The organism is Pseudotamlana agarivorans (assembly GCF_018860245.1).
GTDB lineage: Bacteria > Bacteroidota > Bacteroidia > Flavobacteriales > Flavobacteriaceae > Pseudotamlana > Pseudotamlana agarivorans_A.
Map to the genome: position 1 here is coordinate 1 of NZ_JAHKPD010000018.1, position 230,686 is coordinate 230,686.

A 230,686-nucleotide genomic window follows, 5' to 3' on the forward strand; every position below is an offset into this window, starting at 1 on the left:
TTTTTTTTGCAAAGATAAGATTCTCCCCAAGTTTTATGGTTGAGCCGTAATAACCTCCCTCCTCATTGGGAAATCTGTGTTAATCTGTGAAATCCGTGTCTTATAATTGGTTGTTGGTTGTTAGTTTTTTGTTGTTGGACTCTTACTCTTACGCATATTTTTTTCTCTGTGTATCTCTGCGAAATTCTCGGCGGAACTCTGTGTAATAACCTCCCTCCTCATTGGGAAATCTGTGTTAATCTGTGAAATCCGTGTCTTATAATTGGTTGTTGGTTGTTAGTTTTTTGTTGTTGGACTCTTACTCTTACGCATATTTTTTTCTCTGTGTATCTCTGCGAAATCCTCGGTGGTACTCTGTGTAATAACCTACTCATAGTGAAATCTGTGTTAATCTGTGAAATCTGTGTCTTATAATTGGTTGTTGGTTGTTAGTTTTTTGTTGTTGGACTCTTATGCATATTTTTTTCTCTGTGTATCTAAAACCCTTGGCGGAACTCTGTGTAATCAAGTTAGTGTAATAATCGGATATTGTATTTATTGATGTCTGGGTTACTAACTCTTACTCACCTCTAACTTCACGATGTATTTGTAAAAGTGAATTTATAGTGAATTACTTCAGAACAAAATGATATCTTTAATTTTAAAATCTTATTTTTTAATCATAATTAAATAATTATTCAAATCCATAATTAATGAAGCGTATTTTATTACTCTTAGTTGTTTTTGTAGTCTGTTTAAATACAGCTGCACAATCGTTAGATCTCAGTCAACCTTTATCTACAAACTCTAAAATAAAAAAAGGGGTATTGCCTAATGGTTTAACGTATTATATCTATAATACAGATGTTACCAAAAAGGCGGTTAGCTACTATATTATTCAAAATGTAGGTTCTGTTTTAGAGAATGACGACCAACAAGGGTTGGCACATTTTTTAGAACACATGGCGTTTAATGGTACCAAAAATTTTGAAGGCAAAGGCATTTTAAACACACTTCAAAAGCATGGTGCTGTATTTGGAAAGGATATTAACGCCTATACAAGTTTCGATGAAACGGTATATAATATGAATGATATTCCTGCTACCCAAGAATTAATTGATACCTGTCTGCTAGTTTTACACGATTGGTCGAATGATTTGTTATTAACAGATGAAGAGATTGACGCAGAACGTGGTGTTATAAAGGAAGAATGGCGAACAAGGCAGAGTGGTAGGATGCGTGTTTTGAAACAATCACTACCAACTATGTTTAATAATACGATCTATTCTAAACGTATGCCTATTGGTACCATGTCTGTTGTAGAAAATTTTGAATATAAAGCGCTTCGTGATTTTTATCACGATTGGTACAGATCCGATTTGCAAGCTATTGCCATTATTGGAGATGTCGATGTGAATACTGTAGAGAGTAAAATCATAAAGTTATTTACACCAATACCAGCAGTAGACAATCCTAAAGAACGATTTTTAGTAAATATTCCAGATAATAATCAGATGTTATATAGCCTAGCTATGGACGAGGAAGTAACAACATCTCAGATTAATTTTAGTATTCGTCATCAAAAAGCATTAACTAATGAAACTGTTGCAGATTTAAGACAATCATTAATTAATCGTATGATAATATCTATGCTGTCATCTAGAATTAGGGAAATTTCGAAGAAACCGGATGCACCTTTCTTAGGAGCTGGAATTAGCTATGGTAATTTTACCAGAACAACTAACAGTTTGAATTTAAATATTTACCCAAAACCAAATGAGCAACATAAAGCTTTTAAAGCCGGATTAGAGGAATTAAACAGAGCGGTTAAATTTGGTTTTACTGAAGGTGAAATTGAGCGTACAGAAATTAAAATTAAAAACTCGTATGAAACGCAAATAACTAAGGTAGATGATAAATCTCACAAAAGGATTGCTTCGGAAATTCAAAAGAATTATTTGGAGAATACAACACTTTCAGATGTTACTAAGAATTATGAATTAGTAAAAATTATTCTTGATAAATTGACCGCAGATGATATACATAATCGGTTAAAGGAGTTATACACTCAAAAGAATAGATCGCTCATTGTCACTGGTGTAAAAGGAAAAAATAATCTGACAGAATCTGAGGCACTCGATATTATCAGTACAGTTGAAAATGATGAGAGGTTATTGGCGTATTTTGATGATTTCGGTGGTAAAGCTTTGATGTCTGGTATCGAAATTATTCCTGGTGAGATTAGAACTGAAAGAGATAATGAAGCCATTGAAGCAACGACGTTTAGACTAACTAATGGCGTAACGGTGCATTATAAATATGCTAATAAAAATAAAAATGATGTGCAATTAAGAGCTATAAGTTATGGTGGGACATCTTTATTAAATAATGATGATTTACCTTCGGCAGACCTGTTAGGAAATTTCATCGCAAGTTCTGGTTTAGGTAATTATTCTGCAACCGATTTGGCAAAAGTTTTAGCTGGCAAAACAGCAAAAACCCATATAGAAGTCAACGGATTGACAGAGAGCATTACCGGATCGTCTGTTACAAAAGATGTTGAGACTTTATTACAAATGATTTATTTGCGTTTTGTTAAACCAAGGTTTGATGACGATGCCTATAAAGTGCTTATGGGTAAAATTGATAATTACATTATTAGAAGAAGTAATGATGTTAATCAAAAAATAAATGATAGTGTCACGATAGCTGTTTATGGCAAAAATAATCCTAAAAGGGCTTTGTTTACCAGAGAGTATGCAAATAAAATGACATTTGATAAAATGAAATCTATTTATTTAGATCGTTTTAAAAATGTTGCTGATTTTGAATTTTTCATTGTTGGAGATATCGATCAAAAAACCTTAAAACCCTTATTAGAGAAGTATATTGCTAGTATTCCTGCTACTAAGGAAAAGGAAACTTGGAAAGATAATTCTGTAAATTGGGTAAGCAATTCAATAGATAAGGATGTATTTATAAAAATGGAAGACCCCAAAAGTACTGTGCATATTGCATATAAAAACAATATGGATTATAGTTTAGAAAATGAAATAATAGCAAAAACTGTTGGTGATATTTTGCAATTAAGATTTACAGAAACTTTAAGAGAAGAAGAAGGAGGTACTTATGGCGCGAGCGCCTTAGCTAGCATCGTAAAACGACCTTTAGAGCAAGCATTTATTAGTGTTAATTTCGACTGTAATCCTGAAAAAGTTGAACAACTAATAAGTATTGTACATGCTGAATTAAAGAAAATAGCCAAAGGTGAAATTAATCAGGTAGATTTAGATAAAACAACTACGAATTACTTAAAGGAGCGCAAACAACAGCAAGATTATAACAGTTATGATATGACGCTGCTAACAAATTTTTATAGAGAAGGTTATAATATGAATAGTCCTGAAAACTTTGAGAAGATTATAAATGAAATTTCGGTTAAGGATATAAAATCATTTGTAAAACATGTGCTTAAAAAAGCGAAAACTTATGAAGTTGTCATTAAACCCAAAAACTAAATATGAATATGAAAAACCTTGTTTTTATCCTTACGGTAACCCTTAGTACAATAGTTTACTCTCAGATTCATGATCCTGTGAAATGGCAAACCAATGTAAATAAAATATCGGACACAGAAGCGGTATTAATTGCCACTGCAAAAATAGAAGCGGGCTGGCATTTATATTCGCAATCGGTTCCTGATAATGGTCCAATTCCTACTAGCTTTACTTTTGAAGGTAATTCATATTATTTAAAAAAAGGAAATACAAAAGAAGGTGCTGGACATACAGTAAATGATCCAGTTTTCGAAATGGTTATTAAGTTTTTTGATAAAGAGGCACAATTTAAACAACGTGTGAAGCTGAAAAACAACGAATCATTTGACATCAAAGCTGTTGTAGAATTCATGGTTTGTAACGACACACAGTGTTTAGCTCCAAAAGAAGTAGATCTTGTTTTTAAGATAAAATAAAACCATCAAAATAAAATTTATGTTATAAAATCTCAGGTTAGTAATTAATCTGGGATTTTTTTATTCAATAAGGTTGAAAATAGAATAACGCTGCCTTTTTAAAATACCTTCTACTTTATTAAAAATGTTTTTTTTCTTATATTGAGCAACGTTAATCTAAATCTGAAAAACCGTCTTATGTATTATGTGGAAGCGCTAAACATGGGATTTTAAACTGATCAAAATATGAGTAAACTTAATATTTATTTTGTGGCCCTAGGGCTCGCCTTGTTACTTCTGTTGGTTAGTTTAGGTTTTATTTTAACTGGAAATATTGCAGATTGCGGACCGTTATTGATTGCTTTTTTTTGTTTGCTAGCCTTTGGCTGTAAAGGGGTTGAATCTTTGAATGGTTTTGTTTTTACAGCAATTATTTTTGCAGGAGTAGTTTTAGCGCTTTATTATCCACAGTATTTTGTGAGTATGGGTGATGTTCAATTAACTATTCTTATTATTCCTTTAATCCAGATCATTATGTTTGGTATGGGAACTTCTATGAGTATCCAGGATTTTGGAGCAGTTATTAAATCACCAAAAGGGGTGTTTGTTGGTGTTTCAGCACAACTTGGAATCATGCCTATAATGGGTTTTGTTCTTGCTAAATTCAGTGGTTTTCCTCCTGAAATTGCGGCAGGAATTGTATTAGTAGGTTCTTCTCCTAGCGGCGTAGCATCTAACGTGATGGCTTATTTAGCCAAAGCTAATTTAGCACTATCGATTACGATTACTTCTATAGCGACTTTAATCGCACCTTTTGTAACGCCACTTTTAATGAAGGTTTTTGCTGGAGAATTTGTTGAAATAGATGTTTTTGCCATGATGTGGAGTATCGTTAAGATGATTATTTTACCAATAGGAGCCGGTCTCTTGGTTAATCAACTATTAAAGGAAAAAATGGATGGCTTTAGAAAAATATTACCCCTAATTTCTATGTTCGGAATTTGGGCAATTATTGTTGTAATTACCGCTGCAGGCCGTGATAATTTATTAGAAATAGGAGTATTATTAATGGTTCTAGTCTTAATTCATAATATTTTCGGTTATTTCTTAGGCTATTGGTATGCCAGGCTTTTGAAATTAAATAAACAAGATTCAAGAACTATAGCTTTAGAGGTTGGTATGCAAAATGGCGGTTTAGCTTCGGGAATAGCAAACTCCTTAGGGAAAATTGCAACCATGGGACTGGCGCCGGCGGTTTTCGGGCCGTTAATGAATATTTCGGGTTCTATTTTGGCCTCTTATTGGCACAAAAGACCTGTTGATATTGAAGAAAAATAGTAAATTAAAAATTATTAGCGAACCATTTCTGAATAAGGAATTAAGGTTTCAAATCCCTTAGATTTAAAATATTCAATTGGATTATTAGCTGAAGCCACCAAAACAAAATCGCCACCCCAAGCACCTAAACTTTTTACAGCACCTTGAAAATCTTTAAAGTATAAATCTTTTATGGTAGTTTGTTTAGTGATTTTTGAAATGTAATTTTCGTGTTCGGTAATTAAATTTTTAAATGCCTCCAAATGCATACAAGTCAGTAATTCTTTAGTGATCGTGTTAATCGCTTCTACCGAAAAGTTAGAGTCTCCCTTGGCTTCTTTATAATGTTTTATGCCTTCACGACTGTTTTGTTTTTTATTCAAATGAACAAAATATAAGTTGTCTTTAAAAGATGGATTAAATGTGCAGGGAAGCACGATAGGATTTCCGTTTTGTAACTGGTAGGTTATGGGGGTGTTATTTTCCGCGCAAGCGATATCATAACCACTGCCGCCAAATGTTTTGTTTAAAAGTTGATAGGCATCAACATTGGCCCAATTTGCAATATTGTTAATGAGCGTGGAAGATGTTCCAAGTCCCCAGTTTCTTGGAAAATCTAATTTTGTTGTCACCTTATAGCCTTTTGTTGAATTTAAAAACTGAGGGTTTAATGTTTTTGCTGCTTTTAGAATTTGAATAATTCGTTTAGAGATATCGCCTTGTTCTTCCGTTGAAAAATTATCTAAATTGAAACAACCTTCAAACCAAATCCGGTCTTCATGATCAAAACTTACCCAATAGATTTTAGATTCAGAAATTGGACTTATGGTTAATGATTGTCCGTATTTAGTTGGAACGGCAAGTGATAAGGCGCCATCGAGGACGACATATTCTGCAGTTAAAAGTAGTTTTCCGTTGCTATAAAAGGTTTTACTTTTCACGATTTAATCTCTTAATGCTTTTAAGGCTTCAATGACGGCATTATGGGTAACGGCATTGGTTTCAAAGTGTTTTGTTAGTGCAGTTTTTTCTATGTCGTTCGCTTCAAACTGATTTAAAATATTCATCAAATGCATTTTCATATGACCTTGTTGAATACCTGTAGTTGTTAATGAACGTAAAGCAGCAAAGTTTTGGGCTAATCCTGCTACGGCAACAATTTGCATCAATTCTTTCGCTGATGGTTTATGCAGCATTTCTAAAGATAGTTTCACCAAAGGGTGCAAACCTGTTAATCCACCAACTGTTCCTAAAGCCAACGGGATTTCCATCCAAAATTTAAAAATTCCGTTTTCAATTTTAGCGTGAGATAAACTGCTATAACGTCCGTTTCTAGATGCATAGGCGTGTACACCAGCTTCAACAGCTCTAAAATCGTTTCCTGTTGCTAAAACAACGGCATCGATACCATTCATAACACCTTTGTTGTGGGTTACGGCTCGGAAGGGTTCAATTTCAGCAATGTTAACAGCTTGGATAAATTTACGAGCAAAAGCTTCACCGGTAATGTTTGAATCTTCACTTAATTTTTCAACAGGGCAATTCACCTCTGCACGTACTAAACAATCTGGTACATAATTAGATAAAATGCTCATAACGATTTCAATTTGCTTCTCTTCTTCAGAAAATAAATCAAAATTTAAAGCTTTGTTTTTTAAAGTTTTTGCAAATTGTTCTAAACATGAATTTATAAAATTGGCACCCATGGCGTCTAGGGTCTCAAAAGAGACGTGGAGCTGATAATAGTTTGCGATTTCAGTTGTTTTATCGCGCAATTCTATGTCTAAAATACCACCACCGCGCTTGGTCATGTTTTTCGTTATAGCTTCCGATTCCTGAATTAGTATGGGCTTCACATAATTAAAAAATGATTCTAACTTTTTAAAGTCACCTTTGTACATAAAATGTACTTGACCAATTTTTGTTGTAGAAATTACAGTGGTTTTAAATCCACCTCTCGCTAGCCAAAACTTAGCAGCCTTACTGGCTGCTGCGACCACCGAGCTTTCTTCAATGGCCATAGGTATCGTGTATAACTTATCGTTTATTAAGAAATTTGGCGCGACACCAAGTGGTAAATAGTAATTGGTTATGGTGTTTTCTATAAACTCATCATGAAGCTGCTGTAGTTTATCATTGGTATTCCAATATTGCTTTATTTTGGTTTTGGCATCTTCTGCATTTGAAAAATACGTGTCAACAATCCAATCTATCTTTTTAGATTTAGAAAGTTTAGAAAAGCCAGAAATCGTTTTACTCATAACCTTGTAATTTGCTGTGCAAAGATAGTATTCTTGATAAGATTACGCGTAAATGACTTTTGATTATAACGAGCACTGACAACAAAGAAAGGGCTTTTAACAAGATCGAGTAGTGGTGGGATGTAATAAATTATAACCAAAAAAGCCTAATCATGTTTCAATCGTGTTATTTATGTGTTAATAATGATTGTTTTTTGCGTTATTTTTAGTAATCTTGAGTTCATTTTGAAAAAAAAATAGTTTTATTGAAACGTTAATAACCGACTCATTTTTGCCTTACAAATTATGACTTTTTCGACGTTTCATGTACTTCTTAAAACCAATTGAAAATATTACATGAATTATCTTAAATTATCGCTTTGTGTTTGTTTATTTATTACTTCTTTCCTATCAGCACAAAACAAAGACATTACCCTTGAAGACATTTGGAAAAATGGCAGTTTTAGAACAGAATACATGGATGTTTTGCATTCCATGTCAAACGGACAGCAATATTCGGTATTAAATTTCGATCGTGCTACTCGAAGCACCTCTGTGGATATTTACGATTATAAAACTTTGGAAAAGGTAAAGACGCTAGTAAGTTCTTCAGATTTATCTGCCCTACGTTATTTTTCAGACTATACCTTTAGTTCAAACGAGCAGAAAGTATTGTTGGCAACTAATGAAACATCTATTTATCGACATTCTTCCTTAGGGAATTATTATGTGTATGATGTGGCAAATGGGGAATTAAATTTGATTACTGAAGATGCTATTCAAGAACCAACCTTTTCTCCAGATGGTACTAAGGTAGCTTTTGCTAAAAATAATAATTTGTTTGTAAAGGATTTGCAGTCTAATGAAATAAAGCAAATTACTTTTGATGGCGAAAAAAACAAAATTATAAACGGTATTACCGATTGGGTTTATGAAGAAGAGTTTGCGTTTGTTAGAGCATTTGTATGGAATACAGCTAGTACTAAAATCGCTTTTATAAAATTTGATGAATCTGAAGTGCCTGAATTTTCAATGGACGTATATGGAACCGCGCTATATCCAACTCAGCAGGTTTTCAAGTATCCAAAAGCAGGAGAAGCAAATTCGAAAGTATCACTTCAATTATATGATTTGGTAACAGGAAAACTTTCAGGTTTACCGGTATCTAAAAATTATGAAGATTTTTATATTCCAAGAATTAAATGGACAAATAATGCAGATATATTAAGTGCTCAGTTCTTAAATAGACATCAAAATGAGTTGGATTTATGGTCTATTGACACGAAAAATAATTCAGCAGATTTAATTTTAGAAGAAAAAGACAAAGCCTACGTAGATGTTACCGATAATTTAACCTTTTTAGAAGACAATAGTTTTATTTGGACCAGTGAAAAGGACGGTTTCAACCACATATATCATTACGATAGAAACGGAAAACTTATTAATCAAGTGACTAAAGGTAATTGGGAAGTGACCGATTACTATGGTTATAATGAAGACAAAGATATAATCTATTATCAATCTGTTGAAAATGGTTCGGTTAATCGTGATGTATACGCGGTTAAACTTAACGGACGAAGTAAAAAGCGTTTATCTTCAAAAGAAGGTACTAATGAAGCCGCTTTTAGTGCGGATTTTTCGTATTTCATTAATACGTTTTCAAACGCTTCAACGCCACCAGAATTTACATTAAACAATTCAAAATCAGGAGCGGTTATTAAAAACATAAAGGATAACGCTGCTGTATCTCAAAACCTTACAGCTTATAACCTTTCAGAAAAAGAATTTAGTACGCTTTCTGTTCATGGTAACGACTTGAACATGTGGATGATCAAACCTGCAGATTTCGATAAAAACAAGAAATACCCATTATTTATGACACAATATTCGGGTCCAGGGTCTCAGCAAGTAGCAAATCATTGGAATTCGGCCAACGATTATTGGTATCAATTGTTGGCGCAAAAAGGGATTGTTGTTGTGTGTATTGATGCTCGTGGAACAGGTTTTAAAGGTGCCGAATTTAAGAAAGTTACTCAAAAAGAATTAGGTAAATACGAAGTAGAGGATCAAATACAAGCTGCTAAAACTTTAGGTGAATTGTCGTATATTGATGACACCAGAATCGGTATTTGGGGTTGGAGTTATGGTGGTTTTATGAGTAGTAATTGTTTGTTTAAAGGAAATGACGTTTTTAAGATGGCCATTGCTGTGGCTCCAGTAACGAGCTGGCGTTTTTATGATTCCATTTATACCGAGCGCTATATGACAACACCACAAGAAAATGCTAGTGGTTACGATGAGAATTCTCCAATCAATCATGTTGATAAATTAAAAGGTGATTTTCTATTAATTCATGGTTCGGCCGATGATAATGTTCATGTTCAAAATACGATGCGCCTGGCTGAAGCATTAACTCAGGCAGATAAGCAATTCGATATGGCTATTTATCCAGATAAAAATCATGGGATTTATGGCGGAAATACAAGGTTGCACTTATTTAAAAAAATGACAGACTTTGTAATTGAAAAATTAATAGACTAACTTTTAAATATAACCGCAAAAATAATAACCAACTCAAAAATCATTATGGCAGATACGGTATTAAAACCACATCAAAAAGAATTGTTTGGCCAACCTATTGGCTTGTATATTTTATTTTTAACCGAAATGTGGGAGCGTTTTTCGTACTACGGCATGCGCGCCATTTTAGTTTTATACATGACAGCATCTACTTTAGGAGATGATGTTAGAGGAGTGGGTTTAGGTTGGACTAGTAAAGAAGCTCTTGCTTTATATGGTTGGTACACGATGTTGGTGTATATAATTGCTATACCAGGAGGCATGATTGCCGATAAGTTAATCGGACAAAAAAAAGCGGTTCTTTACGGTGCTATTATCCTCTGTTTAGGGCACGGTGTTTTAGTTCTTACCGATATTTGGGCTTTTTATACGGGTTTAGGACTAGTCATTATTGGGGTTGGGTTATTAAAACCTAATATTTCTACCATGGTTGGTGGTTTATACCAACAAGGAGATATTCGTCGTGATAAAGGTTTTAGTATTTTCTATATTGGTATAAACTTAGGGTCACTTTTAGCTACTGTTATTGTTGGTTTCGTAGTGGCTAATTATGGCTGGCACGCCGGATTTGGATTAGCAGGAGTTGTTATGGTTTTAGGACTTATTAATTATATTGGTGGTCAAAAATATTTAGCACAAGTTGGTAATCATGTTGAAGTGACTAACGCTGAAGATGAAGTGTCTTACGGCAAGTTATATGGCAAATTGCTAAATTCACCAAAACAACTTTTTATAACCGTAATTTTGGTTGTCGCTTCAATTATTGGATGGTACTTTATGGATTGGGGATATGGCTTATTATTCCTGTTTTTAGCGGCAATAGCTGCGCTTTTAATGATGATTTTCAGAGAACTAGAATCACAAGTTTTTAAAGATCGTTTTATTGTTTTACTACTGTCGTTCATCATGGTTATAATTTTTTGGGGTGCTTTTGAGCAGGCTGGAGGGTTAATGAATATCTATACCGATACCAAAACAGACCGCATGTTATTAGGGTGGCAAGTGCCAACTATAATGTTTCAAAGTTTAAATGCAGGTTTCATCATTATATTCGCAACTATAATAGCAGGTCTTTGGGCAAAACGAAAGCTAAAAGACAAAGAAGCATCCTCATTATTTAAAATGGCAACAGGTATTATAATCATGGGTTTTGGATTCCTATTTATGGTATTCGCTGTTATGGAATTTGAAAAATCTGGTTCTTCTAGTATGCTATGGTTAGTCCTTGCCTATCTTTTTCACACCATTGGTGAATTATGTTTGTCGCCAGTAGCCTTATCTTTTATTACAAAATTAGCACCAGCAAAATATGCATCCTTAATGATGGGAGTTTATTTTGCATCTTCTGGTTTAGGAAATAAAGTAGCAGGGATTCTTGGGGAATCGGCATCAGATTTTGGTGAATATGCCATATTTTCGGGTATATTTAGTTTTACAGTTATTATTGGTGGTTTGTTTATTTTAATATTAAAACCATTAAAGAGATTAACACATGGGGCTGAAGATAATGAACATGTTATTGAAGCAAAAGAAATCGAAATCGCAGAAAACTAAAATACATATTTAATGGAAATGACTAAAGTAATATTTGAAGGTTCCGACATGAACCGTAAACTTTTAATGGGGCACCCATCTGGTTTATTTGTTTTATTTTTTACCGAAATGTGGGAGCGTTTTTCCTATTATGGTATGCGTGCTATTTTAGTACTATTTTTAACATCATCTATAATTGATGGTGGTTGGGCATGGTCTAGAGAGGAAGCTCTAGGGCTCTATGGAACCTATACTATGTTAGTGTATTTCTCTCCAATTTTAGGTGGCTTACTTGCCGATAAATTTCTCGGTTATAGGAAAGCTGTTGCAATTGGTGCTTTAATAATGACTTCAGGTCATGCGGCCATGGCCTTTGATACACCATGGAGTTTGTATTTAGGTATAGGATTATTAGTGGCAGGTAACGGTTTGTTTAAACCGAATATTACCTCTATTATTAATGGGGTTTATAAAAATGCACAGGATAAAAAAGATGGTGCTTTTACCATTTTTTACATGGGTGTAAATGCTGGTGCCTTTTTAGGAATTTTGCTATGTGGATACATTGGTGAAATGGTGGGATGGCATTTTGGATTTGGTTTAGCAGGAATTTTTATGTTTTTTGGTATGCTACAATTCTGGTTTTCTCAAAAAATATTTGGCCGAATAGGATTGTCTCCATCGGATTCATTAGAATATGATGAAGCTATAGAAACTATAGGTAAAGATCCTGTTGTTGAGGAAGAAAAAGTTCCTGCAAATGTACAACGTGATCGTTATATTGTAGTTGGTATTTTGGCCTTTTTTACGATTTTCTTTTGGGCAGCCTTTGAGCAGGCAGGTGGTTCTATGACTATCTTTGCGGCAGATTATACAGATCGTGTTTTGGAAGGTAATGCAGCCAATGTTTTTAGAGTAGCAAATACATTACTTACGGTTGTTCCTCTATTAATAATCACCTATGTATTATGGCAGTTATTTAGAATTACTTTCAGCAAATATGCCTTATCAAATATTTTCTTAGGAACGAGTTTCGTAATTATTTGGGGAATTGTAATTTGGATGTTAAAAAACCAATTTTCAGAAGTTGAAACCGAAGTGCCAGCATCTTGGTTCTCTATTTTGAATTCCTTTTATATTATCGCTTTTGCTCCATTAATATCAAAAATTTGGGAAAGTAAATACAATCCACCGGCAACAGTTAAATTTGGTATTGGTTTAGTTTTACTCGGATTAGGTTTCGGCGTTTTGGCTTATGGTTCTTCCGGGATTCCGCAAGGCGCACAAACAGCTTCCGTGAGTATAATGTGGTTAATTTTAGCTTATTTATTACATACTTTAGGTGAGCTTTCACTATCTCCAGTTGGTCTGTCTTATGTTAGTAAACTGGTGCCAGCTGCAAAAATTGGTGTCATGTTTGGGCTTTGGTATATCGCTGTGGGGCTTGGGAATAAAGCCGCTGGAACTATGGGAGGTATGATTGATAAAATTACGGCTCAATACGATTTAACAACGTTTTTCTTGATTTTTACTATTGTTCCGGTTATAGCAGGATTTATTGTAATGGGGTTAACACCAGTCATGAAAAAATTAATGCACGGTGTAAAATAAGTCGTTTAAATTATAAATTTTATTAAGAATGCTCCATAATAGGAGCATTTTTTGTAAGTTGGGAGCTCGTTTTACAACAAATAAGATTATGAAAAGGATTGCATTATTTGCTTTAGTTTTAAGTTTAGTTAGTTTTAAAGCTGTTGCTCAAAAAGTCAATTGGATAAGTTTGAGTGAAGCACTAGAGCTTCAGAAAAAGACACCTAAAAAAATTATGATGGATGTCTATACCAGTTGGTGTGGACCATGTAAAATGTTGGATAAAAACACATTTCAAAATAATGATGTTGCAGCCTATGTTAATGAAAATTATTATGCCGTTAAGTTTAATGCGGAAGGGAATTCTAAAGTGGACTATAACGGGAAGACCTTTTCTAATCCAAGGTATGATCCCAAATTAGCAAGTAGGAGAAATTCAGCTCATGAATTAACAAGATATTTACAAGTTAGTGCATATCCAACAGTCGTGTTTTTTGATGAAAAATCCGATGTTATTGCGCCAATACGAGGTTATCAAACACCAGAACAATTGGAGTTGTATTTAAAAATGTTTTACAAAGACGATCATAAAAACATTACCACGCAAGAGCAGTTTACCGAGTACTATAAAACCTTTAAGTCAGAATTTAAAAGTTAATTAATCACAATTAATATTTAATTATAAAAGCGCCCTGTTTGCCAGTTTGGTGAAAAGGGAGGTTTCTTTTTTTACAAATGCGTTCCCAGCGATTAACATAAGTTTTGTAGTTGCTGCCATCGGCAATAATGTATTTAGGTTGTAGGGAATCAATTACCCTGTTTAAATTAATTTGTGGCGACTGCCTAAGTAAAATATAATCTGGATGTATCGTTTTCGCATTGTATAAGGCTAAACTATCAATGATAAAGAGCGTTTTGTTTTCGAGTTGATAAGCATTGCGAACGCTGCCTTTTTCAATTCTGTTTATATGATTACCTATCACATAATTACTAATAATCTTATCCTTTAATGTTGTCATACTATCATAATCATTAGCGATGAACATGTTATTGTTTAATGACATACCGATTAAGCTTTGCCTACTTTTATGAAAGATGATAAATTCATTTGACGGAAGCTGTAGTTTGTTATAAATCCATGAAGATTGAAGGAGTAATACCGAAATAAGTAGGAGTCCAAAAGATTGGCTGTTTCTTTTAAGAGAAAACATAAAGCATGCTATGAGCATCAAATACGTAAGGGAAACATGGAATAAGTTAAATGAGATTTCTTTAAAAATGAAAGTTTCCTGATTCGAAATCCAATGCATTAAAGTATTCATTAAGCTGATTATGTTTCCGAATGTATCGGCTATAAAAATTGGGAGTAGATTAAAGGAGGCTAAAAGAATGACTATAATTCCGAAGGCTAAAATAACGCCTAGAAATGGAATGATTACCAAGTTTGAAATAAAGAACAATCCCGGGAATTGATGAAAATAATATAGACTTAAAGGAATTACTCCTATTTGAGCGGCTACTGTTACGGTAAAAGTGTGCCAATAAAGATTTAGAATTTTATTTTTAGGTTGCCATATTTTATATAAATGAGGATCGATGGTTACAATGGAAAAAACGGCGAGATAACTAAGCTGAAAACCAACATCGAATATAAATAGCGGTTTAAAAAGTAATATTACAAACATACTTATTGCTAAAGTGTTGTATATGTTTGTTGGACGTTTTATGTTTAAAGCGACAGTTAAAATGCTAAACATGGTTACAGCTCGAGTTACTGAAGCCGATAATCCTGCAACCACAGCAAAACTCCACAAAAGACAAATTAATAATATGGTTTTTATTTGTTTACCATGTTTAAAAAATTCTAGCGGCTTAAGAACGAAACTTAAAATTATTAAAATTATCCCTACGTGTAAACCTGAAACAGCTAAAATATGAATCGCTCCTGCATTAGCATAATCACTATAAATATGCTTACTAATCTCTTGACGCTGACCCAATAAAAGTGCATTAATAATAGCACGTTGATTATCATCAAAGTGATAAGCTTTAAGTCGGTTGTTGATATGCCTCCTTATTTTATGAGCAAGGCCAAAAACAGTGTGGTTTTTATAATTAGCTTTTAAAAGTGTTCTAGAATTGAGTTGTAGTTGATTATAAATGTATTGCTTTTCTAAATAATTTTTATAATCAAATTGATGCGGGTTTAGTGATTTATTTAAATCCATAAACCTCGTTTTCGCTACAAATATGTCATCTACAAGAAGCGTGGTGGTTAAACTGTCTTTTTCTATATTTAGTAACGATTTGCCACAAACCTTAATATTGTCGATAGAAAGGACATCAATCACATATTTATCATGGTAAGCACCTGGTTTTAGTACTTCTTTTATTCTAAAAGTCGTGGTTTTTAAAGTTGCGTTGTTTTTTAGAACTTGATGAGTAAAATGATTTTGAAAATTTTTCTGATTATGAAATTGTACAACTAATGCACCAATGCTAATCATCGAAAGAAAGGCTGCAAGACCAAACCATACCGTTTTTTGAAATTGATGTCTCGCCATGAGATAAGACATGAAAACCAGAAGGAGTGAAACTAGCGTAAAACCTAATACAATTAAATAAGGTGTTTGGAAATAGTAACCAATGAGGATGCCTATAACTAGGCAAATGGTTAATTTAATAATCGTAAAATTAAGTAGCTTCATGGCTACGAAATATACAAAATATCCTACAAAATACGTCTAGCCTCTTCGAAAGCGTTTAGCCAGTATTTTTCGTTTAAATGAGAAACAATAACGCCTCTACTACTAGTGGCGTGTATAAACTCAATATCGTTGTTCTTTACAGCTGTAATAAGACCTACATGGTTTATTGAGTTTCTTCGTCCTCCGGTTTTAAAGAATAACAAGTCACCCGTGTTTACCTTTTTTAATGAAATTTTCGATCCTTTTTTTGCCATGTCTCTGGATATTCTTGGCAATAAAATATCATAACTTCTAAAAGATTCAAAAACGAGTCCAGAGCAATCCATTCCAGACTTTGTTGTTCCTCCCCATTTATATCGCGTCCCTTTAAACTGTAAAGCATAATCAATAATATAGTCTGCTTGTGATTTGGAAGATTTTTTTGCGCTTGAAGATTTCTCTTTGTTTGGTATAATTTCGTAATCCACAGGTATATCGGGAGCACTTTTTATGTTGACATGTCGTGTTTTAACGGTATTATTTTTTTTAGCTCGTTTGGAGGATTTACAATGGCTAAAGCAAATAAGACATAGAATAAGAATGAGGCTTTTTTTCATATATAAATTATGCTTTAACACTGTCATAAATTAATTGTGCTGTTTTTTTACTTGCTCCTTTTCCGCCCAAAGTCTGTTCCAATTCATAATAATCTAAAAATTGCTGCTCACGAAACTCTTCATCTAAAACCTTATCTAATTCTTCACTAAGCCTTTTTTTGTTAAAATCATTTTGAATCAACTCGGTAACTACCTCTCGATCCATAATGAGATTTACTAAAGAGATAAATTTTAATGTAATAATACGTTTAGCGATTTGGTAAGAAATATTGCTCGCTCTATAACATACTACTTGTGGGACTTTGAACAAGGCAGTTTCTAAAGTTGCTGTGCCCGAAGTAACCAGCGCAGCATAAGAAATACTTAATAATTCATAGGTTTTGTTCGCTATAAATTTAACGTTTTCCGACTTGATAAATGTTTTGTAAAAGTCATGTTCTTGACTAGGCGCACCGGCAATAACAAATTGGTAGTCTGAATATTTATCGACTTGGCTTAACATGACATCAAGCATTTTTGTGATTTCTTGTTTTCTACTTCCTGGTAATAGCGCGATAATAGGTTTATCACTAAGATGGTGCGCTTTTCTAAAATCAAACTCATTTATTTGATCTCTATTAGCAATGGCGTCTATAAGCGGATGTCCTACAAATTCTACCTCATAATTATAGGTCTTGTAAAAACTTTTCACAAAAGGTAGAATAACGAACATCTTATCAATGTCGCGCTTTATAGCCGTGACCCTACTGGCTCTACTGGCCCAAACTTGCGGTGAAATATAATAATTTGTTCTAAACCCTTTTTCTTTGGCCCACTTGGCTATGCGTAAATTAAATCCTGAATTATCAATAAAAACGATAACATCTGGTTTGAAAACTTCAATATCACTCTTACAAAAGGAGATTAGTTTGAAGATTTTATTCAGGTTCATGATAACCTCAGAAAAACCCATGAATGCGCGTTCCTTATAATGTTTTACTAAATCTCCGCCAGCTTCTTGCATAAGGTCGCCGCCCCAACATCTTATTTCGGCGTGTACATCAGTATTATGTAACGCCTTAATTAGGTTAGATCCGTGTAAGTCGCCCGATGCTTCTCCTGCTATGATATAATATTTCATAATATTAACATGGTTTTAGTCAAAAAACAGACCGAGATTTTTCGTTTAAAAAAGTTTAAAGATAAACGTAAAAACAGCAATAAAAACGGTTATTAATAAAACGCCTCGCGCTTTGTAATCTTCTCGTTTTCTTATAAAAACAAAAAAGGCTATAAGGTTTAAAATGGCTCCTAAACTTATCAGTTTTCCAAGAAAACCTTCATTAGCAGCTGCTTTAATTACGGTTGTAAAGTCATCACCTTGTCCTAATAATGTTGCTGTTAAAAATAATCCTATGCTATTAGCAATAAGGCCAATAAGCATTCCAATAAAAACATCCTTTTTAATCATTTAAATTCCATGTGTTTAAGTCTTTAATAAAATGATGAGCTGTTAAGTCAAATTGTGTAGGAACAATAGAAACATATCCGTTTTCAAGAGCCCATTCATCAGTGTCTTCTCCGCCATCTAAATTAACAAATTTACCGGTAAGCCAATAATAATCTTTGCCTTGAGGTGTTTGTCGCTTGTCAAATTTTTCCACCCAATTCGCTTTAGCCTGTCTGCATATTTTAATGCCTTTGATGTCCTTTTTAGGCATATTAGGTAGATTGACATTTAGCACAACGCCATTTGGTATTCCATTTTTTAAAACGTTTTCTGTAATGGTTTTGACGTAGGTTTCACAGGCCTCAAAATTAGCATTCCAGCCGTAATCTAGGAGTGAAAAACCTATTGCAGGAATGCCTTCAACTCCGGCTTCAATGGCTGCACTCATGGTACCTGAATAAATCACGTTAATTGAGGAGTTCGAACCGTGATTAATGCCTGAAACACAAAGGTCTGGTTTGCGGTCTAAGATTTCACGAATGGCGATCTTTACACAATCTGCCGGTGTACCTGAACAGCTATACTCTTTTTGCGGTCCGTCGTTGATAAATACTTCTTCCGCGTAAAGCGTTGAATTTAAGGTGATCGCATGCCCCATACCGCTTTGAGCACTGTCGGGGGCTACAACAACGACGTCGCCAATAGTATTCATTACAGAAACTAAAGTTCTAATTCCTGGTGCACTAATACCATCATCGTTAGTGATTAAAATAAGTGGCTTTTTTGTCATTTTTATCTTTTAAATAGCTGGGCTAAAATACGTAATTTCGACTGTTTACCCTTAATTTCTTTGGTTTAACAAAAAATTAGTTGCTTAGCATGGTTTTTTCTTTATTTTAGTCAAAAAATATGCTATTTCCCCTGTTGAACTAAATATATTAATGATGAAGAAAATTATGAAAAGGAATTATAAGGTGCTTTTGCTTCTGTTTTTGTTGGCATTTGCGTCTTGCAGTTTTACGACAAAAAAATTCAGTAACCCAGATAAGGATAAATTACTCATTCAAATTATCACATTTGTACTAGAACAGGGACATGTGGACCCTATTAATATAGATGATGAATTTTCAGAAAAATTATTTAACCACTACATTCAAGCGGTAGACCCTGTAAAACGTTATTTCTATGCCTCGGATATTGAATATTTTGAAAAGTATAAATTCTTGTTAGATGAGCAGATTAAAAATAAAGAAATTACATTTTTTGATGTCGTTCATGAACGTTTAATAGAACGTATTGCAGAAGGTGAAGCCATGTATAAAGATGTACTTTCAAAACCTTTTGATTATAGGGTAGATGAGAGCTACGAAACAGATTATGATAAAACGACATTTGTACGTTATAAAAAGCAAATGCGTGAACGTTGGAGACAGCTATTAAAATTTTCAACCATTTCTAATTATGACGATTTACTTAAACAAGAAGAATTAGCTAAAGAGAAAGACCCTTCTTATGTAATGAAATCAAAAGACGAAATAGAAAAGGAAGCACGTGAATCAACGTTGAAATCTATTGATATTCATTATCATGATAATATTGACGATTTAAAACGTGAAGATTATTTTGCTGTATACGTGAATTCAATTGTTGAAGAATATGATCCACATACTTACTATTTAGCTCCTAAGAATAAGGAGGATTTCGATCAGCGTATGTCAGGTAAACTTGAAGGAATTGGAGCAAGGTTACAAAAACGTATGGATTATATCAAAATTGTTGAGTTGATTTCGGGAGGTCCAGCCTGGAGAAGTAAAAAACTTGATGTTGAAGATATTATTTTGAAGGTGAAACAGGAATATGAAGACCATGCGATTAGTATTGTTGGTATGAGAATTGGTGATGCTATCAAGTATATCAAAGGTCCAAAAGGAACTAAAGTCACATTGACAATTAAGAAAGTAGATGGCACGATTAAGGATGTTGTTATTGTAAGAGATGTTGTCGAGTTGGTTGAAACCTATGCAAAATCATCCATTGTTGAAAAGGATGGTAAAAAGTTTGGTGTAATCAACTTGCCTGCCTTTTACGTAGATTTTAAAGATTATAAAAATGTAAATGCCTCAAAAGATGTTAAACAGGAATTAGAGCGTCTTAAAAAAGATGGTATGGAAGGTCTTGTTCTGGATTTGCGTAATAACGGGGGAGGGTCTTTACCAACTGTTGTAGAGATGGCAGGTTTGTTTATTAAAGACGGGCCAATAGTGCAGGTGCGATCTTCTGGTGAAACAAAGGAAATTTTAAAGGATAAAGATAAATCGATCACCTGGGATGGCCCAATGGTGATTTTGGTTAATGAAATTTCAGCTTCAGCTTCCGAAATTATGTCGGCAGCCATGCAAGATTATAAACGTGCCATTATTATTGGTGGTAAACAAACTTATGGAAAAGGTACCGTTCAAAATGTAATAAATTTGAACAACATGTTAAGGAATAATACAAGTGGAGATCTTGGTGCTCTAGCAGTGACAACTCAGAAATATTATAGAGTTACTGGTGGTTCTGTGCAATTAGAAGGCGTTAAAAGTGATGTTGAAGTGCCTGGTCGTTTCAGTTATATTGATGTAGGTGAAAAGGATAAAGAAAACCCATTACCTTGGGATGAAATTGATGCAGCACCTTTTACCCCTTGGAAAAGTTATTACGATTATGATGAAACCGTAAGGAGAAGTAAAGAGCGTATGGCCCGTAACGAACAATTAAGGTTAATTGGTGAAAATGCTAAATGGGTTAAAACTAAAATTGACGAGAGTGTTTATTCGTTGAATTATGAGGCTTATAATGCCGAGAATAAACGAAATGAAAGTGAAGCTGCTCGTTTTGATGCCATATCCGATTATCAGACAAATTTAAAATTTAGTTCAACATCTTATGAGAAATCGTTATTCACAAAAGATACGACCGATCTTAAAGAAAAGCGAGAACGCTGGCATGAAAATTTAAGTCAAGATGTTTATGTTGAAGAAGCTTTAAATGTATTAGAAGATTTACAATCAACCTATCCTCAAAAAAAAGTGGCTACAACAAATAGAGCATCAGAAAAAAAGTAGTTTTGTTTTATGAGTCATAAATCAAAATCACTAAAGCAATTAGCGCTCCAAAAGTTTAAAAAGGACTTTTGGGGCGTATTTAGTTTATACTTTATTGGTTTAGTAGGTTTGATTTCTGTGTTTGCGTATGTGGTTGCTCCAGATAATTCTCAGCACGCTAATCAAATGCATTTGGCAATACATTCTAAAAAGCCAGGCTTTGAAGTTACTATGCTTACTATACCTTCTCAAATTAAGGTCAAGCAAAATGTATTCGATAAAATATTCTTCGGAAAAAAAAACACGGATACTGAAATACCAATCTCAGGATTTGAAGTTGAAAACGATCATTTAGTATATAAAGAATATGCTTCGAATGGTATTGAAGGAGCCGAGAAATCAATAAAACTAAGTGCTTTTCCTAATGAGTCTCTGGGCGCATTTATTAAGGAAAGAACCTTTTTGTTTGGTACAGATAAGTACGGGCGAGATTTGTTAAGTAGGGTTCTGGTGGGGGCGCGCATATCTTTTTTTATTGGGTTTGTAGCGGTTTTTATTTCATTGGTCATAGGGATTCTTATGGGAAGTTTAGCTGGGTACTTTGGAGGTAAAGTGGATGCTATAATTATGTGGGTGATAAACGTAACATGGTCAATTCCAACATTATTATTGGTTATCGCGATAACGTTGGCCTTAGGGAAAGGTTTTTGGCAAGTTTTTATAGCTGTAGGACTAACCATGTGGGTAGAAGTGGCTAGAGTAGTGCGGGGCCAAATAATTAGTGTCAAGGAAATGCAATATGTTACAGCGGCTAGGGCCTTGGGTTATAATGATTTCAGGATTATTACAAAGCATATCTTGCCAAACATTATGGCGCCAGTTATCGTTATATCCGCAGCTAATTTTGCCGCGGCAATCTTAATAGAAAGTGGTTTAAGTTTTTTAGGTATTGGTGCGCAATCACCTATGGCAAGTTGGGGTGCAATGATCAAAGATCATTATAACTATATAATTTTAGGAAAACCTTATTTAGCTATTATTCCAGGACTGTGTATTATGAGTTTAGTTATGGCATTTATGCTTATTGGAAATGCTTTAAGAGATGCTCTTGATGTGAAAGGTTAGAATTTTCTTGCTATATCAATAATAGTCCTATCAACACTCCAGCAATTACAGAACCAATAAAAACTACTGTGTTGTTTTTCCGATCCTTTGATACGCGTTGCTTTACTTTTTCAGGTTGATATATTTTATCATTTGCTGAGCTTTCTCTTTTTATAGTGTCATTATATTTGTAAAAATCTGCTCGACATCTATAACAACTGCTCCATAAATCTGGTCTGTTTTCTTCTGTTATAATGATTAAATTGGCGCTGATAGCACAGGCTTCTTTTTTTAGAATTTTGATAGCATGTTCTTCACTGCATGCCGTTGAAAATCCGGATTCCCCAAGTTTTATCTCACCTATTTTTGTTATAAGTGTGTCTTTTATGTTAGTATTCCTTTTTATAATGACATCACAGTTTTTGTAATCGGATTTATTAACATTATAATCAGTTCTTACAATTCTATGGGAGCAGCTTGTAAAGAATATACCAATAAATATAAAGTAGGTTATTTGCTTCATTAATGAAGTTTTAGTGCGATTTCTATATTTCTTTAAGATCAATAATTATAGTATAGGGCAATTAGTCTTTTTTTAATTTTTTTCCAACAACCAACAACCAACAACAATCAACCATCAATCATATTCTCATTCAGGCCATCAATATATTCTAAAACGTCGTCTTTACCTGTTTCGTTGCTTGATGAGGTAATAAAATAGTTCGGCATGTCTTCCCACGTTTCTAAAACTATTTTTTTGTAATCTTCAACGTGGTTTTCAATCGCTTTTGGTTTTAGTTTATCCGCTTTTGTAAATATGATAGAAAAAGGAATACCGTTTTCGCCAAGCCACTGCATAAATTCTAAGTCGATGGGTTGAGGTGTGTGACGAATGTCTACTAGAACAAAGGCCGTAACGAGTTGTTCTCTTAATCCGAAATATTGCGTGATAAACTTTTGAAACACCTTTTTTGAACTCTTAGAAACACGTGCATAACCGTATCCAGGTAAATCGACAAGGTGCCAGTTTTTGTTAATTAAAAAATGGTTGATAAGCTGGGTTTTCCCTGGTCTTCCTGAAGTTTTAGCTAAACTCTTTCTGCTGGTAAGCATGTTAATAAGTGAAGACTTGCCTACATTACTTCGACCTATAAATGCATATTCTGGCAGTCTGGTTTTTGGGCATTTCTCGACATCAGAATTACTCATTACAAATTCGGCAGACTTAATTTTCAAAACGTGCTAATTTTAGATTTCCCTGTAAGGAACTTTATTAATATTTATAAGAGTAGTCGTGTTCTATGCTTAAAAACCTTTTTGCTCCAACCAGGTGCTCATTATTTGGTTAAATGTTTCTGGGTGCTCCATCATGGCAGCATGCCCACATTTGTCTATCCAAAATAACTCAGAGTTAGGTAAAAGTTCATTAAATTCTTCACCAACTTCTGGTGGAGTTACTTGGTCGTTTTTACCCCATATGATACAGGTAGGAGTTTGCATATTTGGCAGGTCTTTAGACATGTTATGTCTAATGGCGCTTTTAGCAATAGCCAAAGTTTTAATAAGCTTGTTTCTGTCGTTAACGGTTTCGAAGACTTCGTCAACAATTTCTTTAGTAGCGACTTCTGGATCGTAAAAAACGTCCTGAGCCTTCTTTTTTATTACTTCGTAATCACTACGTTTTGTGTATCCACTCCCCATGGCGCTTTCGTAAAGACCTGAGCTTCCTGTGATTATTAGTGCTTTAACTTTTTCTGGGTACATTTTTGTGTGGTATAAACCAATATGTCCGCCAAGTGAATTCCCTAATAGGATGACGTCATCGTAACCTTTAAAAACGATAAACTCATGCAGGTAATTTGCAAAGGTTTTTACGTTTGTTTTTAGTAAAGATAATGAGTATAGTGGAAGTTCTGGAATAAGAACTTTATAACCTTTATTACTAAAAAATTCAATCACAGCTTCAAAGTTACTTAAGCCACCCATTAATCCATGCAATAGAATAATCGGGGTGCCTTCTCCGGCTTCGATATAACTGAATTTTTCTTCTTTTTTTAAATGATGCGTCATTAATCTAGTAGTCTATCATTAAAAACAAATATAGGTATTTCATTGATATATCCACCAAAATAATTGATTTCAAGAAAATGATTTGCCTAAGAAATTGAATTAAAAAGGATTACAGTGAATTAAGATGTTAACAATAATGTGAAATAGAATATTTGAGCCTTAATAAGCTGAAATATAGTGGTTGTGGGTGTTTAATGCTCTTTATGGTGGTTTTTTTAGCAAGGTTAGTTTAGAATTTATTAACAATGTGGTATAATGTGGTAATTAGTGGTATATTTTTCAATATATTTGACTTTGAAACGTTTAGGATTTTAGAAAACTGCTTTGGACTTAATTACAGGGACATACGATTGTAAAGTTGATGCGAAAGGGCGATTAATGATGCCTGCTTCGATCAAAAAACAGCTTTCCAAAGTTTTAGAAGAAGGATTTGTATTACGTCGTTCTGTTTTTCAGCAATGTTTGGAGTTGTATCCAATGGCTGAATGGCAAGCTTTGATGCAAAAAATGAATAAGCTAAATAAGTTTAAAAAGAAGAATAACGATTTCATTAGAAGGTTTACAGCTGGGGCGAAAATGGTAGAGGTTGATGTGAACGGTCGTTTATTGATTCCAAAAGACCTTACTGTGTTTGCGAGTATTTCAAAAAATATTGTTGTAGCATCTGCAATCAATATTATTGAAATATGGGATAAAGATTTATATGAACAGGCTATTGATGATGCGGCAATTGATTTTGCAGATTTAGCCGAGGAAGTAATGGGACAAGACGATGAAGACTATGGAATATCATAATCCTGTATTATTAAAGGAGTCTGTTGATGGTTTAAATGTAAAGCCAGACGGTATCTATGTAGATGTCACCTTTGGAGGTGGTGGTCATAGTAAGGAGATTTTAAGTAGGCTGAACGAAAATGGGAAACTTTATGCTTTCGATCAAGATATTGATGCTTTAGGGAATGCACTTGATGATAGTCGTTTTACTCTAATTCATGAGAATTTTAGATTTATAAAGCGTTTTCTGAGGTTTCATGGTGTGAAAAAAGTGGATGGCATTTTAGCCGATTTTGGGGTGTCTTCGCATCAATTTGATGTGGCGGAACGCGGATTTTCAACACGCTTTGAAGCGGACTTGGATATGCGTATGAATCAAAATAATACGCTTTCTGCTTTTAATGTGATAAATGAGTATGAAGAAGAGCAGCTAAAAAATGTGCTTTTTCAGTATGGTGAGTTGCGTGCGGCTCCTGCAATGGCAAGGTTGGTGGTAGAATATCGCGAAAACGAAGAGCCAATTGTTACTAGTGACCAGTTAAAGAAAGTGCTTGGTAAGTTTTTGCCGCCACGTCATGCTAATAAAGTATTGGCGCAAATATATCAAGCGATTAGAATAGAGGTGAATCAAGAAATTGAGGTGCTTAAAGAGTTTTTACTGCAGACGCCGGAGTTGTTAAATGATAATGGAAGATTGAGTTTTATATCTTATCACTCGCTTGAAGATCGTTTGGTGAAGCGTTTTATTAGAAACGGGATGTTTGAAGGCGAACCAGAGCGTGATATGTTTGGTAATTTCGAAGTGCCACTAAAAAAAGTTAACGGATTAATTGTGCCTTCTAAGGAAGAGATTAAAGTGAATAATCGCGCAAGAAGTGCAAAGTTAAGATTGGCAGAGAAGAAGTAATGAAGAAAAGTATTTATAGCATATTGAGGGGGACTTTTCTAGTGAGTGATGATTCGTTTAAAAATTGGCGTATCATATTGTTTGTTTCTGGATTGGCTATTGTGATGATTGCAAGTTCGCATAATGCTGATAAAAAAGTATATGAAATTGCACGGTTAAAAAATGAAGTAAAAGAAATACGGTCGCAGTTTGTAGATGGTCGTTCTAGGTTAATGCGACTTAAAATGGAGTCTCATGTGGTTGGTGTAATGAATAAAAAAGGGTTGTGGTCTTCAGAGACGCCTCCGCAAAAAATAAAGGTATTAACAGAAGAAAAAGATTGATAAAAACAAAGTGGCAGTAAACGACAAAAACATATTAAACCGTTTATATTTTATAGCAGGATGTATGTTCATCTTCGCTGTGGCTGTTGTGTTTAAATTATTGACGATTCAGTTTGTACAAGGTGAAAAATATAAAGCCCTTGCTACAAAACGTGTTGTAAAAAATGTAGTTATTCCAGCCAATCGTGGTAATGTGTATTCGGTTAATGGTAATCTTCTGGCGACTTCAGTGCCTAAATACGATATTCGATTTGATGCCTTAACGCCTTCAACTAGGACTTTCGAAAAGAATATAAAGCCATTATGTGATTCCTTATCGAAATACAAAGGGAAAATCACTTCTGCACAATTAGAGAAAAAATTAAGAAGAGCTCGTGCAAATAAAAACAGGTATTACTTGTTGGCTAGAAATATAGGGTATTCAGAGTATGTGCGATTAAGAAAGTTTCCATTATTGGAATTTGGAGCATTTAGAGGTGGTTTGATTGTAGAGCAAACAACAAAGCGCGAACATCCAATGGGTGGTATTGCAGAGCGTACTATTGGGTACGAGCGCATCGATGATAAAGGGAATATCACACGCCCAGGTATCGATGGTGCGTTCGGTGTAAAATACCTAAGAGGTGTTGATGGTCAGCGTAAAAAGCAAAAAATAGGAAAAGGGCAATGGAAGCCATTAACAGATGCTAATGAAATAGAGCCTCAGGACGGGTATGATGTGTATACAACAATAGATGTGAATATTCAGGATATCGCACATCATGCGCTTTTGAAACAGCTTGAGTTGTATGAAGCAGAGCATGGTTGTGTCATTGTGATGGAGGTTAAGACTGGTGAGATTAGGGCAATTTCAAACTTAGGTAGAACCAGTAAAGGAAAATATTATGAAAAGCTGAATTATGCTGTTGGAGAAAGTCATGAGCCAGGGTCAACTTTTAAAGTAATGGCTTTAATGGCGGCTTTAGAAGATAAGGTTGTTGATACTTCTGCAATCGTTGATACTGAAAGAGGTAGGAAGCGGTTTTACGGGAGGTATGTGCATGATTCACATCGAGGGGGGTATGGTAAAATCTCTGTTGCTAAAGCGTTGGAGGTTTCTTCAAATATTGGATTCGCTACCATTATAGATGAGCACTATTCTCAAAAGCCTGAAAAATTTCTTGCAAGGCTTAAAGAGTGGAAGTTGAATAAGCCTTTAGGTATTTCAATTATCGGGGAAGGAAATCCAGACATCCCAGAGCCTGGAGATGTCAAATGGAGTAAAAACGCATTGCCTTCTATGGCTTATGGGTATAATTTAGCGTTAACGCCACTTCAAACCTTGGCTTTTTATAATGCTATAGCGAATAACGGAGAGCTGGTGAAGCCAAGATTTTTAAAAGCGATTAAAGAATTTGACAAAGAGATAGAAACATTTGAAAAGGAAGTTATTGTTGAGAAAATTTGTTCAGAAGAAACCTTAGGTAAAACACAAGAGATATTAAAGAATATTGTGGTTAGAGGTACTGGTAAGAAAATGTATTCTAAAACATTTTCTATGGCAGGTAAGACTGGGACTGCACGAACCGAATATTGGATGAAAGATTGGAAAGAGAATCCGAGGTATATATCATCGTTTTCTGGGTATTTTCCTGTTCAAAATCCTAAGTATTCATGTATTGTTGTTATTCATAAGCCAAGTACGAAAGTGGGGTATTATGGAGCCGATGTAACAGGTCCGGTATTTAAAAAAGTAGCGCAAAAAATATTTACAGGAACACCTATTACAGATGAAGTGGAATCTCTAAATGTGAAGGCTGTAGCTGTTGAAAAGGATTATGAAGGTTTTTATGAAACCGCTCAAACATATAAAACAATTATGCCGAATTTAGTTGGGATGCCAGTAATGGATGCTATTGTACTTCTGGAAAATATGCAGATAGATGTCCAAGTGCAGTTGGTTGGTAATGGTGTCGTTAATGGGCAATCAATATCTAAGAATACGAAGTTAAAGAATAATCAAACGGTAATTTTAAAAGCATCATGATTGCATTAAAAGACTTATTGTATAAGGTGACTATCAATGTGGTAGCTGGTGGGACGAACTTAAACGTAAACGCGGTTGCTTTTGACTCTCGTCAGGTAAAGACCAACGATTTATTTGTAGCAATAAATGGGCTGTTGGTTGATGGGCATAAATATATAGATGTAGCTATTGAAAATGGTGCAAATAGTATCGTGTGCGAAGTCTTGCCAGAAAAATTGATAGCGGGTGTTACTTATGTTGAGGTAGATAATACGCATAAAGCTTTAGCAGTAATTGCTTCTAATTTTTATAACAACCCATCAGAGAATTTAAGATTGGTTGGTGTTACTGGTACAAATGGAAAAACAACGACAGCAAGTTTGTTGTATCAGTTATTTAAAAATGCAGGTTATAAAGTAGGTTTGTTGTCTACCGTGAAAATTATGGTAGATAATACGGAATATAAAGCAACGCATACCACTCCAGATTCCCTAACTATTAATTCGTATTTAAAAATGATGAATGATGAAGGGGTTGAGTTTTGTTTCATGGAGGTGAGCTCTCATGGTATACATCAACACAGAACGGAAGGTTTGCATTTTGAAGGCGGAATATTTACCAATATAACACACGATCATTTAGATTATCATAAAACCTTTGCCGAATACAGAGATGTAAAAAAGAAGTTTTTCGACGGACTTTCAAAAGATGCTTTTGCTGTAGTGAATGTAGACGACAAGAATGGTTTGTTCATGCTTCAAAATACAAAAGCAAAAAAATATACCTACGCTTTAAAACAATACGCTGATTTTAAGTGTCAAATCTTGGAAAATCAATTTAGCGGCTTGTTGTTAAAGGTTAATGATAGTGAAATTTGGACGCGTCTTATTGGAGAATTTAATGCATACAATGTTTTGGCTATTTACGCTACTGCGGAATTGTTAGGACTAGAAAAAGTTGAGATTCTTAGATTGATAAGTGATTTGAAAAGTGTTAGTGGTCGTTTTCAGTATATCGTTTCAAATGAAAAAATTACGGCCATTGTAGACTATGCACATACTCCTGATGCCTTGAAGAATGTATTAGAAACTATAAATGGTATTCGTACTAAAAATGAAGCGCTGATTACGGTTGTTGGCTGTGGAGGTGATCGAGATCGAACAAAAAGACCTGAAATGGGGCAGATCGCGTCAGTTTTAAGTGATAAAGTCATTTTTACAAGTGATAATCCGAGAAGTGAAAAACCTGCAGATATCTTGACAGAAATAGAAGCAGGGGTTGCTCCTCAAAATTTCAAAAAAACGCTCACGATTGAAGATAGAAAACAGGCTATTAAAACAGCTTGTCAAATGGCAAAAGGAAATGATATTATTTTAATTGCCGGAAAAGGGCATGAAACATATCAAGAGGTAAACGGCGAGCGTTCGCATTTTGATGATTTAGAAACGGTAACCGATTTGTTGAAACAATTGGAGAAATAAAAACCTGTTACAGCAAAAAAATACTAACCACAATAAGTAATAAAGATGTTATACTATTTATTTGAATATTTAGAAAAACAGTTTCAGTTTCCTGGAGCCTCACTTTTTGGTTTTATAACCTTTAGGGCGGCTTTGGCTGTGATTTTGTCACTGTTAATTTCTACAATTTATGGTAAGCGCATCATTGGTTTGTTGTTAAAACAACAAGTTGGAGAAACTATTAGAGATTTAGGATTAGAGGGGCAGCAAGAAAAGGCGGGAACTCCAACAATGGGAGGGATTATCATCATTTTAGCGACATTAATTCCGGTGCTTCTACTGTGTAAATTAGGGAATATTTACATTATTCTTTTAATTGTTACCACGGTTTGGATGGGGGTAATTGGTTTTTTAGACGATTACAAAAAGAAGTTCAAAAACGATAAAGAAGGTTTAAAAGGAAAGTTTAAAGTTTTAGGGCAAGTTGGCTTAGGGATTATTGTTGGGGCAACCTTGTATTTTCATCAGGATGTAACAATGAAAGAGCAAATTCCTGCTGAAACGCGTCAGGAGCTTTTAACTGCTAACCCTAATATGGCCCCTTCAAAATTATTTCAAGAAGAAGAGCATGCGGCTAAGACCACTATTCCGTTTATGAAAAATAACGAGTTTGATTATGCCGATTTAATTACATGGATAGATCCATCGTTAGCCAAATATGCTTGGGTTGTTTTTATTTTAGTTGCCATTTTTATTATTACTGCGGTGTCTAACGGTGCGAATCTTACAGATGGTATCGATGGGTTGGCAGCGGGTACTTCGTCTATAATAGTGCTTACCCTAGGGATATTTGCATGGGTTTCAAGTAACATCGTATTTGCCGATCACTTAAATATTATGTACATCCCAAGGGTTGAAGAAATAACCATTTATATCGCTGCTTTTGTAGGTGCTTTAATTGGGTTTCTGTGGTATAATACCTATCCGGCCCAAGTTTTTATGGGAGATACCGGAAGTTTAACTATCGGTGGGATTATTGCTGTTATTGCTATAGCGGTTCGTAAAGAATGGTTAATTCCTGTGTTGTGTGGTGTGTTTTTAGCTGAAAATTTATCTGTAGTCATGCAAGTGGGGTGGTTTAAATACACGAAGAAGAAATATGGCGAAGGACGTCGTATTCTAAAAATGTCGCCGTTGCATCATCATTATCAAAAAAATGGCTATCACGAAAGTAAAATTGTCACACGTTTTTGGATCATTGGCATATTGCTGGCCATTGTTTCGATTGTAACCTTGAAAATTAGATAAACAATTTTTGTTTCCGCGAAAGCGTAATTCAAAAGGAATTAAAGTATCAAAAGAGTATCATGACAAAAAGTAGATTAGTCGTATTAGGAGGCGGAGAGAGCGGTGTTGGTACAGCGCTTTTAGGAAAGGCGAAAGGCTATGATGTTTTTGTTTCCGATAAGGGAAAAATAAAAGAAAAGTATAAAGCTGTTCTTGTAAATAATGAGATTGACTGGGAAGATGAAAATCATACAGTTTCTAAAATTCTGAATGCCAATATTGTGATGAAGAGCCCTGGTATTCCTGATAAAGTAGATTTGGTTAAACAAATTCGAAAGGCTGGAATTACAGTAGTTTCTGAAATTGAGTTTGCTTCAAAATATACCGACGCTACAATTGTTGGAATTACTGGGAGTAACGGTAAAACGACCACGGCAACGTTAACACATTATTTGTTGAAGGATGAATTGAATGTTGGGTTAGCTGGGAATATTGGTGACAGTTTTGCGAAACAGGTTTTGGAGGATGATTTTGAAAATTTTGTTTTAGAAATAAGTAGTTTTCAATTAGATGATATCATTGATTTTAAACCACATATTGCGGTATTAACGAATATTACACCAGATCATTTAGATCGCTATGATTACAAGTTTGAAAATTATATCGAATCTAAATTTAGAATAGCCATGAATCAAACAAAAGCCGATTATTTGATTTATGATGCTGATGATGAAGTGATTGTAAATCATCTGAAAAATAATCCAGTTCAATCGAATTTACTGCCGTTTTCATTAGAAAAAACCATTGAAAACGGTGCGTATTTAGACAAAGAAAATATTAAAATAACAATAAATAATAATCAGATAATTATGCCTACATCAAATCTTACATTAGAAGGGAAGCACAACGTTAAAAATGCTATGGCAGCTTCTACTGTGGCACATTTATTAAAGATAAGAAAACAAACAATTCGCGAGAGTTTAGAGAGCTTTCAAGGTGTTGAACATCGTTTGGAACAAGTTCTTAAAATAAATAAAGTACAATATATTAACGATTCAAAAGCAACAAATGTAAATGCTACTTACTATGCTTTAGAAAGTATGGGAGCACCCACGGTTTGGATTGTTGGAGGTGTGGACAAGGGAAATAATTACCAAGAGTTATTTTCATTCGTTAATGAAAAAGTAAAAGCCATTATTTGTTTAGGTGTCGATAATGAAAAGTTATTAAGCACTTTTGGAAATATGGTAGATGTTATTGTTGAAACTCAATTTATGAGTGAAGCAGTGAAAATCGCTTATAAATTGGCAGAAACGGGAGATAATGTTTTGTTATCGCCAGCTTGTGCAAGTTTTGATTTGTTTGAAAACTACGAAGATCGTGGTCGTCAATTTAAAGACGCAGTAAGAAACTTATAAAAACATAGAATTTGCAATCTGTATTTAATAACATAAAAGGAGACCGGTTAATTTGGGCTATTGTAGCGTTGCTTGCAATTGCGTCCTTCTTGCCTGTATATAGTGCTGCCAGTAATTTGGCTTATAAAGGTGCGGGAACCAATACGTTTTCTTTTTTTATTAAACATTTTGTGCATCTAGCCTTAGGTTTTGTGGTGATATATGTGATTCATAAAATCCCGTATAATTATTTTAAAAACTTATCGATGGTCATGATTCCAGTGGTTTTAGGGCTACTGTTGCTTACGATGTTGCAAGGAACAACCATTGATGGCGCTAATGCGAGTCGGTGGATTCAAATACCGTTTGTTGGGGTGTCTTTTCAAACGTCAACCTTGGCAGGTGTGGTTTTAATGACTTATGTAGCGCGCTATTTGTCTAAAATATACGGTAAGAAAATAACATTTAAAGAATCTATTTTGCCTTTGTGGGCTCCTGTGTTTTTGGTGCTGATTCTTATTTTACCAGCAAATTTTTCTACTACGGCTATTATGTTTGCCATGGTGGTTATGTTGGTGTTTTTAGGAGGGTACCCATTACGTTATCTGGTAGTTATTATAGGCTCGGGAGTATTGGCTTTAACGTTGTTTATTCTCGTAGCAAAAGCCTTTCCGGATGCTATGCCAAATAGAGTTGATACTTGGATGGGGCGTATTGAGAGTTTTTCAAACCCGGAAGATACAGAAGCAGATTATCAAATAGAAAAAGCAAAAATAGCGATTGCTTCAGGAGAAATTTGGGGTGTTGGCCCTGGGAAAAGTTCGCAAAAGAATTTTTTACCCCAGTCTTCGTCAGATTTTATATTCGCAATCATTATTGAGGAGTACGGTTTAATAGGTGGTTTTTTTGTTATGTTCTTGTATTTGTGGCTGTTGTTTAGAATTGTAATTGTAGCTCAAAAATCGGAATCTGTTTTCGGAAAATTAGTAGTTTTGGGTGTTGGATTGCCAATAGTTTTTCAAGCCATTATAAACATGGCGGTTGCAGTAGAGTTGTTTCCTGTAACGGGGCAAACACTCCCTTTGTTAAGTAGTGGAGGAACTTCCATTTGGATGACTTGTTTAGCTATAGGAATCATTTTAAGTGTAAGTGCAAAAAGAGAAGAAATAAAAGGAAAGGAAATTGATGAGGATAATCCTTTAGATATTCTATCAGAAGCAATATAGATGGGGAAGTATAAAGTAATATTATCAGGCGGAGGCACGGGAGGACATATATATCCTGCAATTGCAATTGCAAACGAAATAAAATCGAGATATCTTGATGCCGAATTTTTATTTGTTGGTGCTAAGGATAGAATGGAGATGGAGAAAGTTCCTCAGGCTGGCTATAATATAAAAGGATTATGGATAACAGGGCTTCAACGAAGTTTTACGCTTAAAAATTTAAGTTTTCCGTTTAAAGTAATTAGCAGTTTGTGGGGAGCGAGAAAAATAATTAAATCCTTTAAGCCAGATATAGTTATAGGTACTGGTGGTTTTGCTAGTGGACCTTTATTGAAAATGGCAGAAATGGCTAATATTCCCGTTTTAATTCAAGAGCAGAATTCATATCCAGGGATTACTAATAAATTGCTAGCTAAACAAGCTAACAAAATATGTGTGGCTTACGATGGTTTAGAACGTTTTTTTCCAAAAGAAAAAATTGTAAAAACAGGAAACCCAGTACGAAAAGGGTTGTTACATATTGGTGGCAAAGGCGATGAAGCTAAGAAGTTTTTCAATTTAAAAGAAGGGAAAACGACACTTTTAGTTATTGGAGGTAGTTTGGGCGCACGACGTGTAAATGAATTGATTGAAAAGGAACTCGATTTTTTCGATACACAAAATGTACAGGTTATTTGGCAATGTGGTAAACTTTATTATAATAAGTATAAGCTTTACGATAACACTAAAAATGTTCAAGTACATGAGTTTTTAAATAATATGGACTTTGCTTATGGTGCTGCCGATGTTGTGATTTCAAGAGCGGGTGCGGGATCGGTTTCAGAACTTTGTATTGTTGGTAAGCCTGTTATTTTTGTTCCGTCACCAAATGTTGCTGAAGATCATCAAACCAAAAACGCTATGGCTATAGTTGATCAAGATGCTGCTATGATTATTAAGGAGGAAGATTTAGATGCCGATTTTGAGAATAAATTTTCACAACTTGTTGCTTCATCGGAACGAAAGGATGAACTGGGAAGCAATATTAAAAAGCTTGCATTGGTTGATGCTACTAAAGAAATAGTTAATGAAGTAGAAAAGCTACTAAAAAAATAAATGAATTTAAACACCATACATAACGTATATTTTATAGGTATTGGCGGAATCGGAATGAGTGCTATCGCACGCTATTTCCATGCAAATAATAAACGAGTCGCTGGTTATGATAAAACCCAAACAGAGATTACTAAGGGTTTAGTCGAACTGGGAATTGCTATTCATTTTGATGATTCAATAGGTAGTATTAATGAGGTCTTTTTAAATGCTGAAAACACCTTAGTTGTTTATACGCCTGCGGTTCCTAAAGATCATTTGGAGTTAAACTACTTTAAAAATAACGGTTATAATGTTGTAAAAAGATCTCAAATTTTAGGATTAATAACCGAGCATACATTTTGTTTAGCTGTTGCTGGAACTCATGGTAAGACTACGACCACTAGTATTCTAGGGCATTTAATGAATGCATGTCATGTGCCTTTAACGGCCTTTTTGGGAGGGATTAGTGAAAATTATAATTCAAATTTAATTTTAAACGGCACGGAAGTTTCGGTAGTAGAAGCTGATGAATTTGATCGTTCATTTTTAACCTTGTCTCCAGATTTTGCTTGTATTACTTCAATGGATGCCGATCATTTGGATATTTATGGAGATGCTGAGGAATTGAAAAAATCATTCATTGCCTTTACAGAAAGATTAAAACCAAACGGAAAGCTTTTTGTTAAAAACGGATTGGGATTGGAAGGGATCACCTATGGTATTGAAGATGATTCAGATTATACCATTCAAAATATAAAAATAATAAACGGTGCTTATATTTTTGATGTCAAGACACCTAAGGATATTATTGAAAATTTAGAATTTAACCTACCTGGTAGACACAATTTGTCTAATGCCTTAATAGCCTTGGCGATGGCTGTGGAGTATGGTTGTTCATACCAGCAGCTCGCCGAAGGTTTAGCATCGTATAAAGGGGTTCAACGTAGGTTTACTTATCAAATTAAAACGAATGATTTCGTGTTTATTGATGATTATGCACACCACCCTCAAGAGATTTGTGCAGTGCATCAAGCGGTTAGGGAAATGTATCCAACTAAAAAAGTACTGGCCATATTTCAGCCGCATTTATTTAGCAGAACCCGTGATTTTATTGATGATTTTGCTGAAAGTTTATCGAAATTTGACGAATTATTATTGTTAGATATTTATCCAGCAAGAGAGTTGCCAATTGAAGGTGTAACATCTAGTTGGTTGTTGGGTAAAATTAATAATGAGAATAAGCAATTAGTAAGCAAAGAAAACTTGCTTAAAGCAATTCATGATAGTGATGCTCAGGTGGTTTTAACCATTGGAGCTGGTGATATTGGAGCAGAGGTAAAACGTATTAAAAAAGAATTTAGCATTGCGAATTAATTGGAATTACATAAAAATGATTGCTTTGTTTGGCTTGGTAATCTTTCTTTTTGCTTTTGCCTCTGGTAGAAATGAAGTAAGAACGATTTCTGAACCCAATGTTAAGTTTGTTGGTGAAAATAACCTTTTTATTACAAGCAAAGCTGTTAGTAAATTGTTAATACAAAATTATGGTGGTGTTAAAAATGTGGCGAAAGAAGCTTTAGCTTTGAATGATTTAGAGAATGCGCTAAAATCTAATCCCATGATAAAGACTGCAGAAGTGTATGTTTCTATAAATGGGATGCTTAACGCTGAGATAGAGCAAAAAACACCTATTGCAAGAGTGAGCACTAATGCGTCATATTATATCGATGCAGATGGTTTATTCATGCCTTTATCAGAAAATTATTCAGCAAGAGTGCCTTTAGTTACAGGGTATGTTGACAAAAATAATTTAAATAGCGTTTACCTAATAGCCCAAAAAATAGATCATGACGAATTTTTAAAAAAGCATGTTTTTGAAATTCATCAAGAAGAACAAAACCAACTTTTTTTAAAACTAAGAAAATGTGATTTTTTAGTGCAAGTCGGTGATGTAAGCGCATTGGATAAAAAAATAAATAACCTAAAGGCTTTTTATAAAAAAGCGCTTAAGGATAATACATTAAAAAACTATAGTAAAGTTAATTTACAGTTTGATAACCAAGTAATATGTACCAAAATTTAGACTATGGAGCATAATTTAGCAGTAGGATTAGACATAGGAACCACAAAAATTGTGGCCATGATAGGTCGTAAAAACGACTATGGAAAGTTAGAGATTTTGGGCATAGGTAAATCCAAAAGTTTAGGAGTTCATCGTGGAGTAGTTAATAATATTACACAAACCATTCAGTCCATTCAACAAGCCATTCAAGAAGCAGAAGCTGCTTCAGATTTTAAAATAGAAGATGTTACTGTAGGTATTGCAGGGCAGCACATTCGTAGCTTACAACATAGTGATTATATCACGAGAGCAAATTCGGAAACTGTTATTGATGATGAGGATATTGATTTACTCATCAATCAAGTGCATAAGTTAGTGATGCTTCCAGGAGAAGAAATTATTCACGTTTTACCTCAAGAATACAAAGTTGATGGGCAAGCGGAAATAAAAGAACCTATTGGTATGTATGGCGGACGTTTAGAAGCTAATTTTCATGTTGTTGTAGGTCAAGTATCGTCTATTAGAAATGTTGGACGTTGTATCAAAAGTGCCGGGTTAAACCTTGAAGGTATTACGTTAGAGCCTTTAGCTTCATCAAACGCTGTATTAAGTCAGGAAGAAAAGGAAGCAGGTGTAGCTCTAATAGATATAGGAGGTGGAACTACCGATTTAGCCATTTTTAGAGATGGAATTATTCGTCATACCGCAGTAATTCCTTTTGGAGGAAATGTGATTACCGAAGATATTAAAGAGGGGTGTTCTATTATCGAGAAGCAAGCCGAATTATTAAAAATTAAATTTGGTTCAGCTTGGCCCGGAGAAAATAAGGACAACGAAATTGTTTCAATCCCAGGTTTAAGAGGAAGAGAACCAAAAGAGATTACACTTAAAAACCTTTCCAAAATTATTCACGCACGTGTTGTAGAGATAATAGAACAGGTATATGCCGAAATTAAAAATTACGGTCACGAAGAACAAAAGAAAACCCTCATTGGTGGTATTGTTTTAACCGGTGGAGGAAGCCAGTTGAAACACTTAAAACAATTAGTAGAATATATAACAGGAATGGATACCAGAATAGGGTATCCAAACGAACATTTAGCTGGAGATAGTGATGAGGATATTACAAGTCCGCTATACGCGACAGCTGTTGGTTTAGTATTGGATGGTTTAAAACGCCAAGAAAGAAAAAAAATAGAGCAGCAGGAAGAAGAAATTGTTGTTGAAGAAAAGGTTATAGAAGAAATGCCTGAGGATGTTGAAGAGCCTGTAGTGCAAAAGCCGAAGGAACCACGTATTTCATTTCTTGATAAGTTAACCGATCGTCTTAAAAATTTTTTGGACGACGCCGAATAAATAAAGTGAAGAAGTAACAAAATTGTCTAGTCAGCAATTTTGATAATGTTGCCGCGAGGCGCATATTGATCCATAGAAAAAATATTAAGTACAAACCCTAGTAAAGCAGAATTTATGAGCAGCAATGAAAAATTCGAAACAAACATTTCATTTGATCTACCCAAAAACAGGTCGAATGTTATTAAAGTAATTGGCGTAGGAGGTGGCGGTAGTAATGCCATTAACCACATGTTCCAACAAGGTATTAAAGGCGTAGATTTTTACGTATGTAATACAGACTCTCAAGCCCTTGAAAATAGTGGAGTCCCAAACAAGATACAATTAGGTGTACATTTAACCGAAGGGTTAGGTGCGGGTGCTAATCCAGAAATCGGAGAGCAATCGGCGGTAGAAAGTGTAGAAGACATCTCTCAAATGTTAGATTCAAATACTAAAATGGTATTTATCACAGCTGGAATGGGAGGAGGTACCGGAACAGGTGCAGCTCCTATAATTGCTAAAATGGCAAAAGACAAAGACATTTTAACGGTTGGAATTGTAACGATGCCTTTTCAGTTTGAAGGTAAAATGCGTTTGGAACAATCTCAAAAAGGTATCGAAAATTTAAGAAATGTTGTCGATTCATTAATTGTGATAAACAATAATAAACTTCGTGAAGTTTATGGAAACTTAGGTTTTAAAGCTGGATTCTCTAAAGCAGATGAAGTTTTAGCTACCGCTGCTCGTGGTATAGCCGAAGTTATTACACACCACTATACACAAAACATCGATTTACGTGATGCAAAAACAGTATTAAGTAATAGCGGAACTGCTATTATGGGATCTGCTTTAGCATCTGGCCAAAATCGTGCTCAGGATGCTATTAGAAAAGCGCTTGATTCACCGTTATTAAATGATAATAAAATTACTGGAGCGAAAAAAGTATTGCTGCTAATCGTTTCTGGTGCACAAGAAATTACCATTGATGAAATAGGTGAAATTAATGACCATATCCAAAGTGAAGCAGGACATAGTGCCGAAATTATTATGGGTGTTGGTGAAGATGACGCTTTAGAAGAATCAATTGCTGTAACAATTATTGCTACGGGGTTTAATATTGAACAGCAAGATGAAATTTCTAATACTGAAACCAAAAAAGTGAAACATGTTCTTGGTGAAGATAAGGAAACAGAAACTCAAGAAAAAGAGCCTGTTGTTATCGCTCCAACTATAGAAATGCAAGCTAAAATAGAAACGCCTAAAGTGGTGCGTCATACATTAGATTTGGATGAAGAAACTCCAAAGCCCGTGCAGCAGACTCCTAAACCAGAAGCGTCAAAAAAAAATATTGATTTAATCCCTACTTCAGAGTTGCTAAGAAATATTGGAGTGACTTACGAAGAGGTAACGGATAAGGTTGATGATGTAGATGAAGATGATTTCATCATTAGTCCAGTGTCACGTTATACTCCTGAAGTTTCCGAGGAAAAGGAGATCGAGGTTGTTTCAGATTTTGTAGAAGATGAGAAGCAAATCACATTAACTTTCGATATGCCAATTTCACCGAAGCAAGAAGTTTCAGAGGTGGTAGAAGAAGAGGTTGAAGAAGTTATTTCTCATGATTTAATGAGTGATGATGTTAAGGATATTTCAGTGAATGATTATGTAGAAGTAATTTCGGTTACAGAAACTAATGAAGGAGGTGATATTCGTTATGCTTTAGATGATTATGATGACACCGAATCTTCAAAAACAAAAGCACAGCAAAAATCGAGTGAAGTTCTAGAACAAGAGGATGAAGATATCGTTTTTGAAAGAAAAGTAGTTGAGAAACCAGTTTCTCAAGAGGAGGAAGTAGATGAGGTGGACCCAATGAATACTCCAATTTCAGAACTTTTAAAGGATCGTGCGGAAGAGCGTAGACGTAAAATGAAAGACTTTAATTATAAGTTCAATAGTTCTAAAATAGACGATATCGAAAAAGTACCGGCATATAAGCGTCAAGGTGTGAATTTAAACGCAGCCAAGCATTCGTCTGAAACAGATAGATCAAGAACAAGTATTGGTTTTGATGATAATGATGATATTCAATTGAGAAGCAACAATTCTTTTTTACACGATAATGTAGATTAATATTAGTTGACTAACTGAGCGTGAAACCCGAAAGGTCTAAAATTTGCTTTTCGGGTTTTTTGTGGTATAAATTTACATTATGATAGATGTGAGAGCATGTTTTTTCTTAGTATATTCGCACACAAATAGGTTGAGAAAATGAGTTTACAAGCAGAAATAATGACGGCTTTGAAAGAAGCAATGAAATCAAAAAATCAAACAGCTCTAACAGCGTTACGTGCTGTGAAATCTGCGATTTTATTGGCGCAAACAGAAACCGGAGCCAAAGAAGAATTAACTGAAGAGCAAGAGTTAAAAATTCTTCAAAAGCAAGTGAAACAACGTCGTGATAGTGCAGCTATATATTTAGAGCAAGATCGTGAAGATTTGGCAGCTCCAGAATTAGCTGAAGCCGATGTGATAGCTCAATTTTTGCCAGAAGCACTATCTGAAGAAGAAATCACCAAAGTAGTTGATGAAACCATTTCTAAATTAGGTGCTGTGGGCATGAGAGATATGGGGAAAGTTATGGGTGTAGTGAATAAAGAATTGGCTGGAAGGGCTGATGGAAAAACGATTTCAAATGTAGTTAAGGCAAGACTGTCTTAAAGTTCTATAATCATTATAAAATAGATACCGTGTCAAGCGCGGTATTTTGGCTGCGTAGTTCAACTGGATAGAATATCAGATTTCGGCTCTGAGGGTTGGGGGTTCGAATCCCTTCGCGGTCACAAAACAAAACCTCAACTAATTGTATATGAATTAGTTGAGGTTTTTTGTTTTTAATACCTGTAATGGAGATTGCTAATTCGATTCTCAATAAGATGGGAGTGTAATGTTCTTATTCAAATTATTACCCCTTTTCTTCAATCTACTGAATTAATCCACAAGAAGTATTAGTACCTCTTTCGTGGTTTCATATGAATGATGAACAGCTTTAAAAGTTACTAAGTTTGTTTTGCATTAATAATTAACGAACAAATTCCCTCTATAATTTTGTAACTTTAACAGAAAACCATTGAGATGTGTTTTCAAACTGCACAAATCCAAAATACGCACCAATTAGAAAGAAGATATAGAAAAGAGTTGTCTGATAATTCTTTGCGTTCTTATTTTGATAAACCACAGTACCACTTAAACGGATTCACACATCCCAACATGTTAGTAATTCCGCAGCAAAAACCAAATGTTTTGGCACCCGGAGTTTGGGGAATTGTGCCAAAGCATAAATCTAAAGAGGAAATGACGCCTTACTTTAAGGAGTCTTTAAAATATGGAAGCGGATTGAATGCCCGTTCTGAAAAGGTTTTTACCCATTTTATTTATAAGGATGCCATAATGGAGAATCGTTGTATTATTCCAGTATCTGGCTTTTATGAGCCACATGATTATCATGGTAAAAAGTATCCTTATTATTTTAAACAAAAATCGAATAGCTCCTTGGCTTTAGCGGGCTTGTATACGGTTATAGGTAGTTACATTACTTTTGCAATTCTCACAAGGGCAGCCTCTCCTTTCTTCGCCAAAATCCATAATAAGAAAAAAAGGCAACCTTTAATACTAAATGAAGTGCATACCCAAGAATGGCTCAATAATAATTCGAGCGAAAAGGATATAAATGATATTTTAAATTACACTTTCCCTGAAAATCAATTAGAAACTTACCCAGTAAGCAAAAACCTTTATAACCCTAAAGTCGATAGTAATACTCCTGATATAATCAATAAAGTGTTTTATCCGGAGTTAGATGTTAAAAACAACACGAACCATTTATTATTTTAAGCTATGCCAACAATTTTAGACCAACCACCCTTAGAAGTGACCCGAAATGTGGAGCTTCTCAAATTAGATTTAAACAAAAAGTTGCCGTCTAAAAAGTTAGACGAAAATTTGCTTATTGCCAGTTGGAATATCAGAGCATTTGGCGATTTAACAAGAAAATGGGAGAGTGAATCTATCGATAGTCCGAAAAGGGATCTACACGCCGTTTTATGTATTTCCGAAATTATAAAACGGTTTGATGTTATTGCTATTCAAGAAGTAAAAGCCAATATTAGAGCTCTAAGAGATACTCTAAAAGTTTTGGGTTCTCACTGGTCACTTGTTTTAACTGATGTTAATAAAGGAGATGCTGGTAATGGCGAACGTATGGCTTATTTATTTGATACCCGCCGCGTGCAACTATCAGGGTTAGCGGGCGAGCTCGTGGTGCCTCAAGAATGGTTAAATACAGTGTCTCAAGACGCCTTAACCGAACAATTTGTACGGTCTCCTTATGCCGTAAGCTTTAAATCCAACCAACAAACTTTCATTCTGGTGACTTTACATATTTTGTACGGCAAAAAATCGAAGGATCGAATAAAAGAGCTGAAAGGTATTGCGAAATGGTTAAGTGATTGGTCAAAAGATATTAATGCCTACCATCAAAACATCATTGTGTTAGGGGATTTTAATATCGATAAGCGCGGTGATTTGTTAGATGAAACCTTTTTATCGGAGGGGTTATTTGTTCCGCCCCAACTTCAAAATAATAATGTGACTAGGTCTATTTTTAATAAAACTAAATATTACGATCAAATAGCCTGGTTTAATGGGAAGAATAATAAGCCGAGACTAACTATGGACTTTATAAATGGTGGGAATTTCGATTTTATTAAAACGGCCTTAGTGAATAGAGACTTATCTAAGCAAAGTTTATCTTTTTTTATTTCCGACCATTACCCTTTATGGGCCGAGTTTAAGCTTTAACCCTTATTAGTATTGAAAGATTTATTTAAATGTTTACTTGTTAATTATAGCAGAGCTTTATTCAAGAGCGTATTTTTAAATCCTGATTCTATATAGTTTTAACACAATTAAATTGATGTTAAACTTAAAGCGGGGGGGTATTTGGCTTTAGTAGCTAACCGAAGTCAGCCCAAAACTTTCGTTGTCTACATTTTAAGTGCTGCTGGGTCTTATATTATTAAAGTACCCTTAAATAGGTTTCTTAAGCGATGGATTAGACCATGAACTGCCATACTTCATTATTTTGGTTGAACTGTAGGTGTTAATTTTCCTAAAGTGAAGACGTGTTATATTATTTATTTCAAGGTGTTGATTTCGTTTTTATAAATGAGCCAATTAGTTCTTTTGTGAAAAATGCCTTATTATTGGTGTTTAGTAATTTATATGAATTTACCCATAATCATACAAGATGAAAACCTGACGGGCCAAATTATTTTGGGCGTATTATTTGCCATACTGTTTTACATGATATTACATTTTTTTGTTAAAACCTTAGAAATGGGGTACGTTTTACGTAACATGAAACCTTGGTACACGCACTTCTATCTGTTACGAAAAAATTTAAATAAAAATCAAAAGCAAGTTTTAAAAACCAGTTTCCCGTTTTATAATAAATTGGACAAAAAACGTCAAGGCTATTTTGAACATCGTGTAGCTTGTTTTATAGAAGATAAAAACTTCATTGGAAGAAATGGTTTCGTTATTACCGATCAAGTTGAGGTTTTAATTTCTGCAACAGCAATTATGTTAACATTTGGCTTTAGAGATTTCTATATTGGTATTATTTCAAAAATTATCGTTTATCCAGAGGCCTATTATTCAAATATCAATAAAGCCTTTCACAAAGGAGAGTTTAACCCAAGGTTGAATACGCTTGTTTTATGCTGGAAAGATTTTAAAAAAGGTATAGACATCGTTGATGACAATATAAATTTAGGCATTCATGAATTCGCACATGCTATACACATAAATAGTATTAAAGAACGAGATATAAGTTCGACTATCTTTAGCGATTCTTTCAAAGAACTTACAGAACTTCTTCAGGATCAACCAGATTTACGTACTAATCTTATCGAATCACATTATTTTAGGAAATACGCATTTACCAATCAATTTGAATTTTTGGCAGTAATAATGGAGACTTTCATAGAAACACCAGCAGAATTTAAATCGAAATTTCCAGAAGTTTACAGTAAAACCAAGCAAATGCTCAATTTTCACTTTACGGGATATTAAAATTGTTCGGCATGGAAAGTGAAAGTTATGATGTCGTGTTATCGAAGCATTACGCTAATCATCTCCAAAAACTAGAGCACGAAATTTCACAACGTCTTCAAGCTGAAAGCAATCTAAATTAATAGTTTTAGTCTGTGTTGTTTTCTTTCTCATTCATATGAATAATATGAGCTAAATTTTTTACTAATCTGTCATGTTTCTTAACAAAGGGGTTTGTTTCATCCCAAACGTAGCCTGCTAAAACAGCACAAATTTGTTTTTTTATTTCTGGGTTTTCAGGTCTGTGGAAAAATAAAGTTTGTAAGTTTCCAGTATACCATTCTTTTACATAGGTGGCAAAAACGTTAACCCCTTTCATGATATAATCGCTATATTCTACTTGCCAATCTACGCTTTGGTTATTCAGTGCTTTGTCTATTAGTTTGGCAGCTTTTAGAGCGGATTCTGTGGCAAAAGTTACTCCAGATGAAAAAACAGGATCTAGAAATTCGGCGCTATTTCCGGTTAATACATAACCTTTGCCGTATAATTGGGTTACAGATTTTGCATAGTTTTTAATGCTGATGGGGTTAAATTTGAAATCAACATTTTCAAAGCGTTTATGGTAATATTTGGAAAGTTTCAACATGTTTTCCATGTCGCCTTCATAAGATTCAATAAGCTCTGTTTTACCCACGAAACCAATGCTTGTATCGCCATTTGAAAATGGAATCACCCAAAACCATGTATCGCGATCAAGAACGTCAAAAGTAATTAATGTGCCTTCCTCGCCATCAGGTCTATTGATATCTTTAACGTGAGTGAACATAGAGGAGTGTTCAGGGATTGAAGAAGGCTTGTCTAACCCTAAAAGTCTAGGGAGTACTCGGCCATAACCACTAGAATCAATGATGAAATTTGCCTTTATGGTGTATTGTTGTCCGTTTTCATCTTTGATATTTGTAATCGATATGCCGTTGTTGTCTATTTGAGTATCCACAACTTCATGTTCAAAGCTAAGATCAACGCCTTGTTTTTTTATTTCAGTAGCTAATAAATCATCAAAATCGGCGCGTGGCACCTGCCAAGTCCAATCCCAACCTGCGGTGTGTTTTTTACTAAAATCGAAGTTACAAACAATGTCGTCTCTTAAAAATCGGGCGCCTCTTTTTATTTCAAAACCGTGATTTTCTAAAACATGTAATAGGCCTGCTTCTTCAAAGTGTTCCATGCATTTGGGTAGTAAACTTTCGCCAATTACAAATCGTGGAAATTTACTTTTTTCTACCACTTTAACTTTTACACCTTTTTTATTAAGATAGGCAGCTGCAACGCAGCCAGAAGGTCCCGCTCCAATAATTAAAACATCAACTTCTATTTGATTTGATTTCATATGAGACTAATTATATATATCAGTAGATTGCTAATTCAAAATTAAGGGAAATTTAGGAATACAAAGAGACGAAATACATATTATTAAAAATAAACCGTTCATTATTTATTATGGAATGTTCAACTAATTAAATTAAAAAATATAAGATATAGTTGCGGTTTGAATTTTTAAGCAGTAGGTCTACTTATTTTGATAAACTTCTTTTAGGTTTTAAGCTTACTGTGTTTATGTGTAATTGCTTGGTTGTAAGTGTTTTTAGGAGAATTAACGATGCGTTTTAAGAATTAGTTTTTATATTTACTGGTGTATTTTCTTTCTCCCTCAAAATTGATAGTGTTAAAATGATAAGATCAATAGAAAAAAATTAACGTTAAAATTATTTAATTATGAAATCAACAACACTTTTAGGCGTATTTCTATTATGCGCCTTTTTTAGTAATGCACAAGAATTAGCTTTAGCAAGTATAGATGATAAAGCTGGATATTTAAATAAAACTGGAGAATGGGCCATTGAAGCGAAGTTTAAATCGGCCAAAAGTTTTTCCGGTAACCTGGCCGAAGCTATGAGTGATGATAAAAAATGGGGATATATTAATCGAGCAGGTGAATGGGTTATTCAGCCTCAATTTGATAAAACCAAAGCTTTTAATTCGGGGTTTGCCATCGTTAATAAAGACAAGGCATGGTTTTATATTAATGAAAAGGGAGAGCAGGTTTTAACCAATGTTCAGACCGATAAATATTATGATTTTCGAGAAGGAATGGCTATTATAAGAAATGGTGATTTTGTTGGGTTTATAAATACAAATGGTGAAGTTGCTGTTACCCCAAAATTCAAAAAAGTGTTCGGTTTTGTAAATGGTTACGCTAAAGTTTTAGAAAATGATAAATGGGGTTTAATCGATAAAACAGGTGCCTATTTTGTTAAAACGGCGTATGACGGTGTTAGTAATTATTATCATGGTAATGTGGTGGCTCGAAAAGGCGATGTGCATGGTCTAATCATCAATGGTGTGTTTAAACCTGTTGAAGGTGCTGAAAAAATTTGGGATTTTTCGATTAACAAAAATATTGCTTATGCTAAAAAAGATGACAAAGTTGGTTTTATTAACGAAAAAGGAGCCTGGATAGTTAAACCAGAGTTTGATAAGGTAAGAGCTTTTGTAAATGGATTAGCGCCGGTTTATAAGAATAAAAAATGGGGTTGCATTAATACTTCAGGCGAGGTCGTTGTACCATTTGAATTTGATGACTTAGAGATTTTTAGTCCAGAGGGTTTGGCGCCGGCTAAGGTAAAAAAAGACTGGGGCTTTATTGATAAATCTGGGAAATTGGTAATTGAAAATAAATATGATATATCTTCTTTTGGTTTAAGCATGTTTGATAAAAATGCTGTAAAGGGTTTCGTAGACGGTTTGGCACGAGTGAAATTAAAAAAGAAATGGGCTTTTATTGATACTAAAGGCAAGGTGTTAAACGATACGTGGTATGAAAATTTAGAACTGTTTAAATAAAAGAAAAAAAGTGATTTGACGTTATTTTATATCGTCACATTATTTATTAATTAGCTGGTAATTAGAGGTGTGCGTTTTTTGGATTTGTTTGTGGTGTAATTAAATTTAGATACGAAAACTATAGGTGAAAAAAATGATGTATTTTTGACAATCTCATTAGGAATTATAGCCCCAAATTATTAAAAAGTAATACTTATTTGAAATGGATAAAGCGCTTATTGTTGAAAAAATAAACGACTTTCTTGTTGATGAGTTTGAAGTTGAAGCAAACGATATTACTCCTGAGGCTAACCTAAAAGAAACCTTAGATCTTGATAGTTTAGATTTTGTTGATCTTGTCGTGGCCATCGAATCTAATTTTGGTGTAAAAGTTAAAGGTGAAGACTTTATAAATGTTAACACGCTCGAAGATTTTTATAATCTAATTGATAATAAATTAAGTTAATAGGATCAATGTTAAAGGAGTGGCGAGGGAAGTCGAGGGGGACCGTATTTGGTTATAAAATTTTTGTTTTTTGTATTAAAAAGCTAGGATTAAGGTCGGCTTATTTTGTTTTATATTTTGTTTCCTCGTATTTTTTCTTTTTTGCTTGGGGAAATACCCGAGCGAATTTTGACTACTTCAAAAAGAGGCAGAAATTTTCCACTTTAAAAAGCATCCTTAGCATCTTTAAAAGTTATTATGTTTTCGGACAAACAATTATAGATAAGATTGCTATTTCATCTGGGTTAAGGGATAAATTTACATACCATTTCGATGGAGGAGAGCTCATCAATGAAACACTTAAAAATAAAAAAGGAGGTATTTTAATTAGTGCCCATGTTGGGAATTTTGAAATTGCAGAGCACTTTTTTGGTGAATTGGAAGAAAAAGCCGCTATTAATATTTTAACTACAGACGCCGAGCATTCCGATATAAAAATTTATCTAGAATCCGTAACTAGTAAACCCAACGTTAATCTGATTTTTATTCAAGAGGATCTTTCTCATATTTTTGAGATTAACGCCGCGCTAGCGAGAAACGAACTGGTTTGTATTACGGGCGATCGTTATGTGCCGGGTTCAAAATATTTGTCTGAATTATTTTTTAAAGAAGAAGCTGCATTTCCGGCAGGTCCTTTTTTAATATCTTCACGACTTCGTGTTCCTGTTTTATTTGTTTACGTTATGAAGGAAACACGAACTCATTATCATTTATATACAAGAAAGGCTGAATTTGAACAAAGGGATGCCAAGGCACTATTAAAGGAGTATACCGAAAGTTTAAGTTGGATATTGGGGAAATACCCTTTACAATGGTTTAACTATTTTCACTTTTGGAATACTCATAAAAAATAATTCTTTTGAAAAATATACTAGTCATTCATTATTCTCAGTCTGGGCAACTTACCGAAATTTTACAAAATATAGTTGCACCATTAAAAGAGGATTCCTCTATTCAAATAGACTTCCATAATATAAAAATGGTTGAAGATTTCCCTTTTCCTTGGACTAAAGAAAAGTTTATGGGTGTTTTTCCTGAATCATTTCTTCAAGAGCCAGCTAAGATACACCCTGTTTCTCACGAAATATTAGATAAAAATTACGATTTAATTATTCTGGGCTATCAGGTTTGGTATTTAACACCATCAATTCCAATAAATTCATTTTTAAAAAGTACCGATGCTAAAAAGTTATTAGCTAATACACCAGTGGTAACTATAAGTGGTAGCAGAAATATGTGGATTATGGCGCAAGAAAAAATGAAGCGTCAGTTAAAAACATTACAAGCTCATCTTGTCGGCAATATTGCTTTAGTTGATAGACATATTAACCATATTAGTGTAATCACTATCGTACAATGGATGATGTCTGGTAAAAAGGAAAAGTATTTAAAGGTTTTCCCTAAACCAGGGGTGTCACAAAAAGATATTGATGAGGCAACAAAATTTGGTAAGGTAATTTTAAATCATATATCATCTAATGATTATGGTGATTTACAAGAAAATTTGCTAAAAAAAGGTGCAGTAAAAATCAAGCCATTTTTAATTATAACCGATAAACGTGGTAATGCTATTTTTAGTAAATGGGCTAAGTTTTTAAAGTCTAAAGGGGAAATAAATGATGATAAACGTAAGTTTTGGGTCAAGTTTTTCACGAAATATTTGTTAATTGCCATTTGGGTCATTGCTCCTATTGTTTTTATCTTATTTTTGCTAACCTATTTACCTTTTTATGGGAAGATTAAGAGAGAGAAGATGTATTACGAATCGGTAGCATTAAAATAGAAGATTTTTAAAAGTATGAAAGACGTTTACATTACAAGAATATCCAAGTTTTTACCAAATAAACCTGTTAGTAATGAGGAGATGGAAGCTAAGCTAGGAATGCTTAATGGTAAAGCCTCAAAAGGGAGACGTATTGTTTTACGAAACAACAAAATTACTACAAGATATTATGCCATAGATGATCAAGGCAATATCACTCATAATAATGCAGAATTAACTAAAAACGCTGTCGAGAACCTTTGTGATGAAGATTTTAAATTACAAGATATCGAACTTTTATCTTGTGGCACTTCTAGTCCAGATCAAATATTACCTTCACATGCAGCCATGGTTCATGGTGCGTTGAAAAATGGAAATTTAGAGATAAATTCACCTTCAGGTGCTTGTTGCTCAGGGATGAATGCTTTAAAATATGGTTATTTATCAGTGAAGTCTGAACAGACTAAAAATGCTGTATGTACCGGTTCCGAAAGAGCCTCATCATGGTTAATGTCTCATACTTATGAGGAAGAAATAAAGCAATTACAAACTTTAGAAGAGAATCCTATTATCGCTTTTAATAAAGATTTTTTGCGCTGGATGCTTTCCGATGGCGCCGGTGCTTTTTTATTAGAAAGTGAACCAAAAGGCAAACTACCGTTAAAAATTGAATGGATGGAAGGCTACTCTTATGCCTACGAAGTCGAAGCTTGTATGTATTCCGGTGGCGATAAACAAGACGATGGTTCTTTAAAATCTTGGAGCGATTATCCTTCTGCCGAATGGAGTAGAAAATCACTGTTTGCGCTAAAGCAAGATGTTAAATTGTTAAGCGAGAATATTCTAGTTAAAGGTGTCGATAGTTTTAAAATTGCTGTGAAGAAGCATAACTTAAACCTAAGTGATGTTGATTTTTATTTGCCTCATATTTCTTCATATTATTTTAAAGAAAGCTTATACAAGGAAATGGTTGATAATGGTGTGGAGATTCCTTGGGATAAATGGTTTATGAATTTAAGTAACGTTGGAAACGTAGGCGCTGGATCTATTTATCTTATGTTAGAAGAACTGGTGGATTCTGGTAAGCTGAAAAAAGGAGATAAAATTTTATTATCTGTACCCGAAAGTTCTAGGTTTTCCTATGCTTACGCTTTGTTAACAGTTTGTTAGATTATGATGAAGCAACAGTTACCTCTTAATCAGATCGGGCATTTAATTCCGCAAAAAACACCATTTATTATGGTGGATACTTTATTAGAGTTTTCTGCTGAAAATGTGGTCTCAAGTTTTTTAATTTCAAAGGATAACTTATTTATAAGTAATAGTGAATTATTAGAGCCTGGATTAATTGAAAACATGGCGCAATCTGTGGCTTTGCATACAGGGTATGACTATTTTTTGAAAGGTGAGGCAGCACCTACGGGGTACATAGGTGCTATAAAAAAAGTGGAAGTGTTTGGGCTTCCAAAGTTAAATGATAGAATAACTACTCAGGTTAAAATTCTTCATGAGTTCATGGGGGTTACCATGGTAGAAGTCGCTGTTTTTAACGAAGAGAATGAGAGACTCGCACAAGCCGAAATGAAAACAGTAATTGCGACTGATGACTAACATTCAATCACTTGATATAAAAAAATTTTTACCTCATAGGGCACCATTTTTAATGGTTGATTCGGTGATTACCATTGATGATGAACATGTGGCGACTTCATTTAAAATTCGTGAAGATGATATTTTTGTAGTCGATGGTGTTTTTAGTGAAGTAGGACTTGTTGAAAATGCAGCGCAAACATGTTCTTCCATAGTAGGGAAAAGCTATTTTGCTGAAGATGATATTGAAGGTGAGAGTACCAAACTTATTGGGTTTATTAGTGCGATTAAAAGTGTCAAGGTAAGTGCATGTCCAATTGTTGGAGAAACCATCCGATCCGATGCCCATTTAGTGTCTCGATTTGATGCAGACGATTATAGTATTTGTACGCTATCGTGTAGGGTTTCTGTTGCAGATAAAGAATTGCTATCTTGTATTTTGAATTTATTTATTCAGAAAATCAATTAATATTTGGTTATGAAAAAACGCGATGTACCTCAGGATAAAAGTAATTTGGAGTCGACCAACTCTAAGGAGTTGTGTTATGCCGTTAATGACGATGGTGAATATACAACTGCTCACAGTTCGGGATGGGCACCAAAAACAATTGCCCTAGATAATGCTATTGCCGATATTAATGAGCGTATTGAGGACGCAAAACAAAAAGTGTTAAACCAGAAGTCTAGCCCATTAGAATATTACATGGAAGTTCATAAAATGGACATTGGGATTTTAGCGAGCTATGTAGGGTTATGGAAGTGGCGTGTAAAGCGTCATTTTAAACCTATGGTGTTTAATAAGTTATCAAATAAAATACTTCAAAAATATGCTGATGTTTTTGAAATTACTATAGAGGAATTAAAAAATATTAAGCATGGAAATTAACTTTACGCATCACCAATCTGCGCATTGCGAGAATGGTGTGGTATCTAATTTAATGAAGCATAATGGCTTTAATGTTAGTGAACCAATGGTTTTTGGTATCGGTTCTGGACTGCTATTTTGTTACATTCCTTTTTTAAAAGTTAATCATGCGCCAGCCATTACTTACAGGGCCATGCCAGGGGCTATTTTCAAGCGTTTTGCAAAACGTGTTGGGATAAAAATTGATCATGAAAAATTCAAAAGCCCCGAAAAAGCAAAGATAAGATTAGATGAAAATTTAAAAAATAATAATCCAGTAGGGTTGCAAGTAGGGGTATACAACCTTGAATATTTTCCTGACGAGTACCGTTTTCATTTCAATGCACATAACTTAGTTGTTTATGGCAAACATGAAGATAAATACTTGATTAGTGATCCAGTAATGGAATCGGTGACTACTTTAACCGATAAACAACTTGAGAAAGTAAGGTTTGCTAAAGGTGCTTTTGCTCCAAAGGGTCATATATATTACCCAACAGGATTCCCAGAAAAATTAGATTTAGAAGGTGCGATAGTAAAAGGCATCAAGCATACGTGCAACGACATGCTGGCTCCCATTCCTATTGTTGGTGTTAATGGTGTTAAAATGGTTGCTAAACTTATTCGTAAGTGGCCTAAAAAGAAAGGGGTGCGAAAAGCAAACCATTACCTAGGACAGATTGTTAGAATGCAAGAAGAAATAGGAACTGGTGGAGGTGGTTTTCGCTATATTTATGCCGCATTTTTACAAGAGTCAAGTAAGATTCTTAATAATGAGGCGTTAGGTGAACTTTCTAAAGAAATGACTGTCATTGGAGATTTATGGCGTGATTTTGCCCTTGATGCATCGCGTATTTACAGAAATAGAAAGGCTAAAATTGATGCTTATAACGATGTGGCAACACAGTTAGAGGTTATCGCAGAAAAGGAAAAGGTGTTTTTTAAAAAATTAAGAAAGGCCATATAATATATGATTAACATTGAACAAATTTCTAAAAAATATAAATCTGCTGAATCTTATTCGGTCAAGGATTTAGATTTGTTCATTGCTGAAAAGGAAATTTTCGGACTTCTAGGTCCGAATGGAGCAGGGAAAACCACCTTAATTTCCATGTTATGCTCACTTATAAAACCGACTTCTGGAGCCTTCACAATAAATGGCCTAAACTACAAAAACAATAAAAATCAATTAAAGCAACTTATAGGTATCGTGCCGCAAGAATACGCTTTGTACCCAACGCTCACCGCTTTTGAAAATTTAAAGTATTTTGGAAGCATGTATGGACTAAAAGGGAAAAGTCTTGATGATAAAATTAACGATAAACTAGATCAATTGGGTTTGTTGAAATTTGCTCATAAAAAAATAGAAACATTTTCAGGGGGAATGAAAAGGCGTATAAACTTAATTGCAAGTTTGCTACATAATCCTAATGTGTTGTTTTTAGACGAGCCTACTGTTGGGGTCGATGTACAATCGAAAAATGTGATTATTGATTTTCTTCAGAATTTAAACAAAGAAGGCGCAACGATAATCTATACATCACACCATTTAAATGAAGCGGAATCGTTTTGTACCCGGGTGGCCATCGTAGATCAAGGTCAACTTATTGCAAAAGGAAAACCTGCAGAGCTTATTAAGAGTCAGGAAGGAGCTCAAAACCTAGAAGATGTGTTTTTAGGGTTAACAGGTAAAGGTTTAAGAGATAGTGCATAAACTTTGGGCATCAACATATAAGGAGCTTTTGCTATTAAGTCGCGATATTGGTGGTGTGGCTATTTTGTTCGTGATGCCGTTGGTTTTAATCATAACCGTTACGCTTATTCAGGATAGTACTTTCAAAACGATTTCAGATACTAACATTCCTATATTATTAGTTAATAATGATCAAGGAGACGTTTCAGAAATTATTGAAAATGGACTTGAAACGTCAAATGCTTTTGAAATTATTTCTGATAAAACAGAAGCTGAAGCTAAAGATTTGGTTTATAAAGGCACCTATCAATTGGCAATTGTTATTCCTGAAAATTTATCTGTTGATTTAGAGCGTAAGGTTAATCAGAATGTAAACGCCATTATAGCAAAGTTCGGATTGGAAGACACCACGGAGGAGGCACCTGTAGAGATATCGAAAAAAGAAGTTCGACTTTACTTTGATCCTGCTACTCAAGAATCCTTTAAATCTTCAGTAAAAAACGGTATCGATAAAATGGTTTCTAAAATAGAAACGGAATCCATTTATAAAGCTTTTCAGGAGCAATTCACCGACGACCCTTCAGAAGTCATTTTTGATACTGAAAACTTCATTACTTTTAAAGAAGTAGTAGCCAAAAGTGGTGAGAAGGAACTATTACCAAATTCGGTGCAGCATAATGTGCCAGCTTGGACGTTATTTGCCATATTTTTCATTATTGTGCCACTTTCAATTAATATAGTAAAAGAAAAAAGCCAAGGTACATTTGTACGATTACGTACCAACCCTGTTTCCTATACCACCGTTTTGGCTGGTAAAACACTAGTATATTTAGCCGTTTGTATTATTCAATTTATTTTGATGCTTTTGGTAGGGATATTCGTTTTTCCTGAAATTGGTTTGCCTACATTGGATGTGTCAGGACGATTACCGTTACTCTTGTTAGTAACAATTTTTACAGGATTAGCAGCAATTGGTTTAGGGCTGCTTTTAGGAACTATCGCGACTACCCAAGAACAATCGGCACCTTTTGGAGCCACTTTAGTGGTTATCCTTGCGGCACTTGGCGGGGTTTGGGTTCCTGTTTTTATCATGCCCAAAATAATGCAAGTTTTATCGAATATTTCACCTATGAATTGGGGGTTAAATGCCTATCTTGACATCTTTTTAAGGCATACCGGAATCGTTGAAATTCTTCCTGAGTTAGGATTGTTATTCTTGTTTTTTATTGGAACGACATCAATTGCCATAATTTATAATGAAAAGAAAAATGCCGTCTAAGTATAAAAAAATAGAACATACAAGTCAGGTACGCGTTCGCTTTGTTGAAACAGATCCTTTAGGGATTGTTTGGCATGGTAACTATATTCAATATTTTGAAGATGGTAGAGAATCCTTCGGAAGGAAACATGGAATCTCCTATTTAAATCAGAAAGATCATGGTTTTGCGACACCTATTGTAAAATCCAGTACCGATCATAAAAGACCACTGCGTTATGGTGATGTAGCAACCATAAAAACGATCTATGTGGATAACCCTGCCGCAAAAATGATTTTTAGGTACGAAGTCTATAATCAAGATGAAGATTTGGTATGCACGGGAGAAACGGTTCAGGTCTTTGTTGATGATATTGGTAGAGGCGAATTATCACTAAATATTCCAGCGTTTTTTTTGGAGTGGAAAAAACAAGTTGGACTCATATAAATTGAAGATTCTATAAGCATTGAGTAAGGTTCACGTTTCATATAATAATATTGTATCTGCGCTTGGGTTTTCAACCGATGAGGTTGTTAAAAACATTGCAGCCGGTCAGTCGGGTTTAAAAGTTATTGACGATAAAAAGATATTCCAAGCCCCCTTTTGTGGTGCTTTAGTCGATACCGAAAAATTACAAATGGCTTTTGATGAGCTTTCACCTATATATCAATATACGCGTTTGGAACAAATGATGATCACTTCTTTGAGTGATGTTATAAAAGCTTCAGGGATTAAATTAAACGATCGTGTCGGACTTATAATTTCGAGTACGAAAGGAAATATTGATGTTTTTGAAAAAAACAATTATTTTGATAATCATCGTGCTTACCTCAGTAAATTAGGAAATCAAATAAACGCTTTTTTTAATTTCAAAAATGAAGCGATTGTCGTTTCTAATGCCTGTGTTTCTGGTATTTTGGCAGTTTCAATTGCGAAACGCTATATAGAACATGGTGTTTATGATCATGTATTTATTACTAGCGGCGATATAGTAAGCAAATTTACCTTGTCGGGATTTCATTCTTTTCAGGCGTTAAGTAAAGCGCCTTGTAAACCATATGACGCCAATAGAATAGGAATAAACATTGGGGAAGTTGCAGCTTCGGCATTAGTAACAAATAGTGAAGCACATCTTTCAGAAGATGCGGTTACCATTTTAGGTGATGGCTCCAGTAATGACGCCAACCATATTTCTGGTCCTTCCAGAACAGGGGAGGGGTTGTATCGAAGTATGAAATCCGCTTTTAAAGAAGCTGGAATATCATCCAGCGAAATCGATTATATTTCGGCACATGGTACTGCCACGCTATTTAACGACGAAATGGAAGCGATTGCTTTTAATCGTATGGGGTTAAGTACGGTTCCGCTTAATAGTTTAAAAGGTTATTTCGGACATACATTAGGGGCCTCGGGGCTTTTAGAAACTATTGTCGGGATGCAATCATTAAAAAATCAAACAGTATATAAATCGGCTGGTTTTGAAACTTTAGGGGTGACACAACCGCTAAATATTATTGAAAAAACAGAAGAAAAGCCGTTGCAAATATTTTTAAAAACAGCCTCAGGTTTTGGAGGTTGTAACACAGCAGTAATATTCAAAAAATCTAAATAAAACATGTCAAATCAAAGTATTAAGGCTATAGACGCTATTCAGGAAGCTCAAAAAATCGCTTTTGCACCATTTGTTTTTCAAGCTGTTGTAGCCTTGAGAAAACTAGGCGTATTTCAACTCATATTTGATCGTAGAAGAAAGGGAGGGATAACACTTGAAGCGCTTTCAAAAGAATTAGGCATTAGTGCGTATGGCATTGGTGTTTTATTAGAAATTTCAGAATCATCTCAAATCGTTAATCAGACTGAAACAGGTCATTTTGAATTAACTACAACAGGGTATTTTTTGGCTTTTAACGAAACCGTAAATGTGAATATTAATTTCACAAATGAGGTTTGTTACAAAGGACTTTTTCATTTAGATGAATCTATTAAAAGTGGAAAACCAGAAGGTTTGAATGAACTTGGAGAATGGAATACCATCTATGAAGGTTTATCACAATTAAATCCGTTACAACAGAAATCTTGGTTTGAATTCGATCACCATTATTCCGATGATATCTTTAGTGATGCGGTTAAATTTGTCTTTGAAAAAGAGAGAAAAAACATCTTCGATATTGGAGCAAACACAGGGAAATTCACCATTAAATGTTGCCAAAGCAATAATGATGTTCATATGACTATGATTGACCTGCCTGGGCAATTAAATAAGGCTTTAAAAAACGTGAAAGATGCTGGTTTTGAAAACCGCGTAACAGGCCATGAAATCGATTGGTTGTCTGAAAATCCACAAATTCCAACTGGTGCAGATACCATTTGGATGAGTCAATTTTTAGATTGTTTTTCAAAAGAAGAAATCTACAAAGTATTGAAAACATGTGTAGATGCTATGAATGATGATGCCGAATTAATTATTGTTGAAACTTTTACAGATAGACAGAAATTTGATAATGCTAAGTTTATTTTAGAAGCCACTTCCATATATTTTACGGTGTTAGCCAACGGGAATTCTAAAATGTACAAAGCGACAGAATTTATGGAAATCGCAGACCAAGCAGGTCTAGAGTTACAAGCAGATATTGCATTTGGTGAGTACCATACCATGTTTACATTCAATAAAAAGTAAGATGTCACAATCGTATAAAATAAAATCATTTTGTCATATTGAGGATAACAAATTATCTCTTAATGGACAGGTTTTATATGCGGATGGTTCAGATACATTTACTGAATTTATAAAAGCAGCCTATAAATCTGAAAACACAAAATATTCGAAGTTTTTTAAAATGGATAGTTTGAGTAAACTCGCGTTTTTGGCCGCCGATGTTTTATTAAAAAACGAAAATTATACAACAGACGAAGAACAAGATATTGCCATTGTTTTTTCTAATAAATCTTCCAGTCTAAATACCGATAAAAAACATCAAAGTACGATTGAAGATGAGTCAAATTATTTCCCCAGTCCAGCGGTATTTGTTTATACATTACCTAACATTTGTATCGGGGAGATTAGTATAAAATATAAATTGAATTCTGAAAATAGTTTCTTTATCTTTGACAGGTTTAATGCCCTTCATTTAAAGACTTATTCAGATATTTTACTATCGAAAAACAAGGCAAAAGAAGTGCTTTGTGGATGGGTAGATTTTGAAGATGAAAAAGATTATAAAGCTTTTTTATATTTGGTTTCTTCAGAAGGTGATATAGACAATAACGAACACAAAATTAACAAATTATACAATATTTAATATGGATGCTTTAAAGCAAGAATTAAAAGAATTTATCATAGAACAATTGAACTTAGAGGATGTAGAGGTTAACGACATTGCAAATGACGATGCGCTTTTTGGAGATGGCTTAGGTTTAGATTCTATAGATGCTCTGGAACTAATTGTGATGTTAGATAAAAACTATGGTATTAAGCTAACAGACCCAAAACAAGGCCGTGCTATTTTTGAATCTATAGACACTATGGCTGCTTATATTACAGCAAACAGAACAAACTAAGAACCTTTAAATTGTTCTAATTTTACAGCATTTTTTATGAGTAAAGGCGTTGCTATAACGGGAATGGGAATAATCTCTGCCATTGGAAACAATGTCGAGGAAAACTATCAGTCTTTAATTGAAAGCAGAAAGGGTATTTCTAGAATTTCTAAAATAAAAACCAATCATGTTAATGATATCATGGTTGGTGAAATTGCTTTTACAAATGAAGAAATTGCCGCCCAGTTAGGTTTAAAGCCAGATAATAGCTTTACAAGAACCGCATTATTAGGATGTTTAGCCGCTAAAGAAGCTATTAAAAATGCTTGTATTGATGATGTTGAAGCTTACAAAACAGGCTTAATTTCATCAACGAGTGTTGGTGGCATGGATATGACCGAACGGTACTACTATGAATCTTTTGAAAATAAAACTGTTCAGAAGTATATTGAAAGTCATCATGCGGGCGATTCTACACAGAAAATAGCTCATGAATTAGGTATCGATAAAAGCTTTGTAACTACTATTAGCACAGCCTGTTCATCGGCAGCTAATGCTATTATGCTTGGGGCTCGATTAATCAAGTCAGGAGAACTAGATCGTGTTATTGTTGGAGGAACCGATTGCTTGTCTAAATTTACAATCAATGGTTTTAAAACCCTTATGATTTTATCGGATACGTATAGCACACCTTTTGATGAAAATCGTAAAGGTCTTAACCTTGGTGAGGCTGCGGCTTATCTAGTTTTAGAATCTGATGCTGTTGTCCAGAAAGAAAGTAAAAAGGTGCTCGCTTACGTAAAAGGTTATGGTAATGCAAATGATGCTTATCATCAAACAGCATCATCAGAAAATGGTGATGGTGCAACTTTAGCGATGAAAAAAGCATTGAAAGTAGCTGGTTATAATGCTGAGAATATAGATTATATCAATGCGCATGGCACGGCGACAGGAAATAACGATTTATCTGAAGGGCGGGCTATAATACGTGTATTTGAAGATGCCATCCCAGATTTTAGTTCAACGAAGGCTTATACAGGACATACCTTAGCAGCAGCAGGAGCAATTGAAGCTGTCTATTCGGTTTTAGCATTACAGCATAATGTTATTTATCCTAATTTGAATTTTAAAACCCAAATGAAGGCGTTTGACATCACTCCAGAACTGGAATTAAAGCACAAACCCTTACAAGCAGTCATGTCAAATTCGTTTGGATTTGGAGGGAATTGTTCCACGGTTATTTTTTCAAAAGAACCCTAAATTTTAAATATTGAAAAAGGTTTACATAAATAGTACTGCTTCTATATCGGCTCAAAAAACATTTGATAACGCTGAGTTTTTAAGTGAATTTATTGATCACGAGGGTGTGGTAATACCTGTTGTTAACCCCAATTATAAAGATTTTATTCCGCCAGCGGCAGCAAGACGTATGGCAAAGGGAATAAAAATGAGTATTGTCGCTTCAAAAATAGCACTTCAGGAAGCAAAACTTGATGAGGTTGATGCGATTATTACGGGCACGGGTATGGGTTGTGTTCGCGATTCGGAGAAATTTTTGAGCGCGCTTATTGATAATGATGAGCAGTACTTAACGCCTACAGCTTTTATTCAATCAACTCATAATACTGTTGGAGGGCAAGTCGCACTAGAATTACAGTGTAAAGGTTACAATTTTACATATGTACATGGGAGTAATTCCTTTGAATCTACTTTAATCGATGCTAGATTACAGTTAGCTTTCAATGAAGAAAATAATATTCTTGTTGGAGGGGTTGATGAAATTGGAGCGCATTCCTTCAAGCTTCAAGAGTTAGTTGGCCATGTTAAAGAGGAATCAATTAAGGTTTCAGCATTATTAGACTCAAAAACTTCAGGGGCTGTTTATGGAGAAGGTGCTAACTTTTTTGTGCTTTCAAACGAAAAACAAGGAAGCTCTTATGCTGAATTAGTGGCTGTTAAAATGTACAATACACTTTCAAAAGAAACACTTCCCGAAACTATAAAAGCATTTTTAAGTGCTAATGAATTTCAGGTAGAAGACATAGATTTAGTTGTTTTAGGTTGTAATGGCGATATAGATTACGATGGTTTTTATGAGGTTTTAATTGAAGGCGTTTTTAATGAAACACAGCAAGCCTATTACAAACATATTTCTGGAGAATTTAATACCGCTTCATCATTTGGCTTTTGGTTGGCTTCAAAAGTTTTAAAGCTTCAAGAACTTCCAGATCTTGTTAAATTAAATGAAATCGAATCTTCTAATTATAAAACGGTTTTGCTATACAACCAATACCGTGGTGAAAATCACAGTTTCACCTTATTAAAGCAATGTTAAATTTTAAATCGGTCAATATAGTAGCAAGCTTGTTATGTATAGGCTTGTTAGTATTATGCCTTTTTTACGATATTCCCTTCATTTTCTTAGGTCTTGGTTTTCTTCTTTGGCTATTGCTTACCGCAGCTGGTTCTGCTTTTATTGGATGGAATTACCACTTTCAATCTTTAAATTCAAATTATAAAACAGAAAGAAATCATATTGCAATTACTTTTGATGATGGCCCGAACCCTGAATTTACACCTCAAGTTTTACAGCTTTTAAAAACATATAATGCTCAAGCAACTTTTTTCTGCATTGGTAACCAAATAGAAGGACATCCAGAACTGTTTAAGGAGATTCTTGATAATCTTCATGTAGTTGGGAATCATACGTATTCACATAGCAATTTTTTTGGGTTTTTTGGTACAAAAAAAGTGGTGCTAGAATTAGAACGTACTTCGGAAATAATTGAAAAGCTGTCTGGGTTAAAACCCCAGCTTTACCGGCCTGCCTTTGGTGTAACCAACCCAAATATAAACTGGGCGTTAAAACAAACAGGTTTGCAATCGATAGGTTGGAGTAAGCGTTCGTTAGACACCACTGGATTAGATGAAAGTGCTATTTTAAAAAGAATTACATCAAATTTAAAGGCAGGTGATGTTATTCTGTTACACGATAGCAGCCAAAAAACAATTGTAGTTTTGGAACAGTTATTGTTATTTTTACAGCGACAAAACCTAACCCCTGTAACTATTGACACCTTATTTGATATTAAAGCCTATGCGTAACCTTATATTTGTTTTGTTTTTTGTTTTTTTTTCTACACATGGTCAAACGAAAATGACTGTAGAAGAAGCTTCCAATTTAAAATTAAAAGTAAAGACTTTAGCTAATGACGTTCAAAGTATTTCTAGTGATTTTACGCAATATAAACATTTAGATTTCTTAGATAATGACATAAAATCTGCAGGTAAATTGGCTTTTAAAGCCCCAGATCTTGTGAAATGGGGGTATGAAACACCTTTCAAATATGCTATTATATTTAAAGAAAACAAGATTTATATTAATGATGAAGGCAATAAAAGTAATATAGATATTGGTCGTAGTAAATTATTTAAACAATTAAATAGTCTTATAATTAGTAGTGTGAAAGGCGATATGTTTGACGAAGAAAAATTCACGATTAACTATTACAAAATTGATAATACTAGCGTAGTACATTTTAGTCCGAAGGATGAAAAATTAGCTAAATTCATAAAAACCTTTCATATTAAATTTAATGAAGCTGCAGATGTAGTTGAGGTTAAAATGATTGAATCTTCAGAAGATTACACCAAAATAATTTTTACTAATAAAGTTTTAAACCAGCCCATAGATGAAGCGGTTTTTAATAATTAGTATCAGTTTTCTTTTTTTTACTTGTGCATCTTACCCAAAGAAGCATAATTTTGAAGAGATAGAAACTTCAAATACACTACTAAATCCTTATTTTTCAGATGCTAATAAAGACTATGTTTATAAGGCAACTATAACAATTTATGATAAGGTTTTTGGCGGAATATTTATCGTTAAAAAAATAGAATTAGATCATCATCGGGTTGTGTTTACTACCGAAATGGGAAATAAAATATTAGATTTTACCTTTAATAAAGGTGCATTTGAAGTCAATTTTATTTTAGAAGATCTCAATAGAAAGTTACTCGTTAAACTTCTTAAAAAAGACTTTAAGGTTTTAATATCAGAAAACTTAGTACCGCAGGCCACATATAAAAATAAAAAGGAGTTAGTAAGTCAAACATTCATAGATCATGACGCTTATTTTTATTTTGGAACGCCCATAATCCACAAAATAGTAAGAACAAATCGAGGAAAGGAGAAAGTCGTGTTTACATTTTCAGAAATTAGTGATAATATTGCACAACAAATTCAAATACAACACCTAAACATAAAGTTTAAAATGTTGCTCAAATCTATTAATTAAACCTGTTGAAACTATGAAAAAATGGTTGTTAACCATGCTTTGCTTTGGAATGATTACCTTGACGTATGCTCAAAGAAAAAGCACCTTCGGTCTTAGAACCGGAGTTAATTTATCGGAAGTTTCAAAAGCAGATTTAGAAACCAAAACAGGTTTTTACTTTAGTTTAATGGGGCATTTTAAATTTACCCAATTTTATGCATTACAGCCAGAGATTGGTTATTCACTTCAGGGAGGTCAGTCTGAATCAAATTCAGAGGCTAATCTTGATATTCATTATATAACCTTGTCTTTAGCTAATAAATTTTTTATTAAAGGATCCGGGTTTCATTTAGTTGTTGCTCCTGGTTTTGATTTTGATGCCGATGATACACTTATAGGTTTATATAATGACGTAGAAGGCAATAATGTTTCGTTTATAGACTTAAACATAGCCCTGGGAATTGGTTATGAATTTAAGAATGGGTTAGGTGTCGAGGCACGATATAAACAAGGTGCAATTGATGTTTTTTCAGGTACGTTTAATAGTTTTGAATCTGAGAAGTTAAGTGAAGAAACACAACTGAACTCTACTATTCAATTAGGGGTATTTTATAAATTCAACTACTAAATTTATGCAATTAAAAGATTTTTATTCCGTTAAGGATTTATTGGTAAATGGCACTGCAATAGTGGCTCAAATCACTTTAAATAAAGATCATGAGATTTTTAAAGGACATTTTCCAGGAAACCCGGTTACCCCTGGTGTTTGTATGATGCAAATAATTAAAGAGCTTACAGAAGAGGTGGTCGGGAAGCGTCTGTTTATGAATGCATCAAGTAATATAAAATTTATGGCCATTATTAATCCAGACAAAACGCCAGATCTAGAAATACAATTAAATTTAACTGAAACAGAAACAGGTTATAAGGTTAAAAATACCACACGTTTTGAGGATACTGTGGCTTTAAAATTGACCAGTAATTTTACAGTACAATAAAAAAGTATGAAGTATTTGTTCGCACTTATTGTTTTAGTTATTTCCCAATCTGTGAACTTGGAAACGACTAGAAATGCTTATAAGTATGCTGCTCAAGATACTAGTAAGGTTAAAGCATTTTTTAAGAATTTAGAACGTGTTACTAAATCTGATAAATTAGAATTGGTTGCTTATAAAGGCGCATCAATAGCGCTCATGGCCAAGGAAGCTAAAACTATTAAAGAAAAAAAAGAACGATTTGTCAAAGGCGTAAGTTTAGTTGAATATGCTATTGAAAAGGACTCGAACAATATTGAAGTACGCTTTGTAAGACTTAGTATTCAGCAGAACGTTCCTAAAATCTTGAAATATCATTCAGATATTAAAAGTGATAAAAAAATTATACTTGAAAATTATAGTAATATAAAAAACACGTCTTTAAAGCGTCATTTATCTGATTATATTTCACATTCAAAGGGGTTTACCGACGAAGAAAAGATCGGCCTTATGAGGAATTAAAGCGCGATTAATTTTAATTGTTTTATCTTACTGTAGAAAAGTGGAAATGGCTGTATTTACAGCTTCCGATTGATCGATACTTAGAAAATGTCCGGCATCTTTTATTATTGTAGTTTGACTTCTAAAGAGTAAATTTTGAGCCCTTTCAAGGCTCTTTTCTGAATTTATAACATCTTGATCGCCAATTAAGATAAGTACAGGCGTAGTAATGAATTTTAATTCTTCATCAGAGAATGGTGTCATCTGTAGCATACTAGTATTGGATTTCGCATACTTATTAGCGAGATAAAACTGTTTCTTATACTTTGAATTTATTTTATCTGGATGTGTTGAAAAAGTTTCTAGGGTTTTTTCAAATTTTTTCTGACTCGGAAATAGTTTTAATAGTAATGCATTTGACGTCTTTGCCAATTGATCTATATATTCGAACGTCTGCGCTGGACTCAATAAAACCATTTTATTTATAGAATTATCTTTTTGAGAGGCCAAAAGTGTGGCTATCCAACCACCACGTGAGGCCGCTACAAGATCAAAATCTTTTAATTTATAGTAATTAAATATACTGTTGTACCATAATACCAATTCTTTAGAAGATAAAGCATCTGATGTTAATGTTGATTTTCCGGGCTCCATTAAGAAGTCAATAGCATAAACCCGATGGTTTTTTGCTAATGTTTTTATGTTTGGATACCACATGGTAGAACTGGCATCCATACCGTGAAGTAAGACCATTTTTTTTCCATTTTTAGGTCCAGAAATAATAACATGGCCAGTTCCGAAATCTGTTTTTATATTTTCTTCAGAGTAAGGTATGCTCCATAACTTTAGAGCTCGATTATATGATTTTATATACGCTTTTTTTTCTTTTTTATTTTCAAATATATAATCGTTAAATTCAGCTTGTTTGGAAGAAACACAACCCACAATTAAAAATAAAACCATCAATTTCAGAATTAATTTTGATAACATGTTGTAAGGTTTTTATTTTTTATGGGTTAATTTGTAAGCTCCTAATATAACTAAAAAACCGAGCTGTTTTAATGAAGAGTTGAACGCTATTAGAACACTAAAAAAAGAAACCTCGCTAAAGTCTAATTAAGACTCTGTCGAGGTTTCGAATTTAATTTTAAAAAAAAGCCTGCTTAAGAGTTAGCTATAGCTTTTAAATCTTTAATGGTTTCAATTTGGGTACTACTTTTAAACACATAACTTCCAGCAACTAAAACATCGGCTCCGGCATCTGTTAACTGTTTTGCGTTTTTGTTTGTTACACCACCATCTATTTCAATAAGCGTACTAGCACCTTTAGTAACAATAAGTTCTTTAAGTTGTTGCACTTTTTTATAGGTATTCTCAATAAAACTTTGTCCGCCAAAACCAGGATTCACACTCATGATACAAACTAGGTCAATGTCGTTGATTACATCCTCTAATACATTGATGTTTGTATGTGGGTTTAGGGCAACTCCAGCTTTCATGCCTTCGGCTTTAATGGCTTGTAGTGTTCTATGTAAATGTGTGCAAGCTTCGTAATGTACTGTTAAAACATCACTTCCTAATTCGGCAAAAGTTTTAATATACCTATCGGGATCGACAATCATTAAATGCACATCGATTGTTTTTTTAGCATGCTTTGAAATGGCTTGTAAAACCGGCATTCCAAAAGAAATGTTTGGTACAAAAACACCATCCATAATATCAATATGAAACCAATCGGCTTCACTTTGATTAACCATTTCTATGTCACGTTGAAGGTTAGCGAAATCTGCGGCTAACACTGATGGAGCAATTAATTTAGAACTCATTGAGATTGTATATTATAATTTTTGCAAAAATAAAGGATTTGATTGAGGCGAGGGATTAGTTTTCAATAAAATTTTCTACCATACCAATTACTTCGTTGGCTAGTTTATTGTGTCCCATTTTTAACCATTCGAGGTATTCGTAAAGGTTGTTTAATTCTGTTTTTTCATCAATAACGGTGAAACCAAAATTGTAATCTTCAAAAATACGACCTTCGATTTTAGTGTTAATCACTTTAAATAAGTTTGTATGCCTAGGGTCTGTGCTTATTTTTTTATAAACCTTATCCACGATTTCATCTGGCCCTTCTAAAACTTGAAGAAAATTGAAATTCTTGTAAATAAGAACGCCAGTAATATTGTTTTTAATGTTATTGGCTTTCGCCTTTAAGTAGATTTCATCTTGAACGCTGAAGTCTAGATTTCTAGTGGCATCACTAATATAACAAATGGTTTTAAGCATGATTTATCATTGGGGGTGATCGTATTAAAATACGGTATAAAAGTATAGAAATAATCCAACCTAAAAAAGGAGACTTAAATAATAATTGGAATGGATAGGGTTAGAAAAATAAACCCTCGGTAATCAGCCGAGGGTTCTTTCATCAATCAAAAAACGAACAGTTATGAGTAACTGTTTGTTGTTGTAATTTAGTCGTAATTTAAATGAATTACTAACCTAAATAAGTCTTTAAAATTTTACTTCTAGAGGTATGTTTTAATCTTCTAATGGCTTTTTCCTTAATTTGTCTTACACGCTCGCGTGTTAAATCGAAAGTTTCACCAATTTCTTCCAAAGTCATTGGGTGTTGATTTCCTAAACCAAAGTATAAACGAATTACATCTGCTTCACGAGGTGTTAGTGTTTCTAAGGCACGCTCGATTTCAGTACGTAAAGATTCGTGTAATAATTCTTTATCTGGGTTTGGAGATTCACCACTGTTTAGTACATCGTATAAGTTTGAGTCTTCACCTTCAACTAGGGGCGCATCCATACTTACGTGACGACCAGAATTTTTCATAGACTCCTTAACATCGTTAATAGTCATGTCTAATTCTTTTGCAATTTCTTCAGCAGAAGGCGGACGTTCATGACTTTGCTCTAAAAAGGCAAAAGTCTTATTAATCTTATTAATCGATCCAATTTTATTTAAAGGTAAACGTACAATACGAGATTGTTCAGCTAAAGCTTGAAGAATCGATTGTCGAATCCACCATACCGCATAGGATATAAATTTAAAACCACGAGTTTCATCAAAACGTTGTGCAGCCTTAATTAAACCTAAATTCCCCTCATTAATTAAATCAGGTAATGTTAAACCTTGGTTTTGATATTGTTTTGCCACAGATACCACGAAACGTAAATTTGCTTTGGTTAACTTTTCTAAAGCAATTTGGTCGCCGGCTTTAATACGTTGTGCTAATTCTACTTCCTCATCGGCAGTAATTAAATCTACTTTACCAATTTCCTGTAAATATTTATCTAACGAAGCGGTTTCTCTATTGGTTACCTGCTTCGTAATTTTTAGCTGTCTCATTTAATGTTCTCCTGTAATTTAAATTGTGAATAATAGGGCATTCAATGGTTATACGTGTTTATAAAAGATAATGTTACAAAAAATGTAATCTTTTTTATAAAAATACAATTGAAAGCACAAATGTTTCAGTACTGCAAGAGGCCTTAAACTTATTTTTTCACGGTAAGTTCACGGGTTAACCAGCCACTTTTACTTGCTGTTGCAATGGCGTATGGCGTTATCCAAAATAAAGCAAACGTATATAATATACTATAGGTATATGCCCAGAATGATTCGGATACTTTATAACGATTGGCGTAAAACAACATGGAAAATGTTGAGAGTATTAATGTGGCGACTAAGGTTGAACTTATAAATAATAGGGGATGTGTGACTACGAAAAACATCATAAATATCAAGAACGGGTAAGTCATTATAATTTCTGAAGACTGACTTAAAAATAAAAGTCGTGTTCCTAGTTTTGATTCTTTTTTAAAGTTTGTGAATACATATTTAGACATTTCAATGTTTTCACGAACGTTACTACGTCCCCATCTTATAAACATTTTGTAAAGACCTTGGTATTTTTCAGGAACGTTTGTGTAGGCGTAGGCATTTCTTTGGAATAATACATGCTTACCTTGTTTTAAGATCATATTCGTTAGAGCACGATCTTCACCAATGTCTGATGGTTTACCCATAAAAGTTTGGTTAATCCATTCTGGAAGACAAGCAAAAACTTCTGATCGTCTATATGCAGCAAGCGCTCCTGGAGTACAAAGAACGGAGTTAAGCGTGCTTTCAGCAGATCTAACAAATTCAAAACTTAAAACGAAACTTACATCTAGCATTTTAGGCAGTAGCGCCTTCTTATTATTAAGTACTCGAATGTTTCCGGCTACAGCGCCACATTTTTCATTGTTTACAAAAGGGCTTACTAATAGTCTTACGGTATCTGGGTTAACTATAGAATCACTATCTACGGTAACAAAAATCTCTCCGGTGCCTTGATTAAAACCACGGTATAAAGCATGGCGCTTTCCTTTATTTTCAGATTGTTTGCATATTTCTAAACGGTTACCTAATTGCTCTTTCGCTTTAAGCATCCATTGCCATGTATCGTCTTTACTGCCATCATCAATGGCTAATAGCTGTAGTTTTTCTTCTGGAAAATCACTTTTAGCCAAGCTGATTAGTGTGTCCCAAACTTGTTTGCCTTCATTGTATGCTGGAACAATTATTGTTACAGTTGGTAATTCCTCATCTGAAACGGATTCAACGGGCTTATAGCAAAAATATTTATATAAAGTATATATGAAAAAACTAGCCTTGAAGACAAGTAAACCAGTGCAGAAGATAAGGAAGACTGAGCCAAATGTTGAACTTGATTGTGTTAAATTGAATTCGTAAAAATCATTTTGTAGTAAATAGAAAAGATATGCTGCATTTGCCATTAATAAAAAAGTACTCACTAATACAAGAAAACCCCAGGTTCGACCTGTTTTATTCGTTATGAGGTTTTTTATATTTGAAACCAACTCATTTAGAAGTGAAGACTGTTTAGAGTTAGCGGCTTCTGTTAGCTTGTAGTTTTGTGCGTTATTTAATTCCATAAATTTTTTTAAACTTGTATTTGTGGGTTATACGGCTACAGGGTTGTTTTTAGATTCTTTTCATAATTAATTTAACTTTATGCTAACGTTTAGGGTGGAATGTTTCAGTTTATAAATTGAATTTCTACCTTTGGAAAATAGCGGTATTAAGAACAAGAAATATTGAAACAAATAGATGAGTAAACAAAACCTTAAACAACCAGAATGGAAATACCATTTAAATACAGAATATATATATGTTGATTTTTCAGGGCTGGAAACCGAACGGCAAATTCTTGATCAAATAGAAACCGCGGTGGCCATGGGGCTCGAACGTCCGGATAAATCGGTGCGTGCTATGGTTAGTATTAAAGGGTTGAGAACGAGTCCTGGAACGACACGACAGATGGCTGTATTAGGTAAAAAAGTTCAATGCAAGATTAATAAATCGGTACTCGTTGGTTCTAGTGGATTTGTGGCTTTATTAGTGAAAATTTATACGTCACATACTGGAAGTAAAATTAAGTTTTTTACAGATACTAACGTCGCTCTAGAATACTTAACTAGCGACTAATATGGTGCGTTCTCATTCAAAAAATAATACTTTAAGTAAAGTGATACTCCTTTCTGATGGTAGCGATGATTTTTCTTCGTTGTATCTGAAACAGCATGGTTTTGAGTTGATTGTTACAGAAACCATTACTGAAGTTACCTTAAGAAATGTAGAGGTCGTGATCATTGATTATAATTTTATCAATGATATCGATAGTATTATGGATGAATTCCAAACTTACAGTGATGCTCATATTCCTGTTATACTTTTGACTAATGGCTCTGGTAATCCGGCTTTTAGTGCGGTATTAGAAAACAAGTTGTTTTGTTTTATTGATACATTAGCGAATCAACAGGCTGTGATGCTTTTGCGTACGGCTAAAAGGCAATTTGAAAGAGAGGTTGAAAATACTTTAAAGAACAACGAGCTCAATAGGTTGTTAAGTACCAATTATTTGGTTTTAGATACTAAAAATCAGTTTTTAGAGCAAACGGATACACGTTTACAAAAATTGATCGAAAATGATATGAAATTAACTTCAGGTGAACTACAAAAGTTAAGAGACTCTATAGCCAAGCACCTTAAAGATGAATATCAATATCAACTATTTAAAGTGCATTTTGAAGAAGTGCATCCTTTGTTCTATAAACGCCTATTAGATATAAATAATACGTTGACAGATAGCAATTTGAAGTTGGCTTCTTTCATAAAGATGGGGTTTAATAATTCTGAGATTGCCTTCTTCTTGAACATCTCACTTGCTGCCGTTAAAAAAGGGATTCAACGTATGAAGCATAAATTAAATTTATCCCCTAAAAATTCTTTAAGATTATTTCTGTTTAATATTTAGTGACTTCGGGATGTTATATAAATAGAATAACGAATTATAATGTATTTCACCATTTGAAACAACTATTTGGTAGAAATTATTATTGCTTGCTACATTTTTACACTTACTAAAACCTAAGTAATAAAGTCGTTTTCTTTGAAAATTATGGAATTATAACACAATACTAATGTTAAATAACATAATTAAATAGCAAAAATTAACGACGAAACAATAAATGTCTCCTATTTGTCTCCCTAGTGTTCATTCAAAAGTACAGAATATAAACCTTAATTTGTAACGATGAAATTAATAAAGGTTTAAGGAAATTACGATTCAAAATGACTTGAAATTCGTAATTCAGTGAAATTAAATTTATTAATTCTACTCTCAAACTATTTACATTATGAGCACAAAAGAAATTAAAGGAGTACTGAATAAATCGTTACCAATTTTAGTTATAGGTATAGTTGTCTTTATATACTTATTGTGGATATTATTATTAATATTTAGATACTGTTTTTAGATACTTTTCTTTGATTAAATCTATATAAAATAGTTTTTTCAACGAACCACTCTTAAGAAGAAAACCCCATAAAGTTTAAACTTTATGGGGTTTTATAATATTAGCAAAAGAATAAATTATTTATCCTCCCTAGGTTTTCTGTCATCACGACGGTTATCACGTCCGCGATTATCCCTACCTCTATTATCACGTCCACCAGAACGTTTATCATCTCTTGGTGGTCTGGCAACATAACCTTCTGGTTTTGGTAAGATAGCTTTACGAGATACTTTTTCTTTGCGTGTTCTTGGGTCAACTCCAAAGTACTTCACATCAAAAACGTCACCCATATTAACAACGTCACTTACGTTTTCAGTACGTTCCCATGCTAATTCACTTACGTGTAATAACACTTCGTTTCCAGGAGCATCAAGATATTCTACAACAGCACCAAAATCAAGCATTTTAATAACTTTTACTTCGTATACGCTACCTACTTCAGGTTTAAATAATAAAGAATCTATTTTAGCTTGAACAGCATCAATCCCTTCATTACCAACTCCTAAAATTTCAACAATACCTTCTTCGGTTACTGGATCTTCGTTAATAACGATAGTGGTTCCAGTTTCTTTTTGCATTTCTTGAATTACTTTTCCTCCAGGTCCAATTAATGCACCAATAAATTCGTTAGGAATTCTTCTAGTAATCATTTTTGGAGAATGCTCTTTTACATCAGCATTAGGAGTAGCAATTGTATCTGTGATTTTTTCTAAAATATGTAAACGACCGTCACGTGCTTGTTTTAAAGCGTTAACAAGAATTTCATAAGATAATCCTTTTACTTTAATATCCATTTGACAAGCTGTAATACCATCAGCCGTACCAGTTACTTTAAAGTCCATATCACCCAAGTGATCTTCATCTCCTAAAATATCAGATAATACTGCGTATTTTCCTGATTCAGCATCAGAAATTAATCCCATGGCGATACCAGAAACTGGTTTAATCATTTGAACACCAGCATCCATAAGGGCCATGGTGCCAGAACAAACTGTTGCCATTGAAGACGAACCGTTGCTTTCTAATACTTCAGATACCACACGAACCGTGTAAGGACAATCTGCTGGAATCATGCCTTTTAAAGCACGTTGTGCTAAGTTACCGTGTCCAACCTCTCTACGAGATGTTCCACGAATTGGTCTAGCTTCACCTGTACAAAAAGGAGGGAAGTTATAGTGTAAATAGAAACGTTCCTCACCTTCAAAAGATGGCATATCTATTTGCATAGCATCTCTAGAAGTTCCTAGAGTTACAGTGGCTAATGCTTGAGTTTCCCCACGAGTAAATATTGACGACCCGTGTGTAGATGGTAAATAATCAACTTCACACCAGATTGGTCTAATTTCATCGGTTTTTCTACCGTCTAAACGCAAGCCTTCATTTAATGTTAAATCTCTAACAGCTGCTTTTTCAGCTTTGCTGTAATATTTTGAAATTAATCCACCTAAATCGGCTAATTCTTCTTCAGAAAAAGTTGCTTTTATTTCTTCTTTAATTTCGGCGAAAGCAGCAGTTCTATCATGTTTTGCGGAAGCCGTTCTTGCTACAGCGTAAACTTTATCGTAAGCAAGCTCATGAATTTTTTGTGCTAGATCGGCATCTTCACGTTCTGGCTCATACTCACGAACTTCTTTTTTACCAAAAGCTTCAGCTAATTTAACTTGAGCAGCACATTGTACTTTAATGGCTTCGTGCGCAAATTTGATAGCCTCAGTCATTTCTTCTTCAGAAATCTCATCCATTTCACCTTCAACCATCATTACCGAATCAGCCGATGCTCCAATCATCATATCGATGTCAGATTCTTCTAATTGCGCTCTGGTTGGGTTGATGATAAATTCTCCATTTATACGACCAACTCTGGCTTCAGAGATAGCACATTCAAATGGAAAATCAGACAATTGAATAGCGGCAGAAGCAGCTAATCCAGCCATAGCATCAGGCATAACATCTTCATCGTGAGACATTAATTGGATCATTACCTGAGTTTCAGAATGGTAATCTTTTGGGAATAACGGACGTAAAACACGGTCTACTAAACGCATGGTTAATACTTCACCGTCACTAGGTCTAGCTTCTCTTTTGAAGAAACCACCTGGGTAACGTCCTGCAGCTGCAAATTTTTCGCGATAATCTACTGTTAAGGGTAAAAAATCAACATCAGCTTGCTTGTAATTGGAAACAACTGTACATAATAACATACATTTTCCTGATTGAACAACAACAGAGCCATGTGCCTGTTTTGCTAACTTTCCAGTTTCAATAGAAATTTCTCTACCGTCACCTAGGTCTATGACCTCTTTAAAAACTTGTGGAATCATAAATTTTGTAATACTAAATTAAACAATGGTCGTTGTGTTGTTGTGTGTAGTGTTGTGTATGACCAATGAAAAACTGTAATTAGCTTCTTCAATGCGTAGTTTAAACTCTGCGCTAGAGTTATTTATTTCTTGATTTTATCTGTAAAATTTGATAAAATCGATAAAGGCTAAGATAAAAAAAAGAGGCTAATTAAAGCCTCTTTTTTTCTTATTTTCTTAATCCTAATTCTTTCACTATGGCACGATATCTTAAGATATCTTTCTTAGTTAAGTAATCTAGTAAGCTTCTTCTTTTACCTACTAATTTCACTAATGAACGCTCAGTGTTAAAATCTTTACGATTCTTTTTTAAGTGCTCTGTTAAGTGATTAATTCTTTGTGTAAACAAAGCAATTTGTCCTTCTGCTGAACCAGTATCGTTTTTCCCGTTACCGTGTTTTGCAAACATCTCTTGCTTTTCTTCTTTTGATAAATACATGCTAATATTATTGTAAATGATTTTTATGTACACGAAAGGTTTTCTTTCGAGCGGCAAATATACTAACTTTTTTGTGTTTGAAAGTTTTTTTACGTAACTTTTACTAATTATTCCCTTGGATTATAGTAGATCGTATTATTTAATTGTTTTTAACTACAACCCCTTATAAATGAAGAAAGCACTATTCTCTCAAAGTAACTTTCCTGATACTTACGATTCTTTAGAAAGCATTTTTAACAATACCTATAATGGAATTGCCATATTAACTTTAGATGGTGACTGGATAAAGGTTAACGATAGTGTGTGTGAACTCTTTGGTTATACTAGGTTAGAGTTGTTCAATATGAACATTGAAAATATAATCTTTAGGGAAGACTTAGGTGTACACCAAATTAAATATGAGCGGTTACTTCAAGGTAAAGTTGATCGCTATCGTGTTAGGCAGCGTTATTTTCATAAAGACGGTTCTGTTATTTGGGTCTTAATCTCTGTGTCTCTAATTGCAAATGCCGATGGATCTCCTGGACAAATGATTTGGCAGTTTTCGGATATTACGAACCGTAAAAGAAATCAAGATAAGTTAAAGCTTATGTTAAGCGTTGTGAGAGAGCAAAACGAAAGGTTAACGGCTTTCGCCGACATTATAACACATAATTTGCGATCCCATTCAGGAAACTTATCTACAATTAAAGGTTTTATGGAGGAAGAGTTTTCTTGGCTCAAGGATAATGAAAACTTTGAGCTTCTATCTCACGCCATTGACAACCTTGAGGAAACGGTTTCACATTTAACCCAAGTAGCCAAAATAAAACAAGTAGATTCTAGTGAGGTGAAACATTTGAATTTGTACGACTATGTTGATAAAGCAATTTATACCGTAGCCGCTTTTGCAAAAAACACCGAAACGACCATTACAAATAAGGTAGATGAAGAAATATTTGTTAAAGGAATACCTGCTTATTTAGATAGTATTATTTTAAACTTTTTAACCAATGCGATAAAGTATCGTGACGACGAACGAACGGCTAAAGTTAAATTGGATGCTGTTAAAGAAAAAGGGTATGTTATTCTCAAAATCAGTGATAATGGCAAAGGCATTGATTTAGAAAAATATGGTAATAAACTTTTTCAAATGTATAAAACTTTTCACTCAAACAAAGACGCCATTGGTATTGGTTTGTTTATTACAAAAAACCATATTGAATCTTTAGGCGGTAAAGTAAAGGTGGCTAGCAAAGTAGGAGTAGGTAGTGAGTTTTCAATATATTTTAAAAGCGCATAAAAAAACCTGTTTTAAATCTAAAACAGGTCTTTTATTATGTGTTCTTCTAAGAGTTAAGCTCTTAAAGGTTGATTTAAAACTAAATCTAAGTATTGGTTTACCTTGTTTTTCAATTCTTTACGTTGCGTAATAAAATCTAAGAAACCGTGCTCCATTAAAAATTCTGAAGTTTGGAAACCTTCTGGTAAATCTTTACCAGTGGTGTCTTTTACAATTCTAGGTCCAGCAAAACCAATTAAAGCACCTGGTTCAGCAATGTTAATGTCTCCCAACATTGCAAAAGAAGCCGTAATACCTCCTGTGGTTGGATCTGTACATAATGAGATATAAGGAATCCCAGCATCTGCTAACTGTGCTAGTTTTACCGATGTTTTTGCTAATTGCATAAGGGATAACGCTGCCTCCATCATACGAGCTCCTCCTGATTTTGAAATAATCATTAAAGGTATATTGTTTTTAAGGGAATGATCTGCAGCACGCGCAATTTTTTCACCTACAACACTACCCATTGAACCTCCTATAAAGGCAAAATCCATACAGGCAACAACCAAGTCTTTACCTTTAGATTTTCCTACTGCAGTACGAACAGCATCCTTTAAGTTGGTTTTGGTTTGAGCCGTTTTTAAACGGTCTGGGTATTTTTTTGTATCCTCAAATTTTAAAGGGTCTTTAGATTCTAAGTTGATATCTAACTCTTTAAATGTATTATCGTCAAAAAGAATTTCAAAATATTCTTTACTGCCTATTCTTACGTGGTAGCCATCCTCCGGACTTACATAGAAGTTCTTTTCTAATTCTTCTGTGTCTACAATTTTACCAGTTGGAGATTTGTACCATAACCCTTTTGGGGTGTCTTTCTTCTCTTCGGTCTTTGTTGTAATACCTTTTGTTGTTCTTTTAAACCAAGTCATATTGATTAGTATATTTTAGTTTTTAGCTGAGCTAAAAAATGTGTGTTCAAAATAAAATGTTATCAAGGTACTTGATCTTAATTTTTAGCATCTATCAAAAATAAATTCAATACTAAAAAAACAAGAAAAAGCCTGACTACAAAATTAAGACTTTTTTTAAATTTCTAGTAATGACATTCAGGTTTTATTAGGAATGCATCTGTATTTCTCTGAAAAATAACATTTTAAGTAAAAAAGGTTCCGCAAGAAGCAGAACCTTTTTTATAACATTTGTAGTAAATGTATCTAAAACCTATAAAGTATTTACATTGTTAAGGTCTTCAAAAGCCTTTTTTAGTCGTTCCACGAATGTAGCTTCACCTTTACGCAGCCATACTCTAGGGTCATAATACTTTTTATTTGGTGAGTCAGCACCATCAGGGTTACCTATTTGGGCTTTTAAATATTCAGATTTTTCACCCATATAATCTCTGATACCAGTCATGAATGCATATTGTAAGTCGGTATCGATATTCATTTTGATGACACCGTAGCTAATTCCTTCACGAATTTCTTCAACTGTCGATCCAGATCCACCATGGAAAACAAAATCAATGTGGTTATGTTCAACATTATACTTTTTAGAAATATATTCTTGAGAATTTTTTAAGATTTTTGGAGTTAATTTTACATTCCCTGGTTTGTAAACACCGTGAACGTTACCAAAAGCGGCTGCAATGGTAAATTGAGAACTTACTTTACTTAATTCTTCGTAGGCGTAAGCGACTTCTTCTGGTTGCGTGTATAATTTAGAATCATCTACATCCGAATTGTCTACACCATCTTCTTCTCCTCCTGTAATACCAAGCTCGATTTCTAAGGTCATTCCCATTTTGCTCATACGCTCTAAATAGGTCTTACAAATAGCTATGTTCTCTTCGATAGGTTCTTCAGATAAATCAATCATGTGAGAACTGAATAAAGGTTTTCCTGTCTCAGCGAAATGTTTTTCACTAGCATCTAATAAACCATCAATCCAAGGCAATAATTTTTTAGCACAATGGTCTGTATGTAAAATCACGGGTACACCATAGGCTTCAGCTAAAGTATGAACATGCTTAGCACCAGCAATACCACCAGCGATAGCAGACTTCTGCCCATCATTACTAAGGCCTTTTCCTGCATTAAATTGTGCGCCACCATTTGAAAACTGAATGATTACTGGAGCATTTAAGTCTCTGGCAGTTTCTAAAACACCGTTTATAGTGTCAGATCCAATAACATTAACAGCTGGAAGAGCATAGTTATTATCTTTTGCATGTTTGAATATAGCTTGAACTTCTTGTCCTGTAGCTACACCTGGTTTTATGTTATGTCCCATAATAAATAATTGTTTTTTGTATGTTAGTTTGGTATAAAAGTAAACAAATTTGGACTAACTCTAGAGTGTTTTATACGGCTAAAACGTTAAAAGAATACTAAAACGTTGTAGTGAAAGGCCGCAAAAATTCAGGCTAAAAGGGGTAATTTATACCAATGTTATATACCGCATTGGAGAAATTGTAGTCTTGAAACCACCTGCTGCCTTTATTATAGGATGGGTCGTGGGTTTTAAATCCAACATCAAAACGAAAAACAAAAAAACTAAAGTCATATCTAAGTCCGACGCCAGATCCTACCGCCAAGTCTTTAAGCGATTTAAAGCCAGTAAAAGTAGCACCTTCGTCCGTCACGTTATCTAAAACATTATATATATTACCAACATCTACAAAAACGGCTCCGTAAAAATTATGGAAAATATTAAACCGTTGTTCGGCATTAAAAGCTAGTTTTAAATTAGCTTCATTAAATTCATCTGTTGTTTGCGAGCTTCCTGGACCCAAGCTATAGGCCGTCCATGCTCTATTGTCGTTAGGACCACCTGCGAAAAAACTTCGAGAAAAGGGTATGCTGTTTGAGTTTCCATAGGGTATAGCAATACCTAAAAAACTTCTAAAGGCTAGGATGTTTTTTTTGCCTAAATCCCAGTGTTTTATATATTCAATTTCTGTTTTTATAAATTGAGAATAGGCCACATCGAATAGTGTGTTTCGCCCCTCATCATCTTCTTTTAGTTTTAAAAGATTTGAACCTAATGAGAGTAAATTTCCTGCAGGCTCCAATTTAAAACGGAAAATAGAGTAATCTTCATCAAACAGATTCGCGCGTTCGTTTACTGTGACACTCCAACTAGCAGATAAAATAAGGTTGTTTTCTGTTAGTCGATTTTTACGTTCACTAATGCTATTTATAGTGTTATATTGATTGTCTGAAAATTCAGGAGGGGGAGGAACCGTAGTGGCATATTCAATAAAATCGTTTGCCTGATCAGGAATCTCTAAGGTTTCATCTGGGCCAATATAATTCACATCCTGCGCAATGTCATTTAAGGATTCAAATGAATTTTGATACACATTAAAATAGGCGTCAACATTTAAATTTTGCACGTATTGCACATTAAAAACTTCCAGTCTATTTGTAACAGTTTTGTTAGGGGACCAATTATAATTAAAACTACCTCCCAAAGTTTGTTTGTCTAGCCCAATATTAGTTTGACTGGTCATGGCCAAATTAATATTGGTGGTAGGAGACATGTATTTAGGAATTAAATGTTTTGTGTAAAATGGCGAGAAAAACCTTGGGATAGTTAATCTGAAATCGATTCCATATTCAATAATGTCGAAAAAAGCATTACTGGTGTTGTTTTTGTTATTGGCTTCTTTGGACGAGCCAATTGATCCCTTTCCTGCAATTTCTAAGGTTTCGGCACCTCTAAAAATATTACGCATTAACAAGCTTGGGTTTAATGAGAAACCTAATGTTTGAATATTACTAGTAGAAACATCGGTGCTAAATCCTAGGCTGAATTTTTTTAAGGGTGTTAATTTAATAGTATCGGTTATCGTATTGTCAAGGCGTTCGGTTACTTCGATGTTTGGATATCTAAATGTTCGCAATTCTTTTAAATGACGGTAGGTGTTAACCATGTCTTGGTCTCTAAAAACGTCTCCTGGTTTTATAAAAATAGCGTCTACAATAGCCTTGGGCTGATGCTTCATTTTACCATAACTGTAAAATTTATAACCGTTAAACGAAATAGAGTCTTGAAATGGTTTTCCGCGATTTTCAAAAGAGTAGTCTGTAACAACATTAACATCACTAATGGTATAAATCTCAAAAGGTTCTCTTCTTATGGAGTCATGGGTACGTATCGAGCGATTTTGAATAGTTAAGCCTACGTTTACCTTTTTATTGGTGCCAATGGTGTCAATTTCAAAAGTGATATAATCTTGGTTAAAATGATACACTCCAGAATTACGTAATCTCGTTGAAATTCTTTTACGCTCATCATCAAAATTAACTGTTTTATATTGAGCATTCGTTTTTATAAAAGATTCGGCTTTATAACGGTCATAAAGCGATTTAACCTTGGGAGATTTAATCTTTTCGGTAATCGAATCAATTAAAAAACCTGGACCTGTTTTTACATCATACTTTATAGTCGCTTTTTTATTGTCTTCCTCAATAATATCGTATTCAGCAGAAGCATTAAACCAGCCATTGTTAATATAGTAAGCTTCTAAACGATTAACCGATTTCTTAGCCTTGCTTTCATTAATAATAACAGGAGCTTCACCAGTTTCTTTGAGCCAATTATTAAAGCCGATGGCAGAACTTTTCAAATTATCAACCTGTTTTTGTGAATATCTTCTTTTTAGACGTTCTCTGCGCTTTGGGTTTTTATCAAGCCAAGCCTCAAAAATAGAGTCTCTATTTGGTCGTGCTGTATTATAGATGTTTAATCTTAAAGGAACACCAAATAAATTACTATTAGGATGTTGATAAAGTAGATTTTCAGTCTTTTCTGAATTGTCTTTTTTTTCATTTACAAACACTTCGTTTTCTAATAATAACAGTTCACTATCATTAACTCTTTTTACAGTATCACAGGAGTAAATATACCCTATGATGCATGCTAAAATGAATATTTTTAAGTGCTGTTTTTTCAAATGAAAAATAGTTAATTCAGGTTTAATAGCGTTTTTCTTAAATGAAGTATTCTAATAAGATTATTTAAGATTCAAAAATACAGTATTTAAGCTAAAAAATGTATTTTATTAAATCTAGTCTAGGTAAATCTTATAATTATTTTCTTTTCTTTATAAAAAATTTAAAAGTCCATGCTTTCTAAAAGTCAGATCAAGTTAATAACCAGTTTAAAGCAAAAGAAATACAGGCAACAGCATGGTTTTTTTGTTGTTGAAGGCATAAAAACAATTCGCGAACTTCTAAATTCTGATTTAGAGCTGCATCAATTGTATACTACAGAATCTTTTGGCGAACACTTGGAGCGTGAAGTTTTAGTTTCTCATGCAGATTTAAAAAAAATCAGCTATTTATCGACTCCAAATACAGCGATGGCGCTTTTTAAAATGCCTGAACCTAAACCTATTCAAGAAAACAAACTGATTGTTGCTCTAGATGATGTTAGAGACCCTGGGAATTTAGGAACTATAATTCGATTATGCGATTGGTTTGGTATTCAAGATTTAATATGTAGTAAGCAAACAGTAGATTGTTATAATCCGAAAGTTATTCAGGCTACTATGGGGTCTATAACCCGAGTAAACATTAATTATGTTGATTTGGAAACATTTATCAAGGAGCAAAAAAGTACTGTTTTCGGGGCTTTTATGGAAGGCGAAAATGTATATGCTAATAAACTCCCTCGTGAGGGTGTATTGGTTATGGGTAATGAAGCCAATGGGGTTTCTGAAGCTGTTGAAAAATTAATTACTGCTAAGATTTCGATCCCTAGGTTTGGCGATTTACAGGCCACAGAAAGTTTAAATGTTGCAACAGCTACAGCTATTTTACTCAGCGAATTTAAAAGGGTGGCATTCTAATCTATCTCACATTCAAAAATTTTTCAAAATTTGATGTTTTATTAATCAAGTTTTGAAATTATCAATAAGGGGTTATTGGAACGTAAAGTTTAAAAACACCCCTCTGGTTTTCATATTTGCAATATTACTAGTCCATGGGCTATTTGGATCTTCATCTCTAATTAATTCATCGGAAATAGCAAATACACCACGTACAGTAGGTGTGAATTTAAAGTTGTATAGATAGAAGTCTATTCCAAACCCTAGTTCGTAAAACAATGGCGTTGTTGCCGTTCTAAACTGTCCGCTAGAATTGTCTTCTGGGTTCGTTTCGTTACTAGATAAGTTTATGGCTGCTGAAAAACCTCCAACAACAAAAGGTTTAAAATTGTTGATGCGTTTGGTTGATACCTTTAATAATAACGGAACGTGTATGTAGGTTGATTTTATTTCCCTAACTAAATCTGCATCGGTATAACCTATACCATCAAAGTAGGTTTCGCTATACTTTAATTCTCTAGTGGTAATGTTTAACCCAGGCTCTAAACGTAAATCCATGTATTTGTTTAAGCGTAAGTTTCCAATTAAACCCACACTAAATCCTGGGCTACGTTTTACATAAATATCACGTAAGTCTTCGTTGTAATCGAAGTTGAAATCTAGGACGTTAACACCTAAATAGTACCCCCAACGCAGTAAATTGTAGTCTGTTGAGCCCCGTCCCTGATTAGCGTCGTAAACAACTTTTTCTTTGCTAAATAGTTGAGCGTTTGATGTTTGAAATATAAAAAGGAAAGCGGTTAATGCAAAAAAATGCTTCATATGGTTACTTAGATGATTTGTAAATAGTTGCCACACCCAAAGTTTGTGGAAAATCTTCAACATTAATAAACCCAATTTTTCGTAAAATATTGTTTAAAGCTTCACCATATGGAAATACTGAAGCTGATTCTGATAAATATTGATAAGCACTTCGGTCTTTAGAGAAAATCTTACCAATAAGGGGCATAATGTTTTTGGTATATAGATTATAACCTTGTTTGAATGGTGTTTTTGTAGGGATTGAAGTTTCTAAAATAACGAACGTGCCATTGGGTTTTAGAACACGATAAATTTCTTTTAAGCCGTTATCTAAATTTTCAAAATTCCGAACTCCAAACGCCACAGTTATGGCATCGAAAGTATCATTTTTAAAAGGTAGTTTTTCGCTATCCCCTAAAACCATTTCAATTTTAGAATCTAGACCTTTCTTTTTAACTTTTTCTTTGCCAATTTCAAGCATTCCGCTGCTAATATCCAGTCCAACAATTTTAGTTGCATGAGTTTCGGCAAGATTTATGGCTAAATCACCTGTTCCTGTTGCAATGTCTAAAATGCTTTCAGGATTGCTTTTGTTTATGATTTTAACAACGTTTTTACGCCATTTTATATCAATACCGAAGGATATTACGCGGTTTAAGCCATCATAGTCACCAGAAATATTGTCGAACATTTTGGTAACTTGTTCTTTTTTGCCTAATGCGCTGTTTTTGTATGGTTTTACTTTTGACAAGTTCGTAAATTTTTGACAAATATAAACTTTTAAAGAAGCTTTACATAATAGGGCTCTAAATAATTATATTGATTCAATTTTATTAAAGCCCCTTATAATTTATATTATATTTGTTCTACTTTTTATGACCATACGAAAATGAAAATAATAATTGCAGGAGCAGGTGAAGTAGGATTTCATTTGGCAAAATTATTGTCTTACGAATCTCAAGAAATAACTTTAATTGACCCCAATAAAAAAAGTTTAGCACACGCAGATAACCAATTGGATATTCGTGTTGTTAAAGGTGATGCAACTTCTATTGCAATTCTAAAAGAGGCGAGAATAGATTCATGCGATTTGTTTATTGCTGTGACTTCCAGTGAAACTACAAATATTACAATTTGCGTTTTAGCGAAACAATTAGGCGCTAAACGAACGATTGCTAGAATTTCTAATACAGAATTTATACGTTATAAGGATGAAGTGGGATTTACCAAATTTGGTATCGATGAGTTAATTTCTCCTGAGGCTTTGGCGGCTTCGGAAATTGAACTATCATTAAAACAATCTTCCTTCAACGAGACCTATGAGTTTGAGCAAGGGGCACTTTCTATGGCAGGTTTAACACTGTCAAGATCGGCTACTTTTGTGGGAAAAACAGTTAAGGAGGCTGCTGAAGTTTTTCCTGAAATTCATTTCGTACCTATCGCAATTCAACGTTTTGGAACACAGTATACAACCATTCCAAGAGGTGATACCGTTTTTAAACGAGGTGATAACGTTGTTTTTATTACTTCTGAAGGTGGTGCTGAAGAATTGTGTAAGCTATCTGGTAAAGTTAATCGAGAGATTAAGGATGTTATGATTTTAGGTGGTGGACAAATTGGTTTTAAAACCGCTCGTGATTTAAGTGCTAAAGGTTTTAATGTAAAACTACTAGAAGGCAATAGAGATCGCGCCTTTGATATTGCCGATGTGTTAACGAAAGTCCTTGTTATTAATAGTGACGGTAGAAATGCCGATCTGTTAGATGAGGAGAATATTGCCGATATGGATGCTTTTATTGCTGTGGGGCCAAATTCTGAAACCAATATTATGTCTTGTTTAGTCGCCAAATCTAAAGGGGTTAAAAAGACTATTGCGTTGGTTGAAAATATGGACTACTTTGATCTTTCACATTCTATTGGGATCGACACTTTAATCAATAAAAAGCTACTAGCAGCAAACAATATTTTTAGATATATACGTCGTGGAGAAGTCGTTGCCATGACCAAACTAAGTAACTTAAATGCCGAATTATTAGAGTTCGAAGTAAAGAGTTCGTCGGCTGTTTGTAATAAAGCCATTAAATCTATAGATTTTCCAAGAAGCGCAATTATTGGTGGGGTGGTAAGAAATGGAGTTGGTATGATCGCTTTAGGAAGCTTTAAAATTCAGGCAGGGGACCGTGTTGTGGTTTGTTGTTTATTAAAATCTATTAAGAGTGTTGAAAAACTATTTATATAATTAAAGAGTATCCATATTGAAACTTAATTTTAAAATCATTTTTCATTTTTTAGGATTGCTATTAGTGTTTAATGGTGGTTTTATGTTGCTGTCTGCATTAGTTAGTTTAATTTATCAAGACGGTGTAACATCCCAAATATCAATTGCAGGGGTATTAACGATGCTTGTAGGTGCTGTTGGAATGTTGTTTACTAGAACTCACGAGAAAGTGATGAACAAGCGTGAGGGGTATATTGTTGTAACTTTTGGCTGGATCTTTATGTCGCTTTCTGGAACCTTACCCTATGTAATTACTGAAAGTATCCCTAGTTTTACCGACGCTTTCTTTGAAACCATGTCTGGCTACACGACTACAGGAGCTTCCATTTTAAACGATATTGAAGCCATACCTAAGGGCGTGTTGTTTTGGCGTAGTTTAACCCATTGGATTGGGGGTATGGGAATTATCGTTCTCGCCATTGCTATTTTGCCACTTTTAGGAATTGGTGGTATGCAACTTTTTGCCGCCGAAGCGCCAGGGCCAAGTGGAGATAAATTACATCCGCGTATTACTGATACAGCGAAACGTTTATGGTTAATTTATTTTAGCTACACTGCCGCAGAAACGCTGCTTTTAAATCTCGCTGGGATGTCCTTTTTTGATGCGATTAATCATGCTATGTGTACGCTTTCTACTGGAGGATTTTCAACTAAAAATGCCAGTGTTGCCTATTGGAATCACCAACCGATAATACAATATATTATCTGTTTGTTTATGTTCTTAGCAGGCTCAAACTTTGTATTGAGTTACTTCGCCTTTAAAGGGAGATTTCAAAAAATATTACATGATGAAGAGTTTAGCTTGTATTTTAAATTTATAACCATATTTACTGCTATAGCGGGGCTAATTATTTATTTTCAAGCAGATTTAAGTGTGTCTTCAATTCATCATCCTATTGTTTGGGGAGAAGCGGAAAGTGCCTTTAGGCATGCGCTATTTCAAGTGCTATCTATAATTACTACGACTGGGTTTGTTTCGGCAGATTATACACTATGGACGCCATTTTTGGTTGTTTTCTTTTTCGGATTAATGTTCTTAGGGGGGTCTGCAGGAAGTACATCTGGTGGTGTAAAAGTAGTACGTCATTTAATATTAATAAAAAATGGATTTTTAGAATTTAAACGAACGCTACACCCTAATGCTATTGTGCCTGTACGCTATAATAAGAAGGCAATAAATAGATTTATCGTATTTAACGTGCTGGCCTTTTTTATTTTATACATGCTCTCTTTTATAATAGGCGCCTTAGTGTTTTCTATGTTCGGGTTAGAGTTTAAGTCGGCCATAGGTTTGGCGGCATCTACTTTAGGGAATGTTGGACCGGCCTTTGGTGATTTCGGACCCGTAAATAATTACGCATTGCTACCAGGGTTAGGGAAATGGTGGGCTTCTTTTTTAATGCTTATTGGGCGTCTTGAATTGTTTACGGTGCTTATTCTGTTTACACCGTTCTTTTGGCGAAACCGATAAGGCATTATATAAGTCCAAGATTTTTAGCTTCCTTAACTATATTGGAGGAGTTGTTGTTTTCGTTAATCAATAATTATTTTAATTTATTTTTCCTTACCTCAATGGCTCTATGGGATAATGCAATATACTTGCAAATATCCTTAGTCTTTTCTCCCATAGATAAATGATATAAAATCTGTCGGTCCAGATCATCTATGCTAATATTATTATATCTTGGTTTTATATATTCTTTTATTGTTTTACTGAAATAGTTTTTTCCTTGTAAAACTAATTCTATAGCATTTTTTAAATCCTTTGTCTCGATATCGGTTTTAATAATAAATCCTTCTGGATTTATATCCTTAATAATGTTGTTAATTCTTAAATAATTTGAAACATTGGTAAAATAATTATTTTGGAGTCCGGATGGACTTTTCTAATTAAACTACCTAAATCTTCTCCACATTTATATATATTGTTTTTTGAAACAGGTAGTTGTAAATCTAGCAATATTAAGTCATGCTTTTTGGTTTGTATGTGTTGATATGCCTCTTCGCAGTTTTGAGTAATAGAGGCTTTAAATTTGTAATTTATTATATTATCAATAATTACTTTGTAAGCATTTACTATAATTTGACAGTCTTCAATAATAAGTAGGTTAACTATTTTTTGGCGCATATTTAATTTAGCTTGGTTGTTGAATGTAAGATTTTTTCTAAAAAAAACAATATTTCTTACATTTTGTGGTAAACCCACAAAATATATATAAGAATAAGGTTTTAATTTGTTCCAAATAAGTAGTTAATCGAAAATCCTAGAAACAGAGTAGATGCTTAATTTAAATAATTTATTTTTATGAAAACATTAGAGTTGAATCAAATGGAGGCACTTCAGGGGGGCTGTCTTGGAGTTGTGTGGGCGGTGCTCTAGGATTAGTCGCGCTAGGAATAGGAATGTCAGTCTCTATGCCAGCTGTCGGTTCACTAGCCTGGGGGGCAATGATGATTAGTGCTTTTGGAGCTGGAGGCTCAGGTCATTGTGCTTATAACTGGGGATAATTCGTTCTATTATATAGCTGCGAAGGTTAATAAATTAAATATATTATCTATGGAAAATAAAAAGAATATTTTATTACAAATAATTGGTTTTTTGCTTTTAGGGTTGTTTGTCTCAAGGTTGTATTTTGAAAAAGATGTTACAGTTTTAAATTTTTATCTAAAATTTGATTTTTTAATGAATTTTTTAATAATAATAGGAGTCTTTCTTATGTCAATCAAATTGGGTAAAAAAGTACAAACAAAAGATAAATAAACTGTTTAGCTAATAGAGGGCAGTAAATCATAGATTTTTTTAAGAGATTCAGTTTTTCTTTTATCGAAGGTACTTCACTTATAGTTGGTGAAGCTTCAAGTAAAGTTTCTAATTCTTTGCTATATCTAATTTCTTGTTCCAAATCATTACTATCATTCTTCATAGGCATTTTACCTTTCCAATCTTCTTGATAAACATAAACCGCTTTTCGAAGTTGTTTTGAACGTTCTCTTAAAACATCAATAGCTGAAACGGGGTTAGATTTGGATAAGGTATGAGTAGCATCTACAATGATAGAGCTTGAACGCATAATCCCTTTTTCAACAGCAATAGCTACTGTTTTGTTTATTAATAAGTCTAGTAAGTTAGTGTCTTTAAGACGTTGTCTACGAAATTTGGTTAAGGTACTAGGATTGATTACAACTGCTTCAGGAAGTATTTCTAAAAAATACTTAAAAGACATATCATAACGTGAACGTTCCACTACATCAACATCTGAAACCGTATAAATCACTTTTAATAGTAGATACTTGAAAAGTTTTACTGGACATTCGGCGGTTCTACCTTGATTTAGGGAATACTTATCTAAAAGTTCTTCATAAACGAAATTGAAGTCTATCAAGTCATTGATTTTTCGCAATAAATTATCTTCTGGAACTATTAAATCATAAAGGGAACTATATTCACTTAGTTGTAAAGTCTGTTGTTGTGATAGCATCACTAAAAATATAAAAAGGGATAGAATTTTTAAAATTCTATCCCTTTTATTAATTATTTAGACTTTTTCAGTAGCCTCAATTCAATTAGCGGCTTTTTTATATGAAGTGTTACTGCAAGTGATTATTCCGTTACAGCAGCTTTAATTCTTTTAATCGCTTCAATAATTTGATCTTGAGACGCAGCATAAGAAATACGGATACAATCCGGGTTTCCAAAAGCTTCACCAGTAACTGTAGCAACTAGAGCTTCTTCTAATAAGTATAAAGAAAAGTCTGTGGCATTGTTAATCTTTTTGCCTCTAAGAGTTTTTCCGAAGTAATGTGTTACGTTAGGGAAAACATAAAAAGCACCTTCCGGCGTATTTGTTTTGAAACCTTCAACATCGTTTAGTAAATCTAAGATTAAATCACGACGTACTTTAAACTCATCAATCATGTATTGCACACGAGAAGGCGCCTCGTTTAAAGCAGTGATTACCGCACGTTGTGCGATACAGTTTGTCCCACTTGTTATTTGTCCTTGAAGTTTGTTACATGCACGAGCAATTTTTTCTGGAGCTCCAATGTAACCAACACGCCACCCTGTCATTGCGAAGGCTTTAGAAACCCCGTTTACAGTAATTGTGTTGTTAAACATATCTTCAAATTCAGCCATGCTTGTATGACCTTCACCATAATTAATGTGTTCGTAAATTTCATCTGAAACTACGTAGATATTTGGATGCTTTACTAAAACATCAGCTAAACCTCTTAATTCAGATTTGCTATAAACCGATCCACTAGGGTTACAAGGTGAACTAAACCAAATCATTTTCGTATTTGGTGTAATAGCTGCTTCAAGTTGCGCTGGAGTCATTTTAAAATCTGTATCGATAGATGTTTTAACTTCTACAGGTACACCGTCATTTAATTTAACAATATCAGAATAACTTACCCAGTAAGGACATGGTAAAATAACTTCATCACCAGCATTCAACATCACTCCAGCAATATTAGCTAAAGATTGTTTTGCTCCTGTAGAAACTACAATTTGAGCCGGCGTATAAGTTAAATTATTATCACGTTTAAATTTAGTAATAATAGCTTCTTTTAAATCAGCATAGCCATCAACTGGAGAATAAGAATTGTAATTTTCATTAACAGCTTGAATTGCTGCTTCTTTAATGAAATCTGGCGTGTTAAAGTCTGGTTCACCAAGACTTAGTCCAATAATATCTTTTCCTTCGCCTCTAAGTTCTCTTGCTTTTGCTGCCATTGCTAACGTTGCAGACGTAGCCATGTTTAAAATTCTATCAGATAGTAATTGCATGTAAATTTATTTGTTAATTGTAAATTTTAAAGGTTTATGCGTAGTTAGGTTTTTTTCCCAATACTTTTAATTGGTTATAATGTTCGGAAACGGCTTTCCAAAATGTAGAATATTCATTGTATGGTAAACTACATTCTTTAGCGGTTTCTTTAACGATTTTAGCTAATTTGCTGTAGTGTATGTGACTAATATGTGCAAATAAATGGTGTTCTACTTGTCTATTTAAACCTCCTGTGTAAAACTCTGCCAACCAGCTTTTAGGTGAAAAATTTGAAGTCGTATACAGTTGGTGAATAGCCCAAGTGTTTTTCATGTTTCCATTTTCATCTGGTTCAGGCATTTCAGTATTTGGCATAACATGCGCTAATTGAAAAACAACACTTAAAATAATTCCTGCGGTATAGTGCATCACAAAGAATCCAATTAAAACTTGCCACCAAGCAAAGCCTAATGATAGTGGTAACACAATCCAAATAAGGTAATAAATAATTTTACCAATAATTAACTTGGTCCACTGGGTAGCTGGGTGCGGCATTTTACCGTATGCCAATTTTCTTTTTAAATATTTATAACTTTGAATGAAATCTGTAGTAATTGCCCAGTTTGCAGTCAATAAACCATATAGGAAAAAGGCATAAAAACGTTGGTATTTGTGAATTCTTAACCATTTAGTATGTTTAGAAAAACGGATAATTCTACCTGCATCTATATCTTCATCGTGACCTTGAATGTTTGTATACGTGTGGTGCAATACATTGTGTTGCACTTTCCAGTTATAATCATTACCAGCTAAAACGTAAATGCTACTTCCCATGAGTTTGTTAACCCATTTTTTACTAGAAAATGATCCGTGGTTGGCATCATGCATCACATTCATACCAACACCAGCCATTCCAATTCCAGTAGTAATCATACATAAAATTTGAGCCCACCAAGGTAAATCAATTGCAAGTACAAGAGCAACAGGTACAATGAGTAATGCAAACATGATTACTGCTTTTAAATAGAGTTTCCAATTACCCGTACGTTTAAGATTATTTTCCTTAAAATAATCGTTAACACGCTTATTAAGTGTGCGGAAAAATTTTGCTGAATCTGTTCTAGAAAATGTTAATGCTTGTTTTGTCATGCTATAATCAATAATTAATATGGCGTTGAAATTTTCATTCTACCATATTCTGCGCAAAGATAGGAATAAACAAAGTTAAGTAATCCCAAATTTTTGTAAAAAAATGGGTTTAAAAAGTATATTTTTGTTGAAAATTTAACAATAATGGAACTCATCTTAAAGTATTTTCCTGAGCTTACCGAAGACCAGATAAACAAATTTACACAGTTAGAATCTCTTTATAAGGATTGGAATTTGAAAATTAATGTGGTGTCTAGAAAGGATATTGATGAATTATATTTACGTCATGTGCTTCACTCTTTGGGTATTGCTAAAGTGATTTCCTTTAAGGATGGTAGTAAAATTTTGGACGTTGGAACAGGTGGTGGGTTCCCCGGCATTCCTCTAGCTATCATGTTTCCAGAATGTTCTTTCCATCTCGTAGATAGTATTGGTAAGAAGCTTAAGGTGGTAAATGAGGTTGTTGAAGGTTTGGGTTTAACAAACGTGAAAACAACTCATAGTAGGGTTGAAGAAATTGATAACCATTTTGATTTTATCGTTAGTAGAGCTGTTGCTATTATGCCAACATTTGTACATTGGGTAAAAGGTAAAATAGCCAAAGATCAAATGCATGACATGAAAAACGGCATTCTGTATTTAAAAGGCGGTGATTTAACCGAAGAACTTCAAGATTATAGAACCACAACCATTTACAATTTAAGTGATTATTTTACTGAAGATTTTTACGAAACTAAAAAAGTCGTGCATTTACCTTTAAAGTATCGAGGTTAGGTATTACAACTTAACCAACTCATTGATACCTTTATTGAAAAAGAAATATTGATGTTGAAACCAATAAGTTTCACTGTATTGTTGAATGTTTGTTACGTTTGATCCCAGACCTATAATACGGTTGGCACGATCAAAATGTAGTTTAGCTTTAACAGTGTCGTTTAAATTAACATAGGCAATGGCTAAACCTAGTTCGGCATCAAAATCTTTTGAATCAAATTTCAAAACATTTTCAAAATCCGAAATAGCTACGGCATCTTCACCTAAAAATAAACTTGAAGCCCCTCTAAAGAAGTAAGCAAACGCATTAGTTTTGTCAAGAAATAGAGCTTTGTTAAAGTCGTTTTTTGCATCTTGATAACGCGTTATTTCCATAAAAAACACACCTCGGTTATAGTAGTTTTCAGAACTTTTTTCAATGAGTATAGCTGTTGAATAATCAGCATGTGCTTTTTGATAGTGCTCTAAAGCATTATGCGCCGAAGCTCTTAGTACGTAGGTTTTTGGTTGTCCTGGAGCTGCTTTTATAACTTTATCGAAGTCACTTATTGCTTTTTCATACTCGCCTAATTCTAAACGCACACAAGCTAAACTGTACAAGGCATCTATAAATTTATTATCTAAAATATAGGCTTTTGCATAATCTTCTTTTGCTTCGGCGTAATCTTGAACACTGTATCTGGAATTTCCTCGGTTATAGTAAGTGTCGGCGTCTGGATTTTCCACTATAATTTTAGAATAGTCTACAATAGCGCCATAAAAATCTTCTGAATTATTTTTTGCTAATCCGCGCTGAAAATAGGCGTCAAGATTCTTCGGTTCTAGATCAATAACCTCATCTAGCATTGAGATTCTTTCTTTTAAATCTGATGTTCTTAAAGCTTGCCTGTACAGTTTACTTGTTTGTCCAAAAGAAAATAAAGGCAAGGCAATACAAAGGGTAAATAGTAAATTTTTCATCGAGGTTTTCATTCGCAAATAACATGCCAGTTTGAGGAAATAAAGTTAATGAATAATTTTCGTAAGTTGCCATCTTGTTTTACAGACTAAGTTTATATGTGTACCGTAACCATTATACCAACAGGAAATCAAAATTTTGTTTTAACTTCTAATCGGGATGAGGCGCCAGAACGAGTGGCTATAACTCCGAATATTTATGATGTAAACGGCGTAAACCTGTTGTTTCCAAAAGATAAATTATCTGGAGGAACGTGGATTGGTGTTAGCGACAAGAAGCGATTAATTTGCGTGCTAAATGGTGGCTTCGGCATCCATAAACGAAAAGCCTCTTACAGAAAAAGTCGTGGTATTGTTGCTAAAGATTTGATGCTTGCTGATGCTATTTCTTCAGAAATTAAAAATTATGATTTTAGTGATATTGAACCTTTCACAATTATAATTGCCGATTGGAATTTTAGTTTAAAATTTTATGAATTGGTGTGGGATGGAGAACAATCGCATTTTTCAGAATTGCCTTTGGAACCAAAAATTTGGTCATCTTCAACCTTATATTCTGAAGCGATGAAAAATGAACGACAAGATTGGTTTAAAACATTTCAATCTGGCAATGAATTAAATTCTACCAATATGCTTAAATTTCATAAACATTCTCATAAAGAAAACAAAGATTATGGTTTAGTTATGGATCGTGGTTTTGTGAAAACTACCAGTATAACTCAGGTTGAAAAACTCGAAAATATGGTGAGCATGCGTTTTGAAAGTATGGGTAACCAACAGGTTTTTATTGAAAAACTAAATTTCAAAGAAACAATAGTGAATGGGTAGAAAGGGAATAATTTTAACGCTAGCTTATCCCGATACCATTGTTAGAGGGCCTAAAGAATGGTATGCGCCCTTTATGCGTTTCGTGGGTATGGGCACCAAAAACTACATACGTGCCGGTCATGCTGCTTTGGTTCTAATAGATGAAAACACAGGAGATTTGGCGTATTATGATTTCGGACGCTATATCGTGCCAGAGCCTTATGGACGCGTTCGATGTCGAGAAACTGACCCAGAATTAACCTTACCATTACAAGCTGAAGTTGTAGATGGTATGGTGAAAAATATGGATGACATTTTAGTGTATTTAGCCACGCATCCAAAAATAACGCATGGTGATGGAAAAATGTTAGCTTCGTTATGCTGTGCAATTGACTATGATAAAGCCAATACTTTTATTTCGGAATTACAAAGCCGAAAGGCTATTAGGTATGCTGCTTTTATAAAAAAAGCGTCAAACTGTGCGCGTTTTGTGACTGATGTGCTCATTGCTTCGGTAACAGATGAAGCCATTAGAAAAAATCTCGAAAAATCAAAAAGATTTACACCAAGTACGGTTGGAAATGTGTTATTAGGGAATACAGAAAAGTTGGTTTATGACGTTTCCGAGAAAGGGGTTGTTTCTGAATTTAAAGGGTCTCAAAAAAGTGAAAATTTACGATGTTTTTTAGATCGGTTGAAGGATCATAAACCTAATCTAGAAGGGAATTTGATTCCCAAAACTGTCGCTGGTTTATCCGAAGAAGCGCAATGGCTTTCAGGAATAGGCAGTGGTGCTTGGTATTTGTTAGATAAAACTGAGAGTGAATTAAACTTTAGGTTTAGACGTGTTTCACCCTACGGAACCATAGATTGTGATGCTGATTTTTCAGTGGATAATAATAATTTTTGTTTTGATTCCGAATTTAGGTTTTTACCTTTTTCTAATTGTAAAAGCTTTCAAATAGAACAAAATAGTACGGTTTTTAATTTTAATCGGGTTATTGCTCTTAAGGACAACAAAGTGCTACAAGTAAACGGAAACAGTTAGAAATACCATTGTTGTAATTATTAAAATAAGGAGTAGGGGTGTTACAAATTTTAGCCACTTGTCGAATCCGATTTTAACAATGGCTAAAGCTGCTAATATTAATCCGGTCGGACTTATTAAGTAAAGTAATCCCATGCCATATTGATAGGTGTTAACAATAACTTCACGTTCCAAGTTTACGGTATCTGCCAGAGGAGACATGATAGGCATGGTTAAAACGGCCATTCCTGAAGATGATGGCATAAAGAAGGATAGGCCTGCATAAATAAAAAGCATAAAATTAGTAAAAAGTCCTTTGGGCATACCTTCAGTGATATTACTGGCGTAATAGAGTAGAGTGTCGCTTATAAGTCCGTCTTCCATTAAGATGGTAACACCTCTAGCAATACCAACAATAAAGGCGACACTTAATAAGTCGCCAGCGCCTTTAGCAAAATTTTCGATAAAAACACCTTCATTTATTTTAGCAATAAACCCAATAATGATGGCGCCTATTAAAAACGTTGTGGTCATTTCTACAAACCACCACTCTAAAAATGAAACACCAATAATCATCACGATAAAACATAGTGTAAACACAAAAGTGATAAGTTTAAGCCTTGGTGTGAATTTTATATTTGGATTTGTATGTATCTTGAAAAGGGACTCAATGGCTTCCTTTTGATCATAAACTATAGATTTTGAAGGGTCGCTTTTAACACGTTTTGCATATCGCAGTATATATATTATGGTAATGGTTAAACAGAGCGTTAGCATGAAAATACGACTTTGTAAACCTGTGGTCCAACTTATTCCTGCAGCGTCTGAAGCGATAATGGTTGAAAACGGATTTATAGTTGAACACATAGTACCAATAGCAGAACCTAGAAAAATACAACTCACACCAACTATGGCATCGTATTTTGCGGCTAAAAACACTGGGATTAAAATCGGGTAAAAAGCCATAGTTTCTTCGGCGAGACCAAAGGTTGTGCCTCCTGCTGCTATAAGCGTAGTAACTACGATAATTAAAAGGTATTCTCTTCCTTTTAAAGCCTTAGCCATCCAAGCAATGCCAGCATCAAAAGCACCAGTGATATTCATAATGCCAATTAAACCGCCAATAATCAGAATAAGGAAAATAATATCTGAAGCTGCTATAATACCTTTTATGGGCGATTTGGCTAAGTCTCCAAAACCTTGGGAGTTTGGTTCGAGTTTCTTGTAGGAATTTGGTATGCCAATGGGTTTATAAATAGCGCCACTAGTAAATTTTTCCAAAGGAATTTTAATGTTGAGGTCGTTTAAGGTTTCTGATGTTGCCGGGAGTTCCTTGGTTTCCTTTAAGCTTGTTACGCTGAAAGTGTTACTTGATTTATTGTAAGAGAGGCTGTCATATTTTCCAGCCGGAATAATCCAAGTGAGCAATGCAACAAATCCTGCAATAATAATAAGTATGGTTTGTGCTGAAGGAAATTTTAGTTTTTTCATATCCAATATTAAAACCAAGAAATAACTAGTATTGCTGTAATTTAGTTAAAAATAATGAATTTTAAATTACAACACTGCATTGTAGACAAAAGGAGAAGTAGTAGTTTTCTAACAACTAACAACTAACAACTAACAACTAACAACTAACAACTAACAACTAACAACTAACAAAATAATTAGTTTATAGCAAATGGTGCGCTAAGTTTAAAATTAGGAATAGTAACTTGAAACTTTTTGGTTGTCGTGAAGTTTACCATGCTGTAATAGCCTTGCATGGCTCCAAATGGAGAGGTTAATAAACATCCAGAAGAGTAGGTGTGCGATTCACCTGGTTTAAGAACTGGTTTTTTTCCAACAACACCTTCTCCAGAAACGGTTTCAATATTATTTAATGCATCTAATATTTCCCAATGACGTGCAAAAAGTTGAACAGAATCTTTACTCTGGTTTTCAATAGTTATGGTATAGCCAAAGGCGTATTGTATTTTATAGTTTTTATAAAATGAGCCTTCGTAAGTGGTTTTTACGGAAATTTTTATGCCTTTTGTAACCTGTTGAACCATTGTAACTAATGATATACCATGTGTTTATAAGTGCTAATGTAACAAAATATTAATGTCTGTCACAAATTTTAACGTGATTGGTATAAAAATTAGGTAATTAGCAATTTTAGTTGCTGATATTTACGGAAGTCCCTTCGTTATAGCCTATAATTCTATCATATCTAGCGCCTAAATCTCTGTAGTAGATCAATACTTTGTAGCTGTTTTCGGTTTGCCAGAAATTACCACTAATTAAACCCTCGTCAATGTTTCCGAGAGAATCTACCGCAACATACTTGTAGTTGTAAAAACCTTGTTTTAACAAGATGTTTTTCGTGAAGGCATTTTTTGAGGCGTCGTAAGTAAGAAGTGTGCTATCGTCTATTGAGTAATTATTAAAACTACCATAAACATGGATGTTTTTATCCTTTAAAGAATTATCAGCTTTTAATGAAAAATGCATCCAAACGTAATCTGCCTCAATATCAGGATTTGTTGCATCTAAATTATTAATAACATAATTACCATTAATGTCTGGATTATAGGTGTAAGGTTGGTTCGCGCGACTCACATTTGTATACATATAATTATGATACAACTCTTTTAAGTCTATAAATTGAACGTTGTTGTTTGCGCCACGAACATCTTTGTTTTCAAAAAAGAAATATTCGTTTCCTCCCCAAAAACTAGTTTCCGAGTCATATTTATATACTAATTGGTTTCCTAAGGTGTATTGAGGCTTGATGTTGGTAATAGCTGTTTTAAGATTGTTGTTTTGAATAATCACTGCATTAACAGTTTGCAGCGGGTTGTTAAACTGAAGGCGGTTCGAGTCTACAATAAGTTCGACCCGTTGTTTCGTTTCTATGGTTTCCATATCTCTAGTGCGCTTTACAACAACACCAACATTTGCAAGGCTTTCATAAAGCATGAATTTTCGAGAAAAAACGAGTTCACTGTTATTGTCATAAATAAAAAGCATATAATTTCCAGAAACTTTTAAGCCTCTGGTTTGATTGTTCGGAATGGTAAGTTTGTAGTGGGAAAATATTTGATAGGTGTTAAAGGAATTCTCGTATTCCCTGATACGTTGGTTGTCGAAACCATTTAGGTATTCCGATTGTACTAGAACGGAAGATGTCCAGTCTCGGTTATAATATTTTATTTTGTAATAAAAATCATCTTCATTGCCATTTAAGGCATCAAATTCTAAAGTGATAGGATCACTAATATTTAAAATTGGTAACTGGTTTTCGTTGGTGTTACCTCTAAAATTGATAGTCTTTATGTAGTCGGGTGGATTGGTTTCTTCAACTTGTGCAAAAAGAAATAAAGGAAGTAGGAAAGCGATGATGTGTATTGTGAGTTTAAGTCTCATTTGGAGTCTGTTTTGTGTAAATATAGTTAAATTATACAGGTTTGCAATCCTGTTATTAAGAATCAGTATAAATAATATCAGAGATTCTTTTAGAGTGCGAATTTCATAATTTATACGTATTTTTGCTGCGATTTTTAGACAACTAATTTCAATAAATATAAATATGTCAAACGACATTCGTATTAAAAAAGGTCTGGACATTAAACTTAAGGGTGAGGCTGAGAAAACTGTTGAGCAAGCAGTGACCAGTAACTACTGCACCATAAGGCCAGAAGACTTCCACGGAATTATTCCAAAACTTATTGCAAAAGAGGGTGCTACAGTCCAAGCTGGAGATACTTTATTTTTCGATAAATCTAATGAAGCCGTAAAATTTGCTTCTCCTGTTTCAGGGAAAGTGATAGAGGTTGTTCGTGGACCAAAAAGGCGCATCGATGCCATTAAAATTGAAGCCGATAAAACACAATCTCACAAGGATTTTGGACAGGTTAATGTTGAAACTGCAAAACCAGAAGACCTAAAAGCGCATTTACTTGCTTCAGGGTGTTGGCCATTTGTAAAACAACGTCCGTACGATGTTGTAGCAAATCCAGATAAAGCGCCAAAAGCGATCTTTATTTCTGCATATGCCAGTGCACCATTAGCAGCCGATTTAGATTTTACCTTAAAAGGTAAAGAAGCTGAATTACAAGCGGCTATTACTGCTCTAGGGAGGCTAACTGAAGGTCAAGTGCATGTTTCAGTTGGGAAAAATGCAAGTTCTCCACTTTCAAGTTTAAACGGAATTACTTTGCATAAAGTTTCTGGACCACACCCATCAGGGAATGTTGGAACACAAATCAATAAAATCGACCCTGTTAATAAAGGGGAAGTGGTTTGGACAGTGAATCCTCAAGACTTGGTGATTATTGGTGAGTTGTTGTTAACTGGGAAGTTCAACGCAGAACGAATTGTTGCTTTAGTAGGTTCTTCAGTTCAAAAACCAAGATATTTTAAAACACTTGCAGGAAGCGAAGTGGCAACGATCATATTTGATAAAGGTATTGATAGATCTGGCCATGATCGTGTGATTTCTGGTAATGTTTTAACAGGAAAAGAAATTAAACCAGACGGAAGTTTAGGGTATTACGATAACGTGATTTCTGTGATTCCAGAAGGTGATGATTATGAGTTTTTCGGATGGACAAAACCTGTATTTAATAAAGTTTCTACTTCAAGAGCATTAACTTTCTCATGGTTAACACCTAACAAAGCTTACGATTTGAACACCAATACAAACGGTGAACACAGAGCTTTTGTAACCACAGGAACTTACGAAGAGGTCTTTCCTTTAGATATATTTCCATTACAAATCTTAAAAGCTTGTATGTATAAAGATTTAGATGAAATGGAAGCTTTAGGGATGTACGAAGTTGCCCCTGAAGATTTTGCTCTAACAGAATTTGTTTGTGTGTCTAAGCAACCACATCAAAAAATAATTAGAGAAGGTTTAGACTTAATGCTAAAAGAAATTGGATAATTATTCATTGAGAAACGAAATGAAAAATATTACAAGATGGGTTTAAAAGAGAATTTACATAATTTTAAAGTTAAAAATAAAGGGAAGAAGTGGTTACCAGCTTTTTCTGCCATTCATACCTTTTTATTTTTACCTAATGAGACCACACATAATGGGACTCATATAAAAGCAGCCGACGATTTAAAACGTACCATGAATACCGTAATTATGGCTATGGTACCATGTTTAATCTTTGGTATGTTTAACGCAGGATACCAACATCACCTAGCTTTTGATGGTATTCAAGCCGTATCAGGAGGGTTTTTTAGTCCAGAATTTTGGACTTTAGATAACTTCAATGTTGGTTTTTGGAAAATTATACCACTAGTACTCGTGTCTTACGGTGTTGGTTTAGGTATTGAGTTCATATTTGCAATCATTAAAGGTCATGAAGTTGAAGAAGGCTACTTGGTAACAGGTATGTTAGTGCCACTTATCGTGCCTATTGATATTCCATTATGGATGCTTGCTGTTGCCGTTATTTTTGGTGTAGTTATCGGAAAAGAAGTTTTTGGTGGAACAGGGATGAACATTCTTAATCCAGCATTAACTATTCGTGCATTTTTATTCTTCGCATATCCTACTTGGATGTCTGGTGATAAAGTATGGGTTGAAGGTGCTGTAGCAAGAGATCAAGCGATTGCCGCTGGTCAAAATTTAGATGCAGTTTCAGGTGAAACCGTTCTGGGTAGTTTAGCACAAGGAAAAGCCGTTGTTCACTCAGCTGCCGATATGTTCTTTGGATTTATACCAGGTTCTATTGGTGAAACATCAACACTTTTAATCATATTGGGTGGTTTATTCTTAATATTCTCTAAAATTGGAAGTTGGAGAATCATGTTGTCTTCAGCACTTGGAGCTATTGTTATGGGCTTAATTTTCAATCAAGTTGTTGATGCAGGAGTGATTACTGAAACAAGCAAGTTTTACGGCTTAATGAGTACACCATTTTGGCACCACTTACTTATTGGAGGTTTTGCTTTTGGTACCGTGTTTATGGCTACCGACCCTGTAACGGCGTCGCAAACAAATAAAGGAAAATGGTATTACGGTTTCTTAGTAGGATTTATTTCTATCTTAATCCGAGTATTCAATCCAGCTTACCCAGAAGGTGTGATGTTAGCTATTCTATTAATGAATGTTTTCGCACCAACAATTGATCATTATGTTGTTCAAGGTAATGTGAAGAAAAGAAAGAAACGTTTAAAAGTAAAAACGGCTTAACAATGGAAAACAAAACGGATAAAAATTCATATACTATAATATTTGCCATTGCCATGGTTGTCGTGGTTGGCGCGTTATTAGCATTTACGGCCTCTTCTTTAAGTCCGAAAATTTCTGAAAACCAACGTATAGAAAAGCAACAGAATATTCTATATGCTATGGGTGTTAATGATAACGATGAGTCTAGCGCAGTATTTGTTTCTACAAAGGATGCACCAGAATTATTTGACAAGTATATCTCGAAGCAGTTAGTGATAAAAAACGGAACTCCTGAAGAAGATGATAAAGCTTATTTAATAGACCTTAAAAAAGACAAGGCCGCTGCTGGAGGAGATCCTTCGAAACGTAACTTGCCTTTGTTTATTGGAGAAAAAGACGGTGTAACTCATTACATTATTCCTATCTACGGAAAAGGTTTATGGGATGCGATTTGGGCTTATGTTTCCTTAGATGAAAACATGGTCATTCAAGGGGCTTATTTTGATCACAAAGGAGAAACTCCTGGTTTAGGTGCAAATATTAAGCAACGTTACTTCATGGACGATTTTATTGGAGAGCATGTTTTAGATCAAAGCGGAAACTTTAAAGGGGTGACTGTTGCTAAAGGAAATGCAGATCCTACAAACGAAGATAAAACAGATAACGAGGTTGATGCTATTGCGGGAGCTACTATCACAGGTGATGGTGTTACAGCAATGATTAAGAGTGATTTAAAACTTTACAAGCCTTATTTCGATAATTTAAAAAATAATTAATTTATGGGACTTTTATCAAAAAAAGACACAAAGTTAATCACAGACCCATTAGCAGATAATAACCCAATTACCATTCAGGTATTAGGTATTTGTTCTGCATTAGCTATTACAGCCGAACTTAAAGCTTCTATTGTAATGTCTATTTCAGTATTATTCGTATTAGGATTTGGTAATGTTATCATTTCATTAATGCGTAACATTATACCTTCAAAAATTAGAATTATAGTACAGTTAACTGTGGTTGCTGCTTTAGTAATTATTGTAGATCAAGTTCTTAAAGCTTTTGCTTACGAGTTAAGTAAAACACTTTCAGTTTTTATTGGTTTAATTATTACAAACTGTATCATTATGGGGCGTTTTGAAGCTTTTGCTTTAGCAAACGGACCTTGGAAATCTTTCCTTGACGGTATTGGAAACTCTTTAGGATACGGTGTTATTCTTATTATAGTAGGTTTCTTTAGAGAATTATTAGGTTCTGGAACGCTATTAGGTTTCCCTGTATTAGGTGATCCTATTGCAAAAACAGGGTTATATTCTATTGGGTACGAAAATAACGGATTCATGTTATTATCGCCAATGGCATTAATCGTTGTGGGTATCATCATTTGGGTACAACGTTCAAGAAACAAAGCTTTAGTAGAAGATCATTAAAAATTAGTTTGTAGTTGATAGTTATTGGTTAATAGTCATTTACCAATAACTAAAAACCAAAAACTAAAAACTAAAAAAATATGGAACATTTAGAATTATTTTTAAAATCAATATTTATAGACAACATGGTATTTGCCACGTTCTTAGGGATGTGTTCTTACCTAGCTGTATCTAAAAAAGTGAGTACAGCTGTTGGTCTTGGTGCTGCAGTAATCTTTGTATTAGCCATAACAGTGCCTTTAAACTGGTTATTAGATCAGTATTTATTACAACCAGGTGCTTTAAAATGGTTAGGTGCTGAGTATGCCGATTACGATTTAAGCTTCTTATCTTTTATCATGTTTATTGCAACCATTGCAACCATGGTACAATTAGTTGAAATTGTGGTTGAAAAATTTTCACCATCATTATATAACTCACTTGGTATTTTCTTACCGTTAATTGCGGTAAACTGTGCCATTTTAGGAGGGTCTTTATTCATGCAATCTCGTGAAATTCCATCATTAGGATTAGCGACAACTTACGGTGTAGGTTCGGGAATTGGATGGTTTTTAGCAATTCTTGCTATTGCTGCCATTCGTGAGAAAATTAGATACTCTAATGTACCACCTGCCTTAAGAGGTCTAGGAATCACATTCATCATTACAGGATTAATGGCCATTGGTTTCATGAGTTTTGGAGGGATGTTAACAGGAGGTGATGATGAAGCGCCTAAAGAAACTGCAACTGCAAAAGTTGAAAGTTCTAAAGCAGAATCAGAAAATAATAAAGTGATCGCTAACAACATAAAAGTAACCGAGTAATATGATTTTAGCAGCAAGTACAACAGGAACTATTGTAGTAACCGTAATAGCGTTTTTAATTATTACACTTTCACTGGTTACTTTACTATTATTTGTAAAACAAAAATTATCACCATCAGGACCGGTAAAAATTACCATTAATGGTGAAAAGGAAATTGAGGTAGCTTCTGGAGGAAGTTTACTTTCAACTCTGGGTAACGCAAAAATATTTTTACCTTCTGCTTGTGGTGGAGGGGGAACTTGTATTCAATGTGAATGTCACGTATTAGAAGGTGGCGGAGAAGCCTTACCAACTGAGATTCCTCACTTTACTAGGAAAGAATTAGCTCATGGAGCGCGTTTGTCTTGTCAGGTAAAAGTGAAACAAGACATGAATATTACGATTCCAGAAGAAGTTTTCGGAATTAAAAAATGGGAAGCGACAGTAGTTCGTAATTATAACGTGGCCTCTTTCATTAAAGAGTTTGTGGTTGAAATCCCTGAGGATATGGGCTACAAAGCTGGTGGATATATTCAAATTGAAATTCCACCTTGTGAAGTTAAATATTCGGATATGGATATTACAGCACACCCTGAAGAGCATGAAACAGCAGATAAGTTTCAAGCAGAATGGGATAAATTCGGACTTTGGCCCTTAGTGATGAAAAACACAGAAACAGTAGAAAGAGCTTATTCTATGGCTTCTTACCCTGCTGAAGGACGTGAAATCATGTTAAACGTTCGTGTGGCTTGTCCGCCTTGGGATCGTGCTAAAAACGGTTGGATGGATGTAAATCCAGGTGTCGCGTCATCTTTTATTTTTAATCAAAAACCAGGAGATAAAGTAACGATTTCAGGACCTTATGGTGAATTCTTCATCAATGAGTCTGATAGTGAAATGCTTTACGTTGGTGGTGGAGCTGGTATGGCGCCAATGCGTTCGCACTTATACCACTTATTCAAAACCTTAAAAACAGGTAGAAAAGTAACATATTGGTACGGTGGACGTTCAAAACGTGAGTTATTCTATTTAGAGCACTTCCGTGAATTAGAAAGAGATTTCCCTAATTTTAAATTTTACTTAGCCCTATCTGAACCATTACCAGAAGATAACTGGCAAGTTAAAGCCGATATTGATGCCCCAGGAGATGGTTTTGTTGGATTTATTCACAATTGTGTAATAGATAATTATTTAAGCAAACACGATGCTCCAGAAGATATTGAATTGTATTTCTGTGGACCGCCATTAATGAACAATGCGGTTCAGAAAATGGGAGAAGATTTTGGTATCCCAGATGAGCATATTAGATTTGATGACTTCGGAGGATAAATTTCAGCGAAAGCAGAAATCTCAAGAAGATTATATTTAAAAAAAACACCGATACGGAAGTGTCGGTTTTTTTATGTGCTTATTTTAGAAGGTAAATTTTTGTTTTTTAGCATGAACTTCCAAAAGCCTAGTATAATCCATCACGTTAGGAATGTTGTCTAGTTTGCAAAGCAAGGTCACTACAGCATATAACCCTTGAAACAAAGTATCTTTATCAGCGGTATTGATAGGTTTTTGATTTGAATGGTGCAATGGCGTTTTAAATCCGCAAGCTTCCAAAAACTCATGTTCTATTTGTAATAATTCGATAGGCGTATAGCCATTAAATTTTCGTCCTAAGGATTGATGCACTTTCCCAACATAATTCAACTGAAGGCCTCCATGATCGTCTGAAAGGTATTGCCAACCATCCGTTTGGTCTAAAATATTTCCCACAGCACATTGCTTACAACATTCTGGGTTAAGCTTGTTATTATGAAATGCAGTATATAATTTGTTGATGGCTGTTTCAAACCGTAAGGTCGTTTTCATAATTTTTTTATTTCTAAGATAATAAAAAAAGATAAAACGCTTATATTTAGAGCTTAACAAGCTTGAGGTTTCTTCGGTTCTGTGTTTTTCAAATTAGAATTTAATTTGTGTTTCATAGACTAAACAAATTAAAAGGTTTACCTTCATATGAATCAAGACTATCTTAATTTTGGCGTTTCAAGTGGTGATTAAGGCATCGGGATATCCGTAGATATTTAAAATATTGTTAAGTTTGCTTAGTGAACTTAAATTTAGAGTATGAGTAAACCACTTACGGAACAAGAATTACATAATTTGGCCATGAATCATGTTGGAAAGGATTTGGAAGAACGTGGTTTTGAGTTTATTGCCATTAATAGTAAACTAAAAAAACATCCCCAATTTGTTTGCATCGATAAAAATAAGCAGTACTTTTTTGTAATTGTAAGGGCTGTAGTTCTGCCTGAAAATCCTAATAATTACGATGTGGTTTGGATGGAATCCTTTAAAAACCACGCTAGAGAACAAGATGCAAAAGTGCTTTATGCTGGTGTTGGGATTGGGAGTATTGAAGGTGAAAAAGAACCCATTTATTTAAACAAAGATTATTTATTGGAATATAACGGTATTCAGTTTTTGGAAACTAATTTAAATTAAACCCTCGTACTTATGAAGAACATCGCAGTAATTATCATACTTCTAGTAACTTTTTCTTGTAAAAAGGAAATAAAAAATACCAAGTTAGTTGGAGAGGTGTTCGGAACAACTTATGCGTTTACTTATAATTCTGAAGTTAATTATAAAACGCAATTTGACAGCTTATTTGCTGTGGTAAATAATTCGATGTCTACCTATCAAGATAATTCTATAATTTCTAAGTTAAATGATAATGAATTAGTTGAAATTGATGATCATTTTGCATATGTTTTTGAAGCTTCCAAAATCATTTATAAAGAAACTGATGGTGCTTTCGATCCCACAATTGGTGCGGTAGTAAACGCCTGGGATTTTGGACCAAAAGGCGAAATAGAGGAGTTGGATACGCTGTCTATTGATTGGTTGATGCGTTCTGTGGGTTTAAAGCAAGTGACACGAATTGACAATAAAATAATTAAACCTAAGGGTACTTTCTTAGATTTTAACGCTATTGCAAAAGGGTATGGCGTTGATATGATTGGTGAATATTTAGAATCGCAAAACGTTAATGATTATTTAGTTGAAATTGGTGGGGAAATTAGAACAAGAGGAGCAAATGTTGAAAAAAAACACCCTTGGAAAGTGGGTATAGAGCGTCCAAATTTTGAAGGCGAACACTCAATTTTGGATGTCGTAATTTTGAAAGATGATGCCATGGCCACATCAGGAACTTACCGAAAGTTTAAAATAGATAAAGAAGGCAAGCGTTATGCGCATATTATCGATCCTAAAACAGGGTTTCCTAGTAAAACTAATTTATTGAGTATTTCGGTAATTCATGAGAACTGTATGACTGCAGATGCTTATGCAACAGCGTTTAAGTCTATGGGCTTAGAAAAAGTTAAAGCTTTTGTTAAAGACCGCCCAGATCTTAAAGTGTACTTAATTTTTGAAAACGATAAACAAGAACTTGAAACTTTAGCTCTTAACGGTTTTCCTGAGAATTAAAGAAGACCTTTATGTTTTTACATGTTTTTTGATAAAAAAAAGCTGTCTAAATTTATTGAAATTAAACAGCCTTTTTTTTAAAACTTCCCGTTTATTCTATGTTATTGTTTCTTTTTATTTTTGCCTTTCTTCCAGTTTGTTTTTAATTCCTCTAAAGTAATTTCACCACTAGAGTCACTATCCAATTTAGCAAAATGCTTTTCTAGTTTTTCTGCAGGTACATCTTTTTTTCGTTTTGCAGATTTGAATTCTTCAAGAGAAATTGTTCCGTTTTTATCGGTATCAAAACGCTTAAGTATTTTCTCAAAGTCTGGTTGCTTTTTTTCTTGCGCTTGTGCTGTAAAAGAAAAAGTAAATAAAGCTAAAGCTGCAATTCCAAATTTTAAAGTTTTTAAAGTCATCTTATTATGTTTTAATTGTTTTTTAATTGGTACTGCGTTTTAGACTCAAAGATTTAAAGAAAGTTTAAAAACGAATTAAATATTTTTCAGACCTTCATAAATAACGATACTAACGGCGTTTGCTAAGTTTAAACTACGCACATGTTCACTATAAAGCGGGATTTTATAAAGTTTGTCTAAGTTTTGGTGAACTATTTCTGGCGATAAACCCACAGATTCCTTTCCGAAAATTAAAAATAGGTCATCCTCAAACGGTATGTCCCAATGATTTTTTTCGCCTTTACTAGACAGAAAAGCCATTTTTTTATTTTTGTTAATACTGAAGAATTCATCAACATTTTCATAGTAAGTTACCGAAAGGTGTTTCCAATAATCTAAACCAGCGCGCTTTAAACGGGTATCATCTATTTCAAAACCAAAAGGCTTCACTAAATGTAAATGGGAACCTGAGCCCAAAGCTAAGCGTCCTATATTTCCTGTGTTATTAGGTATTTCGGGTTCTATCAAAACAATGTTTAAAGGCATATTTAATTAATTAGGAGTTTGTGGTCGGCTACTTTTTCATGGTTTTTATAAAAGATAATGTAGTAAGCACCACTATTAAAAGTAGAAGTATCCAGTGTTTTTTGCCTAGATTTTAATACAACTTGCTTACCTAAACTATTGTAAACTGAAAAGGAGTCAAAACTGTTAGATAGTTCCTCTGTAAAAAACACGTTGCCTTGACTTGGGTTCGGGTGTACCTTTATTCTAGCGTTTTTTTTTTCAGATTTATCTGTAGAAAGTGATTGCAGTTCTTCGATACTAAAATATTCAAAAGATACAATTTCATCTTTGATATCTTGAGGTGCGTTTAAGCTTCTATAAATGCCCCATTTCGGTCTAACTATTGTTGCTCCAGGTCTCCAGTTGATCATATTATTGTTACTGTAGCTAAATAATTCGCTATTATCGCTTACTTTTTTAATCGTAATAGCATAAGTTCCTACTGTGCTATAAGTGATGGTTTCTGTAACTTCAACCCAAGTGCCTTTAAGAGGTGTTAGGTCTGTTTTTTTAAGGGTGGATTGACTATTGGTTTCCGCATAACGTAATTCAAGCTGGTCTGGAGCCCCTTTTCTTGTGGTTAGCGTATACATCGGCATACTTTCTAAAGCACCACCAACCGATTTAATTTGGTGAATATGTGTGAAACTCGAAGACGATTGAAAGTCAGCACTTATTTTAAAACGCCATTTATATTGCACAATCTCATTTTCTGTACCTACTAAATTATCAGGTGATTTATCGTAAGTTTTAATTTCATTTCTTTGGCGGTCAAAGTTTTTACAACGGTCATTGTCTTCAGCAACATGCAGATGAAACTGAAAAACATAAGCTTGTAATTCGGCATCAAATACTTCATCAATATGATCACCAAAAGCCGTGTGCGCGCAATCGGGTGTTTCAATAGGGCTGTAACCTGGAGCAAGCACATTTGTTATTAAATCATAGGTGTTGCCTTGTCCTTCCGCTTTAAGTACAACTTGTGCATGCGTAAAAGGAGTGACAAGAAATGATAGGAAAAGAAAAAGAGCCGTACGATTCATAGTTTTATTGGTATACTTAATCCATTTTTAAAATCAAATATAATACTAAAAAAAGAAGTGTCGACTCTTTAATATTTAGAAGTTCTAATGTGTTTTTTTAGTTTTCACACGATTTACAACAGGTTTCATAATAATTCTTAGGGTACTATCATTATTAAAGTAACTAATCATCCAATTCATAAAGATGAGTAGTTTGTTTTTTATACTTAATATGAGCATGAGATGAATAAACATCCAGGTAAACCAGGCCATTTTACCTTGGAAACTAAATTTTGGCAAATCGACAACGGCTTTACGTTTACCAATAGTAGCCATATTTCCTTTCTCTTTGTATTTAAAGCCTTTTAGTGGTTTGTTTTCTGTTTTTCTATTGAAGTTTTTAGCCAGAAGTGAGGCTTGTTGAAGTGCGACACTTGCTACTTGAGGATGTCCATTAGGGAAAGCTTGAGTTTCCATATAGGCAATATCTCCAAGAGCATAAACATTCTTAAAGTTTTTAACTTCATTAAATTCATTCACAATTAATCGGTTTCCCCGAGCTAAAGTGTCTTCTTTAAATCCATCAACCTTGTTTCCGATAACGCCAGCCGCCCAAATAACATTTTTTGAATGGATTTGTTCTCCTGAATTTAGGGTAACGATTTCACTATCATAATCTTTTACAAACGTGTTCGTTTTTACGATAACGCCGAGGTTTTCAAGATATTTTTGAGACATCTTTTGAGACCCTTCACTCATCGGGCTCAATGTGTTAGGGGACCCCTCTAGGAGGTAGATTTTCAATTTAGAAAAGTCTTTATCCGGGTAATCTTTAGGAAGAATATACTCCTTCATTTCAGCTAAAGCTCCAGCCAATTCTACACCTGTTGGTCCGCCACCAACAATTACAAAGTTTAATAAGGACTGAAGGTCATCTTGGTTTTTTGCAATTAAGGCATTTTCAAAGGTTTGTAAAATACGATTTCTAAGCTGAATGGCCTCTGGAATCGTCTTCATAGGATAGGCATAATCCTTTAAGTTCTGGTTGCCAAAATAATTTGTAGTACAACCAATAGACATGACAAGATGATCAAAATTAAAGTCACCTATCGTTGTGTTTATATTTTTTTTGTCGAAGTTAATTTTTGAAACTTCCGCAATGCGTATTCTAACATTTTTTGCCTTTTGGAATACTTTCCTTAGCGGAAATGAGATACTAGCAGGTTCCAGCCTTGCCGTGGCAACTTGATACATTAGCGGCTGGAATTGGTGATAGTTTTGTTTGTCTATTAAATAAATCTCGTAATTTGGATGGTTTATTAAGTCTTGAGCCAATCTTAAGCCTGCAAATCCTGCGCCTACTATAATAATTCTTTCCATGTTTGGTAGTTGTTTAGGTTTCTGTTTATAATGATGATATTATAATATGTGGTAGATATTATAATACGCCTAAATGTTGTTTTTAAGAATTTTAACTTTAGTTAAGAATGGATTCAGTAAAAGCTTCAATGGTTTTAACGCCATTATTTGTAACATGCTTAACAAAAGCACTCCCTATAATAGCCCCTTTAGCATATTGTGTGGCTTGCGTGAAGGTTTCATTATCACTAATGCCGAATCCAATAATTTGAGGGTTATTCAGTTTCATGTCTGCTATACGTTTGAAATATTTAGTTTGCTCATCGCCAAAACCAGATTGCGACCCTGTGGTACTCGCACTACTAACCATGTATATAAAACCGTTTGAAATAGAGTCGATATAACGAATACGTTCATTACTAGTTTGTGGTGTAATTAGGAAGACGTTTATTAGTCCGTATTGCTCAAAAATAGCTTGATATTGCTCATGATACACATCTACAGGTAAATCTGGAATGATTAAACCATCAATTCCAATTTCTTGACATTTTTTACAGAAGGCTTCCACACCATATTGAAACATGGGGTTAAAATAGCCCATGATGATAAGCGGAATGTTTACCGTTTTACGAATGTCTTTTAACTGGTCAAAAAGCACCTCGGTAGTCATGCCGTTTTTTAGAGCTTGAGTTGAGCTAGCCTGAATGGTTGGACCATCTGCTAATGGGTCGCTAAAAGGTAGCCCAATTTCAATCATGTCGACACCATTTTTTTCTAAATCTTGAATGATAGAAACCGTGTCGTTTATATTAGGGTAACCTGCTGTGAAGTATATAGACAGTAGCTTTTTGTCTTCTTGTAATTTTTTATTTATTCTGTTCATTGTAAATGAATAGTTTTTTCATTCCCTCGAAGGAGGGAATCTTTTAATAATTATTTTAAATATATTCTGAAAGATCTTTCCAATCAGGAATCAATCCATTAATTAAATTTATTTTCCATTCTCGGTTCCACTTTTTTAATTGGCGTTCTCTTTTTATGGCGTTATTTATATATTTCGTTGTTTCAAAGTAGACTAATTTGTGTACGTTATATTTCCCTGTAAACGTTTTAAACCGTTGTTTTTATGCTGATTTAATCTAGTTTTTAACTGCTTTGTCCTGCCGATATACAGAACAATGTGGTTTTTATTAGTTAAAATGTACACATAATAAACATCCATAAAAAATGGGTGAGATTTCCGCCTTCGCGGAAATTAGAAAATTTTAGATTTTGAAATACTCAATATAATTCTGTAAATCTTTATCACCACGACCAGATAAACTTACGACAACAACATCGTCTGGTTTAAAGGTTTTTTCTTCAAAAATAGCTAGGGCATGTGAGCTTTCTATCGCTGGAATGATGCCTTCTAATTTACATAAATCTAAACCAGCTTTCATAGCTTGGTCATCGGTCATGGCCATAAATTCGGCACGTCCTGTTTTACACAAATGCGCATGCATTGGGCCAACACCAGGGTAATCTAATCCCGCCGAAATAGAATACGGTTCGGTTATTTGTCCGTCGTTAGTTTGCATCAACAGGGTTTTACAACCGTGAATAATCCCTTCTTTTCCTAAAACTGAAGTTGCCGCACTTTCACCAGAATCGACACCGTGTCCAGCAGCTTCTACAGCGATTATTTTAACATCTTCTTCGTGTAAATAATGGTAGTAAGTTCCGGCAGCATTACTTCCGCCACCAATACAAGCCACGACATAATCTGGGTTTTCACGACCTTCTTGTTCTTTCAATTGCCATTTTATTTCTTCGGAAATCACGGCTTGAAAACGCGTAACCATATCAGGGTAGGGATGTGGGCCAATTGCCGATCCTATGATATAATGGGTGTTTACTGGATTGTTAATCCAATCACGAATGGCCTCGTTTGTTGCGTCTTTAAGTGTTCGGCTACCAGATTTTGCAGGTACTACACTAGCGCCTAACATTTTCATTCTTGCTACGTTAGGTGCTTGTCTAGCAATATCAATTTCGCCCATATATACAATACACTCTAGTCCCATAAGTGCACACACAGTTGCAGTAGCTACACCGTGTTGTCCAGCTCCTGTCTCGGCAATAATTCGAGTTTTACCTAAACGTTTGGCCATTAAAATCTGACCAATGGTATTGTTTATTTTGTGAGCACCAGTATGGTTAAGGTCTTCACGTTTTAAATATATTTTAGTGTTATATTTCTCAGAAAGACGTTTTGCATAATAAAGCGGAGAGGGGCGACCAACATAATCTTTTAAAAGCTTATCAAACTCTGCTTTAAAATCAGGTTCGGCCATAACTTTTAGGTAGTTTTGGCGTAATTCCTCTACGTTTGGATATAACATTTCTGGAATGTATGCACCACCAAATTCACCGTAGTATCCTTTGTCGTTTACGTTATAATTCATGAATTTTTATTTTCGTTGTTCGTAAAAACGAGTTGTTTAAATTCTTTTAGTAATTCTATATTTTTTAATCCGGGCTTCAACTCGAATTTACTATTTACATCTAGTGCATAGCAGTATTTTGAGGCGCTGCTATTCTGGAAATTTTTAATGTCTTCAGCTTGATCCACCCCAATACCGCCGCTTAAAAAGAAGGGTTTTTCGGAAGGGTAATCGTTTAAAACATTCCAGTCGAAGGTATAGCCGTTACCTCCAGGTAATTTCCCTTTGGTATCAAATAGGAAATAATCGCAAACAGCTTCATAAGGTTTTAAAACTTCAAAATTGAAGCTGTCTTTTATAGAAAACACTTTAATGATTTCGGCATTAAAAGGCTTGTCATTTTCTTTTGAAATGAATTGCGTGTGTATTAAAGCATCACAATATTCGGGAGATTCTATGCCGTGAAGTTGAACGGCTTGTAATTGTAAGCTGTTTACTTTTTCAATAACGAAATTGATATCGGCATCAACAAAAACACCAACTTTTTTTATTGATGACGGTAACTCCGGAATGCTCTGAGTTCCAAAATGGCGTTCGGAATCTTCAAAAAATATAAATCCGAGATAATCCGGTTGCAAACTTGCAACAGCCTCAATATTATCTTCAAATTTCATCCCACAAACCTTCAGGCGAAGCCCCTCCCTAGCCCTCCCAGAAGGGGAGGGAATAGATTGCGGATGGTTTTGTTTATCTGTTTTCATACATTTCTTTTTACAAGAGTAAGCGTCCTCCTCCTTCAGAGGAGTTAAAGGAGGCCTACAGGAGACTTCTACAGTAGCTCCTTAATAAATGTTGTGGCACTAGCTCCTGGGTTATCGGTTTTCATAAAGTTTTCACCAATTAAAAAACCTTGGTATCCGTAAGGTTGAAGCTCCTTGATGGCTTCAATATTACTGATGCCACTTTCTGAAACTTTTACAAAATCGTCTGGAATTAAAGTACTCAGGCTTTTACTGGTTTCTAAGCTAACATCAAATGTTTTTAAGTTTCTATTATTCACGCCTAGCATGTCTAAACTTGGCATAATGGATTTATGTAGTTCTTCTTCGTTATGAACTTCAAGGAGTACATCTAAATTTAAACTTTTAGCAAACTCCGAGTATTTTTTGATTTCATCACGGGTTAAAATCGCAGCAATTAAAAGTATAACATCGGCCCCGTATGCTTTTGCTTCTAGCAGTTGATATTCATCTATAATGAACTCTTTTCGTAATAAAGGTAAATTACAACTGGCTCTAGCGGTAAGTAAATCGTCTAAAGACCCACCAAAATATTTGCCATCGGTTAAAACAGACATGCCGCAAACACCTGCTTCTTCGTAGCCTTTAGCAACATCTTGAACATTTAAGGTGTTGTTTATTACAGATTTTGAAGGCGAACGACGTTTGTGTTCGGCAATGATTCCAGATTTACTGTTTCTTAGGTTTGATGCTAATGAAACTGTTGGTCTTTCAAATAAAACCGATTGTTCTAATTGTGATACAGGGATTAAACTTTTACGAAGTGTGACTTCGTTTCGTTTATCTAAGGTTATTTTATCTAGTATGTTCATTTTAATTCGTTTATAGTTTTTAGTTGTTGGTTTTTAGAGCGTAAACTTGCAAACTGAAAACTGAGACTGAAAACTTTTTACTTACTTAACGCAATCAACTTCTCCAAACTAGCTTTTGCTTTTCCTGAGAATAACGATTCTTTGGCCATTTCAAAACCTTCTTGATGCGAAATTTGATTGGTTGTCGCGATGGCTAAACCGGCATTGGCGCATACCACGTTATGTTGCGCTTCGGTACCTTCACCATTTATAACTTTCATAAATATTTTTGCAGATTCTTCTACTGTGCTACCTCCGAAAATAGCTTCTTGAGCTATGGTCGATAAACCTAAATGCTCTGGTGTAAACAAGGTTTCAGCATTATTTGAAATGATTTTTGCTTTACCTGTTAGTGATATTTCATCGTAACCATCTAAAGCATGAATAATACTGTAGTTTTTGTCGGTTTGTTGATATAAGTAACCGTATAAACGCTGCAATTCTAAATTAAATACACCAACCATTTGGTTTTTAGGAAAGGCTGGATTCACCATGGGGCCTAACATGTTAAAGAAAGTTTTGACACCTAACTCTTTACGAATAGGGCCAACTTCTTTCATGGCGGGGTGAAATAAAGGCGCATGTAAAACACAAATTCCTGTTTGGTCTATCGAGCGTTTTAAAAAATCAATATCGTTAGAGAATTTAATACCTAAATGTTCCATAACATTAGACGAACCACAAGAGGAGGATACGCCATAATTTCCATGTTTGGTAACATTTACACCCGCTCCCGCTGTAATGAACGAGGCTAGAGTAGAAATGTTAAACGTGTCTTTGCCATCACCCCCAGTTCCGCAGAGGTCGATGGGATTAAATTCGTTTAAATCTACGGCGACACATAGATCTAGAAGTGCATTTCTAAATCCGCTTAACTCCTCTAAAGTTATGCTGCGCATCATATAAACGGAAAGAAAACAAACAATCTGACTGTGGTTGTACATACCGTTTGATATGTTAACCAAAACGTGTTTCGCTTCTTCGCTAGAAAGTGTTTCGTGGTTTAATAATCTGTTTAAAATGTCTTTCATTACTTTTATTTTTATTCCCACTAAAGTGGAAATACTTTTTATTTATATCTGTTCATTTTGTATTCGTCCACTTTTATTGTCTTAAGTACTCATGATGTACTTCGTAGTTCTTGATACAAAACGAACCAAAAAATCAAATCAATCTGAGGAAATTCCTGCGGAACATTCACTCTCGGAATTTCGTGCTTGAAGCTTCGCTTCGCATCTTCATTCCTACGTTCATTATTTCTGCAGATTGATGTTTTCGTCTGCGCCGAAATAAAGGTTTTTAATTTTTGCTAAGTTTTAGTTTTTTATAATTGTAATTGTTTTTTTCCAACAACCAACAACCAACAACCAACAACCAACAACCAACAACCAACAATTAACTATTCACCCAATTCTTCAAAATTTGTTTTCCGTCAGGTGTTAAAACCGATTCGGGATGGTATTGTACACCTCTAACATCGTAAACTTTATGTCTCAACGACATTATTTGTCCGTTTGCATCATAAGATGTTGCTTCGAGGCAATCTGGTAAATTAGCGTTAACTACCCATGAATGGTAACGGCCAACATCAAAGTTTTTCTCTAAGCCCTTAAAAAGTACTTCGTCATCTACACAAGTTTCTACGGGAGTTGCAACCCCGTGATAAACCTCGTCTAAATTTTCTAAAGTCCCTCCAAAAACTTCACCTATTGCTTGCTGCCCTAAACACACGCCGAAAATACTTTTTGTTGGCGCATATTTTTCGATAATGGCTTTTAATAATCCTGCTTCATCTGGAATTCCAGGGCCCGGAGATAACACAATTTTATCGAATGGTTCAACATCTTCTAGGGTTAATTTATCGTTTCTTACTACGGTAACATCACAATCTAAATCTTCTAAATAATGAACGAGATTGTAAGTGAAACTGTCGTAATTATCTATAACTAATATTTTTTTCATCGCTTTATTCCTAAGTCCATAGGAATCTATTTTAAGTTATACTTTATCTCTTTTTTCAACTAACTAAATATCTTCGGCTAGAGTGATTGCTTTAGTTAATGCGCCCAGTTTATTAAAAACTTCCTGTAATTCACTTTCAGCATCCGATTTTGAAACCATTCCGGCGCCAGCTTGCCAATTTAATTTATAGTTCTTACTTAAAAAGGTGCGTATCATAATGGCGTGATTAAAATTGCCATCAAAATCCATAAAACCGATCGCGCCACCATAGTACCCACGACTTGTTTTTTCATATTTTTCTATAAGCTGCATCGCCATGTGTTTCGGTGCGCCACTTAATGTTCCCGCAGGGAATGTATCGGCAACAACCTGCATGGTTGAAGTAGTCTCATGTTTTTTACCTGTAACTTTACTAACTAAGTGAATCACGTGAGAAAAGAATTGAACCTCACGATAAGTAACCACTTTCACATCACTACCATGGCGGCTTAAATCATTTCGTGCTAAATCAACAAGCATCACGTGTTCTGCATTTTCTTTATCGTCTGCTTTTAAAGCTTCAGCGAGTTTTTCATCTTGTTCATCATTTCCGGTACGCTTAAAAGTTCCGGCGATTGGATGAATTTCAGCTAAACCATCATCCACAACAAGCTGGGCCTCTGGGGAACTACCAAAAATTCTAAAATCACCATAATCAAAATAAAATAAGTACGGTGACGGATTGATGCTTCGTAAAGCACGATACACATTAAAGTCATCACCCGTAAATTCTTGAGAAAATCGTCTTGATAAAACCAGTTGAAAGATGTCACCACGACCTGCGTGTTTTTTGGCAACGGCTACTTGTTCTCTAAATTCATCATCGGTTAAATTCGATTGAATGGGACCTTTAGAACTGAAATCGTATTCAGCAAAATTCTGAGTATTTATCAGTTTAGCAATGGCATCAATATTGTTTTCTTGATCTTCGTAACAATGTGCGAAAATATAAGCTTCATTTTTATAATGATTGATGGCAATAATGTTCTTGTAAACGGCATAATACATGTCTGGAACCGTAACAGAATCATCTTTTTTGCTTATTTGAATATCTTCAAAGTAACGTACAGCATCATAAGCCGTATAGCCGAAAATACCGTTGTTTATAAACTTGAAGTCTTCATCTGAATTCGTATCAAAACGCTTAGTGAATTTGTAAATTTCATCAACAACATTCACATCATCAGTAATGTCTATAGCAGTTGAACTTCCGTCAGGATAGGTTTCATAAATGACCTCGTTTTCAACTTTTATCGTCGCAATAGGGTTGAAACAGATATAAGAGAAGTTTTTATGACTTCTATGGTAGTCACCACTCTCTAATAGTATGCTATTTGGGTATTTATCGCGAATTTTATAGTAAACCGTAACCGGTGTTATGGTGTCGGTTAATATTCTTTTATGATGGGTGTATAGGCTAAATTTTTTCATATATAACATAAAAAAGGCTTGTCGTGAATGACAAGCCTTTTGATATTTTAATTTTTAAATATACTAGGATTTTACTTCACGAAGTTTAGTTTCGAAAGCACCACCACCAAGAATTATTTAAAAGAGTTTTCATTTTGAAATTTTTATCTGGCCAAATATAAAAATGATAAGCGATTGCGCAAAACTTTATATCACTTTTTTAATTAAAAGTTTGTTAAACTAAAAGATATTCAATGAAGTATTATTTAGTTTTATGCTTATGAAATTAAAAGTGTTATTTGTTGCTGTTTTGATAATGGCAAGTTGTGCTAAAAATAAAAAGCAGGAAAGCGTTGCAGAAACGGTAAAAGAAGTTGAAACGCCAATAGAAAAAGATACGCCACTCGAAGTTTATGATTTTGAAGGTTTTGAAAAATATTTAAATCAGAAGGATGATAAAATTTATGTTATTAACTTTTGGGCAACTTGGTGTGCACCATGTGTAAAAGAATTACCTTATTTTGAACAGTTGCATGCTAATTATAAAGATAAAAAAGTGGAAGTCCTTTTAGTGAGTTTAGATTTTCCGCATATGTACGATAGTAAATTGAAACCTTTTATCAAGGATAGAAAATTAATTTCGAAAGTGATTGCTTTGGATGATCCTGATATGAATACTTGGATTCCTAAAGTGTCTGAGACTTGGTCTGGAGCGCTTCCTGCAACCGTAATATATAATCAAGATAAAAGACTGTTTTTTGAACAATCCTTCACTTATAAAGAGCTAGAAAACGAGGTTAAAAATTTTTTAAACTAAAACTATTACATTATGAAAAAAGTAATTAAAGTAATATCAGGAGGCTTGTTGGTGCTTTTGATTAGTGCATTTACAGTAAACGCTACGAAAAGTAACGGCTATAAAATTGGTGATATTGCAGAGGATTTTTCCTTAAAAAATATTGATGGTAAAATGGTATCGATGGCCGATTATAATGATGCTAAGGGGTTTATTATAACTTTTACCTGTAACACCTGCCCTTACGCTGTCATGTATGAAGATAGAATTATAGAATTGAACAAGAAATATGCCCCTAAAGGTTACCCAGTTATCGCCATTATGCCTAATAATATTGATGTGAAACCTGGAGATGCTTTGCCGGAAATGAAAAAAAGGGCAGGCGAGAAAGGATTTAATTTTCCGTATTTAATTGATGAAAGTCAAGCTGTATATCCGAAATTTGGAGCGACAAAAACACCGCATATATTTGTTTTAGAGAAAACAAGTAAAGGTAATGTGGTTAAGTATATTGGAGCCATAGATGATAATTATAAAGATGCTTCTGCTGTGACTACGAAATATGTTGAAGCTGCTGTAGATGCTTTATTAAACGGGAAAGAAGTTCCTCAACCAGAAACTAAAGCGATTGGTTGCAGTATTAAAGTTTAAATTTATTGTTTGTTCTTATTGTGCCTTATTCTTTGATATGTTTATATCTAGAATAAGGCATTTTTATTTAGTACTTACCAAATAAGTAGTTCTTCCATTATAATTGGTGAAAAATTTCATTCGCAATCTTCAAATTGATGAAATTGTATACAGTTAACTTAAATTCATTTGTCTAATAAAACCATTTAGATGTAAACGTTATTCAGGAGTTTTTAAATGATTTTTATCAAATTATGATCTTAATCATCAGATAATAAGGGGTGTTGGTTGAAATGAGCAATATCTTGGGCGGTTCGAGTAACCTTAAAAGGGTGGTTGTGATTGTATCTTTATTGCTATTAATCTAAATTAAATTATTATGTTAAAAAAATTACTTTTTTCAATGGCTCTAGTTTTAGGGTTTACATCTGCAAACGCACAATTAGTAGACGATAATCTTTTTATTCAAGGGGGGATATTGTATAAAGTTGCAAATGGAGCAACAGAAGTGCATACCAACCAAGTCTCATCAGATGCTACACACGATGGTACTACTGGAGCGCCACTTGCTGTTCCTGTTACACATGCATACACTGATGCTGTAGTAACGATTCCTGATAATGTAACAGTAGGAGCGCAAACTTTTGCAGTTACACAAATTGGGGCATTTACATGGGATGGCAATATTACGTTAACATCATTAACCCTTGGTGCAAACATCACTACAATAGGAAACAGGTCAATAAGAGGTGCTGCGAATCTTGCAACTCTAGATTTGACACCAGCAACTGGTTTAACGACAGTTTTGGTAAGAGGGTTGCAGAGCTTAAATGGACTTACTAGTCCACTCGAGTTTCCAGCTAGTTTTACTACATTTGGGGCTCAAGTGTTTAACAGTTGTACAAACATTTCTTTACACTTTAATGGTCCTGTAACAGGGTTAACATTCCCTGGGAATATTTTAACAGGAATTGCATCGGGTAATGCTACATTAACAACGGCTAATCCTGCTGATTTGGCTGGGTATGGCGCAGTTGAGCCTTTTGCTACTTATTATTCTAACACGTTGTCTACATCTGATGTAAGATTAGAAGATACCGTTAAAATTTCAATTGCTAATAAAGGAGCTACTTTAAAAATTTCTGGTATTGAATACAACGCGCTTTCCATTTATAGTATTACGGGTAAAAAAGTAACTGTATCAACTGATATTTCGGCTTTGGCTCCTGGTTTATACATCGCGGTTATTTCTACTGATGGAGGTTCTGTTTCTAAAAAGTTTGTAAAGTAACTTATTTAAGATATAACAACATTAGCTATCATAATTGATGATAGCTGTTTAAGGCAGTAATTTTGATTACTGCCTTTGTTTTTTTGCCGAATTCAGCTGTTTTTGAGTTATGTTATAGTGAAATAATTTTGAAGGTGTAATTCTTCGGGTTTTTTTTCGTCTATACTATTAGAAATCTTAATTTTGTAAAACACACATAAAATCAAACATGGAAGATTTAACACAAGAAGAATGGGTAGAACAATTAGCGCAAGATAAAAACGCTGTTGTTTTAGATGTAAGAACCGATGCTGAAGTTGCTGAAGGGATTATCGAGAATGCAATTCATATAGATATTTACAAAGGACAAGAGTTTGTAAATGAAATTGAGGAATTAGATAAATCTAAAAACTATTATGTGTATTGTCGATCTGGAAACCGTTCAGGTAAAGCTTGTCAACTCATGGAACAGTTAGGTTTTGAAAATGCTTATAACCTTGAAGGAGGTATGTTAGAATGGACTGGTGATGTTGTTGAAAAGTAATTAGTAGTATGAAGTATTATATACATTGTCTATTATTCTTTATGTTTTTTGCTTTTGCGAGCTGTAATCAATCTGCATCTGATGATTATGTAGATATGAGCGTAAAACAATTTAAAACCGATGTAAGTCATGACTTTGTTCAGCTTGTAGATGTGCGAACACCCGAAGAATTTAAAGAAGGTCACTTGGAGAACGCTATTAACGTTGATTTCAAAGCTAATGATTTCAAGGATAATATTGAAAAATTAAATTCTGATAAAGCTGTATATATTTATTGTCGCTCAGGAAAACGCAGTAAAAAAAGTGTATCTTATTTCAAGAAAGTAGGTTTTACTACGATATATAATTTGAAAGGAGGCATCCTTGCTTGGAAGGCAAAAAGTCTTCCTGTAGTTAAATAAGTTTAGTATTTCGAAAAACCGTTTTTGGTTTCTTTTTTTCTGATTTACATTGCGTAATCGTTCATGTAAAACGAGTATTTAAACGTTTATCTAAAATTTAAGCCATTCATCTTTTTTATTTTAATATAAGGTGCTCTTTTTTATACCTTTAATATCAAGTTTGCTAAAATATTGATGATTCAATAATATTAAGGCAAAACATGAACATAATTAATAGCGTTTAAAATGGAATATGGTTTTGTAGTATTAGGAATTGTTGCTTTATTGTTTATTAGCATGTATGGATATTCATATATATCTGTTGCTCAAGAGAAAGCAAAGTTAACAAAAGAAAGACAATTACGTAAAGAGAAAGAGGAACATAGGCGTCAAAGTCGGCTTAGACATCAAGCAATCATAGACGAAAAAGTAAGTAAAGTTGCGGCAAGGAGAGAAGAAATTCAACGCGAGTTGCAATTGTTAAAAGATATGAAAACAGCGCAAAAAGTGAGTTAAACTGCTTTGTGTTTTAATATAAAAAAGCCCGTATAGCTAAGCTATTTGGGCTTTTTTAATTTAAGAGCTTGTTTTCTGTATTAATTCTTATACATTGTTCAGAACCAAGAAAGTATGGGTCTCCATATTCCTCAGACCAAAAGCCTTCTAAAATATTTGTAGAAAGACATTTATAAACAGCAACACCGTAAAATGTTTCGTTGTTTTCGCCTTGGTATTGAAAATTTATAACAAGAATATTGTCTTTAAAAAATCCATGACCTAACTGTGTTTGGGTTTCGTTAATACACCATTCTGCTTTAATTCTATTGAAATGGTCTAGATTTAATTTTAAGGTACCTCTATAAGTGTTTTTTTCACCATCTTGATTACTACCAACGATATTGTATTTGCCAACTAGCTCTTGAATTGTCATGTTTTGCGTTATGAATTTCGCCCTAAATAATGGCGTTTATCGTAATTATAAAGAATTTAATCCAATATATTTTCAAAAGCTTTTATAGAATTTAAAAAAAATTAATTTTGATCCTATTAGTTATTTTAAAAACCATAAATCAAAACCTTTTATCTGGGGTTTTTAGATAATTATCATAACTTTATATGCTTAGTATTTTGATTAGATATATTTACTTTTTTTTATTTTCTATAAGCCTGTTTTCACAGGAAGTTGAAATTTCTACACAGTTTTTTCAAGAGGGAACGCTTTATAAAGAATTAGATTCCAGTTTGAATAGATTAACCAGACCTATTGGTCAATTTTCTGAAAGTGAAACCTGTATGGTAGTCGATTTTTTAGGTCGGGATAACTATAAAGTCAAATATAAGGATCAAGTTGGTATTGTGAAGGTGGATGATTTAGAGGTGAATGAGGAAATGATGGACTTGTATTATGCACATCAAAATAAGGAGCGACTCAAGTTAATTCAGGCGGAGGATGCACGTAAAGAAAAAATTTATAAAACTGTAAATAAGGAAGCTTTAGAGAAGCAAAAACAAGATTCCCTTGCTAGAATAATTGCACATCAAAAAGAGTTAGCGGAAGCTTTGCGAATAAAAAAGGCTAATGAGGCCTATCAAGCGAAGCAAAAAGCTCTTGAAGGAAAAAGAATAAAAGATTCTGTTGATTTAAAAAGACTAAAGGACAAGGTTTTAGAAGAAAAGCGTAGCAATGATTCCATTTCTAAAAACGAGTTTAAGCAAAAGGAAATAGAAGCTAATAAAATTAATAAATTAACTGAAGCTGACTTTGATTTTCAAAAAGAACTTTATAAAAAACAAATTAAAGATTCAATTATCCGAAGTATGGCGATACAGAGGGCGTTATACAAAAAACGCATAAAAGACTCCATTTTAAAAAGTATAAATTCGTCTGATGATAAAATGAGTTCTCTTTCAGACCCTGTTGAAAATAGTGCGGTACTAAAGGAAAAAGAAAGGTTAAAATTAGAACGTATTAAGTATAAGGATTCATGTAGTTTTGTGATTAACGATTTTGACACATTTTATAATGTTCAAACAATACGGACAGAAGCTTACGTTCTAAGTGGTGATTTAACTGTGGAGTTATATCGTCAAGGTAGAAAAATTAATGTCTTTTTTAATTCAGATGAAGACTTGGGCTGTGTGAGTTACTTTTCTCATAATCGTTCTTCTGTAAAAGTAACTTTAGAGAGCGGAAGAAAAATTGCTTTTTATCATTCTTGGGATATGGAGTGTGGTCGTTTTTCTTTTAAAGGTAACTTGTCTAAATCTCAAATGTCTGCTTTAAAAGCATCTCCAGTTCAATCTATTACGTTAAAAGGTACTAAAGGGCGCTTCGAAATTACGAATGTTGATTATAATAACTTTTTTATGGATAAATTAAAGTGTATTGAGTAGCTTTTAAGCGCTTAAAAAGAAAAAAGCCTCAAGTCATAAGATGTCACGACTTGAGGCTTTTTTATTGGCTTTAATAAGACCGTTTTACTAAATTTACTTTTTTCCAGCACTTGTTAGTGCTTCCATCGTATCACCTAAATTAAAACTGGCTGCTTTCATTCGTGGCGGATATTCCTTAAAAGTAGCTATGAAATTTCCAACGTATTCAGATGCTGGTAATAATAAAAATACGTGATCTAAATACCAATCCCAGTAGGTGTTTGACGTTGTTGTTGCGAATTCGTAAGGGTCTCTTCTTAAATTGTAAATCCAAGGAATTCTTGTTGTTACCATAGGTTTAGACCAGGTATCTAGTGTGCCTTTAGATTCTTGAAGCATAAAAGTTACTTTCCAATCGTTATAACGTAAGGCCATTAATTCACCATCGTCAGAGAAATAAAATAACTCCTTACGTGGGCCCTTTTCTGTTTCTCCAGTTAAATATGGCAAGAAGTTGTATCCATCTAAATGGACTTTAAAAGACCTACCATTAGCAGAAAAACCTTTTAATAGTTTTTCTTTAACTTTAGGATCTCCTGCAGCAGCAACATAGGTTGGCATCCAGTCCAATCCAGACATGATTTCGTTGGAAACCGATCCAGCTTTAATTTTACCAGGCCAACGCACCATAGACGGTGTTCTCCAACCACCTTCCCAGTTGGTGTTTTTTTCACCTCTAAAAGGGTTTACTCCAGCATCTGGCCATGTGTTTTTATGTGGTCCATTATCTGTACCGTATTGTATAATCGTGTTATCAGCAATACCTAATTCGTCGATAACCTTTAAGAATTTACCAATATGCATATCATGTTCTACCATACCATCTCCATACTCATTTTGTCCAGAGATGCCACGGTGTTCATCTTTAACGTGTGTTCTAAAGTGCATACGTGTTCCATTCCACCATACAAAAAATGGCTTTCCGGAAGCGACAGATTTTTTAATAAAAGCAATAGCTGCATCAGACGATTCGTCGTCTATGGTTTCCATACGTTTCTTAGTTAAAGGGCCTGTATCTTCTACTTTTCCATCTGCAAAAGAGTGGATAACCCCTCTTGGACCATATTTTTTAGCAAAATTTGGGTATTGTTTTGGGTCAGGATAATCTTCTAATTCTGGCTCCTCTTCAGCGTTTAGGTGGTATAGGTTTCCGAAAAATTCATCAAAACCATGATTTGTTGGTAACATTTCGTCACGATCACCTAAGTGGTTTTTTCCAAACTGCCCAGTGGTATAGCCCATAGGTTTTAAGAGTTCGGCAATAGTTGGGTCTTTTTCAGAAATACCTTGTTCCGCGCCTGGCATACCTACTTTACTTAAGCCTGTACGTAAAACACTTTGTCCTAAAATAAAGGTTGAACGCCCCGCTGTACAACTTTGTTCGGAATAATAATCGGTAAAAATCATGCCTTCATTTGCTATACGATCGATGTTTGGTGTGCGGTAACCCACCAATCCCATGGTATAGGCACTAATGTTTGATTGTCCAATGTCATCACCCCAAAGTACTAAGATATTAGGTTTTTTCTGTGCAAATACGAGGGATGTCGCTATGCAAAAAAAGAATAGATTAAATAATTGATTTTTTTTCATATAAATTGATTTTTAATTAAGTACGTAAAGATACTGGGTTTTATTGAACTTTTAATAATTAATGTTTTACAATTGTTAGGCAAAAAAAAGACCACCCTTTCAGGTAATCTTTTTTATTTTACTCTTTTATTTCAGAAAAATTAATTTCTTGGAGGTGTTTGTAAACTCTGAATGACTTTGTCTACACTTAATGAACTTCCTTTTCTAGAAGGGAATTCTTTAAATGTTTTTAAAAAATTACCAACATAGTTTTGTGCAGGTACCATCATCCACATTTGATCCGCATAATTTCTAATATATAATGCGGCATCCATAGAAACTTCAAAAGGGTCATTTCTTAAGTTTAAGATTATTGGCCAAGATGGAGATTTTCTATACGCTTCATTAATAGATCCTTCCATAATAGAGAAGTGTAATTTCCAGTCTTGATATCTTAATGCATTTAAGTTTCCAGCGGCATCAAAATAGAAAATTTCTTTTCTTGCACCTTCGCCTTTTTTTGTTTTACCGGTTAATAAGTCTAATTGGTTATAACCATCTAAATGTGCTTTAAAAGTCTTTCCAGAGTAGCTTTTACCTTTTAGTAATTCCTCTTTTACGTTAGGGTTACCTGCGGCAGCTAAAAGCGTAGGCATCCAATCTTCGTGAGAGATGATATCATTAATAACAGTTCCTGGTTCAATATGACCTGGCCATCTTACCATGGCAGGTACTCTAAATCCACCTTCCCAAGTTGTTCCTTTTTCACCTCTAAATGGAATGGTTCCACCATCAGGGAAAGTAAATTTCTCAGCACCGTTATCTGTAGAAAAGATAATAATTGTGTTTTCTGTAATACCTAGTTCATCTAATTTATCTAATACACGACCTACACCATCATCTAATTCCATCATGGCATCAGCATATAAGCCATAACCAGATTTATGTAAATATTTATCAGATAAGTGTGTCCAAACATGAGTTCTTGTAGAGTTTATCCATGTAAAAAAAGGTTTGTCGTCTTTTGCATTTTTATCAATAAAACCTAATGCAGCATCAATAAATTCTGAATCTGCCGTTTCCATACGTTTCTTAGTTAATGGTCCTGTATCTTCCACTTTACCATCAGCTGTTGATTTCAATACACCTCTTGGTCCATATTTTTTGTGGAACTCAGGGTCTTTAGGGTAAAATTCAGTTTCAGGCTCTTCTTCAGCATTTAAGTGATAAAGGTTTCCGAAGAATTCATCAAAACCATGATTTGTTGGTAAATGCTCATCGCGATCACCTAAGTGGTTTTTACCAAATTGTCCACTAGTGTAACCTAATGGTTTTAATAATTCGGCTATAGTAGGATCGGCTGCATTAATACCATGCTCTGATCCAGGCATGCCAATAGTTAATAATCCTGTTCTAAACGGATGTTGACCTAAAATAAAAGACGCACGACCAGCAGTACAAGATTGTTGCGCGTAGTGATCGGTAAATATAGCCCCCTCTTTAGCGATTCGATCGATATTAGGTGTTGTTCCACCCATCATCCCATTGTGGTAGGCGCTAATGTTCCACATTCCAACATCGTCTCCCCAGAAGACTACAATGTTTGGTTTTTTCTGTGCAAATACGAGGGATGTCGCTATGCAAAAAAAGAATAGATTAAAAAAATGATTTCTTTTCATAAGGTTTGATTTTGTGATTAATTATATGTTTAAAGATAATTATAAATATACAACATTGTATAAGTAATTTAATGAGTGCTTGATGTTACATAATTGTTACCTAAACACTTTTTCCGTAAAGAATAAATATTTATTAATGTTTTAGTTTTTTGAAGTTTTTAATTTTTTTAACCGTTAATAACTCCTAATAATATCCTTTTTAAAAGCTATTATAAAGTTCTATTTTGCAAGCCTGTTTTAAATCGTTTAAATGAAAGTCTGTATAGCCGAAAAACCCAGTGTTGCCCGCGAGATTGCTTCTGTTTTAGGAGCTAATACACAGCGTGATGGCTATTATGAAGGTAACGGTTATGCGGTAACTTACACTTTTGGGCATTTGTGCACTTTAAAAGAACCTAACGATTATAAACCTTACTGGAAAAGTTGGGATCTCAATAACTTACCTATGCTTCCTGAAAAATTTGAAACCAAAGTGGTTTCAAATTCTGGAATTCAGAAGCAATTTAAAATTGTTAAAGGATTATTTGATAAGGCTGACCTGGTTATAAACTGTGGGGATGCCGGGCAAGAAGGAGAGCTTATTCAGCGTTGGGTGTTGAACGAGGCTAATTATAAAGGCGAAGTACAGCGTTTATGGATTTCGTCGTTAACAACAGAAGCAATAAAAGAAGGTTTTGAAAGTTTGAAACCTTCCGAAGATTATGACAATCTGTATTATGCAGGTTTTTCTAGAGCTATTGGCGATTGGTTGTTGGGTATGAACGCCACACGATTATACACCGTAAAGCATGGAGGTTATAAGCAAGTGCTTTCAGTAGGGCGCGTACAAACACCTACTTTAGCCATGGTGGTGAATCGTTTTAAGGAAATAGAAAATTTTAAGCCACAGCCTTACTGGGAGTTGCAAACCCAATATCGTGATACGCTTTTTAGTTATGAAGAGGGGCGCTTTTTAAAGAAAGCAGACGGTGAAGCTTTAGCGAATAAAGTCAAGGAAAGTGAATTCGAAATAGATTCTATTACCAAGAAAAAAGGTAAAGAATACGCCCCGAAATTATTCGATTTAACGGGTTTACAAGTGTACTGTAATACGAAGTTTGGCTTTTCGGCAGACGAAACGCTTAAAATAGTGCAGGCATTATACGAACGAAAAGTGGTGACTTACCCAAGAGTAGATACCACTTTTTTACCAAATGATATTTATCCTAAAGTTTCAGGTATTCTTCAAAAACTTACCAATTACGCTGCATTAACACAGCCGCTTTTAGGTAAGAAGATAAAAAAATCTACACGTGTTTTTAACGATAAAAAAGTAACCGATCACCATGCTATTATTCCAACGGGTATGCAAACGCATTTACAGGCTGCCCAGCAACAGGTTTACGATATTATTGTAAAGCGTTTTATAGCGGTGTTTTATGATGATTGTACCGTGTCGAATACCACAGTTTTAGGTAATGCTGCTAAAATTGTATTTAAAACAACAGGAAAGGAAATTTTAGAAAAAGGATGGCGTGTTGTTTTTGAAAATCCTAATGCAAAGGAAAAGGAATCTGGAATTTTACCAACTTTTGTTAAAGGTGAAAAGGGACCCCATGAACCATCGTTTTTAGAGAAGGAAACCAAACCGCCTAATCAATTTACGGAGGCCTCTTTACTGCGAGCCATGGAAACCGCAGGTAAGCAGGTTGATGATGAGGAGTTACGTGATTTAATGAAAGAAAACGGTATTGGACGACCATCGACACGAGCCAATATTATTGAAACGCTTTTTAGAAGAAAGTACATAAAACGAAATAAAAAACAGGTGTTACCTACAGTTACTGGTATTCAGTTGATTGATACGATTCAGAATGATTTGTTGAAATCGGCCGAGCTAACAGGGTCTTGGGAAAAGCAATTAAAGGATATTGAAAAAGGAGAATTTAGTGCTGCTGCGTTTATTAAAAACATGAAGCAAATGGTTGATGCCTTGGTTTATGAAGTACGCAGCGAAACCATACGCGCTAATATTTCCTATGAAACGGTGCAAAAACAGCGTGCGGCGAAGGCTGAGACTAAAAAGGTTGCAGGGATTTTAAATGAAAGCTGTCCGAAATGTAAAAAAGGCAAACTTTTAAAAGGAAAAACAGCCTATGGTTGCAGTGCTTATAAAGCGGGTTGCGATTTTGTGTTGCCCTTTAGTTTTGCTGATAAAAAAATATCTGAAAAGCAATTTATTCGTCTGCTTCAAAAGGGTTCTACCGTGAATTTAAAAGGTTTTAAAACGGAAGCAGGAACTGTTGAAGGCTTGTTACGTTTTGATGACAATTTTCAGTTAAAGTTAGAACCTAAAAAGACTTCCGCGAAAGCGATTGAAAAACCAACGACTGATGCATTGGTTTGTCCGAAATGCAAAAAAGGCACCGTGCTTAAAGGGAAAACAGCCTATGGATGTAGTGCGTACAAATCGGGTTGCGATTTTAAAATGACTTTCGATGCAGTGAGAACCGCTATGAACGGACAAAAACCTACCAAAGCATTGGTGCATTTAATATTGAATGGAAGCATCTAATTTGGCACATAGACACTTTATAATTTATAAACCATACGGTTTTTTGAGTCAGTTTAAAAGTCACGACTCCAAGCAGCAATCTAAAAATTTCTTGGGTGCGCTTCATGATTTTCCCGAAGGCATTATGGCTATTGGTCGCCTTGATGAAAAATCGGAGGGTTTATTGTTATTAACCACCGATGGTAAGATGAGCGATTATGTAAACAGCAGGAAGGTGGAGAAGGAGTACTATGCGCAAGTAGACGGACCAATTTCCGCGGAAGCGATAGAAAAGTTAAAAATAGGCGTTGAGATAGGTTTCAATGGTAAAAAGTACCAAACCAAACCTTGTAAAGCCTTTGCTTTAGAAGCGTTACCAAATTTGCCAACACGATCGAAAAAAATTAGAGATGAACGTCATGGTCCGGCACCATGGATTTCTGTGGTTTTAAAAGAAGGGAAATTTAGGCAAGTTCGAAAAATGACTTCAGCAGTGGGCTTTCCAACTTTGCGTTTGGTGCGCGTTCGTATAGGTGCAATAAAACTAAATAATATGCAACCTGGTGACGTCATCGAGGTTACCGATTTGAGTTCCCTCCTCGAGGAGGGCTAGGGAGGTGTAGGAGGGCCGGGGAGGTGTTTTATAACGCGAGGAAGGTTAGGGAGTTGTTTTATTCCTCTAATTTCTTAAGTTCCTTATAGTTTTTATTTAATCGTTTTAATAATAAACCGTATAAAAGTTTGTAAAACAGCCAAAAACAAAGTGTAAAAAAACCAACCAGCACAAAGCAAATGCCATAGAATAAGAACGTTTCTGATTGGCTAGCGTTTATGAGTTTGTCTGAAACTTCGGGTGATTGTTTAATGCCGAAATACAAGCCTGCAATTACCGATAGCGTAAGTACAATAAGGTTGTACAGAACATAGTACTTTATTATTTTTCTAGTTCTTAGAATGCTTTCCATCAGTTTTTTTGCATTATCGGTAACCGAAATGGCCTTGTGCGCTTTAAATAAAAGCCAAATAAAAAGTATAATGATGGCGTAGGTGAAAAAATTAATTAATGTTAATGCTATTTTATTGGTGAAAATAAGATCCAGTTGTTCGTTATATGATTTGGAAAAGAAGGTGGGTAACACATTAATGAGTATCCAAAAAACAAGTTCGGCAATGCTAATGTAAAATAAGGTCTTAACAATGGAAGACGATTTTATATGCAGCATAGCGTATATAGATTTCGCAGAAACCTTATGACTGTTGGAATTTTGGTTCCAATCCTTCTTTAATAAATCTAATTCATCCATAAGTTTACGAATTTAAAATGGTTTTAAGTTTCGTTTTAATTCTGTTCATCTTCACCCGGGCATTCACTTCACTAATTCCTAAAGTTTCACTTATTTCTCTATAATCTTTATCTTCTAGGTACAAAAAGACCAAAGCTTTTTCAATATCGTTTAATTTATGTATGGCCTTGTACAGGACTTTTAATTGCTGCTCTTCAGTGTCATCATAATCTTCAGCCTTTATTTTAAATGCGACACCTTCAAAGTCTTGTGTATTAATGGTGCGTTTCGATTTTCTATAAAGTGTAATCGCGGTATTTAAACCTACACGATACATCCAAGTACTAAACTTGGCCTCACCTCTAAATTTTGGGTAAGCACGCCAAAGTTGAATGGTAATTTCTTGAAACAAATCGTTATGCGCATCGTAATTATTGGTGTACAATCGGCATACTTTGTGCACTATATTTTGGTGCTTTTCAAGTAATTCAACAAAATTATGTTCTAACGCTTTATTCAAGGGATTGGATTAGTTGTTATGTAAGTGTTTGTAATTTATAAAATGTTACATTTTTTTCATGCTTTATTTTAAATTGAATACTTTGCCAAAAATTTAGGGGTAATAAATATAAAAAAAGATGGGTAGAATACACGTTTTCGAATTTGAAGACCAAAAATGGTTTCCAAACTTTTTAAGAAATTACGGAACAGACTTTTTACAATTTTTGTCAAATAAAGTAAAAATGTATCAGCCTGTGGTACCCATTATCGAAAAAGGATTACGACAGAGTAAAACCAATCGAATCATCGATTTGGGGTCTGGAGGGGGCGGCGGACTACTTTGGTTAAATACCGAGTTGAAAAAAAACAGTCCCGATTTAAAAATTGTATTAACAGATTTTTATCCCAATATTTCAGCCTTTACTTACACACAAAAGCAAGCAGATAATTTTCTTTTTGAAGAAAAACCTGTAGACGCCAGAAATGTACCAGTAAATTTAAAAGGACTAAGAACCCAGTTTTTATCTTTTCATCATTTTAAGCCAAAAGAAGCTAAGCAAATACTACAAAATGCAATAGATGCCGCTAGTGGAATTGCAATTTTTGAGGCCCAAGAACGAAGTATTCCAAGTATTTTGGCCATGATTTTTTCGCCTCTTACGGTGTTGTTTGTTACACCTTTTATTCGCCCGTTTAAATGGGGTAGAATTATTTTTACATATCTTATTCCAATTGTGCCACTTTTTGTTTTATGGGACGGCGTGGTTTCTTCTTTACGCACGTATTCTATAAAAGAAATGGAAGCCCTTGTTGCTAGTTTAAAAGGAACAGAAACTTACGATTGGGAAATTTCTAAAGTAAAATCTGGTCCAGGCGTTGTTTTGTATTTGTTGGGTACAAAAAAAGAGGGTAATTCTTAAAAGTGTTTTTTGTATAAACACTTGTTTTAGAAGTGTTTGTTGTGACAAATGTCATAGTTTTTTAGAGTTTGATTTCTTAGCTTTAGAATATTAATCAATTCTAAACTATAGCGTCATGAAAGCAAAGAAAAACCCCGTTGTAGACATTGGGAGAAATAGCAGTATATATTTTGCTATTGGATTAAATATCATGTTGTTTTTTACCTGGCAAGCTTTAGAAATTAAAACTTATGAAGTAGATCAAGATGTTGTCGAAATTTTAAACATGGAAAAACAATATGAAGAAGAGATTCCAATTGTGAATGTCAATGCACCACCTCCACCGCCACCTACTGCATCAGTTCAAGAGTCTATCAAGATTGTTGAAGATGTTGTTGAAATTGAAGAAACCATTATTGAGAGTTCCGAAATCGGATTAGAAGATGCCATTATAGCACCAATTCCCGTTGCTGTTGAAGCCGTCGAAGTTGAAGAAGTCGAAGAAGATGTTCAAGTACCTTTTGCGGTTATAGAGCATGTTCCTGTTTTTCCTGGTTGCGAAGGCAGAAACAATAAAGAGAAGATTGCCTGTTTTCAAGAAAAAATGAAGGCACATATTTTTAAGCATTTTAAATACCCGCAATCGGCTTTAGATTTAGGGACTCAAGGTCGTGTTTCTGTCATGTTTATAATTGATGCTACAGGAAAAATTTCATCAATTAAATCAAGAGGTCCAGACCATATTTTGGAAAAAGAAGCCGAACGCATTATACGTTTACTGCCCCATATGACGCCTGGAAAACAACGTGGGAAACCCGTTAAAGTTTCGTATGCTGTGCCTATATTTTTTAAGTTAGAAGCACGCTAAATAAATTATAGTCGCATTAAAAAATTAGAGGCGGTTTGAAGAGTTATAAAGCCTGTCATTTTGAATTTGTTTCAAAATCTCATCATATTGAGGACTAGGCGCAATGAGCGCCCGAAACAAGTTCAGCCTGACGAAGGACTTACTTTTCAAAACGTCTCCTTTGTGTTTATACCTGGTTTCTACATTTCATCACAAAGTTTCTACAATTCGGTATAACGCTTTTTCAAAAACAAGACTTCTGTTAGATATTTGCTTCATCATTAATCCTAAAACGTATCATTATGAAAAATCTAGACGATCACCTTAAACTTCATTCCCGTGAAAACGGGAATCTCATGAACAAATGCGATCTCCACCGAAAAACTTTTCACTAAATTTAACTTCTAACTTTCAAAAGCCTTATGTCAAAATCTGCTAAAAATAGCATCATATTATTTGTTGTAGCCTGTATTGCCTTTGTAATAGGGACTTTAATTAACGGTGGATTTGAAGCGAGTAATACAAACACACTCCTCTTAGATTTTGTGTTTTATCAATTATATGGTTTCGTGTTAGGGTATTCAAATATGTATTTCTTTAAGTATTTGAATGGTTTAAATTGGAATAAAAAGGCCTATGTCAAACGCATTATAATTGGTGTAGTAGGGTCATTAGTCATCACATTAGTAGGGTTGTTTGTCTTACGTTCAGCCTTGGCAATGGTTTATTATGACATGGACTTTAATACTTTCTTAAGTCGTGAGAAGATTGAATATTATCAATTCGGACTCTGGATTACGCTTACCATTGTAGCTATATTTCATGTTATTTATTACTACAATAGGTATCAGCAAAACAAGCTAAAAGAGCAAAAAGTTATTGCAGGGACCGCCAGTGCTAAGTTTGACGCTTTAAAAAATCAATTAGACCCGCATTTTTTATTTAACAGTTTAAATGTATTAACCAGTTTAATTGAAGAAAACCCTAAAAACGCACAAAAGTTTACAACAGGATTATCAAAAGTGTACCGCTATGTTTTAGAACAAAAAAGTAAAGAGTTAGTTACGGTAGATGAAGAATTAAAATTCGCAAACACCTACATGTCCTTACTTAAAATGCGTTTTGAAGACAGTATCGTTTTTACGATGCCAGAGCAAGCCTCTAACCCTGAAAGTAAAGTCGTGCCGCTATCTTTACAGCTTTTATTAGAAAATGCCGTAAAGCATAATATGGTAACTTCAAGTAAGCCATTGCACATCACCATATACGAAGATCAAAATAATTTAGTGGTTGAAAATAATTTTCAGCCCAAACAAATTGTAAAAAAGAGTAGTGGGGTTGGTTTAAATAATATTAATCAACGCTACAATTTACTCACCAATAGAAAAGTAAATATAATCAAAGAAGCAAAGCGTTTTGCCGTGGCAATACCTATGCTTACTAAAAAAATATCAGTAATGAGAACAACATCACATACACATTTAGACGATAGTTACGTACGCGCACGCAAGCACGTAGAAGAATTAAAGGGCTTTTATTACAGCCTAGCATCCTATTGCGTGGTCATTCCCTTTTTAATTTTTGTAAACTATAAAACCTTTTGGGGCTTCCAATGGTTTTGGTTTCCCATGTTTGGCTGGGGCTTAGGCCTCGTAATTCAAGCCTTCCGTGTTTTTGTAGACGACGGTGCCTTTGGCCGAAACTGGGAAAAACGCAAACTTGAACAATTTATGAAAGAAGAAAAAAGCAAATGGAACTAATACCATTTTAACCATTTATTGACGCATATAATTTGTTTCTTTTTCGCTCATATTTGAATATAAAATAAAACCGTAGCTCATGCTATGCTCGAATTTTCTATCTCATCTGAACAAAAAATAATTCAAATTAAAAACACGACAGTATACAGTTAAATTAAAATAAAATATAACATCATGGAATCAAATTATAATCACGAAAATTATCAAAAAGAAGAAGCGTATTTAAGAGCCGAAAAGCGCTTAAAAGAACTCAAAGGTTTCTATTGGCATGCCTTCTGGTATGTCGCCGTGAATGTGTTTATCGTAGGTATGATCGTTGCTAATGGTGGTCATTTCTGGAACTTTGGCACCTTTGCAACACCAGTTTTCTGGGGTATCGGTTTGGCATTTCATGCGTTGTGCGTATTTGTTAAAAATGTAACTTTTGGAAAAGCCTGGGAAGCGCGAAAAATAAAGGAGTTTATGGATAAGGAACAAGGAAAATATTAATGGCTATGGAATCAGAAAAAAATAAACAACAGCTTTTTATCGAAGCAAAGAAAAAAGTAAAAAATCTTAAGATATTCTACATTCATTTAGTAGGGTATTTTATTGTCGTGCTGTTACTGTGTTATAATTTATACATTATGGCAGGCCCATACAAGCCATTTTTTCAATGGTTTGATATTTGTATTTTAGTCGCTTGGACGGTATTCATCTCCTATCATGCTTGGAATGTGTTTAAAGGCCGATTATTTTTCAAGAAACACTGGGAAGACGAAAAACTGCGCAAATTTATGGATTCGGAAAATCAAACCTCACGTTGGGAATAAAACCACTAATATTTTGGGCGTTACCACAAGGGTCGGGCTTTCCGTTGCAATCTTTTTTTAGGTGAATTCAAGGTTTTTTTCGACTTTAAAAGGTTGTTGAAAGTCTCAAAATAAAAGCAAGTTCACAAATAAAAAAAGGATTTCCACTGCAATCCCTAACGCAAAGCCCGTTTCTAATTAAACTTATAGATTTAAAAAAATGAATGTCATAATTATAGAAGACGAAAAACCATCAGCAAGACGTTTACAACGGATGCTAACCACTTTAAACCTCGAAACCGAAGTTATGCTGCATTCGGTTGAAGAATCTATAAACTGGTTTAAAACCAACACCCATCCCGATTTAATATTTTTAGACATTCAACTTAGCGACGGACTCTCATTCGAGATTTTTGAAGCCATAGAAGTGAAGTCGGCCATCATTTTTACTACAGCTTACGATGAATATGCGCTTAAAGCCTTCAAATTAAACAGCATTGATTATTTGCTAAAACCCATAGACGAAGACGAGCTAGCTACAGCAGTTGAAAAATTCAAAGCACGTGCACCACAAACTCAAAGAGTGACTTTAGATTTTGAGGATATTAAAAAGCTATTGGTAAATCCTATAGATCGTGCATATAAAAAACGCTTTTCGGTAAAAGTTGGTCAGCATTTAAAACTCATTAATATTGAAGATATCGAATGTGTATACAGCGAAAATAAAGGGACCTACATTCATACTTCCGAAGGGCGAAACTATTTATTAGACGCCACTTTAGATTTCCTGGAAAATGAACTGGAACCCGAAACCTTCTTTCGAATAAATCGTAAATTCTATGTAAATATTAACGCGATAAAAGATATGGTAAGTTATACCAATTCCCGTTTGCAAATAAAATTAAACAGCTATACCGAACAAGACGTTATCGTTGCTCGCGAGCGTGTAAAAGATTTTAAAGCCTGGTTGGAGTAATTTTTATTTTCTAGTCAAGCGTTTTAAGGCAACCCACTGTTTTAGCATTTCTCTAGAATCTTGAGCAGGGTAACCCAATACGGTTTGTCCTGCTTTAATATCTCCAATAACTCCAGATCCTGCACCTACAGTAGCGCCAGATTCAATGGTGGTATGGTCTTTAATTGAAGCACTTCCGCCAATAATAACACCATCACCTAAAGTTACAGAGCCAGCTAATCCACTGTGTCCAGCCATAATACAAGAGCGTCCCATAACACTGTTGTGGGCAATTTGTACCAGGTTGTCAATTTTACAACCATCGCCAATAATGGTCGAACTAAATTTAGCTCGATCCACACAGGAGTTTGCACCAATTTCTACATAATGTCCAATAATTACGTTTCCTATTTGCGGGATTTTAACCAGTCCACGACCATCATCGCTTGGGCGGTAACCAAATCCGTCGGCACCAATACTCACATTGGTATGGAAAATACAATGGCTTCCAATAATACAACGCTCTCTAATAATGGTTCCAGACCAAACCGTGGTATGGTCTCCAATAATCGTTTCGTCATAAACACAAACGTTAGGGTATAAGGTTACACCATCGCCTAAAACCACATTCGGACCAATATAACAATTCGCACCAATTTTACAATCGGAACCAATTTTAACGGTTTCATGTATTACAGCAGTTGGGTGCATTTCAACTTCAAACTCTGGAGCTGGCGGACTAAACATTTCTAAAATGCTGGCCATGGCCAAATCGGCGTTAGGCACTTTAATTAAAGCTTTGTTTTCTCCTGGCTCAATGTGTAAGTTGTTGTTAATTAGCGCTGCACAGGCTTGAGTGGTTTCCCAAAGTTTGGTGTATTTAGCACTTCCAATAAAAGTAATATGATTGCTTTTCGCGTTTTTTAATTGTTCAGGACCCTCAATAAGTACATCGGTATCACCTATTAATTCACCTTTTAAAATAGCATTAATTTCTTGTATTGTATATGAAGCCATGGGGTGTTTAGTTTTAGTTGTGACGGTAAAGCTAATAGAAAAATAACAATAATCCTTTTATTTAGTCATCAATCCTATTTTCATCAAAAGCAGACGGTAACAAATTGGGGATAAATTTTATTACTAATGGTAGTAAAATGGCGCCTCCTGGTAGTAAAAATATAGCCAAACTGGGAATGGATTTAAAAATATCCAACAGCTGTTCTTGCACCTTCTTTTGCTCTGCTTTGGTTAATTCACGCTTTGTAGATTGTGATATTAGCACCATAAGTTCTTTACTTTCTTTTATCTCAGCGTACAAACGTTTACTGTTTCTTGTAATCAGTTTAAAAACCATTTTACTAGAATTGTTGTAAAAGGTTTTTACCATATTCGATGAACTTAAAAGCGCTATGTTTTTGGCGTTAACGGTATAAAAATAATTTACCGATTTTATAGATTGATGGATGGCTGAAAGACTTAAACCCATATCAAGTCCTAATTTTTCTAAAAACTGATGTTCATCGGCATCTATCATTTGGTCTCCCCAAGTCGCCATGCAAGCCAAGTCTAAAAGATATTGCTTTTCGAAAGGTTTTTTTAAGTGTGTTAAAGCCTTGTTATAGTCAATGTGGCTGTGATCATGATATCTTAAAGAGGATTCAAAAAGTTTGATTAAACTCACGTCATAATGGTTTTTTACTTCCTTCGAATTTAATACCCCTAAAGTAATCGAGACAATGGACGATTCAATGTTTTTTAAGTATGCAGAGGAGATGTTTTCTTCTCTTAAATATTCGGTATAGGCTAAAACATCAACATACAACAAAGCATTTATAATGAAATAACTGAAATTTTTGGTTAAAATATTATCATCGATGTGTATGCGCTTTTGTATAATTTTTTCAAGTTGTTCGCTAGACTTTTTTCCACCCAAAATATCCTGGAAAAGCGAGGTTTTAATTTCGTTTATGTTTGTATAAAAATTGATAACGCTTTCACTAAAAGGCACTTTGCTTTTTGAGTTCTCATGTGCATATAACAAGGCTAAAACCAGGTTGGTTTTGCATATTTCTTCTTCGGTAAGATCTCTTTTTGGTAGGCTCTGTGCAACAACATCTAGGTTGTTACCATATATAAATCCACATTGTCTTAGCGTAAAATAAAAATCTTCCTCACTGTATTTTAAAAAGAGGTTGAAGTTATAAAGTTCTTTAAGCAGCTTGTTTATCCAGCCTGCAGCCGATGGATTCATAAATATGGATTATGGTACAAAAGTAATGTTTTCAACTATGAAATTGCGAATAATTCCTTTAACAAAACTTTAACAAAACCGCTATTTTCTTTTTTCCGTAGGTATGGGTGAGAGTCAAAAAATAACTTAAAAAAAAATCTCAAACATTATGAAAAATTTTAAAGCAGTATTAGGAATTGGAGTGATCGCATTAGCGGCTTTCTTCATTGTTGCAGCCGATCACATCGACGCGCCTGCAGTACAAGGTGGTAATAGTGATATTACCGATTTTTATGCCTTTCAAGGCGAAAACACAGATCATTTAGTTTTTGTAGCGAACCTGCAAGGTTTATTAAGTCCGGAGGCTACAGGAGCAGCATTATTTGATGAAAATGTATTGGTGGAATTTAATATCGATACCGATCAAGACAACATGGAAGATTTAGTAATTCAGGCCATTCCTAGAGATGGTAAAATGTACTTCTTTGGGCCTGTAGTACCTTCTCAAACCGGTTTAGAAAGTACTATTCAATCTGATGCTATAGTAGGTGGGGTAGTAGATATTTCAACTTATGGCGATAGCCCGAAAATAGCATCTTACGGCGGTATGAAATTTTTTGCAGGGCCACGTGATGATCCGTTTTTTATGGATTTCGCTCAGTATTCAGAAATCATTGCTGGTAATGCCGGGAGTTTCAACATGCCTGGAGCAGATACTTTTAAAGGGACTAACGTGATGTCTGTTGTGGTAGAGGTCCCAAAATCTATGATTGGTACTTCAGGAACCATCAATACTTGGGTAGAATCTAAAAGTAAATAATAACAACAACTTAAAAATAGAATCAAATGAAAACTTTAAATAAAATATTAGTTATGCTAGCCGTTTCATTAGTAGCATTTAACTGTTCTAACGACGACGATAATCAAGTTATAATAACAAGTCCTGATTTTTCTGGAATTTACATGCAAGAAGATCAAATGGGGAGGCCAGCAGTAAACACGGTTTTTGTGGCTTCTGCCGATAAAGACGCCTTTAACGTTACGGTACCTTCAAATCAAGATGCGGCCTTTCAAAGTAAATTTCAAACCAATTTAATGGCTTTAAGTCCAGCATTTGCAAATGCAGGTGATATGAATGCTTTAGGGCAAGATGCTGCTGCATTTACAGGATTATTAGCTACCGATGTGCTAAATGTCTCCTTAGATGGTACCACAACTTTTTACGATGGTACTAACGTTTTAACAGGGCGTGCCTTAGCAGACGACGTGATTACGGTAGAATTATTACTGATTTTTGGTGGTGAAGATTTCACTGAAAACCCAGGCTTATCTAACGATAACGTTGATGCGAATGATAAAGCCTTTTTGACCTCATTTCCTTACTTAGCATCACCACATTAAGCGGTTCTCTCTCAACCTCTCTCTCCGGGGTTAAGGCACATGCCTTTCTCCTGGAGATTTTTAAACTCAAAAAAAACCTAAAAAAACTCAAACATTATGAAACCTTTTAAATATATAGCATTTGTTTGTTTATTGGTACTTCAAGTTAGTTGTACCAAAACATCAAAACAAATAACCAGTACGAAAGATTACAATGCTACTTTAGAAATTACCAAGAACGAAAAACTAGAATTAGCACTGGCCGATTTTAATTTTTGGAATGAAAAACTGCAAGAAACACCTAATCAGTTTCCTTATTTAGCCAAGGCAGCGGCTTCTCAAACGCAAATTTTTAATAGCACAGGCCGTATCGATGCTTTAATTGAAGCTGAAAACTATTTAATAGAAGTTAATAAATCAACAGACTACGAAATATCTGGATACTTAAAAGCGTTGGCCAGAAACTATATGTCTCAACATAAATTTAAAGCTGCATTAGATTTATTAAAAAAAGCAGAAGCCAATGGTGAAGGCTTGAAGGGTACAGAAAAAATGCTTTTCGATGTCTATTTAGAATTAGGGGATTACGATTCCGCGAAAGCGTATTTAGAAAAAATTAGAAAAGATGGAGATTTCGATTACCTCATACGCCTATCAAAATGGTCCGACCATAGAGGCGATTTAGATGCTGCTATAAAATACCTTGAAAAAGCTAAAGTGATTGCAGATTTATCAAACCTACCTAGTAAAAAGCAATGGGTTTACACCAATTTGGCCGATTATTATGGTCATGCAGGTGAAATAGAAACATCGTATAATTATTATTTAAAGGCCTTAGAAATAGACCCAAATGATGCTTATGCGAAAAAAGGTATTGCGTGGATTGTGTATGCTTATGAAAAAAATCCGAATGAAGCGCTTCGTATTTTAAATCATATTTCAGAAGGTTATAAGTCGCCAGATATTTACTTGTTGAAGTCTGAGATTGCCGAATTTCAAGGTGATTTGGAGGCTAAGATGAATAATCTCAATTTATATACTATGGCCATAGATAGCCCTAAATATGGTGCCATGTACAATAAATATAAGGCTTTAATATATGCTGAAAATGAAAAGAAAACGGCTAAGGCTTTAAAAATTTCTTTGGAAGAAGTTGAAAACCGACCTACGCCAGCATCTTACGATTTATTGGCCTGGACCTATTTTAAATCAGGGAACTACAAAAAAGCTCTAAAAATTGCAGAGAAACATGTCGTGGGTAAAACTTCAGAACCTGATGTTTTATTACATTTGTCGGCGATTTATAAGGCTAACGGAAAAGTTAAGGTTGCTCAAAAAATGAAAAAAAATTTACTTGAAAGCATCTTTGAACTAGGGCCATTAGCAGAGGCACAAATAAACTTAATTTAATGAGTAGGAATATGAATTACATCAGTCAGTTTTCTTTTTTAATCCTGTGTTTGATTGTAAATAATTTACATGCGCAAGATCTTAAAGGGGTTGTATTTAATCAGGCGAATCAACCTTTAGAAGCTGTTTATGTTTATAATTTAAACTCAAAGACACATGCCCATTCTTCAGAAAACGGTTTGTTTACATTAGAAAATAGTAAAGTTGGAGATTCTCTAAAATTAGGATTACTGGGCTACGAAAATCAATTTTTGGTTTTAGAAGACTCTAATTTTGAATCGAAGTTAGCTGTGGTTTTAAAGGAAAAGACCTTTCAACTGGAGGAATTGGTTATTCGTGAAACGTTAAATCCGTTACATACAATCGCGAGATTAGATTTAAGCACCACACCGGTAAATTCATCTCAAGAAATTTTAAGAAAAGTACCGGGGTTAATTATAGGACAACATGCCGGAGGCGGAAAAGCAGAGCAAATTTTTTTAAGAGGATTCGATATCGATCATGGTACCGATGTGGCCATTAATGTGGATGGTATGCCAGTGAATATGGTGTCTCATGCGCATGGTCAGGGATACAGTGATTTACATTTTATCATTCCAGAAACGGTAAACAATATCGATTTTGGCAAGGGCCCTTATTATGCCAATAAAGGCGATTTTGATACGGCGGGATATATCGATTTCTCAACTAAAGATTATTTAGGGGAGAGCACCGTAGCGCTATCGGTTGGTCAATTTAATACCTTGAGAACCTTAGGGCTTTTTGATTTGTTGGAAAACACGCCAAACCAAAACGCCTACGCAGCCGTAGAATATATTGCGACAGATGGTCCTTTTGAATCGCCTCAAAATTTTAACAGGTTGAATATGTTTGGTAAATACGTCATGTTTTCTCCTGAAAATGATAAATTATCTTTAACAGTTTCTCACTTTACAAGCCGTTGGGATGCTTCAGGACAAATTCCGCAACGTGAGGTAGATAATGGGAATATTACCCGTTTTGGCGCTATTGACGATACCGAAGGAGGGAACACCCAGCGTACTAATTTGAATGTGGAGTACACCAAGCAAGTTTCCGAGAAATCGTTATTAAAAACCAATGCTTTTTATGTGAAAAATCAATTTGAATTGTACTCAAACTTTACGTTTTTTCTTGAAGATCCAATTCATGGCGATCAAATTAAACAAAAAGAAAACCGTGATATTTTTGGTTTAAATAGTATGTTAACTCACGATATGAGCTTGGGCGATGCTGAAGTGAAATTAACATCTGGATTAGGTTTTAGACAGGATATCACCAACGATACCGAATTATCTAAAACGTTGAATAGAACAACAACTTTAGAATATGTACAACTAGGAGATATTAATCAAACTAATATTAATGGATTTGCTAATGCAGATTTTGAATTCGGGAAATTTACCGTTGCTCCGGGGTTGAGATTGGATTATTTTAAGTTCATGTATAATGATAAACTTCAAACCGCTTATGAAACGCTAGCACAAACAAAAACAATTGTGTCTCCAAAACTGAATTTTTTCTATGCTGCGAAAGATAATTTAGAACTGTACGTGAAGTCGGGGATAGGGTTTCACTCAAACGATGCCCGTGTGGTATTAGATAATCAAATTGATGATATTTTACCTCGTGCTTATGGTGTAGATGTTGGGAATATTTGGAAACCAACACCTCAATTAGTTCTTAACACGGCGCTATGGTATTTGTTTTTAGAACAAGAATTCGTTTACGTGGGGGATGCAGGAATTGTAGAGCCTAGTGGACAAACAGAGCGTTTCGGATTAGATTTAGGACTGCGTTATCAGCTAAATGATTGGTTGTTTTTTGATACCGATGCCACTTTAACAAAAGCAAGGCGTGTTGAAGCGCCTAAGGGTAATGATTATATTCCGTTAGCGCCAAGTTTTACCTCAACAGGAGGTTTAGCTCTTAATAATTGGAACGGTTTTTCAGGCGGATTGCGTTACCGTTTTATTGATGATAGGCCAGCGAATGAAGATAATAGTATTATTGCTGAAGGCTATTTTGTTGCAGATTTTAATTTGAATTACACTATAGGTCAAGTTACTCTAGGTGTTGCTATTGAGAACTTGTTTGATACCGAATGGAATGAAACTCAGTTTGCAACAGAATCTCGATTGCAAAACGAACCACAACCCGTGACTGAAATACATTTTACACCAGGTACTCCGTTTTTTGCTAAAGGAACAATTTCGTACCGATTTTAATGAATTCATCTTGACTTTTAGGTTTTACGTCAAGTTTATAGGCGTTCAGTTTTAATGCATTGGGCGCTTATTTTTTTAATGGTTATATAAATCTAACGCCAAGTTTAAAATGGTGTTAATGGTATCAATTGGTAAATCTTCATGAGGATTTATTCTGAAGATTTTCATTCGCGAACGATTTCCTGTTTCTAATTGTGGATGCTCAATACGATTGCCTTCAACAATTAAATAATAAGGTTCCAAAGTTTTTTTATCGGTCCAAATATAGCAGAACATTTTGCCCTTATAACAAAAACAAGGCATGCCGTATTTTGTGGTTTCGGTGATGCTTTCATCAAATTGAAGCAAAATATCGCGCATGGCCAGAACACAACTTTTAATAGGTTCTTCTTTTTTGAAATAGAATGTGTTGTTGTGCATGGTGGTTGATAGTTTTAGTATAGGGTAATGGTCTTGCTAAGGTACTAACTTAGCAAATGTGGTTTTAGTATTAATTATAGTTTATTGAAATCTTATTATTTGAGTTTTATATCGCTTTAATAAACGCGTACTCACTAAACTTCAAACTAATTTTATATGCAGTTTGAATTTGCTAAATTAGTAGCTGAATTAACAACAAAATCTTAAATGAACATGTTGCGTATCATTATCGGATTTCATAAAATACATTCATGACTAATAGAGAATTAATAGAAAAGTTTTACACTTCTTTTGCTGATGGAAACGCCAAGGGAATGGCATCATGTTATCATGATGATGTGATATTTCGAGATGAAGTTTTTGGAACATTACAAGGAAATCGTGCCTGTAAAATGTGGGAAATGTTACTTTCAGGAAAAGCTGAGCCTGCAAAAATTAGCTTCAATAACATTGAAGCGACTTTGGAAAATGGTAGTGCTAATTGGAAAGCTGAGTATTTTTATGGCGCTAAAAAGAGAAAAGTAATCAATAACATTAAAGTGAACTTCAAATTCAAAGAAGGTAAAATTATTGAACATATAGATTCTTTTAATCTATGGAAATGGACGCAACAAGCACTGGGGCCTGTTGGTTATCTTATGGGGTGGACACCTTTTATGAAAAATAAAATTCAGAAAACTACCAACCAAAAGTTAGACCATTTCATAGCTAAAAAATAACCACGCCAAGCATTTGGAGCGCATTACCTTTTTCGTTTATAATGATTCTGTGTAATTTGGTTCAAATATGTTTTTGCTCCAATAAGTTCAAATTTGATTTCATTTGGAAGTTCAGAAAACAAAGAGGAACCTCCACCCAATAAAATAGGGATTGTTGTTAGTACCATGTCGTCAATTAAATCCTCTTTTAGAAAATTTCTTATTGTAGTACCACCGTCAATATATAGCTTGTAAAAGCCCATTTCGTGAATTTGGTCCAAAATTTCGAACAAAGTGCCCTTGATTAAAAAGGCCTTTTCTTTATGACTTTTGGGTATTTCTTTTAATGTGTTACTCAAAACAAAGACTGGTTTGTTGTATGGCCAATCAACATCAAACCCGAGTACGGTTTCAAAAGTGGTTCTGCCCATAACAAGAGCATCAATTTTATTGCTGAATTCGACATATCCCATATCATCAAAATCTGGATTAGGTATAGCATGTAACCAATCAATTCCGCCGTTCTTGTCAGCGATATAACCATCTAAACTTGTCGCTATAAAGACGCTATTTCTTTTGTTCATTATTTTTTTTATGGGGGTGGATTCAAGGTGCTAGCGCAACAAATTTTAATATTTTGATTTAACTTCTCAGTTTAAAAGCCAAATTAAAAACTTGGCGATCTTAGCAAATAAAACACAAACTATTCGGTTTAATACTTAATTGGTTATGTTTTATAGGTAGTGTTGTAAACTGTTGTTATTCAAATTCTGATTCAATTTTATCAATAGAGGCAATATTTTTATTTAAGTACTTTATACTTATTTTAGGTGGGATTGAAATCTCAATACATGTTTCACTAAATATTAAATCCTCAGATGATAGTTTCGATTGAAATTCATTAGACATCAGCAATGCTTTTAAGATCATTTTAAACATTTTCTTATCAGAATACTCTTCAAGTAAATTATTTATATGACTTTCATCAAATTCATTTATTCTGCTAAAGTGTATTTCAACAGATGGTGGAATCGAAACCCCAACAATAAGTCTATTTGTTCTAAATCCTGCTTTTTCTATTAATGGTAATACGTCAAAAATATCTTTAACGTAATTAACAAATTTCCCCTTGGTATTAGTTCCTAGTTCCCCAATTTTAGATAAACCACTTTTCAACTGAGTGATTAAATTATCAGCTATTCCTGTAGGTTTTTCCGAGTTCTTTACTGTCGATTTTTCAGTCATTAATTTATAAATGTTATCTAATTTGTTTTTTCGACTTCAAGAACAATTTCACTTTCCTCAATACGAAATAAGATTTGGTTGTCATTTTTATTAGTAAAGATTCCCATTATAGTATATCCATCAGACTCATTACCAATATGAATAAGTTGTTTGTTGGATTCGAATTTCCATTTAGTATTTTTGGTTATACTAGTGAACATGGTGAATAATTCAGAATTAGTAGTTGTTGTAAGTTCAAAGTTTTTATCAGTATCAAAAATTAATGTGGCATTTTCAAATCCTTTTATTATTGGTTCCATATTAGGGTTTGAAGTTTTTTCCAATATTTTTAATACTTTCCATTTTCCAAAAAGTTCGTTTTCTTTCAAATCTTGCCCATAAGACAATAGACTATAAGATAATGTAAGTAGTAATATTATATATTTTTTCATCAGTTTTTTAAATAGTTTACAACTTATACATAGGTAACACCATTCATATTTGAACGAAAAGCTTTTCAAAAAACGAAAATAGTTAAATATTATGAGCCGTCTCTTAATTCTAGCTGTTTTGGACTTAGCTTTTTAAAACTTTTTTAACATATATTTGTAATTCACTTATGGAATTGCGCTCTGCCTTAAACCGTTCCAATGGGAGCCTTAAACATGTTCTGACAGGGTTAATTGCTAATTTAGAAGTGTTTATTTAGGCTATATGACTACATCTGAAATCAAGAAATTTTTATTATCAATAGAGCAAGTACCTTCACTAGTGTACCTTTTTAAATGGGTGTTAATTTGTTTGGTACTTGGTGTCATTGTAGGAGGTGTTTCGGCGATTTTCTTAATTAGTTTAGAGTGGGCAACAGATTATCGAGAGTCCAACCAGTGGATCATTTGGCTTCTACCAATTGGCGGCTTTATTATAGGTTTATCGTATCATTTATATGGGAATAGTGTTGTAAAAGGGAACAATCTGTTACTCGAAGAATTTCATTCTCCTAAAAAAATCATTCCGTTTAGAATGGCGCCACTGGTATTGTTTGGTACAGTGGTAACCCATTTATTTGGTGGGTCGGCAGGTCGAGAGGGGACCGCAGTACAAATTGGTGGAGCTATTGCCGATAGGTTTACCAAGATTTTAAAACTATCTAATCGCGACCGAAAAATTCTTTTAATTGCTGGAATAAGTGCCGGTTTTGCTTCCGTTTTTGGAACACCTTTAGCTGGAGGTATTTTCGCGTTGGAAGTCTTAATTTTAGGGCGATTACGTTTAGAAGCCATTATTCCTAGTTTTTTGGCAGCCGTTTTTGCAAATTATTTTTGTCATATTTGGAATGTGTCACACACACATTATACGATTACTACAGTTGCCGAAATGACACCAGTAAATGTGCTTTGGTGCTTATTGGCAGGGATTATTTTCGGACTCGTAGCCATGCTTTTTTCTAAATCCACACACTTTTGGGGATATCTTTTTGGTAAGTTTATTAAATACCCGCCATTACGTCCCGTTGTTGGAGGTGCCATATTAGCGGTAGTTATTTATTTTATGGGTACTACCAAATACATTGGTTTAGGTATACCAACGATTGTTGATGCTTTTCAGGTTGATCTGAATTCATACGACTTTATCTTAAAATTATTATTTACGTCCTTTACCCTTGGGGCCGGATTTAAAGGGGGAGAAGTCACCCCATTGTTTTTTATTGGCGCTGCCTTAGGTAATGTTTTAATTTGGTTTATACCTTTACCTATGGGCTTACTAGCAGGTATGGGATTTGTAGCCGTTTTTGCAGGAGCCACCAATACGCCAATCGCTTGTACAGTTATGGGTATTGAACTTTTTGGTATCGAATCGGGGGTTTTTATAGCCTTAGCCTGTTCTACGGCATATTTATTCTCAGGACATTCTGGGGTGTATTCATCTCAAATTATCGGGAGTCCGAAAAACAACTTTTTCATTCGAGAAAAGGGGCTTCATCTCTCCGAAATTAAAAATAAAAGGACAAAAAATGAAAGATCTGATAACGGTTAGAATTTATTTTGAATTCGGACAAAAAATTGAAAATAATTCTTTTTGGAAGAAATTATATGGTTCGGATTTTTCGGAAGTTTTGATGAAACGTGCCAAAGATTTTGGTTTGCACCAAGTGCTTCATCTTAATGTGAGTAAAGGGTATTTGAATGATCAAAGTGTAAATTGGGGCCAACATGAAATTCGAAACAGCAAACACCCACACCTTATTGAAATTCTAGATTCCGAAGAAAAAATTAATGCCTTTTTAGACGAAGAAAAAGTGCTGCTTCAAAACACCAAAATTTTGATGGTTAAGAATGAAGTTTTGTTGAGGTAGGGTTTGAGATATGTCTGATTAAGTATCTAGTAGAGCAAGTATAAGCCCAAATATACCTTTAAAGGTGTTAGTAAGTAGGCCAGAAGCTAGCAATAAATTATTATGGTGTTGGCAAATTATTTTTATTCCCATGTGACATTCAGCTTTTTCAATGCTGTTTTTAGTTCAGATAGTGACTTCTCATCTATTACGTTAATATTGATTTTCATTTATTGTAAATAATGTTTAAAATTATGTAGCCTGTATTCAGGACGGGTCAATATTGATGCCAATGGTCTAGTATAAGAATAGTTGCGGGTTTATGCAGACTAATTTTTCTTTTAAGCATTGACCATAATTATGTTTACTTACTTTGGTTTTAGGTCTTAAACCGCTTTGTTTTTATAGATTATTAAGGGATTTATTAACCTAATTTTAATTTATGTTTTTGTTACCTGTACACGGCAATCTTGAAGCGCAGCCCCTCCACCTATGTCTGTTAATCGGTCATCCGTTAGGTTGTTAGATACCTGGCCACCTTTGGTCAATGAAGGCCAAAAGCCATGTGGCATGCATATCACGCCTGGTCTGGTGCGCTTAGTTACTTTGGCTTTTAGTAGTACTTTGCCGCGTTGGTTGAATACCATCAATTCATCGCCATTTTGGATGTTACGTGCATTTGAATCTTCTGGATGTATGTCAAGTCTTAAACGGCCTTCTTTTTGCTGAAGATGCTTGATATTGGCATGCGAGGAGTTATGAAATCCTTTCGTATTCTTAATGGTCAAAAGTTGTAGAGGATATTTAGCTTTTTCCTCATTGGTATAACTCACCTCCTTGTATTTAGGAAGCCCTCTACTCGGGCTAATGAATTCACATTTGCCGCTGGCAGTTTCGAAGTTGCCATCAGCATGGGGCAAAAAAGGTTCGGGAATTTTATATCGCGCCCAGCCGTGTTTTTGCATGTAGTCAAAATCAATCCCTTCAAGGTATGGGTGATCAGAATCAAAAGCAGATTTTACAATATCCTTGTCAGATTCTTCGAAGCACTCTTCTGTATAGTTCATTTCCAGAGCCATGAGTCGGAAAAACTCGCTATTGGATTTGGCTTCTCCCAAAGGGGCAATTGCTGGTTGATTGATGTTTATATACACTTGTCCCCAGGAATCCCCAATATCCCAATGTTCTAGCTGTGTTGTAGCGGGGAATACATAGTCAGCATATTTTGCAGTCTCAGTCATGAAATGCTCTAGCACTACCGTTAGTAAATCTTCGCGCTCCAAACCTTTTTTGGTTAGGTTCGCATTGGGTGTCGTAACCATTGGGTTTGAGTTAAAAATAAAAATAGATTTGATAGCCGGGTTAAGGTCAGCATTATTGAGTATTTGTCCAATCTGTACCATATTGAGCTTTCGCTTTGGTTGTGTTGGCATTTGACGATGGTAGCTAAGCCTTTCCCAGTTGAGTGCACGTCCTCCCATCTCAAAAGTCAAATGCATCAGCCCACCACCCAGCTTGCGCCAAGCTCCAGTTAATGATGGTAGTATAGCTACCGCCCTTGTACCATCTCCACCATTATAATTGTGTTCGATTCCAACAAGAATGCGAATTAGTGATGGTTCACCGTTGGCATACTCCCGGGCAAGTTGAATAATGTCCTCTTCCTGCAATCCGCAGATATCCGAAACACTTTTGGGATCGTATGACTTGACATGCTCTTTTAAATCTTTATAGCCTAAGGTGTAATTGTCTATATAATCTTGATCGACCAAGCCTTCATCGATCATTATATTTATCATGCCCATAGCCAATGCCACATCGGTACCAGGCAGTGGTTGAATGTGCCAATCAGCTTCTTTTGCAGTTGCCGAAACAAAAGGATCTATAACGATGATTTTTGCACCAGATTTCCTTGCTTTTAAAACGTAAGGCCATTGGTGAATATTAGAGTTTTTAGTGTTGGTGCCCCAAAGGATAATGTAACGGCTGTGAACCATGTCTTCCGGCAATACCCCCATCACCGTACCATTCACTTGGAAGTTTGCAGGAATTACAGCTCCTCCACAAATCGTATGGGAAATAACCGAAGCCTCCATTCGGGCAAAAAAACGACTACTCATCACGGACTTCTGAACCAGGCTTTGGGTGCCCATGTACCCGTGAGACAAAATGGACTCACTACCATGCCGCTTAATCGTTTCCTTAAGTTGATTACCTATTTCTTGGATGGCCTTTTCCCAACTAATTGGCTCAAATTTTCCTTCACCTTTTTTGCCCACACGTTTCATTGGCGTGAGCAACCTATCGGAGTGATAGGTAATGTCCTGTGGAAAAGTATCCATCTTGCCACACAGTTTACCCGCAGTGAAAGGATTCGCTTTGTCTCCACCAAAAGAAATCACTTTACCTTTCTGCACTTTGACCACCCAGCTACAGGAATCGGGACAGTCGTGGTAACATACACCATGAAAAGAAGAAGCTTCTGCAGAAGTAAAACCAGAGGCAGCTAGTAAAGAAGCGGGTAAAATGGAAGCCATATGAACCCCGACAAAGCCTTTAGTTGTCTGTTTGACAAACTGACGCCGGTTAATCTTTTTTTCTTTCTTTTTCATGAGTGGAAGCTTTTTGTTATTTCACCTAACCTTTTTTGTTTTGATTCAGATTAATATGAGATTATTCTGCTGAAAATAAGATACTTAAATATATTTAAATTCCTAAATATTTTTTTAAATTTTAAAGCTCAATTTATTCAAATTTACATTACCCTACGTACTGAGGAATTTTTGGGTTTCTGTGAGGGATTGTTTACAGCTATATATCACACCTGCATTTTACCACCATACTCCACATGCTCCAAAATAATGGGAAGCAGTTTGATATCTGCAATATAAGGAACACCAAAATTTTGATGGATAAGGGTGAGGTTTTGTTGAGGTAGGGTTTTTTAAGCTAGAATGAAATTATGAAGTTTTAGGTTACTTGTTGGCTCATAGCCAATCCGTTTTTGAAACTTCATACCTTCTATCTGTGCAATTGTCAGAAGGGTTATAAAATTCCATTGTAACTCTCATAAATTTTTCCAAAATCTTCACAGAGTTAAGGTTTTTTATAGCGACATCGGCCGTTATTTTCTGCATGGCCATTTCTTCAAACCCGAAGGAGATTAATCCTTTTGTTAATTCGGTTCCGAAACCTTGATTCCAAAACTGTTCTCGAAAGCGATAACCAATTTCGTCTTCCTGAGCATCGTTTTTTAAAAAAGCGCAAATCCCAATAAACTCATCACTGCTTTTTAACGCAATACCCCAAACTTTGGTATCCGATGGTTCAGCATAGAGACTAATCATTTTTATTAAATGAGCGTCACTTTCTTGTCTAGACATAGTGGGTCTTGGTACTAAAGACATCACGTTAGTATTTTCCATCATATCAAAATAGACATCTGAAACTGATTGCTTTAATTGCTGAATGACTAGTCTCTCAGTTTCAAAAATGGTCATAATGCGTAACGGTATTTAATATTTCAGAATTATTATAGAAATTTATTATAAACGGGGAGGGTTTAAACGCTTATAGAAATCCTTAAAACTCGTAAAATTAATTATTTTGATAATTTTTTCAGCGCCTCAATAATATCATCTGGCTCCGAGCGTGTTCTGTAGTCTACATCTACATAGCGCCATACGACAATACCGTTAGTGTCTAATATAAAAGTAGCTGGAATGGGTAAAATACTGCCATCACCATTATTGATTTTGTCTAAATCCAAATTACGGTCTACACGCATGTGCTCGGCTAAAAATTCAGGAACTTTCCAAGCGACACCATATTGCGTGGCGACTTTGGCGTCTTGATCCGATAGTACTAAAAATTCCATGGCATTAATTTCTGACTTGGATAATGAGCCATCTGGTACCTGCGGACTTATTGCGACTAATGTTGCTCCTAGTTCATTAATTTCTGGTAATTTACTTTGTAGTGCTCTCAATTGTAGATTACAATACGGACACCAATCACCACGATAAAATGTGACAATTACTGGGCTTTTATCTAGTAAGTTCTCTAAGGCAATCGATACGCGGTTAGCATTAGGAAGCTCGAAATGAGGTGCTTTTTGTCCATTCTTTAGGGCTTTCTCACCTTGTTGAAGCGCTTTTGCTTCATTTATGATGTCATCAACACCTTGCATAAATTCTGGTTTGGCTAGACGGCCTGCAGCAATTTTAGCTTCTGTTTCTGCTTTTAAAGTTTTCATTTTTGTTTCTTTTGGACCTTTGTAATTAAGTGCTGTTTTATTAATCAAGGTTGTTAATTTCATGCTTTGTTAAGCCTTATTCCATAAGCCATTTAACCATACGTAACTTCATTTTGGTATATGGACTGTATTTTGTTTTGGGTTCCAGCCAAAAGCGTTTGTGTAAAATACTTTTTTGATGCGAAAAAGCATCAAAGCCTGTTTTTCCATGATATGCACCCATTCCGCTAAATCCAACGCCTCCAAAAGGAAGTTTGCTGTTTGTAAGCTGCATTAAACTATCATTAACAGCGCCACCACCAAATGAAACTTCTTTTAATATTTTTTTGATGCTGTTATTGCTTTTTGAGTAAATATAGCACGATAAGGGGCGCGGTTTGTTTTTTACCAGTTGTATAGCTTCGTCTAAATCATTAAATGAAATAACGGGTAGAATAGGACCGAATATTTCATCTTGCATCACCTCGTCCTCAAAAGATACGTTGTGCAAAACCGTCGGACTAATAAAGCGCTCTTCTTTATTACTGTATCCACCATAATAGAGTTTGTATTGATCGATAAGTTTCATTAAGCGTTCAAAATTTGAGGCGTTTATTATTTTTAAATAATTAGGAGTTTCAGAATGGCTTGCTTTATAATGTTTTTCAATTTCAACCTTTAGTGCTTCTAGAAAAGCAACTTCTATAGATTTGTCCACCAAAATATAATCGGGTGCAACACAGGTTTGACCAGCATTAAGAAATTTTGCCCAAACAATGCGTTTGGCGGTCATTTGAATGTTTGTGTCTTTAAGTACAAAAGTTGGACTTTTTCCACCCAATTCCAGTATTACCGGAGTTAAATGATTGGCAGCGGCTTGGTATATGATTCTACCAACCGTAGTACTGCCTGTAAAAAATATTTTATCAAAACGGTGTTTTAAAAGTTCTGTAGTTTCTTCAATCCCACCTTCGACAACGTAAAAATAATGACTGGGAAAATTGGAGTTGATAAGTTCTGCAAGGACTCTTGCCGTGTTTTTAGGAAGTTCACTGGGCTTAAGAATAACTGTATTTCCGGCAGCAAGAGCCGTTAGGGCTGGTAATAATGAAAGTTGATATGGGTAGTTCCAAGCGCCAATAACTAAAGTGGTGCCTAAAGGTTCGGGAAGGATGTAGCTTTTTGCTGGGAAATTTACAAGATTAGTAGCTACGTTTTTTCTTTTAGACCACTTTGGGGTGTTTTTTATATAGCTAGAGATTTCATGATAAATGATAGCCAGCTCAGTAGTATAAGTTTCAAATTCGGACTTACCAAAGTCCTCATAAATCGCCTGATATAAAAGATCCTCATTCGATTTTAGAACTCCTTTTAGTTTTTTTAATTGTTCAATTCTAAAAGCAACACTTTTAGTTGCATTGGAATCAAAAAAGTTTTGTTGTTGCTGTAACAAGTCCGTAATACCCATTTTTTAGAGATAATTTATTGAAAATTATGATTGCTTTTTTTTGCTCAAATTTCTGTCGTTATCATTTCTAAAAGCTTACCAGTTAGAATTAGCGCCACCGCCACCAAATCCGCCACCTCCAAAATAACTTTCAGTTTCAGTTGGCGTATTATGTCCACCTAAAGTTTGTGAAGCTATAAATGCGGTTAAGTCTTTAGAGTGTGATTGTTTTAATATAATGTTTTCCCTGGTAAAACCATAACGTGGGTTTTTCAAATAATTGAATAAGAGTAGTGCTGTAGTAATAAGCATGGCGCCTATTAATGTTATAGTCACTACCGGTGTCAAGGTGTTGAAATAATATAAAAGTGTGATAATACTTAGTGCTATGGTAATTAACCCAACACGTATAAGTAGGATCGTTTTCTTTTTAATGCCCCAATAGAGAAAACATAAAGGAATTAATATGGTGAAAGCATAAAATAAATAGGAGAAAGGAATGTCTTCAGCTTCAGTCAGTTCAACTCCCATAAGCTCAATGCTTAATTCACGAACTACAAAGTAGTTTCCAGCGATGTAAAAACAGGTTAGTGCTATAGATTTTAGAATAATGAAAAAATCTTCGAATATGATACTAACTAATTTCTTTTCAAATTTGATAGCACCTAGGTAGATTGTTCCAAAATATAACATAAAAGCACATGGAATGAGTGCCTTAGCATACCCACCAATATCTATTAGGATTTGAAAAATAATCCAGCCTAAAAAAGCTATGGCTAAAAGGAGTGTTACCCGGTTAAGATATCTTATTGAAGCTAGTGCAGAAAGGACAAACAGTACAATGGGGTAAACTAATATGTTTTCTGGCTCATTAAATAATAGGCCTAAAGCAATAAATGAAAACCCCGAAAATAGTCCTGCTTCAGTAATACCAGAAAGGTAATGGTGTTTGTCTTTTATCAAAATTTTTTCAGTAAGAAATAAGAGAAGCACACCAATGATTGTAAATAATATTTGAAATCCGAAGTTATCTAAATCCATAAAAATAAATCCAAATGGTACTGCGGCTGTTGAAAAACCTAAGTATGAAAGAATAAACAGTAATACCCTCATAAATACCGAAGGCGAATAAAGATTCGTGCTAAAAGCCTCACGAATGTCCTCCCATTGTTTTTCGCTTATTAATTTACTCTTGTAAAGGGATTGAGATTTAGAAAGGATTTTTTTATTTTCTAATGCCTTTATGTCGTAAGCGATATATGATTTATTCATGCGCAAAATGGGATTTTTTCTTAACTAAAAACACGATATATCCTATGCAGGTACAAGGGAAATAGTAGATTAGAAGGATATAACCATCACTTGTGTTAGAAATCAATTCGAAAAATAAATAACTAAAAGCGATATAAGCTGAAATATTTGAATATAAAAAGAAAAGAAATGCTTTTATTTTCCAAGTGTGAATCGACATTATTACACCAGATGTAAGGGCTAGTAAGGCGTATGTTTTATCTAAATCGGTATAGAATATTCCAGATAGGCACCCTAAATAAAAAGTGATCAATCCGAAATTTTGATAAGTGAATTTAAAATGAGGTTTGATGTTTTCCTTTTCGGAAAGATAACCAGAAACGAAAAGGGATACACCTAATAAGATGGCAATTAAATGGGTGTAATTTGTAGAGACCCACGTGTTGGCTTTCCAATCGATTGGTGAAATGGTAAAGCCTAAAGCTGCGGCTAGAGCAGTAATTCCCATAGCTAACAACGCCCTGTTGTCGTACCTGTAAGCCATAAAAAAGAAGAGTGAAGCACTAAGGTATGAGCTCCAACTGGCTAAAGCGGCGACGAGTTCAAAATAAACTTGAATGTAGGTAAATAAGCCTATGATTAAAAGGGAAACAAGAATTAAGAGGTAGTCAAAATACGCCAGTTTTACAGTCACCAAATTGTGAGCATATGGATTAGCGAATTTATTAATGTAGTAAAACCCAGTAAAAATGAGCCCGCTTAAAAGAAGCATCATCAATATGTGACCAAGCGATCCAATGTTTTCGTAAATTAAATAACTAACACCTCCTGTGAAAAGTAGAATCCCGATATAAAGCAAAATACGTAGCTCGTAATAAAGAGAAATTATTTCTTCTTTTCTAATGGATTCAAAAAAGGCAAACTGCTGTTTTGAAATGTGCTTTTGCTCGAATAGTGTTTTATTTATGTTGTCCATTTAAGAAGACTGGTTAGTTGTGAAGTGGTTCACTTCTGTTTTGTTGGAGTAAGTTTTGAAATTTTAATTATAATAATTTCTTCTACCATATAACTTGAAAAACTTAAAAGAATTAAGCAAAATAAAAAATAAAATTTCATCATTAGTTGGTCTTGTTAATTGATTATAGCGGGTTTGTGTATTACCCCGCACTAACTACGCCCAAAGTATAAAGCATTTCCATGGTTGGTGTTTCACTTCCTCCAGTTGGCTCTAAAGTGATACCAAAAGCTTCACTGGCATTAGCATTTTCGATTTCAAATATTTTATTGGTATCTGATGCAAAGTTGTCGATAATACCTAAACTTGTAGGTGTTAAAGGATTTAACGTTAACGACCACACTTGGTAAACTTTACCTTCAGGTGGTTCAGGTAAACCTTGAGCATCTAAAAATATACGGTTGGCGTTTTTATCCCAGTAAACCTTAGCAAAGGTGTTAGAGAAATTGCCTTGACCATTAAGCGGAATTCGGGTAATATTATCATCACGCATTACACTAATTAAGGTATGGGCTTCATCTAAACTGTTTTTAGAGTTTTCAATTTGAGTTTCTAATAAAGATTGCTGTGTTTCAGCGACTTGTATTTCGGTTTGTAGCTGCTTATTTTGGTTAAGCGTCCATAATAAGCCAGCGCCAATAATAATAGATGCTGCCCAACCCGTGTAGGTAATCCAGTTGTATTTAGGTTTTACGATTGAAATCACTTTGGAGTCTCCGCTATTAAAACCTAAACGTTGTTTTATGATGTTATAAATATGATTATTACTTCTTTGCGATGTGGAAGCTGTGAGTTTCATGATGGCAGCTTCAATTTCTAAAACCTCCTGAAGTAATTCCGGGTGTTTCTGTAAAAGCTTATGGATTTCCTCATTTTCTTGTTCGGAAAGTGCGCCAGCCACATAAAGTTCTAAAATTCCAGATGCTATGTAAGTGTTAATATCCATATTAATTTAAAACCATGCTTCTTAGTTCGTTAATACAATTTCTGTTTCTAGTTTTAATGGTGCCAATGGGCATGTCTAGAGTTTCAGAGGCTTCACTTTGTGTATACCCTTTAAAATAGAGCAGTTCAATAACTTCTATACACTTTTTAGCAAGCTTGCTAACATATTTTTTAATCCCAATCGCATCGGTTGATTTGTCTAGACTTTCACTGGTTTCAAGAATATCTACGAAAAAATTAGAGTTGAGGTTTTGTTTGGATTTTTTAAAACTTTTAGAACGCGTTTTGTCAATGGCTGCATTTCGAGATATGTTCAAAATCCATGTAAAAAAACGGCCTTTTTTGCTAGAATAAGTATCTGCCTTATGCCAAGCTTTTACGAATACATCTTGCATCACTTCCTCGGCGATATCATGATCTCTTACTATGTTGAAAATGACACCATGCATGCTGTCTTTGTACATGTGATATAAAGTTTCAAAAGCTTTTTCGTCTTTTCTCTTGAAATTTTCAACAAGAAGGTCTAAATCCATAAAATGGCTGTAGTTTGCATGGTTTGGTTGTGAAGCTGTTTATTCAATATGGTTTCATATAAAATTGTCAGGTTGGGTTTGTAGCAACTACTTTTTGTCTGTAGTTTAAAGTTATTAAACAAACGCAACCTGACAATAAAAATACTTTTTAAGATCCCTAATTTTAGGGTTTAAGCTTTAGTTTTCGCGTAAAAATGTGCTTACTTCAATAGCGACATCTTCCCAAGTTTTACTAACACCATCAGCTCCAGTATGTAAGGCTTCACATGCTTTGTTTAATGATGCTAAGGCGTCTAGGGCTTTCCATTCGGCTAAATTCATTGTGCCTGTTAAAGTTACACGTCTTTCATCAGTAATGGTAACGTTCATTGGTAAACTTTGTGTTTCACCATTCATAGTTACTTCAGCAACTACAGATCCATCCACGTATTTTATAGTTCCTGAGATTAAATCGGTATCTAACATGGCCCCAAAAAAAGAGGTTTTAATTTTAGCATCTCTTGTGTTTGTTGCGTCGTTCGTAAATAAACTACTCACAGGAATTGAAAAATCTAAATTGTTTAAGGCTTCTTCTGGTGTTGCTCCAGATTGTTCATCAAATTTAACGCTAGTAAATTCTCCGCCAACACCAACTTTATCGGTGGTTTTATAAGCTGTGAATTTTACAGAAGTCGCTTCAGGTTTTACAACAAAATTTGCTACTGTAGAAACCTCGGTAGTCTCCTCGGTTTTTGATTCTTTTTTTTCTTGTTTACATGAGGTTAGACCTAAGGTAATTGCGATAAATAATAAGCTTAAATTTTTCATTTTCATATTTAATATTTTAATGGTGATGACGAAAATAATAATGGATTATCCACTAAAATTGTAGTTTCTAACTCTCTGTTTTAGTTGAAGTGGAAAGTTAGTAAATAATAAAGGAAACACAAATAGCTATCATGACAAAAATCATGTTTTAAGGGCATGCTAAAACTTATATTTGTGTGTAGAGTATATAATTATGTTAAACGAGTTAGTAAATAAATATAATATACCAGGGCCAAGATACACCAGTTATCCTACGGTGCCGTATTGGGATAGCGCGACGTTTTCATTAGAAAAATGGAAATTGTCATTACAAAAATCTTTTTTAGAAAGTAACATCAAAGAAGGTGTTAGCCTTTATATTCACTTGCCGTTTTGCGAGAGCCTATGCACGTTTTGTGGTTGTAATAAACGTATTACCAAACAGCATAGCGTGGAATCGCCTTATATAAATGCGGTGTTAAAGGAATGGCAATTGTATTTGGATTTGTTTGACGAAAAGCCCATCATCAAGGAATTACATCTTGGCGGCGGAACCCCAACATTTTTTAGTCCGCAGCATTTAACCATGCTTATTAAAGGCCTTTTAAAAGATGCTGTTCGTGCCGAAAATTATGAGTTTAGTTTTGAGGGGCACCCCAATAATACGACCAAAGAACATTTACAAGCCTTGTACGATGTTGGATTTAGACGCGTAAGTTATGGCGTTCAAGATTATAACGAAACCGTGCAAAAGGCGATACATAGAATTCAGCCGTTCGAAAACGTAAAACAAGCGACCAATATGGCTAGAGCCATTGGATATACGTCGGTGGGGCATGATATTATTTTCGGATTGCCTTTTCAAACCTTAGAGCATGTTCAAGAAACCATTTTAAAAACGAAGGCTCTGCTTCCCGATCGATTGGCCTTTTATAGCTATGCGCATGTGCCTTGGATAAAAGGTAATGGGCAACGCGGATTTAAGGATTCCGATTTACCTTCCGGGGAATTAAAAAGAAAGCAGTACGAGTTAGGAAAACAATTGTTGGCAGAAGTCGGGTACGAAGAAATTGGTATGGATCATTTTGCTTTAAAAACCGATTCGCTATATAAATCTATGATTTCAGGCGATTTACATCGGAATTTCATGGGGTATACGGCTTCAAAAACACAAGCTATGATTGGGCTTGGGGTGTCGTCAATTAGTGATAGTTGGTATGGGTTTTCTCAGAATGTAAAGTCTATTGAAGATTATTATAAACTGCTGGAGGAAGATACAATTCCTGTGTATCGCGGACATATTTTAAACGAAGAAGACCTTATTATTCGTAAGCACATACTCAACTTAATGTGCCGCTTTAAAACATCGTGGACAGCAGATCAACGCTATTTTAAGGAATTGCCAGATGTACTGGTGAAATTGCAAGAAATGGAAAATGATGGTTTGCTAATTAGAACTAAAAATAGTGTTGAGGTGACTCAAAAAGGACAGCCTTTTGTACGTAATATTTGTATGGCATTCGATGTGCTTTTACAACGAAAACAGCCTAATACACAGTTGTTCTCCATGACGATATAGGGAAGGACGATTTGCATATTTGTAAATACTCATAATAGTACCTCGACTCTTTGAATTTATTTCAGGGTCTCATCATAAATTGTTGATTGCGTAGCCTTATGAGATACCGAATCAAGTTCGGCATGACGAAATCAAAGGGTTGTGATAAAAGTTAAAAAAAAGATGCCCGTTTTCACGGGAATTAAAAAGATATTAATTAAAGTACCATGGAAAAAATTATTGTTCCTGTAGATTTTTCTGAACATTCAGAGCATGCTTTACAAACGGCCGCAAAATTGGCTAAAAAGTATCAAGCAGAACTGTTAGTACTTCATATGTTGGAAATGCCCGAAATGGTATTAACATCAACAGGGAAAAAGCAAAATGAAAAAGCTGGTTTTTTATTGCGCCTAACTGAGCAAAAATTTGCAAAACTTCTTGATGTTGGTTTTTTAATAGGGCTGAAAGTAACCCCTATAATTAAGCATTTTAAGATGTTTAGTGAGGTTAATGACGTGGCTAAAGAAAATGGTGCCGATCTTATTGTTATGGGAACCCAAGGTGCTAGTGGTTTTAAGGAAATGTTTGTGGGTTCTAATACCGAACGGGTTATACGTTATGCAGAAATTCCTGTTTTAGCGGTGAAAAAGAAAGTCATGGATGTTAGTTTTGAGGTGGTCGCGTTTGCATGCGATTTCTCGGAAGCATGTATTCCTGCATATTTAAAGGCAGTCAAGTTGTTTGAAAAGATGAACTCGAAAATGTATTTGGTTTATGTGAATTTACCGAATGATAAATTTAAAAGTTCTGTAGAAATGGAAAAACAAGTCGCTGAGTTTCTTATGAAGGCCTGCGGAAATTTACAGCCTATGAAAAATGTTCATTATACCTCTGATTATAGCGTAGAAGCGGGTGTTTTAAGTTTTTCGAACAAAATAGGAGCCGATTTAATCGCATTACCAACACATGGCAAAAAGGGCTTGGCACATTTTTTTGAAGGTAGCGTTGGTGAAGATGTGGCCAATCATGCTACATTACCAGTTATGACATTTAAAATATAATAATACAAAAGAACAAGGGAGTGAGAGAGTGAAAGTTGCTGTAACTGTTAAGATGCAATTACTTGAAATGGGCAGCTAAATTATTAGCTGCTTTTTTGTTTATAAAATAGATGCGGCAATAATATTAAATAGGCTGGCCTTAGTTTTGAAAAAATCATTTTCCAAAGCGATGGCTTTCAGTTTGGCATCAATAAGTTTTGATTCTCTGGAGTTTACTAGAAAAAGTGAACTTTCACCCAGAAAGAACTTACGTTCTTCTGCATCAAGCATTTTGTTATAGTCGTTTACTATTTGGGCGGTGTATTTGTTTTGTAAGCTGAAGGACGTCAATTCTTGGTTAATAGCATTTACTTTATTCTTTAATGATACTTTCGTGGTTTGTATTTCAAATTGCGTATCCATTATTTTTAACTTGGCAAGCTTAAGGTCGGCGCGTTCTTTTCTTAAAAACAAGGGGAAACTTATGTTAACACCACTTTTATAGTCCGATGTGCTAAACGATCGTGCTACTTCTGGTGTTTGCGACAAGAAATTGTACTGTAAATCTATTTGAGGTAGTAAATTATTAGTTTTTAGTCGTTTTTCAACATTTAAACTTTGAAATTTATAGCCTAAAGATAGGAGTTTAGGATGTTCGTCAAAGTCAAAATTTTCAATATCTAATACCGAGGTGTTCAGGGTGTTGTCAATCGTGTTTAAAGTATTCGTATCTGGAATGATACCTTCTTTTATTTCTATAGGTGTGTTTTCATTAAGCCATAAATAATTTGAGAGCTCTAATGACGCTTTCATGTACTTAACCCGCGATTTTTCTAAGTTTAATTTTCTGTTGTTCAGTGCAATCCTAGCTTCTAAAGTGTCAATGGCAGGCACATCGCCTACTTCATAACTCTTTTTAACACCGTTAAATCGTATTCGAGCATTCTCAAGGAAGGCTTCGTAAACTTGTTTTTCATTAAAGGTTTTTAGCCAATTAAAATAACTTATAGTGGCTTGGTAAAGAATATTATTTATTAGCAATTGCCTATCGGCTTTGGCTTGATTTACAAATAACTTAGATTGTTTTAGCATGGCCATTCGTTCGTTGATAAGCAAGCCTTTTGCTACAGAAACGGATACGCCAACACTGTATAGTCCGTCGTCGGGTGTGTTGTTTTCCGGATTTAAATAATATCCAGTATTTTCTTCAAAATTACCCTTTAACTCAACACCATACCAAGTTGGTATTTTAAAAGCTGCATTTAGCTTATCATAGTATTCGGTGTCTTTAAATTTCTTTCTTCCGTAATCTACCTCCAGTTTAGGGTCGAAGGCACCTCTCGCTTTCATTAATTTCGCTTCACTTTCATTAATAACCAGATTGGCTTGTTTAACTACAGGGTGAAACGATTTTACGAAACCTAAATATTCAGGTAAACTAATCACTTTCGTGCTGTCTTGAGCATAGAGCAAAGTGCTCGTGAATAATATGATATGAAAAAATAATGTTTTCATTTTTATATTTTTTTAGAGGCGTCCTTTTGGTTTTTGTTCGGTTGGTAGTAGTTAGGCGGGAAACTATTAATTTGTCGCCACAATTCGAACCAAATAGGTACATCTTCAAGTAAAGCAATGGTTCGCGCGCCAGATCCAACTCTAATGGCTTCAGGCCATTTGTAATCTACTTCATCGGGAGCCAGTAACACACGGTATTTGCCGTTGGTGCTAATAAAATTTTCAATAGCAACAACTCTAGCGCCGTAGGTTCCGTAAGATGCGTTTGGCCATCCGCTAAAAACTATGGCTGGCCAACCATCAAATTGTACACGTACTTTTTCTCCAATATGAAGCAAAGGTAAATCGATTGGACTCGCATAGGTTTCAACAGCTAAATCATATTGGGCAGGCATAATACTTACCAATTCTTGACCTTCTTTAAAAGTAATCCCAATACCACCAGTATGTGCTCTATTTATATAACCAGCTTGTGGCGCGGTAACAAATAGCAAACTGTTACGAATTTTGTAGTTGGAATACGTGTTTTCGAGTTTGGTTACCTGTGCTTGGGCATCAAAACCACTAGATTGCGCCGTATACATATCACTTTGTGCTTTTGAAATTTTGTCGGCATAAGAAGCGCTAATTCTAGAAAGTTCCAGTTGTGCGTTTAAAACTTCGTTCTGGCTGGCGATATATTTGTTTTCTTGTGAAATTAATTTGGCTTGAGTTTCTTGTAGTTTCAGGCGCTTTTCTTCAACATCTTTCACAGCCTTTAAACCTTCTTCTTGAAGGGTTTCAATACGTTCAAATTGACGTTCGGCAATGTTTAAATTGGTTTTGGCAGCTTCTAAATCGATGCTGTCACTTTTCACCTTTAATTTCGACTGAATTAATTTGTTTTCGGTTTGTTTAAATTTTAATTTCTGCTCGTTAAGTATGGCGCTAATTTGTCGGTTTAAAGCATTTACTTTGCCTTCGTAAGCATTTACCGAAGACGCTTTTGCTTCTATCTGTTGGTTTGTTCTTTCAACCAATTTATCATCAAAATAGTCACTTTTTACTTCCGAAATTCGAAGTATCGTATCGCCTTTTTTTACATAATCACCCTCTTGAACAAACCATTCTTCAATGCGCCCAGGAATTTGCGACATGATGTGTTGCGGGCGCTGGTTTGGTTTTAAAGTGGTAACTGTTCCATTTCCCGTTATGTTTTGAGTCCACGGTAGGAAAAGAGTAATCACCATAATGATGGCAAGTGCAATTAAAAACTTGTTGAATTGCTTATAATAGTTTTTATTGAAAATGTCCTTGCTAGACTTAAAACGTGTTAAATCTATCTTTTTATTTAGTTGATTATTAGATATATTTAGCATGATTTATAGATTTTGAAGGGTTGCATGACCATTTTCTAAAGTCAATAATTCATTACAGTTTTCAGCCCAGTTTTTGTCATTACTTATCACGATTACCGACCATGGATTTTCCTTATTGGTCAGAAATTCTATGATTTCTAACGATTCTTCTTTAGAAGACTTATTTAAAGGTTTTTCAAGAATTAATATCTTAGGAGACTTTAAAACGGCGCGCGCTAAAATCATTTTCTTCGAAACAGTAAACGATAATTGATTGCCTTCAGCTTGAATGATGGTGTTAAGTCCCTTGGGTTGTTCTTTAATAAACGATCTTAATCCTACTTTGTCTATAATCTCAAATATTTTCTCGTCGGTTATTGTCGGGTTTCCAAAAGTTAAATTCTCTCTAATGCTGCCATCAAACGGTGTTTCTTCAGAAAAAGAAACGCCAACCTGAGAACGAAAATGGTTCAAATTCAAACTGCTTATCGACATATCGTTTACGTAAACTGCTCCCGATGTCGCTTCATTAACACCTGCGATAAGACGTAATAAAGTTGATTTTCCGCTACCGCTTTCGCCTGTTATGAGAATGCGGCTGTCTTTTTTTATTTTTAATGAAATGTTGTTTAATATAGGTTTGCTTTTATCGGAAACCGAATAAGAAACTTGGTCCAATTCAATGGTTAAGCCATTTTTAAATACAGGCCTATCGCCATCTTGACTTTCTAGCTCTTTATCAACGATTTGACCTATTTTTTCTATAGAAGTTAGGGCATCGTAAAAGGATTCCAAGCCAAGAATCAATTTTTCAACTGAGCCTATAATTAGTAAAATGATGATTTCTGCGGCTACAAACTGACCAATATTCATTTCCTGGTTTAAAACTAATGCCCCTCCAATAAGTAAAAGGCTGGCGGTAACAATGACTTTAAAACTTATCATTTGAATAAACTGCAACATAAGTATTTTAAAGTGGCTTTCTCTCGATTTTAAATATTCACTAACCAATTCATCATTTTTACTCAAGCCTAAATTGGTGCTTCCAGACAGTTTAAAACTGGTTACCGTTCTGGCTATTTCTTGAATCCAGTGCGCAACTTTATATTTATTTTTAGATTCTTTTAAACTGGTTTTGAGTCCTTTTTCTGCTGTGAATTTGAAAATAACAAAGATCAATATCAGTAATAAAACACCAAAAATGATAAAGAATGTGTGGTAAAAGGATAGTAGAATTAAAGCAAAAATCGTTTGTAAAACTGCCGAAGGCACATCAATTAGGATTTTCGATAAACTTTTTTGAAAGGTTAATGTATCAAAAAACCGATTTGCTAATTCCGGTGGGTGGTAATTACGAAGTTCAGCCATTTTTATTTTTGGAAAACGGTAGCTTAATTCGAAAGAGGATCTTAAAAACACACGCTGCTGTATGGTTTCCAAAATACGCAGTTGCATAATTTGTAAGCCGCCAGCAAAAGCCACACCTATGGTAACTAATACCACTAAAACAATCCATGAGGTGGATACTTGGGCACCCTGAATAAGGTTGATAATCGCCTGGATGCCTAGTGGGAGCGTTAAGGAAATAACACCTGAGAATATGGCGTAATAGAATATTTGTAAAATATCTCTTTTCTCAAGCTCTATTAATCCTAGAAAACGTTGCCATGGTGTCATTGTAGGTTCCGTCATTGTTATAGTTTTAAGGTGTTTATTGTTAGGTTAATAAAGAATGATGATGGTTGTGTGGTTTCATTACAATCGGTCATTTTTGGCAAATGATCTTTTAGAAAATGTTGATGTAAACTGCCTTCAATAATGGTGCTTGCTAACGAAGAAGCGAAAGTATAATTTGGAGCGGCTTCAGTAATCATGTCACTTAATCTTGCGATCAAACGTTTGTAAATTACAAAGTAACCAGCCTTGTTTTCTTGGTCAACTTCTTTGGTTAAAAAGGATTTTGAATTTTCGTTAATAATAATGTTGTTCAGTATAATTTCGTTGATATGCGAGAAATTTGAATCTTCTTTTGTAGTTCGACATAAAATATCAATGGCTTTTTCTAATTTCTCTTTTTTATCGTGAATACTATAGGTTTCAAAGACCATTTGATACTCTAACCAAGCCCAATACCAAGACGATAAGTACAATAATAGTTTATGCTTGTTTTCGAAATAACGATAAATAGAACTTTCATTAGAACCTATTTTAATACCTAGTTTTTTAAATGTAAAGGCCTCAAATCCAATGTTATCTATTAAAAGAATGCTGTTTTCAATAATGCGTTTGCCTAATGTTGAAGATTCAGGGTCTTTAACGTAAATGATGTCGGGCACTGAAATTTTAAGATTTGATAGTAAATTACGCATGTGTAATTATTTTAATTTCAAAAGTAATAGTAAAGCTATTAAAAAAGAAATTAAAGCTATTATTTATTTCTATGCGCAATCAATAAAATTTATGTGGATGAAATTTATAATAAGAAAATGTCTTAAAAAGAGGGTTTTAATGGCAATCAATTTCGGTTGAAATGGTATCGTAAACTGGAGCAGGAGAGAGGTATGGAATGCCTAATCCCAAACCGCGGACAATGAATAGTATACCAATGATAACTATAAAAACAGGAATTAAATTTTGAATGCGTTGCCTGGCTGCGCCTTTTAAAAACTGACTAAAATATATGGCTGTGGTCATTAAAGGGATGGTTCCTAAGCCAAAAACGGCCATATATAAGCTTCCTGAATACGTATTTCCACTACCTATGGCTGCAAAAACCGCCATGTAAACCAATCCGCAAGGTAAAAAACCATTTAAAAAACCGATGGTTAAAAAGGTGTCGAAGGTTTTCTTTTTTAAAGCTTTTCCTAAGGCCGATTTCACTTTAGAAATGACTTTGTAAATGGGCTTAGAAAAATTGTATTTATTAAAGGTTTTCTGCGGAATTAAAACCACAAGAATCATTAAAACCCCAATAATGATAGAGAGCTGCTGCTGAAAACCGAACAAGTATAATTGCTTCCCTATAAAGCCAAAAACTAAACCAATGATACTATAGGCGAGTAAGCGTCCTAAATGGTAAACAAATATTTGAGATACTTTTTTTACTTGATTCGATCGATCTACCGGAAGCATAAAGGCAATGGGACCGCACATACCTACACAATGAAAACTGCCTAATAAGCCTAATATGAATGCCGAAACAAGCATATTATAGGTGTATTTCTTCCTTAAATAAGTATGGTTTTCCTTGGTATTCCCATTCTATTCTAAGATTCCAACGGCCATCAAGTAGGCGTTTGTCCTTAACAAGTAAATGGGCATCACTAAGTGAAATAGGGGTTTCAAAATCTAATTGTTTACTTGATGGTCTGTATAAAATTATTTTGCCCTTAATGGTTTTGTAGTCGAGTCCCTTTGGAAAAGTAATAACTAGACCGTCTTTGGTTTTCTTATAGCTAACATTTTCTGAAAGTGTGTTGGCATTGTTTAGTCTGTCAATATCATTTTGATAGGCTAATTCAACACCATAATAATCTTCTGTTACCAACTCATGATCGTATGCTTTATCCACATTCATGGTGATAATAAAATACATGATGAAGGAAATGAATCCCACAAATGCTAATACTATGCTTGTTCCCCAGTTTATTTTCATCCCTATTTTTGTGTTTTTTTATTTCCCGTGAAAACGGGAATCTGTGTTTTATTTTTTTAATGCAATAATTTCCTTTTTTAAGTTGGGGAGTTCTTTAAAATGATTGTCCAAATTACCTCGTCTGAAATACTGTCATATTCATGAGCGATTCGGTTTCTAGTTCCAATTATTTTTTTTGCATTATTAATCGTGATATCTGAATATTTATATTGTAAAATTCTGTTAATAGCTTCTCCAATTATTTCAATATTTCGTTCATTTTCTTTTTAAATCTTTTTGGTAAACAGAAAAATCAAGATTATCAGGTAAGAAATCATAAATTTCATCAATTGACCTTTCAACATCCTCAAGCCATGAATTAATTCTATTGTCCATAAATCAGGATTTTTGTTTCATCAAGTTCCTTTTTGAAATATTTATTTTTTATGGCGCGGTGTTCTATGAGGTCAATCTGACGTTTTAATAATTTTTCCAGTTTGTCTTTCAGTTCAAAGTATAAATTAGTGTATTCAAAAGGGTCATTTTCATCAAAATCTACCACAAAATCATAGTCTGATTCATTGTTAAAATTATCTCTAGTTACAGATCCAAAAGCAGCGAAACTTCTAACCTTGTATTGTTTACAAAGTTTTTTAATCAGATTTATATTTTTGTCGTTTATTTTCATATTTCAAAAATAGTCAAATTTCTAGTGTGTTTGATTTTACGTGAATCTTGTTTTGATTCCATAATTTTTTTGCGTGATATAAAATCTAGTAGAAGAAGTTTCAATGAGTTTTTCCATATTGGAGTCGTTAGTTGCTGAAAACGTTTCCTTTTTAACTTTTAATTATTCATTAACTACTTATAACTCCGCGGCCCCAAAAAGTTAGCCGTTGTCGTTTCAATCAAATCATCACCTTCATAAACGCCAATTTCTATTTTATTTCGGTCACCTGATAATGCTGAATTATTTATTTCAACAAATAAAGTACCCTCTGCTAAGCCTTGACTAGGTACAAAGAGATTATCGTGGGTGGCTACAATCTTTAAAGTCCCCTTGTGAGACAATAGTTTTAAAGTCACATTTTCAAAATCACGAGATGTTTTATTAACTAGCTTATAGGTAAATACATTGCTAATAATATTATTGTCTTTGTGCTCGTAAAGCTGACCAGGAAGCCTTAATATATTGGCCTCAATATCGTTTCTTAAAAACAACATACCGGTTAATAACCCTGTGAGAATCACTAAAACAGCGATGTACCCTTTTAATCTAGGGGTGAGTTTAAATTTAGCTTTCTTTTCAATTTCTTCCTCACTGGCGTAGCGTATTAGACCTTTTGGTAAATCGATACTTTCCATAATATGGTCACATTCGTCAATACAAGCGGTACAGTTTACACATTCTAATTGTGTCCCGTTACGAATGTCTATTCCTGTAGGACAAACATTTACACATTGTTTACAATCGATACAATCGCCATGACCAAGCGCTTCGCGGTCTTCATTTTTCTTGAATTTTTTTCGTCCGTTTTCAGCTTCACCACGCTTATGGTCGTAAGCAACAACAATTGATTTTGTATCTAGGAGCACCCCTTGTAACCTTCCGTAAGGACAAGCGATAATACAAACCTGCTCTCTAAACCAAGCAAAAACAAAATAAAATACGGCAGTAAAAATAATGAGTGACACTAGCGTGCTAAAATGATTACTGGGGCCGTCCTTTATGTATTGAATAAGTTTATCGCTTCCTATTAAGTAGGCCAGAAAAACATTCGCTATTATAAAGGAGATGAGTAAAAATATGAAGAGTTTTAGTCCTTTTTTTCTTATTTTTTCGGCATTCCATGGTTGTTTTGCCAAACGCATTTGTTTCCCGCGATCGCCTTCAATCCAATACTCAATACGACGGAATACCATTTCCATGAAAATGGTTTGCGGACAAATCCAACCACAAAATATTCTACCAAAAGCAACAGTAAAAAGCGCAATAAAAATAACGCCAATAAGCATGGAAATGACAAATAAATAAAAATCTTGAGGCCAGAAAGGGAATCCGAATATATTAAAACGACGTTCTAATACATTGAACATTAAAAACTGATTACCGTTTACTTTTATAAAGGGCGCAGTGATTAAGAAGGTTAATAATAAGTAACTAACATATTTACGGTACTTGTATAATTTACCGTTTGGTTTTTTAGGAAATACCCAGGCGCGTTTCCCGTCTTTGGTAACCGTGCCAATAGAATCTCTAAATGTTTCGTTGTCCGGTGTTTCCAATGTTTTTTTGAATTAAGACCTCTTGAGCTGGTAACTCAAGAGGTCAATTTAGTTTAATGTGTAATAATCTAGTTTTATTCGTTTATAGCCTCAGCAGGTGTTTCCGCTTGTAATGTTGTGTCTATTTGAGTTTCTGTTGTTTCTTGTGTTTCCTCGGTAGTTGCTTCAGCTCCTTCAGTAGCTGCATTTGGATCTACGATAATATCACCTTCAGCAGCTTTAGGATTCGCAGGTGTTGTGCCTTGAAACGTCATAACGTAGCTGGCAACCTGTGCAATTTCTAAAGGTTTTAATTGTGCTTTCCAAGCAATCATCCCTTTTCCTGAACGACCACCTTCTGAAACGGTGTGGAAAATACTTTTGATATCACCACCTAAAATCCAGTGGTTATCGGTTAAATTCGGACCAATACCACCACCACCATCGGCCATATGGCAAGCCACACAGTTGGTGTTGAATATGTTCTTACCAGCAGCTAAATCGGCTGTTTCAGTTAACTGAGTTACCGTATTAACATCAACCAATCCTTTAGCGGTTTTCTTATAAGCTTCTATGGCTACTTGAGCTTCAGCAAGCTCGGTGTCAAATTCTTCTATTTGATTTTGACCACTAAAAACTTCAAATCTTAACAGGTAAACCACAGCGAATACAATCGAGATGTAAAACGCATATTTCCACCATGGCGGTAAATCGTTATCTAATTCTTTAATACCATCATAGTTATGGTCTAATATGATTTCAGCTTCTTGTTCTATTGGTTTCGATCCTAATAATTTAATGTAGGTTTTCTTTAACCAATCTAATTGTACTGATTTATTTCTGTCGGCAATAAATTTAGCTTTTGCTTCAGGGTCTAATTTCTGAAACATGACATTTTCTAGTGAACCCACAATACCTTCAATAGAAATTAAAATGAATAGCACTAACAATAAGAACAGCAGCACGGCTGGATATTTTACAAAAGCTGGTTGATTTCCAGAATCTACAAAAAATTCTACCGTTCCTAGAACTATAAAAAATAGGACCGGAACACGAATCCAAGATGGAATTAAGTTTCTCATAATATGTCGTCGTTTTGGTGGTTGTCTAATGGTATATTACTTACTCTATTGATGTAATCTTTTTTAGCGGTTACTACCCACCAAAATAAAGCTACAAAAAAGATGAAAAAGATTAATAAGGAGATGATCGGGTATATTTCTATACCGGCGATACTCTCCATGTGGTTTTTTATATATTTTAACATGCTTGCAGTTTTTTAGGTGGTTATTATTGTGCGGTTTCCACTTTAATATCTGTTCCTAAGCGCTGTAAATAGGCAATCATTGCAACAATTTCTCTGTCTTTCATTTCAATGAAATCCTCACCGTTTGCTGCAGCCGCTTTCTTATCAGATTCATAAGTAGCTACAAAATCAGGATCCGAATACAAATTCTTTTCTATTTGAGCGCCTTGTGCATCCATGCTTTGTTGCGCATTCGCAATTTCTGCTTCGGTATAAGGTACGCCTAAGCTTACCATAGCTTCCATTTTAGCTTCGGTCATCGATTTGTCTAATCGGCTACTTTCACCTGTAATTAACCAAGGGTAACGTGGCATGATTGAGCCCGATGAGGTACTTTGTGGATCATACATGTGGTTAAAGTGCCAGTTATCTGAGTATTTCTGACCAATACGGTGTAAATCTGGTCCAGTACGTTTACTTCCCCATAAAAATGGATGATCGTAAACATATTCGCCTGCTTTAGAGTATTCGCCGTAACGCTCAACTTCATGTCTAAAAGGTCTAATCATTTGGGAGTGGCACCCAACACAACCTTCTCTAATATAAATATCACGGCCTTCTAATTCTAAAGGTGTGTATGGTTTTACACTAGCGATAGTTGGAATATTCGATTTCACCATAATGGTAGGTACAATTTGAATCACACCACCAATTAAAATAGCTACAGTCGCTAAAATGGTTAACTGAATTGGTTTACGTTCTAACCAGGTGTGCCATCCTTCGGAAGCTGTACGTTTGCTTGATACTTTTTCTAAAGCAGCCGCTTCAGCCAATTCATCTTCAACAGGTGTTCCTTGTTTAACAGTGGCAATCACGTTATAAACTAATACGAACATCCCTATAATATATAAGGTCCCTCCAATAGCACGCATCCAGTACATTGGCATGATTTCGGTTACGGTTTCTAAAAAGTTTCCGTAAACTAAAGTACCGTCTGGATTAAATTGTTGCCACATGGAATATTGCGTAAATCCAGCAACATATAATGGTAAGGCGTACATGATAATCCCTAAAGTACCTAACCAAAAGTGTAAATTAGCTAAGGCTAAAGAGTATAATTTTGTTTTAAATAACCTCGGAATTAAATAGTAAATAATACCAAAAGCCATAAATCCGTTCCATGCTAAAGCACCAACGTGTACGTGAGCAATAATCCAATCGGTAAAGTGGGCAACGGCATTCACGTTTTTTAATGATAACATTGGACCTTCAAAAGTCGCCATACCATAACCCGTAATGGCCACAACCATAAACTTTAAAACAGGATCGGTACGTACTTTATCCCATGCACCACGCAGGGTTAGAAGACCGTTTATCATACCACCCCAAGATGGCATTAACAGCATAACAGAGAAGGCAACACCTAAGTTTTGTGCCCATTCTGGTAAAGCAGTATATAATAAGTGGTGCGGTCCAGCCCAGATATAAATAAAGATTAAAGACCAGAAGTGTACAATAGAAAGTCTATAGGAATAAACAGGTCTGTTTGCTGCTTTAGGAACGAAGTAATACATCAATCCTAAAAACGGAGTTGTTAAGAAGAAAGCAACGGCATTGTGTCCATACCACCATTGTACAAGGGCATCTTGAACACCAGCATATACCGAGTAACTTTTCATGGCAGACACAGGCAATTCAATATTATTAAAAATGTGAAGCACAGCAACAGTAACAAAAGTGGCAATGTAAAACCAGATGGCCACGTATAAATGGCGCTGTCTACGTTTTAAAATTGTCCAAATCATATTAATACCAAAAACCACCCAAATTACAGCGATGGCAATGTCAATAGGCCACTCTAATTCGGCATATTCTTTAGATGAGGTATAACCTAAAGGAAGTGAAATAGCGGCAGCAACAATAATAAGTTGCCAACCCCAGAAGTTAATATTACTTAGTAAATCACTGGCCATACGTGCTTTTAGTAAACGCTGTAGCGAATAATAAATACCCGCAAACATGGCATTACCTACAAAGGCAAAAATAACGGCATTGGTGTGTAATGGTCTTAATCGTCCGAAACTAAGCCATGAAATACCATCGGTTAGATTTGGGAATAAAAACAAAAAGGCAAGTAGTAAACCTACTGCCATGCCCACCACACCAAAAACTATTGTAGCGTAGATAAATTTGGTTACGATCTTATTGTCGTAATGAAACTGTTGCATTTCCATAGTTGAGAATTAGTCTTTTTTGGTTAGAATTGATTTTTTTGGTTTTTCTTTTATGAGTTCGTCTTCAAACAACATGCGAACAGAAGGGGTGTAGCTATCATCATACTGCCCGCTTTTTACCGCAACGATAAAGGCTATAAAAAAGCCAACGGCAACTATGATGCTGATTGCTAGTAAGATGTATATCACACTCATTTGGTAGTTCTGAATTGTTGTTTAGTGTTCAAATATATTTTGATACAGCATTCTAAAATATGACATTTATCATGTTTTTTCAACCTTATCGTGAATTTTTTTTCCTACGAAGTTAGTGCTAATTGTTGTAAATACAACAATGCTTATAGAACTTAATGGCATTAAAATAGCTGCAATAACTGGTGCTAATTGTCCTGTAATTGCAAAATAGAGACCGATGCAGTTATAAATTAATGATAAAGCAAAGCTCCATTTTATGATTTTAATTGCCGATTTTGAGGCTTTTATGAAGTTGTAAAGCTGATTAAAACTTGAAGCATCTAAAATAGCGTCGCAAGCTGGTGAAAAAACATTCACATTTTCTGAAATGGCAATACCTACATCGCTTTGCGCTAGAGCTCCGGCATCGTTTAATCCGTCGCCTATCATTAAAACTTTGGCGCCCGAATTTTGATGGTGCCTAATGTATTCCAGTTTATCTTCTGGTTTCTGATTAAAAAGCAATTTGGTTTTTACAGGGAGTAATTTGGTAAGGTTTTCTTGTTCCCCAGAATTGTCTCCTGAAAGAATAACCAAATCGTATTCTTTTTTTAACTGACTAAAAAGTTTAGAAAGGCCTTTGCGGTAACGGTTATAAAAAGTAAATCGGCCTTTATATTGATTGTTTGTACTTATGTGTACGGCGGTGTTTAAGGTTTCGGTTTCTGCAGTATAACCAACAAAAGCGCCAGAACCAATTTTTATCGAATCTTGATTAGATTGCGCTTCAATACCTTTACCAATATGTTCTTCATAGTTTTCGATTGTAACGATATCGTGTTTGCTTAAAACCTCGTACAGCGATCTACTTAGTGGGTGATTGGAATTTCGTAAGGTGCTTTTTAGAAAAGCCTCTTCATTGGTGGATAATTTTGAGCCTTCATAGGCGATAGTGGTTTCTTTATTGGCTGTAATCGTTCCTGTTTTGTCAAAAATAATGGTATTTATTTGTGATAATTGCTCAATCACAGAAGCGTTTTTAGCATAAAACTTCTGCTTGCCAAAAATACGAAGCATATTACCCAAGGTAAACGGAGCTGCAAGCGCAATAGCACAGGGGCAGGCAATGATAAGTACCGCCGTAAAAACATTTAAGGCTTTAGAGGAATCGTTTATTAGCCAATACGTTGTGGCCAAAAAGGCTATGCTTAAAATAGCAATGGTGAATCTTTTACTTATAGTGTTCGTTAAAGTGGTAAAAGCGTCTTCTTTATTTTTGTTGAACACATCGTTACTCCAAAGTTGGGTTAAATAGCTTTGTTCCACACTTTTTAAAACATCAACTTCAATACTGCCTTCAACTTGTTTGCCACCGGCGTATAATTTATCGCCTGATTGTTTTGAAACCGCTTCAGATTCACCTGTAACAAAACTATAATCAATGCGTGCCCTTCCGTTGATTAAAATACAATCAACTGGAATGAGTTCTTCGTTTCTAATAAGAAGTCGGTCACCTTTTTTAATGTCGTAAACTTGAATGGATTCTTCTTCGCCTTCAGAAGTTATTTTAGTGATTCCGATAGGGAAATAAGATTTATAGTCCCTTTCAAAGGATAAAAAACTATATGTTTTTTGCTGAAAAAACTTTCCGAGAAGGAGAAAAAATATTAACCCAGCGAGACTATCGAAAAAACCTGTACCAATATCTAAAATGATTTCAGAAGTACTTCTAATAAATAGTACAGCAGCGCCCAAGGCAATGGGGACATCAATATTTAAAATTCGTGATTTTAGGCCTTTATATGCTGAAATAAAATAGTCTTGAGCTGAATAAAACACCACTGGCAGTGAAAAGGTAAACATAAGCCACCTGAAAAGGGGTTTAAATTGTTCGAGCCAAAATTCGCCAACCTGAAAATATTCAGGAAAGGAAAGAAACATGATGTTTCCGAAGGCAAAACCAGCAACGCCTAATTTGTAAATAAGTGAGCGGTCCACGTTCTTTTTTCCAACCGAATAATCATCTAAGCTAATAAAGGGTTCGTAGCCAATGCTACTAAGTAATTTAACTAATGCTTTTATGGGTAACCCCTCAGAATTATAGGTAACGCGTACTGTTTTCTTTCCAAAATTAACAATTGAAGAGGTGATACTCGAATTCAATTTATTTAAATTTTCAAGAATCCAAATACAAGAACTGCAATGAATATGCGGAATATAAAGGGTTACAATTTGGGTGTTTTTATCATTAAACTCAAGCAGGGTTTCTACAATCTTGGCATTGTCTAAAAAATTGTATTTACCCTCAGTTTCTATAGGCGTGGCGCCTGGAGCTTGCTGTAAATCGTAATATGAAGTTAAATCGTTTGCCGAAAAGATCTCGTAAACCGTTTTGCAACCGTTACAACAAAAGGATTTTTCATCATAAATGATTTCAGAGGCTGCTGAATCGAGACCACAGTGGAAACATGTTTTATGTTCCATAAAAATTTTGCTTGTTTTTTTGTCAATTAACAAAAATGGAAAATCAACAAATCATTACACATGATAATTGTCATGATTTATTTATTTTTGCAAAATACAAAATATTAAGTATGAGCAAATGTGAACAATGCATAATTAAACAGTTTAACTCTTTAAAGGCTTTAACTAAAGATGAGTTGGTACGTATTTCTGGGTGCAAAACATCGCATACCATTAAAAAAGGAGAAGTTATTTTTGAAGAAGGAGACGTTTTAAACGGTGTTTACTGTATAAAAGAAGGCATTTGTAAATTGTCCAAACTTAGTGAAAACGGTAAAGATCAGATTGTAAAAATGGTTGTTAAAGGGCAACTTTTAGGTCAGCGTTCATTAATTAGTGAAGAAAGCTCAAATTTACAAGCTACAGCTTTAAATGATATGGAAGTTTGTTTTATTCCTAAGAGTGAAATTTTCGCCGATTTACAGAAAAACCCAAAATTTTCATTTGAAGTTTTAAAGGATATGGCTCATGATTTGAGGGATTCAGACGATATTATTGTAAACATGGCTCAAAAATCTGTACGTCAACGTTTGGCGGAAACCTTAATTTATATTCATGAAAACTTTGGAACCAATCCAGATGATACCTTAAGTGTACTTTTATCTCGTGAAGATTATGCTGGTATCGTAGGAACCGCAACCGAATCGGCTATTCGTGTGCTTTCTCAGTTTAAAAAGGAAGGGTTAATCGAGTCGGTTGGTAAATATATCAAAATTATTGATTTTGCTGGCTTAGAGCGTGTGGAGTAAATAGTAGATGGTTTTAGTCACAGTTACAGTTTTCAGCTTAACGATTAAACAAAGGACAATTAATAATTAATAAGGAATAATTAAAAATTGGCCAGTTGCCAAGAGTACTCTTTCTAACAACAATCTGTGTCTAGAATTTATGGTTGCTAGTTGTTGGTTATTAGTTGTTGGGCTTACTCTTACGCTAATTTTAACAAATAGTACAAGTCTCAATTTGTGTCTAGAAAAACTTTATGCCCCTCTGTGAAACCTCTGCGCACCTCCGTGTAATAATTTCTCGCATGAGTAAGCAACCAAAAACCAAAAACTAGCAACCAATAACCAAAAACTAATCATCCCTTTTTTCATATTTCTATAAAATTATAGTATTTTTATGGAGCTATGAATAATAAAAAGACACTACGGAAAGGCTTTGTTTTCAAAACTTTCGAAGCGCCTTATCAATCACCATTTGATAAACTTTTTGAGATTTTCAAAGAACTTATCACGCACACTTCTGGCGATTTTGATGAAGCCATAGATTGGTTGCGCGAATTGGATGTGGAATATAAATTAACCACGCCAGAATATACCATAGACGATTTTATTGAAGACCTTAAAAAGAAAGGTTATATACGCGTTGAAATTAAACCTGATGGGAAAGGAGGTACGGCTATCACGGCGAAAACCGAACGTGCCATTAGGCAGCAAGCACTAGATCGTATTTTTGGGAATATAAAGCGTAGCGGACAAGGAAACCATAAAAGTAAAACCCCAGGCGCGGGCGATGAGCATACCGGAGATTTCAGAAATTACCAGTTTGGTGATGCTCTGGATAAAGTTTCGATGACGGAAAGCTTAAAAAATGCGCAAATAAGTCATGGTATTGGTGATTTTACCCTTTCGGAAGACGATTTAGTGGTTGAAGAAACCTTGCACAAATCTCAAATGAGTACTGTGCTCATGATTGATATTAGCCACAGTATGATTTTATACGGCGAAGACCGCATCACGCCGGCCAAAAAAGTGGCTATGGCGCTTGCCGAATTAATCACCACGCGCTACCCAAAAGATACTTTAGATATTTTGGTTTTTGGAAACGATGCCTGGCAAATAGAAATCAAGGACTTACCTTATTTAAAAGTAGGCCCTTACCACACGAACACGGTGGCAGGCTTGCAATTAGCTATGGACTTGCTGCGTCGTAAACGAAATACCAACAAACAAATTTTTATGATAACCGATGGCAAACCTAGTTGCTTAAGACTGCCTGATGGAGAATATTATAAAAACAGCATGGGCTTAGATGCGCATATTGTCAATAAATGTTATGCCATGGCGCAGCAAGCCCGGCGTTTACATATTCCCATAACAACGTTTATGATTGCTCAAGATGCTTATTTACGACAGTTTGTTAGGGCGTTTACGCATGCCAATCAAGGCAAAGCGTTTTACACCGGCATTAAAGGTTTAGGTGAAATGATTTTTGAAGATTATGAAACGAATAGAAAGAAAAGGATACGGGGGTAGGTTAAAAATGAATAATTAAAAGTTAAAAATGAAAAATTCAAGTTTCAGGTTATCACTCTACTTAACTCCATAACTCCTTAACTACTGATTACTTAACTACTTAAAAGAAATCCCAACACATAAACAACAACATACAATGAACATAAAAACCCTAAGAGCACTCAAAGCATCAGGATATAAGAGTCAGTCGATAAAAGATGAATTACGACACAATCTTATTCAGAAAATAAAAAATAAAGAAACCACTTTTGAAGGGGTTCATGGTTATGAAAACACGGTGATTCCCGAATTGGAACGTGCTATTTTATCGCGGCATAATATTAATTTGTTAGGACTACGCGGACAAGCAAAAACGCGTTTAGCGCGTTTGATGCTAAATCTTTTAGATGAGTATATTCCCTATGTTGAAGGTTCAGAAATTAACGACGATCCTTTGCAACCTATTTCAAGATTTGCCATAGAACTGATAAAAGAAAAAGGCGACGATACGCCCATCGCTTGGTTACACCGAAGCGAACGCTTTGCCGAAAAACTAGCCACGCCCGATGTGACGGTAGCTGACCTTATCGGTGATGTAGATCCGATAAAGGCGGCCAATTTAAAATTAAGTTATGCCGATGATCGTGTGATTCACTATGGCATGATTCCTCGGGCAAACCGTTGCATCTTTGTTATTAATGAATTGCCAGATTTACAAGCCCGTATTCAAGTGGCGCTATTCAATATATTACAAGAAGGGGATATTCAAATTCGAGGCTTTAAACTGCGTTTGCCTTTAGATATTCAGTTTTTGTTTACGGCCAACCCTGAAGATTATACCAATAGAGGAAGTATCGTAACACCTTTAAAAGATAGAATTGGTTCGCAAATTTTAACGCATTACCCAATCAATATTGAAACAGCAAGACAAATTACTCAGCAAGAAGCAAAATTGGTAGAGGCACAAAAAGCTACTGTAGTCGTTCCAGATTTAGCGCGCGATTTGTTAGAGCAAATTGTTTTTGAAGCCCGTGAAAGTGAATATATTGATGCAAAAAGTGGTGTTAGTGCGCGTTTAAGTATTACGGCCTTAGAGAATTTATTAAGTACTGCAGAGCGTCGTGCTTTACTGGCAGGCGATGAACAAACAACGGTGCGTTTATCAGATTTTGTTGGAATCATTCCGTCTATAACAGGTAAGGTAGAATTGGTTTACGAAGGAGAGCAGGAAGGTGCAGCATTGGTAGCTTATAATTTAATAGGTGAGGCTGTAAAAACCTTGTTTGTTGAATATTTTCCGGAAATTGAAAAGCTTCAAAAGCAAGAAGACGACGGGGAATACGACGATATTATATCTTGGTTTTTTAATGAAAAGGAAGGTTTTGAGTTGTTAGACGATGCTAGAGATAAAGACTATAAAAGCTTGTTAAGCGCTATCACACCTTTGGATGATTTATTAGGGAAACATCAACCCAATCTTGCTTCTGAAGATCGTTATTTTGTGAAAGAATTTGTGCTTTGGGCGTTGGTTGAATTTAAACAACTTAGTAAGCACAGGTTTATAGAAGGGTTTCAGTTTAAAGATCCGTATGGAAGTTTTATAAGTGGTATTTAATCATTTTTAGTGGTCATTCTCATATTCATGGTATAAAGGGCTTATATTTTTAATTATATATTTTCAGCTATGTAATATTTTTATTTCAACAAAAATAAATTCAGTAGTTCACATCCTATTTGATAGAGGACGGTTTTGTGGCTTTTTTTGGTTAATTTAAGCCAATAAACATGTTTTTTCGGTTGTTTTTGAGTTAAAACAGTCGAAAATGCTTAAAAACGTCTTTTTTATATATGGATACAAACCCTGTTAATAAGAGCACCATTAAGCTCTTGTCTTTCGATATTGACAACACGTTAATAGATTTTCACACTTACAAAAGTAATTTTCGTAAAATTTGGAATCAATACAAATCATCAAGCGATGTTTTACTAACCTATAATACGGGGCGTCTCATAGATGATGTTTTAAACCTCATAAAAAACAAGGTTTTACCAGAACCAGATTATATTATTTCTGGCGTAGGAACGCACATTTATAATTTTAAAACCAAAAGCGTTGTTAAGGAGTTTAATGATGTTTTGGATGACGGCTGGAATTTAGAAGCTGTTGAAAAAGTTATAAAAGGCATCACACACCCCATAAGTGATCAGCCATCACGATTTCAGCATGCCTATAAAAGAAGCTACTTTTTTCATAATGCCACACCAGCCTTAATTGAAAGTATTGAGCAAGATTTTATTAATGCCAATATGGATATTAATGTGGTGTATTCTGGAGAACAGTATTTGGATGTCTTACCAAAATGGGCCAATAAAGGAAATGCACTACAATGGTTGCTACGAAATCTTGAAATAAAAACTTCTGAAATTATTGTGGCTGGCGATAGTGGAAACGATTCTGCCATGTTCGATTTAAAAGAAGTTAAAGGCATCGTGGTGGCCAACGCACATGAAGAACTTTATGTTTACACCAAGCACCGTCAGGTTTATCATTCTGAAAAAGAACAAGGCGATGGTGTTATTGAAGGTTTAGTATTTTATGGTGTGCTGCCCGAGGAAGCGAATACAGCTCCCAATATCGACCATACCGATGATTTTTTCATACAGCGTGAGTTAAATAATTTAGCTTCGGAAGATGAGGATGAAAAAATAGCTTTAATTAAGGAGGGTTATGAAAAAGCTGTTGAAGCTTTAAAGAAAAACATCACACCATTAGGTTTTTCAGCATGTTCTATTGAAGATAATGTGGCCCATGGTACCGATGAAAATTATTACAGTGTTTGGGCACGAGATGGTGCGATTACTGTAATTGGTTCATTACCGCTTATTCATGATGAAGAAATCCATAAATGCCAGCGTCAAACCCTTTTAACTTTATTAGAACACATTTCTAGAAATGGTCAAATCCCATCCAATGTACGTATTAAAGACAATGTACCTGACTACTCTGGTGTAGGAGGGATTTGCTCTATTGATAGTGGTATTTGGGTAATTATTGCCTTGTATGAATACGTAAATGTTACCAAAGACATTGAGTTTTTAAGAACCCATATTGAAGATATAAAGAAAACCATGAATTGGTTGGGCGCGCATGATAGTAATAACGATGCGCTTTTAGAAATTCCTGAAGCTGGCGATTGGACCGATTTATTCGGAAGAAGTTATAATATTCTTTACGATGAAATACTATGGTACCGCTCTAATGTGTGTTTCGGACGCATGTTGGAAATGCTTGGCGATTCCGAACAGGCCGGAGAATACATCAGATGGTCGCAGGTGATTAAAAAGGAAATTGTTCAGAATTTCTGGCCTTCCACAAAACAACAAATGTTCAATTCGGTGTCTTTTGCCGAAAAACAATTCACTCTAGGAGATACGTCATATTTAATTGCACAAACCACACCTTTCGATTTTAGCTGGCGCTGTGATACCCTAGGGAATATTCTAGCTTTCTTACATGGTACGGTAGATGCGGAAAAAGCACATCAAACCTTTCGTTTTATGTTAGGGGTTGGTGTTAACGATCCGTTTCCTGTCGCCAATGTGTATCCTGTAGTAATGCCTGGAGATCCCGATTGGCGTCCCTACTACACAGTAAATCTTTTAAACTTACCTAATCATTACCATAATGGTGGTATTTGGCCTTTTGTTGGCGGGTTTTGGGTGAAATTCGTTAATAAACTGGGTCAGCGTGAAGTGGCGATTTCAGAATTGTATAAACTCGCTTTAATCAATAAAGAAGGCATTAACGAAGCATGGGAGTTTACAGAATGGGCACACGGAACCACCGGAAAACCTATGGGGAAAGCCTATCAAGCTTGGTCTGCAGCACAGTACATATCAGCTTGTCACGATTTAAAAATAACTAAGTAATAACTAAAATATAGAATACATGAAGTCAATTTTAATGATCTCGTTGCACGGTTACGTTGCAGCACAACCAGAATTAGGAAAACCAGATACCGGCGGACAAGTAGTTTATGTTTTAGAACTCGCCGAGCGCTTTAGTCGTTTAGGACGTAATGTGGATTTAGTAACGCGTCAGTTTGAAGATCAGCCTGAATATGATGAGGTTAATGAAAATTATAATGTTTGGCGTATCCCTTTCGGTGGAAAAAAATTCATTCGAAAAGAAGATATGCACGATCATCTGAAAGCCTTTGTGACCAATACTTTAGCGGCGATTAAAAAAGAACGTAAAAAATACGATATCGTGTATTCTCATTATTGGGATGCTGGATGGGCCGGACAAAAAATTGCTGAAGAATTAGGGATTTCACACGTGCACACACCGCACTCCTTAGGGTGGTGGAAACAACACTCTATGGGGAGTGATATGGATGAAGATAAAATGGAGAAAACTTACCGTTTTAAAGAGCGTATTCGAAAAGAGTATTTCGTATATCAAATGTGTAATTACGTGATTGCAACGACCTTACCACAGGTAGATTTGTTAACTCAGCAATATGATGTTTTAGCTCGTAATTGTGGTATGATCCCTCCTGGTATTGATGAAAACCGCTTTTATCCAGTTCCAACCAAGGAGAATGATAAAATCCGACAAAAATACGATATCCACCCTACTGATATTTTGGCACTCGGCCGTATGGCGCATAACAAAGGTTACGATTTATTAATTAAAGCGCTACCAACTGTTTTTGAACTTTGTCCTGAAGCACGGTTAGTCGCTGCTATTGGCGGTGATTCTAAACAGGATCAACAAGGGGTTGAAAAACTACTTAAGTTAGCCACAGATTTGGGGGTTGCAGATAAAATTAAATGGAAAAATTATATTGCCGATGAAGATTTAGCAAACGTTTACCGTTCGGCAAACATATTTGCTATGCCTTCCAGGTATGAACCTTTCGGAATGGTAGCTATTGAAGCCATGGCCTGCGGAACACCAAGTGTGGTGACCGTTCATGGCGGACTTTATGATTTGATTGATTTTGGTAATCAAGCTTTGTTTGCCGATCCGCATCGTCCGGTTGAATTTGGAGCGATGATGTCAATGCCATTATTATATCCGAATTTAAGAAACGAACTGTCTGTGGAAGGCGCGCGTTTTGCACGACGTAATTTTGGATGGACCGGTATCGCGAAACGTATTTTAGAGATCTTTAAAAATTCTATTAATCAACAAACTATGGAATCGAATATTTATTAAAAAATAATAATTGAGCTTGTAAACCGCGAATAAATTTATAGTCACGGTGTTCGAGCGGAGTCGAGAACATTGAAGCTATAAAACTGAATTTAATATCGACTCTACTATCATTGAGTGATAAGACCCTTCAGGTTTTTGAAACCTTCAAGGTCTACAAGCCAAAAATTAAATCAAATCAATATCACCGTTTCACATAATTTTTGTAGTAGGTCTCGGTCTGATGCCTAACCTAATGCTTATTTTTATTGGCTTATAAATTCCTGATTTTAGAAAACAATTAAAGAAATAATAAAGATGACATGCTGAAGCAAATTCAGCATAACGAAAACTATTAAAAATTAAGACATGTCCAATATTGTTTGTTTTGGAGAAGTACTCTGGGATGTTTTTCCAGAGCATAAAAAAATAGGAGGCGCACCATTAAATGTAGCTTTAAGATTGGCGTCGTTTGAACATAACGTTTCGATGATTAGTGCTGTTGGTCATGATGAGCTTGGTACGACTTTGTTGAAATTTATTGAAGAAAATAATATAAATACAGTGCATGTTCAAAAGTTAGAAGACTTTAAAACTGGAGATGTTCAAGTGGTTTTAAGCGATAAAGGTTCGGCAAGTTACACCATTGAATATCCGCGGGCTTGGGATAAAATCACCGTGGAGGATGATGCCGTTTTAACCGTTAAAAATGCAGATGCTTTTGTTTTTGGTAGTTTAGCCACTCGTGATGCCGTGTCAAAACAAACACTTTATAATTTTATCGAATTGGCTTCATATAAAATTTTCGACCTTAATTTGCGTCCGCCATTTTATAACATCGATATTTTAGAGTATCTCATGAATAAAGCAGATTTTATTAAGTTTAACGACGATGAGCTTTTTGAAGTGAGCGCTTATCTAGGGTCTAAATTCAACGGGTTGGAACAAAATTTAATGTTTATTGCTGAAGAAACAAACACGAAGCATATTTGTGTCACCAAAGGTTCGCATGGTGCTGTTTTGTTATACGATAACCAATTGTATTACAATAGTGGCTACCAAATAGAAGTGAAAGATACGGTTGGTGCAGGCGATTCTTTTTTAGCATCGCTAGTGAGTCAGCTATTAAATAATGTAGAACCGCAAATGGCTATTAACTTTGCAAGTGCGGTTGGTGCGCTTGTCGCGGAAAGAGAGGGCGCCAACCCTAAGTTGTCTACTTTTGATATTGAGACGTTTATCAATCCGAAGTAGCTGCTTAGTTATAAGGCTGAGGTTACAACTAAAAAATATTATTACCCAGAGAATTACAGAGGATTTCACAGAGGCGCGCTAAGCTTTCTTTTTGACATGAATTTCACTAATGCTCACGAATTTTTACTTGCTACATCTTTGTGAATTAGCGTCTTCTCAAGAAATTATGTTAGTTTTTAGTTTTTGAAGCTTACTCTTGCGAGATTATAACACGGAGATGTACAGAGGATATTACAGCGACTCACTCAGATTTTTTTTAGACACAGATTTCACAGATTTCACAGATTTTCACAGATGAAATGAATTTGCAGACCCTTCAGGTTTTTAAAACCTGAAGGGTCTTTTATCACTAAAAAATATTTTAATCCAGATGAATTCAGAATAGCCTAAAATCTATTTATTTAAACCAAAAAAGTCTGAACCGAAGTTCAGACTTTTTATATTATTAACTTGTGAAGAGAAATTATTTGATCTCTACAAGCTCCAAATCGAATGTTAAATCTTGACCAGCTAAAGGGTGATTTGCATCAACGATGATGTATTCGTCATGTACTTCAGCAACTCTAAATTGAACTTCTCTACCATCTGGATCTTTAGACGCTAAGCCCATACCAACTTCAGGAGCCATATCTTGAGGTAATTGTTCTTTTTTTACTTCATATAATAATTCTTGACGTACATCTCCGTAAGCTTCAGCAACAGGAATGTTAACTGTCTTTTTCTCGTTTACTTTCATGTCAATAATACCTGCTTCAAAACCAGGGATAAGCATGCCTTGACCTAGAGTTACTTCTAAAGGTTCTCTTTCTAAAGAGCTGTCAAAAACTTGACCATTTCCTAATTTCCCTGTGTAATGAACCTTTACGGTATCATTTTCTTTTACTTGACTCATAAATAATTATGTTTACTGTTTTAATAAATCGAAGGGCAAAGCTACAATTTATCAATTGAACGTCACAGTTTTATACGTTAAATACTGTTAATTGTTGACTTTGTGGTGCTTAGCTTTCTGTGGAAGACATTCCTAAGACCTTGTAGTCAAATAAATGAAAGTTTTAAAGTTTTGGATGTCTTACGGGGAATTCAACCACTTCTAAATTATCAATTTTACGTCCGTCTATTGTAAAGCGCAGCATGGTTCTCACTTTGTGAAACCCGTGCTTTCCAACAGCTCCAGGGTTCATATGAATTAAGTTCAGCTTTTTGTCTGGCATCACCTTAAGAATATGGGAGTGCCCACAAATGAATAAACGAGGTGGGTTGACTTTAATTTCATCTATAACTCTCACATTATATTTAGGTGGGTAGCCACCAATGTGGGTGATCCAAACATCAACACCTTCGCATATAAAACGATTGTGTTCTGGGAATTCTCCTCGAATTTCAGCGTCATCAATATTGCCATAAACACCACGAAGCGGTTTCAACTTTTTAATGGCATCGGTGACTTCTAGATGACCTATATCACCAGCATGCCAAACTTCATCTGCTTGCTTTACATATTTTAAAATATCATCGTCAATATAGCTATGTGTATCGGAAAGCAATAGGATTTTTGTCATGAAAATCTTTTAATATAGAATTAAGATGCAGACTTCTTAAGAAGCATAAAACTGTCTATCTTTGTTATTGAACAAATGTATTAAAATTGAGATATTTTTTAGAACTTTCTTATAATGGAAAACCTTATCATGGTTGGCAAAATCAGCCCAATGCTATTTCAGTGCAAGAGGTTTTAGAAAAAGCTTTAACCACTATTTTAGGTGAAGACATTTCAATAATGGGTGCAGGAAGAACCGATGCAGGGGTGCATGCCTCACAAATGTTTGCACATTTTGATTCCGATCTTGTTTTTGAAAACAGTCATTTACTTTATAAGCTCAACTCATATTTGCCAATCGATATTGCTGTTCATGATATTTTTAAAGTGAACGCAGAAGCGCACACACGTTTTAATGCGCTTAGTAGACAGTATTTGTATCGTATTACGACCAAGAAAAATGTGTTTAATTATGAAAGCACCTATTTTGTAAAGAAGCCATTGGATATTGATAAAATGAATGCCGCTTGTGAAATTCTGTTTGATTACACAGATTTTCAATGTTTTTCAAAAAGTAATACCGATGTGAAAACTTATAATTGTGACATCATGAAAGCGGAATGGTTCTATAAAGAAGAGGAACTTCATTTTGTGATTAAAGCAGATCGTTTTTTACGAAACATGGTGCGAGCGATTGTTGGCACTATGATTAACATCGGGTTGGGAAAAATGGAAGTTGAAACCTTGCATGATATCATCCAATCTAAAAGTAGGTGTGAAGCCGGGTTTTCGGTACCCGCACATGGCTTGTATTTAACACATATTGAATACCCAGTAGATATAAAACTTTAAATGAGTAAACCAAAAGAAAAATTATTTGATTTTCAGCTGTTTAAGCGACTTTTTGATTATATAAAACCTTATAAAATGGTTTTTTATGGTCTTATTGTGTGTGTGATTTTATTGGCTGTTTTTAGCGCGGCCACTCCATACTTAACAAAATACGCCATTGATGAAAGTATTACCAACAAAGAAGCAAAAGACTTTTTGTTTTATGTGGTTATCATGTTAGCGGTACTTTTAATTTCAACGGTGCTTCAGTTGTTATTTATCTATTACGCCACTTGGTTAGGTCAGAATTTGGTGGTTGATGTCCGTATTAAATTATTCAACCATTTGCTGCGTTTTAAAATGAAGTATTATGATAATTCCTCGGTAGGAGTTTTAATCACCAGAGCGGTAACCGATATGGAACGTATTGCCGATATTTTTGGTCAGGGACTGTTTATGATTGTCCGTGATTTATTGACTATGGCTGTTGTTTTTGGGGTTATGGTATACATTAATTTTCAACTAAGCTTGATCGTTTTTGCCATGTTACCACTGTTGTTATACGCGACACGTGTTTTTCAGAAGTACATGAAAAAAGCTTTTGAAGAAGTAAGAAATGAGGTCTCAAATTTAAATTCTTTTGTACAGGAGCGTTTAACAGGAATGAAAATTTTGCAACTTTTTACGCGTGAAGATATAGAATATAAAAATTTCAAAGCCATTAACGAACGCCATAAAAAAGGCTGGTTGAAAACGGTTTGGTACAACTCCATTTTCTTTCCTTTGGCCGATTTATCAGCTTCAATAACTATTGGTTTAGTAGCTTGGTATGGCGGTTTAAACGTTGTTATGGAAGATAGCACTGTTTCTCAAGGTGATTTAGTAGCTTTTATTATGTTCATCCCAATGCTTTTTAGGCCTTTAAGACAGATTGCCGATAAGTTTAATACGCTTCAAATGGGTATGGTCGCTGCTAACAGGGTTTTTAAAGTGATTGATACCACTTCTCAAATTGATGACCATGGAACAGTTGTTGCCGATAATTTTAAAGGCGCTATTACTTTTGATAAAGTTTATTTTAGTTACGTGGAGGATGAAACCGTTTTGAAAGGCATTTCCTTTGATGTGAAAGCCGGTGAGACCATTGCCATTGTTGGAGCGACAGGAGCAGGGAAATCAACCATTATAAATTTACTGAACCGCTTTTATGAAATTAAATCGGGTGTTATTTCTATTGATGAAGTCGATATAAAACAAGTGACTTTAGCCTCATTAAGAACGCAAATAGCTGTGGTATTGCAAGATGTATTTTTGTTTGCCGATACCATTATGAATAACATAACCTTAAATCATCCGGGAATTACTGAAGAGCAAGTATTTCAGGCAGCCAAAGATATTGGAATTCACGATTTTATAATGACCCTTCCAAACGGTTATGATTATAACGTGAAAGAACGCGGTGTGATGTTGTCATCTGGGCAGCGTCAACTCATTTCTTTTTTACGTGCTTATGTGACCAACCCGAGTATTTTGGTATTGGATGAAGCGACTTCTTCGGTAGACTCCTATTCAGAACAACTCATTCAAACAGCAACCGATAAAATCACTAACGGCAGAACTTCAATCGTAATTGCTCACCGCTTAGCAACCATTCAAAAAGCAGATAAAATTCTTGTTATGGATGCTGGTGAAATTGTAGAGCAAGGTACACACGAGCAATTGCTACAGAAGGAAAACGGTTATTACAAAAACTTGTATGAAGTACAGTTTTTGAAGGAACATGTGGCTTAGGGTGTGTTATGTATTGTTGTTGTGTTTCCTACTGAAAAAAAATTCGTCTTCGAAAAAAACATAATTCTGGAACAATTATTGTAACTTATTCGTTACATTTGTAATATGAGAGAAATCGATATTACAGAAGAGTGTTTAGAATTTATCGACAACCAAAACGAAAGAGTTGGACTAAAATTCTTCCAACTAATTGAAGTTATTGGAGAAATAAAAGTTGTTAATTCAAATTTTCTGAAAAAACTGCAATCGACTCAATTTTATGAATTGAGAATTAAAGCGGGAAATGAATATCGAGTTGTAATCTTTGCTATTGACCATTTGAATTTTGCAAAATGCACTCAAGCAGTTTGTTTGTGTGGTTTTCAGAAAAAAGGGACTAAAGATTATAAAAAAGCAATTAAACAAGCTGAAAAAATATTAGAGAACTATCTTAAAGAAAAATAATTATGGGAAAATCAATTAACGCAAAAGAACTGATTGCAAAACGATACGGAAAGGAAGGCTCAAAAGAACGTGAGGAATTTAGAGATAATGCTTTTTCATTTTATTTCGGAGAAATTATTAAAAACCGAAGGAAAGAATTGCATTTGAGTCAAGAAAATTTAGCTCAAAAAGTAGGAAAGAAAAGACCATATATTTCTCGAATTGAAAACGGAGAAGATATTAGACTTTCGAATTTTGCTTTAATTGCTAATGCTTTAGGTTTATCTATCCAATTAACCGCAGAATAAATACGAAAACCCAACACCGTATGTGATTTATTGCTAGGTTCTCGTCTACTTACCAAAATCCTCGCGGATTTTCTATTCGATTTGTATTTGCTAAATTAGTTGTTTAAACACGCCACTAATCATATACATAAATGTTGGCTGTAATTTGAAAACATACCTAAATTGAAATAATGAACATTAAAAGAACCTTACTTACGACTCTATTTTTGACAATCTACACAATAGGAATTGCTCAGGACTACAAAGAAAACATTAAATCTGAATTCACTGAATACTTAAACTCTCTTATAAATATGGAGTTCGAGAAATCTTTCGAATACATAACACCTGAATTTTTTGAAATTGTACCTAAATCACAAATGATAAAATTTATGGAGCAAACTTTCAATAATCCGACAATGGACATTGAAATTAAAAACCCAAAAATTTTGACAGTTAACGACTCAGAAAAAATTGGAAATAAATTCTATTCGCTACTGACCTATTCAAATCAAATGAATCTAAAAATAATTAGTGAAGAAGAAGAAACAGAAGACGAGAAAAAAATGAGGATAAATTTGACAAAACTATCATTTGAACAAAATTTCGGTTCGGAAAATGTACAATACAATGAAAAAATGGAATTTTTTGAAATTTATTCTGAAAAGGACGTTTACGGAATTTCAGTAAACGGAGAATCTAATTGGAAGTTTTTAGTTCTTGAAAAGGATTCAAAAATTATTTTAGATAAAATACTACCCAAAGAACTTTCTGAAAAAATATAAAAACTACAGCCAACAAAGTGTAAAAATAATTGCATGGTTCTTGCCTACTCGGAAAATCCTGCGGATTTTCCTCTGGTTCGTTTTTGTTTGCTAAATTAGTAACTTAACCAGACAACTATCCTTACACCAAACGTTGTAACCAATACAGGAAAAATTGCTTAATTCATGTTTTGTACATATATTTGTACTTTATAAAGCACAATATTATGCAAATAACAACTGTTTCTGATTTTAGAAAAGATATTAAAACATACTTAGACCGAGTTGTAAAGAACTTTGAGACTTTGATTATAAATCGTGGAAAAGATTCTGGAATTGTAATTATGTCTTTGCAAGAATACAATTCTTTAATGGCTACAAATCACGAACTATCTTCACGAAAGAATGAATTGAGATTAGATTCTGCGATTGACAAAATAAAAAACGGTACGACTTTCAACAAAGACCTAATCGAAAATTAAAATGAAATATACATGCGTTGATGAGTCCTGGGAAGATTATTTATATTGGCAGAAAATAGACAAGAAAAAAGTAAGGAAAATAAATGAACTTCTGAAAGATATCGCTCGAAACCCCTTTGAAGGAATTGGAAAACCTGAACCGCTAAAACATAAATACGCTGGATTTTGGTCAAGACGAATTGATAGCGAGCATAGACTGATCTACCAATATAGAGAAGGAGAAATTTTGATTGCAAAATGCAGATTTCATTATGACTGAAAAAAAGTACTGGTTACCACAAAGTATATAACTCATAGATAGTTAGTTGATTAAATGAGGTTAAGGTGTATTTTCTGGTTCGCCAAATTTTTTAATTTGGCTAAGTGCTTTATCGGAAGTTTACTACTTTTAATTCCCGTACTAATCATAGCCGAGAACGTTGTAAATAATCCCTCATAGAAACCCAAAAATCCCTCAGTACGTAGGCTATCGTAAAATTGAGTAAATTGAGTTTCAAAATTTAAGAAGATATGAGAAATTTGAATGTTTTTAAATAACTGATTTTTAGTAACATAATTTTACTTTAGTCAAAAGTTAAAAACCACTCCTAAGGCGAATGAAAAACATTGAATTTAAAGTTGGAATTGTTCCAAAGACATCCAAAATAATTGAGGTTTATGATAGTTCAGGAATAAATAGACCAACAAAAGATAGCGAACGAATTACTAAAATGTATGCAAATTCAAACCTGATTATAACAGCATGGATGAATAATGAACTTATTGGAATCTCACGTTCAATAACTGATTTCTGTTATGCATGCTATTTGTCGGACCTAGCTGTGAAAAGTGAATACCAAAAACAAGGAATTGGAAAACGACTAATTGAATTGACTGAAAGGGAAATCGGAAAAGAAACTGCGCTAATTTTACTTTCGGCCCAAATTGCGATGGAATATTATCCAAAAATTGGATTTGATAAAATTGACAATGGATTTATAATTCGTCGGACAAAATAGAATTAAACGAAATTGAATAATAAAGCGCATAAAACCTACGCACAATTAGCTATTAACAAAGAGGTAAGACCGAAAATTAACTAAATTTGACGTTAGTCGAAATTTGACAAAACACTCTAAATATTAATGGAAAATAGAAAAGCTTTACTAGTAATTGATATGCAAAAAGGCTCTTTCACTCCAAAAACCTCAAGATTTGACACAACTGGCGTTATTAGGCGAATCAACATGCTTTCGGAATTATTTCGCAAATTAAACTTTCCCGTTATTTGTATCCAACATGACGGAACAGGGACTGGTGAATTTGAAAAGTATAGTAACGATTGGCAAATTTTGGATGATTTAATCATATTAGCTAATGATGTTCGAATTGATAAATATGCAAATGATGTCTTTTACAGATCGCAACTTCATTTAATGCTTAAAAAATTAAATGTGAATGAATTAGTTATTACCGGTTGCGCAACTGATTTTTGTGTAGAATCTACCATCCAATCCGCACTAATAAAGGATTACAATATAACTGTTGTTGAAGATGGACATACAACAGGAGAAAGACCACACTTAAATGCTAGACAAGTAATTGAGCATTATAACTGGGTTTGGAGAAATATGATACCGACAAAGGGGAAGATCAAAGTAGAAAAAGCGGAAGAAATAAAAAGGTTACACCAACTATACCTATGATTAATTCGGGTTTGGTGCTTAATTTAAAAGTTAGTCTGTATTGGCTCTGTTTTTATATCAATAAATTTCACCTATTTATAGCTAGATTCCATACACATTAACACCAGAAATAAATACACAAAATGAGGAAGTACCTAGAAACATTTGGAATACTTACCACAGACGATATCGATTTATTAGAAAAGAAGGTAATTCATAAAAAATTGAAAAAAGGCGATTTTTTAATCAAAGAAGGTCAAATTTGTAAAGAAGTGGGTTTTGTAACTTCTGGGTTATTCCGATCATTTTATTATTCATCATTAGAAGTAGAAGTAACCTATTGTTTTACTTTTTCAAATACATTTGTGAGTGCATATTCTTCGTTTCTATCACAAAACAAAACTGTTGAGAATATTCAAGCCCTAACCGATACTGAAATTTTAACGATCTCAAGACATGATATTTTAAAATTGGAAGAATCAAGTACCAACTGGTTGAAGTTTTTTAAACTCATCGCAGAACAAGAATATATCAAAATGGAAAAAAGGATATTCCTGTTGCAAAAGGAATCTGCTGAAAAAAGGTATCGCGATTTACTCGAAAATCATCCTGAGTTTTTGCAATTAATACCTCTTAACTTCCTTTCTTCATATTTAGGGATTACTCAAAGACATTTAAGTCGAATAAGAAAGGCGATTTCGAATTAGACAAATGTCCTTTTAATGAAGCTTGCCGATTCAGTTCTTTGTGAAAAAAACATAGAACAATTATGAAACACGTACTGATTATTAACGGGCACCCAGATAAAGAGAGTTTTAATTATGCGTTATCTGAGGCTTACAAGAAAGGTGTAAATAAAACAGATTCAATATTGAGCCAAATTAACATCGCGGAATTGGAGTTTAACCCTAATCTGCAATTTGGTTACCGAAAAAGAACAGCATTGGAACCCGATTTAGTTGATGCCATTGAAAAAATAAAACAAGCAGATCATATCGTGTGGGTCTTGGTGGTATGGCTATCCTGCATTAATGAAAGGGTTTATAGATAGAACATTTCTGCCTGGGATTACTTACCAACCAATTCAGAGTAGAGCATTTCCAGGAAAACTCCTGAAAGGAAAATCGGCACGTTTAATTATTACGGCTGACACTCCTAAATGGTACGATTTTTTAATTATGAAAAGACCAGCAATAAACCAATTTAAAAAAGGAACTTTACAATTTTGCGGAACAAGCCCTGTTAAAGTCACTTATATTTCAACAATTAAATATTCAAGTTCCCTTTTTAGAAAAAAATGGTTGGAAAAAATAACTTTGTTAGGAGAAAGTATACAATAACTATGATTAATAGCGTTTGAAATTGGTTGATGATGCAAACTATAAAGATCTAATGATTAAGTATTAAACCTAATGTCACTTCATTACAGATTTAGAAAAGCAATGAAAAAAATAGACTAGAGGGTTTTTATTCTATTTATATTTGTTAAATTTTTATTACATAAGATAGTTCTGTAATACATTTCATTTTAATCCGTTTTGTATTTTCAACCTAAATCAAAAAACTTTAATTATTAAGAAATTCATAACAAAATTGACCTTGTTTGCTCTACCTTTTTTGGTTATGGCGGTGTTAATGGAGGCTTTTTTAAGAAAAATACCCAATGACTATGTATTAAAAAAAGAATATTTGGATGCGTATTCTAACGATATTGAAACTTTAATCTTAGGAAGTTCGCATTCGTATTATGGTTTGAATCCCGCTTTTTTTTCAAGTAAAACATTTAATGCTGGATATATTTCGCAAACACTAGATTATGACTATGAAATATTAAAAAAATATGAGTCTAGGCTAAAGAAAATAAAGACCGTTATATTACCTATCTCATATTTTAGTTTTTTTGAAAAACTTGAAGAAACTCCAGAATCTTGGCGTGTAAAAAATTATATGTTGTATTATGATATGGACACGGCAAAAGGTTTAGTTAATTACTTTGAAATATTAAATTTCCCTGTTAAAACGAATTTAAAACGCATAATCTCTTATTATTTTTTGAGTGAATCATCAATAACTTCTACAAAATTAGGTTGGGGTACAAATTATAATTCAGAAAATGCTCAAGATTTGATTGAATCTGGCGAACCAAGGGCGCGGGTAAATACCTATATTAATAAAGAGGGTTATCAAGTTATTTTTGATGCTAATCTAGTAACGGTAAATAATATAATTAGTTGGTGCAAAAGCAGAAATGTAAAACTTTTATTAGTAACTACTCCGGCCTTTGAATCGTATTGTGAAAATTTAAATAAAGAACAATTAGAAATAACCCTAACCTTGTCTGAAACAATAGGAGGTAATTACAGTAATTGTGTTTATTTAAATTTATTAAATGACCCTCGATTTGATTCAATTGACTTTTACGATGCTGATCATCTTTCAAACATCGGTGCTGAAAAGCTTTCGGAAATAATTAACAATTTGATTAACAGTACAAAATAAAATTAGGCTTATGTTATGTTTAAATCAATATGCTTTAAAACAATACAATTTATAAAGCAAGACGAATATTCAGCCAGAGACGTAAACTGTAATTAAACCAAATCTCCCTTAATAATATTCTTCAATTCATTTATATCATCATAAACCACAAATTCACCATCTTTAAAACAGGATATATGTCCGGTTTCTTCACTAACTACTAAGGCAATAGCATCTGTTTTTTCTGAAACTCCAATACCTGCTCTATGGCGTAAACCAAAACGTTTAGGGATGTTTTTTTCGTTGTTTACAGGTAAAATAACGCGGGTCGCTTTTACTGTATTGTTATTTATAACGATAGCACCATCGTGTAGCGGACTATTCTTAAAGAAGATGCTTTCAATAATGGGTTGGGTGACTTTGATGTTCATTTCATCACCAGATTCCGATAAAAAATCAAGGTTGTTATTGCGTTCAAAAACAATTAAGGCACCTGTTTTAGTTTGAGCCATTTTATTACATGCCGAAATGATCGCATCTACGTCGGTTTCGTTGCTTACTTCAGTTTTTAGAAAATTTAATTGCTTGAAAAATTGACCACGGCGCCCAATATTTGTAGAGCCTACCATCAATAGGAACTTCCTGATCTCTGGTTGAAAAACGACAATAAGCGCAATAATACCTACTTTCATAAAGCCTCCAAAAATTCCAGTGAGGAGTTCCATATTTAGAAAATCTGTTAATCGCCAAGCCCCGTAAATAATAATAATTCCAATAAATATATTGATGGCTACAGTACCTTTTACCAAACGATATAGGTAGTAGAGCAGTACAGCAACAAGAATAACATCGATAATATCTACTACAGTAAAGTTTAGGATGTCTTTAAATATTTCCAATGATAAAAGTGGTTTTTGGTAAATTTAGTGAAATATGATATAGCGTTCTAATTAAAAATAAATTCGTTATTTGAGATCTTTATATTTTTTAAATTGAGTTTTGATAGTTCAGATTTAAAAGTAATATAATCTTCAAAAGTAAGTTTGTCGTAGAAAGATAAACCTATAGAGCCTGTTTCTTTAGCCTCAGAAGTTGTTTTCGTTATGGCATTTACAAGGTTTTTAATGTCTGTATTGTGTTCAGATCCGTTTAGTCCAAAAACAATAATTTGATTCAAATCAAGAGTTGCAATAAAATAGGTGTCTTCGGGAGGCAATTGATCGGAGTCATTGCTATAAATAACATCAGTAAATTCGATAAACCCTAAATCTTTTCGGCTTATATCGTTACAGGTGTAGTAGTTTTTAGCGTTTTCGTTTTTATGACTAGAATTTTCCTTTTTTCCTTGTAAAAACTGAATGTGTGGCACCGCTTGTTTCAGTGATAGGCGTTTATCAACATTAATAAGCCAATTGGTTGAAACGATGAGGTTTTTTCGGTTAAGTTCAACACTATCTTTTTGTGTTTCATCGTAAAATAAATATGCCGCCGAAACATCGTTAATTTCTGTAATTTCAGAATGGTTTATTTCTGGAAGTTGAATTACTTTTTCATTTCCGCAGGCACACAATAGAAGCGTTAAAAGTAGTAAAATAAAATATCTCATGACGGTTTATTGTTTTAAAGCTTCAACAAGTTTAATCGTTTCAACAGCTTCTTTCACATCGTGAACCCGTAAAATAGAAGCGCCTTTTTGTAAGGCTACGGTGTTTAAAACTGATGTGCCGTTTAAGGACTTATCAGCGGTAGTTTCTAAGGTTTTATAAATCATAGATTTTCTTGAAATGCCTGCCAGCAAAGGTTTATCGGTCATTTTTAAGAGTTCTAGTTTATTGAGTAGCTCAAAATTCTGCTCTAAAGTTTTTGCGAAACCAAAGCCTGGGTCTACAATAATATCAATGATTCCTAGGGCTTTCGCTGCAGCAATCCGTTCAGAAAAATAAAATAATACGTCTTTTAGTAAATCGTTATAATCGGTTTGTTGTTGCATGGTTTTTGGCGTGCCACGCATGTGCATCATGATGTAAGGTGTTTTTAAGTCGGCCACCGTTTGCAACATATTATCATCTAATTTTCCAGCCGAAATATCATTAATTAATGCCGCGCCCGCTTCAATACTCTGTTTAGCAACTTCACTTCTAAACGTATCAATAGATAATAAAATATCAGGAAAATTTTTCACTAGAGATTTTACAATGGGAAGCATACGATTTAACTCTTCGGTTTCACTCACATGATCGGCATTGGGGCGTGAACTATAAGCGCCAACATCAATAAAAGTAGCGCCATCTTTTAGCATTTTTTCTACAGCCAAAAGGGTTTCTTTTTCATTATTATGAACGCCGCCATCATAAAACGAATCTGGTGTCATGTTTAATATGCCCATCACTTTTGGTGATGCTAAATCGATGAGTTGTCCTTTACAATTTATGGTCATTGATATGGTTTTGTGAGGTCTAGCCATATTAATTGAACTTTAAGACTTAAACCTTTGAACTTTCTAATAATTTATGCGAAATTTACGCAAAATTCAATTTATTCATGCAAGATACTTCAAAACAATACGATGCCGTAATAGATACCTGTAAAAGTTTATTTATTAAGAAAATGAGTGATTACGGCAGTGCATGGCGAATTTTAAGATTACCGTCACTTACCGATCAGATTTTTATCAAGGCACAACGTATTAGAGGCTTGCAACAAAATGATGTTAGAAAGGTTGATGAAGGAGAGGTTAGTGAGTTTATCGGGATTATAAATTACAGTATTATGGCCTTAATTCAGTTAGAAAAAGGGGTGGTAGAGCAACCTGATTTATCTACTGAAGAAGCTACCGAGTTATATACCAAAATGGCGGCAACCACTAAAAAACTCATGGAAGATAAAAACCATGATTATGGTGAAGCCTGGCGTGATATGCGCGTGAGTAGTTTAACCGATTTAATCTTGCAAAAATTATTGCGTGTTAAGCAAATTGAAGATAATAAAGGAAAAACCATTGTTAGCGAAGGCATTGATGCCAATTATCAAGACATGATTAATTACGCGATCTTCGCAATGATCCACTTAAACGCAGATAACGCATGAGACTATTAGTAGCCATTTCAAGAATTTTTGTTGGTGTCCTATTTATTATTTCCGGATTTATTAAACTGAATGATCCGCTAGGGTTTTCATATAAATTGCAAGAATATTTTGGTGCCGATGTATTGAATATTGAAGTCTTAATACCTTATGCGCTGGGGATTTCAATACTAGTAGTTGTTTTCGAAGTGGTTTTAGGTGTGTTTTTATTAATAGGGTACAAGCCAAAATTCACGGTTTGGAGCCTACTTTTAATGATTGTGTTTTTTACGTTCCTAACCTTCTATTCAGCATATTTCGATAAAGTTAAAGACTGCGGATGCTTTGGTGATGCCCTAAAATTAACACCATGGGAAAGTTTTACTAAAGATTTAGTGTTACTGGTATTTATTCTCATTTTATTTGTTGGTGTAAAATACATTCATCCTGTTTTTGGAAAATTACAAACTACCATTTTTGCGTTGCTTAGTTTTATCTTAAGTTTATGGTTTGGTTTTCATGTTTTAGAACACCTACCAGCTATAGATTTTAGAGCCTATAAAATTGGTGCCAATATCACTGAAGGCATGACAGTTCCTGAAAATGCGCCAAAACCGGTTCAAGAATACAGTTGGACATTCAAGGTGAATGGGGAACAAAAAGTGATAAAAACCAATGGTTCTTATCCGTCTGTAGACGGTGAATACGTAAGTGTTGAAACCAAAGTGATTCAAGAAGGCTACGTACCACCAATTTACGATTTCTCTATAGAAAGCGAGGAAGAAGATTTAACAGCGCAGTTTTTAGCAGAAGAAAAATTAATTGTGGTGGTATCTTACAGTCTTGAAAAGATAGAAAAGGGTGGTGCTGTGAAATTAAAAGCACTGCAAGATAGAGCCAGGCAAAACGGTTTTAAAATTATAGGATTAACGGCTTCTGGAGAAGCTGCTAAACAACGCATAAAAGAAGCATATAATATCGATTTTGAATTCTATCTTTGTGATGAAAAGGCATTAAAAACCGTAGTGCGGTCAAACCCAGGAATTATAGAGTTAAACAAAGGGACGGTGATGCAAAAAGTACACTGGAACGATATTGAAGATTTAAAATTATAATTTAAGACTTATTAAACGTTAACAAATAAACCATAAACTATTTGATAGGCTATTTATTAAATAAAATTTTATATGCCATACTCACACTATTCGGGGTGGTTACAGTGATATTCTTCTTATTTAATGTGCTTCCGGGCGATCCAGCACAAATGATGCTTGGTCAAAATGAGGATAGTGAACAATTAGCACTGGTAAAGCAAAAGTATGGTTTCGATAAATCCATTAGCACACAATACCTTTACTACATCAACGATTTATCGCCTATATCCTTTCACTCTAATAATTCCAACGACTATACCTTTTTAAGAGCAGGAAAGTATCATGAAACGCAACTGTTTTCTATTGGAAACACCACCACGGTATTAAAACTTCCATATTTAAGAGAATCCTTTACAAAACAAGGCAAATTGGTAAGCCAGGTTTTAAGTGAAACGTTGCCAAATACCTTTGTTTTGGCTATTACAGCCATTGTGATTGCGATGCTTTTAGGTGTGTTTCTGGGTGTTATTTCAGCGTTAAATAAAGATACTTGGCTGGATAAATTAATTCAAATAATAAGCACCTTTGGTATGAGTGTACCTTCCTTTTTTAGTGCTATTCTATTCGCCTGGTTTTTTGGTTATGTTTTGCACGAATATACTAATTTGGAAATGACGGGAAGTCTATATGAATTGGACGATTTTGGTGAAGGCATGCACATCCGTTGGAAAAATTTAATACTTCCAGCCATAGTGTTGGGTATTCGTCCGCTAGCTGTGGTCATTCAGCTCATGCGTAATTCCCTATTAGAAGTATTTAATCAAGATTATATTAGAACGGCGAGAGCTAAAGGATTAAGTGAGTTTCAAATTATAAAAAGACATGCGATTAAAAATGCGTTAAATCCGGTGGTTACGGCTATTTCAGGTTGGTTCGCTTCCATGTTGGCGGGCGCCGTTTTTGTTGAATATATTTTTGGTTGGAACGGACTAGGGAAAGAAATAGTAAATGCATTAAACACTTTAGATTTACCTGTAATTATGGGCGCCGTGCTTATAATCGCCCTGCTATTTATCATCATAAATATTTTTGTAGACCTTATTTATGTTTGGTTAGATCCAAAAGTAAAGTTAGAATAAAGTGTTGTTTGTGTTAGTTTCAAGCAGAAAATAAGACCGATTAGTTTAATAATAAATCATCATTAAAATGAAAAAAATAGTTTACCTACTTGTTATCTTATTAAGTTTTACGGCTTGTAATGCACAAACCCCAGCAAAATTTACCGAAGCTGTATTAAACGATACTTTTCTTAGTTTAGAAGGGGAATCTGTGGCTCTTAAAAATATTCTAAAAGTACATGAAGGAAAAGATATCGTAATCGATATTTGGGCCTCTTGGTGTAGCGATTGTATAAAAGGCATGCCAAAAGTAAAAGCTTTACAAGAAAAACACCCCGATGTTGCCTATGTATTTTTATCTTTAGACCGAAAATTGAGTGCCTGGAAAAACGGCATTAAAAAATACAAAGTAGTGGGTGAACACTATTACTTAGACAATGGTAAAAAAAGTGCCTTTGGAGATTTTGTAAATATAGATTGGATACCACGTTATATGGTGGTTGATGCAGAAGGAAACATTAAATTATTTAAAGCCATAGAGGCCGATGATAAGAAAATAGAACAGATTTTAAACAACTAATAAAATCCTTGATAAAACAAGGTAATACTACCATGAGAAAACAAATTGTAGCAGGAAACTGGAAAATGAACAACGATTTAGCGCAAACAGAAACGCTAATTGCAAATTTAAAAGCACAGACTAAAACTACAAATGCTGAAGTTATGATTGCACCTACCGCAACAAACTTATGGCATGCTTATAACAGTACAAAAGGAACAGGTATTGAGGTGATTGCTCAAAACATGCATTTTGCCGAAAATGGCGCTTATACTGGTGAAGTTAGTGCTGCTATGTTAAAAAGTATTGGAATTAACACCGTTATTTTAGGACATAGTGAGCGTCGTGAGTATTTTAACGAAACCGACGAAACTCTAGCTAAAAAAGTCGATGCAGCTTTAGCTAAAGGTATGCGTATTATCTTTTGTTTTGGTGAAGAGTTAGCCGATAGAAAAGCAGGAAACGAAGAAGCTGTTGTTGGAAGTCAGATTAAGAATGCACTTTTTCATTTGGCGGCTGCCGATTTTCAAAATATCGTTTTAGCATACGAGCCAGTTTGGGCCATCGGAACAGGTGAAACAGCAACTGCAGACCAAGCACAAGACATGCACGCCTTCATTAGAAAAACTTTAGCCGATAAATACGGTAACGATGTTGCCGATGAAGTTTCAATCCTTTATGGAGGTAGTGTAAAACCAGCAAACGCCGAAGAGATTTTTTCTAAACCAGACGTAGATGGCGGTTTAATTGGAGGTGCTGCACTTAACGCCGAAGATTTCTTTGGTATCGTAAATGCGTTTTAAACTCTAATAAAATAACCTATTTTCGTTAATCCGGAAATGTATTAAAATAATTTGGGCGTTACCCCGATGAAAAATCGGGGTCGCGCTTTACGTTATATCTTTTTCTCGTACCTCAAAAAAGGATGCCACTTCAATCGCTAACGCGGCATCACGTGTTCTTAGCATAATTTCTCGCTAAGGTGTAACACACAAAATCTGTGAAAATCAGTGAAATCTGTGTCTTAAAATTTCTTTGAGAAACCTCCGTCTAAAACCCGATTTCGACTGCGCTCAATCCGACACTTATAAACAAGTCAATAATTTGGTGTTATAATCTCGCAAAAGTAAGCAACTAAAAACCAGTAACAATAACCAGTAATTAAGAAAACCTCTGTGAATCTCTGTGAAATCTCAGCGAACCTCCGTGTAATAGTTTCGTAAGAGTAAGCTCTAAAAACCAGCAACTAACAAAATTTCTCGCCAAGGCGCTAAGCCGCAAAGGTGTAGCGCATGAAAATTCGTGTAATTCATGTCAAAAATAAAGCTCAGCGAATCTCTGTGAAATCTCAGCGTAGCTCCGAGTTACAACCCCGCAAGAGTAAGCCCCAACAACCAGCAACTAATAACCAGCAACTAAAAATCCTCTGTGAAATCTCAGCGTAGCTCCGAGTTACAACCCCGCAAGAGTAAGCCCCAACAACCAGCAACTAATAACCAGCAACTAAAAATCCTCTGTGAAATCTCAGCGTAGCTCTGCGTTACAACCCCGCAAGAGTAAGCCCCAACAACCAGCAACTAATAACCAGCAACTAAAAATCCTCTGTGAAATCTCAGCGTAGCTCTGCGTTACAACCCCGTATGAGTAAGCTCCAACAACCAGCAACTAATAACCAGCAACTAAAAATCCTCTGTGAAATCTCAGCGTAGCTCTGCGTTACAACCCCGCAAGAGTAAGCCCCAACAACCAGCAACTAAAAATCCTCTGTGAAATCTCAGTGGAACTCTGTGTTACAGTCCCACAAGAGTAAGCTCTAAAAACCAAAAACTAACAACCAGCAACCAAACAGGCCTGTTTGTTAAGTTTATGAACTCTTTATGATAACAATTCGCTTAATTTCCACATTAACTTCTATCTTTGTAGTCCGAAAAAAATAACTATGTCGAATATCATTTATATAGGTTACGAATTTAAAGTAACCCCTTTACAACCAGCGGTTGAGATTTTAATTGCAGAATTAGGTTATGCTGGTTTTGAGAGTTTTGTAGAAACAGAGCAGGGGGTGACAGCTTACATTCAGAAGGATGAATGGCATGCCGATATTCTTGATGATATTCAGATTTTAGGTTCAGATGAATTTGAAATTAATTACGAATTCAGCGAAATCGAGCAAACCAATTGGAATGCCGAGTGGGAAAAGAATTTTAACCCGATTGTTGTTGATGATGTTTGTGCGGTACGTGCACCATTTCACGATAAGTTTGATACCGAATATGACATTATTATCGAACCAAAAATGAGTTTTGGTACAGGGCATCATGAAACCACACATATGATGATTCAACACATTTTAAAAAACGATTTTAAAGGTAAATCGGTTTTAGATATGGGCTGCGGCACTGGTGTTTTAGCTATCCTAGCAGAAATGAAAGGCGCACAACCATTAGATGCTGTAGATTATGATAATTGGTGTTATTTAAACAGTTTGGAGAACGTTGAACGTAATAACTGCGAGCATATCACCGTTATTGAAGGAGACGCTTCGGTTTTAGCAGGTAAAAAATACGATGTGATTATTGCGAATATTAACCGAAATATCTTGTTGCAAGATTTGAAAACATACGCGTCTTGTTTGAATGAAGAGGGTACGATTTTCTTAAGCGGATTTTACAATGATGACATTCCAATTATTCAAGAAGCATGTGAAAAACAAGCGTTAAAGTTTGAAGAAAAGCTAGAACGTAATAATTGGGTTGCTTTAAAATTTATAAATTAGAATAAAAAAAGATGAGTACGAAAGAAAAAACATCCGAAGAGGTACTGCTCGAGGAAGCGGTTTCCACTCAAAATGAAATAGTAGTTTATAACGATGATGTGAATACCTTCGATCATGTTATAGAAACACTTATTTACGTTTGTGATCACACAGCAGAGCAAGCAGAGCAATGCTCGCTAATTGTTCATTATAACGGAAAATGTACTGTAAAAACTGGTAATTACGACGATTTAAAACCACGTTGCTCCATGCTTCTAGAAGCTGGTTTAAGTGCTGAAATTATATAGTGTCATTCAGAAGGAGGGACGACTGAAGAATCTTTTTAGATGTTTAATTGTTTATCCGTTTAACCGTTTAACACATACACGTTACTCCAATCTTCTTTAAATTTTGATTCAGGCTCTCATCATGCTTAATGCAATCATTATGAGAGCCCGAATCAAGTGAGGTTGATGAAAATCAAAAACTTTCAAACAACCTTTTCCTTTTAAGGTGTGCTAGTTTTACAAAGTCGACGGACAAACAAATTCCGTAGTAGGTAAATCTGAATCTTTAATAGCAGCAAAACCACCAGCAATATCAACCAACTTATCAAACCCTCGTGCTTTTAAAATAGAAGCCGCGATTACCGAACGGTAACCTCCTGCACAATGCACATAGTATTCTTGATTTTTATCAATGGCGTTCATATTGTCATTAATAAAATCTAAAGCAAAATGCTTAACAGTGTCGCCTTTCAGGTGCTCTGATTTATACTCACCATCTTTACGAACATCTAAAACCTGAATTTTTCCAGCTTTAAAACGTTTAGAAAATGCTTCCACAGGAATGGATTCAATGGTTTCAATATCTTTTCCAGCTTGTTTCCATGCCTCGATTCCACCTTCTAAGTACCCCAAAGTATTATCGTATCCAACACGAGATAAACGCGTCACGGTTTCTTCTTCTTTGCCTTCAGGAGTGATTAGAAGGATAGGTTGTTTTAAATCGGTAATTAAAGCGCCAACCCAAGGGGCAAATCCGCCGTGAATTCCAATAAAAATCGAATTCGGTATGTGGGCTTTTACAAAGTCTTTTTCATTTCTAACATCTAAAACCAGAGCGCCTTCTTCGTTTGCTAAATGTTCAAAAGCTTCAGGGGTTAGAGGGGTATTTCCTTGTTTTAATACGGTTTCGAAAGTATCATAACCCGATTTATTCATCATGGCGTTTTTTGCAAAATATTGTGGTGGTGGCGCAATGCCGTCTAGCACTTCCTTTACAAATTCAGCTTTGGTCATATCTGCTCTTAAGGCGTAATTTGTTTTTTTCTGATCACCTAAAACCCCAACGGTTTCTTTGCTTAGGTTTTTTCCGCAGGCAGAACCCGCACCATGCGCAGGATAAACAATAACGTCATCTGGAAGTGTCATGATTTTGTTGCGTAAAGAATCATAAAGCATGGCCGCTAAATCTTCCTTAGTTAAATCAGACTTTATAGCTAAATCTGGACGACCAACATCTCCTAAAAATAAAGTGTCTCCCGAGAAAATAGCATGTTCTTTTCCGTTTTCATCAATCAACAAAAAGGTTGAAGACTCTAAAGTGTGTCCTGGGGTATGTAACACTTTTATGGCGATGTTTCCGAGTTTAAAAACTTCGTTGTCCTTGGCGGTGTGGATATCATAATCGGTATCAGCTCCGGGTCCGAATACAATAGTAGCCCCTGTTTTTTTAGCAAGATCAATGTGTCCAGAAACAAAATCGGCGTGAAAATGTGTTTCAAAAATATACTTGATAGTGGCATTTTCCGCGGAAGCTTTATCCACATATTGCTGTGTTTCGCGAAGTGGATCAATGATCGCAACTTCTCCGTTAGATTCTATATAATATGCGCCTTGCGCTAAACATCCTGTGTATATTTGTTCGATTTTCATAATGTTATATTTTTTTATTTCCTTGAAAAAGGAAATCTTATTATTTCACTTATTACTTCAAAATTATAAAACTCCAATGGATTGCTTTGTAACTTATATGACACTAAGCTCTAGGAGTTCCTTGTATATAATGTATGCCGCCATGATTAACACAAAGTAGCCAAAGCTTTTTTTGAGTTTATTGGCGCTTACAAATTTTGAAAAATAACCACCAATTAATATACCTAATACGGAAATTGCGGTGAAGGTTAAAAGGAAAACCCATTCAATGTCTAAAGTTTGTACATCGCCCAAAAAGCCAATTAAAGAATTAATAGCTACTATAATTAAGGAGGTGCCTACGGCTTTTTTCATAGGAATATTTGCCCATAAAACTAATGCAGGAACGTATAGAAAACCACCACCAGCGCCTATTAAACCTGTAATAGTTCCAATGGTAACCCCTTGAATAAAGGTTCGGTAATACGCTTGTTTTTCGGTAGATGGTTTTAGATTTTTTTTCTTTTTTATCATGGAAATGGCAGCAAAAAGCATGATAAAAGCAAAAAAGACCATGATGGCGATATCTTTGGTAAGTTGAAAGCTTCCAAAAGTTAATAGGGTGTCAGGAATTCCTGGGACTAAAAAACGGCGTGATAAATAAACGGCTAAAAATGAAGGGAATGAGAAGGCCAAACCTATTTCAAAATCGACCAAGCCTTTTTTGTATTTGTGGTAGGTGCCCACCAACGACGTAATCCCTACTACGAAAAGCGAATAGGCAGTTGCCACAATGGGATTATAAGCCAAAAGGTAAACCAACAGAGGCACCGTTAATATGGAACCGCCACCACCAATTAAGCCTAAAACGAGCCCCACAATTAATGCACCTATATATCCAATAAAGTGTATACTGTCCATAGTTTAGTGAGGCAGTTTATTTTTTAGCAACCCATAAATAAAAGTACCCACAATGGCTGCAGCGATTACGATTAGCATGCTCCAAACACCTGTACCTAAAATAATATACATGGGTCCAGGACATGCACCAATAAGTGCCCAACCTAACCCGAAAATGATACCACCAATAATATATCTGGTAACCCCTTTATCTTTTTTAGGAACAAAAAGTTCGGCGCCTTTTATTGTTTTAATATGGCCTCTTTTCGAGAGTTGTAAAAAAGCAACACCTACAGCTATGGCAGAACCAATGATGCCGTACATGTGAAAGGATTGAAATCGGAACATTTCGTAAATGCGAAACCATGAAACGGCTTCAGATTTTACTAATACAATGCCGAAGAAGATACCTACTAATAAAAATTTTATAAATTTCATTTGATTATGTTTTGAATTAAAAAATAAGCGGTAATATGAAATTAGCCATGATTAATCCGCCTATAAAAAAGCCTATCACAGCAATTAAAGAGGGGAGTTGTAAACTGCTTAAACCAGTAATGGCATGACCAGAAGTACATCCACCTGCGTAACGAGTTCCGAAACCTACTAATAGGCCGCCAACAATTAAAAGGATTAACCCTTGAGGTGTTGTTATGGCTTCAAAACTAAACAGTTCATTAGGAACTAAGGTTGCTCCAGGGTTTTCAAACCCCATGCTATGAAGTTCGGTAACTGTTGTAGGGTTTAAGGTGGTACCGCTATCGTTGGATAGATAATGAACCGCGATAAAACCTCCAATAATAGTACCTAAGACAACGGTTAGGTTCCAAAGTTGATCCCTCCAATTGAACTTGAAAAAATCGGCAAATTTCCCAGCACCACCAATCGCACAAAGCGTTCTTAGGTTTGAGGACATGCCAAATGTTTTTCCGAAATAAAGAAGTAGTGCCATGACTATGGCAATGAGTGGCCCAGAAATATACCAAGGCCAAGGATTTAAAATATGTTCCATGCTATAAATTTTATCGCAAAAGTATAGCCTTGGAAAACTATAGTTTGTGATAAATGTTACCTAAGCATGGTAGGAGTGGCGTATATCTTTATAAAATTTCGATTTTATTCCGACTTAATTTTATCTTTTTTTCGTTTTCGAGTTGCTTTAATAGGCGTGAAACGACAACACGGGAGGTGTGTAAATCTTCCGCAATCTCTTGATGTTTGATGATGATGTTTTTCGATTCGTGAAGCACGGTTTTATTAAGCAAGTATTTGTATAAACGTTCATCCATTTTCATAAAAGCCAGATTATCTATGGCTTCTAACATTTCGTCGAATCTGGTTTGGTAGCTTTCTAAGATGAAATTTCTCCAACTTTCATTACTTTGAAACCATTTCTGCATATATGCTACTGGAATCATAACGAGGCTAGAGTCACTTTCGGCAACAGCTCTAATTTTACTTTTACTGGTTCCAATACAACAAGTTAACGACACGGTACAGGTTTCTCCTGCTTCTAAAAAGTAGATGAGTAATTCGTTACCGTCTTGGTCTTCACGTAAAATTTTAATGTTCCCACTTAATAAGAGCGGGATATATTTAAGCGTTTGATTAATATCTATAATAATTTCATCTTTTTCAAATGTTTTATACATGCCTATTTCAATAATCTCCTTGATGAGGTTCTCATCTAAGTGGTGCTTGTAAATTTCTGTTAATAAATTCGTTTCCATAGGAATAGGATGTAGGTTTTGAAAGTTGAATATTAAGTTTTTTAACTGATCTTCATTTTTAACTGAAGCTAAGCTCAATATTTTTAGACGCTTCAAAAATAATCAATTAGATTTTTATAAAAAAAGTTTGGATATGTTTTAAATTATAATGTATATTTGCACCCACAAAATAAGGCCTCGTGGCGCAACTGAATAGCGCACTTGATTACGGCTCAAGAGGTTACTGGTTTGAATCCAGTCGAGGTCACGAATAAATCAACACAAGTTGAAAATAAAGCAAGCTAAAAAACATAGCTTGCTTTTATTTTTTAGAGCAGTGTGTTTTCTTTTGTTGATTTTTAAAGCGGAGCTTTATCTGGAAAGACACAGTCAATCCATTCGAGGTCACTAGAGTATAAAAGCTTCCAAGAAATTGGGAGCTTTTTTTTGTTTTCATCGCTCGCGCAAGCGTCACGCTTGTGCCCGTTATAATAATTTCCCCGCTCCCGCTAGTTTTCAAAACTAGTGGCGAACCGAGTAAGTAAACCAACCCTGTAAAAAAGAGAAAGCTGTTTTTTATATAAAATATAACAGTGTAGCCACTAGCAGCTATAAAGTAACGGGAGCGATGAGCTACATTTAGTACACTTACTACATTCTAAATTATTTAATATTTAAACATTAAATAGTATCATCAAGTAAATAATTTAGCAAAAAGAGCCTCTCGAAATAAAGTCTTTAGTATGGTTTGACCATTAATAGATTAAATAAACCACTGCTTATTATGTCACAAATATTTGCTAAATTTGTGACAAAATAAATTTTATTGTTCCATGGAAAGTGTTGAAAATAAAATAGAAAAATCTATAAAGAGTAAGCCAAAAGGGGTTTTGGTAATGCCTGGGGACTATGTGTATTATGGTACTTCTGAAGCTGTTCGTAAAGCGCTAGATAGGTTAGAAGATAAAAAAGTTATTACAAGAGTAGCGCATGGTATATATGTGCGTCCAAAAATTAGTGCTTTAATTGGCCCCATAATTCCTACTGCAGAAGAAATTGCGGAAGCTATTGCTAAACGCGATAAAATAAGAACGGTACCTACTGGAAGCTATGCTTTAAACGCTTTAGGTTTAAGTACTCAAGTTCCTATGAATATTGTGTTGCTAACCGATGGTTCACCACGGGAAATAAAATTAGGAAAGCGCAGTATTAAATTTAAAAAAACGACACCTAAAAATCTATTAGCAAAAGGCGCTATAAGCCGTTTAGTTATTCAGGCGTTAAAGGAAATTGGTAATAATAAAGTAAGTCAAAAAGAAGAAGAGAAAATAATAAATTTGCTAAAGAAAGAAAATCAAAAGCATTTGGGTCATGATATTCCTCTAGCTCCTGTTTGGATTCAAAAAATAATGAAAAAAGCATTGATTAGTGACTAAGCCCACATTTTATACGATAGCGAATACAGAAAAGGTTGCTGTTATTCGCCACGATAAACCTTCTGAAACAAACAAAAAAAGCAACCCATTTTAGTATCATAAACACATTTTTTTTACCAGTTTCAGTAAATGAATTTCAGCAGTAATTCGTATTTTTAAAAATTCATACTTTGATATACGATTACCTCATTCATGACAGACCAAAAACAACAATTAGAACAACAACTTTGGAACATCGCAAACACCCTAAGGGGGAAAATGGATGCCGATGATTTTAGAGATTACATACTCGGTTTTATTTTTTACAAGTACCTCAGTAAAAAGATGGAACTCTACGCCAACGAAATCTTAGAAGCCGATGGCATCACCTTTGCCGATGTAGAAGGCCACGAGCAAGAAGCCGAACTACTAGAAGCATTAAAAGATGCCGCTTTAGATAAGTTGGGTTACTTTTTAGCGCCATCGGAATTGTTCTCAGAACTGGCACGTCGTGGCAATGCAGGCGGTAAAAATCAATTTATATTAGGCGATTTGTCTAAAGTGCTCACGCACATTGAGCAAAGCACCATGGGGTCCGATAGTGAAGACGATTTCGGGAACCTCTTTGAAGACATCGATTTAACCAGTTCTAAACTCGGAAAATCTGAAAACGATAAAAACGAACTCATCGTTAAAGTCCTATCACATTTAGACCAAATCGATTTCGATTTACAAAACACCGAAAGCGATATTCTGGGCGATGCCTACGAGTATCTTATCGGGCAATTTGCTAGTGGCGCCGGTAAAAAAGCAGGCGAGTTTTATACCCCACAGCAGGTTTCTAAAGTATTATCAAAGATAGTAACCGTTGGTAAAGACCAATTAAAATCGGTGTACGATCCTACCTGTGGTTCGGGCTCTTTGTTATTGCGTGTCGCTAATGAGGTAGAACATGTCGCTGGGTTTTTCGGGCAAGAAATGAACCCAACCACCTACAACTTATGTCGCATGAACATGATCATGCACGATGTGCATTACAACAGCTTCGATATTAAAAACGAAGACACCTTAGAGAAACCACAGCACGAAGACCTGCGTTTCGAGGCCATTGTAGCCAATCCGCCATTCTCGGCAAAGTGGAGCGCCAGCCCTTTGTTTATGAGCGACGACCGTTTTTCGGCTTACGGAAAACTAGCTCCAAGCTCTAAAGCCGATTTCGCTTTCGTACAACACATGATTTACCAATTGGCCGATAACGGTACCATGGCCATCGTGCTACCACACGGCGTGTTGTTTAGAGGCGCTGCCGAAGGCCACATTCGTAAATTCCTCATAAAAGACCGCAACTACCTCGATGCCGTAATAGGTTTGCCAGCCAATATTTTTTACGGCACCAGTATTCCAACGGCTATTTTGGTGTTTAAAAAAGACCGTAAAAACAAAGACAAAATCTTGTTTATAGATGCCAGTGCACATTTTGAAAAAGTAAAAACACAAAACTACTTACGCGAAGCCGATATTAATAAAATAGCAGATACTTACAAAACATACACCTGTCATGCAGAGCAAAGCGAAGAAGCTCACGAGGCTATAGACAAATACAGCTATGTAGCAAGCTTAAGCGAAATTCAAGAAAACGATTATAATCTAAACATCCCGCGTTATGTCGATACCTTTGAAGAAGAAGAACCTGTAGATTTAACCGCCGTGTCTGCCAACTTAAAGCAACTCGACCAGGACATGAAACAGGTAGATCACACCATAGCCGATTTCTGTAAACAATTAGACATAAACACACCCTTCTAACCGTCATTGCGAGGAACGAAGCAATCTCATGAAAGGAACGACAAAGCAAACCGAAGCAATCTCATGAATAGCAACAACACATATAAATTAAAATTAGGGCACGACCACAAGGGTCAGGCTTTCGGCACTCGCTTCCCCAAGAAAAATGGGGAGAGCTCAAACAAATGCCTCAATCCTTCGTGCAGCTTATGAGTAAAGAAACAACACATAGTAATAACAAATCGGCATCACAAGCTAGTCATGGCGAGGAAAAAGGTCGAAACAAACTCAAGCCATCTCAATCTTTAGTTCCTGAATTGCGGTTTCCGGAGTTTGAGGGGGAGTGGGGGAAAAATATTTTAAAAACACGAATTGATTCGATTGATTCTGGTTGGAGTCCACAATGTGAAGAATATCCTGCATTTAATGAGGAATGGGGAGTTCTCAAGACAACAGCGGTAGTATGAAGGGTTTAATCAAAATGCAAATAAGAAATTGCCTGACACATTAGAGCCTAGGCCTAATTTACAAGTAGTTAAAGAAGATATTTTGATTACAAGAGCAGGTCCCACTAGTAGAGTTGGGGTAACTGTTTATGTTAATGAAGTACGTTCAAATTTAATGCTTTCTGATAAGTTAATTAGACTTAAAGCTAATGATAGTACATCAAGTCTATTTCTTTCCATTTCATTAGGAAATAGAGATGCACAAAAACAATTAGTTAGTAAATCGAGTGGCCTTGCTGAATCACAGACAAATATTTCGCAAAAAATATTGCTTAACACTAAATTACTTTTACCCCAATTCCCCGAACAACAAAAAATAGCCTCTTTTTTATCTGCGGTAGATGAAAAAATACAGCAGCTCAGCAAAAAGAAAGCGTTGTTAGAACAATACAAAAAAGGTGTGATGCAACAGCTGTTTTCAGGGAAACTGCGCTTTAAAGATGATGGTGGAAATGCTTACCCGGATTGGGAGGAGAAACGGTTTGGTGATTTGTATTCATTTCATTCAACAAATTCATTCTCAAGAGATAAATTGAATTATGATACTGGTTTAGTGTACAATATTCATTACGGAGATATTCACACTAAATTTAAAACAGCTTTTAAGATGAATGAAGAGTATGTTCCTTTTATAAATAATAATGTTAATCTTTTGAAAATTAAGGAAGATTCTTATTGCAGAAAAGGGGATTTAGTTATGGCGGATGCATCTGAAGATTATAAAGATATAGGTAAGACAATCGAGTTAATTGATTTGGAAGATAAAAATGTCTTAGCTGGACTTCACACATTTCTTGCTCGTCCTTTAACATCGAAAATATCGATTGGTTTTATGGGGTATTTATTAAAGTCTTGGAACTTGAGAAAGCAAATTATGGTTATAGCTCAAGGAATTAAAGTTTTAAGTTTATCAACAACAAGAGTAGGGAAATTAAAATTGAAATTACCTGTTATAGAAGAACAACAAAAAACAGCAAGCTATTTATCAAGTATCGATACCAAAATAGAACAAATAAACGATCAAATAAACCAAACGCAAAGCTTTAAAAAAGGGTTGTTGCAGCGCATGTTTGTGTAACGTCATTGCGAGCTAAACGCGTCATTGCGAGGGAGGCTAGACGTCATTGCGAGGACGAAGGACGAAGCAATCTCATGAATGGAACACGAATTAAGCAGATTGCTTCACTACGTTCGCAATGACGGAACACGAATTAAACAGATTGCTTCGTTCCTCGCAATGACGTTACGAAAACAAGAGATTGCTTCACTGCGTTCGCAATGACAACTATGAAACCAGGATTTATATACATCATAACCAATAAAAACAATACCACGCTTTATGTGGGGGTAACCTCCAATTTAGCACAGCGTATAGAAGAACATAAAAACAAAAAATATAAAAAATCATTTAGCGCACGGTATAATTTAAACAAGTTGGTGTATTTTGAGGCGTTTCAAATGATAGGCGATGCTATAGCAAGAGAAAAACAATTAAAAGCCGGGAGTAGAGCAAAAAAGGTAGCCTTAATAGAACAAGAAAACCCAGAGTGGGAGGATTTGTATAACGTCCTTGCGAGCTAAACGCGTCATTGCGAGGACGAAGGACGAAGCAATCTCATGAATGGAACACGGATTAAACAGATTGCTTCACTACGTTCGCAATGACGGGAATACTGGCTTGAGTTTGAAGATGGTTGTAAGGCGTTCCTTGACGGAATACCTATAATTCATAAAAATATTAAATTAAGACCTATTTTTCATAATAAATACCTGTTTTTCATATATATTTGAATACCTTAAATTCATAAAAAATGAAGTTAAATACCCAATATTCAATTAGAATACCTGCTTTTCACGGAAGAAAGCTTCCAGAAGAAGGTTTGGTTGTAGGATATGCTGCGATTATTGAAAATTTGGATTTACACGCGCCAATTCCACAGGTTATTGCGCTAATAAGTGATAAAAATAAAAAGTATGAAGTAGAGGGGTGGAAAGTTTTTACGCCAAAACACAAACCAGAAGAAACACTTTACAAACAATTGGTGTTTGCCTTAAAATATGAAGGCATTAATCTATTGGTTTATAAAAAATTATTTGAAAAGCTAAAAACAGCAGAGGTGCTTCAGCTTCTAAATATAGAACCAACTGGGATGTACAGTAGGAAAATTTGGTTTCTGTATGAATGGTTAACAAATGAAAAATTAGAGATTCCTGATTTAACGATAAAGAAAGCTGTGCCTTTAATTGATGAAAAAATGCAATATGCCATTAATGGTAAAAGTTCTCCTAGACATCGTATTATTAACAACCTTCCTGGAACCAGAGATTATTGTCCATTAATATTTAAAACCAAAAAATTAGAGAATCATATTAATGCTAATATATCCGATAAAAAAAATACATTCTTAAACAGTATTCATAAAGAGGTCTTACAACGTGCATCTTCTTTTTTATTGTTAAAAGATTCTAAAGCATCTTTTACCATAGAGGGGGAAAATCCTGGAAATAATAGAGCGATGCGTTGGGGAAAGGCTATTGGTCAAGCCGGTCAAAAACCATTAAGCGTAGAAGAGTTAATTCGCTTGCAGCAAATAGTCATAGAAAACAGTAGGTTTATAGAGATGGGCTTGCGAAAAGAAGGTGGATTTGTTGGTGAACATGACCGCACTACAGGCGAACCAATTCCGGACCATATTTCGGCCAAAGCAGGAGATCTTGAACAGCTATTAAAAGGATTAATGGCTACCAATGAGGTGTTGCAAGATCAAAGCTACGATGCCGTACTAGCTGCAGCTAACATAGCGTTTGGCTTTGTTTTTATTCACCCTTTTGTTGATGGAAATGGCCGTTTACATCGTTATATTATTCATCATGTTTTGGCAAAAAAAGCCTTTACACAACAAGGTGTCATTTTCCCCGTATCGTCATCAATACTAGACCATATTGATGATTATAAAACCGTTTTAGAAACATATTCACATCCGTTGTTAGATCATATTGAATGGAAAGAAACCGAAGATCATAATGTAGAGGTTACAAATGATACTATTGATCTTTATCGTTATTTTGATGCCACAAAACAAGCAGAGTTTTTATATGACTGTGTGGAAGATACTTTAGAACGTGTTATTCCGGAAGAAGTAACCTACTTGCAAAACTATGATAATTTTAAAAAATATATAGATAATCATTTTGAAATGCCTGATAAAATGGTTGCCATACTTGTTCGGTTTTTAGAGCAAAATAATGGGATTTTATCAAAAAGGGCATTAGCAAAAGAATTTTCGGCTTTAAAAGAAAAAGAAATTAAGGACATAGAAACGAATTATAAAACCATTTTTTTAGAAGTATAGATGAGCTACCAACCTGAATCCCTATTAGAAAATAAGCTAATCCAGCAATTAATTGGTTTGGGCTATCAGGCTGTTGCCATACCCGATGGCGACGCTTTAGTTTCTAATTTAAAGTCTCAATTAGAAGCCTTTAATAACACCAGGTTCACCGAAAAAGAATTTGATGGCATATTGAACCATCTCGCTAAAGGCAATGTGTTTGATAAAGCCAAAACTCTACGCGACCGTTTTAGTTTTACCAACCAAAACGATGAGGCGGTTTATGTGCGTTTCTTCGATTCTGAAAATTGGCTCAACAACCATTTTCAAGTCACCAACCAAGTGACCCAAGAAGGCACTTATAAAAATCGCTACGATGTGACCTTACTGGTAAACGGTTTGCCTTTGGTGCAAATAGAACTAAAGCGCCGCGGTTTAGAGATGAAAGAAGCTTTTAATCAAATAAACCGCTACCAAAAGCATTCCTTTTGGAGCCATAACGGCTTGTTTCAATATGTACAACTCTTTATTATTAGTAATGGCGGAAACACCAAGTATCTAGCTAATAATGAATTGCAATCGGTAAAACAAACCTTTTTTTGGTCCGATGCCAACAATACAAACATTACCGAGTTAGACGAGTTTGCGGCCGATTTTTTAAACCCAGATCATTTGGGTAAAATGATAGCCCATTACATTGTTATTAACGAAACCTATAAGATTTTAATGGCGCTTAGGCCGTATCAATATTACGCCACCGAAGCGCTTATTAATCGCGTTAAAACAAGCAATGATAATGCTTATATCTGGCACACCACAGGTTCAGGGAAAACCCTAACCTCGTTTAAAACCAGCCAAATCTTAATGGATTTGCCTGAGGTGTACAAAGTGGTGTTTGTGGTAGATCGTAAAGATTTAGATTACCAAACCATGACGGAGTTTAATGCCTTTAAATCGGGTAGTGTAGATACCACCGACAGTACAACCAGTTTAGTACAGCAGTTTCTAGGTACCTTTAAAGATAAAAAAGGGCATGCTAAAGATTCCGATTTAATAATTACCACCATACAAAAGTTAAACAATGCCATTTCAGGGCCTTACCTGGCGCAGTTAGAACACTTAAAAAATGAACGCTTTGTGTTTATTTTCGATGAGTGTCACCGCAGTCAGTTTGGGAAAACACACGGCAGGATTACAGAATTCTTTTCTAAAAGTCAGCTCTTCGGCTTCACCGGAACACCTATTTTTGCCGATAACGCCTCTAAAAACGATTTAGGAAAACGTACAACCAAAGATTTGTTTGGCGACTGTTTGCATAAATACGTGATTACCGATGCCATTCGCGACGAAAACGTACTGCGTTTCGGCATTGAGTATTACAGCGTGTTTAAACATAAAAACCAACCGCAGTTCGACCTGATGGTGGAAGACATCAACAAAAAAGAAGTATTTGAAGATGAAAAATATATAGAATCTGTTGCCGATTATATTATTGCTAATCATGACCGGAAAACATTCTCTAAAGATTATTCGGCCATATTTGCAGTAAGCAGTATTGATGCCGCGATAGCTTATTATGATGTTTTTCAGAAAAAGAAAGCCGCAGGAGCACACGATTTACGCATTGCTACCATATTTACTTATGGCGCCAATGAAGACGACCCCGATGCGCAAGATTACATGCCAGATTATGAAATGCTTCATGCTGCCGAACCGCAAACCGATTATTTAGCCAGCCACACCAGAGATAAACTAGAAGCATGTATAGCAGATTATAACCAAATGTATGGCACCAGTTATACTACTAAAGATGCAAAGTTATTTGAAGGGTATTTTAAAGATATTAGCAAGCGTTTAAAGGAACGTGAGAAAATTACTTTTAACGACGAGAAAGACCGTTTAGACATTGTGATTGTGGTGAATATGATGCTTACCGGTTTTGATGCCAAAAAGGTGAATACCTTGTATGTAGATAAGAATTTAAAACAACACGGTTTAATACAAGCCTTTTCGCGTACCAATAGAACTCTGGGCGACCAGAAATCGCAGGGGAATATTTTGTGCTTCAGAAACCTGAAAAAAGCTACCGACGATGCCATTACGTTGTTTTCTAACAAAGATGCCATTGAAGTGGTTATCATGCCAGAGTATGAAGATATCGCTGAGAAATTTGATGAAGCTTTCGATAATTTAAAGGAAATTACACCAACCTACCAAAGTGTAAACGATTTAGAAAGTGAAACCGAAGAAGCTGCTTTTGTTCAAGCCTTTAGACGCCTGATGCGTAGTTTAAACGTGTTACAATCTTACACCGATTTCGATTGGAAAAACATGCCTTTAGACGCACAAGAATTTGAAGATTATAAAGGCAAGTATCTCGATCTCTATGATAAAGTAAAAGTTGGTGGTGCAAAAGAAAAAGTATCCATTCTTAACGACATTGATTTTGAGCTGGAGTTAATTCATCAAGACAAGATTAATGTAGCCTATATCATTCAACTACTTGCTAACCTTAAAGATGATAAAACAACAGGGGCTGCCGCGAAGAAAAAAGCCATTTTAGATTTATTAGGCGGCGATATGAAGCTGCGAAGCAAACGCGAGCTTATTGAAAAATTCATAGAAGAAAACCTCCCACATATCTCAGATTCCGATACTATCGGCGAAGCTTTCCACGACTATTGGCAAGAGCAAAAAGTATTGGCTCTCGGTAAGATTTGTGAAGATGAAAATCTTGATCAAGCCCAATTCAAGGCCTTGATAGATACCTATATTTACAGTGGTAAACAACCTATACGAGACGATGTGTTTAAATGTTTAGACAGCCGCCCAAGTATTTTAAAAGCCCGAAGTATTGGTGAACGCATTTTAGAAAAGATGAAACACTATGTAGATGTGTTTATTCAAGGCATGCAGGCTTAGTTATTGAGAAGCGTTTGTGGTGAACACCAAAAGTAAGTCAACAAAATATCTTAAAAATTCCCATTTATATAACACACAAAGCCAACCCATAAGGTTAGTTTTGTGTTGCTTGATATATGTTATTAAAATATTAGTTTGAGGTGATGGTTATTTTTAAAACGGTGCTCACGTTAGGGTAATCGTAACCGTCGTTTACATTAGATAACAACTGAACAGGTTCAGTTTCATCAACCCGATAGCGCGGACAATAATAAAAAAAGCGTTGATAGCGCGGATTTGTAGTCCGTGCCTGCAAGAGTAAGCAATAAAGCTTTTTTTATTTAACTTCTATAACCATCAAGTAGTTTACCAGAAATGAAAGTGTTTTTCAGTTGATTTAAAAGTTCTATATTCACTTTTAAGCTGTGAAGCGCATTTGAGGTAAATGAGTGTTGTAGAGTGTTTATTTAAGCACGGACTACAAGTTCGCGTTACCGGAGTTGTATGCTTTAATTCATTCAGAAAGCCCATATTATACTTACTGTAAATCATTTTTTAAAGAGCATGCTACTAATAGCCTAATTTAATTTCTAGAATTAAATTTTGGCAAGGACATCTCATGTCGCAGTATAACCCATTGTTCCGATGTAAATTTGTAAAGCAATAATAGAAAAATACAGTGTTTCACAACATTAGTATGTCCAAATAGTTCATTATATAGAAACCTGTGATTTAGTTTTTAGATTACAGCTTTTTTTTCTGCTTTAAAACTCTAAAAATTGCAGGGGTTTAGTGGAGAGTAAATAGGCTGAATTTTTAAAAGTTGTTTCAAACATAATGGAGTTATTTACAAGGGGCATTTAGTTTAACATTATTAGTAAATATAAAAAATATGAATATTACGTTTAAAGAGCAAATCAATGCAGAGGCTGAAATTATTTTTAATGCGGCAGGAACCGAAAAAGGAATTCAATCTTGGTGGTGTCAGAATAGTGAAGTAGCCGAAAAAGTAGGTGGTCATATCGTTCTGAATTTTTAAAAGAAGGAAACCCTGTAGTCATGAAATTTAGACTAGACCAGAGCACCCCAAATAAAAAAGTGGTTTGGACTTGCACTAATAATGCAAACCCAGCATGGATTAATACAACAATTACTTTTGAAACTGATGAAAAGGGCTCTTTTAGTTTTATTCACGATAATTTTGATGAAAAATGGAAAGGGCAACCACCATTTGATATGACAGCAGATGGTTGGAAACATTTTATAGCTAGTTTTAAAAGCTATTGTGAAACAGGAACAGGACAGCCTTGGTAAGAAGTTGTTTGTGTTTTTCACCAATAGCACCCAATAAAAAAATAAAATACTATCAAGTAAATTATTAAATAGTAAAACCCTGTGAAAATTATTTTTCACAGGGTTTTCGGTTTTTGTGGGTGTTCTTAAAATTCATACTTCCTTGTTCTCTACCGGCTAACAAAGCATATAAAAGTTGCCGACACCGTATGTCGCAATTCAACCTCTAAATCAGGTGTACATTTGTAATGTAATTATAACAGATTACATTTTTCATAAAGTTAGTTTAGTTTGGTTTTTAAGATTAATAGAGCTGCTGTAGGTGTGGTTACCTACAGCGGTTTAATCTTTTAAGAAAACGTCTTTTTTATCATATGAAAAACTGTAATTAATCTAAATAAGTAAATTATTATATTATGAATAACATATTGAAGAACACGAAAAAAGGATTTTTAATGATAGCATTATTTGGTACAATGGTAAGTTTTGCCGATGTCCCTGCATTTTACAATGTTAATGTTGATGCGAACAATACGACCCTAACTTTAAATTATGCAAAAGTAGGTAGTTCTGTTTCTATTAAAGATGTTCACGGTTCTATACTTTATACTGAAACAATTAAAATGACTGGTAGATACAAGAAAAATTTTGATTTGGCTTTTTTACCAGATGGAAAATATTTTTTCGAAGTTGATAAAGATCTTGAAATTGAAGAAATTCCATTTACTCTAAATTCTGGAGTTGCTGTTTTTAACAAAAACGACGAAAAGGTAGTTTATAAGCCTTTCATAAGAGTTTCTAATGACTTAGTTTATATTAGTAAATTAAATTTTGATAACGAAGATTTAAACGTAAATATCTATTTTACTAAAAACAATAGCATGAATTCTGAACTTGTTGTTTCTGAAACAATTAAAAGTGATAAGAATATTCAAAAGATCTATAAGTTAAAGGATCTAGGAAAAGGGAGTTATAACATTGTATTGAACTCTGCTGGTAGAATAGTTGAAAAAAAGATCTAAATTTAAATTTAGTATATTTTTGTAAAAAGGTGATCTTAAAAAAGGTCACCTTTTTTTTGTTAAAAAAACCACAAATATTAACAATCTAGATGAACCGGGGTAGGAAAACATAAACCTATAAGTAAAATTAAAAGATAATTCATTTAAATGTTTCCGCTACCGCGAAGATTGTGTTTACAGGTATTAAGTAAAGTGGTTTCTTCTAAAGTTTGAATAGCTCATTCTAATCGGTACAGAATGGTAAAGAAATGCACCTGTTTTTGCTGGTTTTAAAATGCCGTTTGATTACAAATTCTGACACGGCATGTCGCAATAAAACCTTTTTGTCGGTTGTAAATTTGTAGTATAATTAATCTGAATAATTAAATTTAAATATTATGAATAACATATTAAAGAACACGAAAAAAGGATTTTTAATGATGGCATTATTAGGTACAATGGTTAGTTTTGCCGATGCCCCTGCCCCCAACAATCCCAATGTTGATGCGAACAATACAACATTAACTTTAAATTATGCAAAAGAGGGTAGTGCTGTATCCATTAAAGATGTGTATGGCGTAGTACATTATAAGGAAACAGTAAAGACTACTGGTAGATATAAGAAAAACTTTGATCTAAATTTTTTACCCGACGGAAACTATTTTTTTGAAGTTGATAAAGGTCTTGAAATTAAGGAAATTCCTTTTACTTTAAATTCTGGAGTTGCTGTTTTTAACAAGAACGAAGAAAAGGTGATTTACAAACCTTACATTAGAGTTGTTGGTGATTTAGTTTATATTTCTAAGTTAAACCTTGATAATGAAGGTTTAGATATTAACATCTATTTTACGAAGAATAATAACATGAATTCTCAATTAGTTGTTTCTGAAACAATTAATAGCACGACTAATATTGAAAAAGTTTATAAGTTGGAGAACATAGGAAGAGGTAGTTATTCAATTGTATTGAACTCTGATGGTAGAATGGTTCAAAAAAATATCTAAATATAAATTTAGTGAATTTTATTAAAAAAAGGTGATCTTAGAAAAGGTCACCTTTTTTTGTGAGTTTAACCAAAATTTTGGGCTTTAAAAAAAGTCCCATTTTAACGATCTGGATAGGCCAGATTAGGGAAACACACATGTGTTTTAACAGTACTTAGGGCCAATTCATTTAAAAGGATATTCCGCCTCAGTGAAGTTTGTGTGTCTAATGGCTTAAAATCGAGAACTACGTTATGAAGGTTTAAATTGCCAAACCTAACCCGCACAGCATAGTGAAGAAATGATCGAGTTGTTGATGGATTTAAAAGGCGGCTAGATTAAAAGTTCTGACATGGCATGTCGCAATAAATTCTTTTAATCGGATGTAAATTTGTAGTGTAATTATAACAGATTACATTTTTTCATAAAGTTAGTTTAGTTTGGTTTTTAAAGATTAATGAAGCTGCTGTAGGTGTGGTTACCTGCAGCAGTTAATCTTTTTTTAAACATATTATGAAAAATTCAAATACGCCCAAATAGATCATTATATATAGTAAAACCCTGTGAATATTTATATTTCACAGGGTTTTCGGTTTTTATAAAACTATTTTAAAATGCTTTTTAGACTAATAAAGGTCTTTAATTTTTTTGAGTTTCGTTTTCAGCAATTCTAAAGATTCCTCGTGAATTTTGATGTTGTTATGAACTTCCTTTACAAGTGGATTATCATCTTTAACATTCGTGAAAAATTGTAAATTGTTCTCTAATTGATTAATCTGTCCTTTTACTTCATCTATTTTCTTTCTAATAAAAACACGTTCATTGTCTAAGTTTCTATTATCATCATCTGTTGCATTAAGTACCTCTAATTTGTTTTCGTACTTAATAAGCTCAGCTTCGTTTTTATCAAGGTCTAAAGTTGACAGCAATTGGTCGATACTCTTTTGGAACTTCCCATCTATATAACGTTTGTCTTGTGGTACACGTCCTAGCCCTTGCCAAGTCTTAATCTGTTCTTTTATGGCCTCAATACCTGCTTCCTTGCCTTTTGGTAATTCAAGCGTTTTTAAGCTGTTTAATAACTCATTTTTCTTGGTGTAAGCTTCAGTTTGTTCAGCGCTAGCAGCATTACGTTTAGCGTGAATTCTGTCGAAATAAAAATTACAGGCTGCTTTAAATTGTTTCCAAATTTTGTCGCTGTCTTTTCTTGGTACATGACCAATTTTCTTCCATTCACTTTGAATTTTTTTCATCAAAGGTGTAACCGTCTCAAAATCGTCACTTGCTTTATTGTCTTCGGCAACCTGGATTAAATCTAATTTTAATTGAAGATTATTATATTGTTCTTTCTTTAAGTCTTTGTAAAAGCTATTTTTTTGTCTATTGAAGGTTCTAACGGCTTCCTTAAACTTAGCCCATGTATCTTCATTTACTTTTAAAGGGACTTTGCCAGCATTAAAGAATTCTTCGCGCAAGGCTTCAATTTGCTTTATTTTCTTTTGTAAACCACCATGAGATTTTGCTCCTTGAGCACTTACTGCTTCAATATTTGCAATGATCTCTAGCTTTTTCTCTAAGTTTTTTTCGTAAACTTTATCTATTTCTTGATAATAGCTGTGGCGTTTGTCATTAATAATTTTAGTGGCCGCTTTAAAACGTTCCCAGATAGCTTCGCGGTGCTCTAGTCCAACAGGGCCAAGCTCTTCTTTCCACATCTTGTGTAATTCTTGAAGTTCTCTAAAGGCACGCATGACATTATCATCCTTTGATAATTCTTCAGCCCGTTCAATAATTAATAATTTTTTCTCTAAATTATGTTTAAAATCTAAGTCACGTAAATCTCTATTTAAGTGTAAAAAATCGTAAAACAATTCCACGTGGTGGTGGTAACTGTTCCAGGCATTATTATATTTATCTCGCGGAATAGGACCTGTTTTTCTCCAACGTTCTTGTAAATCTTTAAAGTGTTTGTAAGTCGTATTAATGTTTTCTTCAACATTAATTAGGCCTTTTAATTCTTCAATAATTTCAAGTTTGTCTTCAAGATTTTGCTTCAGGTTTTTTTCTAAACTCTGGTAATGGTTATTCAGTTTGGTTCTGTAAACTTTATAAGCATCTTTAAATCTTTTTTGAACAGGGGAAGCGTAGTAGAAGTCAATTTCATTACCGCCATCATTCAGGAAATCTTCCTTCTTTTCATCTATGATAGACTGTAATTTTAATTTAAATTCTGTATTGATGCTGTTCACATGCGAGCGAATAGCTTGAATTTTCTCTGTTTCTAGAAGTCTTTCTAATTCAATAGCTAAGGCTTCTAAAGACATCGAGTCGTATTCTTTTACTTCGATTTTATGACGATCCTTATTACCTTCATCTTCAGCGTCCTCGGCGTTCGATTCGTCTATTTCGTTAAGTAATTCATCTTGATCTTCATTTGAAGACGATGCTTCTACTTCTTTTGATTCTACATTTAGGGGGGCGTCAACAACAGGTTTTTCAGTTTCATCTACCTCATTCGATGTTGATTCTATGTTTTGATTTTTGTTTAATTCTGCCGAATTATTAGCATCAACTTCTTCTACTTTTTGTGATTTCTCGTTGTCAGACATTTTTAAAAATGTTAAGGTTCAAATAATTATTTTCGACTTTAAAGATACTAACAAGTATAGTATAAACAAAGTACAAGCAATTGTTTTAACGTATTTATAAGGGTTTTACTAAAGATCCCAAATAGACCAAGATTTTTCGGCTTGTAGTTTTAACATGTTTGCGCCATTGACGATTGTTGCACCGTTCTTTTTACCAGAACTTAAAAAAGTCGTTTCTTCTGGATTATAAATTAAATCAAAAAGAAGGTGTTTTTCTGTAATGCCATCATAAGGAATGTTAGGGCAATCTTTAATATCGGGGAAGGTGCCTAAAGGCGTGCAGTTTACTATGACTTCATGGTTTTTTACGTCTTCTTTTGTTAAGGTATCATAAGAAAATTGTACGTTTTTAGATAGATTTCTAGAGACATAATTACAGGTTAACCCTAGTTCTTTTAAGCTGTAAATCACTGCTTTACTTGCGCCTCCAGTACCTAAAATTAAGGCCTTTTTATGATGTGGTTTAATAAAGGGTTCAATGGTTTTTTTAAAACCATAGCAATCGGTATTGTAGCCAACTAATTTGCCTTTTTTAGTTATCCTAATGGTGTTTACCGCACCAATAGCTTTTGCTTGTTCGTTTATTTCATCGAGGTAAGGCATCACGGCTTCTTTGTATGGAATGGTCACATTTAAACCTCTTAAACCTTCAGTATGCTTTATAATATCTTGAAACTTATTAATGTTTTCAATATCGAAATTTTCGTATGATGTATTTTCAATATGTTCTGTTTGAAATTTTTCTTTAAAGTAAGCTCTTGAAAAAGAGTATGAAATGTTTTTACCTAGAAGTCCTAATTTGTTCATGCTGTTTTTTTTGTTTTTTGTCCGTACTTCTGTAAGACTAACACAACGGCAATACCAATTATGATGTAGCTTATAGCGAAAGTCGTTTCAGTGCTTAATTCGGGGATAAAACGTTCGTAATTATGAATTATTCTTTGTCCGCGAGAGTCTAATAATAGGTTACCACTTTCATGTGATTTAAAAATAGTTTTTTTCCATGGCCAAACAACGCCTAAAGAACCAATAATAAATCCGATAATGGAAGACAAAGTAATGCTTTTATAATGCTGTAAAATGTAACTTAATATGTGAGAGAAGGTAACCAACCCAGTAATAGATCCTAAGGTGAAAACAACTAGTATTTTTAACATTTGCATGCGTTGTGTGTTTTCAGTAAAACTGAAATCACCTAAAATGACTTCCGACATGGTATCGTATAATGCATTTACAGAGTCAACCAATAATAGGACATAATTCCCTAAAAGTATAAGAATAAATGATCCTGAAAATCCTGGGAGTGTCATTCCCGATACGCTAATTATTCCGCAGAAAAAAACAAACCATAAGTTACTGTTTTCTGTTGCAGGGCTTAAGAAACTTATACTTATACCTAATATTATTCCAATGGCTAGTGATAGATATGTTTTCGTATTCCAATCGTCAAAATCTTTATGAATGTAATAAATGGAGCCAATGATCATTCCGAAGAAAACACTCCAAACATAAAGTTCATAATGGTGAATTAGGTAGTCTAAAACTTTAGAAATACTGAAATAACTTATTAGCATTCCAGTAAACAACAGACTTAAAAAGCGTCCGTTTATATAATTATAAAAACTTTTAAAGCGTCCTTTTAGTAGTAATCGAAAGGCTTTTTTATTCACTCTTTTTAAGGAGTAAATAAATTCTTCATAAAATCCAGCAACAAAGGCAACCACACCACCAGAAACTCCTGGGACTTTATTAGCTGCGCCCATACCTAATCCTTTTAGAACTAGAAAAAGTTTGTCGGTAAATGTTCGCGTGCTTTGCATTACTGTTTTTTCGAGCCTAATTTTTCAAGTATAAAAATAGTTAAAAAGCCTGATATCATTAAAATTACAGCAAAAAGCATATGGTTATCGCCTTCAAAATTTAAGGGAGAAATACTTTCTTGTAATATTGGCGATTTAATGCCTTTTGAGTTAGTATGCCAGGTTAAGGTGTTTTTCCAAGGCCAAACCTTGTTAAGTGAACCAAAAATGAAACCTGTTAAAACGGCTAAAGTAATGTTGTGATAATGTTTGAATAGCCATTTTAAAACGTGACTAAAACTTAAAAGACCAATAAGGGCACCAATGGCAAAAATCGCTATTTTTTTAATGTCGACATCATGAAAGGCGTCGCTTAAGGTTTTATAAGCCCCAAGAATGATGAGTATAAAAGATCCTGAAATACCAGGGAGTATCATAGCACAAATGGCAATAGCTCCTGCTATGAATAAATACCAAGAACTTTCATTGGTTCCAAGTGAAGGTGCTTTACTAATATAAAAAGCGACACCGGCTCCTATGATTAAGGCTATAATGGTGGCCGTATTCCATTTGGTAATTTGCTTTCCAACAAAATAAATACTGGCAACAATTAGTCCGAAAAAGAAGGACCATATTAAAACTGGATGATGAATGAGGAGGTAACTGGCTAGTTTCATAAACGTTACAAAACTGATAACAATACCAGACATAAGCGCTACTAAAAAATTACCGTTTAATTGGGTCCAGAAATCTTTAAAACCTTTATTGAAAAGGGTTTTAAACAGGGAACCATTAATATTACTTATGGTTGAAATTAATTCTTCATAAATTCCAGAAATGAATGCTATGGTACCGCCGGAAACACCTGGGACTGCATCGGCAGCGCCCATGGCTAACCCTTTAAAAGAAATGATTAGATAATCACTTAAACGTCTTTGCATGCTTGATTTTTTAAGAAAACCAAAGGTATACAAATTAATTAAACGTTTAGTTACAGATTTGTTTTTAGAATCTTTTTAACTAATCTTTTATTAGAAATTTTCGGAAAAAGTTCATCAATAATAAAATAGTAATCTTCGTTGTATTTAAGTCCGTTTTTTAAATGAAATGTCCCTTTGTCATTTTCATTTAACTGAAAATATAATCCGGCCAAACGGTATTCAATTTCAGCATTTTCCGGATAAAACTCAATCGCTTGTTCAAAATTAGAAATAGCAGCTTCAGCTTCACCAAGTTTTATTAATAAGTCGCCACGAGATAACCAGGTGTTTAACTCGTAGTTACCTAATTCTAAGGTTTTTTTGTAACCACGTTCAGCCTCTTCAAATAAACTTAATCGGTGATTAATTTGCGAGTATAATTTCCAGTAAATAACATTTTCAGCATCTATATTTATCGCTTTATTGATATAATATAAAGCCTTTTGATAATCATGTTTCTTATTGTAAAATTTCGTTATTGCAATCCATCCTTTGTCTAACAGGGGGTCTTCATGGACGGTTCGGTCATAATATTGTAAGGCCAAATCAAGAGCACCTAATTTTTCATGACAATTACCTATGCGTAATAGAGCAAAAGAAGTAGGATCGTCTAAACCTAATGTTATCGTGTAATTTTCAATAGCGTCTTTATAGCGTTTTAGTTTTTCTAAAACTTTACCACGCTCCAAATAAGCACCTACAAAAGTATCGTCTGATATGATTGCAAAATCATAAGCAGCTAAAGCTTTTTTGTAATCTTCTAAAAGAAAATATTGTTTTCCTAATTGATGCCAGGCCACTTCGCAGTATGGGTTTTTATCTAAAAAGAGATTTAAATAAGAAATAGCCTCTTCATGCTGTTGTAAAAATTCAAAGCAGTAAATAATGTTGTATAGCGCAGAGTAGTCGTCCAAATCTGTTTCTAGACATTTCATGAAGTAGATTTTTGCTTCTTCAAAATGGTCTAAAAATAAATACTCCATTCCTATTAGGGAATATAAATCGACCACATCATCTGTAAGTTTTAGTGCTTGTTTAAGAACGACTATAGCCTGTTCGTGATCGTCTTTTTTAGAAAATATATTTGCCTTTTGAATATATATTTCCTCATTATTAGGATCTAAATTATAGAGTTCACTCAGTAAGTGATCTGCTTCATCAAGCTTATCTTCAAAAACAAATATTTCAACTTTAAATAGTCTTAAGTTTGTTGAAGAAGGATGTTGGTCTAATCCTAATTTTATAGCTTTTTTTGCTAGAGCAATTTTACCTTGGTTTAGGTAATGGTGAATGATGTTTTCAAATTCTTCAGAATCAAAGAATAAAACATGATTTGTTTTTAACATCGATTCAAACTTGGTAAGCGGCAAATTTTTGTTGTCATCATGACTAAACTCCATAAGCACATTTGTGAGGTTCAACTTTATTAAAGTTACTATTCTATTTAAAGGTTGGTCGTAAAACGACTAAATGTTTTCAACAAAGTAATCAACAAAAGTAGTGTTTTGTCGGGTGTTTGTTTGTTTTTGATTGATAATCAAATGGTTAAGTTTTTGTTAATCGTCAAGAAATGCGTCAAGAATCCTTAAAATAATGAGACAACCTTCGGTGATTTCACTATTTGAGATGGTTAATGGCGGGGTTATTCTTACTGCTTTAGGCTCAAATAAGAGCCAGAATAAAATTAAACCTTGGTCTTGTGCGGTTAATATGAGTTGGTTTACTTTTTCTGAATCTGGTAATATTAGGGCTAACATTAAACCTTTTCCTCGAATTTCTATGATTAATGGGTGAACCAGAAGCTTTCTAAAAAGCATTTCTTTTTCTAAGGCTTGTTGCATTAAATGAGTTTCGGTAATTTCTTTTAATGTTGCTAACGCTGAAGCGGCTATAACAGGATGACCGCCGAAGGTCGTGATATGGCCAAGTTTGGGGTTGTCCTGTAATACATCCATTAGTGCGCTAGAGGCTGTAAAAGCACCAATTGGCATCCCGCCACCAAGTCCTTTGCCCGTTACAATAATATCGGGAATACAATTGTAGTTTTCAAATCCGAAAAGTTTCCCTGTTCTGCCTATACCTGGTTGTATTTCGTCTAAAATTAAAAGCGCGCCAACTTTAGTACACTGCGCTTTAACTTTTGTTAAATAATCATTTGCGGGTTCTATAAAGCCAGCACCTCCTTGTATGGTTTCTAAAATTACACAAGCTGTATTTTTAGTAATTAGCTCTAAGTCGTCGTCATTATTAAAGTTAATAAAGCGAACATCTGGTAATAAGGGTCTGAACGCGCGTTTGCGCTCTTCATAGCCCATCACACTCATCGATCCCATGGTATTTCCGTGATACGCCTTATTCGCTGCTATAATTTCACTGCGCCCTGTAGCACGCTTAGCCAGTTTTAGTGCACCTTCAATCGCCTCTGTTCCAGAGTTTGTTAGGTATGTTTTTTCAAAAGGTGCAGGTAAGTGATCTGCGATGAGTTTTGTAAGTTCCACTGCGGGTTGTTGTGCATACTCGCCATACACCATGACATGCATGTATTTGTCAAGCTGGGTTTTTATGGCGTCAACAACTTTAGGGTGGTTATGCCCTAAGGGACAAGCAGAAACTCCAGCAATAAAATCTAAATAACTCCTATTGTTGGTGTCAAAAATATATGAACCATGCGCATGAGAAACCTCCATCGCCAGGGGATGTGGTGAGGTTTGTGCTTGATATTTTAGAAAATCTGAAGTCATGCTTTTGATTTATTCCTCTGAGACGGCTAAAACCTTTGCACCCCAAATGTAAATGGCGTCATCTGTTTGTAGATCACTAATTAAACATCTAAGTTTACTGCCATCGTTACTTTTGTTGCCAATTAATGTGTATTCTTTCCATGTGTTGGTAACTGTTATGGGTAATGTTGCATAAACGGCATAGTCTGTATCGGCACGCTGAAACCTGAGTCTCGTTTTACCTTTACCTTTCATCCATACGGAGAATTTGAATGTCCCATATGTGTTGTTTAGCACTTGGTATAGGTGTCCGTCAGAACTCCCTATACCTTTGACTAAATCGGCTACATCCTTTTGGTTAGGTGTTTTTATGTTGCTAATTGTTGCTTTTACGCCAACCTTTAACCATTTAGAATGGCTAAATTCATTAGGGAATTCTAATAAATTTTCTGATTTCTTAGGAATATTTCGAGCCGCTTTATTTTTATGTGGTTCTCCCTTTCCTGCTAATTTAATACGCTCCAGCATATCTGAATCAAAAAATTCCCCAGAGGGGATATAATCATCTAAACCTTTTATAACAGGAAGTTCTAAAGGCGGGTCGTCTCTAAATAAATCTTCTACACTGGTAGGTCGTTCATCTTCACGCCAAGCAAACCCTTTTAAGAACTTATTTTTTTTTGGGTATTTAGATTCAGGATATAAATCACCATCAACTTGATTAAATCTTGAATATGCTTCAATATCTCCTTCAGAAAAAAGTATTTTAATACTTCCAGATTTGGCCTTGTCTATACCTATAAGTTCTTGATTTTCGTTTCGGGCATAAAATATAGATTCAGCATTTTTAATAATGTTAACTTCTCGTAGTGTATTTTCGTTATTAAAAAGTCCGACCAATCGTAATCCGTAGATTTGATTATAACCATTCTCACTCAGGGTGTCTTTACTGATAATAAAGGCATGGTTAAAAACTAAAAGAGAATCTATTTTTTCGGTTTTACTGTTTGATATCAGGTGAATAGTATCTCCAGTCATCTGGTTTTCAAAATTCCAGAGAATGGGTTTTTTTGCAGTTGAAAATTGGTCACCAGTCGACAAACGCGGAATGTTTATTAATTTGGTAAGCCCTGTTTTTTGATTGGCATAAATAGAATCTGATTTCCCAGTGATATCCGATTTAAATATTTTTGCGTTGTAATAAGCATTAATTATACGATGTTCTGGTTTTCCCGTAACCATTATTTTATCGGCATGCATAAAAACAGAATCCTTTTCCTGAACGGTAATTGCTAAGGCTCGTTTTGTGATAAAGAGTGAGTCTTTTGCTTTGAAAACTTCGGCGTAGTGCCCCTTAATAACACTGTTATTAAGCGAATCGGTTACCTTGATATTGTTTGTAGCTGAAGCGAAACTTTTAGTATTATCAAAAAATAGGCTATCTCCTTCGATAATACGGTTATCATAGTCTATTCTAGCATTTTTTAGAGCATAACCAACCTCTAGTTTGGTGTCGTAAAATCCTTTTTCACAGTAGGTTTTACTAGTTTCGGTGGTGATGGTTGATGGTCCGAATAGGTAAGCAAATCCAGTATCGGAGTAAAAATCGAAGAAGTCTGAATTTATAGTCGATTCTTTATTAACTAAAACCACATCGTTTACAAATTGATATTTTTTTATATCCATGTAATACCTACCAATTTTACTGGTAATAGTTCCTGAAGAATCTTTTACAACCTTACCACCATTTCTGTAAAAGGCTTGTTGTTTTAAACGGTCGAAAAATAAGGTGTCTGATGAAATAATAGAGTGGGGGTCTGTTAATACGACATCTCCACTGGCAAAAGCGAGTTCTGTAATGCCACTATATTCGACGTATTTAGAAGTCATGTTAATGGTGTCGCCTTGTTTCACGGAAACATTACCATAGGCTTCAACAAAATTATCTTCACTATAATATATGGCCTTATCGCTCCACATGCTAGATCCCCCGTGAATAATATGAACTTGTTGTTGGTCGTCCCGAGTTAAGATTTTCGCACCAGGGTAGTTTTCTTCGTCAACTGTAAGTTTACCCGCGTACTCAATCTCAATTTGTCGTTTTTCTTGAGCGCCGTTAACTGAAATAAAACCTATGCTAAGGATTAAAAGTAAAACTTGAAGTTTGTTCAAAGTATAAAAAGTTTGTGGCAAAAATAATGATTAATACCATTTCTTGTTTAAAATTACGCTAAAAGAAAAAAAGTGCATTGAATTCGCATAATTTTTGATTAGCGTAGGTGTGAAATGTTGTTTTATAATATTAAACTAAAAAAACGCTCCAATTTAAATTAGAGCGTTTTTTGTATTTGAGATATAATGAATTTGAATCTTCTATTTTTTTCTGAAAATCGTTTGTTTTCTGTCTGGACCAACAGAAACGATAGTAATAGGAATTTCTAATTCTTTTTCTAAAAATTCGATATAACCGTTTAATGCTTCTGGCATTTGAGAAGCTTCAGACATTTCTGTTAAATCTTCGTTCCATCCGCTAAATTCAGAATATACAGGTTCTAAGTTTTCTGGTTCGATGTTGTAAGGTAAGTGTGTAATCTCTTCACCTTTATATTTATAAGAAGTACATACTTTTAAGGTTTTAAAACCAGAAAGTACATCAC

Annotated in this window: 220 protein-coding genes, 2 tRNA genes and 3 pseudogenes (1 of these 225 cut by a window edge); 129 read left to right on the top strand and 96 right to left on the bottom strand. The window is 34.6% G+C overall.

Features of this window, described 5'->3' with window-relative positions; all coding sequences use genetic code 11:
- Positions 1 to 692 precede the first annotated feature (692 nt).
- The 3 genes from KO493_RS10945 to KO493_RS10955 all read left to right on the top strand — a co-directional run bounded on the left by KO493_RS10945 (position 693) and on the right by KO493_RS10955 (position 5,269).
- A complete protein-coding gene (locus KO493_RS10945; RefSeq protein ID WP_216068011.1) occupies positions 693 to 3,497 on the top strand; it encodes a M16 family metallopeptidase in 2,805 nt (934 codons plus the stop codon).
- Positions 3,498 to 3,505: 8 nt separating this feature from the next.
- A complete protein-coding gene (locus KO493_RS10950; RefSeq protein ID WP_216068012.1) occupies positions 3,506 to 3,952 on the top strand; it encodes a protein-disulfide reductase DsbD domain-containing protein in 447 nt (148 codons plus the stop codon).
- A gap of 225 nt (positions 3,953 to 4,177) precedes the next feature.
- The gene (locus KO493_RS10955; RefSeq protein ID WP_216068013.1) at positions 4,178 to 5,269 is read left to right on the top strand and encodes a bile acid:sodium symporter family protein; all 1,092 of its coding nucleotides are present in this window, start codon (positions 4,178 to 4,180) and stop codon (positions 5,267 to 5,269) included.
- 14 nt (positions 5,270 to 5,283) lie between these two features.
- Here KO493_RS10955 and KO493_RS10960 read toward each other — a convergent pair whose 3' ends face one another.
- Together KO493_RS10960 and KO493_RS10965 are read right to left on the bottom strand one after the other, a co-directional pair.
- A complete protein-coding gene (locus tag KO493_RS10960) occupies positions 5,284 to 6,189 on the bottom strand; it encodes a GYDIA family GHMP kinase (protein WP_216068014.1) in 906 nt (301 codons plus the stop codon).
- A 3-nt stretch (positions 6,190 to 6,192) separates the two neighbouring features.
- A pseudogene (locus KO493_RS10965) lies at positions 6,193 to 7,512 on the bottom strand (hydroxymethylglutaryl-CoA reductase, degradative); the annotation flags it as partial.
- A gap of 333 nt (positions 7,513 to 7,845) precedes the next feature.
- Between KO493_RS10965 and KO493_RS10970 the strand changes: the two are divergent.
- The 4 genes from KO493_RS10970 to KO493_RS10985 all read left to right on the top strand — a co-directional run bounded on the left by KO493_RS10970 (position 7,846) and on the right by KO493_RS10985 (position 13,849).
- Positions 7,846 to 10,029: a S9 family peptidase gene (locus KO493_RS10970; protein ID WP_216068016.1), complete on the top strand. Its 2,184-nt coding sequence runs from the start codon at positions 7,846 to 7,848 to the stop codon at positions 10,027 to 10,029.
- A gap of 45 nt (positions 10,030 to 10,074) precedes the next feature.
- Positions 10,075 to 11,622, top strand: a complete 1,548-nt coding sequence (locus tag KO493_RS10975; protein ID WP_216068017.1) for a peptide MFS transporter — start codon at positions 10,075 to 10,077, stop codon at positions 11,620 to 11,622.
- A 12-nt stretch (positions 11,623 to 11,634) separates the two neighbouring features.
- Entirely contained in the window at positions 11,635 to 13,212 is a 1,578-nt protein-coding gene (locus KO493_RS10980; RefSeq protein ID WP_252723217.1) for a peptide MFS transporter, read from the top strand.
- A gap of 88 nt (positions 13,213 to 13,300) precedes the next feature.
- Positions 13,301 to 13,849: a thioredoxin family protein gene (locus tag KO493_RS10985; RefSeq protein ID WP_216068018.1), complete on the top strand. Its 549-nt coding sequence runs from the start codon at positions 13,301 to 13,303 to the stop codon at positions 13,847 to 13,849.
- 10 nt (positions 13,850 to 13,859) lie between these two features.
- Here KO493_RS10985 and KO493_RS10990 read toward each other — a convergent pair whose 3' ends face one another.
- Genes KO493_RS10990 through surE form a run of 5 tightly spaced genes read right to left on the bottom strand, consistent with a single transcriptional unit; the run spans position 13,860 to position 18,714 of the window.
- Complete coding sequence (locus KO493_RS10990; protein WP_216068019.1) at positions 13,860 to 15,899, bottom strand: ComEC/Rec2 family competence protein; 2,040 nt, start codon at positions 15,897 to 15,899, stop codon at positions 13,860 to 13,862.
- A gap of 23 nt (positions 15,900 to 15,922) precedes the next feature.
- Entirely contained in the window at positions 15,923 to 16,495 is a 573-nt protein-coding gene (locus KO493_RS10995) for a C40 family peptidase (protein WP_252723218.1), read from the bottom strand.
- Between the two features lie 7 nt (positions 16,496 to 16,502).
- Positions 16,503 to 17,615 (bottom strand): lipid-A-disaccharide synthase, encoded by a 1,113-nt coding sequence (lpxB, locus tag KO493_RS11000; RefSeq protein WP_216068021.1) that lies wholly within the window; start codon positions 17,613 to 17,615, stop codon positions 16,503 to 16,505.
- Positions 17,616 to 17,660: 45 nt separating this feature from the next.
- Positions 17,661 to 17,945, bottom strand: a complete 285-nt coding sequence (locus tag KO493_RS11005) for a hypothetical protein (RefSeq protein WP_216068022.1) — start codon at positions 17,943 to 17,945, stop codon at positions 17,661 to 17,663.
- The gene (gene surE / locus KO493_RS11010; protein WP_216068023.1) at positions 17,938 to 18,714 is read right to left on the bottom strand and encodes a 5'/3'-nucleotidase SurE; all 777 of its coding nucleotides are present in this window, start codon (positions 18,712 to 18,714) and stop codon (positions 17,938 to 17,940) included. Before surE ends, KO493_RS11005 begins: the two co-directional genes overlap by 8 nt.
- 166 nt (positions 18,715 to 18,880) lie before the next feature.
- Here surE and KO493_RS11015 point away from each other — a divergent pair, with 166 nt between their 5' ends.
- Positions 18,881 to 21,031: a carboxy terminal-processing peptidase gene (locus tag KO493_RS11015; protein ID WP_216068499.1), complete on the top strand. Its 2,151-nt coding sequence runs from the start codon at positions 18,881 to 18,883 to the stop codon at positions 21,029 to 21,031.
- A gap of 9 nt (positions 21,032 to 21,040) precedes the next feature.
- Positions 21,041 to 22,135, top strand: a complete 1,095-nt coding sequence (locus tag KO493_RS11020) for an ABC transporter permease (RefSeq protein WP_216068024.1) — start codon at positions 21,041 to 21,043, stop codon at positions 22,133 to 22,135.
- 10 nt (positions 22,136 to 22,145) lie between these two features.
- Here KO493_RS11020 and KO493_RS11025 read toward each other — a convergent pair whose 3' ends face one another.
- The 3 genes from KO493_RS11025 to KO493_RS11035 all read right to left on the bottom strand — a co-directional run bounded on the left by KO493_RS11025 (position 22,146) and on the right by KO493_RS11035 (position 24,184).
- Positions 22,146 to 22,637: a hypothetical protein gene (locus KO493_RS11025; RefSeq protein WP_216068025.1), complete on the bottom strand. Its 492-nt coding sequence runs from the start codon at positions 22,635 to 22,637 to the stop codon at positions 22,146 to 22,148.
- A gap of 107 nt (positions 22,638 to 22,744) precedes the next feature.
- Positions 22,745 to 23,350 (bottom strand): ribosome biogenesis GTP-binding protein YihA/YsxC, encoded by a 606-nt coding sequence (gene yihA, locus KO493_RS11030; protein WP_216068026.1) that lies wholly within the window; start codon positions 23,348 to 23,350, stop codon positions 22,745 to 22,747.
- Between the two features lie 69 nt (positions 23,351 to 23,419).
- Positions 23,420 to 24,184, bottom strand: a complete 765-nt coding sequence (locus KO493_RS11035) for an alpha/beta fold hydrolase (RefSeq protein ID WP_216068027.1) — start codon at positions 24,182 to 24,184, stop codon at positions 23,420 to 23,422.
- A 324-nt stretch (positions 24,185 to 24,508) separates the two neighbouring features.
- Between KO493_RS11035 and mraZ the strand changes: the two genes are divergently transcribed.
- The 18 genes from mraZ (at position 24,509) to KO493_RS11125 (ending at position 44,169) form a co-directional block, all read left to right on the top strand.
- Positions 24,509 to 24,979, top strand: a complete 471-nt coding sequence (mraZ, locus tag KO493_RS11040) for a division/cell wall cluster transcriptional repressor MraZ (protein WP_216068028.1) — start codon at positions 24,509 to 24,511, stop codon at positions 24,977 to 24,979.
- A complete protein-coding gene (gene rsmH, locus KO493_RS11045; protein ID WP_216068029.1) occupies positions 24,966 to 25,865 on the top strand; it encodes a 16S rRNA (cytosine(1402)-N(4))-methyltransferase RsmH in 900 nt (299 codons plus the stop codon). Before mraZ ends, rsmH begins: the two co-directional genes overlap by 14 nt.
- Complete coding sequence (locus tag KO493_RS11050; RefSeq protein ID WP_216068030.1) at positions 25,865 to 26,188, top strand: FtsL-like putative cell division protein; 324 nt, start codon at positions 25,865 to 25,867, stop codon at positions 26,186 to 26,188. Before rsmH ends, KO493_RS11050 begins: the two co-directional genes overlap by 1 nt.
- A gap of 64 nt (positions 26,189 to 26,252) precedes the next feature.
- Positions 26,253 to 28,214, top strand: coding sequence for a penicillin-binding protein (locus KO493_RS11055; RefSeq protein WP_216068500.1), 1,962 nt, complete (start codon positions 26,253 to 26,255; stop codon positions 28,212 to 28,214).
- Complete coding sequence (locus tag KO493_RS11060) at positions 28,211 to 29,674, top strand: UDP-N-acetylmuramoyl-L-alanyl-D-glutamate--2,6-diaminopimelate ligase (protein WP_216068031.1); 1,464 nt, start codon at positions 28,211 to 28,213, stop codon at positions 29,672 to 29,674. Before KO493_RS11055 ends, KO493_RS11060 begins: the two co-directional genes overlap by 4 nt.
- A 45-nt stretch (positions 29,675 to 29,719) precedes the next feature.
- Positions 29,720 to 30,961: a phospho-N-acetylmuramoyl-pentapeptide-transferase gene (gene mraY / locus KO493_RS11065; protein WP_216068032.1), complete on the top strand. Its 1,242-nt coding sequence runs from the start codon at positions 29,720 to 29,722 to the stop codon at positions 30,959 to 30,961.
- Positions 30,962 to 31,020: 59 nt separating this feature from the next.
- The gene (gene murD, locus KO493_RS11070) at positions 31,021 to 32,358 is read left to right on the top strand and encodes a UDP-N-acetylmuramoyl-L-alanine--D-glutamate ligase (protein WP_216068033.1); all 1,338 of its coding nucleotides are present in this window, start codon (positions 31,021 to 31,023) and stop codon (positions 32,356 to 32,358) included.
- A gap of 11 nt (positions 32,359 to 32,369) precedes the next feature.
- Positions 32,370 to 33,563 (top strand): FtsW/RodA/SpoVE family cell cycle protein, encoded by a 1,194-nt coding sequence (locus KO493_RS11075; protein ID WP_216068034.1) that lies wholly within the window; start codon positions 32,370 to 32,372, stop codon positions 33,561 to 33,563.
- On the top strand, positions 33,564 to 34,658 hold the full coding sequence (gene murG / locus KO493_RS11080; RefSeq protein WP_216068035.1) for an undecaprenyldiphospho-muramoylpentapeptide beta-N-acetylglucosaminyltransferase: 1,095 nt from the start codon (positions 33,564 to 33,566) through the stop codon (positions 34,656 to 34,658).
- A complete protein-coding gene (murC, locus tag KO493_RS11085; protein ID WP_216068036.1) occupies positions 34,659 to 36,011 on the top strand; it encodes a UDP-N-acetylmuramate--L-alanine ligase in 1,353 nt (450 codons plus the stop codon).
- 16 nt (positions 36,012 to 36,027) lie between these two features.
- The gene (locus KO493_RS11090) at positions 36,028 to 36,720 is read left to right on the top strand and encodes a cell division protein FtsQ/DivIB (protein WP_354667432.1); all 693 of its coding nucleotides are present in this window, start codon (positions 36,028 to 36,030) and stop codon (positions 36,718 to 36,720) included.
- A 3-nt stretch (positions 36,721 to 36,723) separates the two neighbouring features.
- Entirely contained in the window at positions 36,724 to 38,055 is a 1,332-nt protein-coding gene (gene ftsA / locus KO493_RS11095; RefSeq protein WP_216068039.1) for a cell division protein FtsA, read from the top strand.
- A gap of 114 nt (positions 38,056 to 38,169) precedes the next feature.
- Positions 38,170 to 40,167: a cell division protein FtsZ gene (gene ftsZ, locus KO493_RS11100; protein ID WP_216068040.1), complete on the top strand. Its 1,998-nt coding sequence runs from the start codon at positions 38,170 to 38,172 to the stop codon at positions 40,165 to 40,167.
- Positions 40,168 to 40,305: 138 nt separating this feature from the next.
- Positions 40,306 to 40,755: a GatB/YqeY domain-containing protein gene (locus KO493_RS11105; RefSeq protein ID WP_216068041.1), complete on the top strand. Its 450-nt coding sequence runs from the start codon at positions 40,306 to 40,308 to the stop codon at positions 40,753 to 40,755.
- Between the two features lie 48 nt (positions 40,756 to 40,803).
- Positions 40,804 to 40,877, top strand: a tRNA-Arg gene (locus tag KO493_RS11110).
- A gap of 292 nt (positions 40,878 to 41,169) precedes the next feature.
- Positions 41,170 to 41,928 (top strand): SOS response-associated peptidase, encoded by a 759-nt coding sequence (locus KO493_RS11115; RefSeq protein WP_216068043.1) that lies wholly within the window; start codon positions 41,170 to 41,172, stop codon positions 41,926 to 41,928.
- 3 nt (positions 41,929 to 41,931) lie between these two features.
- Positions 41,932 to 42,894: an endonuclease/exonuclease/phosphatase family protein gene (locus tag KO493_RS11120; RefSeq protein ID WP_216068045.1), complete on the top strand. Its 963-nt coding sequence runs from the start codon at positions 41,932 to 41,934 to the stop codon at positions 42,892 to 42,894.
- A 537-nt stretch (positions 42,895 to 43,431) separates the two neighbouring features.
- Positions 43,432 to 44,169, top strand: coding sequence for a zinc-dependent peptidase (locus KO493_RS11125; protein WP_252723219.1), 738 nt, complete (start codon positions 43,432 to 43,434; stop codon positions 44,167 to 44,169).
- 127 nt (positions 44,170 to 44,296) lie between these two features.
- Here KO493_RS11125 and KO493_RS11130 read toward each other — a convergent pair whose 3' ends face one another.
- On the bottom strand, positions 44,297 to 45,541 hold the full coding sequence (locus KO493_RS11130; protein WP_216068047.1) for an NAD(P)/FAD-dependent oxidoreductase: 1,245 nt from the start codon (positions 45,539 to 45,541) through the stop codon (positions 44,297 to 44,299).
- A gap of 386 nt (positions 45,542 to 45,927) precedes the next feature.
- Here KO493_RS11130 and KO493_RS11135 point away from each other — a divergent pair, with 386 nt between their 5' ends.
- The 24 genes from KO493_RS11135 (at position 45,928) to KO493_RS11250 (ending at position 64,054) form a co-directional block, all read left to right on the top strand.
- Positions 45,928 to 47,055, top strand: coding sequence for a WG repeat-containing protein (locus KO493_RS11135; protein ID WP_216068048.1), 1,128 nt, complete (start codon positions 45,928 to 45,930; stop codon positions 47,053 to 47,055).
- Between the two features lie 202 nt (positions 47,056 to 47,257).
- Positions 47,258 to 47,500: an acyl carrier protein gene (locus KO493_RS11140; RefSeq protein WP_216068049.1), complete on the top strand. Its 243-nt coding sequence runs from the start codon at positions 47,258 to 47,260 to the stop codon at positions 47,498 to 47,500.
- Positions 47,501 to 47,508: 8 nt separating this feature from the next.
- Positions 47,509 to 48,393 carry an LpxL/LpxP family acyltransferase gene (locus KO493_RS11145; RefSeq protein WP_216068050.1) on the top strand — a complete coding sequence of 295 codons (885 nt, stop codon included), beginning with the start codon at positions 47,509 to 47,511 and terminating at the stop codon, positions 48,391 to 48,393.
- Between the two features lie 5 nt (positions 48,394 to 48,398).
- Positions 48,399 to 49,322 carry a dialkylrecorsinol condensing enzyme DarA gene (locus tag KO493_RS11150; protein WP_216068052.1) on the top strand — a complete coding sequence of 308 codons (924 nt, stop codon included), beginning with the start codon at positions 48,399 to 48,401 and terminating at the stop codon, positions 49,320 to 49,322.
- A gap of 15 nt (positions 49,323 to 49,337) precedes the next feature.
- Positions 49,338 to 50,471, top strand: a complete 1,134-nt coding sequence (locus tag KO493_RS11155; protein WP_216068053.1) for a beta-ketoacyl-ACP synthase III — start codon at positions 49,338 to 49,340, stop codon at positions 50,469 to 50,471.
- Between the two features lie 3 nt (positions 50,472 to 50,474).
- The gene (locus tag KO493_RS11160) at positions 50,475 to 50,912 is read left to right on the top strand and encodes a hypothetical protein (RefSeq protein WP_252723220.1); all 438 of its coding nucleotides are present in this window, start codon (positions 50,475 to 50,477) and stop codon (positions 50,910 to 50,912) included.
- Complete coding sequence (locus KO493_RS11165; protein WP_216068055.1) at positions 50,905 to 51,360, top strand: ABC transporter permease; 456 nt, start codon at positions 50,905 to 50,907, stop codon at positions 51,358 to 51,360. The genes KO493_RS11160 and KO493_RS11165 overlap by 8 nt, the downstream gene beginning before the upstream one ends.
- 9 nt (positions 51,361 to 51,369) lie before the next feature.
- A complete protein-coding gene (locus tag KO493_RS11170; protein ID WP_216068057.1) occupies positions 51,370 to 51,777 on the top strand; it encodes a hypothetical protein in 408 nt (135 codons plus the stop codon).
- Positions 51,767 to 52,762, top strand: coding sequence for a BtrH N-terminal domain-containing protein (locus tag KO493_RS11175; protein WP_216068059.1), 996 nt, complete (start codon positions 51,767 to 51,769; stop codon positions 52,760 to 52,762). Before KO493_RS11170 ends, KO493_RS11175 begins: the two co-directional genes overlap by 11 nt.
- A gap of 3 nt (positions 52,763 to 52,765) precedes the next feature.
- Complete coding sequence (locus KO493_RS11180; RefSeq protein WP_216068060.1) at positions 52,766 to 53,509, top strand: ABC transporter ATP-binding protein; 744 nt, start codon at positions 52,766 to 52,768, stop codon at positions 53,507 to 53,509.
- Positions 53,502 to 54,767: an ABC transporter permease gene (locus KO493_RS11185; protein ID WP_216068061.1), complete on the top strand. Its 1,266-nt coding sequence runs from the start codon at positions 53,502 to 53,504 to the stop codon at positions 54,765 to 54,767. The genes KO493_RS11180 and KO493_RS11185 overlap by 8 nt, the downstream gene beginning before the upstream one ends.
- Positions 54,745 to 55,191, top strand: coding sequence for an acyl-CoA thioesterase (locus KO493_RS11190; protein ID WP_216068062.1), 447 nt, complete (start codon positions 54,745 to 54,747; stop codon positions 55,189 to 55,191). Before KO493_RS11185 ends, KO493_RS11190 begins: the two co-directional genes overlap by 23 nt.
- 19 nt (positions 55,192 to 55,210) lie before the next feature.
- A complete protein-coding gene (locus tag KO493_RS11195) occupies positions 55,211 to 56,356 on the top strand; it encodes a beta-ketoacyl-[acyl-carrier-protein] synthase family protein (RefSeq protein WP_216068063.1) in 1,146 nt (381 codons plus the stop codon).
- 3 nt (positions 56,357 to 56,359) lie between these two features.
- Positions 56,360 to 57,421, top strand: a complete 1,062-nt coding sequence (locus tag KO493_RS11200; RefSeq protein WP_216068064.1) for a class I SAM-dependent methyltransferase — start codon at positions 56,360 to 56,362, stop codon at positions 57,419 to 57,421.
- Between the two features lies 1 nt (position 57,422).
- On the top strand, positions 57,423 to 58,043 hold the full coding sequence (locus KO493_RS11205) for a 3-oxoacyl-ACP synthase (protein WP_216068065.1): 621 nt from the start codon (positions 57,423 to 57,425) through the stop codon (positions 58,041 to 58,043).
- Between the two features lies 1 nt (position 58,044).
- Entirely contained in the window at positions 58,045 to 58,302 is a 258-nt protein-coding gene (locus KO493_RS11210) for a phosphopantetheine-binding protein (RefSeq protein ID WP_216068066.1), read from the top strand.
- Between the two features lie 36 nt (positions 58,303 to 58,338).
- Positions 58,339 to 59,541 carry a beta-ketoacyl-[acyl-carrier-protein] synthase family protein gene (locus tag KO493_RS11215; protein ID WP_216068067.1) on the top strand — a complete coding sequence of 401 codons (1,203 nt, stop codon included), beginning with the start codon at positions 58,339 to 58,341 and terminating at the stop codon, positions 59,539 to 59,541.
- A gap of 10 nt (positions 59,542 to 59,551) precedes the next feature.
- On the top strand, positions 59,552 to 60,616 hold the full coding sequence (locus KO493_RS11220) for a beta-ketoacyl synthase N-terminal-like domain-containing protein (protein WP_216068068.1): 1,065 nt from the start codon (positions 59,552 to 59,554) through the stop codon (positions 60,614 to 60,616).
- Positions 60,610 to 61,386 (top strand): polysaccharide deacetylase family protein, encoded by a 777-nt coding sequence (locus KO493_RS11225; RefSeq protein ID WP_216068069.1) that lies wholly within the window; start codon positions 60,610 to 60,612, stop codon positions 61,384 to 61,386. Before KO493_RS11220 ends, KO493_RS11225 begins: the two co-directional genes overlap by 7 nt.
- Positions 61,387 to 61,438: 52 nt before the next feature.
- Positions 61,439 to 61,996: a LolA family protein gene (locus KO493_RS11230; protein ID WP_252723221.1), complete on the top strand. Its 558-nt coding sequence runs from the start codon at positions 61,439 to 61,441 to the stop codon at positions 61,994 to 61,996.
- Entirely contained in the window at positions 61,974 to 62,579 is a 606-nt protein-coding gene (locus KO493_RS11235) for a hypothetical protein (RefSeq protein WP_216068071.1), read from the top strand. The genes KO493_RS11230 and KO493_RS11235 overlap by 23 nt, the downstream gene beginning before the upstream one ends.
- Before the next feature lie 13 nt (positions 62,580 to 62,592).
- Entirely contained in the window at positions 62,593 to 63,186 is a 594-nt protein-coding gene (locus KO493_RS11240; protein ID WP_216068072.1) for a porin family protein, read from the top strand.
- A 4-nt stretch (positions 63,187 to 63,190) separates the two neighbouring features.
- Positions 63,191 to 63,556 carry a 3-hydroxyacyl-ACP dehydratase gene (locus KO493_RS11245; protein ID WP_216068073.1) on the top strand — a complete coding sequence of 122 codons (366 nt, stop codon included), beginning with the start codon at positions 63,191 to 63,193 and terminating at the stop codon, positions 63,554 to 63,556.
- 6 nt (positions 63,557 to 63,562) lie between these two features.
- Positions 63,563 to 64,054, top strand: coding sequence for a hypothetical protein (locus KO493_RS11250; protein ID WP_216068074.1), 492 nt, complete (start codon positions 63,563 to 63,565; stop codon positions 64,052 to 64,054).
- Between the two features lie 27 nt (positions 64,055 to 64,081).
- On the opposite strand, the gene KO493_RS11255 is transcribed toward KO493_RS11250, so the two are convergent.
- From KO493_RS11255 to KO493_RS11275, 5 genes are all read right to left on the bottom strand, one after another.
- Entirely contained in the window at positions 64,082 to 65,023 is a 942-nt protein-coding gene (locus KO493_RS11255; RefSeq protein ID WP_216068075.1) for an alpha/beta fold hydrolase, read from the bottom strand.
- A gap of 173 nt (positions 65,024 to 65,196) precedes the next feature.
- Positions 65,197 to 65,859, bottom strand: a complete 663-nt coding sequence (rpe, locus tag KO493_RS11260) for a ribulose-phosphate 3-epimerase (RefSeq protein WP_216068076.1) — start codon at positions 65,857 to 65,859, stop codon at positions 65,197 to 65,199.
- A gap of 55 nt (positions 65,860 to 65,914) precedes the next feature.
- Positions 65,915 to 66,319 (bottom strand): BLUF domain-containing protein, encoded by a 405-nt coding sequence (locus KO493_RS11265; RefSeq protein ID WP_216068077.1) that lies wholly within the window; start codon positions 66,317 to 66,319, stop codon positions 65,915 to 65,917.
- A gap of 211 nt (positions 66,320 to 66,530) precedes the next feature.
- Positions 66,531 to 67,394 carry a sigma-70 family RNA polymerase sigma factor gene (locus tag KO493_RS11270; RefSeq protein WP_019387909.1) on the bottom strand — a complete coding sequence of 288 codons (864 nt, stop codon included), beginning with the start codon at positions 67,392 to 67,394 and terminating at the stop codon, positions 66,531 to 66,533.
- Positions 67,395 to 67,543: 149 nt separating this feature from the next.
- A complete protein-coding gene (locus tag KO493_RS11275; protein ID WP_216068078.1) occupies positions 67,544 to 68,986 on the bottom strand; it encodes a glycosyltransferase in 1,443 nt (480 codons plus the stop codon).
- Between the two features lie 175 nt (positions 68,987 to 69,161).
- Here KO493_RS11275 and KO493_RS11280 point away from each other — a divergent pair, with 175 nt between their 5' ends.
- Positions 69,162 to 69,539: a hypothetical protein gene (locus KO493_RS11280; RefSeq protein ID WP_216068079.1), complete on the top strand. Its 378-nt coding sequence runs from the start codon at positions 69,162 to 69,164 to the stop codon at positions 69,537 to 69,539.
- Position 69,540: 1 nt separating this feature from the next.
- The gene (locus KO493_RS11285) at positions 69,541 to 70,368 is read left to right on the top strand and encodes a helix-turn-helix transcriptional regulator (RefSeq protein WP_216068080.1); all 828 of its coding nucleotides are present in this window, start codon (positions 69,541 to 69,543) and stop codon (positions 70,366 to 70,368) included.
- Positions 70,369 to 70,986: 618 nt separating this feature from the next.
- Here KO493_RS11285 and KO493_RS11290 read toward each other — a convergent pair.
- Positions 70,987 to 73,230 (bottom strand): polyribonucleotide nucleotidyltransferase, encoded by a 2,244-nt coding sequence (locus KO493_RS11290; protein ID WP_216068081.1) that lies wholly within the window; start codon positions 73,228 to 73,230, stop codon positions 70,987 to 70,989.
- A 208-nt stretch (positions 73,231 to 73,438) separates the two neighbouring features.
- Positions 73,439 to 73,708 carry a 30S ribosomal protein S15 gene (gene rpsO, locus KO493_RS11295; RefSeq protein ID WP_216068082.1) on the bottom strand — a complete coding sequence of 90 codons (270 nt, stop codon included), beginning with the start codon at positions 73,706 to 73,708 and terminating at the stop codon, positions 73,439 to 73,441.
- 169 nt (positions 73,709 to 73,877) lie between these two features.
- Here rpsO and KO493_RS11300 point away from each other — a divergent pair, with 169 nt between their 5' ends.
- Positions 73,878 to 74,990 carry a sensor histidine kinase gene (locus KO493_RS11300; RefSeq protein WP_216068083.1) on the top strand — a complete coding sequence of 371 codons (1,113 nt, stop codon included), beginning with the start codon at positions 73,878 to 73,880 and terminating at the stop codon, positions 74,988 to 74,990.
- Positions 74,991 to 75,043: 53 nt separating this feature from the next.
- On the opposite strand, the gene accD is transcribed toward KO493_RS11300, so the two are convergent.
- The 3 genes from accD to KO493_RS11315 form a co-directional block, all read right to left on the bottom strand.
- Complete coding sequence (gene accD, locus KO493_RS11305) at positions 75,044 to 75,901, bottom strand: acetyl-CoA carboxylase, carboxyltransferase subunit beta (RefSeq protein WP_216068084.1); 858 nt, start codon at positions 75,899 to 75,901, stop codon at positions 75,044 to 75,046.
- Between the two features lie 292 nt (positions 75,902 to 76,193).
- The gene (gene fbaA, locus KO493_RS11310; RefSeq protein WP_216068085.1) at positions 76,194 to 77,261 is read right to left on the bottom strand and encodes a class II fructose-bisphosphate aldolase; all 1,068 of its coding nucleotides are present in this window, start codon (positions 77,259 to 77,261) and stop codon (positions 76,194 to 76,196) included.
- Positions 77,262 to 77,394: 133 nt separating this feature from the next.
- Entirely contained in the window at positions 77,395 to 79,929 is a 2,535-nt protein-coding gene (locus KO493_RS11315) for a BamA/TamA family outer membrane protein (RefSeq protein ID WP_216068086.1), read from the bottom strand.
- 171 nt (positions 79,930 to 80,100) lie between these two features.
- Here KO493_RS11315 and KO493_RS11320 point away from each other — a divergent pair, with 171 nt between their 5' ends.
- A complete protein-coding gene (locus tag KO493_RS11320; RefSeq protein ID WP_216068087.1) occupies positions 80,101 to 80,826 on the top strand; it encodes a TrmH family RNA methyltransferase in 726 nt (241 codons plus the stop codon).
- A 72-nt stretch (positions 80,827 to 80,898) separates the two neighbouring features.
- Here the strand turns inward: KO493_RS11320 and KO493_RS11325 are convergent, their stop codons facing one another.
- Positions 80,899 to 81,627, bottom strand: coding sequence for a porin family protein (locus tag KO493_RS11325; RefSeq protein ID WP_216068088.1), 729 nt, complete (start codon positions 81,625 to 81,627; stop codon positions 80,899 to 80,901).
- 4 nt (positions 81,628 to 81,631) lie between these two features.
- Positions 81,632 to 82,357: a bifunctional demethylmenaquinone methyltransferase/2-methoxy-6-polyprenyl-1,4-benzoquinol methylase UbiE gene (gene ubiE / locus KO493_RS11330; RefSeq protein WP_216068089.1), complete on the bottom strand. Its 726-nt coding sequence runs from the start codon at positions 82,355 to 82,357 to the stop codon at positions 81,632 to 81,634.
- 108 nt (positions 82,358 to 82,465) lie between these two features.
- On the opposite strand from ubiE, the gene trkA reads away from it, so the two are divergent.
- Together trkA and KO493_RS11340 are read left to right on the top strand one after the other, a co-directional pair.
- Entirely contained in the window at positions 82,466 to 83,845 is a 1,380-nt protein-coding gene (gene trkA, locus KO493_RS11335; RefSeq protein WP_354667435.1) for a Trk system potassium transporter TrkA, read from the top strand.
- A 13-nt stretch (positions 83,846 to 83,858) separates the two neighbouring features.
- Entirely contained in the window at positions 83,859 to 85,355 is a 1,497-nt protein-coding gene (locus KO493_RS11340; RefSeq protein WP_216068502.1) for a TrkH family potassium uptake protein, read from the top strand.
- 360 nt (positions 85,356 to 85,715) lie between these two features.
- Here KO493_RS11340 and KO493_RS11345 read toward each other — a convergent pair whose 3' ends face one another.
- The 4 genes and pseudogenes from KO493_RS11345 to KO493_RS11360 all read right to left on the bottom strand — a co-directional run bounded on the left by KO493_RS11345 (position 85,716) and on the right by KO493_RS11360 (position 89,802).
- Positions 85,716 to 86,090: a response regulator gene (locus tag KO493_RS11345; protein WP_216068091.1), complete on the bottom strand. Its 375-nt coding sequence runs from the start codon at positions 86,088 to 86,090 to the stop codon at positions 85,716 to 85,718.
- A gap of 583 nt (positions 86,091 to 86,673) precedes the next feature.
- Positions 86,674 to 87,363 (bottom strand): annotated as a pseudogene (locus KO493_RS11350) (transposase); the annotation flags it as partial.
- A 122-nt stretch (positions 87,364 to 87,485) separates the two neighbouring features.
- Complete coding sequence (locus tag KO493_RS11355; RefSeq protein WP_216068092.1) at positions 87,486 to 88,673, bottom strand: pyridoxal phosphate-dependent aminotransferase; 1,188 nt, start codon at positions 88,671 to 88,673, stop codon at positions 87,486 to 87,488.
- Positions 88,674 to 88,707: 34 nt separating this feature from the next.
- A complete protein-coding gene (locus KO493_RS11360; RefSeq protein ID WP_216068093.1) occupies positions 88,708 to 89,802 on the bottom strand; it encodes a fatty acid desaturase family protein in 1,095 nt (364 codons plus the stop codon).
- Between the two features lie 144 nt (positions 89,803 to 89,946).
- Here KO493_RS11360 and rsmG point away from each other — a divergent pair, with 144 nt between their 5' ends.
- Positions 89,947 to 90,576, top strand: coding sequence for a 16S rRNA (guanine(527)-N(7))-methyltransferase RsmG (rsmG, locus tag KO493_RS11365; protein WP_216068094.1), 630 nt, complete (start codon positions 89,947 to 89,949; stop codon positions 90,574 to 90,576).
- Between the two features lie 3 nt (positions 90,577 to 90,579).
- Here rsmG and KO493_RS11370 read toward each other — a convergent pair whose 3' ends face one another.
- On the bottom strand, positions 90,580 to 91,536 hold the full coding sequence (locus KO493_RS11370) for a tetratricopeptide repeat protein (protein ID WP_216068095.1): 957 nt from the start codon (positions 91,534 to 91,536) through the stop codon (positions 90,580 to 90,582).
- 96 nt (positions 91,537 to 91,632) lie between these two features.
- On the opposite strand from KO493_RS11370, the gene KO493_RS11375 reads away from it, so the two are divergent.
- Together KO493_RS11375 and KO493_RS11380 are read left to right on the top strand one after the other, a co-directional pair.
- Entirely contained in the window at positions 91,633 to 92,361 is a 729-nt protein-coding gene (locus KO493_RS11375; RefSeq protein ID WP_216068096.1) for an NRDE family protein, read from the top strand.
- Positions 92,354 to 93,388: a DUF6695 family protein gene (locus tag KO493_RS11380; RefSeq protein WP_216068097.1), complete on the top strand. Its 1,035-nt coding sequence runs from the start codon at positions 92,354 to 92,356 to the stop codon at positions 93,386 to 93,388. The genes KO493_RS11375 and KO493_RS11380 overlap by 8 nt, the downstream gene beginning before the upstream one ends.
- Here KO493_RS11380 and KO493_RS11385 read toward each other — a convergent pair.
- The 3 genes from KO493_RS11385 to KO493_RS11395 form a co-directional block, all read right to left on the bottom strand.
- Complete coding sequence (locus KO493_RS11385; RefSeq protein ID WP_216068098.1) at positions 93,365 to 94,858, bottom strand: YfcC family protein; 1,494 nt, start codon at positions 94,856 to 94,858, stop codon at positions 93,365 to 93,367. The genes KO493_RS11380 and KO493_RS11385 overlap by 24 nt on opposite strands.
- Positions 94,859 to 95,034: 176 nt before the next feature.
- Positions 95,035 to 95,421: a Co2+/Mg2+ efflux protein ApaG gene (apaG, locus tag KO493_RS11390; RefSeq protein ID WP_216068099.1), complete on the bottom strand. Its 387-nt coding sequence runs from the start codon at positions 95,419 to 95,421 to the stop codon at positions 95,035 to 95,037.
- A gap of 106 nt (positions 95,422 to 95,527) precedes the next feature.
- On the bottom strand, positions 95,528 to 96,778 hold the full coding sequence (locus KO493_RS11395) for a DUF5103 domain-containing protein (protein WP_216068100.1): 1,251 nt from the start codon (positions 96,776 to 96,778) through the stop codon (positions 95,528 to 95,530).
- 163 nt (positions 96,779 to 96,941) lie between these two features.
- On the opposite strand from KO493_RS11395, the gene KO493_RS11400 reads away from it, so the two are divergent.
- The 6 genes from KO493_RS11400 to nqrF all read left to right on the top strand — a co-directional run bounded on the left by KO493_RS11400 (position 96,942) and on the right by nqrF (position 103,078).
- Positions 96,942 to 98,297, top strand: coding sequence for a Na(+)-translocating NADH-quinone reductase subunit A (locus KO493_RS11400; RefSeq protein WP_216068101.1), 1,356 nt, complete (start codon positions 96,942 to 96,944; stop codon positions 98,295 to 98,297).
- 36 nt (positions 98,298 to 98,333) lie between these two features.
- Entirely contained in the window at positions 98,334 to 99,560 is a 1,227-nt protein-coding gene (locus KO493_RS11405; RefSeq protein WP_216068102.1) for an NADH:ubiquinone reductase (Na(+)-transporting) subunit B, read from the top strand.
- 2 nt (positions 99,561 to 99,562) lie between these two features.
- Positions 99,563 to 100,315, top strand: a complete 753-nt coding sequence (locus tag KO493_RS11410; RefSeq protein ID WP_216068103.1) for a Na(+)-translocating NADH-quinone reductase subunit C — start codon at positions 99,563 to 99,565, stop codon at positions 100,313 to 100,315.
- A gap of 3 nt (positions 100,316 to 100,318) precedes the next feature.
- Positions 100,319 to 100,966 carry an NADH:ubiquinone reductase (Na(+)-transporting) subunit D gene (locus tag KO493_RS11415; RefSeq protein ID WP_216068104.1) on the top strand — a complete coding sequence of 216 codons (648 nt, stop codon included), beginning with the start codon at positions 100,319 to 100,321 and terminating at the stop codon, positions 100,964 to 100,966.
- A gap of 80 nt (positions 100,967 to 101,046) precedes the next feature.
- On the top strand, positions 101,047 to 101,769 hold the full coding sequence (gene nqrE / locus KO493_RS11420; protein ID WP_216068105.1) for an NADH:ubiquinone reductase (Na(+)-transporting) subunit E: 723 nt from the start codon (positions 101,047 to 101,049) through the stop codon (positions 101,767 to 101,769).
- Between the two features lies 1 nt (position 101,770).
- Positions 101,771 to 103,078 (top strand): NADH:ubiquinone reductase (Na(+)-transporting) subunit F, encoded by a 1,308-nt coding sequence (gene nqrF / locus KO493_RS11425; RefSeq protein ID WP_216068106.1) that lies wholly within the window; start codon positions 101,771 to 101,773, stop codon positions 103,076 to 103,078.
- Between the two features lie 84 nt (positions 103,079 to 103,162).
- Here nqrF and KO493_RS11430 read toward each other — a convergent pair whose 3' ends face one another.
- On the bottom strand, positions 103,163 to 103,609 hold the full coding sequence (locus KO493_RS11430; RefSeq protein WP_216068107.1) for a Na(+)-translocating NADH-quinone reductase subunit F: 447 nt from the start codon (positions 103,607 to 103,609) through the stop codon (positions 103,163 to 103,165).
- A 258-nt stretch (positions 103,610 to 103,867) separates the two neighbouring features.
- Between KO493_RS11430 and KO493_RS11435 the strand changes: the two genes are divergently transcribed.
- Positions 103,868 to 104,245 carry a Na(+)-translocating NADH-quinone reductase subunit F gene (locus KO493_RS11435; protein WP_216068108.1) on the top strand — a complete coding sequence of 126 codons (378 nt, stop codon included), beginning with the start codon at positions 103,868 to 103,870 and terminating at the stop codon, positions 104,243 to 104,245.
- 12 nt (positions 104,246 to 104,257) lie between these two features.
- Positions 104,258 to 105,232 (top strand): FAD:protein FMN transferase, encoded by a 975-nt coding sequence (locus tag KO493_RS11440; RefSeq protein ID WP_216068109.1) that lies wholly within the window; start codon positions 104,258 to 104,260, stop codon positions 105,230 to 105,232.
- Between the two features lie 101 nt (positions 105,233 to 105,333).
- Here the strand turns inward: KO493_RS11440 and KO493_RS11445 are convergent, their stop codons facing one another.
- The 12 genes from KO493_RS11445 to KO493_RS11500 all read right to left on the bottom strand — a co-directional run bounded on the left by KO493_RS11445 (position 105,334) and on the right by KO493_RS11500 (position 116,069).
- Entirely contained in the window at positions 105,334 to 105,633 is a 300-nt protein-coding gene (locus tag KO493_RS11445) for an EF-hand domain-containing protein (protein WP_216068110.1), read from the bottom strand.
- Positions 105,634 to 105,708: 75 nt separating this feature from the next.
- Positions 105,709 to 106,158, bottom strand: coding sequence for a tRNA (cytidine(34)-2'-O)-methyltransferase (locus tag KO493_RS11450; protein ID WP_216068111.1), 450 nt, complete (start codon positions 106,156 to 106,158; stop codon positions 105,709 to 105,711).
- Positions 106,159 to 106,160: 2 nt separating this feature from the next.
- Positions 106,161 to 107,222 (bottom strand): T9SS type A sorting domain-containing protein, encoded by a 1,062-nt coding sequence (locus tag KO493_RS11455; protein ID WP_216068112.1) that lies wholly within the window; start codon positions 107,220 to 107,222, stop codon positions 106,161 to 106,163.
- Between the two features lie 84 nt (positions 107,223 to 107,306).
- Positions 107,307 to 108,581: an NAD(P)/FAD-dependent oxidoreductase gene (locus KO493_RS11460; protein WP_216068113.1), complete on the bottom strand. Its 1,275-nt coding sequence runs from the start codon at positions 108,579 to 108,581 to the stop codon at positions 107,307 to 107,309.
- Between the two features lie 97 nt (positions 108,582 to 108,678).
- Entirely contained in the window at positions 108,679 to 109,443 is a 765-nt protein-coding gene (trpA, locus tag KO493_RS11465; RefSeq protein WP_216068114.1) for a tryptophan synthase subunit alpha, read from the bottom strand.
- A 192-nt stretch (positions 109,444 to 109,635) separates the two neighbouring features.
- Entirely contained in the window at positions 109,636 to 109,782 is a 147-nt protein-coding gene (locus KO493_RS16060; protein WP_354667433.1) for a GIY-YIG nuclease family protein, read from the bottom strand.
- A 43-nt stretch (positions 109,783 to 109,825) separates the two neighbouring features.
- Positions 109,826 to 111,007, bottom strand: coding sequence for a tryptophan synthase subunit beta (gene trpB / locus KO493_RS11475; RefSeq protein ID WP_216068115.1), 1,182 nt, complete (start codon positions 111,005 to 111,007; stop codon positions 109,826 to 109,828).
- Complete coding sequence (locus tag KO493_RS11480) at positions 111,004 to 111,660, bottom strand: phosphoribosylanthranilate isomerase (protein WP_216068503.1); 657 nt, start codon at positions 111,658 to 111,660, stop codon at positions 111,004 to 111,006. Before KO493_RS11480 ends, trpB begins: the two co-directional genes overlap by 4 nt.
- A 155-nt stretch (positions 111,661 to 111,815) precedes the next feature.
- Entirely contained in the window at positions 111,816 to 112,598 is a 783-nt protein-coding gene (gene trpC, locus KO493_RS11485) for an indole-3-glycerol phosphate synthase TrpC (protein WP_216068116.1), read from the bottom strand.
- Positions 112,599 to 112,675: 77 nt separating this feature from the next.
- Positions 112,676 to 113,668, bottom strand: a complete 993-nt coding sequence (gene trpD, locus KO493_RS11490) for an anthranilate phosphoribosyltransferase (protein WP_216068117.1) — start codon at positions 113,666 to 113,668, stop codon at positions 112,676 to 112,678.
- Positions 113,669 to 114,032: 364 nt separating this feature from the next.
- Positions 114,033 to 114,599 (bottom strand): anthranilate synthase component II, encoded by a 567-nt coding sequence (locus KO493_RS11495; RefSeq protein ID WP_216068118.1) that lies wholly within the window; start codon positions 114,597 to 114,599, stop codon positions 114,033 to 114,035.
- Positions 114,600 to 114,662: 63 nt separating this feature from the next.
- The gene (locus KO493_RS11500; RefSeq protein WP_216068119.1) at positions 114,663 to 116,069 is read right to left on the bottom strand and encodes an anthranilate synthase component I family protein; all 1,407 of its coding nucleotides are present in this window, start codon (positions 116,067 to 116,069) and stop codon (positions 114,663 to 114,665) included.
- A 259-nt stretch (positions 116,070 to 116,328) separates the two neighbouring features.
- On the opposite strand from KO493_RS11500, the gene KO493_RS11505 reads away from it, so the two are divergent.
- The 6 genes from KO493_RS11505 (at position 116,329) to KO493_RS11530 (ending at position 120,184) form a co-directional block, all read left to right on the top strand.
- Positions 116,329 to 116,865: a TlpA disulfide reductase family protein gene (locus KO493_RS11505; RefSeq protein WP_216068120.1), complete on the top strand. Its 537-nt coding sequence runs from the start codon at positions 116,329 to 116,331 to the stop codon at positions 116,863 to 116,865.
- A gap of 12 nt (positions 116,866 to 116,877) precedes the next feature.
- Positions 116,878 to 117,495 (top strand): thioredoxin family protein, encoded by a 618-nt coding sequence (locus KO493_RS11510; protein ID WP_216068121.1) that lies wholly within the window; start codon positions 116,878 to 116,880, stop codon positions 117,493 to 117,495.
- A 358-nt stretch (positions 117,496 to 117,853) separates the two neighbouring features.
- Positions 117,854 to 118,765 carry a T9SS type A sorting domain-containing protein gene (locus KO493_RS11515; protein WP_216068122.1) on the top strand — a complete coding sequence of 304 codons (912 nt, stop codon included), beginning with the start codon at positions 117,854 to 117,856 and terminating at the stop codon, positions 118,763 to 118,765.
- A 208-nt stretch (positions 118,766 to 118,973) separates the two neighbouring features.
- Positions 118,974 to 119,288, top strand: coding sequence for a rhodanese-like domain-containing protein (locus KO493_RS11520; RefSeq protein ID WP_216068123.1), 315 nt, complete (start codon positions 118,974 to 118,976; stop codon positions 119,286 to 119,288).
- A gap of 8 nt (positions 119,289 to 119,296) precedes the next feature.
- Complete coding sequence (locus KO493_RS11525; protein ID WP_252723223.1) at positions 119,297 to 119,689, top strand: rhodanese-like domain-containing protein; 393 nt, start codon at positions 119,297 to 119,299, stop codon at positions 119,687 to 119,689.
- A gap of 225 nt (positions 119,690 to 119,914) precedes the next feature.
- Positions 119,915 to 120,184 carry a hypothetical protein gene (locus KO493_RS11530; protein ID WP_216068124.1) on the top strand — a complete coding sequence of 90 codons (270 nt, stop codon included), beginning with the start codon at positions 119,915 to 119,917 and terminating at the stop codon, positions 120,182 to 120,184.
- Between the two features lie 55 nt (positions 120,185 to 120,239).
- Here the strand turns inward: KO493_RS11530 and KO493_RS11535 are convergent, their stop codons facing one another.
- The gene (locus tag KO493_RS11535; protein ID WP_216068125.1) at positions 120,240 to 120,599 is read right to left on the bottom strand and encodes a hypothetical protein; all 360 of its coding nucleotides are present in this window, start codon (positions 120,597 to 120,599) and stop codon (positions 120,240 to 120,242) included.
- Positions 120,600 to 120,796: 197 nt separating this feature from the next.
- Here KO493_RS11535 and KO493_RS11540 point away from each other — a divergent pair, with 197 nt between their 5' ends.
- A complete protein-coding gene (locus KO493_RS11540) occupies positions 120,797 to 122,062 on the top strand; it encodes a hypothetical protein (protein ID WP_216068126.1) in 1,266 nt (421 codons plus the stop codon).
- Between the two features lie 93 nt (positions 122,063 to 122,155).
- On the opposite strand, the gene KO493_RS11545 is transcribed toward KO493_RS11540, so the two are convergent.
- On the bottom strand, positions 122,156 to 123,694 hold the full coding sequence (locus tag KO493_RS11545; protein ID WP_216068127.1) for an arylsulfatase: 1,539 nt from the start codon (positions 123,692 to 123,694) through the stop codon (positions 122,156 to 122,158).
- A gap of 140 nt (positions 123,695 to 123,834) precedes the next feature.
- On the bottom strand, positions 123,835 to 125,352 hold the full coding sequence (locus tag KO493_RS11550; RefSeq protein WP_216068128.1) for an arylsulfatase: 1,518 nt from the start codon (positions 125,350 to 125,352) through the stop codon (positions 123,835 to 123,837).
- A gap of 250 nt (positions 125,353 to 125,602) precedes the next feature.
- On the opposite strand from KO493_RS11550, the gene KO493_RS11555 reads away from it, so the two are divergent.
- Both KO493_RS11555 and KO493_RS11560 read left to right on the top strand, forming a co-directional pair.
- Entirely contained in the window at positions 125,603 to 127,906 is a 2,304-nt protein-coding gene (locus KO493_RS11555; RefSeq protein WP_216068129.1) for a type IA DNA topoisomerase, read from the top strand.
- A complete protein-coding gene (locus KO493_RS11560) occupies positions 127,893 to 128,498 on the top strand; it encodes a pseudouridine synthase (protein ID WP_216068130.1) in 606 nt (201 codons plus the stop codon). Before KO493_RS11555 ends, KO493_RS11560 begins: the two co-directional genes overlap by 14 nt.
- 58 nt (positions 128,499 to 128,556) lie before the next feature.
- Here the strand turns inward: KO493_RS11560 and KO493_RS11565 are convergent, their stop codons facing one another.
- Complete coding sequence (locus KO493_RS11565; RefSeq protein ID WP_216068131.1) at positions 128,557 to 129,189, bottom strand: hypothetical protein; 633 nt, start codon at positions 129,187 to 129,189, stop codon at positions 128,557 to 128,559.
- Positions 129,190 to 129,193: 4 nt separating this feature from the next.
- Positions 129,194 to 129,688: an RNA polymerase sigma factor gene (locus tag KO493_RS11570; protein ID WP_216068132.1), complete on the bottom strand. Its 495-nt coding sequence runs from the start codon at positions 129,686 to 129,688 to the stop codon at positions 129,194 to 129,196.
- 118 nt (positions 129,689 to 129,806) lie between these two features.
- Between KO493_RS11570 and KO493_RS11575 the strand changes: the two genes are divergently transcribed.
- From KO493_RS11575 to KO493_RS11600, 6 genes are all read left to right on the top strand, one after another.
- Positions 129,807 to 130,589, top strand: coding sequence for a hypothetical protein (locus KO493_RS11575; protein ID WP_216068133.1), 783 nt, complete (start codon positions 129,807 to 129,809; stop codon positions 130,587 to 130,589).
- A gap of 115 nt (positions 130,590 to 130,704) precedes the next feature.
- Entirely contained in the window at positions 130,705 to 131,436 is a 732-nt protein-coding gene (locus KO493_RS11580; protein WP_216068134.1) for an energy transducer TonB, read from the top strand.
- 401 nt (positions 131,437 to 131,837) lie between these two features.
- Positions 131,838 to 133,175, top strand: coding sequence for a histidine kinase (locus KO493_RS11585; RefSeq protein WP_216068135.1), 1,338 nt, complete (start codon positions 131,838 to 131,840; stop codon positions 133,173 to 133,175).
- A gap of 174 nt (positions 133,176 to 133,349) precedes the next feature.
- A complete protein-coding gene (locus tag KO493_RS11590) occupies positions 133,350 to 133,664 on the top strand; it encodes a 2TM domain-containing protein (protein WP_216068136.1) in 315 nt (104 codons plus the stop codon).
- Between the two features lie 5 nt (positions 133,665 to 133,669).
- Positions 133,670 to 133,987: a 2TM domain-containing protein gene (locus tag KO493_RS11595; protein WP_216068137.1), complete on the top strand. Its 318-nt coding sequence runs from the start codon at positions 133,670 to 133,672 to the stop codon at positions 133,985 to 133,987.
- Positions 133,988 to 134,186: 199 nt separating this feature from the next.
- The gene (locus KO493_RS11600; RefSeq protein ID WP_216068138.1) at positions 134,187 to 134,942 is read left to right on the top strand and encodes a LytR/AlgR family response regulator transcription factor; all 756 of its coding nucleotides are present in this window, start codon (positions 134,187 to 134,189) and stop codon (positions 134,940 to 134,942) included.
- Positions 134,943 to 134,945: 3 nt separating this feature from the next.
- Here the strand turns inward: KO493_RS11600 and lpxD are convergent, their stop codons facing one another.
- The gene (gene lpxD, locus KO493_RS11605; protein ID WP_216068139.1) at positions 134,946 to 135,938 is read right to left on the bottom strand and encodes a UDP-3-O-(3-hydroxymyristoyl)glucosamine N-acyltransferase; all 993 of its coding nucleotides are present in this window, start codon (positions 135,936 to 135,938) and stop codon (positions 134,946 to 134,948) included.
- Between the two features lie 61 nt (positions 135,939 to 135,999).
- Positions 136,000 to 137,172 carry an LETM1-related biofilm-associated protein gene (locus KO493_RS11610; protein WP_216068140.1) on the bottom strand — a complete coding sequence of 391 codons (1,173 nt, stop codon included), beginning with the start codon at positions 137,170 to 137,172 and terminating at the stop codon, positions 136,000 to 136,002.
- A gap of 148 nt (positions 137,173 to 137,320) precedes the next feature.
- Here KO493_RS11610 and KO493_RS11615 point away from each other — a divergent pair, with 148 nt between their 5' ends.
- The 4 genes from KO493_RS11615 to KO493_RS11630 all read left to right on the top strand — a co-directional run bounded on the left by KO493_RS11615 (position 137,321) and on the right by KO493_RS11630 (position 142,187).
- Complete coding sequence (locus tag KO493_RS11615) at positions 137,321 to 137,971, top strand: DUF4331 family protein (RefSeq protein WP_216068141.1); 651 nt, start codon at positions 137,321 to 137,323, stop codon at positions 137,969 to 137,971.
- Between the two features lie 26 nt (positions 137,972 to 137,997).
- Positions 137,998 to 138,552, top strand: a complete 555-nt coding sequence (locus KO493_RS11620) for a DUF4331 family protein (protein WP_216068142.1) — start codon at positions 137,998 to 138,000, stop codon at positions 138,550 to 138,552.
- 96 nt (positions 138,553 to 138,648) lie between these two features.
- The gene (locus KO493_RS11625) at positions 138,649 to 139,941 is read left to right on the top strand and encodes a tetratricopeptide repeat protein (protein WP_216068143.1); all 1,293 of its coding nucleotides are present in this window, start codon (positions 138,649 to 138,651) and stop codon (positions 139,939 to 139,941) included.
- Positions 139,941 to 142,187, top strand: a complete 2,247-nt coding sequence (locus KO493_RS11630) for a TonB-dependent receptor (protein ID WP_252723224.1) — start codon at positions 139,941 to 139,943, stop codon at positions 142,185 to 142,187. Before KO493_RS11625 ends, KO493_RS11630 begins: the two co-directional genes overlap by 1 nt.
- A gap of 75 nt (positions 142,188 to 142,262) precedes the next feature.
- Here KO493_RS11630 and KO493_RS11635 read toward each other — a convergent pair whose 3' ends face one another.
- A complete protein-coding gene (locus KO493_RS11635) occupies positions 142,263 to 142,607 on the bottom strand; it encodes a DUF1801 domain-containing protein (protein WP_216068144.1) in 345 nt (114 codons plus the stop codon).
- A 251-nt stretch (positions 142,608 to 142,858) separates the two neighbouring features.
- On the opposite strand from KO493_RS11635, the gene KO493_RS11640 reads away from it, so the two are divergent.
- The gene (locus KO493_RS11640; RefSeq protein ID WP_216068145.1) at positions 142,859 to 143,326 is read left to right on the top strand and encodes a nuclear transport factor 2 family protein; all 468 of its coding nucleotides are present in this window, start codon (positions 142,859 to 142,861) and stop codon (positions 143,324 to 143,326) included.
- 23 nt (positions 143,327 to 143,349) lie between these two features.
- Here KO493_RS11640 and KO493_RS11645 read toward each other — a convergent pair whose 3' ends face one another.
- The 3 genes from KO493_RS11645 to KO493_RS11655 all read right to left on the bottom strand — a co-directional run bounded on the left by KO493_RS11645 (position 143,350) and on the right by KO493_RS11655 (position 144,981).
- Positions 143,350 to 143,889 (bottom strand): dihydrofolate reductase family protein, encoded by a 540-nt coding sequence (locus KO493_RS11645; protein ID WP_216068146.1) that lies wholly within the window; start codon positions 143,887 to 143,889, stop codon positions 143,350 to 143,352.
- Between the two features lie 175 nt (positions 143,890 to 144,064).
- Complete coding sequence (locus KO493_RS11650; protein WP_216068147.1) at positions 144,065 to 144,550, bottom strand: hypothetical protein; 486 nt, start codon at positions 144,548 to 144,550, stop codon at positions 144,065 to 144,067.
- Between the two features lie 17 nt (positions 144,551 to 144,567).
- Complete coding sequence (locus KO493_RS11655) at positions 144,568 to 144,981, bottom strand: hypothetical protein (RefSeq protein ID WP_216068148.1); 414 nt, start codon at positions 144,979 to 144,981, stop codon at positions 144,568 to 144,570.
- A gap of 262 nt (positions 144,982 to 145,243) precedes the next feature.
- Between KO493_RS11655 and KO493_RS11660 the strand changes: the two genes are divergently transcribed.
- Complete coding sequence (locus KO493_RS11660; protein ID WP_216068149.1) at positions 145,244 to 146,566, top strand: voltage-gated chloride channel family protein; 1,323 nt, start codon at positions 145,244 to 145,246, stop codon at positions 146,564 to 146,566.
- Positions 146,544 to 146,885 (top strand): DUF190 domain-containing protein, encoded by a 342-nt coding sequence (locus KO493_RS11665; RefSeq protein ID WP_216068150.1) that lies wholly within the window; start codon positions 146,544 to 146,546, stop codon positions 146,883 to 146,885. The genes KO493_RS11660 and KO493_RS11665 overlap by 23 nt, the downstream gene beginning before the upstream one ends.
- A gap of 419 nt (positions 146,886 to 147,304) precedes the next feature.
- Here KO493_RS11665 and KO493_RS11670 read toward each other — a convergent pair whose 3' ends face one another.
- The 9 genes from KO493_RS11670 to KO493_RS11710 form a co-directional block, all read right to left on the bottom strand.
- A complete protein-coding gene (locus tag KO493_RS11670) occupies positions 147,305 to 149,476 on the bottom strand; it encodes a molybdopterin-containing oxidoreductase family protein (RefSeq protein ID WP_216068151.1) in 2,172 nt (723 codons plus the stop codon).
- A gap of 375 nt (positions 149,477 to 149,851) precedes the next feature.
- On the bottom strand, positions 149,852 to 150,364 hold the full coding sequence (locus KO493_RS11675; protein ID WP_216068152.1) for a GNAT family N-acetyltransferase: 513 nt from the start codon (positions 150,362 to 150,364) through the stop codon (positions 149,852 to 149,854).
- 101 nt (positions 150,365 to 150,465) lie between these two features.
- Positions 150,466 to 151,119 carry a peroxiredoxin-like family protein gene (locus KO493_RS11680; protein ID WP_216068153.1) on the bottom strand — a complete coding sequence of 218 codons (654 nt, stop codon included), beginning with the start codon at positions 151,117 to 151,119 and terminating at the stop codon, positions 150,466 to 150,468.
- 76 nt (positions 151,120 to 151,195) lie between these two features.
- The gene (locus KO493_RS11685) at positions 151,196 to 152,566 is read right to left on the bottom strand and encodes an aldehyde dehydrogenase (protein ID WP_216068154.1); all 1,371 of its coding nucleotides are present in this window, start codon (positions 152,564 to 152,566) and stop codon (positions 151,196 to 151,198) included.
- Positions 152,567 to 152,641: 75 nt separating this feature from the next.
- Positions 152,642 to 153,817, bottom strand: a complete 1,176-nt coding sequence (locus KO493_RS11690) for a hypothetical protein (protein WP_216068155.1) — start codon at positions 153,815 to 153,817, stop codon at positions 152,642 to 152,644.
- Entirely contained in the window at positions 153,810 to 154,772 is a 963-nt protein-coding gene (locus KO493_RS11695; protein ID WP_216068156.1) for a hypothetical protein, read from the bottom strand. Before KO493_RS11695 ends, KO493_RS11690 begins: the two co-directional genes overlap by 8 nt.
- A 181-nt stretch (positions 154,773 to 154,953) precedes the next feature.
- Positions 154,954 to 155,757 (bottom strand): anti-sigma factor, encoded by an 804-nt coding sequence (locus KO493_RS11700; RefSeq protein ID WP_216068157.1) that lies wholly within the window; start codon positions 155,755 to 155,757, stop codon positions 154,954 to 154,956.
- Position 155,758: 1 nt separating this feature from the next.
- Positions 155,759 to 156,289: an RNA polymerase sigma factor gene (locus tag KO493_RS11705; RefSeq protein WP_216068158.1), complete on the bottom strand. Its 531-nt coding sequence runs from the start codon at positions 156,287 to 156,289 to the stop codon at positions 155,759 to 155,761.
- A 177-nt stretch (positions 156,290 to 156,466) separates the two neighbouring features.
- Entirely contained in the window at positions 156,467 to 157,102 is a 636-nt protein-coding gene (locus KO493_RS11710) for a YceI family protein (protein ID WP_252723225.1), read from the bottom strand.
- Between the two features lie 187 nt (positions 157,103 to 157,289).
- On the opposite strand from KO493_RS11710, the gene hemN reads away from it, so the two are divergent.
- Both hemN and KO493_RS11720 read left to right on the top strand, forming a co-directional pair.
- Positions 157,290 to 158,654 carry an oxygen-independent coproporphyrinogen III oxidase gene (gene hemN / locus KO493_RS11715; RefSeq protein ID WP_216068159.1) on the top strand — a complete coding sequence of 455 codons (1,365 nt, stop codon included), beginning with the start codon at positions 157,290 to 157,292 and terminating at the stop codon, positions 158,652 to 158,654.
- A gap of 206 nt (positions 158,655 to 158,860) precedes the next feature.
- Positions 158,861 to 159,694, top strand: coding sequence for a universal stress protein (locus tag KO493_RS11720; RefSeq protein ID WP_216068160.1), 834 nt, complete (start codon positions 158,861 to 158,863; stop codon positions 159,692 to 159,694).
- Between the two features lie 99 nt (positions 159,695 to 159,793).
- On the opposite strand, the gene KO493_RS11725 is transcribed toward KO493_RS11720, so the two are convergent.
- The 14 genes from KO493_RS11725 to KO493_RS11790 all read right to left on the bottom strand — a co-directional run bounded on the left by KO493_RS11725 (position 159,794) and on the right by KO493_RS11790 (position 174,562).
- Positions 159,794 to 161,188, bottom strand: a complete 1,395-nt coding sequence (locus tag KO493_RS11725) for a TolC family protein (RefSeq protein ID WP_216068161.1) — start codon at positions 161,186 to 161,188, stop codon at positions 159,794 to 159,796.
- A gap of 2 nt (positions 161,189 to 161,190) precedes the next feature.
- Positions 161,191 to 162,546, bottom strand: a complete 1,356-nt coding sequence (locus KO493_RS11730; protein WP_216068162.1) for an HlyD family secretion protein — start codon at positions 162,544 to 162,546, stop codon at positions 161,191 to 161,193.
- Between the two features lie 3 nt (positions 162,547 to 162,549).
- Positions 162,550 to 164,217 carry a peptidase domain-containing ABC transporter gene (locus KO493_RS11735; protein ID WP_216068163.1) on the bottom strand — a complete coding sequence of 556 codons (1,668 nt, stop codon included), beginning with the start codon at positions 164,215 to 164,217 and terminating at the stop codon, positions 162,550 to 162,552.
- Between the two features lie 2 nt (positions 164,218 to 164,219).
- The gene (locus KO493_RS11740) at positions 164,220 to 164,894 is read right to left on the bottom strand and encodes a TetR/AcrR family transcriptional regulator (protein WP_216068164.1); all 675 of its coding nucleotides are present in this window, start codon (positions 164,892 to 164,894) and stop codon (positions 164,220 to 164,222) included.
- 136 nt (positions 164,895 to 165,030) lie between these two features.
- Positions 165,031 to 165,732, bottom strand: a complete 702-nt coding sequence (locus tag KO493_RS11745) for a sulfite exporter TauE/SafE family protein (RefSeq protein WP_216068165.1) — start codon at positions 165,730 to 165,732, stop codon at positions 165,031 to 165,033.
- A gap of 1 nt (position 165,733) precedes the next feature.
- Complete coding sequence (locus KO493_RS11750; protein WP_216068166.1) at positions 165,734 to 166,180, bottom strand: FixH family protein; 447 nt, start codon at positions 166,178 to 166,180, stop codon at positions 165,734 to 165,736.
- Positions 166,181 to 166,257: 77 nt separating this feature from the next.
- Positions 166,258 to 166,428 (bottom strand): HepT-like ribonuclease domain-containing protein, encoded by a 171-nt coding sequence (locus KO493_RS15935; protein WP_354667436.1) that lies wholly within the window; start codon positions 166,426 to 166,428, stop codon positions 166,258 to 166,260.
- 116 nt (positions 166,429 to 166,544) lie between these two features.
- Positions 166,545 to 166,847, bottom strand: a complete 303-nt coding sequence (locus tag KO493_RS11760) for a nucleotidyltransferase family protein (RefSeq protein ID WP_216068167.1) — start codon at positions 166,845 to 166,847, stop codon at positions 166,545 to 166,547.
- 173 nt (positions 166,848 to 167,020) lie between these two features.
- Positions 167,021 to 168,445 carry a cytochrome c oxidase accessory protein CcoG gene (gene ccoG, locus KO493_RS11765; protein ID WP_216068168.1) on the bottom strand — a complete coding sequence of 475 codons (1,425 nt, stop codon included), beginning with the start codon at positions 168,443 to 168,445 and terminating at the stop codon, positions 167,021 to 167,023.
- Positions 168,446 to 168,519: 74 nt separating this feature from the next.
- Positions 168,520 to 169,506, bottom strand: a complete 987-nt coding sequence (locus KO493_RS11770) for a cbb3-type cytochrome c oxidase N-terminal domain-containing protein (RefSeq protein ID WP_216068169.1) — start codon at positions 169,504 to 169,506, stop codon at positions 168,520 to 168,522.
- Positions 169,503 to 169,691, bottom strand: a complete 189-nt coding sequence (locus KO493_RS11775; protein ID WP_216068170.1) for a CcoQ/FixQ family Cbb3-type cytochrome c oxidase assembly chaperone — start codon at positions 169,689 to 169,691, stop codon at positions 169,503 to 169,505. The genes KO493_RS11770 and KO493_RS11775 overlap by 4 nt, the downstream gene beginning before the upstream one ends.
- A 23-nt stretch (positions 169,692 to 169,714) precedes the next feature.
- Complete coding sequence (gene ccoN / locus KO493_RS11780) at positions 169,715 to 171,904, bottom strand: cytochrome-c oxidase, cbb3-type subunit I (protein WP_216068171.1); 2,190 nt, start codon at positions 171,902 to 171,904, stop codon at positions 169,715 to 169,717.
- Between the two features lie 9 nt (positions 171,905 to 171,913).
- Complete coding sequence (ccoS, locus tag KO493_RS11785; RefSeq protein WP_216068172.1) at positions 171,914 to 172,099, bottom strand: cbb3-type cytochrome oxidase assembly protein CcoS; 186 nt, start codon at positions 172,097 to 172,099, stop codon at positions 171,914 to 171,916.
- A 69-nt stretch (positions 172,100 to 172,168) separates the two neighbouring features.
- Positions 172,169 to 174,562, bottom strand: coding sequence for a heavy metal translocating P-type ATPase (locus KO493_RS11790; protein WP_216068173.1), 2,394 nt, complete (start codon positions 174,560 to 174,562; stop codon positions 172,169 to 172,171).
- A 110-nt stretch (positions 174,563 to 174,672) separates the two neighbouring features.
- On the opposite strand from KO493_RS11790, the gene KO493_RS11795 reads away from it, so the two are divergent.
- The 6 genes from KO493_RS11795 (at position 174,673) to KO493_RS11820 (ending at position 183,292) form a co-directional block, all read left to right on the top strand.
- The gene (locus KO493_RS11795) at positions 174,673 to 175,350 is read left to right on the top strand and encodes a Crp/Fnr family transcriptional regulator (RefSeq protein ID WP_216068507.1); all 678 of its coding nucleotides are present in this window, start codon (positions 174,673 to 174,675) and stop codon (positions 175,348 to 175,350) included.
- 381 nt (positions 175,351 to 175,731) lie between these two features.
- Positions 175,732 to 176,859 carry a vWA domain-containing protein gene (locus KO493_RS11800; protein ID WP_216068174.1) on the top strand — a complete coding sequence of 376 codons (1,128 nt, stop codon included), beginning with the start codon at positions 175,732 to 175,734 and terminating at the stop codon, positions 176,857 to 176,859.
- Positions 176,860 to 176,995: 136 nt separating this feature from the next.
- On the top strand, positions 176,996 to 178,453 hold the full coding sequence (locus KO493_RS11805) for a magnesium chelatase (protein ID WP_216068175.1): 1,458 nt from the start codon (positions 176,996 to 176,998) through the stop codon (positions 178,451 to 178,453).
- A gap of 233 nt (positions 178,454 to 178,686) precedes the next feature.
- Entirely contained in the window at positions 178,687 to 180,768 is a 2,082-nt protein-coding gene (locus KO493_RS11810; RefSeq protein ID WP_216068176.1) for an HAD-IIB family hydrolase, read from the top strand.
- Between the two features lie 19 nt (positions 180,769 to 180,787).
- The gene (locus KO493_RS11815; RefSeq protein ID WP_216068177.1) at positions 180,788 to 182,062 is read left to right on the top strand and encodes a glycosyltransferase; all 1,275 of its coding nucleotides are present in this window, start codon (positions 180,788 to 180,790) and stop codon (positions 182,060 to 182,062) included.
- Positions 182,063 to 182,407: 345 nt separating this feature from the next.
- Positions 182,408 to 183,292, top strand: coding sequence for a carbohydrate kinase family protein (locus tag KO493_RS11820; protein ID WP_216068178.1), 885 nt, complete (start codon positions 182,408 to 182,410; stop codon positions 183,290 to 183,292).
- A 463-nt stretch (positions 183,293 to 183,755) separates the two neighbouring features.
- Here the strand turns inward: KO493_RS11820 and KO493_RS11825 are convergent, their stop codons facing one another.
- Together KO493_RS11825 and KO493_RS11830 are read right to left on the bottom strand one after the other, a co-directional pair.
- Positions 183,756 to 184,184, bottom strand: coding sequence for an FKBP-type peptidyl-prolyl cis-trans isomerase (locus KO493_RS11825; protein WP_216068179.1), 429 nt, complete (start codon positions 184,182 to 184,184; stop codon positions 183,756 to 183,758).
- A gap of 163 nt (positions 184,185 to 184,347) precedes the next feature.
- On the bottom strand, positions 184,348 to 184,854 hold the full coding sequence (locus KO493_RS11830; protein ID WP_216068180.1) for a metallophosphoesterase family protein: 507 nt from the start codon (positions 184,852 to 184,854) through the stop codon (positions 184,348 to 184,350).
- Positions 184,855 to 184,940: 86 nt separating this feature from the next.
- Here KO493_RS11830 and truA point away from each other — a divergent pair, with 86 nt between their 5' ends.
- From truA to KO493_RS11890, 12 genes and pseudogenes are all read left to right on the top strand, one after another.
- Complete coding sequence (gene truA, locus KO493_RS11835; RefSeq protein WP_216068181.1) at positions 184,941 to 185,684, top strand: tRNA pseudouridine(38-40) synthase TruA; 744 nt, start codon at positions 184,941 to 184,943, stop codon at positions 185,682 to 185,684.
- Positions 185,685 to 187,454 carry an ABC transporter ATP-binding protein gene (locus KO493_RS11840; protein WP_216068182.1) on the top strand — a complete coding sequence of 590 codons (1,770 nt, stop codon included), beginning with the start codon at positions 185,685 to 185,687 and terminating at the stop codon, positions 187,452 to 187,454.
- A 105-nt stretch (positions 187,455 to 187,559) separates the two neighbouring features.
- The gene (locus KO493_RS11845; protein WP_216068183.1) at positions 187,560 to 187,898 is read left to right on the top strand and encodes a type II toxin-antitoxin system RelE/ParE family toxin; all 339 of its coding nucleotides are present in this window, start codon (positions 187,560 to 187,562) and stop codon (positions 187,896 to 187,898) included.
- Positions 187,899 to 187,900: 2 nt separating this feature from the next.
- A complete protein-coding gene (locus tag KO493_RS11850; RefSeq protein WP_216068184.1) occupies positions 187,901 to 188,185 on the top strand; it encodes a helix-turn-helix domain-containing protein in 285 nt (94 codons plus the stop codon).
- 170 nt (positions 188,186 to 188,355) lie between these two features.
- Positions 188,356 to 188,949, top strand: a complete 594-nt coding sequence (locus tag KO493_RS11855) for a hypothetical protein (RefSeq protein WP_216068185.1) — start codon at positions 188,356 to 188,358, stop codon at positions 188,947 to 188,949.
- A gap of 206 nt (positions 188,950 to 189,155) precedes the next feature.
- Positions 189,156 to 189,410 carry a type II toxin-antitoxin system Phd/YefM family antitoxin gene (locus KO493_RS11860; RefSeq protein ID WP_216068186.1) on the top strand — a complete coding sequence of 85 codons (255 nt, stop codon included), beginning with the start codon at positions 189,156 to 189,158 and terminating at the stop codon, positions 189,408 to 189,410.
- Position 189,411: 1 nt separating this feature from the next.
- Positions 189,412 to 189,669 carry a Txe/YoeB family addiction module toxin gene (locus KO493_RS11865; RefSeq protein WP_216068187.1) on the top strand — a complete coding sequence of 86 codons (258 nt, stop codon included), beginning with the start codon at positions 189,412 to 189,414 and terminating at the stop codon, positions 189,667 to 189,669.
- Between the two features lie 337 nt (positions 189,670 to 190,006).
- Positions 190,007 to 190,408, top strand: coding sequence for a GNAT family N-acetyltransferase (locus KO493_RS11870; protein WP_216068188.1), 402 nt, complete (start codon positions 190,007 to 190,009; stop codon positions 190,406 to 190,408).
- A 126-nt stretch (positions 190,409 to 190,534) separates the two neighbouring features.
- On the top strand, positions 190,535 to 191,095 hold the full coding sequence (locus KO493_RS11875; RefSeq protein ID WP_216068189.1) for an isochorismatase family protein: 561 nt from the start codon (positions 190,535 to 190,537) through the stop codon (positions 191,093 to 191,095).
- A 122-nt stretch (positions 191,096 to 191,217) separates the two neighbouring features.
- The gene (locus KO493_RS11880; RefSeq protein WP_216068190.1) at positions 191,218 to 191,781 is read left to right on the top strand and encodes a Crp/Fnr family transcriptional regulator; all 564 of its coding nucleotides are present in this window, start codon (positions 191,218 to 191,220) and stop codon (positions 191,779 to 191,781) included.
- Positions 191,782 to 191,843: 62 nt separating this feature from the next.
- Positions 191,844 to 192,414: pseudogene (locus KO493_RS11885) on the top strand (NAD(P)H-dependent oxidoreductase).
- Positions 192,415 to 192,697: 283 nt separating this feature from the next.
- Positions 192,698 to 193,573 carry a hypothetical protein gene (locus KO493_RS11890; RefSeq protein ID WP_216068191.1) on the top strand — a complete coding sequence of 292 codons (876 nt, stop codon included), beginning with the start codon at positions 192,698 to 192,700 and terminating at the stop codon, positions 193,571 to 193,573.
- A 92-nt stretch (positions 193,574 to 193,665) separates the two neighbouring features.
- Here KO493_RS11890 and KO493_RS11895 read toward each other — a convergent pair whose 3' ends face one another.
- From KO493_RS11895 to folP, 3 genes are read right to left on the bottom strand one after another with little or no spacing between them, the layout of a single operon-like run.
- On the bottom strand, positions 193,666 to 194,451 hold the full coding sequence (locus KO493_RS11895; protein WP_216068192.1) for a diadenylate cyclase: 786 nt from the start codon (positions 194,449 to 194,451) through the stop codon (positions 193,666 to 193,668).
- A 47-nt stretch (positions 194,452 to 194,498) separates the two neighbouring features.
- Positions 194,499 to 195,158 carry a hypothetical protein gene (locus KO493_RS11900; protein WP_216068193.1) on the bottom strand — a complete coding sequence of 220 codons (660 nt, stop codon included), beginning with the start codon at positions 195,156 to 195,158 and terminating at the stop codon, positions 194,499 to 194,501.
- A gap of 6 nt (positions 195,159 to 195,164) precedes the next feature.
- Entirely contained in the window at positions 195,165 to 195,989 is an 825-nt protein-coding gene (gene folP / locus KO493_RS11905) for a dihydropteroate synthase (RefSeq protein WP_216068508.1), read from the bottom strand.
- Positions 195,990 to 196,093: 104 nt separating this feature from the next.
- Here folP and KO493_RS11910 point away from each other — a divergent pair, with 104 nt between their 5' ends.
- The 7 genes from KO493_RS11910 to KO493_RS11940 all read left to right on the top strand — a co-directional run bounded on the left by KO493_RS11910 (position 196,094) and on the right by KO493_RS11940 (position 202,449).
- Positions 196,094 to 196,639, top strand: a complete 546-nt coding sequence (locus tag KO493_RS11910) for a DUF1599 domain-containing protein (protein ID WP_216068194.1) — start codon at positions 196,094 to 196,096, stop codon at positions 196,637 to 196,639.
- A complete protein-coding gene (locus tag KO493_RS11915; protein WP_216068195.1) occupies positions 196,636 to 197,730 on the top strand; it encodes a BT_3928 family protein in 1,095 nt (364 codons plus the stop codon). The genes KO493_RS11910 and KO493_RS11915 overlap by 4 nt, the downstream gene beginning before the upstream one ends.
- A 41-nt stretch (positions 197,731 to 197,771) precedes the next feature.
- Positions 197,772 to 198,848, top strand: coding sequence for an ABC transporter permease (locus tag KO493_RS11920; RefSeq protein ID WP_216068196.1), 1,077 nt, complete (start codon positions 197,772 to 197,774; stop codon positions 198,846 to 198,848).
- A 67-nt stretch (positions 198,849 to 198,915) separates the two neighbouring features.
- Complete coding sequence (locus tag KO493_RS11925) at positions 198,916 to 199,407, top strand: TlpA family protein disulfide reductase (protein ID WP_216068197.1); 492 nt, start codon at positions 198,916 to 198,918, stop codon at positions 199,405 to 199,407.
- 32 nt (positions 199,408 to 199,439) lie between these two features.
- Positions 199,440 to 200,189 (top strand): triose-phosphate isomerase, encoded by a 750-nt coding sequence (tpiA, locus tag KO493_RS11930; protein ID WP_216068198.1) that lies wholly within the window; start codon positions 199,440 to 199,442, stop codon positions 200,187 to 200,189.
- A 1,136-nt stretch (positions 200,190 to 201,325) separates the two neighbouring features.
- Positions 201,326 to 202,162 (top strand): 50S ribosomal protein L11 methyltransferase, encoded by an 837-nt coding sequence (prmA, locus tag KO493_RS11935; protein WP_216068199.1) that lies wholly within the window; start codon positions 201,326 to 201,328, stop codon positions 202,160 to 202,162.
- 11 nt (positions 202,163 to 202,173) lie between these two features.
- On the top strand, positions 202,174 to 202,449 hold the full coding sequence (locus tag KO493_RS11940) for an ATP-dependent Clp protease adaptor ClpS (RefSeq protein ID WP_216068200.1): 276 nt from the start codon (positions 202,174 to 202,176) through the stop codon (positions 202,447 to 202,449).
- Between the two features lie 216 nt (positions 202,450 to 202,665).
- On the opposite strand, the gene KO493_RS11945 is transcribed toward KO493_RS11940, so the two are convergent.
- From KO493_RS11945 to KO493_RS11965, 5 genes are all read right to left on the bottom strand, one after another.
- A complete protein-coding gene (locus tag KO493_RS11945; protein WP_216068201.1) occupies positions 202,666 to 204,078 on the bottom strand; it encodes an MBL fold metallo-hydrolase in 1,413 nt (470 codons plus the stop codon).
- A 93-nt stretch (positions 204,079 to 204,171) separates the two neighbouring features.
- The gene (locus KO493_RS11950; protein WP_216068202.1) at positions 204,172 to 204,978 is read right to left on the bottom strand and encodes a sulfite exporter TauE/SafE family protein; all 807 of its coding nucleotides are present in this window, start codon (positions 204,976 to 204,978) and stop codon (positions 204,172 to 204,174) included.
- A gap of 3 nt (positions 204,979 to 204,981) precedes the next feature.
- Positions 204,982 to 205,395, bottom strand: a complete 414-nt coding sequence (locus KO493_RS11955; protein WP_216068203.1) for a DUF6691 family protein — start codon at positions 205,393 to 205,395, stop codon at positions 204,982 to 204,984.
- Positions 205,396 to 205,411: 16 nt separating this feature from the next.
- Entirely contained in the window at positions 205,412 to 205,969 is a 558-nt protein-coding gene (locus tag KO493_RS11960; protein WP_216068204.1) for a YeeE/YedE family protein, read from the bottom strand.
- Positions 205,970 to 206,057: 88 nt separating this feature from the next.
- The gene (locus KO493_RS11965; RefSeq protein ID WP_354667434.1) at positions 206,058 to 206,783 is read right to left on the bottom strand and encodes a Crp/Fnr family transcriptional regulator; all 726 of its coding nucleotides are present in this window, start codon (positions 206,781 to 206,783) and stop codon (positions 206,058 to 206,060) included.
- Positions 206,784 to 206,860: 77 nt separating this feature from the next.
- Between KO493_RS11965 and KO493_RS11970 the strand changes: the two genes are divergently transcribed.
- The 12 genes from KO493_RS11970 to KO493_RS12025 all read left to right on the top strand — a co-directional run bounded on the left by KO493_RS11970 (position 206,861) and on the right by KO493_RS12025 (position 219,903).
- Positions 206,861 to 206,934: transfer RNA gene (locus tag KO493_RS11970), tRNA-Arg, on the top strand.
- 565 nt (positions 206,935 to 207,499) lie between these two features.
- Positions 207,500 to 208,102, top strand: a complete 603-nt coding sequence (locus tag KO493_RS11975) for a DUF6088 family protein (protein WP_216068205.1) — start codon at positions 207,500 to 207,502, stop codon at positions 208,100 to 208,102.
- Between the two features lie 192 nt (positions 208,103 to 208,294).
- Positions 208,295 to 209,887, top strand: coding sequence for a type I restriction-modification system subunit M (locus KO493_RS11980; protein ID WP_216068206.1), 1,593 nt, complete (start codon positions 208,295 to 208,297; stop codon positions 209,885 to 209,887).
- A 164-nt stretch (positions 209,888 to 210,051) separates the two neighbouring features.
- Positions 210,052 to 210,333 carry a hypothetical protein gene (locus tag KO493_RS11985; RefSeq protein ID WP_216068207.1) on the top strand — a complete coding sequence of 94 codons (282 nt, stop codon included), beginning with the start codon at positions 210,052 to 210,054 and terminating at the stop codon, positions 210,331 to 210,333.
- Positions 210,334 to 210,361: 28 nt separating this feature from the next.
- The gene (locus KO493_RS11990; RefSeq protein ID WP_216068208.1) at positions 210,362 to 211,450 is read left to right on the top strand and encodes a restriction endonuclease subunit S; all 1,089 of its coding nucleotides are present in this window, start codon (positions 210,362 to 210,364) and stop codon (positions 211,448 to 211,450) included.
- A gap of 209 nt (positions 211,451 to 211,659) precedes the next feature.
- Positions 211,660 to 211,953, top strand: a complete 294-nt coding sequence (locus KO493_RS11995; protein ID WP_216068209.1) for a GIY-YIG nuclease family protein — start codon at positions 211,660 to 211,662, stop codon at positions 211,951 to 211,953.
- A 230-nt stretch (positions 211,954 to 212,183) separates the two neighbouring features.
- The gene (locus KO493_RS12000; RefSeq protein ID WP_216068210.1) at positions 212,184 to 213,725 is read left to right on the top strand and encodes a Fic family protein; all 1,542 of its coding nucleotides are present in this window, start codon (positions 212,184 to 212,186) and stop codon (positions 213,723 to 213,725) included.
- Positions 213,726 to 216,626: a type I restriction endonuclease subunit R gene (locus KO493_RS12005; RefSeq protein WP_216068211.1), complete on the top strand. Its 2,901-nt coding sequence runs from the start codon at positions 213,726 to 213,728 to the stop codon at positions 216,624 to 216,626.
- Between the two features lie 871 nt (positions 216,627 to 217,497).
- Positions 217,498 to 217,644: a hypothetical protein gene (locus KO493_RS12010; protein ID WP_216068212.1), complete on the top strand. Its 147-nt coding sequence runs from the start codon at positions 217,498 to 217,500 to the stop codon at positions 217,642 to 217,644.
- Positions 217,645 to 217,664: 20 nt separating this feature from the next.
- Positions 217,665 to 217,919 carry a hypothetical protein gene (locus tag KO493_RS12015; RefSeq protein WP_216068213.1) on the top strand — a complete coding sequence of 85 codons (255 nt, stop codon included), beginning with the start codon at positions 217,665 to 217,667 and terminating at the stop codon, positions 217,917 to 217,919.
- Between the two features lie 395 nt (positions 217,920 to 218,314).
- Entirely contained in the window at positions 218,315 to 218,920 is a 606-nt protein-coding gene (locus KO493_RS12020) for a hypothetical protein (RefSeq protein ID WP_216068214.1), read from the top strand.
- Positions 218,921 to 219,297: 377 nt separating this feature from the next.
- Positions 219,298 to 219,903 (top strand): hypothetical protein, encoded by a 606-nt coding sequence (locus tag KO493_RS12025; protein ID WP_216068215.1) that lies wholly within the window; start codon positions 219,298 to 219,300, stop codon positions 219,901 to 219,903.
- A 605-nt stretch (positions 219,904 to 220,508) separates the two neighbouring features.
- On the opposite strand, the gene KO493_RS12030 is transcribed toward KO493_RS12025, so the two are convergent.
- From KO493_RS12030 to KO493_RS12065, 8 genes are all read right to left on the bottom strand, one after another.
- Positions 220,509 to 222,491 carry a DUF349 domain-containing protein gene (locus KO493_RS12030; RefSeq protein WP_216068216.1) on the bottom strand — a complete coding sequence of 661 codons (1,983 nt, stop codon included), beginning with the start codon at positions 222,489 to 222,491 and terminating at the stop codon, positions 220,509 to 220,511.
- Positions 222,492 to 222,599: 108 nt separating this feature from the next.
- Positions 222,600 to 223,337, bottom strand: a complete 738-nt coding sequence (locus KO493_RS12035; RefSeq protein WP_216068217.1) for a shikimate dehydrogenase family protein — start codon at positions 223,335 to 223,337, stop codon at positions 222,600 to 222,602.
- Positions 223,334 to 224,350 carry a DUF368 domain-containing protein gene (locus KO493_RS12040; RefSeq protein WP_216068218.1) on the bottom strand — a complete coding sequence of 339 codons (1,017 nt, stop codon included), beginning with the start codon at positions 224,348 to 224,350 and terminating at the stop codon, positions 223,334 to 223,336. Before KO493_RS12040 ends, KO493_RS12035 begins: the two co-directional genes overlap by 4 nt.
- Positions 224,350 to 225,270, bottom strand: coding sequence for a DUF368 domain-containing protein (locus KO493_RS12045; protein WP_216068219.1), 921 nt, complete (start codon positions 225,268 to 225,270; stop codon positions 224,350 to 224,352). The genes KO493_RS12040 and KO493_RS12045 overlap by 1 nt, the downstream gene beginning before the upstream one ends.
- Before the next feature lie 50 nt (positions 225,271 to 225,320).
- Positions 225,321 to 226,709 carry a tetratricopeptide repeat protein gene (locus KO493_RS12050; protein WP_216068220.1) on the bottom strand — a complete coding sequence of 463 codons (1,389 nt, stop codon included), beginning with the start codon at positions 226,707 to 226,709 and terminating at the stop codon, positions 225,321 to 225,323.
- A 156-nt stretch (positions 226,710 to 226,865) separates the two neighbouring features.
- On the bottom strand, positions 226,866 to 228,050 hold the full coding sequence (locus KO493_RS12055; RefSeq protein ID WP_216068221.1) for an aspartate aminotransferase family protein: 1,185 nt from the start codon (positions 228,048 to 228,050) through the stop codon (positions 226,866 to 226,868).
- Between the two features lie 9 nt (positions 228,051 to 228,059).
- Positions 228,060 to 230,201 (bottom strand): OstA-like protein, encoded by a 2,142-nt coding sequence (locus tag KO493_RS12060; RefSeq protein WP_216068222.1) that lies wholly within the window; start codon positions 230,199 to 230,201, stop codon positions 228,060 to 228,062.
- A gap of 201 nt (positions 230,202 to 230,402) precedes the next feature.
- A protein-coding gene (locus KO493_RS12065; RefSeq protein ID WP_216068223.1) for an adenylosuccinate synthase crosses the window boundary here: on the bottom strand, positions 230,403 to 230,686 show its 3' end. Its footprint extends 994 nt past the window's final position; the window shows 284 of its 1,278 coding nt (coding positions 995-1,278); the start codon falls outside the window, past its right edge; it ends in the stop codon at positions 230,403 to 230,405.

What these genes read in the sequence shown, in the direction of transcription:
- KO493_RS11385 (WP_216068098.1), bottom strand. Translation starts at nt 94,858, where the DNA reads ATGAAAAAACTAAAATTTCCTTCAGCACAAACCATACTTATTATTATT.
- KO493_RS11515 (WP_216068122.1), top strand. Translation starts at nt 117,854, where the DNA reads ATGTTAAAAAAATTACTTTTTTCAATGGCTCTAGTTTTAGGGTTTACA.
- KO493_RS11995 (WP_216068209.1), top strand. Translation starts at nt 211,660, where the DNA reads ATGAAACCAGGATTTATATACATCATAACCAATAAAAACAATACCACG.
- KO493_RS11910 (WP_216068194.1), top strand. Translation starts at nt 196,094, where the DNA reads ATGCAAGATACTTCAAAACAATACGATGCCGTAATAGATACCTGTAAA.
- KO493_RS10970 (WP_216068016.1), top strand. Translation starts at nt 7,846, where the DNA reads ATGAATTATCTTAAATTATCGCTTTGTGTTTGTTTATTTATTACTTCT.
- KO493_RS11865 (WP_216068187.1), top strand. Translation starts at nt 189,412, where the DNA reads ATGAAATATACATGCGTTGATGAGTCCTGGGAAGATTATTTATATTGG.
- KO493_RS11690 (WP_216068155.1), bottom strand. Translation starts at nt 153,817, where the DNA reads ATGAATAAATCATATATCGCTTACGACATAAAGGCATTAGAAAATAAA.
- KO493_RS12005 (WP_216068211.1), top strand. Translation starts at nt 213,726, where the DNA reads ATGAGCTACCAACCTGAATCCCTATTAGAAAATAAGCTAATCCAGCAA.
- nqrE (WP_216068105.1), top strand. Translation starts at nt 101,047, where the DNA reads ATGGAACATTTAGAATTATTTTTAAAATCAATATTTATAGACAACATG.
- KO493_RS12015 (WP_216068213.1), top strand. Translation starts at nt 217,665, where the DNA reads ATGAAATTTAGACTAGACCAGAGCACCCCAAATAAAAAAGTGGTTTGG.
- KO493_RS11020 (WP_216068024.1), top strand. Translation starts at nt 21,041, where the DNA reads ATGAGTCATAAATCAAAATCACTAAAGCAATTAGCGCTCCAAAAGTTT.
- KO493_RS11670 (WP_216068151.1), bottom strand. Translation starts at nt 149,476, where the DNA reads ATGAAAAAGAAAGAAAAAAAGATTAACCGGCGTCAGTTTGTCAAACAG.
- KO493_RS11140 (WP_216068049.1), top strand. Translation starts at nt 47,258, where the DNA reads ATGGATAAAGCGCTTATTGTTGAAAAAATAAACGACTTTCTTGTTGAT.
- KO493_RS11255 (WP_216068075.1), bottom strand. Translation starts at nt 65,023, where the DNA reads ATGTTATCAAAATTAATTCTGAAATTGATGGTTTTATTTTTAATTGTG.
- KO493_RS11805 (WP_216068175.1), top strand. Translation starts at nt 176,996, where the DNA reads ATGAACATAAAAACCCTAAGAGCACTCAAAGCATCAGGATATAAGAGT.
- KO493_RS11815 (WP_216068177.1), top strand. Translation starts at nt 180,788, where the DNA reads ATGAAGTCAATTTTAATGATCTCGTTGCACGGTTACGTTGCAGCACAA.
- KO493_RS11560 (WP_216068130.1), top strand. Translation starts at nt 127,893, where the DNA reads ATGGAAGCATCTAATTTGGCACATAGACACTTTATAATTTATAAACCA.
- KO493_RS11975 (WP_216068205.1), top strand. Translation starts at nt 207,500, where the DNA reads ATGGAAAGTGTTGAAAATAAAATAGAAAAATCTATAAAGAGTAAGCCA.
- KO493_RS11585 (WP_216068135.1), top strand. Translation starts at nt 131,838, where the DNA reads ATGTCAAAATCTGCTAAAAATAGCATCATATTATTTGTTGTAGCCTGT.
- KO493_RS12055 (WP_216068221.1), bottom strand. Translation starts at nt 228,050, where the DNA reads ATGACTTCAGATTTTCTAAAATATCAAGCACAAACCTCACCACATCCC.
- KO493_RS11125 (WP_252723219.1), top strand. Translation starts at nt 43,432, where the DNA reads ATGGGGTACGTTTTACGTAACATGAAACCTTGGTACACGCACTTCTAT.
- trpC (WP_216068116.1), bottom strand. Translation starts at nt 112,598, where the DNA reads ATGAACATACTAGATAAAATAACCTTAGATAAACGAAACGAAGTCACA.
- KO493_RS12045 (WP_216068219.1), bottom strand. Translation starts at nt 225,270, where the DNA reads ATGCAAAGACGTTTAAGTGATTATCTAATCATTTCTTTTAAAGGGTTA.
- KO493_RS11845 (WP_216068183.1), top strand. Translation starts at nt 187,560, where the DNA reads ATGAGAGAAATCGATATTACAGAAGAGTGTTTAGAATTTATCGACAAC.
- rsmH (WP_216068029.1), top strand. Translation starts at nt 24,966, where the DNA reads ATGGAATATCATAATCCTGTATTATTAAAGGAGTCTGTTGATGGTTTA.
- KO493_RS11370 (WP_216068095.1), bottom strand. Translation starts at nt 91,536, where the DNA reads ATGAAAAATTTACTATTTACCCTTTGTATTGCCTTGCCTTTATTTTCT.
- KO493_RS11700 (WP_216068157.1), bottom strand. Translation starts at nt 155,757, where the DNA reads ATGGATATTAACACTTACATAGCATCTGGAATTTTAGAACTTTATGTG.
- KO493_RS11545 (WP_216068127.1), bottom strand. Translation starts at nt 123,694, where the DNA reads ATGAAAAAAAATCAATTATTTAATCTATTCTTTTTTTGCATAGCGACA.
- surE (WP_216068023.1), bottom strand. Translation starts at nt 18,714, where the DNA reads ATGACAAAAAAGCCACTTATTTTAATCACTAACGATGATGGTATTAGT.
- KO493_RS11355 (WP_216068092.1), bottom strand. Translation starts at nt 88,673, where the DNA reads ATGCAATTACTATCTGATAGAATTTTAAACATGGCTACGTCTGCAACG.
- KO493_RS11495 (WP_216068118.1), bottom strand. Translation starts at nt 114,599, where the DNA reads ATGAAAAAAATATTAGTTATAGATAATTACGACAGTTTCACTTACAAT.
- KO493_RS11855 (WP_216068185.1), top strand. Translation starts at nt 188,356, where the DNA reads ATGAACATTAAAAGAACCTTACTTACGACTCTATTTTTGACAATCTAC.
- KO493_RS11120 (WP_216068045.1), top strand. Translation starts at nt 41,932, where the DNA reads ATGCCAACAATTTTAGACCAACCACCCTTAGAAGTGACCCGAAATGTG.
- KO493_RS11655 (WP_216068148.1), bottom strand. Translation starts at nt 144,981, where the DNA reads ATGAAAAAATATATAATATTACTACTTACATTATCTTATAGTCTATTG.
- KO493_RS10995 (WP_252723218.1), bottom strand. Translation starts at nt 16,495, where the DNA reads ATGAAAAAAAGCCTCATTCTTATTCTATGTCTTATTTGCTTTAGCCAT.
- KO493_RS11400 (WP_216068101.1), top strand. Translation starts at nt 96,942, where the DNA reads ATGTCAAACGACATTCGTATTAAAAAAGGTCTGGACATTAAACTTAAG.
- KO493_RS11665 (WP_216068150.1), top strand. Translation starts at nt 146,544, where the DNA reads ATGAAAGATCTGATAACGGTTAGAATTTATTTTGAATTCGGACAAAAA.
- KO493_RS11290 (WP_216068081.1), bottom strand. Translation starts at nt 73,230, where the DNA reads ATGATTCCACAAGTTTTTAAAGAGGTCATAGACCTAGGTGACGGTAGA.
- KO493_RS11225 (WP_216068069.1), top strand. Translation starts at nt 60,610, where the DNA reads ATGTTAAATTTTAAATCGGTCAATATAGTAGCAAGCTTGTTATGTATA.
- KO493_RS12010 (WP_216068212.1), top strand. Translation starts at nt 217,498, where the DNA reads ATGAATATTACGTTTAAAGAGCAAATCAATGCAGAGGCTGAAATTATT.
- KO493_RS11205 (WP_216068065.1), top strand. Translation starts at nt 57,423, where the DNA reads ATGTCACAATCGTATAAAATAAAATCATTTTGTCATATTGAGGATAAC.
- KO493_RS11890 (WP_216068191.1), top strand. Translation starts at nt 192,698, where the DNA reads ATGGCGGTGTTAATGGAGGCTTTTTTAAGAAAAATACCCAATGACTAT.
- KO493_RS11235 (WP_216068071.1), top strand. Translation starts at nt 61,974, where the DNA reads ATGAAGCGGTTTTTAATAATTAGTATCAGTTTTCTTTTTTTTACTTGT.
- KO493_RS11155 (WP_216068053.1), top strand. Translation starts at nt 49,338, where the DNA reads ATGAAAGACGTTTACATTACAAGAATATCCAAGTTTTTACCAAATAAA.
- ccoS (WP_216068172.1), bottom strand. Translation starts at nt 172,099, where the DNA reads ATGAGTGTGATATACATCTTACTAGCAATCAGCATCATAGTTGCCGTT.
- KO493_RS11025 (WP_216068025.1), bottom strand. Translation starts at nt 22,637, where the DNA reads ATGAAGCAAATAACCTACTTTATATTTATTGGTATATTCTTTACAAGC.
- KO493_RS11620 (WP_216068142.1), top strand. Translation starts at nt 137,998, where the DNA reads ATGAAAACTTTAAATAAAATATTAGTTATGCTAGCCGTTTCATTAGTA.
- KO493_RS11955 (WP_216068203.1), bottom strand. Translation starts at nt 205,395, where the DNA reads ATGAAATTTATAAAATTTTTATTAGTAGGTATCTTCTTCGGCATTGTA.
- folP (WP_216068508.1), bottom strand. Translation starts at nt 195,989, where the DNA reads ATGACCATAAATTGTAAAGGACAACTCATCGATTTAGCATCACCAAAA.
- murG (WP_216068035.1), top strand. Translation starts at nt 33,564, where the DNA reads ATGGGGAAGTATAAAGTAATATTATCAGGCGGAGGCACGGGAGGACAT.
- KO493_RS11740 (WP_216068164.1), bottom strand. Translation starts at nt 164,894, where the DNA reads ATGCGTAATTTACTATCAAATCTTAAAATTTCAGTGCCCGACATCATT.
- KO493_RS11770 (WP_216068169.1), bottom strand. Translation starts at nt 169,506, where the DNA reads ATGAGAAACTTAATTCCATCTTGGATTCGTGTTCCGGTCCTATTTTTT.
- KO493_RS11915 (WP_216068195.1), top strand. Translation starts at nt 196,636, where the DNA reads ATGAGACTATTAGTAGCCATTTCAAGAATTTTTGTTGGTGTCCTATTT.
- KO493_RS11880 (WP_216068190.1), top strand. Translation starts at nt 191,218, where the DNA reads ATGAGGAAGTACCTAGAAACATTTGGAATACTTACCACAGACGATATC.
- ftsA (WP_216068039.1), top strand. Translation starts at nt 36,724, where the DNA reads ATGGAGCATAATTTAGCAGTAGGATTAGACATAGGAACCACAAAAATT.
- KO493_RS11180 (WP_216068060.1), top strand. Translation starts at nt 52,766, where the DNA reads ATGATTAACATTGAACAAATTTCTAAAAAATATAAATCTGCTGAATCT.
- KO493_RS11840 (WP_216068182.1), top strand. Translation starts at nt 185,685, where the DNA reads ATGAGTAAACCAAAAGAAAAATTATTTGATTTTCAGCTGTTTAAGCGA.
- KO493_RS11525 (WP_252723223.1), top strand. Translation starts at nt 119,297, where the DNA reads ATGAAGTATTATATACATTGTCTATTATTCTTTATGTTTTTTGCTTTT.
- KO493_RS11280 (WP_216068079.1), top strand. Translation starts at nt 69,162, where the DNA reads ATGAGTAAACAAAACCTTAAACAACCAGAATGGAAATACCATTTAAAT.
- rsmG (WP_216068094.1), top strand. Translation starts at nt 89,947, where the DNA reads ATGGAACTCATCTTAAAGTATTTTCCTGAGCTTACCGAAGACCAGATA.
- KO493_RS11640 (WP_216068145.1), top strand. Translation starts at nt 142,859, where the DNA reads ATGACTAATAGAGAATTAATAGAAAAGTTTTACACTTCTTTTGCTGAT.
- accD (WP_216068084.1), bottom strand. Translation starts at nt 75,901, where the DNA reads ATGACTTGGTTTAAAAGAACAACAAAAGGTATTACAACAAAGACCGAA.
- KO493_RS11555 (WP_216068129.1), top strand. Translation starts at nt 125,603, where the DNA reads ATGAAAGTCTGTATAGCCGAAAAACCCAGTGTTGCCCGCGAGATTGCT.
- KO493_RS11600 (WP_216068138.1), top strand. Translation starts at nt 134,187, where the DNA reads ATGAATGTCATAATTATAGAAGACGAAAAACCATCAGCAAGACGTTTA.
- KO493_RS10975 (WP_216068017.1), top strand. Translation starts at nt 10,075, where the DNA reads ATGGCAGATACGGTATTAAAACCACATCAAAAAGAATTGTTTGGCCAA.
- KO493_RS11795 (WP_216068507.1), top strand. Translation starts at nt 174,673, where the DNA reads ATGAGCAAATGTGAACAATGCATAATTAAACAGTTTAACTCTTTAAAG.
- KO493_RS11860 (WP_216068186.1), top strand. Translation starts at nt 189,156, where the DNA reads ATGCAAATAACAACTGTTTCTGATTTTAGAAAAGATATTAAAACATAC.
- lpxB (WP_216068021.1), bottom strand. Translation starts at nt 17,615, where the DNA reads ATGAAATATTATATCATAGCAGGAGAAGCATCGGGCGACTTACACGGA.
- KO493_RS11115 (WP_216068043.1), top strand. Translation starts at nt 41,170, where the DNA reads ATGTGTTTTCAAACTGCACAAATCCAAAATACGCACCAATTAGAAAGA.
- KO493_RS11800 (WP_216068174.1), top strand. Translation starts at nt 175,732, where the DNA reads ATGAATAATAAAAAGACACTACGGAAAGGCTTTGTTTTCAAAACTTTC.
- KO493_RS11090 (WP_354667432.1), top strand. Translation starts at nt 36,028, where the DNA reads ATGATTGCTTTGTTTGGCTTGGTAATCTTTCTTTTTGCTTTTGCCTCT.
- KO493_RS11510 (WP_216068121.1), top strand. Translation starts at nt 116,878, where the DNA reads ATGAAAAAAGTAATTAAAGTAATATCAGGAGGCTTGTTGGTGCTTTTG.
- KO493_RS11635 (WP_216068144.1), bottom strand. Translation starts at nt 142,607, where the DNA reads ATGCACAACAACACATTCTATTTCAAAAAAGAAGAACCTATTAAAAGT.
- KO493_RS11945 (WP_216068201.1), bottom strand. Translation starts at nt 204,078, where the DNA reads ATGAAAATCGAACAAATATACACAGGATGTTTAGCGCAAGGCGCATAT.
- KO493_RS11900 (WP_216068193.1), bottom strand. Translation starts at nt 195,158, where the DNA reads ATGAGATATTTTATTTTACTACTTTTAACGCTTCTATTGTGTGCCTGC.
- KO493_RS12025 (WP_216068215.1), top strand. Translation starts at nt 219,298, where the DNA reads ATGAATAACATATTAAAGAACACGAAAAAAGGATTTTTAATGATGGCA.
- KO493_RS11720 (WP_216068160.1), top strand. Translation starts at nt 158,861, where the DNA reads ATGGAAAAAATTATTGTTCCTGTAGATTTTTCTGAACATTCAGAGCAT.
- KO493_RS11145 (WP_216068050.1), top strand. Translation starts at nt 47,509, where the DNA reads ATGTTAAAGGAGTGGCGAGGGAAGTCGAGGGGGACCGTATTTGGTTAT.
- KO493_RS11325 (WP_216068088.1), bottom strand. Translation starts at nt 81,627, where the DNA reads ATGAAGCATTTTTTTGCATTAACCGCTTTCCTTTTTATATTTCAAACA.
- tpiA (WP_216068198.1), top strand. Translation starts at nt 199,440, where the DNA reads ATGAGAAAACAAATTGTAGCAGGAAACTGGAAAATGAACAACGATTTA.
- KO493_RS11410 (WP_216068103.1), top strand. Translation starts at nt 99,563, where the DNA reads ATGGAAAACAAAACGGATAAAAATTCATATACTATAATATTTGCCATT.
- KO493_RS11165 (WP_216068055.1), top strand. Translation starts at nt 50,905, where the DNA reads ATGACTAACATTCAATCACTTGATATAAAAAAATTTTTACCTCATAGG.
- KO493_RS11175 (WP_216068059.1), top strand. Translation starts at nt 51,767, where the DNA reads ATGGAAATTAACTTTACGCATCACCAATCTGCGCATTGCGAGAATGGT.
- KO493_RS10955 (WP_216068013.1), top strand. Translation starts at nt 4,178, where the DNA reads ATGAGTAAACTTAATATTTATTTTGTGGCCCTAGGGCTCGCCTTGTTA.
- fbaA (WP_216068085.1), bottom strand. Translation starts at nt 77,261, where the DNA reads ATGGGACATAACATAAAACCAGGTGTAGCTACAGGACAAGAAGTTCAA.
- KO493_RS11745 (WP_216068165.1), bottom strand. Translation starts at nt 165,732, where the DNA reads ATGCTTGTTTCGGCATTCATATTAGGCTTATTAGGCAGTTTTCATTGT.
- KO493_RS12050 (WP_216068220.1), bottom strand. Translation starts at nt 226,709, where the DNA reads ATGGAGTTTAGTCATGATGACAACAAAAATTTGCCGCTTACCAAGTTT.
- KO493_RS11435 (WP_216068108.1), top strand. Translation starts at nt 103,868, where the DNA reads ATGAGTAAACCACTTACGGAACAAGAATTACATAATTTGGCCATGAAT.
- KO493_RS11035 (WP_216068027.1), bottom strand. Translation starts at nt 24,184, where the DNA reads ATGACGCATCATTTAAAAAAAGAAGAAAAATTCAGTTATATCGAAGCC.
- ccoN (WP_216068171.1), bottom strand. Translation starts at nt 171,904, where the DNA reads ATGGAAATGCAACAGTTTCATTACGACAATAAGATCGTAACCAAATTT.
- KO493_RS11590 (WP_216068136.1), top strand. Translation starts at nt 133,350, where the DNA reads ATGGAATCAAATTATAATCACGAAAATTATCAAAAAGAAGAAGCGTAT.
- KO493_RS10980 (WP_252723217.1), top strand. Translation starts at nt 11,635, where the DNA reads ATGGAAATGACTAAAGTAATATTTGAAGGTTCCGACATGAACCGTAAA.
- KO493_RS11430 (WP_216068107.1), bottom strand. Translation starts at nt 103,609, where the DNA reads ATGAAAACGACCTTACGGTTTGAAACAGCCATCAACAAATTATATACT.
- nqrF (WP_216068106.1), top strand. Translation starts at nt 101,771, where the DNA reads ATGATTTTAGCAGCAAGTACAACAGGAACTATTGTAGTAACCGTAATA.
- mraY (WP_216068032.1), top strand. Translation starts at nt 29,720, where the DNA reads ATGTTATACTATTTATTTGAATATTTAGAAAAACAGTTTCAGTTTCCT.
- KO493_RS11850 (WP_216068184.1), top strand. Translation starts at nt 187,901, where the DNA reads ATGGGAAAATCAATTAACGCAAAAGAACTGATTGCAAAACGATACGGA.
- KO493_RS11505 (WP_216068120.1), top strand. Translation starts at nt 116,329, where the DNA reads ATGAAATTAAAAGTGTTATTTGTTGCTGTTTTGATAATGGCAAGTTGT.
- KO493_RS11395 (WP_216068100.1), bottom strand. Translation starts at nt 96,778, where the DNA reads ATGAGACTTAAACTCACAATACACATCATCGCTTTCCTACTTCCTTTA.
- KO493_RS11925 (WP_216068197.1), top strand. Translation starts at nt 198,916, where the DNA reads ATGAAAAAAATAGTTTACCTACTTGTTATCTTATTAAGTTTTACGGCT.
- KO493_RS11810 (WP_216068176.1), top strand. Translation starts at nt 178,687, where the DNA reads ATGGATACAAACCCTGTTAATAAGAGCACCATTAAGCTCTTGTCTTTC.
- KO493_RS11230 (WP_252723221.1), top strand. Translation starts at nt 61,439, where the DNA reads ATGACTGTAGAAGAAGCTTCCAATTTAAAATTAAAAGTAAAGACTTTA.
- KO493_RS11725 (WP_216068161.1), bottom strand. Translation starts at nt 161,188, where the DNA reads ATGAAAACATTATTTTTTCATATCATATTATTCACGAGCACTTTGCTC.
- KO493_RS11875 (WP_216068189.1), top strand. Translation starts at nt 190,535, where the DNA reads ATGGAAAATAGAAAAGCTTTACTAGTAATTGATATGCAAAAAGGCTCT.
- KO493_RS11250 (WP_216068074.1), top strand. Translation starts at nt 63,563, where the DNA reads ATGAAGTATTTGTTCGCACTTATTGTTTTAGTTATTTCCCAATCTGTG.
- KO493_RS11790 (WP_216068173.1), bottom strand. Translation starts at nt 174,562, where the DNA reads ATGGAACATAAAACATGTTTCCACTGTGGTCTCGATTCAGCAGCCTCT.
- murC (WP_216068036.1), top strand. Translation starts at nt 34,659, where the DNA reads ATGAATTTAAACACCATACATAACGTATATTTTATAGGTATTGGCGGA.
- KO493_RS11610 (WP_216068140.1), bottom strand. Translation starts at nt 137,172, where the DNA reads ATGAATCCATCGGCTGCAGGCTGGATAAACAAGCTGCTTAAAGAACTT.
- KO493_RS11760 (WP_216068167.1), bottom strand. Translation starts at nt 166,847, where the DNA reads ATGAAAATAAACGACAAAAATATAAATCTGATTAAAAAACTTTGTAAA.
- KO493_RS10990 (WP_216068019.1), bottom strand. Translation starts at nt 15,899, where the DNA reads ATGAAGCTACTTAATTTTACGATTATTAAATTAACCATTTGCCTAGTT.
- KO493_RS12030 (WP_216068216.1), bottom strand. Translation starts at nt 222,491, where the DNA reads ATGTCTGACAACGAGAAATCACAAAAAGTAGAAGAAGTTGATGCTAAT.
- KO493_RS11105 (WP_216068041.1), top strand. Translation starts at nt 40,306, where the DNA reads ATGAGTTTACAAGCAGAAATAATGACGGCTTTGAAAGAAGCAATGAAA.
- KO493_RS11215 (WP_216068067.1), top strand. Translation starts at nt 58,339, where the DNA reads ATGAGTAAAGGCGTTGCTATAACGGGAATGGGAATAATCTCTGCCATT.
- KO493_RS11695 (WP_216068156.1), bottom strand. Translation starts at nt 154,772, where the DNA reads ATGGACAACATAAATAAAACACTATTCGAGCAAAAGCACATTTCAAAA.
- KO493_RS11440 (WP_216068109.1), top strand. Translation starts at nt 104,258, where the DNA reads ATGAAGAACATCGCAGTAATTATCATACTTCTAGTAACTTTTTCTTGT.
- trpA (WP_216068114.1), bottom strand. Translation starts at nt 109,443, where the DNA reads ATGAACAGAATAAATAAAAAATTACAAGAAGACAAAAAGCTACTGTCT.
- KO493_RS11380 (WP_216068097.1), top strand. Translation starts at nt 92,354, where the DNA reads ATGGGTAGAAAGGGAATAATTTTAACGCTAGCTTATCCCGATACCATT.
- KO493_RS11060 (WP_216068031.1), top strand. Translation starts at nt 28,211, where the DNA reads ATGATTGCATTAAAAGACTTATTGTATAAGGTGACTATCAATGTGGTA.
- KO493_RS11500 (WP_216068119.1), bottom strand. Translation starts at nt 116,069, where the DNA reads ATGAAAAAATTTAGCCTATACACCCATCATAAAAGAATATTAACCGAC.
- KO493_RS11870 (WP_216068188.1), top strand. Translation starts at nt 190,007, where the DNA reads ATGAAAAACATTGAATTTAAAGTTGGAATTGTTCCAAAGACATCCAAA.
- apaG (WP_216068099.1), bottom strand. Translation starts at nt 95,421, where the DNA reads ATGGTTCAACAGGTTACAAAAGGCATAAAAATTTCCGTAAAAACCACT.
- KO493_RS12035 (WP_216068217.1), bottom strand. Translation starts at nt 223,337, where the DNA reads ATGAACAAATTAGGACTTCTAGGTAAAAACATTTCATACTCTTTTTCA.
- KO493_RS11460 (WP_216068113.1), bottom strand. Translation starts at nt 108,581, where the DNA reads ATGGAAAGAATTATTATAGTAGGCGCAGGATTTGCAGGCTTAAGATTG.
- KO493_RS11680 (WP_216068153.1), bottom strand. Translation starts at nt 151,119, where the DNA reads ATGAAAACTTTAAAAGCAGAAACAGAAGCTAAAATTGCTGCAGGCCGT.
- KO493_RS11575 (WP_216068133.1), top strand. Translation starts at nt 129,807, where the DNA reads ATGGGTAGAATACACGTTTTCGAATTTGAAGACCAAAAATGGTTTCCA.
- KO493_RS11775 (WP_216068170.1), bottom strand. Translation starts at nt 169,691, where the DNA reads ATGTTAAAATATATAAAAAACCACATGGAGAGTATCGCCGGTATAGAA.
- KO493_RS11750 (WP_216068166.1), bottom strand. Translation starts at nt 166,180, where the DNA reads ATGAAAATAAACTGGGGAACAAGCATAGTATTAGCATTTGTGGGATTC.
- KO493_RS10950 (WP_216068012.1), top strand. Translation starts at nt 3,506, where the DNA reads ATGAAAAACCTTGTTTTTATCCTTACGGTAACCCTTAGTACAATAGTT.
- KO493_RS11170 (WP_216068057.1), top strand. Translation starts at nt 51,370, where the DNA reads ATGAAAAAACGCGATGTACCTCAGGATAAAAGTAATTTGGAGTCGACC.
- KO493_RS11135 (WP_216068048.1), top strand. Translation starts at nt 45,928, where the DNA reads ATGAAATCAACAACACTTTTAGGCGTATTTCTATTATGCGCCTTTTTT.
- KO493_RS11735 (WP_216068163.1), bottom strand. Translation starts at nt 164,217, where the DNA reads ATGACGGAACCTACAATGACACCATGGCAACGTTTTCTAGGATTAATA.
- KO493_RS11950 (WP_216068202.1), bottom strand. Translation starts at nt 204,978, where the DNA reads ATGGACAGTATACACTTTATTGGATATATAGGTGCATTAATTGTGGGG.
- KO493_RS11820 (WP_216068178.1), top strand. Translation starts at nt 182,408, where the DNA reads ATGTCCAATATTGTTTGTTTTGGAGAAGTACTCTGGGATGTTTTTCCA.
- KO493_RS11480 (WP_216068503.1), bottom strand. Translation starts at nt 111,660, where the DNA reads ATGAAATTTGAAGATAATATTGAGGCTGTTGCAAGTTTGCAACCGGAT.
- KO493_RS11650 (WP_216068147.1), bottom strand. Translation starts at nt 144,550, where the DNA reads ATGACTGAAAAATCGACAGTAAAGAACTCGGAAAAACCTACAGGAATA.
- KO493_RS11375 (WP_216068096.1), top strand. Translation starts at nt 91,633, where the DNA reads ATGTGTACCGTAACCATTATACCAACAGGAAATCAAAATTTTGTTTTA.
- KO493_RS11415 (WP_216068104.1), top strand. Translation starts at nt 100,319, where the DNA reads ATGGGACTTTTATCAAAAAAAGACACAAAGTTAATCACAGACCCATTA.
- KO493_RS11055 (WP_216068500.1), top strand. Translation starts at nt 26,253, where the DNA reads ATGTTCATCTTCGCTGTGGCTGTTGTGTTTAAATTATTGACGATTCAG.
- KO493_RS11265 (WP_216068077.1), bottom strand. Translation starts at nt 66,319, where the DNA reads ATGCTTAAAACCATTTGTTATATTAGTGATGCCACTAGAAATCTAGAC.
- KO493_RS11270 (WP_019387909.1), bottom strand. Translation starts at nt 67,394, where the DNA reads ATGAGACAGCTAAAAATTACGAAGCAGGTAACCAATAGAGAAACCGCT.
- KO493_RS12000 (WP_216068210.1), top strand. Translation starts at nt 212,184, where the DNA reads ATGAAGTTAAATACCCAATATTCAATTAGAATACCTGCTTTTCACGGA.
- KO493_RS11520 (WP_216068123.1), top strand. Translation starts at nt 118,974, where the DNA reads ATGGAAGATTTAACACAAGAAGAATGGGTAGAACAATTAGCGCAAGAT.
- KO493_RS11565 (WP_216068131.1), bottom strand. Translation starts at nt 129,189, where the DNA reads ATGGATGAATTAGATTTATTAAAGAAGGATTGGAACCAAAATTCCAAC.
- KO493_RS11705 (WP_216068158.1), bottom strand. Translation starts at nt 156,289, where the DNA reads ATGGATTTAGACCTTCTTGTTGAAAATTTCAAGAGAAAAGACGAAAAA.
- KO493_RS11825 (WP_216068179.1), bottom strand. Translation starts at nt 184,184, where the DNA reads ATGAGTCAAGTAAAAGAAAATGATACCGTAAAGGTTCATTACACAGGG.
- KO493_RS11530 (WP_216068124.1), top strand. Translation starts at nt 119,915, where the DNA reads ATGGAATATGGTTTTGTAGTATTAGGAATTGTTGCTTTATTGTTTATT.
- hemN (WP_216068159.1), top strand. Translation starts at nt 157,290, where the DNA reads ATGTTAAACGAGTTAGTAAATAAATATAATATACCAGGGCCAAGATAC.
- prmA (WP_216068199.1), top strand. Translation starts at nt 201,326, where the DNA reads ATGTCGAATATCATTTATATAGGTTACGAATTTAAAGTAACCCCTTTA.
- rpsO (WP_216068082.1), bottom strand. Translation starts at nt 73,708, where the DNA reads ATGTATTTATCAAAAGAAGAAAAGCAAGAGATGTTTGCAAAACACGGT.
- KO493_RS11240 (WP_216068072.1), top strand. Translation starts at nt 62,593, where the DNA reads ATGAAAAAATGGTTGTTAACCATGCTTTGCTTTGGAATGATTACCTTG.
- KO493_RS10945 (WP_216068011.1), top strand. Translation starts at nt 693, where the DNA reads ATGAAGCGTATTTTATTACTCTTAGTTGTTTTTGTAGTCTGTTTAAAT.
- murD (WP_216068033.1), top strand. Translation starts at nt 31,021, where the DNA reads ATGACAAAAAGTAGATTAGTCGTATTAGGAGGCGGAGAGAGCGGTGTT.
- KO493_RS16060 (WP_354667433.1), bottom strand. Translation starts at nt 109,782, where the DNA reads ATGGATGTTTATTATGTGTACATTTTAACTAATAAAAACCACATTGTT.
- KO493_RS11960 (WP_216068204.1), bottom strand. Translation starts at nt 205,969, where the DNA reads ATGGAACATATTTTAAATCCTTGGCCTTGGTATATTTCTGGGCCACTC.
- KO493_RS11130 (WP_216068047.1), bottom strand. Translation starts at nt 45,541, where the DNA reads ATGAAATCAAATCAAATAGAAGTTGATGTTTTAATTATTGGAGCGGGA.
- KO493_RS11675 (WP_216068152.1), bottom strand. Translation starts at nt 150,364, where the DNA reads ATGACCATTTTTGAAACTGAGAGACTAGTCATTCAGCAATTAAAGCAA.
- KO493_RS11685 (WP_216068154.1), bottom strand. Translation starts at nt 152,566, where the DNA reads ATGGGTATTACGGACTTGTTACAGCAACAACAAAACTTTTTTGATTCC.
- KO493_RS11710 (WP_252723225.1), bottom strand. Translation starts at nt 157,102, where the DNA reads ATGAAAATGAAAAATTTAAGCTTATTATTTATCGCAATTACCTTAGGT.
- KO493_RS11615 (WP_216068141.1), top strand. Translation starts at nt 137,321, where the DNA reads ATGAAAAATTTTAAAGCAGTATTAGGAATTGGAGTGATCGCATTAGCG.
- KO493_RS11360 (WP_216068093.1), bottom strand. Translation starts at nt 89,802, where the DNA reads ATGACAAAACAAGCATTAACATTTTCTAGAACAGATTCAGCAAAATTT.
- KO493_RS11645 (WP_216068146.1), bottom strand. Translation starts at nt 143,889, where the DNA reads ATGAACAAAAGAAATAGCGTCTTTATAGCGACAAGTTTAGATGGTTAT.
- KO493_RS11730 (WP_216068162.1), bottom strand. Translation starts at nt 162,546, where the DNA reads ATGCTAAATATATCTAATAATCAACTAAATAAAAAGATAGATTTAACA.
- KO493_RS11300 (WP_216068083.1), top strand. Translation starts at nt 73,878, where the DNA reads ATGAAGAAAGCACTATTCTCTCAAAGTAACTTTCCTGATACTTACGAT.
- KO493_RS11245 (WP_216068073.1), top strand. Translation starts at nt 63,191, where the DNA reads ATGCAATTAAAAGATTTTTATTCCGTTAAGGATTTATTGGTAAATGGC.
- KO493_RS10985 (WP_216068018.1), top strand. Translation starts at nt 13,301, where the DNA reads ATGAAAAGGATTGCATTATTTGCTTTAGTTTTAAGTTTAGTTAGTTTT.
- KO493_RS11200 (WP_216068064.1), top strand. Translation starts at nt 56,360, where the DNA reads ATGTCAAATCAAAGTATTAAGGCTATAGACGCTATTCAGGAAGCTCAA.
- KO493_RS11625 (WP_216068143.1), top strand. Translation starts at nt 138,649, where the DNA reads ATGAAACCTTTTAAATATATAGCATTTGTTTGTTTATTGGTACTTCAA.
- KO493_RS11595 (WP_216068137.1), top strand. Translation starts at nt 133,670, where the DNA reads ATGGAATCAGAAAAAAATAAACAACAGCTTTTTATCGAAGCAAAGAAA.
- KO493_RS11285 (WP_216068080.1), top strand. Translation starts at nt 69,541, where the DNA reads ATGGTGCGTTCTCATTCAAAAAATAATACTTTAAGTAAAGTGATACTC.
- KO493_RS11580 (WP_216068134.1), top strand. Translation starts at nt 130,705, where the DNA reads ATGAAAGCAAAGAAAAACCCCGTTGTAGACATTGGGAGAAATAGCAGT.
- rpe (WP_216068076.1), bottom strand. Translation starts at nt 65,859, where the DNA reads ATGAGTTCTAAATTAATTGCTCCATCAGTGTTAGCCGCAGATTTCGCT.
- KO493_RS11940 (WP_216068200.1), top strand. Translation starts at nt 202,174, where the DNA reads ATGAGTACGAAAGAAAAAACATCCGAAGAGGTACTGCTCGAGGAAGCG.
- KO493_RS11050 (WP_216068030.1), top strand. Translation starts at nt 25,865, where the DNA reads ATGAAGAAAAGTATTTATAGCATATTGAGGGGGACTTTTCTAGTGAGT.
- KO493_RS11660 (WP_216068149.1), top strand. Translation starts at nt 145,244, where the DNA reads ATGACTACATCTGAAATCAAGAAATTTTTATTATCAATAGAGCAAGTA.
- KO493_RS11445 (WP_216068110.1), bottom strand. Translation starts at nt 105,633, where the DNA reads ATGACTTTAAAAACTTTAAAATTTGGAATTGCAGCTTTAGCTTTATTT.
- KO493_RS11275 (WP_216068078.1), bottom strand. Translation starts at nt 68,986, where the DNA reads ATGGAATTAAATAACGCACAAAACTACAAGCTAACAGAAGCCGCTAAC.
- ftsZ (WP_216068040.1), top strand. Translation starts at nt 38,170, where the DNA reads ATGAGCAGCAATGAAAAATTCGAAACAAACATTTCATTTGATCTACCC.
- KO493_RS11160 (WP_252723220.1), top strand. Translation starts at nt 50,475, where the DNA reads ATGATGAAGCAACAGTTACCTCTTAATCAGATCGGGCATTTAATTCCG.
- KO493_RS11985 (WP_216068207.1), top strand. Translation starts at nt 210,052, where the DNA reads ATGCCTCAATCCTTCGTGCAGCTTATGAGTAAAGAAACAACACATAGT.
- KO493_RS11535 (WP_216068125.1), bottom strand. Translation starts at nt 120,599, where the DNA reads ATGACAATTCAAGAGCTAGTTGGCAAATACAATATCGTTGGTAGTAAT.
- KO493_RS11405 (WP_216068102.1), top strand. Translation starts at nt 98,334, where the DNA reads ATGGGTTTAAAAGAGAATTTACATAATTTTAAAGTTAAAAATAAAGGG.
- lpxD (WP_216068139.1), bottom strand. Translation starts at nt 135,938, where the DNA reads ATGGCTTCATATACAATACAAGAAATTAATGCTATTTTAAAAGGTGAA.
- KO493_RS11320 (WP_216068087.1), top strand. Translation starts at nt 80,101, where the DNA reads ATGCTTTCTAAAAGTCAGATCAAGTTAATAACCAGTTTAAAGCAAAAG.
- trpB (WP_216068115.1), bottom strand. Translation starts at nt 111,007, where the DNA reads ATGAATTATAACGTAAACGACAAAGGATACTACGGTGAATTTGGTGGT.
- trpD (WP_216068117.1), bottom strand. Translation starts at nt 113,668, where the DNA reads ATGAAAGACATTTTAAACAGATTATTAAACCACGAAACACTTTCTAGC.
- KO493_RS11005 (WP_216068022.1), bottom strand. Translation starts at nt 17,945, where the DNA reads ATGATTAAAAAGGATGTTTTTATTGGAATGCTTATTGGCCTTATTGCT.
- KO493_RS11455 (WP_216068112.1), bottom strand. Translation starts at nt 107,222, where the DNA reads ATGAATCGTACGGCTCTTTTTCTTTTCCTATCATTTCTTGTCACTCCT.
- KO493_RS11190 (WP_216068062.1), top strand. Translation starts at nt 54,745, where the DNA reads ATGAAAAGAAAAATGCCGTCTAAGTATAAAAAAATAGAACATACAAGT.
- KO493_RS11980 (WP_216068206.1), top strand. Translation starts at nt 208,295, where the DNA reads ATGACAGACCAAAAACAACAATTAGAACAACAACTTTGGAACATCGCA.
- KO493_RS11830 (WP_216068180.1), bottom strand. Translation starts at nt 184,854, where the DNA reads ATGACAAAAATCCTATTGCTTTCCGATACACATAGCTATATTGACGAT.
- KO493_RS11630 (WP_252723224.1), top strand. Translation starts at nt 139,941, where the DNA reads ATGAGTAGGAATATGAATTACATCAGTCAGTTTTCTTTTTTAATCCTG.
- KO493_RS11210 (WP_216068066.1), top strand. Translation starts at nt 58,045, where the DNA reads ATGGATGCTTTAAAGCAAGAATTAAAAGAATTTATCATAGAACAATTG.
- KO493_RS11015 (WP_216068499.1), top strand. Translation starts at nt 18,881, where the DNA reads ATGAAAAGGAATTATAAGGTGCTTTTGCTTCTGTTTTTGTTGGCATTT.
- KO493_RS11550 (WP_216068128.1), bottom strand. Translation starts at nt 125,352, where the DNA reads ATGAAAAGAAATCATTTTTTTAATCTATTCTTTTTTTGCATAGCGACA.
- KO493_RS12020 (WP_216068214.1), top strand. Translation starts at nt 218,315, where the DNA reads ATGAATAACATATTGAAGAACACGAAAAAAGGATTTTTAATGATAGCA.
- KO493_RS12040 (WP_216068218.1), bottom strand. Translation starts at nt 224,350, where the DNA reads ATGCAAAGCACGCGAACATTTACCGACAAACTTTTTCTAGTTCTAAAA.
- KO493_RS11450 (WP_216068111.1), bottom strand. Translation starts at nt 106,158, where the DNA reads ATGCCTTTAAACATTGTTTTGATAGAACCCGAAATACCTAATAACACA.